This is a genomic window from Anaerococcus vaginalis ATCC 51170 (assembly GCF_000163295.1).
Taxonomy (GTDB): domain Bacteria; phylum Bacillota; class Clostridia; order Tissierellales; family Peptoniphilaceae; genus Anaerococcus; species Anaerococcus vaginalis.
In genome coordinates, this window is record NZ_GG700527.1 from 1458171 (window position 1) to 1641236 (window position 183066).

Annotated in this window: 154 protein-coding genes, 1 pseudogene, 2 riboswitches and 1 other annotated feature (1 of these 158 cut by a window edge); of the genes and pseudogenes, 38 read left to right on the forward strand and 117 right to left on the reverse strand. The window is 29.5% G+C overall.

Annotated elements, in window-relative coordinates; all coding sequences use genetic code 11:
* The 10 genes from cutC to HMPREF0078_RS06925 form a co-directional block, all read right to left on the reverse strand.
* Window positions 1–2057, reverse strand: the 5' portion of a protein-coding gene (gene cutC / locus HMPREF0078_RS06880; RefSeq protein ID WP_004839422.1) for a choline trimethylamine-lyase. 493 nt of this gene lie to the left of the window's left edge; the window shows 2057 of its 2550 coding nt (coding positions 1–2057); the start codon lies at window positions 2055–2057; its stop codon lies beyond the left edge, outside the window.
* An 8-nt stretch (window positions 2058–2065) separates the two neighbouring features.
* The gene (locus HMPREF0078_RS06885; protein WP_004839423.1) at window positions 2066–3499 is read right to left on the reverse strand and encodes an aldehyde dehydrogenase family protein; all 1434 of its coding nucleotides are present in this window, start codon (window positions 3497–3499) and stop codon (window positions 2066–2068) included.
* Window positions 3500–3509: 10 nt separating this feature from the next.
* Window positions 3510–3800, reverse strand: a complete 291-nt coding sequence (locus HMPREF0078_RS06890; protein WP_004839424.1) for a BMC domain-containing protein — start codon at window positions 3798–3800, stop codon at window positions 3510–3512.
* An 8-nt stretch (window positions 3801–3808) separates the two neighbouring features.
* Entirely contained in the window at window positions 3809–4102 is a 294-nt protein-coding gene (locus tag HMPREF0078_RS06895; protein WP_004839425.1) for a BMC domain-containing protein, read from the reverse strand.
* 8 nt (window positions 4103–4110) lie between these two features.
* Window positions 4111–4374 (reverse strand): hypothetical protein, encoded by a 264-nt coding sequence (locus HMPREF0078_RS06900; RefSeq protein ID WP_004839426.1) that lies wholly within the window; start codon window positions 4372–4374, stop codon window positions 4111–4113.
* Window positions 4374–5468: a DMT family transporter gene (locus HMPREF0078_RS06905; RefSeq protein WP_004839427.1), complete on the reverse strand. Its 1095-nt coding sequence runs from the start codon at window positions 5466–5468 to the stop codon at window positions 4374–4376. The genes HMPREF0078_RS06900 and HMPREF0078_RS06905 overlap by 1 nt, the downstream gene beginning before the upstream one ends.
* Before the next feature lie 355 nt (window positions 5469–5823).
* The gene (locus HMPREF0078_RS06910) at window positions 5824–6282 is read right to left on the reverse strand and encodes an NUDIX domain-containing protein (RefSeq protein WP_004839428.1); all 459 of its coding nucleotides are present in this window, start codon (window positions 6280–6282) and stop codon (window positions 5824–5826) included.
* Window positions 6283–6335: 53 nt separating this feature from the next.
* Window positions 6336–9446, reverse strand: coding sequence for an isoleucine--tRNA ligase (gene ileS, locus HMPREF0078_RS06915; RefSeq protein WP_039920596.1), 3111 nt, complete (start codon window positions 9444–9446; stop codon window positions 6336–6338).
* A gap of 291 nt (window positions 9447–9737) precedes the next feature.
* Window positions 9738–10151, reverse strand: coding sequence for an EamA family transporter (locus tag HMPREF0078_RS06920; protein WP_004839430.1), 414 nt, complete (start codon window positions 10149–10151; stop codon window positions 9738–9740).
* A gap of 10 nt (window positions 10152–10161) precedes the next feature.
* Complete coding sequence (locus HMPREF0078_RS06925; protein WP_004839431.1) at window positions 10162–10653, reverse strand: AMMECR1 domain-containing protein; 492 nt, start codon at window positions 10651–10653, stop codon at window positions 10162–10164.
* A gap of 149 nt (window positions 10654–10802) precedes the next feature.
* Here HMPREF0078_RS06925 and HMPREF0078_RS06930 point away from each other — a divergent pair, with 149 nt between their 5' ends.
* The gene (locus tag HMPREF0078_RS06930) at window positions 10803–11984 is read left to right on the forward strand and encodes an NAD(P)/FAD-dependent oxidoreductase (RefSeq protein WP_004839432.1); all 1182 of its coding nucleotides are present in this window, start codon (window positions 10803–10805) and stop codon (window positions 11982–11984) included.
* A gap of 32 nt (window positions 11985–12016) precedes the next feature.
* Here HMPREF0078_RS06930 and HMPREF0078_RS06935 read toward each other — a convergent pair whose 3' ends face one another.
* From HMPREF0078_RS06935 to ilvA, 11 genes are all read right to left on the reverse strand, one after another.
* Complete coding sequence (locus HMPREF0078_RS06935; protein WP_004839433.1) at window positions 12017–13237, reverse strand: erythromycin esterase family protein; 1221 nt, start codon at window positions 13235–13237, stop codon at window positions 12017–12019.
* Window positions 13238–13239: 2 nt separating this feature from the next.
* Window positions 13240–15231: an ABC transporter permease gene (locus HMPREF0078_RS06940; protein ID WP_039920598.1), complete on the reverse strand. Its 1992-nt coding sequence runs from the start codon at window positions 15229–15231 to the stop codon at window positions 13240–13242.
* Window positions 15218–15991, reverse strand: coding sequence for an ABC transporter ATP-binding protein (locus tag HMPREF0078_RS06945; protein WP_004839435.1), 774 nt, complete (start codon window positions 15989–15991; stop codon window positions 15218–15220). The genes HMPREF0078_RS06940 and HMPREF0078_RS06945 overlap by 14 nt, the downstream gene beginning before the upstream one ends.
* A gap of 115 nt (window positions 15992–16106) precedes the next feature.
* Window positions 16107–16808: a sensor histidine kinase gene (locus tag HMPREF0078_RS06950; protein WP_232618472.1), complete on the reverse strand. Its 702-nt coding sequence runs from the start codon at window positions 16806–16808 to the stop codon at window positions 16107–16109.
* Window positions 16809–17047: 239 nt separating this feature from the next.
* Entirely contained in the window at window positions 17048–17716 is a 669-nt protein-coding gene (locus HMPREF0078_RS06955; protein WP_004839437.1) for a response regulator transcription factor, read from the reverse strand.
* A 75-nt stretch (window positions 17717–17791) separates the two neighbouring features.
* Window positions 17792–18679 carry a GTP-binding protein gene (locus HMPREF0078_RS06960; protein WP_004839438.1) on the reverse strand — a complete coding sequence of 296 codons (888 nt, stop codon included), beginning with the start codon at window positions 18677–18679 and terminating at the stop codon, window positions 17792–17794.
* Window positions 18680–19756, reverse strand: a complete 1077-nt coding sequence (locus HMPREF0078_RS06965) for an NAD(P)-dependent alcohol dehydrogenase (protein ID WP_039920600.1) — start codon at window positions 19754–19756, stop codon at window positions 18680–18682.
* 275 nt (window positions 19757–20031) lie between these two features.
* Complete coding sequence (locus tag HMPREF0078_RS06970; RefSeq protein ID WP_004839440.1) at window positions 20032–21324, reverse strand: NAD(P)H-dependent oxidoreductase; 1293 nt, start codon at window positions 21322–21324, stop codon at window positions 20032–20034.
* Window positions 21317–22519, reverse strand: coding sequence for an aminoacetone oxidase family FAD-binding enzyme (locus HMPREF0078_RS06975; RefSeq protein ID WP_004839441.1), 1203 nt, complete (start codon window positions 22517–22519; stop codon window positions 21317–21319). The genes HMPREF0078_RS06970 and HMPREF0078_RS06975 overlap by 8 nt, the downstream gene beginning before the upstream one ends.
* On the reverse strand, window positions 22516–23946 hold the full coding sequence (locus HMPREF0078_RS06980) for a UDP-N-acetylmuramoyl-L-alanyl-D-glutamate--2,6-diaminopimelate ligase (RefSeq protein WP_004839442.1): 1431 nt from the start codon (window positions 23944–23946) through the stop codon (window positions 22516–22518). Before HMPREF0078_RS06980 ends, HMPREF0078_RS06975 begins: the two co-directional genes overlap by 4 nt.
* Window positions 23947–25131 carry a threonine ammonia-lyase gene (gene ilvA / locus HMPREF0078_RS06985; RefSeq protein ID WP_004839443.1) on the reverse strand — a complete coding sequence of 395 codons (1185 nt, stop codon included), beginning with the start codon at window positions 25129–25131 and terminating at the stop codon, window positions 23947–23949.
* 353 nt (window positions 25132–25484) lie between these two features.
* Here ilvA and HMPREF0078_RS06990 point away from each other — a divergent pair, with 353 nt between their 5' ends.
* Window positions 25485–26990 (forward strand): PTS transporter subunit EIIC, encoded by a 1506-nt coding sequence (locus HMPREF0078_RS06990; protein WP_004839444.1) that lies wholly within the window; start codon window positions 25485–25487, stop codon window positions 26988–26990.
* A 24-nt stretch (window positions 26991–27014) separates the two neighbouring features.
* Window positions 27015–27833 carry a MurR/RpiR family transcriptional regulator gene (locus HMPREF0078_RS06995; protein ID WP_004839445.1) on the forward strand — a complete coding sequence of 273 codons (819 nt, stop codon included), beginning with the start codon at window positions 27015–27017 and terminating at the stop codon, window positions 27831–27833.
* A 200-nt stretch (window positions 27834–28033) separates the two neighbouring features.
* Here HMPREF0078_RS06995 and HMPREF0078_RS07000 read toward each other — a convergent pair whose 3' ends face one another.
* The 24 genes from HMPREF0078_RS07000 to HMPREF0078_RS07115 all read right to left on the reverse strand — a co-directional run bounded on the left by HMPREF0078_RS07000 (window position 28034) and on the right by HMPREF0078_RS07115 (window position 50237).
* Window positions 28034–28264 carry a glutaredoxin family protein gene (locus tag HMPREF0078_RS07000; protein WP_004839446.1) on the reverse strand — a complete coding sequence of 77 codons (231 nt, stop codon included), beginning with the start codon at window positions 28262–28264 and terminating at the stop codon, window positions 28034–28036.
* A 74-nt stretch (window positions 28265–28338) separates the two neighbouring features.
* Window positions 28339–29187, reverse strand: coding sequence for a 16S rRNA (adenine(1518)-N(6)/adenine(1519)-N(6))-dimethyltransferase RsmA (gene rsmA / locus HMPREF0078_RS07005; protein ID WP_004839447.1), 849 nt, complete (start codon window positions 29185–29187; stop codon window positions 28339–28341).
* Window positions 29184–29714: a ribonuclease M5 gene (gene rnmV, locus HMPREF0078_RS07010; RefSeq protein ID WP_004839448.1), complete on the reverse strand. Its 531-nt coding sequence runs from the start codon at window positions 29712–29714 to the stop codon at window positions 29184–29186. The genes rsmA and rnmV overlap by 4 nt, the downstream gene beginning before the upstream one ends.
* A gap of 5 nt (window positions 29715–29719) precedes the next feature.
* A complete protein-coding gene (locus tag HMPREF0078_RS07015) occupies window positions 29720–30484 on the reverse strand; it encodes a TatD family hydrolase (protein WP_004839449.1) in 765 nt (254 codons plus the stop codon).
* A complete protein-coding gene (gene metG, locus HMPREF0078_RS07020) occupies window positions 30484–32424 on the reverse strand; it encodes a methionine--tRNA ligase (RefSeq protein WP_004839450.1) in 1941 nt (646 codons plus the stop codon). Before metG ends, HMPREF0078_RS07015 begins: the two co-directional genes overlap by 1 nt.
* 319 nt (window positions 32425–32743) lie before the next feature.
* Window positions 32744–32953, reverse strand: a complete 210-nt coding sequence (locus HMPREF0078_RS07025) for a TOBE domain-containing protein (RefSeq protein ID WP_004839451.1) — start codon at window positions 32951–32953, stop codon at window positions 32744–32746.
* A gap of 86 nt (window positions 32954–33039) precedes the next feature.
* A complete protein-coding gene (gene tyrS, locus HMPREF0078_RS07030; RefSeq protein ID WP_039920603.1) occupies window positions 33040–34305 on the reverse strand; it encodes a tyrosine--tRNA ligase in 1266 nt (421 codons plus the stop codon).
* 233 nt (window positions 34306–34538) lie between these two features.
* Window positions 34539–34955, reverse strand: a complete 417-nt coding sequence (locus tag HMPREF0078_RS07035) for a hypothetical protein (protein WP_004839453.1) — start codon at window positions 34953–34955, stop codon at window positions 34539–34541.
* Between the two features lie 9 nt (window positions 34956–34964).
* Window positions 34965–35168 (reverse strand): helix-turn-helix transcriptional regulator, encoded by a 204-nt coding sequence (locus HMPREF0078_RS07040; RefSeq protein ID WP_019118710.1) that lies wholly within the window; start codon window positions 35166–35168, stop codon window positions 34965–34967.
* Between the two features lie 337 nt (window positions 35169–35505).
* Window positions 35506–36660, reverse strand: a complete 1155-nt coding sequence (locus tag HMPREF0078_RS07045) for an iron-containing alcohol dehydrogenase (protein ID WP_004839455.1) — start codon at window positions 36658–36660, stop codon at window positions 35506–35508.
* A gap of 500 nt (window positions 36661–37160) precedes the next feature.
* Window positions 37161–37445 (reverse strand): ferredoxin family protein, encoded by a 285-nt coding sequence (locus tag HMPREF0078_RS07050; protein ID WP_004839456.1) that lies wholly within the window; start codon window positions 37443–37445, stop codon window positions 37161–37163.
* Window positions 37446–38738, reverse strand: coding sequence for an FAD-dependent oxidoreductase (locus tag HMPREF0078_RS07055; protein WP_004839457.1), 1293 nt, complete (start codon window positions 38736–38738; stop codon window positions 37446–37448).
* Between the two features lie 20 nt (window positions 38739–38758).
* Window positions 38759–39442, reverse strand: coding sequence for a ubiquinone/menaquinone biosynthesis methyltransferase (locus tag HMPREF0078_RS07060; RefSeq protein ID WP_004839458.1), 684 nt, complete (start codon window positions 39440–39442; stop codon window positions 38759–38761).
* Window position 39443: 1 nt separating this feature from the next.
* The gene (locus tag HMPREF0078_RS07065) at window positions 39444–40364 is read right to left on the reverse strand and encodes a prenyltransferase (RefSeq protein ID WP_004839459.1); all 921 of its coding nucleotides are present in this window, start codon (window positions 40362–40364) and stop codon (window positions 39444–39446) included.
* Window positions 40364–41365, reverse strand: coding sequence for a polyprenyl synthetase family protein (locus tag HMPREF0078_RS07070; RefSeq protein ID WP_004839460.1), 1002 nt, complete (start codon window positions 41363–41365; stop codon window positions 40364–40366). Before HMPREF0078_RS07070 ends, HMPREF0078_RS07065 begins: the two co-directional genes overlap by 1 nt.
* 2 nt (window positions 41366–41367) lie before the next feature.
* On the reverse strand, window positions 41368–43527 hold the full coding sequence (gene ldhH / locus HMPREF0078_RS07075) for an L-lactate dehydrogenase (quinone) large subunit LdhH (protein WP_004839461.1): 2160 nt from the start codon (window positions 43525–43527) through the stop codon (window positions 41368–41370).
* 26 nt (window positions 43528–43553) lie between these two features.
* Window positions 43554–44105, reverse strand: a complete 552-nt coding sequence (locus tag HMPREF0078_RS07080) for a LutC/YkgG family protein (RefSeq protein WP_004839462.1) — start codon at window positions 44103–44105, stop codon at window positions 43554–43556.
* Between the two features lie 32 nt (window positions 44106–44137).
* Window positions 44138–45301 (reverse strand): ArsA family ATPase, encoded by a 1164-nt coding sequence (locus HMPREF0078_RS07085; RefSeq protein ID WP_004839463.1) that lies wholly within the window; start codon window positions 45299–45301, stop codon window positions 44138–44140.
* Window positions 45298–46473, reverse strand: coding sequence for an ArsA family ATPase (locus HMPREF0078_RS07090; protein WP_004839464.1), 1176 nt, complete (start codon window positions 46471–46473; stop codon window positions 45298–45300). Before HMPREF0078_RS07090 ends, HMPREF0078_RS07085 begins: the two co-directional genes overlap by 4 nt.
* A gap of 23 nt (window positions 46474–46496) precedes the next feature.
* Window positions 46497–47240 (reverse strand): LrgB family protein, encoded by a 744-nt coding sequence (locus HMPREF0078_RS07095; RefSeq protein ID WP_004839465.1) that lies wholly within the window; start codon window positions 47238–47240, stop codon window positions 46497–46499.
* Between the two features lies 1 nt (window position 47241).
* Window positions 47242–47589: a CidA/LrgA family protein gene (locus tag HMPREF0078_RS07100; RefSeq protein ID WP_004839466.1), complete on the reverse strand. Its 348-nt coding sequence runs from the start codon at window positions 47587–47589 to the stop codon at window positions 47242–47244.
* Window positions 47590–48436: 847 nt separating this feature from the next.
* Window positions 48437–48889 (reverse strand): hypothetical protein, encoded by a 453-nt coding sequence (locus HMPREF0078_RS07105; RefSeq protein ID WP_004839467.1) that lies wholly within the window; start codon window positions 48887–48889, stop codon window positions 48437–48439.
* Between the two features lie 45 nt (window positions 48890–48934).
* Window positions 48935–49597, reverse strand: a complete 663-nt coding sequence (locus HMPREF0078_RS07110; protein WP_004839468.1) for a CpsD/CapB family tyrosine-protein kinase — start codon at window positions 49595–49597, stop codon at window positions 48935–48937.
* Between the two features lies 1 nt (window position 49598).
* Window positions 49599–50237: a YveK family protein gene (locus tag HMPREF0078_RS07115; protein WP_004839469.1), complete on the reverse strand. Its 639-nt coding sequence runs from the start codon at window positions 50235–50237 to the stop codon at window positions 49599–49601.
* A gap of 278 nt (window positions 50238–50515) precedes the next feature.
* On the opposite strand from HMPREF0078_RS07115, the gene HMPREF0078_RS07120 reads away from it, so the two are divergent.
* Together HMPREF0078_RS07120 and HMPREF0078_RS07125 are read left to right on the forward strand one after the other, a co-directional pair.
* Window positions 50516–51988, forward strand: a complete 1473-nt coding sequence (locus HMPREF0078_RS07120) for a nucleotide sugar dehydrogenase (protein ID WP_004839470.1) — start codon at window positions 50516–50518, stop codon at window positions 51986–51988.
* A 9-nt stretch (window positions 51989–51997) separates the two neighbouring features.
* Complete coding sequence (locus HMPREF0078_RS07125; RefSeq protein WP_004839471.1) at window positions 51998–53083, forward strand: GDP-mannose 4,6-dehydratase; 1086 nt, start codon at window positions 51998–52000, stop codon at window positions 53081–53083.
* A 72-nt stretch (window positions 53084–53155) separates the two neighbouring features.
* Here HMPREF0078_RS07125 and HMPREF0078_RS07130 read toward each other — a convergent pair whose 3' ends face one another.
* From HMPREF0078_RS07130 to HMPREF0078_RS07190, 13 genes are all read right to left on the reverse strand, one after another.
* Window positions 53156–53695 carry a serine acetyltransferase gene (locus HMPREF0078_RS07130; RefSeq protein ID WP_004839472.1) on the reverse strand — a complete coding sequence of 180 codons (540 nt, stop codon included), beginning with the start codon at window positions 53693–53695 and terminating at the stop codon, window positions 53156–53158.
* A 14-nt stretch (window positions 53696–53709) separates the two neighbouring features.
* On the reverse strand, window positions 53710–55203 hold the full coding sequence (locus HMPREF0078_RS07135; protein ID WP_039920607.1) for a lipopolysaccharide biosynthesis protein: 1494 nt from the start codon (window positions 55201–55203) through the stop codon (window positions 53710–53712).
* Window positions 55204–55205: 2 nt separating this feature from the next.
* Window positions 55206–56144: an ATP-grasp fold amidoligase family protein gene (locus HMPREF0078_RS07140; protein WP_004839474.1), complete on the reverse strand. Its 939-nt coding sequence runs from the start codon at window positions 56142–56144 to the stop codon at window positions 55206–55208.
* Window positions 56145–56178: 34 nt separating this feature from the next.
* On the reverse strand, window positions 56179–57258 hold the full coding sequence (locus HMPREF0078_RS07145; RefSeq protein ID WP_004839475.1) for a glycosyltransferase family 4 protein: 1080 nt from the start codon (window positions 57256–57258) through the stop codon (window positions 56179–56181).
* A 23-nt stretch (window positions 57259–57281) separates the two neighbouring features.
* The gene (locus HMPREF0078_RS07150) at window positions 57282–58340 is read right to left on the reverse strand and encodes an EpsG family protein (protein ID WP_039920608.1); all 1059 of its coding nucleotides are present in this window, start codon (window positions 58338–58340) and stop codon (window positions 57282–57284) included.
* Between the two features lie 95 nt (window positions 58341–58435).
* A complete protein-coding gene (locus tag HMPREF0078_RS07155; protein WP_004839477.1) occupies window positions 58436–59536 on the reverse strand; it encodes a glycosyltransferase family 1 protein in 1101 nt (366 codons plus the stop codon).
* A 13-nt stretch (window positions 59537–59549) separates the two neighbouring features.
* Window positions 59550–60659 carry a glycosyltransferase family 4 protein gene (locus HMPREF0078_RS07160; protein ID WP_004839478.1) on the reverse strand — a complete coding sequence of 370 codons (1110 nt, stop codon included), beginning with the start codon at window positions 60657–60659 and terminating at the stop codon, window positions 59550–59552.
* 37 nt (window positions 60660–60696) lie between these two features.
* Complete coding sequence (locus HMPREF0078_RS07165; protein WP_004839479.1) at window positions 60697–61896, reverse strand: ATP-grasp domain-containing protein; 1200 nt, start codon at window positions 61894–61896, stop codon at window positions 60697–60699.
* Between the two features lie 29 nt (window positions 61897–61925).
* Complete coding sequence (locus HMPREF0078_RS07170; protein WP_004839480.1) at window positions 61926–62570, reverse strand: sugar transferase; 645 nt, start codon at window positions 62568–62570, stop codon at window positions 61926–61928.
* Window positions 62560–63570 carry an NAD-dependent epimerase/dehydratase family protein gene (locus HMPREF0078_RS07175; RefSeq protein ID WP_004839481.1) on the reverse strand — a complete coding sequence of 337 codons (1011 nt, stop codon included), beginning with the start codon at window positions 63568–63570 and terminating at the stop codon, window positions 62560–62562. Before HMPREF0078_RS07175 ends, HMPREF0078_RS07170 begins: the two co-directional genes overlap by 11 nt.
* A 31-nt stretch (window positions 63571–63601) precedes the next feature.
* Window positions 63602–64807, reverse strand: a complete 1206-nt coding sequence (locus tag HMPREF0078_RS07180; RefSeq protein WP_039920751.1) for a DegT/DnrJ/EryC1/StrS family aminotransferase — start codon at window positions 64805–64807, stop codon at window positions 63602–63604.
* A gap of 11 nt (window positions 64808–64818) precedes the next feature.
* Complete coding sequence (locus HMPREF0078_RS07185; RefSeq protein ID WP_039920753.1) at window positions 64819–66780, reverse strand: polysaccharide biosynthesis protein; 1962 nt, start codon at window positions 66778–66780, stop codon at window positions 64819–64821.
* Between the two features lie 147 nt (window positions 66781–66927).
* Window positions 66928–68367: an LCP family protein gene (locus tag HMPREF0078_RS07190; RefSeq protein ID WP_039920609.1), complete on the reverse strand. Its 1440-nt coding sequence runs from the start codon at window positions 68365–68367 to the stop codon at window positions 66928–66930.
* A 258-nt stretch (window positions 68368–68625) separates the two neighbouring features.
* Between HMPREF0078_RS07190 and HMPREF0078_RS07195 the strand changes: the two genes are divergently transcribed.
* A complete protein-coding gene (locus tag HMPREF0078_RS07195; protein ID WP_004839485.1) occupies window positions 68626–69945 on the forward strand; it encodes a C1 family peptidase in 1320 nt (439 codons plus the stop codon).
* Between the two features lie 349 nt (window positions 69946–70294).
* Here HMPREF0078_RS07195 and HMPREF0078_RS07200 read toward each other — a convergent pair whose 3' ends face one another.
* From HMPREF0078_RS07200 to HMPREF0078_RS07235, 8 genes are all read right to left on the reverse strand, one after another.
* Window positions 70295–71689 (reverse strand): S41 family peptidase, encoded by a 1395-nt coding sequence (locus HMPREF0078_RS07200; protein WP_004839486.1) that lies wholly within the window; start codon window positions 71687–71689, stop codon window positions 70295–70297.
* Window positions 71673–72020 (reverse strand): hypothetical protein, encoded by a 348-nt coding sequence (locus tag HMPREF0078_RS07205; protein ID WP_004839487.1) that lies wholly within the window; start codon window positions 72018–72020, stop codon window positions 71673–71675. Before HMPREF0078_RS07205 ends, HMPREF0078_RS07200 begins: the two co-directional genes overlap by 17 nt.
* Window positions 72021–72037: 17 nt before the next feature.
* On the reverse strand, window positions 72038–73048 hold the full coding sequence (gene tsaD / locus HMPREF0078_RS07210) for a tRNA (adenosine(37)-N6)-threonylcarbamoyltransferase complex transferase subunit TsaD (RefSeq protein WP_004839488.1): 1011 nt from the start codon (window positions 73046–73048) through the stop codon (window positions 72038–72040).
* Window positions 73049–73486: a ribosomal protein S18-alanine N-acetyltransferase gene (rimI, locus tag HMPREF0078_RS09300; protein ID WP_004839489.1), complete on the reverse strand. Its 438-nt coding sequence runs from the start codon at window positions 73484–73486 to the stop codon at window positions 73049–73051.
* The gene (gene tsaB / locus HMPREF0078_RS07220; protein ID WP_004839490.1) at window positions 73479–74147 is read right to left on the reverse strand and encodes a tRNA (adenosine(37)-N6)-threonylcarbamoyltransferase complex dimerization subunit type 1 TsaB; all 669 of its coding nucleotides are present in this window, start codon (window positions 74145–74147) and stop codon (window positions 73479–73481) included. Before tsaB ends, rimI begins: the two co-directional genes overlap by 8 nt.
* Window positions 74148–74155: 8 nt before the next feature.
* Entirely contained in the window at window positions 74156–74581 is a 426-nt protein-coding gene (gene tsaE / locus HMPREF0078_RS07225; RefSeq protein ID WP_004839491.1) for a tRNA (adenosine(37)-N6)-threonylcarbamoyltransferase complex ATPase subunit type 1 TsaE, read from the reverse strand.
* 234 nt (window positions 74582–74815) lie between these two features.
* The gene (locus HMPREF0078_RS07230) at window positions 74816–75412 is read right to left on the reverse strand and encodes an ECF transporter S component (protein WP_004839492.1); all 597 of its coding nucleotides are present in this window, start codon (window positions 75410–75412) and stop codon (window positions 74816–74818) included.
* A 277-nt stretch (window positions 75413–75689) separates the two neighbouring features.
* Window positions 75690–75804, reverse strand: a riboswitch (FMN riboswitch).
* 233 nt (window positions 75805–76037) lie between these two features.
* Window positions 76038–76703, reverse strand: coding sequence for a winged helix-turn-helix domain-containing protein (locus HMPREF0078_RS07235; protein ID WP_004839493.1), 666 nt, complete (start codon window positions 76701–76703; stop codon window positions 76038–76040).
* A gap of 392 nt (window positions 76704–77095) precedes the next feature.
* Here HMPREF0078_RS07235 and HMPREF0078_RS07240 point away from each other — a divergent pair, with 392 nt between their 5' ends.
* Window positions 77096–78076: a hypothetical protein gene (locus HMPREF0078_RS07240; protein ID WP_050756656.1), complete on the forward strand. Its 981-nt coding sequence runs from the start codon at window positions 77096–77098 to the stop codon at window positions 78074–78076.
* Between the two features lie 82 nt (window positions 78077–78158).
* Here the strand turns inward: HMPREF0078_RS07240 and HMPREF0078_RS07245 are convergent, their stop codons facing one another.
* From HMPREF0078_RS07245 to pepF, 3 genes are all read right to left on the reverse strand, one after another.
* A complete protein-coding gene (locus HMPREF0078_RS07245) occupies window positions 78159–78836 on the reverse strand; it encodes a CPBP family intramembrane glutamic endopeptidase (protein WP_004839494.1) in 678 nt (225 codons plus the stop codon).
* Window positions 78837–79223: 387 nt separating this feature from the next.
* Entirely contained in the window at window positions 79224–80396 is a 1173-nt protein-coding gene (locus tag HMPREF0078_RS07250) for a hypothetical protein (RefSeq protein ID WP_004839495.1), read from the reverse strand.
* Between the two features lie 102 nt (window positions 80397–80498).
* Entirely contained in the window at window positions 80499–82298 is a 1800-nt protein-coding gene (gene pepF, locus HMPREF0078_RS07255; protein WP_039920610.1) for an oligoendopeptidase F, read from the reverse strand.
* 68 nt (window positions 82299–82366) lie between these two features.
* Between pepF and HMPREF0078_RS07260 the strand changes: the two genes are divergently transcribed.
* The 4 genes from HMPREF0078_RS07260 (at window position 82367) to HMPREF0078_RS07280 (ending at window position 88818) form a co-directional block, all read left to right on the forward strand.
* Complete coding sequence (locus tag HMPREF0078_RS07260; protein ID WP_039920611.1) at window positions 82367–83605, forward strand: aminopeptidase; 1239 nt, start codon at window positions 82367–82369, stop codon at window positions 83603–83605.
* 1058 nt (window positions 83606–84663) lie between these two features.
* Window positions 84664–85323 carry a YitT family protein gene (locus HMPREF0078_RS07270; RefSeq protein WP_004839499.1) on the forward strand — a complete coding sequence of 220 codons (660 nt, stop codon included), beginning with the start codon at window positions 84664–84666 and terminating at the stop codon, window positions 85321–85323.
* Between the two features lie 389 nt (window positions 85324–85712).
* Window positions 85713–87674, forward strand: a complete 1962-nt coding sequence (locus HMPREF0078_RS07275) for a sodium-translocating pyrophosphatase (protein WP_004839500.1) — start codon at window positions 85713–85715, stop codon at window positions 87672–87674.
* A gap of 427 nt (window positions 87675–88101) precedes the next feature.
* Window positions 88102–88818, forward strand: a complete 717-nt coding sequence (locus HMPREF0078_RS07280; RefSeq protein WP_004839501.1) for a TraX family protein — start codon at window positions 88102–88104, stop codon at window positions 88816–88818.
* A 512-nt stretch (window positions 88819–89330) separates the two neighbouring features.
* Here HMPREF0078_RS07280 and HMPREF0078_RS07285 read toward each other — a convergent pair.
* From HMPREF0078_RS07285 to HMPREF0078_RS07320, 8 genes are all read right to left on the reverse strand, one after another.
* Complete coding sequence (locus HMPREF0078_RS07285) at window positions 89331–90851, reverse strand: RNA-binding domain-containing protein (protein WP_004839502.1); 1521 nt, start codon at window positions 90849–90851, stop codon at window positions 89331–89333.
* Between the two features lie 196 nt (window positions 90852–91047).
* Window positions 91048–91989: a hypothetical protein gene (locus HMPREF0078_RS07290; protein ID WP_004839503.1), complete on the reverse strand. Its 942-nt coding sequence runs from the start codon at window positions 91987–91989 to the stop codon at window positions 91048–91050.
* Window positions 91990–92135: 146 nt separating this feature from the next.
* Window positions 92136–93377 (reverse strand): MSCRAMM family protein, encoded by a 1242-nt coding sequence (locus HMPREF0078_RS07295; RefSeq protein WP_004839504.1) that lies wholly within the window; start codon window positions 93375–93377, stop codon window positions 92136–92138.
* 24 nt (window positions 93378–93401) lie between these two features.
* A complete protein-coding gene (locus HMPREF0078_RS07300) occupies window positions 93402–95507 on the reverse strand; it encodes a pilin N-terminal domain-containing protein (RefSeq protein ID WP_004839505.1) in 2106 nt (701 codons plus the stop codon).
* A gap of 193 nt (window positions 95508–95700) precedes the next feature.
* Window positions 95701–109947: a SpaA isopeptide-forming pilin-related protein gene (locus HMPREF0078_RS07305; RefSeq protein ID WP_004839506.1), complete on the reverse strand. Its 14247-nt coding sequence runs from the start codon at window positions 109945–109947 to the stop codon at window positions 95701–95703.
* A 646-nt stretch (window positions 109948–110593) separates the two neighbouring features.
* Window positions 110594–111433: a class C sortase gene (locus tag HMPREF0078_RS07310; RefSeq protein WP_004839507.1), complete on the reverse strand. Its 840-nt coding sequence runs from the start codon at window positions 111431–111433 to the stop codon at window positions 110594–110596.
* Complete coding sequence (locus tag HMPREF0078_RS07315) at window positions 111402–112283, reverse strand: class C sortase (RefSeq protein ID WP_004839508.1); 882 nt, start codon at window positions 112281–112283, stop codon at window positions 111402–111404. Before HMPREF0078_RS07315 ends, HMPREF0078_RS07310 begins: the two co-directional genes overlap by 32 nt.
* Complete coding sequence (locus HMPREF0078_RS07320; RefSeq protein WP_004839509.1) at window positions 112267–113175, reverse strand: class C sortase; 909 nt, start codon at window positions 113173–113175, stop codon at window positions 112267–112269. Before HMPREF0078_RS07320 ends, HMPREF0078_RS07315 begins: the two co-directional genes overlap by 17 nt.
* A gap of 159 nt (window positions 113176–113334) precedes the next feature.
* On the opposite strand from HMPREF0078_RS07320, the gene HMPREF0078_RS07325 reads away from it, so the two are divergent.
* The 4 genes from HMPREF0078_RS07325 to HMPREF0078_RS07340 all read left to right on the forward strand — a co-directional run bounded on the left by HMPREF0078_RS07325 (window position 113335) and on the right by HMPREF0078_RS07340 (window position 115047).
* Window positions 113335–113517, forward strand: a complete 183-nt coding sequence (locus HMPREF0078_RS07325; RefSeq protein ID WP_004839510.1) for a DUF1659 domain-containing protein — start codon at window positions 113335–113337, stop codon at window positions 113515–113517.
* 19 nt (window positions 113518–113536) lie between these two features.
* Window positions 113537–113758, forward strand: a complete 222-nt coding sequence (locus HMPREF0078_RS07330) for a DUF2922 domain-containing protein (protein WP_004839511.1) — start codon at window positions 113537–113539, stop codon at window positions 113756–113758.
* A 211-nt stretch (window positions 113759–113969) separates the two neighbouring features.
* Complete coding sequence (locus tag HMPREF0078_RS07335; protein ID WP_004839512.1) at window positions 113970–114491, forward strand: sigma-70 family RNA polymerase sigma factor; 522 nt, start codon at window positions 113970–113972, stop codon at window positions 114489–114491.
* Between the two features lie 79 nt (window positions 114492–114570).
* Window positions 114571–115047: a hypothetical protein gene (locus HMPREF0078_RS07340; protein ID WP_004839513.1), complete on the forward strand. Its 477-nt coding sequence runs from the start codon at window positions 114571–114573 to the stop codon at window positions 115045–115047.
* A 187-nt stretch (window positions 115048–115234) separates the two neighbouring features.
* Here HMPREF0078_RS07340 and nagB read toward each other — a convergent pair whose 3' ends face one another.
* The 4 genes from nagB to rbr all read right to left on the reverse strand — a co-directional run bounded on the left by nagB (window position 115235) and on the right by rbr (window position 118575).
* On the reverse strand, window positions 115235–115957 hold the full coding sequence (nagB, locus tag HMPREF0078_RS07345; protein WP_004839514.1) for a glucosamine-6-phosphate deaminase: 723 nt from the start codon (window positions 115955–115957) through the stop codon (window positions 115235–115237).
* Window positions 115958–116081: 124 nt separating this feature from the next.
* Complete coding sequence (locus HMPREF0078_RS07350) at window positions 116082–117437, reverse strand: PFL family protein (RefSeq protein WP_004839515.1); 1356 nt, start codon at window positions 117435–117437, stop codon at window positions 116082–116084.
* Between the two features lies 1 nt (window position 117438).
* The gene (locus HMPREF0078_RS07355) at window positions 117439–117708 is read right to left on the reverse strand and encodes an ACT domain-containing protein (protein WP_004839516.1); all 270 of its coding nucleotides are present in this window, start codon (window positions 117706–117708) and stop codon (window positions 117439–117441) included.
* A gap of 273 nt (window positions 117709–117981) precedes the next feature.
* Window positions 117982–118575, reverse strand: coding sequence for a rubrerythrin (rbr, locus tag HMPREF0078_RS07360; RefSeq protein WP_004839517.1), 594 nt, complete (start codon window positions 118573–118575; stop codon window positions 117982–117984).
* Between the two features lie 394 nt (window positions 118576–118969).
* On the opposite strand from rbr, the gene HMPREF0078_RS07365 reads away from it, so the two are divergent.
* Window positions 118970–120244 carry a glucose-6-phosphate isomerase gene (locus tag HMPREF0078_RS07365; protein WP_004839518.1) on the forward strand — a complete coding sequence of 425 codons (1275 nt, stop codon included), beginning with the start codon at window positions 118970–118972 and terminating at the stop codon, window positions 120242–120244.
* 283 nt (window positions 120245–120527) lie between these two features.
* Here HMPREF0078_RS07365 and HMPREF0078_RS07370 read toward each other — a convergent pair whose 3' ends face one another.
* Window positions 120528–121178: a hypothetical protein gene (locus HMPREF0078_RS07370; RefSeq protein WP_004839519.1), complete on the reverse strand. Its 651-nt coding sequence runs from the start codon at window positions 121176–121178 to the stop codon at window positions 120528–120530.
* Window positions 121179–121239: 61 nt separating this feature from the next.
* Between HMPREF0078_RS07370 and HMPREF0078_RS07375 the strand changes: the two genes are divergently transcribed.
* Window positions 121240–122091 (forward strand): hypothetical protein, encoded by an 852-nt coding sequence (locus HMPREF0078_RS07375; protein WP_004839520.1) that lies wholly within the window; start codon window positions 121240–121242, stop codon window positions 122089–122091.
* 24 nt (window positions 122092–122115) lie between these two features.
* On the opposite strand, the gene HMPREF0078_RS07380 is transcribed toward HMPREF0078_RS07375, so the two are convergent.
* The 4 genes from HMPREF0078_RS07380 to thrS form a co-directional block, all read right to left on the reverse strand.
* On the reverse strand, window positions 122116–127563 hold the full coding sequence (locus tag HMPREF0078_RS07380; RefSeq protein WP_004839521.1) for an endo-alpha-N-acetylgalactosaminidase family protein: 5448 nt from the start codon (window positions 127561–127563) through the stop codon (window positions 122116–122118).
* Between the two features lie 184 nt (window positions 127564–127747).
* Window positions 127748–129103 carry an MATE family efflux transporter gene (locus HMPREF0078_RS07385; RefSeq protein WP_004839522.1) on the reverse strand — a complete coding sequence of 452 codons (1356 nt, stop codon included), beginning with the start codon at window positions 129101–129103 and terminating at the stop codon, window positions 127748–127750.
* A 56-nt stretch (window positions 129104–129159) separates the two neighbouring features.
* A complete protein-coding gene (locus HMPREF0078_RS07390) occupies window positions 129160–130338 on the reverse strand; it encodes a carboxylate--amine ligase (protein WP_004839523.1) in 1179 nt (392 codons plus the stop codon).
* Between the two features lie 134 nt (window positions 130339–130472).
* Complete coding sequence (gene thrS / locus HMPREF0078_RS07395) at window positions 130473–132398, reverse strand: threonine--tRNA ligase (RefSeq protein WP_004839524.1); 1926 nt, start codon at window positions 132396–132398, stop codon at window positions 130473–130475.
* 142 nt (window positions 132399–132540) lie between these two features.
* Window positions 132541–132727 (reverse strand) — a binding site (T-box leader).
* A 218-nt stretch (window positions 132728–132945) separates the two neighbouring features.
* Here thrS and HMPREF0078_RS07400 point away from each other — a divergent pair.
* From HMPREF0078_RS07400 to HMPREF0078_RS07420, 5 genes are all read left to right on the forward strand, one after another.
* Complete coding sequence (locus HMPREF0078_RS07400) at window positions 132946–133632, forward strand: GntR family transcriptional regulator (RefSeq protein ID WP_004839525.1); 687 nt, start codon at window positions 132946–132948, stop codon at window positions 133630–133632.
* 153 nt (window positions 133633–133785) lie between these two features.
* A complete protein-coding gene (locus HMPREF0078_RS07405; RefSeq protein ID WP_004839526.1) occupies window positions 133786–134046 on the forward strand; it encodes a prevent-host-death protein in 261 nt (86 codons plus the stop codon).
* A 64-nt stretch (window positions 134047–134110) separates the two neighbouring features.
* On the forward strand, window positions 134111–135052 hold the full coding sequence (locus HMPREF0078_RS07410) for a 2-keto-3-deoxygluconate permease (RefSeq protein ID WP_039920616.1): 942 nt from the start codon (window positions 134111–134113) through the stop codon (window positions 135050–135052).
* Between the two features lie 54 nt (window positions 135053–135106).
* A riboswitch (THF riboswitch) is annotated at window positions 135107–135187 on the forward strand.
* Between the two features lie 40 nt (window positions 135188–135227).
* A complete protein-coding gene (locus HMPREF0078_RS07415) occupies window positions 135228–135776 on the forward strand; it encodes a folate family ECF transporter S component (RefSeq protein WP_039920617.1) in 549 nt (182 codons plus the stop codon).
* A 9-nt stretch (window positions 135777–135785) separates the two neighbouring features.
* Window positions 135786–136001, forward strand: coding sequence for a hypothetical protein (locus tag HMPREF0078_RS07420; RefSeq protein ID WP_004839529.1), 216 nt, complete (start codon window positions 135786–135788; stop codon window positions 135999–136001).
* Window positions 136002–136688: 687 nt separating this feature from the next.
* Here the strand turns inward: HMPREF0078_RS07420 and HMPREF0078_RS07425 are convergent.
* From HMPREF0078_RS07425 to HMPREF0078_RS07450, 6 genes are all read right to left on the reverse strand, one after another.
* Entirely contained in the window at window positions 136689–137306 is a 618-nt protein-coding gene (locus HMPREF0078_RS07425) for a PepSY domain-containing protein (protein WP_039920618.1), read from the reverse strand.
* 148 nt (window positions 137307–137454) lie between these two features.
* Window positions 137455–138168, reverse strand: a complete 714-nt coding sequence (locus tag HMPREF0078_RS07430; protein ID WP_004839531.1) for a GntR family transcriptional regulator — start codon at window positions 138166–138168, stop codon at window positions 137455–137457.
* Between the two features lie 15 nt (window positions 138169–138183).
* Window positions 138184–139317 (reverse strand): SIS domain-containing protein, encoded by a 1134-nt coding sequence (locus tag HMPREF0078_RS07435; protein ID WP_039920619.1) that lies wholly within the window; start codon window positions 139315–139317, stop codon window positions 138184–138186.
* A gap of 100 nt (window positions 139318–139417) precedes the next feature.
* Window positions 139418–140398: a tagatose 1,6-diphosphate aldolase gene (locus HMPREF0078_RS07440; RefSeq protein ID WP_004839533.1), complete on the reverse strand. Its 981-nt coding sequence runs from the start codon at window positions 140396–140398 to the stop codon at window positions 139418–139420.
* A complete protein-coding gene (locus tag HMPREF0078_RS07445; protein ID WP_004839534.1) occupies window positions 140395–141330 on the reverse strand; it encodes a hexose kinase in 936 nt (311 codons plus the stop codon). Before HMPREF0078_RS07445 ends, HMPREF0078_RS07440 begins: the two co-directional genes overlap by 4 nt.
* Window positions 141327–142244: an N-acetylglucosamine kinase gene (locus HMPREF0078_RS07450; protein ID WP_004839535.1), complete on the reverse strand. Its 918-nt coding sequence runs from the start codon at window positions 142242–142244 to the stop codon at window positions 141327–141329. The genes HMPREF0078_RS07445 and HMPREF0078_RS07450 overlap by 4 nt, the downstream gene beginning before the upstream one ends.
* A gap of 571 nt (window positions 142245–142815) precedes the next feature.
* Between HMPREF0078_RS07450 and yajC the strand changes: the two genes are divergently transcribed.
* Genes yajC through HMPREF0078_RS07475 form a run of 5 tightly spaced genes read left to right on the forward strand, consistent with a single transcriptional unit; the run spans window position 142816 to window position 145822 of the window.
* Window positions 142816–143091 (forward strand): preprotein translocase subunit YajC, encoded by a 276-nt coding sequence (gene yajC, locus HMPREF0078_RS07455; protein ID WP_004839537.1) that lies wholly within the window; start codon window positions 142816–142818, stop codon window positions 143089–143091.
* 19 nt (window positions 143092–143110) lie between these two features.
* The gene (gene agaV, locus HMPREF0078_RS07460; protein WP_004839538.1) at window positions 143111–143587 is read left to right on the forward strand and encodes a PTS N-acetylgalactosamine transporter subunit IIB; all 477 of its coding nucleotides are present in this window, start codon (window positions 143111–143113) and stop codon (window positions 143585–143587) included.
* Window positions 143588–143605: 18 nt separating this feature from the next.
* Window positions 143606–144412, forward strand: a complete 807-nt coding sequence (locus tag HMPREF0078_RS07465; RefSeq protein ID WP_004839539.1) for a PTS mannose/fructose/sorbose/N-acetylgalactosamine transporter subunit IIC — start codon at window positions 143606–143608, stop codon at window positions 144410–144412.
* Window positions 144402–145397, forward strand: coding sequence for a PTS system mannose/fructose/sorbose family transporter subunit IID (locus HMPREF0078_RS07470; RefSeq protein ID WP_004839540.1), 996 nt, complete (start codon window positions 144402–144404; stop codon window positions 145395–145397). The genes HMPREF0078_RS07465 and HMPREF0078_RS07470 overlap by 11 nt, the downstream gene beginning before the upstream one ends.
* Window positions 145397–145822 (forward strand): PTS sugar transporter subunit IIA, encoded by a 426-nt coding sequence (locus HMPREF0078_RS07475; protein WP_004839541.1) that lies wholly within the window; start codon window positions 145397–145399, stop codon window positions 145820–145822. Before HMPREF0078_RS07470 ends, HMPREF0078_RS07475 begins: the two co-directional genes overlap by 1 nt.
* 141 nt (window positions 145823–145963) lie before the next feature.
* On the opposite strand, the gene nagA is transcribed toward HMPREF0078_RS07475, so the two are convergent.
* Window positions 145964–147091: an N-acetylglucosamine-6-phosphate deacetylase gene (gene nagA / locus HMPREF0078_RS07480; RefSeq protein ID WP_004839542.1), complete on the reverse strand. Its 1128-nt coding sequence runs from the start codon at window positions 147089–147091 to the stop codon at window positions 145964–145966.
* A 225-nt stretch (window positions 147092–147316) separates the two neighbouring features.
* Here nagA and HMPREF0078_RS07485 point away from each other — a divergent pair, with 225 nt between their 5' ends.
* From HMPREF0078_RS07485 to HMPREF0078_RS07500, 4 genes are read left to right on the forward strand one after another with little or no spacing between them, the layout of a single operon-like run.
* A complete protein-coding gene (locus HMPREF0078_RS07485; protein WP_039920627.1) occupies window positions 147317–148249 on the forward strand; it encodes a metal ABC transporter solute-binding protein, Zn/Mn family in 933 nt (310 codons plus the stop codon).
* Window positions 148242–148925 (forward strand): metal ABC transporter ATP-binding protein, encoded by a 684-nt coding sequence (locus tag HMPREF0078_RS07490; RefSeq protein WP_004839544.1) that lies wholly within the window; start codon window positions 148242–148244, stop codon window positions 148923–148925. Before HMPREF0078_RS07485 ends, HMPREF0078_RS07490 begins: the two co-directional genes overlap by 8 nt.
* Window positions 148918–149709, forward strand: a complete 792-nt coding sequence (locus tag HMPREF0078_RS07495) for a metal ABC transporter permease (RefSeq protein ID WP_004839545.1) — start codon at window positions 148918–148920, stop codon at window positions 149707–149709. The genes HMPREF0078_RS07490 and HMPREF0078_RS07495 overlap by 8 nt, the downstream gene beginning before the upstream one ends.
* 8 nt (window positions 149710–149717) lie before the next feature.
* The gene (locus HMPREF0078_RS07500) at window positions 149718–151700 is read left to right on the forward strand and encodes a hypothetical protein (RefSeq protein WP_004839546.1); all 1983 of its coding nucleotides are present in this window, start codon (window positions 149718–149720) and stop codon (window positions 151698–151700) included.
* Window positions 151701–151912: 212 nt separating this feature from the next.
* On the opposite strand, the gene HMPREF0078_RS07505 is transcribed toward HMPREF0078_RS07500, so the two are convergent.
* The 7 genes from HMPREF0078_RS07505 to HMPREF0078_RS07535 all read right to left on the reverse strand — a co-directional run bounded on the left by HMPREF0078_RS07505 (window position 151913) and on the right by HMPREF0078_RS07535 (window position 159617).
* Complete coding sequence (locus HMPREF0078_RS07505; RefSeq protein WP_004839547.1) at window positions 151913–152635, reverse strand: putative ABC transporter permease; 723 nt, start codon at window positions 152633–152635, stop codon at window positions 151913–151915.
* A 208-nt stretch (window positions 152636–152843) separates the two neighbouring features.
* Window positions 152844–154022: an iron-containing alcohol dehydrogenase gene (locus HMPREF0078_RS07510; RefSeq protein ID WP_004839548.1), complete on the reverse strand. Its 1179-nt coding sequence runs from the start codon at window positions 154020–154022 to the stop codon at window positions 152844–152846.
* A gap of 5 nt (window positions 154023–154027) precedes the next feature.
* Window positions 154028–154684, reverse strand: coding sequence for an L-fuculose-phosphate aldolase (locus HMPREF0078_RS07515; RefSeq protein WP_004839549.1), 657 nt, complete (start codon window positions 154682–154684; stop codon window positions 154028–154030).
* On the reverse strand, window positions 154684–156123 hold the full coding sequence (locus tag HMPREF0078_RS07520) for an FGGY-family carbohydrate kinase (protein ID WP_004839550.1): 1440 nt from the start codon (window positions 156121–156123) through the stop codon (window positions 154684–154686). Before HMPREF0078_RS07520 ends, HMPREF0078_RS07515 begins: the two co-directional genes overlap by 1 nt.
* Window positions 156124–157101, reverse strand: a complete 978-nt coding sequence (locus HMPREF0078_RS07525; protein ID WP_004839551.1) for a 2-hydroxyacid dehydrogenase — start codon at window positions 157099–157101, stop codon at window positions 156124–156126.
* 15 nt (window positions 157102–157116) lie between these two features.
* Window positions 157117–158295, reverse strand: coding sequence for an S-methyl-5-thioribose kinase (gene mtnK / locus HMPREF0078_RS07530; protein WP_004839552.1), 1179 nt, complete (start codon window positions 158293–158295; stop codon window positions 157117–157119).
* Between the two features lie 2 nt (window positions 158296–158297).
* Window positions 158298–159617, reverse strand: a complete 1320-nt coding sequence (locus HMPREF0078_RS07535) for a Na+/H+ antiporter NhaC family protein (RefSeq protein WP_081445748.1) — start codon at window positions 159615–159617, stop codon at window positions 158298–158300.
* A 194-nt stretch (window positions 159618–159811) separates the two neighbouring features.
* Between HMPREF0078_RS07535 and HMPREF0078_RS07540 the strand changes: the two genes are divergently transcribed.
* A complete protein-coding gene (locus HMPREF0078_RS07540) occupies window positions 159812–160579 on the forward strand; it encodes a DeoR/GlpR family DNA-binding transcription regulator (RefSeq protein ID WP_004839554.1) in 768 nt (255 codons plus the stop codon).
* 90 nt (window positions 160580–160669) lie between these two features.
* Here the strand turns inward: HMPREF0078_RS07540 and HMPREF0078_RS07545 are convergent, their stop codons facing one another.
* The 15 genes from HMPREF0078_RS07545 to glpX form a co-directional block, all read right to left on the reverse strand.
* Window positions 160670–161725 carry a s-methyl-5-thioribose-1-phosphate isomerase gene (locus tag HMPREF0078_RS07545; RefSeq protein WP_039920628.1) on the reverse strand — a complete coding sequence of 352 codons (1056 nt, stop codon included), beginning with the start codon at window positions 161723–161725 and terminating at the stop codon, window positions 160670–160672.
* Window positions 161726–161821: 96 nt separating this feature from the next.
* Complete coding sequence (locus HMPREF0078_RS07550) at window positions 161822–162478, reverse strand: MgtC/SapB family protein (protein ID WP_004839556.1); 657 nt, start codon at window positions 162476–162478, stop codon at window positions 161822–161824.
* Between the two features lie 10 nt (window positions 162479–162488).
* Window positions 162489–163835: an alanine/glycine:cation symporter family protein gene (locus tag HMPREF0078_RS07555; protein ID WP_004839557.1), complete on the reverse strand. Its 1347-nt coding sequence runs from the start codon at window positions 163833–163835 to the stop codon at window positions 162489–162491.
* 16 nt (window positions 163836–163851) lie between these two features.
* Window positions 163852–164565: a glycerophosphodiester phosphodiesterase gene (locus HMPREF0078_RS07560; RefSeq protein WP_004839558.1), complete on the reverse strand. Its 714-nt coding sequence runs from the start codon at window positions 164563–164565 to the stop codon at window positions 163852–163854.
* A gap of 208 nt (window positions 164566–164773) precedes the next feature.
* Window positions 164774–166108, reverse strand: a complete 1335-nt coding sequence (locus tag HMPREF0078_RS07565) for a hemolysin family protein (protein ID WP_004839559.1) — start codon at window positions 166106–166108, stop codon at window positions 164774–164776.
* 93 nt (window positions 166109–166201) lie between these two features.
* Window positions 166202–166843 carry a V-type ATP synthase subunit D gene (locus tag HMPREF0078_RS07570; protein WP_004839560.1) on the reverse strand — a complete coding sequence of 214 codons (642 nt, stop codon included), beginning with the start codon at window positions 166841–166843 and terminating at the stop codon, window positions 166202–166204.
* Between the two features lie 3 nt (window positions 166844–166846).
* Entirely contained in the window at window positions 166847–168238 is a 1392-nt protein-coding gene (locus HMPREF0078_RS07575; protein WP_004839561.1) for a V-type ATP synthase subunit B, read from the reverse strand.
* Complete coding sequence (locus HMPREF0078_RS07580; protein WP_004839562.1) at window positions 168238–170004, reverse strand: V-type ATP synthase subunit A; 1767 nt, start codon at window positions 170002–170004, stop codon at window positions 168238–168240. Before HMPREF0078_RS07580 ends, HMPREF0078_RS07575 begins: the two co-directional genes overlap by 1 nt.
* Before the next feature lie 13 nt (window positions 170005–170017).
* The gene (locus tag HMPREF0078_RS07585) at window positions 170018–170329 is read right to left on the reverse strand and encodes a V-type ATP synthase subunit F (RefSeq protein ID WP_004839563.1); all 312 of its coding nucleotides are present in this window, start codon (window positions 170327–170329) and stop codon (window positions 170018–170020) included.
* Entirely contained in the window at window positions 170322–171317 is a 996-nt protein-coding gene (locus HMPREF0078_RS07590; protein WP_004839564.1) for a V-type ATP synthase subunit C, read from the reverse strand. Before HMPREF0078_RS07590 ends, HMPREF0078_RS07585 begins: the two co-directional genes overlap by 8 nt.
* Window positions 171318–171327: 10 nt before the next feature.
* Window positions 171328–171879 carry a V-type ATP synthase subunit E gene (locus HMPREF0078_RS07595; protein WP_004839565.1) on the reverse strand — a complete coding sequence of 184 codons (552 nt, stop codon included), beginning with the start codon at window positions 171877–171879 and terminating at the stop codon, window positions 171328–171330.
* Between the two features lie 9 nt (window positions 171880–171888).
* The gene (locus HMPREF0078_RS07600) at window positions 171889–172356 is read right to left on the reverse strand and encodes a V-type ATP synthase subunit K (RefSeq protein WP_004839566.1); all 468 of its coding nucleotides are present in this window, start codon (window positions 172354–172356) and stop codon (window positions 171889–171891) included.
* Window positions 172349–174289, reverse strand: a complete 1941-nt coding sequence (locus tag HMPREF0078_RS07605; protein ID WP_004839567.1) for a V-type ATP synthase subunit I — start codon at window positions 174287–174289, stop codon at window positions 172349–172351. The genes HMPREF0078_RS07600 and HMPREF0078_RS07605 overlap by 8 nt, the downstream gene beginning before the upstream one ends.
* Entirely contained in the window at window positions 174276–174599 is a 324-nt protein-coding gene (locus HMPREF0078_RS07610) for a V-type ATP synthase subunit H (protein WP_004839568.1), read from the reverse strand. The genes HMPREF0078_RS07605 and HMPREF0078_RS07610 overlap by 14 nt, the downstream gene beginning before the upstream one ends.
* Window positions 174600–175160: 561 nt before the next feature.
* Window positions 175161–176123 (reverse strand): class II fructose-bisphosphatase, encoded by a 963-nt coding sequence (glpX, locus tag HMPREF0078_RS07620; RefSeq protein ID WP_004839570.1) that lies wholly within the window; start codon window positions 176121–176123, stop codon window positions 175161–175163.
* Window positions 176124–176315: 192 nt separating this feature from the next.
* Here glpX and HMPREF0078_RS07625 point away from each other — a divergent pair, with 192 nt between their 5' ends.
* The 6 genes from HMPREF0078_RS07625 (at window position 176316) to HMPREF0078_RS07650 (ending at window position 181799) form a co-directional block, all read left to right on the forward strand.
* On the forward strand, window positions 176316–177545 hold the full coding sequence (locus HMPREF0078_RS07625; RefSeq protein WP_004839571.1) for a hypothetical protein: 1230 nt from the start codon (window positions 176316–176318) through the stop codon (window positions 177543–177545).
* Window positions 177546–177749: 204 nt separating this feature from the next.
* Window positions 177750–178526 (forward strand): ABC transporter permease, encoded by a 777-nt coding sequence (locus HMPREF0078_RS07630; RefSeq protein WP_004839572.1) that lies wholly within the window; start codon window positions 177750–177752, stop codon window positions 178524–178526.
* Window positions 178504–179190: an ABC transporter ATP-binding protein gene (locus tag HMPREF0078_RS07635; RefSeq protein WP_004839573.1), complete on the forward strand. Its 687-nt coding sequence runs from the start codon at window positions 178504–178506 to the stop codon at window positions 179188–179190. The genes HMPREF0078_RS07630 and HMPREF0078_RS07635 overlap by 23 nt, the downstream gene beginning before the upstream one ends.
* The gene (locus HMPREF0078_RS07640) at window positions 179180–180178 is read left to right on the forward strand and encodes an ABC transporter substrate-binding protein (RefSeq protein ID WP_004839574.1); all 999 of its coding nucleotides are present in this window, start codon (window positions 179180–179182) and stop codon (window positions 180176–180178) included. The genes HMPREF0078_RS07635 and HMPREF0078_RS07640 overlap by 11 nt, the downstream gene beginning before the upstream one ends.
* A gap of 128 nt (window positions 180179–180306) precedes the next feature.
* Entirely contained in the window at window positions 180307–180813 is a 507-nt protein-coding gene (locus HMPREF0078_RS07645; RefSeq protein ID WP_004839575.1) for a sigma-70 family RNA polymerase sigma factor, read from the forward strand.
* Complete coding sequence (locus tag HMPREF0078_RS07650; RefSeq protein ID WP_004839576.1) at window positions 180810–181799, forward strand: hypothetical protein; 990 nt, start codon at window positions 180810–180812, stop codon at window positions 181797–181799. Before HMPREF0078_RS07645 ends, HMPREF0078_RS07650 begins: the two co-directional genes overlap by 4 nt.
* A 54-nt stretch (window positions 181800–181853) precedes the next feature.
* Here the strand turns inward: HMPREF0078_RS07650 and HMPREF0078_RS07655 are convergent, their stop codons facing one another.
* Together HMPREF0078_RS07655 and HMPREF0078_RS07660 are read right to left on the reverse strand one after the other, a co-directional pair.
* Window positions 181854–182540 (reverse strand): ferric reductase-like transmembrane domain-containing protein, encoded by a 687-nt coding sequence (locus HMPREF0078_RS07655; protein ID WP_004839577.1) that lies wholly within the window; start codon window positions 182538–182540, stop codon window positions 181854–181856.
* Between the two features lie 27 nt (window positions 182541–182567).
* Window positions 182568–183066, reverse strand: a pseudogene (locus HMPREF0078_RS07660) (FMN-binding protein); the annotation flags it as partial.

Below are 183066 nucleotides of genomic sequence, written 5' to 3' on the forward strand. Positions count from 1 at the left end.
TGTTCTCTTTCTGTAAAGTTTATAATATCGTTACAAATCTTATCTGCATAGTCATCATCGTTACCATATTTTGGAGCGTCTAAGCAGTCTCTTTTGATTTGTTCATAGCCTTTAAATTCTGCTTTTAATGCTTCATTTAATTGTTCTAGGCTATATTTTTTATCGTCATAAACTAATTTTTTGATTGCTGCCATACTATCTGCATAAGTTGCAAGTCCTGACCATACAACTCCTGGACCAAAATTATACATTGCTCCACCTGCTGAAACATCTTTTCCATGTTCCATACAGCCTTCATACATTATTGACATTAAAGGCTTTGGTGCCATATCTCTGTGAACTATTTGAGATATTGTTGTTGCTGCTGCTGTTAATTTTGTTATATATGAAATTTGTTCTTTTACAGCTTTTTCAAATTTTTCCCAAGTATCAAAGTTTGAAAGACTTCCTAAATCAGGTGTAACTTGCTTTCCATACCAAAGTGGAACACCGTGGTTTAATGTTAATTCTATTGCTATTGGCCATTGTGTGTATGAAGTTGATGTCCATTGATATAATCTTCCAGATTTTTGTGGTTCAACGCATCCCATCATACAATAATCTCTAGCATCTTCTACGCTTACTCCTTTTGCAAGCATCATTTTTATGTGAGTATCATCAAAGTGGCAAGCCGGGAAGCCCATTCCAGCTCTTACTACATCTACAATTTTTCTTAAATATTTTTCTGGAGATTTTGTGTGGATTCTTGTCGCAAGTGATGGTTGGTATATTTTCACATGTCTTACCGCATCCATCAAAAGATATGTTAAATCATTTGTTGCATCGACACCTTCTCTTGTGATTCCACCGATTGTCATATTAACGAATGGTTGATATCCTGCAAAGAATTTAGATGAACCTTCACTTGTTAGCCACATCATCTCGCTCATTTTTATTAGCATACATCCTGCAAGTTCAAAAGCTTGGTAATCATTCATTCTTCCACTTTCAATATCTTTTTTGTAGAATGGATACATATATTGGTCAACTCTTCCTATTGACATTCCTGTTTGGTTTTCTTCAACTACAAGCAAGGATTCTATTGTCCAAACTGCTTGTATCGCTTCCCAAAATGTTCTAGGTTTATTTGCTGGAACGTGAGCATTTACTTCTGCTATTTTTTCCAATTCAATTTTTCTTTTCGGATTTGTTTCTTTTTGAGCTAATTGTTTTGCATATTCACTTAATCTTTTAGCATATATCATTACTCCTTCAGTTGTTTCTATTACTGATTTGTAGAAGTAAATTTTATCTATATCTTCTGGATTTGAATAATCAAGTTTTTCTAAGTGTTCTTTTGCTTCTTGTTGGATATCTTTCATTCCTTTTTTCATTAGGATTACATCATATCCTGGATTTGAATCTCCTCCTCCATTTACTTGATGGTAAGAACAATCTGATACGAAAGATTCTCCTGATAATTCCCATACTCCAGCATCTCTGTATTGGTCTTCACATACTTCATCAAGACTTCTTCCTTCCCAGAATGGGAACAATACGTCTTTACAATATTGTTTGTCTTCTTCTGAAATGTGGAATGGATCTTGTGGTCTGTTTTCAATTGTATCTAATTCATCTCTTAACCATCTCCAAGAAATATCTGGAGAAAATGCTCCGCTTCTTGGTGCCCCACAAGGTGAACCTACTATTAATTCATTATCTTGAATTACAAGTGGTGCTGTTTCACAATTTTTTCTAAAAGCTTTTGCTCTTAGAACATTCTTTGGCATTCCTGGATTTTCTTTTGTTAGTTCTGTTACTATTTTTGCCCTATGCAAGGTTATAGTTGGAACTTGTTTTAAAAAGTTTGCCTTTAAATCAATAAGTCTTTGAGTAGGTCCATTAGGAATTTGTGTTCCTTCACTTTGTATTCCCACACTTAAATCACAATTTTTATTATCCTCTTTGTTTAATTGATCTTGCACTTTTTCAAATAATTTGCGTACACTTTCTTTTTCTGAATCTGACATATGCTCTGTTGCCATTGCCAATTTCTTAGAAAATTCTCTTAAGTCCATTTCTCCTCCTAATAATCTTTTTCTAATGAATTTAATATTTTATCAAATAAATCTTTATCTTTTTTGACAGTTTTTTCGCTTAGAAAGGAGCTTATATCTTTTTTATCACATATACCTATTTCTCTAAATTTCATAAAATGGTTTGGTGTTAGTGATGTTTGATTGCATCCTTCTATTTTTTTTGTTGATAGGCTAAAACTTATGGGAAGGTTTGTTCCTATTCCTACTGAACCTAAACCAGTTGGTGAGTTCACCAAAACTCTTGCTACAGGTTTTTTTTCTATGAATTGTTCTATTACATATGCATCGTTGGAATATATTGAAAGGCTTTGACCTTTTTTGTCGTTTAAAATTAATTCAACGCATTTTTCACAAGCATTCAACCAATCATTTTCTATATATAAAGAAACTATAGGATTATATTTTTCTTTTGAATAAGGACTTTTTTCTGATACATATGGTTTTGTAACCACTAGAATTTTTGTATCTGAATTAACTTTTATTCCTGCAATTTCGGCGATTTGCCTTGCACTTCTTCCTATAAGTTCCTTTCTGCAATTATGGTCTTGATCATATAATATTTTTTCAAGTTTTATATGTTCGTCTTTGCTTAGAAAAAATGCTCCATATTCTTTAAATTTTTCTACAACCTTTTCATAAGCATTTTCTTCTACTACTATTGATTGCTCTACTCCTGGCAAAAGTCCGTTATTAAATGTTTTTGAATTTATAACTTCACAACTTGCCTTATCTATATCACAATCTTTGTCGATAAATACTATGTTATTTCCTATTTCCGCTTTAAAAATTTGAGCCTTATCGTTTTGGATTTTTCTTTTGTTTTCGCTTAGAAGATTTTCCAATATGAATGAAACTTTTTCACTTTCATATAAGGTTTTTTCTCCTAAGTCAGAGTTATAGGTTAAAATATCTAAAAAACCTCTTGGATAAAAATTTTCTTTTAGGATTTTTTTAATATCTTCAACCATTTTTGTTACAGTCTTTTCACATCGTAAATCACTTACTACTATAAGAGGATTTAAAGCTCTTATTGCAAAATATATGGCTTGAAAACTAGTAAGTGTTGATAGGTATGGGGCTATAAATACAAGACTAACACCTTTTGAAAGAGCTACTTGTCTTGAGTTTTGATTTTTTACTATATCATATATTTGAGGATATGCTTTCAATTCATTTTCCAAATTATCTAAATAATAATTTCCAAGTTTTATCTCATCCTCATATTTTCCATATGATGTTTCTTCAAAAGACATTTTTGCAAGTTGGTCTATGTTAGTTTTGTAATATTGTTTTATTTTTTTTAATAGTTCATTTCTTGTTTCTTTGTCAATGTCAAGAAGAATTCCCCTAGAATTTTCTGCCTGTTCTAATAAAATTCTTGCTTGTTGAATCGAAAGAAGATCTGTATCTATTACTTTCATAGTCCACCCCTTAAATCAAATTATCTAAATTATAAATTTCGGTTACTTTTTCTAAATCTGGATGTGGGCTTGGTATTACTAATGATGAGTAAACTTCTGCTCCCATAGCTTCTACTGCCTTAACTCCTGCTTGTACTGCTGATTCAACTGCTGACACATCTCCTTTTACAAGTATTGAAATATATCCACTGGCTACGTTTTCGTAACCAATAATTTCTACACTACCTGCTTTTTCCATTGCATCTGCGGCTTCTAGCACATATACTAAACCGAAAGTTTCTATGCCTCCTAATGCTTGCATCTTAACTCCTAATCTTCTACTTTATGAACTGAAATTACTTTACTTACATTTGTTACTGGTCGTTTCATAACATTATGAGCTGTTATTTTTCCAATTTTTTCGCCTTCAGCTACTCCGGCTTTTACTGCACTCATACATGATGAAACATCTCCTCTTACTATTACAGTAACTAGAGTTGATCCTACGTTTTCATAGGATACAAATTTTACATCTGCTGCTTTTAGCATAGCATCTAATGCCTTTATAGCTGGCAACATACCCAAAGTTTCTATAAGACCTATTGCTTGTGATTCGTATTGCATATTTTCACCTACTTAATATAAGAATTTATAGTATTTTTTTGTTCTTCACTTGCTTTATAATAAACAACTAATTCATCATCTATTAGCATATATGAATCCTCATCTATTAATCCATTTTCTTTCGCCGTCATAAGACTTTCTATTATATTTTCCATTGTAAAAGCCTTGTGATTTTTGAATTCATCTTTTAACGCTTGATAAACATCTTTTGCAGACGCCTTATCCTCATTAGTAAAATATTTTAATATTTCATAGTTTAATGGTCTTCTCATTATTTGTTACCTCTTTTAAAATAATCAAGTGGATTTACACTCATTATAAATATTCCTAATGCCATAAGAAGTGATCCTAACCATGCTATTGGCGCTATTTCATAACCTGGATTTTTCAAAATTATTCCAAGTATAATCCAACAGAAAAATGGACCCCAGAAAGTATATGTTCCATTGCATGCCATACCTAAAGCTGCTCCGCACATTGAATTTCCTTTATACCAAAAGGCAAATGATATAAATGTAAAAAATCCACTAGCAAATAAAATTAAAATTGTTGGATCAGTAATAGCATTTATGAAAAGACCAGAAATAAGATGTATTCCGCTCCCTTCAATTATTCCAAAAACTGGTAAAACTATTAATAGATTTGCTAATGATGATGTGGTTTGCCTAATAGCTATTCCTATTTCCGAATCAATCATTGAAGTTCCAAATCCAGCTATAACTCCTTCAAGTCCCCATCCAAATGCTGCCACGATTGCAAGGATTATTCCTAAAACCATTCCATCTTTAACCTCTCCAGTAAGACTTGTCGCGCCTATTAAAAGAGACGAAGCTAAGCAAATAACAATTCCTAAAATTGTTCTTGCTGATAATTCTTGCTTTAAAATTATTCTTCCAAGAATTGCTCCAATAGCTACATTAAGACCCGCTATAGGTATAACAACTGGTCCTCCCATTTGAACAGCAAGAATATATGTAACTCCTGCTATCGGCCCTCCGACTATAGCTGCAAATACCATTATCATTCCTGGCTTTGTTTTTAAAGTCTTTATAAAATCTCCAAATTTTCCCTTGATAATTGAATTTGCTAAAGCCCAGATTGCTGATGTTAAATCGTTTATTCCTGTTGCAAGTGTTCCAAGAATAAAAGCCAATGTAATATCTGAAAGTCCAGCTTCACCTGAATACCAAAACTTCCATATTCCATACACTGTGGCTGTAGTTACTAATGCTGTGTAAAGTCCATAATATATACCAGATTGAATACCAATATTTAAACCCTTGCTAAAATACTTTTTATCAAGTTTTTTCTTAGTGGATTCAGCTTTACTAACAGCATCTGAATAATTTTTTGTTTTTTCCACCACTCTATCTCCTTCTTCATTAATTTAAAACATATAAATGTTTTCCTTGTTTAGATATTAACAATATACCTAACGTAAAAGTCAACTTTTTTTATAAAAACAACGTTTCCAATTGAAATTCTAGCTTTCTTTTGTCACATTTTTATATTTTTCTTTTCTTACATTATCTTTAATCTTAACCTTAGCGTAAAACTTTTTGATTTTTTTTCTATATTTTTTATATATTTTAAATACTTATATATTTATAAATTGATTTTTTAATGTTTTTTGTGAAATCAATTAGATAAATAACTAAAAAATAGCAGAACATACCTATTCTGCTACCATTAGTATTTATATTTTTTAAGTTTTAAATTTATTAATAATAATCCTTTCTATCCTTATCCACATCCCAATAAATTTCTCTGTATTTTCCATCATAAATTTTTAAAATTTCTGGCATTGATTCGCTCATCTTATCCATTTTTTTAAATTCGTCGTAATCTTTCCAAAATAATTTTCCTTCCCTGTTATTTTCAATTAATTTTCCAGAAAATTCCTTTGTTTGGTATAAAAGTCCCACATCTTTTTGAAATTCGCCTTCATCGTTTGTAAAAGCCCAAGTGATTATTCCAAGAAGTTCAGGATTTTTTATATCTAAGTTTGTTTCTTCTTTTGCCTCTCTTATTACAGAATTTTCAAAAGATTCGTTTTTTTCAACTTTTCCACCAGGAAAGGTAAGACCCTCCCAGCCGTATTTTTTCTTTTTATCTAAAACTAGAACCTTATTATTTTTTTCATCATAAATTTTTACCATATTCATAAGTACAATTTTCATATATACTCCAATCCACAAAAAAAGGAAGCAAGTTTCCCCACTTCCTCTTATATTTATTTTCTTTCTAGTTCAATTTTTACACTTTTATCATTTAATTCGAATTCTTCTATATCAAGGTCTTTAACTTTCATTGTATCTGCTAAAGTTTCTTTTTTGATTTCTTCTTCAAATTCTTTTAAAGCATTTTTCAATTCATCATCTGCATTAAAGAAGATGTCAATCCTATCTGTAACTTCGTATCCATTTTCTTTTCTAAGATTTTGGATTTTTGATACAAATTCTCTTGCGTATCCTTCTTTTTTAAGATCTTCTGTGATTTCTGTATCCAAAACTACAAAGACATTTCCATCCATCTCAACATCAAATCCTTCTTTTGCTTGGATTCTTACGTCAAGATAATCTTTTTCGACAGTGTATTTTTCTCCATTTATTTCGATTTCTTGTGGAGAATTTTCAACTTTTTCTACAAATTCTTTTGCATCAACGCTAGCCAAGAATTTTCCAAAGGCTCCCACGTTTTTAGCAAAAATTTGTCCAACTTTTCTGAAGTTTGGTTTTAAATAATAATCCATAAAGTCTGAAAGGTCATCTGCAAATTCAACTTCTTTAATATTTAATTCTTCTTTGATTAAACCTGTCAAATCACCGATTGTTTCTTTAAATGATCCATCTACAATTATTTTTTCTAGAGGTTGACGAACCTTGATTGATTCTTTTTCCCTTGATGCACGACCAAGAGTAACCATTTTTCTTACAAGGTCCATTTTATCTTCTAATTTTTCATCAATCAAATCTTCATTTACTTCATCAAGTTTTTCAACGTGAACTGAAAGTCCATCTGTTAAATTTCTGTAGATTTCTTCTGAAATAAATGGAGCTATTGGAGCTGTCATTTTTGAAAGACTTAGCAAAACATCAAAGCATGTTTTGTAAACTGCTTTTTTGGATTCTGTTAAATCTTCTCTCCAAAATCTCTTTCTATTTCTTCTTATATACCAATTTGATAAGTCTTCTACAACAAAATCATTTACCAAATGAACAACCTTGTTGTAGTCAAAAGATTCCATTTGTTCGTAATAAGCTTTTAATAGTGAATTTAATCTTGAATATAACCACTTGTCGATTTCTTCAAGCTCTACATTTTCAAAATTTTTGATCTCATCAAGTCCAATATTATCTGTATTTGCATAAAGAACAAAGAAATTATAAACATTTTCTATTGTCCTAAAGAAATTATTTTTAACTTCGATTAGTCCTTTTTCGTCAAATTTTGTTGGAACCCAACAAGGAGATACATATAAAGAATAAAATCTTACAGCATCTGCCCCATATTTATCAAATAATTCAAATGGATTTAGGGTATTTCCTTTTGATTTTGACATTTTTTGTCCATTTTTATCAACAACCAAGTCATTTACTAATACATTTTTGTATGGTGCTTTTCCTGTAATAATTGTTGAAATAGCCATGAGTGAATAGAACCATCCTCTTGTTTGGTCGATTCCTTCACAAATGAAATCTGCTGGGAAATAATTTTCAAAATCTTCTCCCTTTGCAAATGGATAATGTACTTGTGAAAATGGCATTGCTCCTGAGTCAAACCAAACGTCAATTACATCTGGAACCCTGTGCATTACTTTTCCACATTCTGGACAAGTTAAAGTTACATCATCAACATAAGGTCTGTGAAGTTCTATATCTTCTGATATATCTTCTCTTGCTTTCTCAGCTAATTCTTTTCTTGAACCGATTGATTCAACATGACCACAATCGTCACATCTCCAAAGATTTAGTGGAGTTCCCCAATATCTTGATCTTGAAATTGCCCAATCTTTTACATTTTCAAGCCAATTTCCAAATCTTTTATCCCCGATTGTTTGTGGATACCAATTAACTCCATTATTATTTTCAACCATTTTTTCGGAAAGTTTGCTCATTTCTATATACCAAGATGGTTTTGCGTAATAAACAAGTGGAGTTTTACATCTCCAACAGTGAGGATAATTGTGTTCGATTGTTTGTTTTTTATAAACTTTTCCCTCATCTCTTAGATGAATGAAAATTTCTTCGTTTGTATCAAAAATAAATTTCCCCTTCCAAGGAGTTTCTGTAAAACATCCTTCAAGGTCAACTGGTTGAACGAATGGCAAATTATATTTTCTTCCAAGTTGGTAGTCATCTTCTCCAAAAGCTGGAGCTGTGTGAACAATTCCTGTTCCATCTTCTGCTGAAACATAATCAGCACAAGTTAAGAAAAATGCCTTGCCATCTGGCTTTACATAAGGAAGTAGTTGTTCATATTCAACATACTCAAGATCTTTTCCCTTCATCTCTTCAACAACTTCGTATTCGTGATCTGCCATAACTTTTTCAAGCAAAGATTTTGCCAAATAATAATAGCAGCCATCAGTTTTATCATTTACCTTTACATAGTCAAGTTCTGGATGAACAGTTAAAGCAACGTTTGATGGAAGAGTCCATGGAGTTGTTGTCCAAGCTAGGAAATATTCATTGTCAGCTTCTTTTTTCTTAAATTTACAAATTAAAGTTATGGCCTTATCCATTTGATAGCCTTGAGCAACTTCGTGACTTGCAAGACCTGTACCACATCTTGGACAATATGGCATAACTTTTGCGCCTTCATAAATTAATCCTTTTTTGAAAGCCTCATTTAATAGCCACCATTCAGTTTCTATATAATCATTGTCCAAAGTTATGTAAGGATTATCCATATCATAAAGAAAAGCCATTCTGTCTGACATATCTCTCCACATGTCTGAATATTTAAAAACTGAATCCTTACATTTTTGATTGAATTTTTCAACGCCGTATTTTTCTATTTGATCTTTTTCTGTAAAGCCTAATTCTTTTTCAACTTCAATTTCTACAGGAAGTCCGTGTGTATCCCATCCAGCTTTTTTCAAAACCTTAAAGCCCATCATATTTTTATATCTTGAAGTCATATCCTTCAAGGTTCTTGCTATAACGTGATGGATTCCTGGTTTTCCATTTGCTGTTGGAGGACCATCATAGATTATATATTCTTCAGCATCTTCTCTTGTTGTAAAAGTCTTATCCAACAGGTCTATATCAGCCCAGTATTTGGAAAGATCAAGTTCTCTTTGTTTAGTATTTTTTGTATCTAGTGATTTAAAACTTGCCATAATTCCCTTTCTTTCTAATTTCTTAAAATAAATTATAATAAAAAAACGCCCCCAGAAGGGACGGTCCACCCAAAAATTGAGTATGAAGTTAACGCCTATCTTACGTAATAAACTAATTTTTTCATTTATTAAGCTAAAAGATGATCTTCATAATAAAAAATTCATAGCCACTTTCACCTAAAGGCCTCTCTGTAAATTATTTTTTAAAACTACTCTTCTTTTAATTGCCTATATCTACTGACTAATTTACTATTTTTAAAGAAAAAAGTCAAATTGCTTTTTATTTAATATTTATAAAACCATAAAAAGAGTTCCTGCTGTAATTAAAATACATCCAATAATAGATTTTGTAGAAAATTCTTCGCCCAAAAATAAAAATGCAAGAATCAAAGTTAAAACTACACTCATTTTATCAATTGGAACAACCTTTGAGGCGTTTCCATATTTTAAGGCTCCATAATAGCAAAGCCAACTAAGTCCAGTCGCAAGACCTGATAAAATTAAAAAAATCCAGGATTTTTTGCTAATATTATAAATTCCAGAAAATGAAGAAGTAATAAAAACCATGCCCCAACTCATTACTAAAACTACAAAAGTCCTAATCGCAGTTGCAAGATTTGAATTTACTCCTTCAATTCCAACTTTTGCCAAAATTGAAGTAAGGGCAGCAAAAATTGATGAAAAAATCGCAAGTAAAAGCCACATAAAATCTCCTTTATTTATGAATTTTTAATCTAAATTTATCAATAGAAAAATTATCCCAGCTGTCAACATTTGAAATTTCTAGGGCTTTTTCTAGCATTTCTATATCAGAATTAAAGTCTTTTCTGTAAAAATAATAATTTTCTTCCATAAAAGAGAGCATTATCCCATCATAATCATTAAAATCTTCAATAAATCTAAGTTTTTCTACATCAAAATATTCAAAAACTTTTATCTCTAAGTCTTTTAAATTTTCTTTTGTAATTGGATTAAATTTTAAATCAAAAAATCCTGCGTTTACTGCCTCATAAACTATATCAAGTCCTAAATTTTTTCTAGTTGGATAAATTGAACCAGAAATTCCTTTTAGCCTTCCATTAATTTTTACTTCAATCCTAATTCCATTTGAATTTTTCTTAAATTTTTCGTCAAAATCTCTTAAATAAGTTTTGTTTTCTAAATAATATTCAATTGCATCATAAGCAAGTTTTACATAATCATCCATTTTAAAATTCTTTCTTTGTTTTAATTTTCAATTTTTATTTCCTTTTGCATTATTAATTTACCCAATTTATAGATAAATTAATTGAAAATGGGTAAATTAATAGGAAGAGAAAAAATTTTAGTTAATAAATAAACAAAAGGAGAAAATAAATGTACGATTATTTAATTGTTGGAAATGGAATAGCAGGTCAAAAGGCCGCTGAAACTATTAGAAAAAAAGAAGAAAATTCTTCTATTATTATAATTTCAAAATCAGCAAAACACACTTATTGGAGAACAAAGTTATCTGAGCTTATCGCAAAAGATTTTACAGATGATGAAATTTTGGTAAAAAAACCTGAATGGTACGAAAAAAATAATATAGAAGAAAAACTTGAATGTGAAGTAGAAAAACTTGACCTTGAAAATAAAAAGGCAATTTTAAAAAATGGAGAAGAGATTGAATATAAAAAAGCCCTTATAGCAACAGGATCTCATCCATTTGTGCCACCAATAAAAAATATTGACGCTGATGGAGTTTTTGCAATTAGAACAGTAGATGACTTAAATTCTTTCAAAAACCACATCAAGGAAAACAAGAAAGTTGTAGTAATTGGCGGAGGACTTTTGGGACTTGAAGCTGCTTTTTCTATAAAAAATACAGGTTATGAGGTCCTTGTTATAGAAACTTTTGACTATATTTTGGGAAAACAACTTGATAATGAGCTTTCCAAAAAGTTAGAAAAAGAATTAAATGATGCAGGAATTAAAACTTCTACAGGAAAAAATACTGCAGAAATTTTAGAAAAAGATGGCAAAGTTTGTGGAATAAAACTTGAAGATGGAGAAGAAATCGAAGCAAATACAATTTTGGTTCAAACAGGTGTAAGAAATAATTTAGATATTGCAGAAAAATCTGGACTTGAATTTGATCGTGGAATCCTTGTAGATGAAAACCTAAAAACAAGTGATGATAATGTCTATGCAGCAGGAGATTGTATGCAATTAGGAAAAGCTACAATCGGTCTTTGGACAGCCTCAATGGAAATGGGAGAAATTGCAGGAAGCAATATGACAGGAGATAATAAAACCTACCAAACACCAAAACCATTTTCTTCCCTTCTTCTTGGAGATATAAAACTATTTTCAGCAGGCTTTAATTCAGGAGAGGAAATAGAAGAAATCAAAAAAGAAGACGGAGAAAAAGTCTACAAATTATTCAAAAAAGGCGAAGATTTTGTAGGAGGCATCCTCTACAAAGACATAAAATTCCAAAATGACGTTAAAAAAATAGTATTTGAAAAAGAAGATCCAAAAAATACAAAACTTGGAAAAGAAATTTTTGGGATGTAAGAAATAAGCTCTTGGCTAAACCAAGAGCTTTTTTAATCTTCAATAATTTCAATCGGACTTGCTTCATATACAAAAATCATTGAATCAAAAATTTCTTTTGGAGAATTTTCTATTCTATATGAGTATGGGATAAATTTAATTATCGGAGTGTAGCCTTCGCCTAATGAACCCATTTTTATTTTTGAATCCAAGAGATTTTTACAATCTCCATCTTTTACTTTTGAAAAATCTAAATAATAAGAATTTTTATAATTTTTTGCATGATAGGCAAAAGGATCTGCTGATATAAATTTTTGTATTGTTCTTTGATTTTTTTGCATAGTTTTTATGTTTACATTTGTTTTATAAAAATCTGTTCCTATTGTAAAATATGATTTTTTATATTTTTCCAATAAATTTTCTCCCATGTTTTTATACATCGGATCTTTTTTTCCAATATGGCCATTGTGTCCTGCTATCATTGTTCTTGAATTTTTTTCATAATCTTTTATCCAAGAAATATTTTCTGCCATTTTTTTATCTCTGTATTCACTTGATTTTACATAATCATCAACCATTTTATAATATGGAAAACTTGATATAATATTTTCTATAAGTCTTTTTTCTTTGGTATTTTTTTCAAGTTTTTCATTTAATTTTTTCAGATTTTCTTCCAATATTTTCATTTTTGGATCTTTTATTGAAATTTTGTCTTCTTCTAAAATTTCCAGACTTTTTATATCAAAATCAATATTTTCTTTTTTTACAAAATCTTTTAAAAGTTTTACGGAATTTTCTGGATTTTGCATATCAAAACCGTAAAAGGAAATTTTTTGGTCGTGATTTTGGTTGTATTTTTTTATCCAATTTATTAGATCATTCATCTCATTTGTATGATAGATTGTAAAGGAGAAAATTTTTGATGGATTTTTTTGAAATTTTCCTGATTTTACATAAGAATCTATTTCCATTCCTTCTGAAAAATCACATTCCAAGGCAAAAGCCCTAACATTTGCATCTTTTACTAATTTTTTTAATAAGTCTAATTTTAATTCTTGAAATTCTTTGTTTCCATGTGTAGCCTCGCCAAGACCAATGATTTCTACTTGGTCATCAATCTTTATATCTTCTATTTTTTGAGCATATTTGCTCAAATCTGAAATTTCTTTTTTGGCTTTAAATTCCGGAATTTTTGTCCACAAAAATATAAACAAAAATCCTAATACTGAAATTGAAATTATTATATATAGAAGAATTTTAAATATTTTTTTCATTTTTACTCCTTATTTAATTTTCCCATTTCAAAATATATTGGTAGGGTTATTCTAAATATCATTATATAAATTAATGAGAAAATTATTATACAAATCGCCTCTATTTCTATAAATCTTCTAAGCTCAAGCATGGCAAATAATTGTAGCATGCCAAAGGCAAGTTTTGATGCGATTAAAATATGGATTATTGAAATTATTAGGGGTGCAAAAAATGTGAAATAGTTTTGTTTTTTGACTGATTTTTTTATTTCTTTTTTGCTCATTCCTACTTTTTGTAGAATCTTTATATTTCTTCCATCTTCAAGGCCTTCAGCGGCTTGTTTGTAATAAATTACAATTATGGTTGAGATTAAAAATACTAGGGCTAAAATAAGAACAACAATGTAGGCTCCCGTGTGAATTTTATCAAATTCCATCCTATTTTCTATGGAATTTTTAACTAAAATTTTATCTGTATCAGATATATTTTTATTTAATGTATTTGCCATCTCATCAATATTTTTTTGATTTTTTTCTTTTAGGTCAAAATACGTTCCTGATACACTAGGGAAAGTCTTAATATTTTTGCCATCAGATATTTTTTTTGAAAATTCATCCATGTCATCTACTACAACTAGGATATTGTGAAAAAGACTTGTTGTAGGATCCATTAAGACATAGGAAATATTTTTTGCATTTTCTTTTACTTTCAAATTTTGATTTTCTATAGAAATTTTTCCGTATTTTTTCGCTTTTGAATCAAAAACTATAGCCTCATCTTTTTTAAGAGAAATATTTGTCTTATTTGCTTTATTAAATGATTTTATATCTGTTATGGAAATAATTTTAGTTTTTTCATCCATTATTGTTTTTCTTAAATCATCATCTTCTAGTATAGAAAATTTTCCAGGTGATTGTTCACTAACTACAAGACCTTTTCTTCTAAATTCTCCAAGATTTTTTATTTTTTCTTTGTCTATATTTTTTTCAAGTAAATTTTTTGTATATTTTCCACTTTCCTTATCATCTTCTTGGTATTGGATTAAAAAATCACTTGGAGCAATCCTATCTAATAAATCATTTTTCCCAACAAACATGGCACTTATTACCACAAAACTCAAAAGAAAAAGTGAAGAGATAATGGTAATTGATGAAAGAGCCATGGCAGATTCCTTGCTTCTTTTGATAAGTTCTCCGATAAAGGTCATATTTGTGCCCTTATAATAAATTTTTTTATTTTTTCTAAAAAGTTTTAAAATCCAAATCACAAGAGACCTAAAGAAAAAATATGTTCCAATTATTACTGCTATACTTGCTGGTAAAAATTTTGGAAGAGCTTGAAATATTCCCCCATCAATTGAAAGGGCTGTATAATAACCATAGCCAATTAAAATTATGGCTAAAATCATAGAAATTACATTCGCTTTTGGCTCTTTTTCGCCTTTTTGGGAAAGTTTTGAAAGCTCAATCGGATTTGTTTTTCTAATTGAATTTAAGCTTATCAAAGTTATTAAAACAAAAATTATAGCAAAAATCATAAGTCCCAAAGCTAACTTGGAAAAATTTATAGAAAGTTTTATCTCCGTTTGAATTTTTAAAATTCTTGCCACTAAATTTATAAAAAGAGGTCCCAAAAGAATTGTAAAAAATGTTCCAATTATTAAAGTTAAAATTCCAAGAATTAAATTTTCTATAATCAAAATTTTTCTCAAAGATTTTTTGTCCATTCCAAGTCCATACAAAAGTCCCAATTCCTTGTAGCGATTTTTGACAATGGTTTTTGCCATATAGACAAGAAAAATCAAAGAAAAAATCGCCACAATCCATGAACCCATTTCCAAAAGAGTTTTTATGATTTCGCTTCCTCTAGTTTCTAAGATAAATTTTTCACTTTTTAAATCTATTAAAAGATTAAAAATGAAAAGCATAAAACTTGATGCCAAAATGTATGGAAAATACAAAAATTTATTATTTTTTATTCCCCTTGTAGCCATTTTAAAATTAAGCTTGTTCAAATCCCTCACCTCCAGATAAAATCATCATTTGAGATTTGACCAATTTTTCATACATTTGGTCATTGGTCCTATCTCCCTTATAAAGGTCATAGAAAATTTTCCCATCTTTTATAAATAAAACCCTAGAGGCCCTTGCAGCAGCCATAGTTGAATGAGTTACCATAAGAATTGTTTGGCCTTTTTTGTTTATTTTTTCAAAAATATTTAAAAGCTCCATTGATGAATTTGAATCCAAAGCTCCTGTTGGCTCATCTGCCAGCAATATTTTTGGATTTGTAATAAGAGATCTTGCAACTGCAACTCTTTGTTTTTGTCCTCCGGAAATTTGATAGGGAAATTTGTCCAAAAGATTAGAAATTTTCAATGCCTTTGCAATAGGAGCTAATTTTTCTTCCATAATTTTGTATTTTTCATTTGCTAAAACCAAAGGCAAAAATATATTGTCCCTGTTGTTTAAAGATGATAAAAGCGAAAAATCTTGGTAGACAAAGCCTAATTTTTCCCTCCTAAATTTCGCCCTTTCCTTGTCACTTTTATTTTTTGTATTTTCATTAGATAAAATCACATCTCCAGAAGTTTGTTTATCCAAAGTTGCAATCAAATTTAAAAGAGTAGACTTCCCAGACCCACTCTCGACCATTATAGCAACAAATTCTCCTTCTTCAACCTCAAAATTTATATCTTTTAAGGCAACAACCTCTGTATTTTTATCTTCACTATTATAAACTTTTCTTAAATTTTTAACTTCTAATATATTCATATAATCCTCCTAAGTCTATATTACAAAAAATAAATGAAAAAATCCCTAATCTAAACTTACAATTTTTCTCCTAAACTTACATTTTGTAAGATTAAAAAAAATCGGCAAATGCCGATTAATTTTCTATAATATCAGATTTTTTAAGATTAATTGAAAATATAGTTCCATTTTTTTCTTTAGATTCGATTTTATAAGCATATCCAAGTTTTTTTAATATATCATTTACCAAAAAAAGTCCTATACCAGTTGAATTTGCATTTCTTTTATCACTATCTCCACTAAAACCAAATTTATTAATATTTTTCAAGTCACTAGCTTTTATACCAATTCCAGAATCTTCTATTTTTAAAATAAAATTGTGGTAGGAAATTTTAATAAAACCCCTATCTGTATATTTTATAGAATTAAACAAAACCTGTTCAATCACAAAACCAAGCCATTTTGGATCTGAAATTGCATTTTCATCTTCTATATCAAGAATTAATTTTAAATTTTTATGGATGAAAAAACTCCTATATCTTTTTACAATATCTTTAACAAGCCTTTCTATAGAAAAAGATTTGAAAGAATAATCAAGACTGTCTTGACCCAATTTTATAAAAGATAAAATCGATGCAATATAATCATCAATCCTTATTAGCTCTCTTTTTATATCATAATTTTCTTCCCTTTCACTAATCAAAGAAATACTTGAAAGAGGCGTTTTTATTTGATGGGTCCAAATTGTCAAAAGACTTTCCAAATCATTTTGCCTTAGTTTGCTAGAAATTCTAAGATCTTCTATCTCTTTATCCTTTCTTTCAAAAATTTCTTTCAAATGCCTTTCATAAAGATTTTTCTCAAAAAAAGAAAAAGAATTTTTCTCTAAACACTTTTTCGCCTTAAAAAATCTAAAAATTCCTATAAATAAAAATATAAAAAATAAAATTATAAGACAATAGGAAAAAATCTTAAAATCTATAGGAAAGGCAAAAGAAAATATTAAAGATGAGATAAGAAAAATAAAAAAGGAGAAAATATAAGCCCTATTAATGCTAAAAAATAATTTTAAATTTTTCATTTTATAAAATATCCCACTCCCTTTTTTGTTTGAATAAAATCATCTAAGCCCAGATTTTTTAATTTTTTCCTAAGTCTGTTGATGTTTACAGTCAAAGTATTATCATCAATAAAAGAATCAGTCGCCCAAAGCTTGTCCATAATAAGCTCTCTTGAAACAATTTTTTGTGAATTTTCCATAAGAATTTCCAAAATCAAAAATTCATTTTTAGAAAGATTTATTTCTTTATCATTAATTTTTAAAATCATCTTATCCTTAATCAAAGAAATATTTTTATAAGAAAGGTCTAAATTTTTCCCAGAAAAATCATAAGTTCTTCTAAGAAGGGCCTTGATTTTCATATTTAAAACCTGCATAGAAAAAGGTTTAGAAATAAAATCATCCGCCCCATAATTTATGGCATTAATTAAATTTATATCATCAGCCGCACTTGTTAGAAAAATTATAGGAAGATTTGAAATTTCTCTAATTTTCTCACACCAATAAAATCCATTTTCAAAAGGAAGTTTCAAATCCATCAAAACAAGCTTATAATCTCTTTTTTGAAATTCATCCAAAATATTAGAAAAATCATTTGGAACAAAACACTTATATCCCAAAAGCTCAAGCTGAAAAGAAAGCTCTTCACAAATTTTTTTATCATCCTCAACAATAAATATATCCATAATAACTCCTTAAAATTATTATAATAGATTTTTTAGTTTTTGAAAATTTTCACAAAAAAAGAAGCCTTTCGGCTTCTAATTTTTCTTTTTAAAAAGTATATCAAAGGATTTTTCTTCTAGATTTTCTCCAATAAATATCAAAGAATTTGTAAAAGATTCTCCTTGGTATTTTTCTACTGAAAATTTATTATCGACAACATCTACCTTTACCTTTTTATCTTCTACATTTACAAGACCCTTTGCCCTAATTAGTTTTCCAAACCTATTTTGACAAACTGCATTAAAATTTGTCCCAAGTTCATTGAAATCTTTGAAAACTACATTTTCATATGCCAAATTGTCAAGGTGCAAATGTTTATAGTCCCCTCTTATTAGAGATTCTTTGTCATATTCCCCGATAAGAGAGTCCCATTCTTTTTTATCAAAATCATTATAGTGGGTGGTAAAAACTTTTGCTTTTGTTAAGTCTTCAAGTTTTTTTGCTTCTTTTTCGATTTTTTCTGTACTTATATTTTCAGTTTTTGATAATAGTATATAGGATGAATTTTGGATTTGATCTAGGAAAAGTTCTTTATATTCTCCCATAATCTTATCTATACTGTAATAGTCAACTATGGCTATTGGTTTTAAAATTTTAATTTTTTCATATTCAATTGGACTAATATTTTCAATTATTTTAGAAAGATAGCCCAAACCTGTTGGCTCTATTATCAAATATTCTGGATTTATTGTATTTTCTATGCTCATAACTGTCGTTGCAAAATCTTTTTGTTTTGAACAACAAATGCAGCCTTCTTCCAAGGATAAAATTTCTTTACCTGTATTTTTTAATAAGTCTTTATCTACATTTGCCTTGGCATAATCATTTTCTAAAATTACTACATCATCCAATTTTTTTGACAATTTTTCTATAAAGGTTGTTTTTCCACTTCCCAAAAATCCTGATACTATTATTATTTTCATCTAATCTTCCATTAAATCTTCTGCTACAATTACAACTGGTTTAATTAAATCTTTTGGTTTATCTTTCATTAAGTATAATGCTTTTTCAACATTTTCAAATCCATTGAATTTATGAGTAACAAGTTTTGAAAGATCTAATTTTCCACAAGAAACAAGTTTAGCAAGTTTTTCCATTCTGAGTCTTCCACCTGGTGTTAGACCTCCATTAATTGCCTTGTGGCCCATTCCAACTCCCCATTCAACTCTAGGAATTTTGATATATTCTCCACCATCTAGGTAGTTTACGTTACCAATTTTTGCACCTGGTTTCATAGCTTTGATTGCTTCTTCAAAAGTATCAACTGTTCCACCAGCAATTATAACTCTATCAACTCCCTTACCATTTGTAAGTTCTAGAACTTGTTCAGAAATTGATCCGTCTTTGTAAGAAATTATATCTGTTGCTCCATAGAATTTAGCAGCTTCAACGCAATTTGGACGAGTTCCTACTGCATAAATTCTACTTGCTCCTCTTAGGTTAGCTCCTGCAACTGACATTAATCCAACTGGTCCAATTCCTACTACCAAAACTTCATCTCCAAATTGAACATCAGCTTGTTCAACTCCGTGGAATCCTGTTGTAACCATGTCTGATAACATTGGAGCTAAAACTGGATCTACTCCTTCAGGAATCAAAGCAAGGTTAGCATCAGCATCATTTACATGGAAAATTTCTCCAAATACACCGTCTTTAAAATTTGAGAATTTCCATCCAGCAAGCATTCCACCTGAATGCATTGGAAATCCTGCTTGACTTTCAAGAGATGACCAATCTGGAGTAATAGCTGGAACTAAAACCCTATCTCCTGGTTTAAAATCTTTAACTAATTCTCCAACTTTTACAATTTCTCCTGCAGCCTCATGGCCCAAAATCATATCGTGTCTATCTCCGATAGCTCCTTCCCAAACTGTGTGAATATCTGAGCTACATGGAGCCAAAGCTATTGGTTTAACAAGCGCATCTAATGGTCCCATTTCTGGTTCCGGTTTTTCAATCCAACCTGTCTTACCAATTCCTAACATTGCAAACCCTTTCATAGAGTCCTCCTTATTTTTTATTTTATGTTTTTTTTTACAATTTAATTTTAATTTATCTTTCAATACTTGTCAATCATTTATCATTTTATTTTTCTATTTTAAATTTTGATGAAAACCATAACTTTAAACTAATGTAGAATGCTATCATAATAAAATTAAATTTTCACAAATCAAATTTTTATTTTTAACTTTCAAATTATTTAAAAATTTTTCCTAGAAAAAAATTGCGGATTAAAAAAAGCAAAAAAATAAGACTGCGTTTGCAGTCTTATTTTCTACAATTTCATTGAATTTTGTCTTCTTCTTAATTTTGTTATTGTTGCTTCTTCGTCAAGTTCTATCATTGATAAATCTATTACTGTATCTTTTGGAATGTCTACTATGGCTTTTGTTTTTTCTGTGATTAGGGCGATTGGAAGTAGATCTTCTTTTATTGATCTTGTGTGGTCGGTTAATTTTCCAAATACCTTATCTGATCCTATTCCCTCTAAATATTCTCCCTTTTTTATATCTCTTTTTGCAACTGAAACTGTATCAGCAACTTGTCCATGAAGTGGAGCTATTGTTGGCTCATTTTCTAAAACTGCATTGTAGATTGTAATTGGCGTTTCAAGACTTGTTAAGTGATATGGTCTAAATAATAAATAATTTGGACCATCGCCAAAGCCTAAAAATTTCATCAAATCTCTTACTTCTTTTTTGTCGCTTGTTACAATTAGAAATACTCCTGGTGCCATGCCTGGAGAAAATTCTACCGTTTTGTAAGATGATAAAACTCCACCGTCTTCTTTTAATTTAAAATCTTCTACGGCTGTTTCTGGGCTTGTAGCAATTCCATGACAGCCAAATGTATCTGGCAAAAATCCAAGGCAGTTGCAAACTGAATTTAATTCTATCATTGTGTTTGTTCCATCGACAAAACTTGTAAGCATTCTTGGAGAAAGTCCTTTTTTTTCTGCTTGGTCTTTTAAAATTTCTGCATTTGCATAGTTATCTAATGGATTATTTTTTCCTTTTGCCGCAACCAAAATTTCTAGTCCTATTCCATAAGCAAAATCGCAAAGATCTATTATTGATCCTGGCTCATCTCCTGCAATTCCTGTATAAACAACTCCAGCTTTTTTTGCCATATCGTAAAGAATTGGTCCAACAACTGCATCACATTCTACATTGAGTGTAATAAAATGCTTATGATATTGAATTGATTTTGCTGCAAGTTCCGCTCCAAATGGCGGATTTCCTGTTGCATCTATTACGGCTGTAATTTGTAAAAGTTTGTAAGCAAGTCTATAATTTGAACTTACTACAACAAAACCCTTGTTCAAAGCCTCATAGGCTTCGTCATAAGAATCTGTATTTATAATTTTATCTTCAGAAATTCCTGAATCAATTAGGGCAATTTTTGCTTTTTGTGGTGTGTGTTCTATTACAAGAGAAACTTCTATTGCATCAATATCTCCCAATTGATTAATTAAGCTTGCTCCCATTTTTCCACAACCAATTATCGCCAAAGAAATTCTTTCTCCATTGTGTTTTAATTCTTTTAGCTTTCTATTTATCTTAAACATTTAATCTCCTTATATCCTCTGAGGCAGTTTTTGCTGATGAGAAGGCCCATTGAATATTATATCCACCGCAATCTCCAGCAACATCCATAACCTCTCCTATAAAATAACAATCCTTAATTTTTAAAGATTTCATGGTTTTTTTGTCGATTTCCTTACAAGATACTCCTCCCAAAGTCACTTGGGCGTTGTTCTTGTCATTTATATCCATAATATCAAAAGAAAGATTTTTCAAAATATTTACAAGTTTTTCCAAATCCTTTCTTGAAATATTTTTTTTACCAGGATTTATTTTAATCCTTTTAAGTATATCAATTATGAGTTTTTTATCTAAATTCCCAATTAATAATTCTTCAATACTTCTTTGAGGAAATCTCTTTGACTTTTCTTCTAATTTCTTTAAAAGTCCATCTTTTTTATACTCTGGATAAAAGTCAATGTCAAGACTAACTTTTTTACCATCTTTTAAGAAAAGAGAAATTAAATTTGAAAGATCCAAAATCGCAGTTCCTGTAAGGCCATAGTTTTGAAAAATCACATCATCAGTTGATGATTTTATAAATTTTCCATCTACTTTCAGGCTTGCTTTTGCATTTACCTTAACACCCTTAGCTTTTTTGGACAAGGGATTTTTCGCCTTAAAATTTGTTATTCCAAAAGTCATCTCTTCTACTTTTGTATGTTTTTCTAAAATTTTAAAGATAGATCCGTCTGAGCCAGAATTTTTTAAAGTCTTTCCACCAGATGCAATCACAAGAATGTCGTACTTGTATTTATTTTTTTCTGTTATGATTAATTTCTTGTCAAAATCAATGTCCAAAACTTTTTGGTCAAAAATAAATTTTGCGTTTTCTTTTGCCTTCATCATAAGAGCATCTTTTACACTTTGTGAGCTCATTGTTTTTGGATAGCATCTTCCTGATGGCAAATTTGTCCATTCTATGCCCAAATATTCAAAATATTCTAATAAGTCTTTGTTGGAAAAATTATCCAAGGAATAATTTACAAAATCTTTTTCTTGTGAATAAAAATTTTCATAGGAAAGCTTTAAATTTGTAAAATTACACCTGCCGTTTCCTGTTGCAAGGAGTTTTCTTCCACTGTCTTTATTTGAATCTAAAACTGTTATATTTTTATTATCTAAAAAAGAGCAGAAGGCAAGCGAACTTACCCCTGCTCCTATTACAAAAATTCTCATAATTCTTCTAGAACTTCCCTTATGGTTTCTTTTTCGTTGTAGTAGGTTTTAATATTTGCTTTTAATTTTAAGAAATCTTCTTCGCCTTTGCCAAGCATAAAAACAAAATCTCCTTTTTTTGCATGACTTATAGCATACTTTATAGCTTCTTTTCGATTTCTTATAATAATGCACTCCCCATTATTTTCTTCGACTCCTTCTTTAATTTGATTTGAAATATTTTCAAAGGTATCAAATTTTGGATCATCGGTTGTTATTACAGAAAATATATCATATTTTGCAGATATTCTACCAAGACCTCTTCTAATATCAGGAGTCCTATCTCCACTTATTCCATACACTGCAAATTTTTTTCTATCTTTTGGCAAATCTTTATAAAGACTTTCAAAAGATGTTGTTGTGTGGGCAAAATCTACTACTATATTTATTCCAAGGTCATTTTCTATAAATTCAAATCTTGATTTTACACCTTTAAATCCTTCCAAGGCTTTGGAAATTTCTTCCAATTTAAAACCAAGGTCATTTGCAATTGCTATAGCACAAAGAGAGTTGTAAATGTCATACATTCCAAATCTTTTTAGGTGAAATTTAACACCATTTACAAAAAATTCAAGTCCCATATCTACTCTTTTTATATTCTCAGCTTTGTAATTTGAATCTTCATTTATAGAAATTGTAAGGGCATCTTTGAAAATTTCTTTAGCTTTTTTCCCATAATCGTCATCTAAATTTACGACTTGTTTTTTGGAATGATTTAATAAAATCATTTTTGCCTTGAAATAGTTATCCATAGTTTTATGGTAGTCCATATGTTCTGGAGATAAATTTGTGAAAACTCCATACTCATAAGCTATTCCATAATTTCTTTTTAGGCACAAACCATGAGATGATGTTTCCATAACTACATTTTTAATTCCATCTTTTTTGGCTTCATTTAAAATATAGTTTATATCTGTAATTTCTGGTGTCGTATGCTCAGTTGGTAAAGTTTTGCCGTTAAAAAAAGCTCCATCTGTACCAATATTTGCACAAGTCTCTCCCAGTTTGTTCAAAAGAAATGAAACAATATTTGCAGTTGTAGTTTTTCCATTTGTTCCTGTAACTCCAATCATTCTTAATGATTTTGATGGAAAATCTGATAAGAAATTTGAAATTTTTGCAAGAGCTAATCTTGCATCTTCAACTTTTATATAATTTATTTCATTTTTAAATTCTACGTCATCATTTGTATAGACTATAGTTGATGCTCCATTTTCTAGGGCATTTTCTATATAACTATGTCCATCGAATTCAAATCCTCTTATCGCTACAAATATAAAATCTTTTTTTATTTCTTTTGAATTTGAAGAAACTCCTACAATTTCTTTATCATTTTGAATATTTTTGGAAATATAGGAAATTTCTTTTAGTATCTTTTCTATTTTCATTTAATGAATATTGTATCCTTTCTCAGTAAGTAATTCTTTAATCTTCCTGATGTGGTCTTTTCCATTTGTTTCAAGGGTTATTTCAACTTGGATATTTTTATATCTGCTAGTTGCTGCAAGGCTATCGTGAAGTACCTCAACAATATTTGCTTTTGTGTAAGCTATAACATCAAGAAGATCTCTAAGCTTTCCAGGTGCATTTTGAAGTTCAACAGTAAATCTTGCGATTCTTCCGTCTTCATAAAGTCCCTTGTGAATTAGTTGAGAAATAAATGACATATCAATATTTCCACCACTGATTACGCAAACAACATTTTTATTTTTGCAACCAAGTTTTTTACTTGCAGCAAGACTTAATGCTCCTGAAGGCTCTGCTACTAGTTTATGTTTTTCCATCAAAGTAGTCAAGGCTACCATGATTTCTTCTTCTGTTACAGAAATATATTCATCAACATTTTCTTTGCAAATTTCGTAAGTAATATCTCCAACTCTTGCAACAGCAGTTCCATCTGCGATTGTATCAGCAGAATCTAATGTAATTGGTCCACCTTTTTCCATAGCAGCTTGCATTGATGCAGCATTTGCTGGTTCTACACCAACTATTTTAATTTCTGGTTTCATTTCTTTTGCACATTTTGCAATACCAGAAACAAGTCCACCGCCACCGATTGGTACTAATATGTAGTCAGCTTCTTGTAAACTTTCTAAAATTTCAAGAGCGATTGTTCCTTGTCCTTCAATTACATCTTCATCATCGTATGGAGGAATAAAAGTATAGCCTTTTTCTTTTGCAAGCTCTTGAGCGTATTTATTTGTTTCATCAAAAGTTTGTCCGTGAAGATCAACTTCAGCTCCATATTTTAAAGTTCCATCAACTTTAATCATCGGAGTTGTTTCTGGCATACAAACAATTGCCTTTATGCCTTGATGATTTGCAGAAAATGCTACACCTTGGGCGTGGTTTCCAGCTGATGCGGTTACGATTCCAACGGATTTTGATTCTTCATCCATTTTTGAAATCTTGTTATAAGCTCCCCTCAATTTAAAAGAACCAGTTTTTTGTAAATTTTCTGGTTTAATGTACACATTGTTTTTTGATAAATCTGAAAAAATTTCAGAATAAAACATGTGGGTTGGGTTAATAGCTTCGTCTACTCTTTTTTTTGCACTTTTAAAATCAAACATAAAATGCCTCCTTTTGCTTAAATTATATCACAAGCAAAATAAAATAAGAATGTTTTTCTATAAAATAAATCGAAAATTTTGACAAATAAAATCAATATTGAATTTTCAAGCTTAGTCTTACTTATTTTTTATTTATTTCTAATCTTTTTATAGAAAAAATATTAAAAAACGTTTTTATTTATTTTCAAAAAATTTATTTTCTAATATTTTGAAAATAATTTTTTTTGAAAGTACTTTCATCGTTTTATGAATTTTATCAATTTTTTTTGAAACAAAGTTCATTTTTTTGCTTATATTGAAAACATTTTTTTCTTCTTATATAATTGAATAAAGTAATTAGTTAAGGAGGACTTATGTTTAAGTATTTACAAAAAGTCGGCAAGGCTTTTATGCTACCGATAGCGTTGTTGCCTGCCGCAGGTTTACTTTTAGGAATTGGTGGTGCTTTTTCATCACAAGCTACAATTGATGCCTATCCTTTTTTAGCAAATAGTGTTTTACAAACTATTTTTAAGGTTATGGCTGGTGCTGGAAATATAATTTTTGCAAATCTTGCCATGCTTTTGTGTATTGGTATTATGGTTGGTCTTGCAAACAGGGAAAAAGGAGTTGCAGCTCTTGCTGGTGCCGTTGGATTTTTGGTAATGAATGCAACTATATCAACCCTTCTTTCAATTTTTAATCCTGACGGAGATCCAATTGATACTGGTGTTGTTGGTGCTTTGGTTATTGGTCTTATCGCTGTTTATCTTCACAATAATTATTACAATATTCAATTGCCACAAGTTCTAGGATTTTTTGGTGGTTCAAGATTTGTTCCTATAGTTACATCTTTTGTTGCAATTATTGTCGGAGTATTTTTCTTTATAGTTTGGCCACCTTTCCAACACTTATTAATTTCTGCTGGAAAATCAATTGCAAAACTTGGCGTTTTTGGAACATTTTTATACGGAATGCTAATGAGATTATCTGGAGCTGTTGGTCTTCATCACATGATTTATCCAATGTTTTGGTATACAGAACTTGGTGGTGTTGAAATGGTTGCTGGAGAGCAAATTGTTGGTGCTCAAAAAATATTTTTTGCTCAATTAGCTGATCCAAATCACGTTGGATTATTTACTGAAGGTACAAGATTTTTTGCAGGAAGATTTTCAACAATGATGTTTGGTTTGCCTGCAGCTGCTCTTGCTATGTATAAGAACGCAAAAGAAGAAAACAAGAAAAAATTAAAGGGATTATTTTTGGGAGTTGCTTTAACTTCATTTATTACAGGAATTACGGAGCCTCTTGAATATATGTTCCTTTTCGTTCAACCACTTTTATATGTTTTCCATTCATTCTTGGATGGTTTATCATTCTTGATTGCTGATTTATTAAATATAAATATTGGAAATACATTTTCTGGTGGAGTAATTGACTTTATTTTATTTGGTGTACTTCAAGGAAATGAAAAGACTCACTGGTTATTAGAAATTCCATTTGGATTAATCTGGGCAGCTCTTTACTATTTCTCATTCTCTTTCTTAATAAAGAAATTTAATATAATGACACCAGGAAGAGGCAATGATGAAATAGCTGATGAAAAAGAAGTTAAAAAAGATTCTAATTCAAATCTTCACGAAGAAGCTCTTGTTATTTTGGATGCACTTGGTGGAAGTGAAAATATAATTGATGTTGACGCTTGTATTACAAGATTAAGAGTAAATTTAAAAGATCCAAAAATTGTTGATAAAAATATTTTAAAACAAACAGGGGCAACAGGAGTTCTTGACGTGCCAGGAGGAGTTCAAGTAATCTATGGAGCAAAGGCAGTCTTATACAAAAATGAAATTAATGATATACTTGGAGTAGTAGATTAGAAGATTTCAATAAAAGAGGTAGCCATGATAAAAAATTCCGCCATTGTTGCTATAGTTGATAGTTATGATAAATTTACAGAAGTTGAAAAACTAATTGCCGATTATTTTATAAAAAATAAACACAAAGAAGATTTTTCAATAAAAAATATCAAAAACAAACTCCACGTTTCCGAATCATCCATAACAAGATTTTCACAAAAATGTGGTTTCAAGGGATATAGAGAATTTATTTACAGGTATGAAGAAGGATTTTTAAAAGGAATTTCCAAATCTTCATTTAATGTAGAAGAAGTTTTAAACACTTACGGAAGAATTTTAAATATGTTTCCATCCCTTATCGACAACGAACAAATTGATAGAATAGCAGATTTGATTATAAAATCAAAATCAGTATTGTTTGTGGGAATAGGAAGTTCGGGACTTGTAGCAAGAGAAATGCAATCAAGACTTACAAGGCTTGGAATTTTAGTAATGGCAATAGATTATCAAGATGAAATGAGAATGAGGGCAGTTTTTCAAAAAGAAAATTCTCTGCTTATTGGCATAAGCCTTTCAGCCAACAAAGAATCCGTTCTTTTCGCCCTAAAACAAGCCAAAGAAAATGGTGCAAAAACAATTCTTGTTACATCAAATTCAAAAGATAAATTTTCATTTGTGGACGAAAAAGTAATTATCCCAACAATAGAAGATTTGAGAGGTGGAAATATAATCTCCCCGCAATTTCCAGTTCTAGTCTTTATGGATTTTTGCTACAATAAAATCATAAAAAATAATCTAGAAGATGATTACAGAAAACTTCTCCACAAAAAAACAATAGATGCCTTAGAAGAAGACAAAAAGTGAGCTATAAGCTCACTTTTTTTGTGGAATAAATTGCTGATAGTATTTAGATAAAGCTATTAATATTGGTAAATCAAGTAAGCTAATACTATAATTTAATTGTCTAGCCTTACTTACTTAAATCCATCTAATAATTATCTCAAACAAAATAAAACCCATCCGACCAAAGAGAAATCTCAAAAGGTCAAAGATGGGTTTTTGTTTTATAATCCTAATTTTTCATCTACTACTTCTTTATTAAAGCCTACAATATCTTCTCCGTCAATATTTATAACTGGAACTCCTCTGTGGCCATTTTCTACTAGATAGTCGATTGCGCTTCTATCTTCGTCTACGTTTTTTTCTTCAAAATCTATATTATTTTCTTTTAAATAATTTTTTGCTGCCTTGCAATGTGGGCAAGTGTTTGATGTGTAAATTGTTACTTTTTTCATATTTTCTCCAATCTTTTTTTATAAATCTTTTTTTCTAATACGATTATTATACTCAAATGATAATCTCTTTCAATCTACCCTTTTATTTTTTCAAATTCATTGGCTATTTTTATAAAATCGTCAAGAGAAAGATTTTCTGCTCTGAGATTTTCTTTTAGAGATAAATTTTCTAAAATTTCTTTTAAATTTTCTTTTTCTATCACACTTGATAGGGAATTTAATATGGTTTTTCTTCTTTTATTAAATCCTGCTCTTACTACATTAAATAGGGTATTTGTATTAACATTTTCGTCATACAATCTCAAATTTAATTTTAAAACTTGGGAATCTATTTTTGGTTGGGGCATAAAAACTGATTTTGGAACTTTAAATTGCCCAATAATCTCAGCATAATATTTTATAAAAACTGAAAGTGATGAATAATCCTTGCTTTTTTCATCCGCCTTCATCCTATCTGCCACTTCTTTTTGAACCATAATTGTCATGTCCTTGCAGGAAAGGTCTTCTTCAAATAATTTTTCTATTATTGGGGTTGTTATATAGTATGGCAAATTTGAAACGACTTTGAAATCTTCGCCATCAAATTTTTCTTTGGCAATTTTTTTAAGGTCAGTTTTTAAAATATCTGCATTTATTATTTCTACATTTGAAAATTCGCCAAGATTGTCATTTAAAATTGGAATAAGAGTCTTATCTATTTCTATTACAACAAGTTTTTTGCAAGTTTTTGCCATCTCTTGGCTGATTGTTCCAATTCCCGGCCCAATTTCTAGGATATTTTCGCCTTTAACTTCTGATAAATCTATAATTTTATCTACAAAGTTTTTATCTACCAAAAAATTTTGTCCCAAAGATTTGCTAAATTTAAAACCGTAAAGGTCTTGAATTGTTTTTATTGTTTTTGGTGAATATAATTTTTTCATAATTTTTCAACCGCACTTTCAAATTCTTCTCGACTTATGCCAAAGGAATTTAGTTTTGATAAAAGTTGCTTGGAATTAAAATATCCTATGGATAGAATATCGCCAAGTTTTTCCCTTCTGTTTCTGCTGTCGTTTGTAAGGGTTAGATTATTGTCCAAAAGGTCTTTCATGGTAAATTCTTCTCTTTTTTGACAAGTTGAGGCATGGGCGTTTTTGAGTGCCTCAATTATATCTTCTTTTGAGGCGTTTTCTACTCCCAAATCTCCCTTTTTGATTGCTTTTTTCCTGTCAAGATAAGCGTGCTTAGCGTTTGGAATTTCTTTGGAAATTTTTGCCCTGATTTTTTTTCCTGCAAAATCTGGATCAGTAAAAATTATTATCCCACATCTTTTGTCAATTTCTTTTAATTTTTCAATCAAATCTTTGCCAAAAGCAAGGCCATTTGTTGCTATAAGCTCGCAATCGACTGCTGATTTTATATTACTTATATCATCTTTTCCTTCAACTACTATTGTTTCTTTTATCATATTACCTACTTTATATTAAAAAATTCCATGGCATTTTTGCTTGTTCTTTTTGCAAGTTTTGATAATTTCATCCCACGAAGATTTGCAATTTCTCTTGCAACTTCCACGATTTTTCTTGGATCATTTCTCATCCCCCTGTAAGGTTCTGGAGAAAGATATGGACAGTCTGTTTCAAGCATGAGCTTATCCAAATCTACATTTATGGCTGCATTTTTTTCATTGTCAGCGTTTTTGTAAGTTACAACTCCCCCGATTGAAATATAATATCCCCTTTTCATACATTCCATAAGATGGATATATGAATAAGAAAAACAGTGAATTTGAACTTTTAAATCTGAATAATCTTTTAAAATTTCCAAACAATCATCAATTGAATCTCTGGAATGAATTACGACTGGAAGCTTTAATTTTTTTGCAAGGTCTAATTGTTTGATAAAAATTTCTTTTTGCTCATCCTTATTGTCATCTTGCCAATAATAATCAAGTCCAATTTCTCCAATTGCTACAACTTTTGGATTTTTTGCTAAATCTTCTAATTTTTCTATAGAAGAATCATCAAATGATTCTATATTTTCTGGATGAAATCCAACTTGGGCATACAAATTATCGTATTTTTCTGCAAGTTTTACAGTTTCATAAGAATTTTCTAAGTCGCAAGCTGGCATTATGACAGAATTTACAGCAAAATTAGACAGATCCTTTATAAGAAAAGATCTGTCCTCATTAAAATCATCACTCGTTAAATGGGCGTGTGAATCTATTAATTTCATTAAGAAATCACCGTACCTGGTTTGCAGTCTTTGATTGTTGTAAGTAAAACTGCATCATCTCCTGCAGCAAGAAGCATTCCTTCTGATAAAATCCCTCTCATTTTTACAGGTTTTAGGTTTTTGATTACAGCAATATTTTTGCCAAGTAATTCTTCTTTTTTGTAGAATTCTTTTATACTTGAAACAATTGTTCTTGTTTCGCTTCCAATATCAACTTTAAAAACAAGAAGTCTATCGGCATCTGGATGGTCGTTTACTTCCAAAATTTTTCCAACAACAAGGTCAAGTTTGTCAAAATCATCAATTTTAATTTGTGGTTTTGATTGGATTTCCTCTTCTTTTTCTTCTTCCTTTTTAACTCCAAGTCTTTTCTCAACAAGTTCATTATTTAAAGCATGAAGTTTTTCAAGTTCTTTTTCTGTATCAAGTCTGTTAAATAAATTTTCGCCTTTACTAACTTTAGTTCCTTCTTTAATCAAACCAAATTTATGAGCAGATTCAAAACCTTGATTTTCTACTCCCAATTGTCTTAAAATTTCTTCTGTTGTATTTCTCATAACAGGCCCAAGCATTTGGGCAATAATTCTTAAAGATTCAGCAAGATTGTATAAAACTGTATTTAATCTGTCATAATTTTCTTCACGTCCCAAAATCCATGGCTCAGTTTGGTCAACATACTTATTTGATCTTCTTACAAGATTCCACAAACATTCCAAAGCCTCATTAAACTTAAATTCATCCATTAATTTTGTAAAATCTTCATAAGTTTTTTCAGCCAAGGCAATCAATTCGCCATCAATTTCATCTTCTTCCAAGCCTTTTTTAATAATTCCATCATTGTATTTTGAAATCATTGAAACAGTTCTTGAAAGTAAATTTCCCAAATCATTTACAAGGTCAGAATTGTACCTATCCATAAATTTCTTTGAAAGGAAGTTTCCATCAGCTCCAAAATTAAATTCACGAAGTAGGAAATATTTCAAAGAATCTGTTCCATACAACTCTACAAGTGGCTCTGGATACATAATATTTCCCTTAGATTTACTCATCTTGTCATTGTCAAACAAAATCCAACCATGAGCAAAAACTTTTTTTGGAAGTGGAATATCTAAAGCCATCAAAAGTGCTGGCCAAATTATTGTATGAAATCTTACAATATCTTTTCCAATTAAATGAACACCAGCCGGCCAATATTTATTGAATTTTTCCATATCATAACCATAGCCAATAGCTGTTAAATAACAAGATAAGGCGTCAATCCAAACATAAACAACGTGTTCATTGTCAAAAGGAACATCAACACCCCAATCAAAAGTATTTCTAGATACAGAAAGATCTTCAAGACCTTTGTCAATAAAATTATTTAACATTTCATTTTGCCTAAATTTTGGCTCAAGAAATTCTGGATGGTCTTTGAAAAGTTCCTTTAATTTATCAGTATAATTTGAAAGTCTAAAAAAATATGATTCTTCTTTACGATGATTAACTCCTCTGCCACAATCAGGACAATTTCCATCATCAAGTTGGCTTTCAGTAAAATAAGATTCACAAGATTCGCAATAATATCCGTCATAATGACCCTTGTAAATATCTCCCTTATCATACAAATATTGGAAAATATTTTTTACATTTTCTTCATGTTTTGGATCGGTTGACCTAATAAATGAATCATAATCAATATCAAGTTTTTTAAGCAAAACTTTTGTTTCTCCTGCAATTCTATCAACAAATTCTTGAGGCTTAGATCCATGAGAAAGAGCTGCATTCATTATTTTTTGACCGTGTTCGTCAGTTCCAGTTGTAAGATAAGCATCAAATCCCCTGAGTGCCTTATATCTTTTCAAAACATCAGCAATAACTGAAGTATAAACATTACCAATATGAAGGTTGCTATTTGGATAATATATTGGCGTTGTTATATAATAAGCATTTTTATCCATAAATTCTCCTTTTTAAAATTAATAAAACTAAATTTCTTTTTATATATACCTATATTATAGCGTTTTTGTCCATTTTTTCCAATTTAAAATATATAAGAAAAAATCGGAAAAATATAAAACAGAATTTAAAATTAAAATTGTAAAAAATATTTATAAGAAAAAATAAACTTTAAAAATTAGAAAAAAATTTATTGGATTCAATAAAAAATTATGAAATAAAAAAACAGCACAAAAAAACAGAGTAAGCTTTAATGCCTACTCTGGTTTTAGATCAAACTTGGTTTTTTTGCGAACCAAATTTGTCCTTATTTATTATTTATTAGTCAACAGCTACCATAACGTTGCTTGCTTTAATTACTGCATAAGCTTCTTTGCCTTCTTCAAGACCAAGTTCTTTGATAGCGTTGTTTGTAATAGATGATGTGATTATAGTTCCGTTTCCTATATCGATTTTAACAATTCCATTAACTGCACCTTCAACAACTTCTACTACTTTTCCTTTGATTGTATTTCTAGCTGAAATTTTCATAATTTACTCCTTAAATTTTTATTTTCCTAATTATTATACCCCAAATTTTCTGATACAAATTTTTTTAATAGTACCTTGCTTGATTTTTATTTTATTGTAACTTTGTGGAAGGTTTTTTTGCCTTTTTTTACAATTATTTTCCCATCTTCAAACAAGTCTTCGTTTATTTCAAATCTTGGGTCAGTTATTTTTTCATCATTTATGCTTACTCCACCACCCTTTACTGAATCTCTTGCTTGAGAATTTGATTTAGTTAAACCTAACTTTGTAAGTAGGGTTAATATTCCCATTGGTAATTCTTCTTTTTCAATTTCAGTTGTTGGCATTGCTGATTCGTCTCCAGCACCTGAAAATAATGCTTTTGAAGCTTCTAGGGCTTCTTTTGCTTTTTCTTCGCCGTGAATTAATTTTGTAATTTCATAAGCCAAAACTTCTTTTGCATGATTAATTTCTTTTGCATCTTTGCCCTTTCCTAATTTTCTACATTCAGCAGTTGGAAGGAAAGTTAGCATTAAAAGGAATTTCTCTACGTCTCTGTCGTCAACATTTCTCATGTATTGGAAAAGCTCATAAGCTGAAGTTTTTTCTTCATCAAGCCAAACAGCTCCCTTTTGACTTTTGCCCATTTTTACGCCATCAGCAGTTGTAAGTAATTTGAAAGTCATTCCATAAACTTTTGCATCTTCCTTTTTCCTAATCAAGTCATAACCACCGATTATATTTGACCATTGGTCTGAGCCACCAATTTCCAAAGTACAATTGTGTCTTCTATATAGTTCTAGAAAATCGTAAGATTGCAAAAGCATATATGAAAATTCAAAAAATGTAAGCCCCTTGTCCATCCTATTTTTGTAGGCGTCTTTTTTTAGCATTTCATTTACAAGGAAATTTGATCCAACATCTCTTAGAAAATCTATAAAAGGAAGATTTAAAAGCCAATTTGCATTATTTTCAATTATAGCCTTGTCCCCAGAATCTTCTCCCTCATTTTCAAATTCCAAAAATCTTTGAAATTGTTTATAAAAACAATTAGCATTATGATTGATTTTTTCCTTTGTCATAACCATTCTCATATCACTTCTTCCAGAAGGATCCCCAATCATTGTAGTTCCTCCACCAAGAAGAGCGATTGGTCTGTGGCCATAATTTTGCATTCTCATCATAACCATAATTTGGATAAGATGACCTACTGTCAAAGAATCAGCAGTTGCATCAAAGCCACAATAAAAGGTCAATTTTTCATTTTTTAATTTTTCAGCCAACTCTTCTTCATCAGTTGCAGCCTCAAAATATCCACGATCTTTTAATTCATCAAATACATTATCGTATTCTTTTTCGTATTGAAATTTCATTTTTTTCTCCTTTATTTTTAAGTACAAAAAAAGAGTATAAGAAGGCATCTTGATGCGGTACCACTTCTTTTTATACTCCACGCTTCCACTAAGTAGAAAGCCAACTTTGGACAAAGAATTTTGTAATTTCAAAAAAATTATCCCAAATTTTTCCTACTGTAAATCCTATAAGTCCTATTTACTTAAAATTAATTATACAATATTGCTTGATTTTTTCAAATTTTTCAAAAAAATTATAATCTATGCCAAGATTTTTCCTTTAAATTCTCAAAATTTTTCCTATTATCAACATCCATTTTCCCATCAAAATCAATCTCATAAGAAATATTTTTGCCCAAATGAGGAAATTTTATAAAAGCTTTTCTAGAGTCTTCAACGATTTCAAAAACTTCAATTTCATCCCAAGGCATAAGAATAAAATCGCCCTTAGCAGAATTTGAAACTTCCTTTTCATAAATCCCCTTTTCATTAAAATACAAAAGAAAAGTCCTTGAAGAATCTACTGTGCTATACATATTACTAAAAAGTAATTTCAAAAATCCCTTGCCAGTTGAATTATGTTTAGTAGCAAATAAATACGAATCAGTATTTTTGAATTTTTCATTTATTTTTTCCCTAAATTCATTCACATCATTAAATAAAAATCCCATTTTCTCTCCTTATTTAAAAATAAAAACCTCTTTGATGTCCTTATCCAAAACCTTGCAAATTTTGTAGGCAGTTTCAAGACTTGGACTTATAGTATTATTTTCATAAGCCATAATCGACCTTCTTTTAAGCCCAACAAGTTTTGCCAATTTATGCTGAGAAAGATTTTTCTCTTTCCTAAATTCCCTAATCCTATTTTCAATCTCAACTTCCATATCAAAATCCTTGGTTACATTTATAGTACATTTTTTGTTACATTTATAGTACCATAATAATGAATTTTTGTAAAATTTAAAAAAATATAATTTTAATAGGTAAAAAACTTTTAATTCATTGATAAAGTAAAATAAAAATCCAAAAAAACAAAAGAGATCTCTCCACGCACTCCACTTCGTTTCGTTTGGTTGAGAGATCTCTTTTATTAATTTTATCCTACTATTTACCAAAATCTTTAGAAAAAAATTCCCAGCTCAAAACTAAAAAAAATAAAAACAGGAACTTTCGCTCCTGTTTTTGCTAATCGATTTATATTTTTTTGTAATTATTTTTAACTTAAAAATCTATTTTTTTGCCGTAATATGCAGCTTCGTAGATTTTCTTAATATCTTCTGGAGAAGTTTCTCTTGGGTTTGTAAGTGTACATGCGTCTTTGAATGCATTTTCACTCATTTTATCCAAAACTTCTAAGAATTTATCTTCTTCTATTACAGTATTTTTACCGTCTTTAATGTTTGCAGTAAGTCCTACTGATTCATTTAATTTTCTAATTTCTTCTGCAATATCATCAATTCCTAGAATTTTTTCTAGCTCATCATATCTATCTGTTGATTTTCTATTGTAATCAATGATGTATGGAAGCATAATTGCATTTGCTTCTCCGTGTGTTAAGTGGAAAATTCCTCCGATTTTGTGAGCCATTGAGTGAACTATTCCAAGTGAAGCATTTGAAAATGCCATTCCTGCAAGTGTTGATGCATCGTGCATTTTTTCTCTTGCATCTATATCTTCGCCATTGTCATAAGCTTTTTTAAGATTTCCAAAAACAAGCTCGATTGCTCTAATTGCAAGTGGAGATGTGTAATCATCTGCTGCTGTTGAAACGAAAGCCTCAACTGCGTGAGTCATAACATCCATACCTGTTTGAGCTGTAATTAATGGTGGCATTTTGCTTGCAATAACTGGATCACAAATTGCTACATCTGGAACGAAATCTGGATGTACCAATGGATATTTAATTTCTTTTTCTGTATCAGTAATTACAGAAAATGCTGTTATTTCTGAAGCAGTTCCTGATGTTGATGGAATACAAGCCATTTTTGCCTTTGTTCTAAGTGGTGGATTGTCAAAAGCTGCCAATTTTTCAAAACTATAACCAGGATGTTCATAGAAAATCCACATAGCCTTTGCAGCATCCATTGCAGAACCTCCACCAATTGGAATTATCCAATCAGGACCAAATTCTTCCATTTTCTTGCCACCTTCAAGACAAGTTTTTACAGAAGGATCAGGTTCAACACCATCAAGAATCATAACTTCCATACCAGCTTCTTCCAAATATTTTTTAGCTTGATCCAAAAAGCCAAATTTTTTCATAGAATGTCCACCAGTAACAAGAACAGCTTTCTTGCCCTCTAAATTTTTTAAATATTCAAGACTGTCCACACCGTGAACAATAGTTCTAGGAACTTGAAATGTTGTAATAGCCATAATTTTCTCCTTATAAATTTTCTTTGTTAATCTTTTATCACTACCATTATATGAGATTGTCCACCAATGTCAACATTATTTTTATCTAACAGATAATTTTTGTTATATGAATAACATTATTAAAATTTATCATAATTTATTATTTAATGTAATTAAATTTTTCGAATTATTATCTACTAATTAATACAATTTGGTTTAATTAAATTAATTTTTATTTGAAAAACTATTTACTTTTTATTTTGCAAAATATTTTTTCTAGCCTAAGCAATTTTTCGTCAAAATAAATTTTTAATTACCTTCTCTAGCATCTTTTATATTTGGGGATTTTTCTTTTTTATGTCTTCTTTTATAAATTTTAAAAAAAATACCCTCCTTACTGGTTTGTCCAGTAAAGAGGGTACATATCAGATTTTTTACAATGCTGTTTTTTATTTCTAGTCTTATATCGAATTTTATGATTAGTGGATTAATTATTCTAATTTTTTCTTATTTTCTTATGTTTAGCCTTGTCTAAAAGTTACTCCTACTTCTCCTTGTGGATGTTTCCAATCTTTTACAATTTTTCCATGTGATAGGATTCTACATGTTCCACATTCTAAGCATCCAAGGTGACTGAAACCAAAAACTCCATCTACATAGGTGTAGCAACCTGCTGGACATGCCATTAAAAGTTTATTTATTTCTTCTTCATCTTTGTAGTCTGTATCTACATCGATGTGTGAATTATGCTCATCTGTATGGTATATATCAAGACCTAATTTATCTTCTATGCTCATTCTTTTCATTTATAGTGCCTCCATTACTGCGGAAATAAAGTTTGATAATTGTGTTGCGCTCATTCTACTTGCAAGGTCGTTTACTGTTCCCATTATAAATCCTTTGGAATCTTCGCCATTTACTTTGAAAGCTCTTTCTGCTACATCGTTAATAATTTCTGGGAAGTCTTTAAAAATTTCTCTTCTGCTTAATATTGTTGGGAATGCCTTGAAAGTATTTAAATCTTTCATTATGAAGCTGTCTTCTAAAAGTTTTTTATAAATTGATAAGCTTTCTTTACTGTAATCTTCTTTTTCTTTGCTAGCTATTATTGATAGTGCTGCAAGTCTACCACTTTCAATTGCAAAATCCATTCCTCTTACTGTATAACCTAGGTTTACGCAAAAACCTGCTGCATCTCCTACTACAAGGAAACCATCTCCATATAATTCTGGAATCATATGAATGCCTTCTTCTGGAACAAGGTGTGCTGAATATTCTATTGTTTTTCCACCTTTTATAAATGGTGCTACATTATCGTGTTCTTTGAATCTTTCTAACAAATCGTTTATTTTTGTATTTGCATAACCTATATCTGATAATGTTGCAACTACTCCGATAGATATGGAATCTTTATTTGTATAAATAAAGCCTCCTCCAAATCCTCCTATGGTTGGATCGCCACATGAAAGCCAGCTCATACCTTCATCGCTTTCTAGATTAAATCTTTCATTGATTATTTCTTCTGATAATTCAATAACTTCTTTAGCTCCAACTGCTACTTGATGAGGTTCTAGTTCTTTTTTTATTCCTAATTGTTGAGAAAGTAATGAGTTTACTCCATCAGCTATTATTACTACATCAGCAAATACTTCTTCTCCTGTAGCATCAATACCTACTACTTTTCCATCTTCTACAAGTAATTTTTCTACTAAAACTCCACTTATTATTGAAACTCCTGCTTCTTCTGCTTTATCTGCTAGGTATTGGTCAAACTTACTATGTAATACTACATAGGATGAATCTTTATCTTTGCCAAGAGCTTTTGATGAAAATCCTATATCAAAAGATGATTTTTCACTCATCATTGATATTTTTTCTTTTACTACTTTTCTTTCTATCGGAGCTTCTTCGGCAAAATTTGGTATTATTTTTTCTAAACTATGACCATATAACCTGCCTCCTGTCACATTTTTTGCTCCACAATAGTCTCCTCTTTCAACCAACATAACTTCTAAATCATTTTCTGCTAAAACTATAGCTGCAGATAATCCTGCAACACCGCCTCCTACAATTATAACATCAAATTTATCTTCACTCATTGTTTCCCCCGTGTGTTGAATTATAATTTTTGCCCTTTGATCATTACGCAAGCTCCAAAGAGCATTTTTTTTACTTCAATATTCTCAACTCCAAATCTTTCACAGATTTTTATTATTTCATTTGGACTGATAAAATTCTTCGTTGATTCATATAGCCACATATAATCTTTATATCTTTTAATACCTCCACCAAGGACTGGCATTAGATATTTAAAAAATAATTTATAAAATGGTTTTATAATTTTATTTTCTACTGGAAAGGAATCTAATATATATATTCCTTTCTTTCCTACTCTAACCATTTCGTTTATTACTTTTTCATAATCATCTGTATTTCTTAAACCAAAAGATATCGTTACATAATCAAATGTTGAATTTTCGTATGGAATATTTTTTGCATCTGCCTTTAATAAAGTTATGTTATTTATTTTTTTTGATTTTTCTTTTGATATCCTAAGCATATTTTCTGAAAAATCTACACCAACAACTTTTGCATCACTTTTTTCAGCTATTTCTATTGCTATATCTCCTGTTCCACAGCAAACATCCAATACTTTTTCATCATTTTTGATATTTTTTAAAATATCCTTTACTAATGTTTCTTTCCAACTTTTTTGTAATCCTAGGCTTATCCTATCATTAGCCTTGTCATAATATGGCGAAATTTTTTGAAATATTTCATAAACTTTTTTGCTTTTCTCCATATTATTCTCCTATTAAACTTATGGCTATTATTACTAAATAACTGAAATTTAATAAAATATTTGTAAGCCCTATATCCATCATTTGCCTAACTCTATCTTGAGGAAGTAGGCTTGCTGTAAAAATTCTAAATATAAATTTTCTTTTTAAAAAGAATATGATTAAATCTATGATTAAAGCTTTATACCCTCCAAAATAAAGGACTAGATAGGATTGTGATATAAACCACACTATAATTAATATTTTATATAAAATTCTAATATTTTTCCTACCCATAACAACAGCAAGTGTATTTCTATTTGCTTTTTTATCTTTCTCTATATCACTTGAATTGTTGCTCATCATAATTAATGAAATCCCTATTATAAAAGGCATTGCATATCCCATAATTGTAAAATCAATTTTTTCTGAAATCACGCTAAATACACCGATAGGTATTAATCCTCCCATTACTATTCCACTAAATACTTCTCCTACTGGAAGATATGAAATAGGGAAAGGTCCCATTGAATAATTTAAAACCGTTATTACTCCGATTATCCCTATGATGATACTTTTATAATTTATACTTTCTAAAGTTAAAAGTCCAAACACAATTCCAATCGTTAGAAAAAATAGCCCTAAATTTCTAACGTTTTCTGGTCTAATACAATTATAGAACATAATATTATCAGATTCTTTTAAGTTATCTTCCTTACTATCTACTCCATTTATGAAATCACTATAATCGTTTATAGTATTTACGGATGATTGTAGGAAAACACACGATAAAACCAAACCCAAAGACCTTAATAAACTTATGGAATATCCTGATTTTATCAGCATCAAAATCCCAAAAATCGAAGGAATAATAGATGCTACAAATGATTTTGGATTTGCAAAATTAATTATGTTTTTTAATGTCATCTTTTGATAAGTTTTCATTAGTTCTTCTCTATCTTATCTAAAATCTTATATAAGTAATCAGATTCTCTAATTGGAAGACTTGCTAGTATCAACCTATTTTTATCGGCAAACTCCTTGATTTTTTTTGAACTTAAAATACAAGCTTTTGATTCTATGAGTAATTGCCTTAATGTAAGTAATTCGTCATAATTAAGACTTACTTCTTTGTTTTTATTGAGCAGCTTATATATTTCATCTCCATACTTGTCATCATTCATGCTGGATAATAAAGGATATGTGTATACTCCTTCTTTTACATCAACAAACTCTCCTTTTCCTGTTTCATCTTTACTTGAGAATAAATCTAAAATGTCATCTTTCAATTGAAACATCAAGCCTAAGTTTTTTCCAAATTCAACCATTTTATTAATATCAATTTGATTGAATCCAGCATTTTTCGCTCCAAAATAACAAACTGTTTTAAAAAATGAAGCAGTTTTTCCGCAAATATTTTCAAAATATTCTTTTTCACTAATATCTAGTCTGTATTTTATTAGATTTTGACCAACTTCACCATTGCACATATCTCTAATAGTGTCAGATATTATAGAAATTTCTTCGACAAGTCCTTTTTTTGCCAAGTAACTAAATACTTTAGATATCATATAGTCGCCTGCAAATACGGCTACATCTTTGCCATATTTTGATTGGATTGACCTATGTGATCTTCTAATTAGCGAATCGTCTATTATATCATCATGAATAAGTGATGCAAGATGAGTTATTTCTACTGCAGCGCATTGACTAATTATTTTATCTGAAATTTGGTTTTCTCCCATCAGGCTTATATAAATCAAAAGCTTTGTTCTAATCATCTTTCCGCTAGAAATCAAAGTATTCTCAATAATATTATAGAGCTTTTGGCTTTGCTTGTAATCTCCTAAGATTTCTCTCATTTCTACAAGTGTTTTATCAATTAAATAATCTATAATAGTTTGCTTTGATTCTTTTGCTAAACATTCACTTATTGCAAAATTCATTTTTAGATTAATCCTCTCTTTTCAGATATTATTTCTGAAGTGTGTTTTACCTTAATATCAAGACCTTCTGCTTCAAGTCCTCCTCTAATTTGCATCATACAACCTGGACAATCCACAGCAACCACATCTGCTCCAGAATTTTTGATATTTTCTATTTTGTTTTTTAATATTTTTGATGAAATATCTGGATATAAAACATTATAAGATCCTGCAAATCCACAGCAGTTATCGCTATCTTCCATCTCAACAAATTCTACGCCTTCTGTATTTTTAAGTAAATCTCTAGGTTCTTCATAAACTCCCAAAGTTCTCTTTAAATGGCATGAATCATGGTAAGTAACTTTTACTTCTTTTCCATCTACTGCATTTACTTTGTCATCTTTTTCATGGAATAATTTACAAAAATCTACGCATTTTTCTCCCAAAACTTTTGCTCTTTCATACATTTCACTTCCTTGTTCAAAGAAATCTTTGTAAGATTGAAGTTGATGAGTACATGATGGGCAAGCAAGAAGAATATAATCGTATTTCTCTGCATCCATGGCTTTTATATTTATTTCCGCTTCTTTTCTAGCATTTTCAACATCACCCATATTGCTTGCAGGACAACCACAACAAGCTTGACCTAGAGGAAACTCTACTTTGTATCCTATTGAGTTCATATTTTTAATCAAAGATTTAGCTGTATCAACATATACAAAATCAAGTAAACAACCAGCAAATAAAGCCACTGTTCCTTTTTGATTTTCTACATTTTGTTCAATTTCATCAAAAATATCTCTAAGTGGAACTTTTGCTATTGATGGTAGAACTTTTCCTCCAGTCATTCCTGATACGAAATCTGGAAGATGTCTAATCATTGTGTCGCCCTTAGTAAATGGCTCTTGAGCAATAGATGCAATTCTTAATAATGAATGGAAAAGTTTCCTATCTGTTACTGCATCTAATGCAAATTTCTTTATTGGATCTGGATTTTCCTTAACGTGTTCTTCTCTAACTTTCATTATCATTTCAGCTATCGGAAGTCCACCACCACAAACTTCATTACATCTACCACATTGTAGACATACACTTTCTATTTCATTTGCTCTATCTTTATCAATTAAGAAGTGAGTTAAAAGTGTTCCTATTCCTCCAGTATAAACATTGGAACCATATACGTGTCCTCCTACTAAAGCAAAGGCTGGACATACATCAAGACAAGCTCCGCATCTAATACAGTTAAATATTTCTCTATAACCCTCTTGAGCCAATATTTCTCTTCTGCCTGGATCATCTATAATCAAACAATAGAATCCTTTTTCTTCTTTTGTATCACTTTCTTTGTCAGTAGTTACTTCACAAGCACCTGTATACAATGATAAGTAAGCTGTAATTCTTTGTGCAGTACCATTACGAGGGAGAGCTTTAAAAATCCATCTAGCATCAGAAATTGAATTTACAAATTTTTCTATTCCAAATATATACAAATGATTTTTTGGAAGGGTTCCTACCATTCTACCATTACCTTCATTTGTCATTGTAAATACTGTTCCAGTTTCAGCAACTGCAACATTTGCTCCTGAAACTCCTAAATCTGCATTTTTAAACTTATCTCTCATAACTCTTCTTGAAGTTTTTACTTCTTCAGATATTATAGGTTCGTGTTTAGTTTTAGTGTATTCTGAAAAATAGTCTGCAACTTGTTCCTTATTTAAATGCAAGGCTGGCATAACCATATGTACTGGGCTATTTCCTTCAAGTGAAATAATAAATTCTCCCAAATCAGTTTCTTGGCAATCTACACCATTATCTTTTAGTATCTTATTAAAATGAATTTCTTCAGAACACATTGATTTAGATTTTACGGCTGTTTTTATGTCTTTTTCTTTTAAAAAGTTTTCAACCCATTTTGCAGCTTCTTCTTTGTTTTTTACTACAACAACGTGTCCGCCTCTTGCCTCGCAATTCTTTTTGAATTCACTTATCATTTCATCAACGTGCTCAGCAGCAAATGTTTTTACTCTTTTTATAGCTTGTTGAGTTTCTTTAAAATCAATTCCTTGATAAGAATTTAGTCTTCTTTTTGGATAAGTCTTACAAAAATTTCCGAGGGTTCTACCTAAAGTTGCATTGTCTAACGCATCTTTTATCTCTTCTTTTAAACTAATATTATCAACCATATTAATCTCCTCTTATAATCTTAAACCTATAGATCTGTAACTATCACTATACTCATTTGCAAAGGACCATGAACACCAACCGTACTTACGCACTCTATATCTGCTGTCCTTGAAGGGCCTGTTATAAAACCTACATATTTTGGGAAAGGTTTTAATTCGGATAGTTTGTCAAACATATCATCATAACTTTCCACAATTGTTGAGCCTTTAACTATTCCTATATAATAATCTGGCATAATAGCCATAAGCCTAGCATCTACTTCATCACTTGCTTGTACAACAGAACCAAGCTCAGCCACTCCATAAGCAACTTCTGTTATTCCGCCTTTAGCTGTTTCGCTGTTTAGTCTAATATGATCAGTATAAACTGTAATATCATTTTTTCTAAAAGCTTCAACTACTCCTGCTTCTTTTGCAAGCTCTGTTTCCAACATACAAGTTGATTCTATTCCATTGTCTTTATAAATATTTACAAGTGTCTCTGCTAAATCATTCTTACTTGTTTTATAACAAGTACCATTAACACTTTCTAAATTTTTTGCAAAAGTGTCAAATAATTCTATTTTATTTTCTATCATTTACGACCTCTCATTTTTTATTTTTACATATTCTAGTCATAATCCATTACAACTCTAAGCTTGGTATCTTGCAAAGAAAATGAGCTTATTTTCCTTGAAGATATATTATCTGCCAACTTAAATCTTCTTTTATAATTTAAGTAAGAAACTTCTAAATCATTTCCTATTTTTCTAACTTCTACCTCCTCTTCTTTAGCATATTTCAAATCTATTACAATAATCTTACTAGCTTTTTCTTCTATGATATAAAACGCTTTATCATTAACGAAAATATCTTCTAGTTTAAGATTTTTAAATATCTTATCATGCAACTTGTTTAAGGCTTTTAACCCGATAACTTCATAATCTTGTAAGTGAATCTTAAAAACTTTTTTTTCTTTAAAAAATTCTTCTATTTTTATAATATTTGTTTTATCTTCATCTAATAGATTTCCATAAGAAGATTGTTGAATTTCTTCTGGATATATCATATTAATAAACACGCAATCCGATAAAAATCCATACATATTTATAAGGCTATAAGATCTAAAAGTTTCATTTGCTATAACTTTATTTGCCTTGCTTATAAATCTGATTGTTGTTATATTTGGATTTTGTAATATACGTTCAAGTTCGTATAATTTTTTTGATAAACTTATAAACTCATCAAATACAATATCTTTTGGTTTTTTAACGTCTGTTCTTTTTTCAATAAAGCTTCCAAAAATACTATTAAACTTCTTAACTAATGGTACTAATGAATCCGACAAATTATTAAACTTTTCTCCAGTCGATAGCAGGGATATTGTTTCACCACTAGGCCCACAATCAACAATTAAAACATCAAACTTTCCTTCTTTATAAATTTCTAAAATTTTAAGTAGAGAAAATACATCATCAAATCCAGGAAGAAGTGACAACTCATCTAGCTGTATTTCTGTTGTTACACTTTCTTTTACAAGCTCTCTCATATAAGAGCTTATATTTCCCCACGCTTTTTTACTTTCTTTGATGGGATTAATCTCAAGTCCGTAAAGATTATTTGCTATCTGCTTGGGACTATCATTTAATTTTTCTTCAAACAAATCACTTAAACTATGAGCAAGATCACTACTTATAACTAAAGTTTTATATCTTTTGGAAATATTTATAGCTGTTAGCGCTGAAATTGTAGTTTTTCCAACTCCACCCTTGCCAGTATTTATAATAATTCTCATATCTTATCCTGTTTTACTTTTAAATATATATAAAGCTCATCGTTATTGCGGACACATTTGTGAATATAAGAATCAAACAAAATATTGGGCAAGCTAATAATTCTTTTCATATCATCCACTCTAATATTTATATCTGTCCCTTTTTTATAGACATCATAATCATGAATTTTTGAAATATTTATCCTCAATATATATCCATCATTGATTTTTTCATAACTATAATTTTCACAAATAGGTTTTATATCTAAAATTGAACCTTTAAAAGATAATTCCTCTGCAAATTTTTCTATATCCTCTAGGTTTATTAAATCTTTTTTCATCAATTTTATTTTATATACTGGCATATTATAAAAACAATCTTCAATCTCTTTTAAGTGCTTTGACTGTATTTCTATTCTCTTTCTTACAAAATCACTCTTATCGTCATCAAAAAGTCTATTAACAAAAAATCCATCTACATTATAATCAAAAAGATTTAGGTAAGATAAATCTCTTTTACTTTCTTCTAAAACCATCTTCTCAGCCAATCCAACCAATCTAACCGTTGAAATCCTACTATCTTTTAAAATTTCCTCTAATTTTATAAGCCTTTTATAAATAATTTCAATTTCATCCAAAGATTGATTATCTGGCAAGTTGATTTTATATTTGTATTTAGATACAGGCCTTAAAGTTCTAATTATTCCCTTACCTATTCCAAAAAATTTCTCCAAATACCACGAAAGCATTTCTGGTATTTTTAGATAAGCAAATGTAGATGCTGATGCTGGACAGTCCACTATTATATTTTCAAAATCAAACTGTTCGTATATATCCAATATTTTAAGCAATGACAATATATTAGCAATAAATGGCATATCAACACTTGAATTATAAGATACTTTTGAAAAATCTATTTTTCTAAACCTATCTGCAAGACCAGCCTTTATATCAGGAAATCTTTCCTCTAAAATTTTTGAGCTATCAATTTCAACAACAGACAAATTCTCACAGACTTTAGTAATCTCTCTGCCTATTTTTATTCCAAAAACATCTGATAAACTATGAGCTTGGTCTATACTGATTAAAATTGTATTTATATTTTTTTTTGCAGAAATAATAGCAGTAGCGCTTGATATAGTAGACTTGCCAACACCGCCTTTTCCTGTGTACATAAAAATTTTTTTATTCATTTAATTTCAAAATTCAAAAAAATCTAACTTATAAAAAGCATTACAAAAAGTGGCATCAAAATAACTGTACAAATACCAGCTATAGCAATAGATAATCCACTCATAGCTCCTTCAACTTCTCCCATTTCTATAGCTTTTGATGTTCCCATTGCGTGGCTTGCCGTACCGATACCAATACCAATAGCTACAGAATCTTTTACTCTCATGATTTTCATAACTGTAGGTGCAAATATAGCTCCAACAGTTCCTCTAAGTATAACTGTTATTGCAGTAATTGCTGCATAAGTCTTAATGGTCACTTCATCCGCCCCAAATTTACCGATATATTCCTCAGTCAACGATTTTGCAATAGGAGTAGTTACTGATTGAGGCATCATTGACAAAGTCAAATTCTTATCAAATTTAAAAATATTTGATAGGAAATAAGCAGACAAAATAGCAACAATAGACCCTACTATTACCCCTATTAAAATAGGAACAAGATTTGCCTTTAATCTATCTATATTTCTATACAAACTTACAACTAAAGCGACAGTAATTGGTGCTATCATAAATGATATGTACTTTCCACCCTTATTAAAATTATCATAACTAATACCAGTAATTTTCAAAAAAGCTATACAAAATATTATAGCAAGCAATAACGGATTAAAAAACGCTATTTTAGTTTTTTTACTAACCATCATTCCTATTCTAAACATAACTATGCTCAAAACAATTCCAAAAAAATCATTATCAGCTATATAAGTATTCAAAAATTCGCTCATATTACTTCCTCACTTTTTGTACTATTTCTACAATTTTAGCAGTTATTGCCATAGTTATTAAGCAAGATATAGTCATAACCACAAGTATTTGTATTGCATTATCTTTAATTACATCAAATTGCACCATAAGACCAACACCAAGAGGAGTAAAAGTAAAAGCTAGAATAGAAGTTAGAAAATCTGATGTTTCTCCAACATCCTCAACCTTTACAATCTTAAATAGCAAAGCAACAAACAAAAAAATCATACCAAAAACTGGTTCAGGTATTGGTAGCCCAGTTAATTTCTTAGCTACAAAGCCTAGTAGCAAGAAAAAAATCAAATAACAAAATTCTTTAACATATTTCATAAAATCTCCTAAAAATACATTTTTCTTTTAAAAGCCCTATAAACTCTAAGCACAAATATATAAACTAAATATATATTTTTTTACTACCAAATATCTTTTTAAACTCCCACTTCCTTCCATAAACAACAGCTAAAACTATTGTTTAATATAAAAAAATAGCTTATGTGTAATTTGTCGCAAAAATATTAAAATTATAGGATCCATATAATTTCACCGCAACAAAAATAAAATTAAAAAAATCCAAACTCTTGATGTCGATTTCTTAGGTATTTAACCAATATTAAACTGTTTGGGTTTATAATAAATAATAATATAAATTAAGGACAAGAAAAATAATCAAATAAAAATATACTTATCAAAATTAACAAACAAAACGTGTAAATGCTAACATTAATCAATAAAAAATTTAATATGTAATAGTAATGCTAAAATTATATTCAATTATTTTCTATCCAGAAATATGTTTTTTTAAAGTATATCATAATTTTCTAAAAAAGAAAATGTTTTTTTAGCTTCAATACAGATTTGTTTTTTAAAATAATTATAAAAAAATATAACAAGTAATTACAATATTTCTTATCAATAAAACAAGAAAATTATTAGCCAAATACAAACGCCAATTTGTTTCATTTAACATTGCATAAACACTTTTGATATATTATTTCACAATTTAAAAATATTCCATTAATCATTTTAAATTTTTAATACAAAATATTGAGCATTAAAATTTAAAATTATATCATAAATTCAAAACACTTTAAAAATTAATAAATTAATCAAAAAAATACCCCCTTTGCAGATTTAATCTACAAAGAGAGTATTTATAAATCTTAATTTAAAACACTATTTACTTCTCATTTTTCAAAGCATTTCTTCTAACATAACCAATATTTCCATTAAAAGAAATTTTAGACCATTTTTGTCCATCAACTTTTACGTTTTTGATTAAATTTACCTTTGAATTCTTTGGGATTTTTTCTATAATATTATCTTCATCTTCAAAAGGTTCTTTTCTAAAATCAGTTTTTGATGATATTACAAATTCTTTTCCTATTCCTAAATTGCTATCTTCTTTTTCTTTTATATCTTCAGTACTTGATAGCTCATTTGCACTTTTTTTAATCAATTTTGTTAATTTTTCAAGTTCTTCATCTTCATCATCTGAATAATCATAAGAAAAATCACTATCAAAAATTGTATCTACATCTACATTTTTACTTTGATAATTTTCTTTTTCTTCTTTACATGAACTCAAACTAATTAGAAGAACAAGAAGACATATAATTTTTTTGATTTTCATCTTTTCCTCCAAAGTTTCTAATAGCTATTTTTCTATAAATAAAAACTATTTATTAAGATAGCTCTTATATAGATTTTTATCTACCTGCGCATGGGTCATCAATAAACCTATTATATTTGCATCAACTTCTTGTAAATTTTTAATTGCCTTGTCAAGGTCTTCTTTTTTTGTATCATTGTATTTTACTGCCACAATAATACCATCACAATAAGTTGAAATTATTGAGCCATCTGCCAATAAATCAACTGGAGGTACATTTATAAATATATAATCAAATTCTTTTGATAAATTTTCTATCAATACTTTTATTTTTTTTGAATCTAGTATTTGAGTTGGATTTGTTGGTCTTTGACCTGCCAATAAAATAAATAAATTTTCTTCTGTTTTATCTTTTAACAATAATTTTTCAACATCAATTTCATCATTAAAATAATCTGTTAGCCCAAAATTTTTATCAGCTTTTATAATATTTCCTAATTTTGGCATTCTCAAATCAAAATCTAAAATAGCAACTTTTAGACAATCTTTGGCAAAAGTTTTAGCAAGATCATATAAAATTTCAATATTTTCCTCATTTGGATTTGAAGACGTCATGCCAATAACCTTACATTTGCTATAATTCTTGTTATATTTTATAGCAGTTTTTATAGAATATATAGACTCATCATATAAAGATGAATTATTTAAATATCCATTATTTTCTATCATATTATTCTCCTTTTGCCTTATCTGGAATTATTCCTATCAAAGGAATATCATAATATTCTTTAATTTCATCAGCACTTTTGATTCTTGTATTAGTTAGTTCTTTTACTAATAATATTAAAGTTCCTATTAGAAATCCTAACACAAATCCTATTGCACCATTTTTCTTTGAATTTTGATTTATATTCTTTTTAGGCAGTCTAGCTTTATCTACGATTATAACTCTGTTTTTATTAAGTTTTCCTATCGCACTTTTTAGTTCTATAGCTGTTTGGTTTGCAATATCCGTAGCTCTTTTTGGTATAGTATCTTTAACCACTATGTTAATCATTCTAGTGTTAGATATCGGCTCAACTGTAACTTTATTAGTAAATTCCTCGTAAGACATCTCTAACCCTAATTTATTTTTTACTTTTGATACCAATAAATTAGATTTTGAAAGATTTGCATAAGTAGCATTAATACTATCATTCGATGATTTTTCTGTCATTATAATCGTTGATGTTTCATAAGTAGGAACTGCTGAAACTTTACTTATTGTGAAAAATCCTGCTCCTAACACTATGGCTACAGATAAAATTATATGTATATTACATATAAAAGTTTTCAAAACTCTTATTATGTCTAACTCATTATCATTCATCCAATTTCTCCTTTTAATCTAAAATATAATAATTTCAAGAATTTTAAATTCTAGCTATCTTATAGTTTATAATAATTTTAACTTAATATCAATACTTCCAGATTATTATATACTTAAATATAGAAACCAAATAAATTAACCCATAAATATTTGTTATTTAAAATTGCTTATAATCTTGTTTTCTATAAATTTATTTTATGATTGTTATTTATAATTGACTTATTCCCACGCTTTTGTTATTATTAATTAAAAGTTATAATAATGATTTGGAGAAAAAAATGAAAAAACTATCAATAGAGAAATTGTCAAAAACCGTTTCTGATAAAAGAAAAGAAAAAAATTTAACACAAAAAAAATTAGAAGAAATAACTGGTATAAACAGGACTATGATTAGCAAATTAGAATCTCAAAACTATATTCCATCAATAGAACAGCTTGAGTCTTTATCAGATACTTTAGAATTTGAAATTACAGATTTATTTCAAGATGATAAAAACAAAGTAAACAAAAAAATTTCTAATAAAAAATACAATATAGCTGTTGCCGGCACGGGATATGTTGGTCTTTCTATTGCAACTTTGTTGTCTCAACACAACCATGTTACTGCTGTTGATATTATTAAAGAGAAAGTTGATTTAATTAATGAGAGGAAATCTCCTATCCAAGATGAATATATTGAAAAATATCTTGAGGAAAAAGACCTTGATTTGACTGCTACTCTTGATGGTGAGGCTGCTTATAGGAATGCTGATTTTGTTGTTATTGCTGCTCCTACTAATTATGATTCTAAGAAGAACTTTTTTGATTGTTCTGCTGTTGAATCTGTTATCGAATTGGTTTTGAAGGTTAATCCTTCAGCTACTATGATTATAAAATCAACTATTCCTGTAGGATACACTAAATCTGTTAGGGAAAAATATAATACTAAAAATATAATTTTTAGTCCGGAATTTTTAAGAGAATCCAAAGCCTTATATGATAATCTTTATCCTTCAAGGATCATAGTTTCTTGTGATGATGAAAGTCGTGAAAAGGCTGAAATTTTTGCTCATCTTTTACAAGAGGGTGCAATTAAGGAAGATATTGATACTTTGTTTATGGGCTTTACTGAGGCTGAGGCTGTAAAACTTTTCGCTAATACTTATCTTGCTCTTAGGGTTTCTTATTTTAATGAGCTTGATACTTATGCTGAAAGCAAAGATTTAAATACCGAAGAAATTATTAATGGTGTTTGTCTTGATCCAAGAATTGGTTCTCATTACAACAACCCTTCTTTTGGTTATGGTGGCTACTGTCTTCCAAAAGATACCAAACAATTATTAGCAAATTTTGATAAGGTTCCTCAAAATATGATTTCTGCTATTGTTGATTCTAATAGGACTAGAAAAGATTTTATTGCTGATCAAGTTTTGGGAAAAGCTGGTGCCTATGTTTCAAATAGCAAATGGGATCCAGAAAAAGAAAGTGAAAAAGTTATTGGTGTATATAGACTTACTATGAAATCAAATTCTGATAATTTCCGCCAATCATCGATCCAAGGTGTTATGAAAAGAATTAAGGCAAAGGGAGCAAAGGTAGTTATATATGAACCAACTCTTAAAAACGGAGAAACTTTTTACGGTTCAGAAGTAGTAAATAACTTAAAGAAATTTAAAAAAATGAGTCAAGCAATTATTGCAAACAGATATGATTCTTGTCTTGATGATGTAATTGATAAAGTTTATACTAGAGATATTTTTAAAAGAGATTAAGGTAAAAAAATGAATAATATAGATTTAAAAAATAAAACAGTTTTTGTTACAGGTTCTGCAGGTTTTATCGGATCAAACCTTGTACTTGAATTATTAAAAACTCAATCACCAATAAATATTATTGGGATTGATAATATGAATGATTATTATGATGTGAATATTAAAAAATGGAGACTTGAAGAAATTGAAAAATGTCTAAAAGAAAATCCAAATTCTTCTTACAAATTTTATCAAGAAGATATTTCAAATAAAGAGATTATTGATAAAATATTTGAAGAGCACAAACCAGATGTAGTTGTAAATTTGGGTGCTCAAGCTGGAGTAAGATATTCAATTTCAAATCCAGATGCTTACATTTCTTCAAATATGATTGGATTTTATAATATTTTGGAAGCTTGTCGTCATTCTTATGACAATGGTTCAAAAGGAGTTGAACATCTTGTCTATGCTTCTTCATCATCAGTTTATGGTTCAAACAAAAAAGTTCCATATAGCACTGATGATAAGGTAGACAATCCTGTATCCTTATATGCTGCAACAAAAAAATCTAATGAACTTATGGCTCATGCCTATAGTAAACTATATAATATCCCATCAACTGGCTTAAGATTTTTTACAGTTTATGGACCAGCAGGAAGACCTGATATGGCATATTTTGGTTTTACAAACAAACTTTTAAATGACCAAACAATAGAAATATTTAATTACGGAAATTGTAAAAGAGACTTTACCTATATTGATGACATTGTTGAAGGTGTAAAAAGAGTAATACAAAAAGCACCAGAAAGAAAAAACGGGGAAGATGGACTGCCAATTCCACCATACAAAGTTTACAATATTGGAAACAACAACCCAGAAAATTTATTAGATTTTGTAACAATACTCCAAGAAGAATTAATAAGGGCAAAAGTATTACCAGAAGATTACGATTTCGAATCCCATAAAAAATTAGTCCCAATGCAAGCAGGAGATGTCCCAATAACCTACGCCGACACCAAACCATTAGAAAAAGATTTTGGCTTCAAACCAGACACTAGCCTAAGAGATGGTATCAGAAAATTTGCTGAATGGTATAAAGAATTTTATAAGATATAAATTTCTTTGAAAAAAAGCTAATTATATAGTAATTTAAATTATTATATAATTAGCTTTTTTATTTTTTGAAATTTATTTACAAGTATCATTATATTTATTATTAATATAATCTTTAGTTGCATTTTCTTTTGGGATAATTTTCCCAGGATTTCCTATTACTATAGAGTGGTCTGGTACGTCAAAATTTACAAATGAGTTTGCAGAAATTAATACATCATTACCTATACGAACATTCCCAACTATTGTCGAATTTATTCCAATCCATACTTCATTACCTATTGAAGGAGTTCCTTTTTTCTTTCCTCTATTTTCTTGTCCTATTGTAACTCCTTTATGTATATTACAATTTTCACCAATAATAGATTCAGGATTTATTGTAATCGCAAAAGGATGTCCTATATATAAACCCTTACCAATCTTAGAATTAACAGACAATTCTACAAAATTTTTCTTTCTATTTAAAACAAATAAAACTTTATAGAAAATTTTTAATAGATGATTATTTGAATCTTGATATTTTCTAAACCATTTTTGAAATTTAGGAATTTTTTTATAATCTCCACCATATCTACATAAATCTGCCTTTAATTTACTTTTACAATTTTCACGCATTATTATTCCCTTAACTAATATCTTTTTAATTTTTTTAATATAACAGTAATATATTTCTTATAAAATATTGCATTAATTATTCCCATAAACACTAGAGAAATAATACTAACTTTTATTGAATATAAAATCCAAGAAATCCATGTAATCTCATTTATAGTGGAAAATTTAGCAATAATAACAAAAAATAAAACAGTAATTCCATCAACCAATAATTGTTTTATGAAATATTTTATAGGCCAACGTATTAAATTTTTAGAATCATATATTGCCATCCATATTGTTTGATAAAACATAGCCAATAGCGTTCCTATCGCAACACCAGCTAAGCCTAAAATATTTACAAATAAAATTGATATTACAATATTTATTATAGCTGCAATTATATAATTATTTTGCGTTTGTTTGTAGTGACCGCCAGCTAAAATCAATATATTATATGGTAGACGTAAACAGTGACCTGCATTTGCTGCTACTATTAAAACTGCAAATAATGGTTGAATATAATTTGCATCATGTATTCCTGATGTATAAACTTCTACAAATGGAATTATTAAAATAGCTGTAACTCCAAAAATAAAAGTTGTTCCAGTATGAATACTCCATTCAACCCAACCAAAAAATTTTCTTAATCTATCAATTTCTTCTCTAGCTAAAAGCTCACCCATCAATGATTGAATTCCATTTGTCATTGACATAAGAAGTTTTTTTACTCCCATAACAACCATATTATATACAGAATAAACCGAAACAATTTCAAGTCCCATAAATACTGTAAGTACAATATTATCAGTACCATCTAATACAACCGCTGAAATGTGTTGAGCTATTCCATTCCATTTTTGTTTTATTGGTTCCTCATCGTATTTTATATTCCAATTTATTTTATAATTTTTCTTTACATAAAGCGAAAGAATTAGTGGTCTGGCTAAATATATTAATGATGTAGTTAGTTTTACTATGTGAATTGATGCTCCTAATTTTATTAGAATAAAGCAAGCTATAGTATTTAATATTAATGTTATTGTTTGAATATTGTAAGAAAAATATCCCCTTTGGTTTGCTGTTATAAGTAAACTATTGACAATTCCAAAATAGTATTGAGCAAAAGAGCTTATACTTATGACTAGAATCATTATAGCAGTATACAAAAATCCAAAATTTGTTTTTGCTATTAACGGATAAATCCCCATCAAAATCACAACGTAAACCAAAAGTATTGTAGCAAGTCTTGAGAAAAACTTCTGACCAGAAACCATAACTCTGCTTATTTGATTATAATCATTTTCCGCTAAAGGCTTATATAATGATGATTGAATTACAGCTCCAACTCCAAGTTCCAAGAATGATATAATCGCTAAAAATTGCATTATTGAATTTATTAAACCGTTGACTTCAGAACCGTATGATTTTAATATAAGTCTAGGAACAATAAAGCCACATACAATTGTAGTTAACTGAAATATTAGCGATGAACTTGTGTTAAGAGCTAATAGCTTTTTTCTATTCATTATTAGTCTCCGTTGCTTAGCATTTTTTTCGGTAATTTTATCCAACTACCTAATTTATAATCCCATTCAAGAGGCTCAATTTTATCAAAACCTCCACCATCAAAAAATGTCAACTCCCCAAAATAAATTTTATTATTGCTTATATATAAATCTACTCTTACCTCTGGCATTCCTTCAGATAAAATCTCCGCAATTTTAATCATTTCTTGAAATTTTTGTGGCTTTTGAGGTTTATTTAAAGCATTAGGCATTCCAAATCTTAAGTCTACCCATTCAAAATTCATATCAAAAAAATCTCCAGTTGTTTCTTTATCAGAATTTCTATCTTGATAAATTCCAACAATCTTAGGCTTTCCATCAAAGCAATAAAATTTATAATCTCTTAAATTTTTTCCCGTTTCATCTGTCATATATTTTTCGCAAATTATTTTTCTTGAAACATTTTTGTAAGGCCATTCTCTCCCATTAAGATAATAATTCTGAGCTAACCCACTTTTTAATTCATTTTTTACTTTTTTTATGTCAATTTTACTTTTATCTGTACATATACACATTCCTAGACCAGAGTTGTGATTACACTTTAGAACAAATTTATTTGGCAAAGAATCAAAATCAATTTCTTCTGGATCATCCCATACTCCTAATAAAGGAATTAAATAGTCCTCTCCGATTTTTTCAGATATATATTCTCTAACTTTATATTTATCTACTAATTTTGTATATAATGGATTCCTATCATATAGTTTTAACCATTGTAATTTTTCGTTAAAAGATTTTGGATTTTCTAAATTTAAAGGATAATCCATAGTAGCTTTAAACATTTTTTCTATAAACTTTTTATCGTCCATATTATTATACAAGCCAAGTTTTGAATTTACTCTCAATCTATATTCTTGATTTGATATATATTTATTAGCCTTTTTAATAATATTATTTACCATTTTATCATAATTGTATTTTTGTACAATTTCCTTTCTAATTATTTATCACTTGTTCAAAATACTCTTGCCATTGTTTAAATATATTATTTGGCTTAAATATTTCAGATTTTTCTTTTGCATTTTTCCTTATTTCATTCGAAAATTCATTATCTTCTAATAATAAAAGAATATTTTTTGCTAACTCTTTTTCATTATTTACAGGAACCAAAATTCCATCTACTCCATGATTTATAATAGCCTTAGGACCACCACACGGACAATCCGTAGATATGCATGGAACACCAGCTGCCATAGCTTCTAGAAGAGTATTAGGCATCCCCTCATAATCTGAAGATAAGATAAACATCTTTGCTTTTGATAAAACCTTTGGAATATTATCCGTTAAACCCATAAGTAATATTCTATCTTCAAGTCCTTTTTTATTTATCTCATTTTTTAATTTTTCTTTCAGTTCTCCATCTCCATAGATCAATAATTTCTCATCTGGATATTTTTCATTTACTTTTGCAAATGCATTAATTAACATCATTTGATTTTTTTGATGACTTAGTCTTCCTATTGAAACTATATATTTGGGATCATATATATTTACATCAAAAAATTTCTCATCAACTTGATTGAATATTATTTTAGATTTACCCTGTAATTTGATCGGGAAATATTTTTTAGCATCTTCAGTTTGGAAAACACATCCATCAGCTTTAGGAAGTATATATTTTGATATTAATTTCCCCGTAATTCCTGGATACTCTTTGCTTGGATCATTTCTAATAGAGATTATATTTTTAACATCTAATTTTCTAGAAGCAAGCAAAGCCCTTACAACTGGCTCTCTCATAAATGAAACAACTAAGTCAGGTTTCTTCATGCAAATTATCTTTTTTAATTGTCTAATAATATTTATATTTTTAAAAATCTTATTTTTTGAAGATTTTTTATAGTCTTCTAAGCAAATTCTTTTTACATTTGAATTTGTCTTATATTCTTTTTCAACTTTATAAGAAGTTACTAAAATAATTGTATTATTTTCATCTGCAAATTGATTTGCTAAATTTGTTACAACTCTCTCAGCTCCACCTTTTCCTAATGTATTTATATAAAATAAAATTTTCATTAATATCTCCTATTAAAATATAATTAAGTTAGAAATGATTCAAAAGGTACTATTTGACAACCATCAGTTACTAATCCATATATATATAATGCTGAAAATATTAATGCAAAAATAAATATATAAAATTTCCTATACTTAGATTCATAAGTAATATTAGGTATTGAAAGAGTATATATTAGTTCAAAATATCTTGTAACTCTCGCAAATAACGAAAAACTTATTGCACCAATTTGAAGATATATCGCTCCAAATGATCCTTCATAATCTTTAACTTCGTTATTTAATTTTTTACGATTCATTATTATTCTTAAAATAAAAGATATTATAATATAAAAAAATAGTAATTTATATCCCTGACCAGAAACCGATGTATTAGAGTAATCATTCGAATAGAATTTATACAGATGCGGGATTATATACATAGCACCTAAAATAGATAACATTAGAAACAAATTTTTTTTAATCAATAACACTCTGCTATCATTCCCCTTAATAATTAGATAAGATAATAAGAAAAATATAGCCGTTTTATGAAACGTAACAGCAAGTAATATTAATAAAAGACTAACTAATTTTTTGTTTTTCTTAATAAAATCAAAACTTAAAAAGCAAATAGAGCACGCTATAGCTTGCCTTAAAATGCATAAATTAGTTCCTAAAAATCCAAGACCTAAATATACTAAAAAACTAAGTGAAAAGCATTTGGATCTTTTATATATAATGTAAGAAAAAATTCCATAACTAATTATAAATACAATATTTTCAAATATTCTAAAATTACTTGTAAATAATCTAATAAATTTATTTAAAAGAACGTAGCCAATATCATATTTAAAATTAAATATAAAAAAACTAATGCTTTTACTTGGATAAAACTTCAAAAAATAATATCTATAGTTATCTACATCAACGCCTAAATGTTGATTTCTCATAAGCCCAATCATAAGTATAGATATAAAACATAAGAAAAAACTAATTTTTCCCGTATTCAATTTGTATTTTGAAATTTTTAAAGACGAAAATGATGCCTCTAAAAACACATTTAGTAGTATAAAAGCTAATAAAAATATATAAATTGTCAAAAAATTCCCTTTCTTAAACTAATTCGTTATCAAAACCTATATAGATGATTGACTCGCTTAAAACAAAATTTAAAGCAGCACATCTATTAATTTAACTAAGAAGCTAAATTCTTGTAAAATTCTAATAACCATCTAGTTGTATCTCTTATATCAAAACCTTTTGATCTAACAATTTCCGACGCTTCTTTTAGTCTATTTTTTTTCATATTTAATATATAATTTACCCATACACCTTCTCCTTGATTTATAGGCAAATATTTAAGATTTGGTAATAATTTTACTTCCTCTGTTACAGATTCTGATAAAATACATGGTAAACCTGAAGCCTCAGCTTCCACAACAGCAACTGGTAATCCTTCCCAAAATGACGGGAAGAGAAAGACATCTACCGCTTGTAGAATGTTATCAACATCTTCTCTTGAACCCATCATATATACTTTCCCTTTCAAGTTCAAATCTTTAATTTTTGTATTTATTTCTTCTTTCAACTCTCCATCTCCAATAATTAATAAAATAGATTTTGAGTTTTTTTCCAAAATTCCTTTAAAAACTTTTAATAAAAAAATATGATTTTTAGGACTAGATAACCTCCCAACATGAGCAAATACCAAATTATTTTCAATATTTAAAGCATTTCTATATTTAGTTCTTATTTTTTCATTATATTTATATTTATTAACGTCAATAGAATTTTTTACTAAAAAATAATTATCTTCTTTTATTTTTTCCGTTCCATATAACCATTTTCCTGAAGATTCAGAACATGCAAACAAATAATCAGCCTGTTTCACTAAAGGTTTTTGTAGTATATTTTTAATAATAGCCTTAAATCCTTTTCCATTTGAAGTACTATGGCTATGTATAATTGTTTTTAAATGATATTTTTTAGCTATAGGAAAAAACACACTTGCATAACTCCTAATGTGGGAATGAATAATTCTATATTCTGGATGAGCGTCAAAAAAACTTTTCCAAGTATTTCTATAACTTAAAATATTATATACTTTAAACTTAGGGAACACGTATATTTTCCCACCCATACTCTCTATTTCTTCTCTATAATCATTTTGCGAATCACTATGAATAATAAAATCAAATTGAACTTCACTTTTGTCTATATATCTATAAAAATTCATTACCATAGTTTCAGCTCCGCCTCTGTTTAATCCACCTAATACATGTAATACTCTTATCATTGTTCTCCTTAAGTTATTTAAGTCTATTTATTATATTCTCATTAATTTTAAAAACATCAAAATTATCTTCAGCAAACTTTCTAGACTCTTGTGCCATATTTTCTGTTTCTTTAGGATGTTCAATCATCCAAATCATTTTTTCTGCTAAAGCTTTAATGTCTTTCTTCTCAACAACAAAACCATTTACACCATTTTTTACGGTTTCTTTGCATCCTGGTGTATTAAACGTTATAACAGGTCTGCCACTTGCTAAAGCCTGTAACACTGATCTTGGAACACCTTCTGGATAATATGAAGGATATATAAAAAATCTAGATTTTGCCATCCATTTTGACACATCTCTTGTTTCTCCATGATAAATTACAGTATTTTCATCTTCAGCTTTTTTTAAAATGTCATTTAAACTTGATTTTTCCACTGCATTATCTAATGGTCCAACAACATCAAAAACAGCTGTCGGATATTTTTTTTTCACGATTTTTGCAGCATAAATATATTCCTTAAGCCCCTTAGATTCTGTTATTCTTGATAAAAATAAGAATGAATTTTCATTTACAAGATCTAATTTTTTAAATTTTTCTAGATTAACACCAGAGCCACCCGTCAAAAAAACCTTAGATGTATTTTTAACTAAACCTTTATCTATAAATTCTTTTCTATCATCATTATTCTGAAAGCATATAAAATCCGCTAATCTATATGATAATTTAAGCATAGGAAGTGATATTGCTCTGACTAAATCCCATTTTAGACCTTTTAATATAAAAAGATTACCTCTTCCATTGACAACACACATTATTTTTTTTACTCCGGCTATTTTGGCTCCTAGAATCATTGATATGTGGTTTTTTATACCGTATATAATAACGTAATCTATATTCTCTTTTTTCAATTTATTTTTTATATTCAATAATGATTTTAATTCTATAAAAGGATTTGTATTATTTCTATTAGCATCTATAAATATTAATTTAGCATTGAGTTCGTTATAACATTTGTTAATTATTCCATCATTAATTAGCCCTAGATATACGTCATAACCTTTTTTATTTAAATTATCTACTAATTCTTCCCTATCAAATCCTTTAGAGCTAAATCCATTACACATTATTGCAACTTTCATTATTAAAACTCCATTTAAATATTATAAACTTTAAATCCTAATAAAGATCTATTTTTATAAGACTTAAAGCCTTAATAACAGTTGAAATAGCTCCTTTACAATCATCTGCCTGTCCAATGACAAATCCTACTCTATCTGAACTACTTTTAATACCATTAATAATATGATCTTTACCGTGAATTATTGATATTTGAATTATTCCAGGCAATTTACTTGCTTCTTCCACCCCTCTTATAGACTTAATTCTCCCATGACTTTGATCGAAATATCTTATTGCTGATGCTTTATCGTATTTTATTCTTATATCTGGTTTTTCTCCCAAAGCAATTTTTATGCAACTTTCAACCATATCAACCCCTGTAGACAAAGGAGTTAAATGTGTTGTTATGTTATCTCCCCCAAGCCTTGCTCCAATTTCTACAATTTTTGGACCATTTTGAGTGATTTTGATTTCTGTATGTGAAGGACCACTTATTATACCTATAGCTTTGTTTGCAGCAATTGTTATTTCTTTTATTTTATCTTTTATACTATCTGGTAGCTGGCTAGGTTGAGAGTGTCCCATTTCTACAAAATATGGAGCACCCGTTGTTATTTTGTCAGTAATTTGAATTATATTACATTTCCCATCTACACTGATTGTCTCTACACTTACTTCTGGTCCTTCCATAAATTCTTCAACCATTACAATCTTATTTCTAGAATTATTTTTACTATAATTATAAGCTATATTTATAGTTTTCTCGTTAAAATCAGGTAGTAATACAATACCTCGACTCCCAGAATTATCAGCTGGTTTTAAAATACATTTGTAACCTTTATCCTTAATTTTATTAACCGCTTTTATACATTTATCTAGACTATCAACTTTATAAAATAAAGGCACGGGCACGCCAAAGCTTTTTAAAGATTCACGCATTTTTGATTTGTTTGTTGCTTTTATAGCCGTATCTAAATCAACACCAACTAACCCTAATTTCTTTGAAACTTTTGCAACAGTCATTATTGGCATATCACTAGCAAGAGTCATTATCGCATCTATATTATGTTTTTTTGCAGCACTCATTACAGATTCAATATCTATAGTACTAATAATTTCTTTTTTTACATCTGGTATTTTAAATCCAAGTGCATTTGAATCTATATCAACCGCAATGACTTCAAGCCCCATATCTATAGCTTTTTCTATAGCAGGAACTTGTAAAATACTTGCGCCTAATATCATTATTTTTTTCATTTATATATGTACTCCAATAATTTATTATTTTAAACAAAAGTATCTTTGCTTTCCTCATAATTTCTATTTATATTCTTACGCATAATTATTGTATTTATTGTCATAAATATTATCTTCAAGTCAAAAAAAAGTGATAAGTGTTTCACGTAATAAACATCATTTTCCAATTTTTCTTTTGTTAAAACAGAATTTCTGTTAATAGCCTGATTATAACCAGTTATACCTGGGCGCACCGTAAGAATAATTTTCTCTTCGTCCGTATATTTATCTAAGTACATTGGTGTATCAGGTCTTGGACCAATAAAACTCATATCTCCTTTTAAAACATTTATGATTTGTGGAAGTTCATCAATACTTGTTTTTCTTGCAAATTTACCAAATTTTGTCACTCTAGGATCATCATCTCCATTAAATGTCGAACCATCTTCTAACCTTATATCTGGAGCATTTTCTTTCATAGAACGCAACTTATACATCTTAAATGGGATTCCAAAAAGTCCAGTTCTCTCCGCTTTATAAAATAAGGGTCCACCATCTTCAATTTTTATAAATATATATGAAATTATAACAATTAAGATAACTGGTATCATCAATATTAAAGATAGCAAAATATCAAAGGTTCTTTTTGTAACCCTAAAAACTAAGCTCCCTGATAATTTAGTTTTACTTGACATATTTAAAAAGCTCCTGATATTTATTATTGTCTAAATCCTTCTTATAATCTTGCATCATCAATTTAAAATCAGAATATTTAGGAACATATCCAAAATCATTCTTAGCCTTTTCCATTGAAAACATATAAGATTTAGTATTATTATTTATTTCTGGTTTATAAGTTATTTTAGATTTTCTTTCTGGACTTGGAGCCCAGATTTCTGCTATTATTTCTGCTTGTTCTTGTAGAGTAACCCCACGACCTGATGTCATATTATAAAGTCCTCTAGTTTTATCACTTTTTACAGCAAGATAAAATGCATGTGCAACATCTTTTACATAAGCTATATCTCTACTTAAATTTTTGTCTCCAAAAATACAAATATCTTTTCCTTTTTTTGCGTTATCAATAAAAATTTTAAGTCCAGATTTTTTTAATTTCCCATTTATATAAAGAGAATCATGAGGTCCAACACCATACACTGGCGGAAATCTAAACCAGGCATTTTTCATTCCATGTTGTTCATTATAGTATTTCATTGTATCATTTGCTGCATTCTTAGAAAAAATATATACTGCATGATCTCCTTCATATATGAAATCACGTGGTTCTTCTTCTGTTATTGCTTTTTTTCCCCAAGCACCCCTTACATCAGCGTAAGAACAAGTTGATATAACTCTATTTATATTATTTTTTCTACAATATTCAAGAACGTTTATAGTTCCTATAGTATTTACTTCAAAATAATCTGCTGCATTTTCTTCATTCTCTAAATCTACATTAGAGTTTGCTGGCAACAATCCACTTAGAAGAATCACTCCATCAACATTTTCTTTAGGAAGTAAATCAAAATCTTTTTTATTTACCAAATCTAGGTTTATATAATCTACACCTAGTTTATCATAATGCTCTTTAAATTTATTATTTCTTCCTGTTACAATTATTTCACAACCTTGTTTTAAAAATTCTTCGACTGTATAAACACCTATAAAACTTGATGCTCCTATTATAATATACATTATTAAACCTCTCTTTTAAATCATTTATAATTTATAAACTACTATTTTCAATAACATATCTATAATTTTCAATTATATAATCAACTTCCTCATCAGTAAGTTTTGTGTGAAGAGGTAGTGTTATTTCATTTTTGTAATGATTGTAGGCGTTTGGATAATCTTTTATATCAAATCCTAAATTTTTGTATGCTGTTAATAGTGGAAGTGGCTTGTAGTGAACATTGCACGCTATTCCTTTTTCTGCCATTTCTTCTATTATTTTATTTCTTTGTTCTGTATCTATTCCTGGAACTTGTGTTATATAAAGATGTCCTGATGATTTGTGATTTTGGTCAAAGTGGTTTAGGCTTTTTATTCCTAACGGTCTAAAGGCTTTGTCGTATTTTTCTATTATTTCTTTTCTTCTTTTTAAAAGTAATGGATATCTTTTTACTTGGGCAAGTCCTATTCCTGCTAATACGTCTGTCATATTGCATTTGTACCAAGGTCCTACTATATCATATTCCCATGATCCAAGCTTTGTTTTGCTTAGGGCATCTTTTGATTGACCATGAAGGGATAATAATTGATATTTTTTGTAGAGTTTTTCGTTGTCTATTCCTTCTTTGTCTTTCCATGTTGCATATCCACCTTCTGCTGTTGTGAAATTTTTTACTGCATGGAAGGAAAAATTTGAAAAATCTGCTACTGATCCTACTTTTTTTTCTTTATACTCTGCTCCCAAAGCATGAGCTGCATCTGACATTACTATTATTCTGTTGTAGGCTTTTTGAATTTCGTTGTTTGCCTTAAATAAATTTTTCTTTTCTTCTACAATTTCAAATATTTTATCGTAATCGCAAGGCACGCCTGCCAAATCTATAGGAATTATTACTTTTGTTTTTTCGTTTATGGCATCTTTTAATTTTTCGTAGTCCATTTCTAAATTTTCTTTTTGGGTATCTACTAAAACTAATTTTGCTCCAACGTGGTCTACTACTGAGGCTGTTGCTGTATATGTGTAGGCGCTTGTTATCACTTCATCGCCTTCTCCTACTCCCAAAGCTCTAAGAGTCATTTCTGCCGCTGCTGTTTGAGAATTTAAACAAACTCCTATATTTGTTCCTGTAAATTCTAGCAAATCTTTTTCTAATTTTTTTGTTTTTGGTCCTGTTGTTATCCAACCAGATTTTAAAGCATCTATTACTTCATTAATTTCTTCTTCGCTAATGTCTGGTGGTGAGAATGGTATGTTCATTTTTTTTGTCATTATTTATTACCCTTTCCTATAAACGTACTTATTAAAGTATTTATCGTAACAACTATGTCTAATTCGTCTATGTTTTCTTGGTTTATTACTTTGTCTAGTTTTTGGAAAAATTCTTCTCTTGAAAATTCTAATGGTCTCCCTACGGATATTCCTTCTACTTTTGTATCTGATAGGAGCTCTTCGTCCATTAGTCTTTCTTCGTATAGTTTTTCTCCTGGTCTTAGTCCTGTGTATACTATTGGCATATCTATGTCTGGCTTGTAGCCTGATAGTTTTATTAATTGTCTTGCCAAGTAATCTATTTTTACTGGCTCTCCCATATCTAGTACAAATATTTCTCCGCCTTGTGCCATTGAGCCTGCTTGTAATACTAATTTTACTGCTTCTTTTATGGTCATAAAGTAACGGATTATTTCTGGGTGGGTTACTGTTACTGGTCCACCTGATGCTATTTGTTCTTTGAAAAGTGGAATTACTGATCCATTTGAGCCTAGTACGTTTCCAAATCTTACTGCTACGAATTCGGTTTTTGGATTTTTTTCTTGTAAGTAATCTTTTGGATTTATTGTTATTATCCTATCTCCATCGTTGATTGTTACTTTTGCTAGTTTTTCGTATTCTTTGTTTTGTCTTATATCATTTATTCCTTGGATTATTTTCTCGCATACTCTTTTTGTTGCTCCCATTACTGATGTTGGGTTTACTGCTTTGTCGGTTGATATTAGTACAAATCTTTTTGCATCGTAGATTAATGAAAGTAGGGCTACTATGTAGGTTCCTCTTACGTTATTTTTTATTGCTTCTACTGGACTTGTTTCCATTAATGGAACATGTTTGTGAGCTGCTGCGTGAAAAATTATTTCTGGTTTGTAGGTTTCGAATACTTTTTTTACTCTTGCATAGTCTCTTACTGAACCAATTAAGGTGATGAATTTTAAATCTTTATTATTTCTTTTTAGCTCTTGTTCAATTTCGTAGGCATTGTTTTCATAAATATCAAATATTATCAAAAATTTTGGTCCGTATTGAGCGATTTGTCTACAAAGCTCTGATCCAATTGAACCTCCACCGCCTGTTACCAAGACTACTTTGTCGTTTAGGTAATCAAAAGTTTCGTTTGAAAATATTTTTACTGGATCTCTTCCTAATAAATCTTCTATTTGGACATCTTTCATTCCAGACATGGAAATACTTCCTGAAACTAATTGGTAAATTCCTGGTAGGACTTTCACCTCACAATTTGTTTCATTGCATATTTGTAGGATTTCTCTTTTTTGATTTTCTTGGGCTGATGGTAGGGCTACTAGTATTAGATCTATATCTTCTTTGTTTACAAGCTCTTTTATTGAATCTCTACCACCATAAATTATTGTTCCGTCTATATATTGACCTTTTTTTTCTGGATTATCGTCAATAAAAGCAACTACTTTTATGCTTGTATTCTCTTGTCTGTTTGATTTGTTTATATCTTCTTTTATTGTCTGCCCAGCTGATCCTGCTCCAATTATTATTGCTTTTTTGAATTCTGGATTTTTGTCTAATAGATTATATTTTCCTTGTATAAACATTTTGTTGGCAAATCTTATTCCTACTGTAAAAGTATATTGAATCAAAAATCCATATACGAAATATGACAATGGCATCCTTTGAAACAGAATTGAAATACCAAAAATATGAACTAATAATGATAAAGCTACTGCTTGAGTTATTTTTATTAATTCAGTATATGATGCATATTCCAAAATTATTCTATATAGCTTGAAAGCTGAATATATAGCAATTGTTATAACTGTATTTATAAGAGCATAGTTTTCAAAAGCTTTTAAATATATCCTTGGTATTTGAATTAAACTTCCATCAAACCTTAAAAATAAAGCTAAAAAATATGCTAAGTTAATGATTATAATATCAAAAACTAAGAGTATATATGTTTTTTTATTTATTATTTTTTTAGTATCCATTTTCATTCCTTTTATAGCTCTTCTTTTTTTACTTTTTAAATTTTCTTTATTTATATAAATACTCATAGGGTAAGACATCTCCGCTTACAATTTTTACTAAGAAAAAGATCTCAAGCACTGTATACCTTACCCTTTTAATTAAAATATTTATTTATCTGTTTTATTATTTTTCAAAATCCCATCATGAACTTGGTCAATAGATTCTTCATCCGCTCTCATCATGTATAAATTACTTCCTGGCATTAGGTATGATGGTAGACCTGGTTCGCTTGTTCCTGTTACTGCTTGACTTTTTATTTTCCAGTCCTTTGCGTCATCTATTTGACCATTTACTAATTCTATCATTTTATCATAAGGCATATTTGTATTTACTGAATCAAGTGCAACTTCTGCTATCGAATTGAAATTCAAAAGTGTTTCAGTTGATAATAATTTTTTTATTATACCTGTCATTACTCTCACTTGATTTTTTCCTCTATCAAAATCGCCTTCTGCAAGGTGGTATCTTTCTCTTGAATATGCCAAAGCCATATCTCCATCCATGTGAATTGTACCTTGTGGGAAATATTTGCCACCATTGGTTTCAAAAGCAACAGGATTTTCGACATCTACTCCACCCAATAAATCTATAAGTTGTATAAGAGTTGTGAAATTTACTTTTGCATAATAGTCTATATTTATATCAAGGAAATTTTCCAAAGTTTTTATAGATGTGTCTACTCCAAATAAGCCTGCGTGAGTTAATTTGTCATTTGCATAATCTCCCATTCCAGCTATATTTACATAAGTATCTCTTGGAATTGTTGTTATTAAAATTTTTCCTTTTTTAGGATTTACACTTACTATCAAATTCACGTCAGATCTTGATACAGTTGCAAGATCTCCATAAGTGTCTATTCCTGAAATATATACATTAAAACTTTGATCTTTTTCAACTTCATTGTTTTGATTTAGCTTTTGATCTCCCTTAACAGAATAAGATTTTAAAACTCTAGTTTTTTGGCTAAATCCTTCAATATTATCATCTAACATTTCTCTAAAGCCTTCATTTAATAAAACAGCTTGAACATTTCCATTAATTAAGCTGTTACCTAAAGTTAAATAATCTCCCAAATCCTCAACATTTAAATCATCGCCATTTTCTTTTTTGAATTTTTTTAAAGCTTGTTTAACATTTTCTTTGTCCACTTGCTTAGCTATGGCAACCTGATTTTCATTCAAATCATCCAATGTTTCAATTGGAGATTCTTTCAAAACAACAAAAGACATTTTTGTTTTGATTACTTCTTTTTTGTCATTTATTTTTTGAACAGTTTGTATCGAAGTACTTGCGTAAGAAATAAATAAGCCTTCCACTGCACTTACAAACAAAAGTACAATTATAAAAAAGGCTTTAATCGGCTTGCCAGCCTTTTTTCTTTTGAAAATCAATAAAGAAAATCCAAAAATAAGTAAAAATATAAGTCCCAAAACTATAAACCTATATTTCACTGGCAAAATGCTATATTTATTTAAAAAATAAAAAAATATTATGTACACAATAGTTGATAAAAAAATCGAAATTTTAGATATTAAATTTTTCATCATATCTTCGGAAAATTCTCCTTCATTTAAAATTTGTAATTATTCTCAAACAATGATATAACAACTTGTAGTATTTGTCAATAATAAAGCAGCTCAAACATTTAAATTTTGCGATTTTCATAACTTTTAAAAATCAATTTTAAAAGTTCTTTTATAATTTTTCAAATTAACAAATAAAACTTCTTACTATAATATAAAAACAAGTTATTATCGTTTTTTGCCTTGTTGAAAGTATAATATTTCCAAAGAAAGAGGTGACCTATGATATTAGATGAAAAAATATTTAAAGAATTAGAAAAAAATTATGAAAAAGATCCTAAAAATAAAGTTATTGAAAATGCCATTTCAAATATGGGGATAATGGAGGCTTCTTTAAATAAAAATATTATCAACAAACACGATTTTATTTTTTCTAACGAAGTTGAAACTAAAGAAGTTACTAATCAAAGAAAAACTGGTAGATGTTGGATGTTTGCTGGTCTTAATATGATTAGGATGCATATTGCCAAAAAACTTAATATGGAAAAATTTGAGCTTTCTGAGTCTTTTCTTTATTTTTATGACAATATGGAAAAGGCAAATTTGTTTTTGCAAAGAGTAATTGATACAAAAAATTTGGATATTAAAGATAGAAAAGTTGAAGATGTTTTCTATTCAACTCCAGAAGATGGCGGATATTTTGAATTTTTCTATTATTTGATAAAAAAATATGGAATTGTTCCAAAGACAAATATGGGCGAACTTTTCCATACAGAGGAATCTTCTTTTATGTTTTATACTTTGGAAAATGCCCTCAAAAAAATCGCTATGGATATTAGAGCGACGGATGACGAAAAAGAAATTGAAATTTTAAGAAAAAAAGGTCTATCCTATGCCTACAATATTTTTGTAAAATCCATTGGAAAACCTGTTGAAAATTTTGATTTTAAATACTATGACAAGGACAACAATTACAAAATTGAAAAAGATATGACGCCAAAGAAATTTTTTGACAATTACGTTGGGGATTTTTTTGATGGAAAAATAAAATTATTAAATGACCCGAGACATCCTTACAATAGGATTTTGGTTGATAAAAACGCAAAAAATGCAGTAGATTTGCCAGATCTTGTTGGAATTAATGTTGACATGGATACAATGAGTAAATCCGCTCAAAAATCTATAAAAAACAACGAAACAATGTGGTTTGCTTGCGATGTTGACATAGATAAAGACAGAGAAAGCGGAGTTATGGATGAAAATTTATTTAATTTCGACCAAACTTTTACCAATTTTGACAAAATGACAAAAGCTCAAAGAATTGATTCAAGATATTCTACAGCCTGCCACGCCATGAATCTTACTGGCTTTGACAAAAAAGATAAAGACGTAAAATTTTGGAAAATTGAAAATTCATGGGGAGAAGATAACGGACACGACGGATATTTTTCTATGACTGACAAATGGTTTAGGGAAAATACTTTTGAATTAATTGTTGATAAGAAGTTTTTGACAAAAAAAGTGATGGAGGCTTTTGATAAGGAAAAAATTTATTATGATGAGTTTGACCCGATGTATAAAATGCTAAAAAATATAAAATAAAATCTTTGAAAAATAAATTTACAAAGCTGGGCTTAATACAAATAAAAAACCCAGCCTAAGCTGGGAAAATAAAGAAGAACGTTATACGGTATAAAATAAATAAGTCCGGGATTAAACAAAGTTCAACTTTATAAAATTTACAAAAGTAGTATTACTTCTTGTAAAAAATTATACCTCAGCAAATCGAAAAAGCAAGCGGAAACGATTTTTTGATAAATTAAAATTATCTTTTGATTATGTTCAAATTTTTTAAATTTAATTTATTTTGAGAAATTTTAGTTTTTAATTAAATAAAAAGTGGCTTTTGCAAAACTATGATTATAAATAATTTTGCATCAGCCACTTTTATTTATTCCTCAATTTTTTCCAATTTTTTTATTGTATCTATTGATTCGTTTAGGCTTTCTGTGTTTATGTCTGGGTTTGTTTTTTCTTCTTCGTTTATTTTTCCATCTGGTGCGTAGCCTAGGGTGTTTGTGTAGGTGAAAACTAAGCCGGAATTTGGGCATACGTCATTTATTAAGCCAAGTGTTACTCCATCGCCCCCGGTTTTTTTGCCTACTAATTTTGCAATTTTTGCGTTTTTGCAAAAATTTGCCATTCCTTCGGCTGCTGAATATACTCCTTCGTCAACTAATAAATACAAATCTCCTTTAAATTTATTTTTTTTCATTGGAGTGATTTCTATTTTGTCTTTGCTATAATATGAAAAATCTTTTAAATCTTCTTTGTGTTCAAGCTCCATTTTTTCTATATTTACATTTGAAATATCTTCAAATCCAAGCTCTTCGCTTTCTAATAATAGTTTTGTTCTCATTCCATCTTTAAAAAACATGTGATTGTTTACGGAAATTTTTTTGTCTATGAGTCTTGGTAAAAGATATTCTTGCCAATATTCTATATTTCCACCGGAATTTTCTCTGATGTCTATTATTATTGTTTTTAAATCTTGATTTTCTTCTAAAAATTTGTCTAATTTTTTCATATCTTCTGAAAGCTCATATTCTGCTAGCATTTCTTTTATTTTTATTAGTCCCAAACTTGGTGCTAGCATTTTTACTTCCATATTTTCGCCGGAATTTTCTGTGTATTGGGTTCTTCTCCTGATTTTTTTCCTATCAGCTTTATTTGATTGGACTCCATCAACTCCGTATCTATCTCTTACGCTTTCTTTGTTCAGCGTTAAAAATTCATAATACATTGACGGATCTGTCCAAAAATGTGAATAGTATTCTAAGGTTTCTTCTACGTAATCTTTTTGTGCAATTGTTGCGTGGTCATTGTGCAAATCTTCCATTATTTTTCCCATAGTGTTTGTAAATTCTTGGTCGTTTTTGCAAAATTTTATTTCGCTTAAATATTTTGAATAATTTGCCAAAAAGTCAACTCCGTATTGCCTTTTCAAAACTCCAAAAAATGGATAATTATCTCTAATTTCATTGAAAAGATAATTGAAATCTTCTACCATTTCTTCTTGGCTTAATTCTTTTTTTTCTACCTTATTTTCAAAAACTAATTTGCATGGCCCATCTAATTTTTTATACCATGCCATATAGGCTTCTATTGATTTAAATTCATCAATTTTATCTGGGTTTATTTTTATTATTTTCTTCTCTTTTGGCTTTTTTTCTGAAATCAAACTATCTTTTCTTTTTTCTAGATAGTCTAATCTCCTTTGAGCGCATGATGAAAATAAAATAATAATCGCCAAAAATAAAATGCTTATTTTACTTTTTTTCTTCATCAAGTCCTCCATTTATAACCCAATCTCTTTTTTTTATCTCATATAAAAAGGGAAGAATGCCTATTGGATTTATTAATGAAAAAGCCATTATCATCAAAAGTTTAAAGTAAAGTCCTTTTTTTTCATTTCTCAAAATAGAAGCTGTGCTTTTGTTGTTGGTTTTTATTAAATATATTCCTCTTAAAAGCAAAAATATTCCACCAGCTATTTCAAAACCTTCTTTATAATATATGCCAAAAGCGAAAACGCAAATTGCAGACAAAAAGTAAAGAAAGTATGCTATTTTATTTTTTGTATTGTATGTTTTTAATTTTGTAATTTCTCTACTCATAAGTCTATTATATCAAATTAAAGTCCTAAATTTGGATACACTTTCAAATAATTATCAGACCTTGCTCCGGCTTTGTAATTTAAATATCCTGCCATAGCAATCATGGCCGCATTATCTGTGCACAAAATTATATCTGGATAATAAAATTTGACTCCCCTTTTTTCACATTCTTCTTTTAATCTTTCTTTTAATCTAGAATTTGCAGCAACTCCTCCTGATACTGCAAATGTATTTAATCCTGTTTCATCTATCAATCGCATAGATTTTTCTACCAAAACATCTACAACGGCTTCTTGAAAACTTGCTGCCAAATCTGCCTTGTTTATTTCTAAATTTTTTTGGTTTTGGTGGTTCATATAATTTAAAACTGAAGTTTTAAGTCCTGAAAATGAAAAATCGTAAGAATCTTTTTCAAGCATAATTCTTGGAAAATCTATGGCATCCTTTCTTCCTTTTTTTGAAAGTTTATCAATTTTTGGTCCGCCTGGATAGCCAAGTCCGATTGACCTTGCAATTTTATCGTAAGATTCTCCAGCAGCATCATCTCTTGTCGTTCCAATTATTTCATAATCTGTATAGCCATTTACTTTTACAAGATAAGTATGACCTCCACTTACAACCAAAGAAATAAACGGTGGTTCTAGGTCTTTATTTGACAAATAATTTGCGCAAATATGGCCTTGCATATGATTTGTTCCAATCATTGGAATATTTGCTGACAAAGAAAGAGCCTTTGCCGCAGAAATTCCTACCAAAAGTGAACCAATAAGTCCAGGACCTTTGGTAACAGAAATTAAATCAATATCGCTATAAGATAAATTTGTATCTAAAAGCGCCTTTTCAATCAAAGGATTGATTGCCTCAAGATGTTTTCTTGATGCGATTTCTGGCACAACTCCTCCAAATATTTTATGTATATCAATTTGTGATGATATTAAATTAATCAAAACTTCCCTGTCGTTTTTCAAAATAGCAACTGAAGAATCGTCACAAGAAGTTTCAATTCCCATTGTATAAAAATCTTTCATCTAATCCAATTCCTTTAACATTATATAAGCATCTTCGTGAACTCTGGCATAATAATTTTCCCTAAGTCTAATTTTTTCAAAACCAAATTTTTGATAAAGATTTATAGCTGGAAAATTTTTTGTAGAAACTTCTAGCCAAATTTTTGAAACTTTTAAACTCTTTGCAAAATTTATCATGTGCTCAAGCATAAATGAACCAATATTTTGCCCACGATAAAGTTCATCAACTGCAATAGTATAAATTTCTATCTCATCCAAAATTTTTGAAATTATATAAAAGCCTAGAGTTTCTCCATTTTTTTCATATACAAAACACTCTTTGTGCTTATTTTTTTCAATATCATTTATAAGATCCTTTTTAGGCATAGGCTTATAAAAAGCACTAGATTCGATTTTATAAACCTTATCCGTATCTCCTACAGTCATTGTCCTAATCATTTTTCTTTTCTCTATCCCTTTCCGCTTGTGATTTTCTCAAATAATTTGGCACAAGCTTATAAAGATCATAGTCCTCATCTTTTTTCAAAAGAGCAAGCTTACACAAATTTTTTCCAATACAAGAATTATAAGAAAAATCCAAAATTCTTGCCCTATCAAATTTGTCCCTATATTTTTCACCAACTTCCGAAACCAAATCAAAATCTACATTTTTTTCATTACAAAGTTTCGAAAAATCATCAATATTATATAAATCTTCCTTAACAATTTCATTCATATTTTCATCATACATTGCCCCATAAATTCTTTTTCCCCTTGCATCAAGCATAGAAGCCTTAAAAGAATTCGAAGAAGAATTTAGGGCAAGAGCCTTCAAAGTTGAAACTGGAATTAATTTTTTATTTCCAACTTGGGCAAAAGTCTTTGCAATTGTCATTCCAATTCTTAAACCCGTAAAAGATCCCGGCCCTTGGCTAATGGCAAAAATATCAATATCAGAAAGCTTTAGTCCCAAAAGATTTAATAAAGTTTCAATCATTGGCACAAGCGATTCCGAATGAGTTTTTTCTTGATTTACATTAAAATCCCCAATGACTTTTTCATCCTCAACAACAGTTACAGTAGAAATCATTGTGGAAGTATCAATTCCTAAAACCCTCATAAAATCTCCTAATCTAAAAATTTCACGCTAATTTCCCTAGCGTTTTCATCAATTTTTTCTATATTAACTTCAATCATATCATCTGGAAGATAATCCTCTGCCTTATCTGCCCATTCCAAAAATGTTACAGCATCCTCTGGGTAAAAATAATTTTCAAAATCTATATCTAAAATTTCATCAGGATCTTCAAACCTATAAAGGTCTAGATGATAAATTGGAAAATCTTCCCCTTGCTTTTCTCCATTATAAATATTTACGATAGCAAAAGTTGGAGATGAAGTATTAGAAATTCCAAAATATTTGCAAACAAAAGAAACAAAAGTAGTTTTGCCACTACCCATTTCTCCAATTAAATTTACAACTTGGCCCTTTTTCAATTTTTTAGAAAAATCAAAAGCAAAATCTTCCATTTCCTTTAAAGAATTAATTCTCATAAAAACTCCTTCTAATCTATTATACTACAAAAGTTTAATTTGAAGCTTTTTGTAAGATATATTATAGTCTAAAATAAAAAAAATCCAATGATTTTTAAGGTAAAAATAAAATTCTATCTATCTCCAAAAATAATAATAGAGATCTCTTTTATTAAATTTATAAAATAATAAATTTCAGCTTTCAAAAAAATCAAAAAAACAGACCACAAAGTCTGTTTTTAAAATTTAAAATAATTATTTTCTATCGTGCAAAATTCCTGAAACGTGTTTGTATAATAATTTTGTTACCAAAATTTCTATTGAACCTTTTATCAAATTAAATGGAACAATCGCGAAAAGCATCATAGTAAAATAAGAATTTACTAAAGTATTTGTTTTGTGTGCCATAGCTACAAAGGCGCTCATTTCTACTCCCATTGCTTTTCCATAAAGTGGAAAAATTACAAAGGCATTTGATAAGGTTGCTGCAAGTGTCATAATTAACATTCCGCAAATCATAGCTATAGTTGCATTTTTTTTGGTTTTTTTCCTTTTATATATACTTGCTGATACAAATACAAAAAGTCCTCCAACTATAAAATTGGAAATTTCTCCAACTCCACCTGTGCTTGTCTTGCTCAAATTCAAAATATTTTTGATAAGTTGAATTAAGACTCCATACAAAGGCCCCATCGAAAATCCACCAATAAGAGCTGGCACATCTGCAAGGTCAACTTTCATAAAAGGTGGTGCAACTGGAATTGGAAATTGAATAAACATAAGTATAAAACTCATGGCTGAAAGTATTCCAACTTTAACTAAGTTTCTTAATTTTTTTTGATCATGACTCATAAAATCCTCCTAAAATTTGGCATAAAAAAATGCCCTTTCAGGGCTCAGACTGTTGACAAAGTTTACAAATCCTCATGCTAAGAATATCATACGGAAAAAATTGATTTGATTTCAAATTTTAAAATTCGTTAAAAATCGCACTGTTTGAGCGTTAGCGAGTTTGCGATTTTAGAATTTTGAAATTTAGAAATCAACAATTTTTGAAGTCAGATATTCGTGCTTGAGGGTTTGTATACGATCCGTGCCCTTTCAGGGCTAAATAATTTCTCATAAAAAAGAATATCTTCTCTCATCCAGACTATAACTGTCGGTATGGGAATTTCACCCATTCAGTAAAAAACTCGCAGACTTTAACTGCCGGTTAGGAATCAAACCTCACCCTGAAGATATTTATATAATATCACAAAATAATTTGTGGCACAAGATAATCAATATCAATTTTATTTTTTTATTTGCATTTGAAAATCTCTAAATTTTTTCAAAAAAATAACCCATCTAACAAAGTATAAAAATTTCAAAATTTAAATTTTCCAATTTTAAAATTTTTATACCTCTCCCGCTAGTTAGATTTGGGCTATTTAAATTATTCATATTCTATATTATAAAAATCATTGTATAAATGGGGCTAATTTCCTATTTCACAAGATTCTAAAATCCATTCGTATCCTTGTCCTCTTACTGTTTTAATTGGTTCAAGTTTTGCTTTTTTAAATTCTTTTCTGATTTTTCTAACATGCTCTCTAACTGATCTGTCTGTTGTTTCAATTCCCATTTTTGACATTTCTTTTACAATAATTTCTTTTGAAACTGGTCTGTTCATATTTTTTATTAGAATTGTACAAAGACTAATTTCGGATTTTGTAAGATCTAAAATTTCATTTCCTATCCTAAAAATCCCATTGTCCACTTCAATTGAACAAAAACCAAAAGAAATAATTTTGGAATTGTTAATTTCTTCGACCTTTTTCAAAGTATATTTTATAAATTCATCTCTTGAATAAGAATGAATTACAAAATCCTTGTCGTCAATTTTTGCCTCATAGGGACTTTTTTTGTACCTATCTGTAAGATAAATTACCGGAATATTTGTTGTTTGTTTTATGTACTGGATAAGCTCAATACACCTAGTATGAGTCATATCCACTAAAATTAAATCAAATTCCGACAAATCATCTTCAAGAATAATGTCTTCAAAATTCTCATATTTTTTTACAACAACTTCATTCTCATCAAATTTAGAGTTGAGCAAGTTAGAAATCCCATTTTTGTATTCCATCGATGCAATTTTCATAAGGTCTCCTAACTTTTAAATATTATCACGTTAATTTGTAATAATTTCACTCATTACTATTATATTATATAGAAAATTCTTGCAAATATCAATATAAATATTCACAATTATTATAGAATTATTTAAGCTTTGAAAATTATTTTAAAATCGCTCATTTCAAACAATTTAAAATTTTTCAAAATCCTTTTAAATTTTCCGAAGTTTATTTTACCTCATTTTTCTTTTAAATTCCAATATTTATTTTATATGATTATTTGATTGTTTTATGCAAGATTTTCTTTCAATAAATTATAAGATAAAAAATCCAGAAAATTTTATTGAAATATGATATAATATTTTGTATAAATTATGTGGATATTTTCCCGTTATATTTTATTATTAAGGAGGAAGTTATGACAAAAAAACAGGGAAAACTTGCTGTCTATATTGGACAAATTATTACTAATTCATTATTGGTACTTTATTTGGGAATGATTTTGGCGAAGATGAAATCATTTTCAAATATTTACGAATCCATTGAAAACGGCGCAGGTAATATTGAAGATTTTTTAAGCCAAATGGAATTTGCTATTTTTGAATATCTTGGAAAATTCAAAAATATAATTCAATACATAGGATTTATCAAATTTTTATTTTTTGTAAATCTAGTTTTGTTAATTGCTGGAATTTTTATTTTTAAAGAACAAATTAAAAAATATATTTTCTCAGCTGCTGGAACATTGGTTTTATTAATATCTTTTATTACAATTTCTCCATTGATGGAATTTGTTAAAGTAGTTAAAGCAAATATTATGGCAATTAATTTTTCAAATCCAGACTTGGGAGCAATCGAAGGAAGTTTTGCAAACATTAGTCAAGCTTTACAAAATTTAGCCAATGATTTTGACCCACAAAAAGCAAAATTTGCTAAATTTTTGGTAATTTTGGCAATAATTTTATTTGTTGTTTCAATAGTATTTTTTGCCCTAGCAATTAAAAATAAAGAATATGATAATCTTTCAGATTTAAATACAGACGCAAAAAATGCACCTGAAAATTCTTTAGAAAATGACAAACAAAACCAAACAAAACCAAGCGAAGAATTAAAGGAAGAAGTTAAATGTGAAAAAACAAATGAAAATATAAAAGAAGAAGAAAACAAGAGTAAAAAAGAAAAAATTTCTGAAAAATCTGATTTAGCCAAAGATACAAAAGAAAAAGAAAATAAAAATAAATCCACAAAAGATAAGAAAAATCAAGAAAAAGACAAAAATACAAAATCAAAAAATGATGACATAATAATCAAACGTGGCGCTTACGACTTTTCTTCTGGTTTCAAAAAAAATAATATCGAAGAAAAAAAACAAGAAAATCCACAAGAAAATAATAAATAAAAATTTACGAAAAAAAGGACTGTTGCACAATGAAAAAACATTTAATCTTGCAACAGTCCATTTTTATTTAATATTTTAAAAATTAAATAGCATAATATAAAATCACACTTGACAATAAATTCCAACAAATATGCACAAAAGCTGATAATTTTAAATTATTTGTCAAAAATATTACCATAACAAGGACAAAACCAATTGAAAAATATACCAAAAAACTATAAATATCAGTTGGAAGATGGGCAAGAGAAAAACAAACATTCGCCAAAATAAGGGCGAAAAAATCCTTAAAATCCTGATCACGTCTTTTGAAAATATTTCTAAAAACACCAGGAAGATATTCCCTAAAAGTATATTCTTCAACAAGAGGTCCCAAAAAAACTATATGAGCAAGAAGAGCCGGAGAAAAATTTCTCCTAAGCATAGACTCAATCGCCTCTTGATTTTGAGGATTTGAAATATTATCCCCAAAAGCTAATTCAATCAAAAAAGACAAAGCATAAATTGCCACAAGAGAAATCAAAATCACTTTTAAATTTGCAAAAAATCCCCCAGACAATTCAAATTTCCTATAAAAAATAAGAAAAAATAAAATAGCCGCAAGAAGATAAGCCCCAGTAATAATATAAAGCAAAGACTTGTCCACGCCCCTAATCAAAATACTATAACTTGCAGGCAAAGCTCCAAACAAAGTTAATAATAACAAAAAAACAAATTTAATTATCCCATAATTTCCGGTAAATCTTTTAGATAAATATTTCATAAAATTCCTTTCTACATATATGTATTTATATACTTACCCAAAAATAAAAGAAATTTAAAATTTACAATAAGGAAGAAATAAAAACTCATCAAGTGAGAAATATTTCTCTAATCGTACCAATCCAAAGAGATCCCTCCACTTAGGTCGGGATGGGTGATGGCATCTTTATTTTAATTGCTAAAGTTTTATTTTTTGATTTTTCTTAATATAGGTCTAGTTTTATTTTATTATTATTTTTACTTAATTACATCAATATCAATAATAACTCTAGACAAAGTAAAACCCATCTCGATCTTGTCGAGAGATCTCTTATTTATTTTTTGATTATAAATTTCTATTTCCTTAAAGATTTTCTAAGAATTTAAATTAAGATAGATTAGTTACTTATTATTGTTTTACCAATTCTCTTAATTCATCAAATTGTTTACTGCTTATTTTTTTCTTTTCATTATTTTTATCAAAATAAGATAAATTACCCTTACTTATCATTCCATTTTGAGAGTTGAAAATATAAAAATATTCTCTTTCAAATACTTTGATATATTCTTTTATAATTTCACTATCTATTTCTTCTTTGTTTATTTCATACAATGTATCCACTAATATATCTTTCCAATCAGGACTTGTTTTATTGCAATAAGATCTAAAAATAAATATTGGTTTTTCTGTATTATTATCTTTTTCTAAATCATTTAAATATTGTCCAATTCTATACCAAATTATATAAGCGGAAAATTTTCCATAGTCAGTTCTACTTAATTTCTTAACTGCATTTGCATTTTTTGATCTAAAAGGACATAATTCAATATTTACAACTTTATTTGTGGTAACTCCTCTAGCTTTATCTTTACTTTCCCCATACAATTTATAATCATCTGGCAAATTATTATAATTCAAATAGGTAGATTCTTTTAATAATTTTTTAAAATAATGCCATATATAGTAAATATTTCTAGTTAAATCATCTTTTTTCTTTAGCTTTTTCCATGTTTTATCAAATTCATTTTCTTGGAGATAATATTTTATTTTCAATAATTCCTTGGTTAGTATAGAAGTTTTTTCATCGTATATGTATTCTTTAACCATTTCTTTATCTAAATTTCTATAATTATCTTTTATTTCTAAATCCATTTGTTCATAAAAATAATAATCTGATTCTCCATATTCCTTTGTCAATCCTTTTTCTACCTTTTTAGATAAAGCTTCATAATAAGACTTAATATTATCAAATTTTTCTTTATCATTTATTTGCATACCTGGATTTAGTAAACAAAGATATATTAAACCATTTTTATAATCTCCATGCACATGTGTTGGCATACCATAATTTACATTAGGCTTGTACTTTTCTCCTTCTGAAATAACACCAAATTTTTCTAACCAATAGAAACCCTCGTTTGAATTTTTAGAATTTAAAGACTCACAAAATTCCCCAACTATCTTATCAAAAATTTTACCGTCCTCTTTTAAATAAGGATTTTTTGCATCTAAATCTTCATTTTCTGCAAATTTTTTTAAAGCTTTATTTACATCGTCAATTGTAAGTTCTTTTTTTGTCATAGCTCCTCCTGATAATAAATATTTCTTACTCTATTTCTACCCAAAAAAATAAAAAAAGGAAGAATCATCTCCTTCCTTTAGTTTTTTTTATTCTTAATTATTTTATTCATACAACCCAAGCTTCTCACAAAGCTCATCTATTTGGTCAATTATTTCTCCTATAAATTCAATGGTTTCTTCTAAGGCTTTTGTATTTGTCATATCTACTCCAGCTTTTTTTGCAAGATCCATTGGGCTTAGGGTTGAGCCTAAGTTTAAAACTTCTCTCCAATTTTTTATGTCTTTATCGTTTCCATTTATTATTTTGTCGGAAACTTTTGTTCCTATTGTAAGTCCTGCTGAATAGGTGTATGGATAAAGTCCCATGTAATAATGTGGTTGACGCATCCATGTTAGGTCAGCTCCTTCTACAAGTTTTACATCTTCTCCCCAAAATTCTTTTAATTTTTCACCAAAAATTTCTTTGAAATCTCCTGCTGTAAGGCTTTCTCCCTTGTCAATTCTTTCATAAACTTCTCTTTGGAAAGCTGCCTCTAGAAAATGGGTTACGAAATTATGGTAGTAGGTTTTTGAAATCATTGTATCCAAAACCCACAATTTTTCCCTATCGTCTTTGGCGTTTTTTAGTAAATATCTTTCCATGGTGATTTCATTTGCTGTTGATGGACTTTCTACAAAATACATTGAAACATCTGTGTTTATTGCATCTTGGTTTTTATTTGTATTTTCAAAATGTCCAGCGTGTCCCAATTCGTGAGCAAGAGTCATAACTTGGCTCATGTCCTTGTTGTAGGTTGTCATTATATATGAATGAGATCCATAAGGTGTATCGCAAAATGCTCCAGTTCTTTTTCCTTCGTTTTGTGCATAGTCAATCCACCTATCACTAAAGGCTTTTTTGAGCATTTCTACATAATCCTCTCCCAAAACTTTAAGCCCATCGATTATATAATCTCTTGCCTCTTCGATTTCAATTTCTTTTGAAAAACCAGAATCAATTGAAAGTTTCAAATCCGCATAAGTCATCTCGTCAAGTTTGTAAACTTTTTTCAAAATATTTGCATATTTTCTCATGTGCTTTGGAAGTTTTTCCATAATTGTATCAATGTGATTGTCATAAATTTCTCTTGGAATATCTTGATAATCCAAAAGCATATCGATTACTGAATCAAATCCCCTTAAATTTGCAAGGATTTTTTCATTATTTATGTGGGTATTATAAATTGCTCCGTTTCCTGATTCGTAGCGAGAAAGTGCCTTATGATAATTTTTGAAAGCAGCCCTTCTAATTTCTGCATTTTTATCAGTTTCATAATATTCTTCAAAAGTATTGTGATTTAATGGAATATTTTTTCCGTCAATTTTTATATCATCAACTTTTATATCCCCATAACGCAAAGACGCATATTCTCCGTAAGGAGCGTCAAAAGTCGGAGACAATTTTGAAATAACTTCTTCAGCTGCATCATCCAAAATATGGTATTTTTTGTCCAAGGCTCTTTTTAGAAAATAATCATAATCTTTGTGATTTTCTCTCACTTCATTTACAATTTTTTCATCAATTTTTGTCAAAAGCCCATCAAAAAAAGCTAAATTTGCATTGATTTCACTTGCCTTTGCTCCAAAATTTGCATATCTTTTTTGTGGATGTGGGTCATTGGCGTCAACTTCTGTAGAAATTCCTGCAAAAGATCCCAACCTGTGCATGGCCCCATAAATTTCGGACAAATCTTTTAATCCCTTGTATAATTTATCGGAAGAATCTATTTCATTGTAAGTTTTTTTGAAATTTTCACTTTTTTTGATTGTTTTATCAAGTTCTTCATAAAATTTCTCATCATTTTCAAATAAATCTTCCAATTTCCATGTTTCTTTTATATCAACTTCATTTCTTTTTACCATAATATCCTCCATTTCTAAATTTTATTATACCATCACAATATAGTATAATGAAAAAAACGGAGGAAAATATGACAGTAAACAAAAATAAATTAGAAAATTATGCCAAACTTGCAGTTGAATTTGGTGTAAATGTACAAAAAAATGAAGACGTTTTGATAAATTCTTCCTTGGAAGATCCTACTCTTGCAAGACTTATTGCAAAATATGCCTACGAGAAAGGTTCAAGACTTGTAAGCATTAATTGGAAGGATGAAGAGCTTACAAAATTAAAATATACCTACGAAGACCAAGAAACATTGAATGAAGTTCCTGATTATATTATAGAAAAAAATATTTACCAACTTGAAAAACATAGGTCAAATAGGATTTCTATAATTGGCGATGACCCAGATTTGTTAAAAGATTTGGACCAAAAAAAGATAGCCGAAGCGGTCAGAGAAAATTCTTTAAAATTAAAAGATTTTGTAAAATATACAATGAACGATATGGTTTCATGGCTTGTAATTGCATATCCAACCAAAAAATGGGCAAAGAAAATTTTCCCAGACCTTGATGAAGAAAAGGCAGTAGACAAATTATGGGAAGTAATTTTTGACGTAAGTCGTGTTGATGAAGATTGGGGAAAAACCAAGAAAAATTGGAACGACCATGTTTCTTTATTGAATGAAAAAGCAGAATTTTTAAATTCTCACCAATTTGATGAAGTTCATTACTCATCAAAAAACGGAACCGATTTGAGAGTAAAATTGCCAAAAAATCACATTTGGATGTCAGCTTCATCAAAAAATGAAAAAGGCGATTTATTTTTGCCAAATATTCCAACAGAAGAAGTTTTCACTTCCCCTCAATTTGACGGAGTTGATGGAAGACTCGTTGCTGTAAAACCACTCGTTTATAATGGGGTTATAATAAATAATTTTGAATTTACATTTGAAAATGGAAAAGTTGTAGATTTTAAAGCGGAAGAAGGCTACGATACATTAAAAGAAATGTTAGAATCAGACGAAAATGCAAAATATTTAGGAGAAATTGCCCTAGTTCCATACGAATCACCAATTTCAAAATCAAATATTTTATTTTTTAACACCCTTTTTGACGAAAACGCATCCTGCCACTTCGCCCTTGGAAAAGCCTACCCAACAACAGTAAAAGGTGGAACAGAAGTTGATGATAAAGATCTTCACAAAATAGGCTTAAATGATTCTCTAATCCATGAAGATTTTATGGTAGGAGCAAAGGATTTAAATATAAAAGCCTACAAAGACGGGGAAGAATTTGACGTATTTGTTGATGGAAATTGGGCGTAAAATATTTTATTTTAAAAATGATTAAATATAGAATAATAGATTAGTATGTAAGTAGCTTAATTTTTGAGTATTAGGCAAAGTAAAAGTAAATTATATTCTAAAATTAATCCAGAGATCTCATTTTTAATGTAAGCATAAAATTATATAACGTAGATTTTTAAATATATATAATGAAAACATATTGAAAATAAAATAAAAAGATGTAAAATAATATTAAACATGGAGTCGAATATACCATGACCAATTAAAAAGACAGGAGTGACGGCTCCTGTCTTTTTATGTGCTAATTATCGTCTTTTAATATACCTATCTAGCCGCTTGCTGATATAATTTGCTATTATACCAGCTACGATAGATATAATCATAGAGTCGAATTTTTCCATAACCTCACCTCCCAACTGTTACCAGTTTGGGTACGATAACATTTTTATTATATCATTTTAAAAAATCTTAAACTATTAAATTGAAAATATTATAAAAACTTATATAATAATATTGAGCATGGTACCGAGTTATATCCATGACCAAACAAAAAGACAGGAGTGGCTGCTCCTGTCTTTTTTGTGCTAATTATCGTTTTTTATATAGCTGTCTAGCCACTTGATAATATAATGAGCTATTACATTACCTGCGACAGATATTAAAATGGTACCGAATTTTTCCATAACCTCACCTCCCAACTGTTACCAGTTTGGGTACGATAACATCTTTATTATATCATTTTGTTTATTATTTTATTTTAAATTCTAAGCAAAAACCCTAAAACTTTACAAATTACAAAAACAAGGTATTATAATATACGAAGAACTGTTGTAAAACGGTGGTTGCCGGTTTTTTATCGGTAGTTTTTATCTGATTCGTGGGAGTTGAACCTTGCCAAATAAGTGCCTGATGTGGGATTTATTTGACCTTAAATTCTTCTATAAGCTCAGAGTTTTTACAAGAAAAAATAATCTAAACAAAAAAGCATCAACACCAGCCGAAGATTGCGCGATTAGTTATTACTAAGACAGCAGTCTTTTTTGTTTTGCTAATCGCCAGATTAGGAGTGAAAATTTATGCTCAGAAAATTTCTGAGAAGTTTAGAAGTTACAAAAAAAGAATTTTTGATTATTTCCCTTGGTTGTGCAATTATGTCCTTTGGAGTAATAAATATCCACGAACAAGCACAAATAACTGAAGGTGGAGTTTTGGGACTTGGCTTATTTTTAAAAAAAGCCTTTAATATGAATCTTGCCTACACCACACCTATTTTGGATGCCTTATGTTATGCCCTTGGCTTTTCAATGCTTGGAAGAATATTTTTAAAAAAATCAATTGTAGCAACAATAATGTTTGCAGTTTTTTATTGGATTTTTGATTTTATTGGACCAGTGATTCCAAGTCTTTACGATATGCCCTTAATGGCAGCAATATTTGGTGGAATATTTATAGGATGTGGCTGTGGAATAGCAGTTACAGCCGGAGGATGTGCAGGAGGCGATGACGCCTTGGCAATGACAATTTCCAAAAAAACAAAATGGCCAATATCAAGAGCCTACTTGTTTACAGATTACGTAGTTCTTGCCCTTTCTTTAATATACATCCCAATGAACCACCTAATATATTCATTTTTAACAACAATTATCTCATCATTTTTGATAGGACAATTCGAATTAAAAATGGAAATACCAGCCTGGCAAGTATGCCAAGGAAATTTAAATCATGCAAAAGGTTAATTTAAAAAGGATATTTCAAAGTATCAAGTATTTTGAAATATCCTTTTTTATATATAATTTTATCTTTCGCAAGGACTTTTCTTATTTTTTTCTTTAATATACGCACTTTTATCCTAGATTTTTTTAATTAATTAGATCTCTCCGCTTCCTCTGCACGATAAATAAAGATAAACAACCGAAGCAGACGAATGTTTATCTGGTCGATAGATCTCTGGATTATTTTTATATAATACTTTACATTTTCCTTGAATTTTTTTGATTTTTAAAATTTTTACAAAATTCTTAGACAATTTTTCTTCTTTTTTTCCAAGTTTCTTTCAAAAATGATTGTTTATATCAATATTATGTTATATAATAATAAGAGTAAAATTTAATAATAGGAGGAATTTATGTTATCTGATTTACTACCTGTTATAGTGGCAGTTATCGCTATTTGTTTTATGGGACTTCAAATTAAAACAAATATACTTCCAGTTAGCGAAGGAAATGATAGAATGAGAACTATATCAGGAAATATTAAAGAAGGAGCTATGGCATTTATATCTCGTGAGTATAAATACGTTGTTATCTTTGTAATTATTGTTTCAATTCTTATAGCAATTTTTATTAACATTAATACCATGATTTGTTATATCCTTGGCTCTTTATTATCAATGGCAGCAGGTTATGTAGGTATGAGAATTTCTACAGCCTCAAATGCTAGATGTACAAACGAAGCTATGGAAAGTGGACTTCCATCTGCCCTTAAAGTTGCCTTTGCTGGTGGATCTGTTATGGGATTTGCAGTAACAGGATTTGGACTTTTGGGAGTTGGAATTGTTTATTTGATCTTTAGAGACCCAACAATCCTTATGGGATATTCTTTTGGAGCAAGTTCAGTAGCACTTTTTGCAAGAGTTGGTGGAGGAATCTACACAAAAGCTGCAGACGTTGGAGCTGACCTTGTAGGAAAAGTTGAAAAAGGAATTCCAGAAGACGATCCAAGAAACCCAGCAGTTATTGCCGATAACGTAGGAGATAATGTAGGAGACGTTGCAGGAATGGGAGCTGACCTTTTCGAATCTTATGCAGGAGCAATCCTTTCATCAATGGTTCTAGGTTTTTCAATCTTTGGAGATGCTGGAATTAGATTTCCACTTGTACTTTCATCAATAGGAATACTTGCATCAGTTCTTGCAGCATTCTTATTCCTAAGAAAGAAACAAAAATCCCCACAATCTGCATTAATGATGACAATTTATCTATCAGGAGCAATTGTTCTTGTAGCATCATTTATCCTTTCACCAATATTTTTTGGAAATATGAAAGCAGCAATTTGTATAATTGTGGGAATACTTGTAGGAATTGCAATAGGATTTTTATCAGAAGTATTTACATCTGAAAAATATAGCCAAGTAAAAAGAATAGCAGAAGAAAGTCAAACAGGAGCAGCTACAAATATAATCGCAGGATTATCAAGTGGTATGCTTTCAACAGTAGGACCAATTGTTCTTATAGCAATAGGAATTTTAGTTTCATTCCACACAATGCAAATGTACGGAATTGCCCTTGCAGCAGTAGGAATGTTATCAATCACAGCAACAACAGTAACAGTTGACGCTTACGGCCCAATTTCAGACAATGCCGGTGGAATCGCAGAAATGAGTGGACTAGACGAATCAGTTCGTGAAATCACAGACAGCCTTGATTCAGTAGGAAACACAACAGCAGCAATCGGTAAAGGATTTGCAATTGGATCTGCAGCTTTAACAGCACTTTCATTATTCGTAACCTACACCGACACACTAAACCTTGACAACCTATCACTACTAGATTCAAAAGTAGTCGCAGGAATGTTTGTAGGAGGAATGTTACCATTTTTATTCTCAGCTTTGACAATGAATTCAGTAGGAAAAGCTGCAACAGAAATGATTAACGAAGTAAGAAAACAATTTAGAGAAAAACCAGGCATCCTAGAAGGAACAGAAAATCCAGATTACGCATCATGCGTAGACATCTCAACAAGAGCATCCCTAAAAGAAATGGTAATACCAGGAGCATTAGCAATCGTAGTACCATTATTTATAGGAAAAGCATTTGGACCAGAAACCCTAGGAGGACTATTAGCAGGAGCCCTAGTAACAGGCGTATTAATGGCAATCTTTATGTCAAACGCAGGTGGAGCTTGGGATAATGCAAAGAAATTTATAGAAACTGGAGCAGAAGGCGGCAAAAACTCACCAGCCCACCACGCTGCAGTAGTAGGTGATACAGTAGGAGATCCATTCAAAGATACATCCGGCCCATCACTTAATATCCTAGTAAAACTTATTACAGTAGTATCTGTAGTATGCGCAGGATTATTTATCTAATATAAAAATAAAAGCTGTTACAAAATGTAAGTATTTTGTAACAGCTTATTTTTTTCCATTTTTTTATTAAATCTAATGGGGATTTTATAATTACTTAATATTCTAAAAAACAAAACTAACTATTACCCATCTCAATCGAATATAATGAATAGAGATAGCTCTTGAATTAAATTTATATTACAATTTATTCTTTCTTTTAAAATCTTTTTTATTAGCTTTAAGTGCAAATTAATCCCTTTTTTGAAATTTTAATTTAAGACTTTGATAATTAATATTTATATTTTCCATTACAAATCACAAGTTTATATATTTGAATCTTCAACATAAGCAATAAAAAATACTATATTTATTTACAAGAAAAAATATAGTATAATATAAAAAACTTAATTACTAAAATATACAATTAAAAAATAGAAAGGAATAGAAAATGAAAAAATTTAAACAAATACAGAAAAAATTCCAATTAAATGGTGCCCAGATGAAATATATTGCTTTTATTTCAATGTTTATCGACCATTTTAACAAGGCAATCATTACACCAAAACTAAATTACCAACAACCCCTAGTTACAATATCAATGATTTTTGATATACTAGGCAGGATTGCCTTTCCGATTTTTGCCTTTATGATTGTAGAAGGCTTTTACAAAACAAAATCAAGATTCAAATATCTAAGAAATCTTTTAATTTTTGCCGTAATTTCAGAAATCCCCTACGATATGTTTCAATCAAAAGTTTTTATAAACAACAGATCACAAAACATAATGTGGGCCCTTGCCCTTGGACTTTTGACCTTGATGGTTGTTGATAAATTAAAAGAAAAAATCAAAAACAAATACCTTTGGCTTTTTCTTTCAATACTAATCGTTGCAATAAGCGCAATATCAGCAACTCTCCTATCATTTGACTACGATTATTATTCCATAATAATAATTTTTATCCTCTACCTTTTCTACGACAAAAGATTAGTTGGAAGCCTGTTGGCATACCTTGTAATAATAAAAGAAGTTTATGCAATTTTGGGCTTTGCAACCATTAATTTTTACAATGGAGAAAAAGGAAAGCAAAATAAATGGTTCAATTATTTGTTCTATCCAGTACATTTGCTTATACTTGGGATTTGTAGGTTTTTGTTTGGGTTGTAGATATTTTATAAATATAAATTTATCCCTAATAAATCTAGGGTAAATTTATATTTAAATATCTTATTTTCGCTAAAAAAATAAAATAACAATTATTTTCTCTAATTATTTATCTTAGTTCATAAATAAATACATAGTTTTTTCTAACTTGACTTATAAATACCATCACACCTATCTTCACAATAATCTTCTTTTAAAATAATTAGAATCAGATACAATTTATGATATTGTTGAATTTAACAGATTTATTGGCACTTTTGAGTAAATATATATTCCATTATTGCTTCACATCTATCTTCACACAGATTTCATTTTAATTCACATCTTGATACAGTTATTTTTGATAAAACATTGAAATATTAATGTTCTATTAATTTATTTAGCAAACAATCATAATTATATGTCTTCACATCTGTCTTCACATTTGTATTAACATTAATCATTTTTAAAAATATAAAGCTAATTTAATTATATAATTTTACTATAAATTTATTAATCCAATAAAAGTTATATAATTACATATGATTTTTCAATACATCAATCATAGAATACATGACATCAATAACACTATATTTAGCAAAATCCTTATTAATATTTATCATGTACACATATTTATTTCCTATTTTGGATTGATATAATATCCCCTTATCTTTGAGTCCATTCAAATATTTATAAGATGTATTTCTATGAATATTTAAATTATTTACAATTTCATTAACTGTAGCTGTTTTGTGTGCTAAAATGAATTCAAGTATATTCCTTTCTATTTCATTTTTTATATCAAAGCTATCAATAATGGAAGTATCCCAAAGAGTAAATTCAAACTTATCAATTTCAGTAATTAAAGATGGATATCTATATTTATTATATTCTACAGCTTCCATTATTTTAGGCACCCCAGATCCAGCCTTTTCACATAAATTTACCAATCTAAATATTTCCTGTATATAATAATTTCTAGGTTTAGAATGCTCCCCTTTGAAAAAATCAAGTTTACTTATTCTAAGAGAGCCACCATTCTTAAATGTTATATTATCTGAATATCTAGTTATAACTATCCCTAAATCAACTTGATAATCACAATGTATTATAGAGTTTACTAAAGCCTCTCTAATTGCAATTTTAAATTTAGAAGATGATTTTCTAGTTATAGAATCAGACAATATCTCTGAAGATTCGTTTACAGTAAGATACAATTTGTCTGCCGTTTTATTAAAAAAATTATATAAATTATCCTCTCCCCATGTTCCATCATATATCAATCTGTCAATAAAACCGTAATTCTTTTTATTACCTTTTTTACTAATATATTCAACATTATAGTGAGGTAAATATTCTTTAATAGATGTATGCTTTCCAAAAACTAATAGACCTGCTACTGTAGGTTCAATATCACTATTATGTCTTGATTGTCTTAAAGCATTAATTTTAATGAGAAAGTCGATATTACTTAGTTTATTAAAAGGATGTTCAGGTTTTCCTTTCTCAAACTTATACCTATATTCATTTATAGTATCAATATCAAAATCATTTATAGAATAGCCTTTTATAATTTTGCTATCAAAAGATATTTCGAGAGAGTCCCTTATCATCATCTCTATAGTCTTTCTATCACATAAATAATCATCTCTTCCAATTCTTCTATAAGTATATCTATCATTATCTTTTAAAAATATTGGCATTTCAGAATAACTCATCTTAGGTATAGGAACTATCAATAAATCTATATCTTTATTTTTATATTTTATTTCTTTTACATCATTAAAATCAATGGGATTATAATTTATAGCTTTTGGTTGCAATAATAAATCATACATTCTACTTTTTACTTTATCTATATTTTTAACACCAACTGCTTCGAATTTGCCGTCTGCAATTTCTTTAACGCCTAAAATTAAATATCCACCATCGGTATTAGCAAAAGCACTTATAGTTTCCAATGCATCTTTAGGAAAATCATTTTTTGCTTCTTTAAATTCTATATGTTCATCTTCACCATTTTTAATTGCCTTATCTAAAAATTTATCAAAATTCATTATTAAATTCTCCTGACTCAAAAACTATGTTTTACTAAATAAAAGACCTAATTAAATTAATTTCAAATAAAATCCAATACTGGTTTTAGATATGATATTATAACGTATCGAATTAATTATTATATTAATTTTTTATTTATCTTTGACCATTACCAGCTTATATTAAATATACTATAGATTAAAATTTTATTCTATATTAATTAAGAAACAGTAACTTAAAAGGAAAATCTAAAAAACTATCAGAATTCATTAGTTTTTTTAATATATTTTTAAATTTATCTTTATAACGGAATACAAAAAGACAATAAATAATTAAGATTATAAAAATTCTATCAACACCGAGGAAAAATATTTTTACAAAATTTGGAAACTTATTTATATCATCTATAGCTAAAAACCTATATAAATCAAGAGTAATTTTAGAGTTTTGTGTTAGTATGATTAATATATAAATAAATAAATTAAGAAAAGCTAGTATTATTCTCATAAATGCAAATTTATCCTTTAGTTCTTGCTTTCTTATTGAATTTATAATTAATGTTTCTTTAAATATGTATTTATAAATTGAACTATAGTTATCATAATTAATACATAAAGAAATAAAGGCGAATAACAAGGATATTATTTGCCAACTATTAATACTTATTATTCCAGCTAAAAAAATCCAAGAACCGAATATTAATAATTTTTTGTAAGATATACATAAAATATATTTTCTAATAAGATCAAATGACTTAAAGAAAAATAATATTATAATCATGAAATTAATGTATGGTAAAATTACACAAATCTTATATATAAGCCCATAACTTTCATCTATATAAATTATATTGTTCAAACTTTTTATATATAAAAATATAAATAATAAAAGAACAATATTAGAATAATCCATCATTTCTTCATAAATTAATTTACTTTTCTTAAAAATTTTAGAACTTTTTAATTTTTTATCCATATATTTTTTAAAAGCTAATACAATTATTAATATAATAATTAATAACATAGCATATATCTTGTCAGTATTTTGTAAATTTTTAAACAATATATACAAAATGAAGTTAATAAACAACAAGAAAATCCATAAAAACGTATTAGCTATAATATAATTTTTACAGTAATTTTTTTTATTTGAATTCATGATATCCTCCTTTGTCTCATTTCATATATAATAAATACAAATTATTAATAAAATATGTAGAAGAAAAATAATTTATAATATTATATTAAATTCCACAAAAAAACTACCCTGCCAAGCAAGGTAGTTTATTTTTTTCTTATTATATTTTATTCTTTAGCCCTTACAAATTTTACTCCAACTCCTATCATTAGTAGGCCTAGTAGTAGGATTAGGTAGATTGTTGCGTCGCCGGTTTTTGCCATGGCGTCTACTCTTTTGCTTAATCTGTTGTTTCCTCCTTTTGGGCCTGGGGTTGTTGGTTTGTAGTTTTTAACTTTTATTGTTTTGTTTGATGAAGTTTCTCCAATTGTAAAATCTACTGCGTCTAATTCTGGAATGTAGCCTTGTGGGGCTTTTGTTTCAATTAGTCTGTAGTCGCCGTAAGGGAGATTTTTTGTTTTAAATTCTCCGTTTTCGCCACTTGTTAGGGTGTAGACTTTTCCGTTTTCTTCCAAGTCTTTGTAGCCATCTTTGGTTTTTTCTTGAACCTTAAAGATAGCACCTTTAAGTGGATCGTTGTTAGTTCCGTCGATTTTTTGGAATGAGAAATAATTTTCTGGTTTGTCTTTTTCGTTTAAAAGCTCAATACTTCCTGATCTTTTAAATTCACTTTCTACAACATCTTTCTTATAACCTTCCAAAGGTTTGGTTTCTTTAAACTTTACCTCTTCTTCTAAGCCAAATAATTTAATTTGACCTTTTTGGTCTGTAAAAATTTCTGTTATCTTCCCATTTGGGGAGTAGGTCAATTGTTCATTGCCATTTTCATCTTTAATTTTGTTAAATTTAAGAATCTCGCCCTTTTTATTTATCACATTAAAACCAACTCCAGAAAGGACTTTTGTTGTATCATCCTTGTCCCTTTTTGTAAGAGTTAGGGTATCAGGAGCTTTTTTTGGATAAATTGTGAGAGTATTTTCAGTGTTTTCGTCAATGATTGCTAGGAAAGGAATGTATGGTCTTGATGGATCATTTGATCTATATCTTAAAAGATATACTCCCTTTTCCAAGCCTTCAATTAAAGCAAAAGCCATCCCATTTTTTTCTTCTGATTTGATAGAAGTTTTCATCTCTCCCAAATCTTTTGAAATTTCCTCATCATACTTGTCCTTATAAGAATTAATAAGATCAAGTTGTTTTTCTGGTTTTTCGATATTTTCGATTTTTTCATCAGGAACTTTCCAATAATCAACATAATCAACTACGATTTGTTTGGAATTTTCATCAGTATAATTTGTATTAATTCTTAGGCTATTTCCGCTTTCAGCATAAGCCAAAAGAGGAGCAACTAGCTGTAATATTACCATAAGAAATATGGAAGATATTAAATTTTTATTGAACTTTTTCATAGTAACTCCTCTATTTAGTTAATATTATGCTTGTTCTTTGTTAGCTTTCATTTTGTAAGCAGCAAGTCCCATAATCATTAGACCAGCAACTACAAAGATGATTGAACCAATTCCACCTGTTTGTGGGATTGATACTAATTTATTTTTGATTTGTTTACCAAATACTTGAGTACCTTCTTGTTTGTAGTCTAGTTCTCCTTTTGCTTGTTTGCTATCGTATGAACCTTTTTCTACTTTAAAGTCAACTGTTCCGTTAAGTTTAGCGAATCCTTTTGGAGCTTGTTTTTCTTCAAGTTTATAATCGCCATATTCAAGACCAGTAATTTCTAGTCTACCTTCAGAATCAGATACTAATACAACTGCATCAGTTGGAGCTGTAGTAGCTTCTTTCCATTCATAAGCTTGTGCTGCTTTTACAAATGCTTCATTGTATTCTTTTTGAGCTTTATCTATAGCTGCTTTTTTCTCTTTTCCAGCTTCGCCTTTTTGTTGTTCAGCTGAAAGCTCATTATAAGCTTTTACCGCATTATCTAGTGCTGTTTTCTTTTCAGATACATCAATAGATTCAGCATCAGCTTTTGTTGATGATTTAGCTACTAGATATTTTTTACCAGTAGAATCTTTAACGTAGAATTCAGCACCTGCAAGTCTGTTTGGTGTGTCTTCGCTATCAGTTTTTACAAATCTTCTACCACCATTAACAACCTTTGGAGTAGTTGGTTTTAATGTTTTTGGATTATCGTTGTCAATTTTATCTACTATTACAACTTTGCCATCTTCAGTAGTTTTTTGATATTGTGGTTCATAACCTGACACAGATTCTACTACTCTATATGTTTTAGCATTATCTAGACCAGTAAATTCATGTTCAAAGTTTTCTTTATAATTTGATTCGTATTCTGCTACGTCTTTCCAGCTTCCGTCATTTTGTTTTTCTTGAAGTGTAAATACTGCTTTAACGTGTCTATCAGCTTCTGTTATTTCCGGACCATCTGCTGCCCATGTTTTAGAAACTTTTATTTTTTGATCAGCAGGTTTTGTTTCTGGTGGTTCATTTTCATCACCTGGTTTGTTGCTGTAATCAAATGTTACATTGTTTTCTTTTACTTGATCTGGTTTAACTGTTCCATCAAGATGTGCAGAATATGTTAATGTTAATTCAACTTCACCTTTTTCTGCAGCTTCTTCAACTTTTTTAAGACCTGAATCTTGCATTACAAGTCTAAATCCTCTGTTTGTTTCGTATACTTTATAATCTGTTCCTTTTTCTAAATTAAGACCAGAAATTGTTAAGTCTTTATTATAAACAAGACCTTTTTCCATTTGGTCATCCCAAACTAATTTTTTATATTTAGCTTTTGCTGGGATTTTTGTTTTAACTTCGAATGGAATCTTCTTTCCAAGTTCTGAAGTTACTGTAGCTTTAGTTTTATCAGAGTTTTCATATTTTGCTCCAACTTCTGCACCTGCACCTTCATCTGCAGCTTTATATCCTTCTGCTACTTTTGATTTTCCTTGTTCATATTTGAAGTTCTTGTCAATTAATGGTTTATCTTCAGTATTCTTTGGATAAACGTGAGCATTTTTTACAACTCCATTATCATTAACTAATGGAAGTGCAATTTCTATAGGAACTGCTTTAGCATCTGCTAAAATTGATTGCCCATCAGCATTCTTATAAGAAGATTTAGATTGATCTTCATAAATTTTATAAGTTCCTTTTTTTAGATTTGATGTATTTAATACTAAACCATCTTTTGTTGTTTTACCTTTTAGAGCTTCTTCTTCTTTGTCAGTTTCTGTACCGTCTTCTTTGATGAATTTAGTACCATCTGCATTTTTAACTACGAAATATGCTCCTTCTATTTCAGTAGCTGTACCTTTTGTATTTTCTTTGGCAACAAAGAAATCTTTTACATTTGCTATTTTGTTACCATCATATTTGGTACCATCTTTACCTGTTGTTCCTACATCAAATGCGTTAAATGATGTTTTGTCCATTAAGATTTTATGAACTGTTACGGTTTCTGTTTTTTCATCATCAGCCGCACTAGCATTTACAAAAGGTGCTGCAACTATTCCGAACACCATTGCGAATGCTGTTAAAAATGACAAAATTTTGTGTTTCATAATTTTCTCCTTTTTATTTTTTTGTCAATTTGCCTTGATATGTTTTGGCTTTTGCCTTATCAATTATGTATAATCTGTATTTCAAGATTTATACTAGAAACATTCCTACATTTATAATAACCCAAGCTTGCAAGAAAATTTTATTTTTCTTGCAAGTTATTATTAGGTTTATTACCGAAAATTTTTAGATATCTTATACTATAAGTTTATCTTTTCTTTTTGAATAGGTCAATACTGCGACAAACATTATTATTAGTCCTAGGATTGTGTATCCTATCCAAACTCCAGGGCCTCCTGTGTGAGGATATTCTGCCTTTTTGTTTGTGACTAAAATTCTATTTGTATCTGAATTTTCTTTATTTTTATCTTGAATATTCAAATCAATTTTAGAAATCTTATTATCTTTCTTATCCTTATATATTATTTTACCATTTTCTACATCAAATTTGAAGATTATTTTTTCAACAAGTGCGTAACCTTCTGGCGCTTTGGTTTCGACAATTTGGTATTCGCCATTTGGAATTTCTTTAAATTCAAATTGACCTTGGGCATTGGATGTAACTTTCCATTTTTCTTTTTCATCGTCGTTTGGTAAAAATTCTTTTCCGTCTTTTCTTAGTGCAACGAAAATGCCCTTATCATTTTTTCTATGAATTTCAAATTCCGCTCCAGCAAGTGCCTTGTCAGGTTTATCTGCGTCTACTTTTTTGAAGTAGATGTCTGGGTTTTTGATATTGGCGATGTCTAATGTGATTAGATTGACGTCACGGTCTAGATATTTACCTTCGTACTGTGTCATATCGACTTTGTCATTGCCCGCTGTTATTTGCGATGCTTTTTCTAGATATTTATCTAGGGTTAATTTTGTATCATTTTCGCCAAATTCTACTTTGCCACTTGTTTTATTGATTGTGCCGATTTGATAGGTTGCTTTTGCTCCTATTCTTCCTTCATCTTTGTATGGCATATCCACAATAAATTGATAGTATTTTTCTTTTTCTTCTTCTTGTGGTGTTTGTCCTTGTTCTGATCCTACTGGTTTATTTTTATCTTCTTCCTTGTATGGAGGTGTGATTGTTAGGGTCAAGTTTGGACTATTTCCATCGTTGATTTTAACTTTATAAGAAGTGTTGTCTTTCTTTCCTATCTGATTTGCTTCATCGCCTGCTACTAATCTTACTTTTGTATTTGCTTGACTTAGTTTTAGTGATGGGTCTGTGGATTCTAGGATTAGTTTTGTTTTCTTTATGTCGCTTGGTTTTGCTTTGATGGTTATTTTTTGTCTAAATGTTTTGTTTTCTTTGTCTATTCCGATGATTTCTGTGTCAAGATTTTCTGGCTTTTCGCCATTTTGTTTGTAGTTTAAATTTTCTACAGTTTTCATCTTGTCATTTGTATCATCGAATGAGTTTAGCCATTTGACTTTACCATCTCTTGTTACTTCAAGTTTCCAAACTGCGTCAGATTTGGTGTAGCCTTTTGGAGCTTTTCTCTCTGTTAGAGTATATTTTCCTGCTGGAAGATTATTAAATAAGATTGTTCCATCTTTTTCTAATGTTCCTATATTAGGTGTGTATTTATCATCATTATCTTTTTCTAGTAGGAATTCTGCTCCTGTGATACTTTGTCCATTTTCGTCAGTTTTTCTTACTCTTATTTCTGCTTTCTTGTAGTTTTCTATGATTTGTTTATTGTTTTTTATTTCTACAATATTTCCTTTTTCATCTACTTCGAAAGTAGAAACTTCTTTTGCTGGCAAGTCGTAATGTTCATTATCAGGTGTGACGGTTTCTATTACTCTGTACGTACCTTCGGATAATCCTTCCCAAGAAAATACTCCGTTATCGTCTGATATTCTTGTTGAATTATTTACTTCGTCCCATGATAAGCCATTTTGTTTTTGGAGTTTGAATGTTGCTCCTCCTAAAACTCTTCCTATGCCTAAATCTTTGAGAGATTCTGGATTTTCGCTTGATTGGTCTACTACATTTGATAAAACTCCACCGTCAATTTTTACAAATTCTATTTTGTTTTTGAAGTTTAGAAGTTTTAATTCTTTGTTAGCATCTCCAATTGCTCCAGGATTAAAGAATTCTGAGAAGGTTTTGAAATAATCTGTGTGTGTTCGTGTGTAACCATAATAGTCTTTCTTATTATATACCGCCTCTGATGTTGTCTTTAGTGATTGAGCTTTTCCTTCCAATTCTCCTTTGATTTCTATAACGTAGGTTGCATCGTTTGGATATCCATTTTTATTAATTACACTATTAAATTCAATTCTATCGGTTAATGTATTGTCTTTTGTAATTTGATAATATCTCCATCTTCTAGCAGAATAATCATATTTTCTATAGTCATAACCGTCATAGTAATTAACTTCAGTGTGAACTCTCCTAGCGTATACATCATAGTCATATTTCGAATCGCTTACTAATTCTAAGTCATCTTCGTTTATATCGTAAGAATCTGGCAAGTCTCCATTTTGCCATCCCTGTGTAGCATTATTCACAGTTTTGTGGCTTCCTGAACCAGTTTTAACATAGGTTTTTACTGATAGGTTCTCATTTATCTTGATATATTTATCTGTTGTAAATGATAGACTCTTATTCCAAATATTACTGTTCCAAGGATTTAGATAAAGAATTGCTGTAAAGGTCTTTTGATCTGGATCAAGTCTTAGCATATATGATGATATAGCTGTATCTGGATTTTGGTATCCGTCGTATTCCTCTTCAGCATTGTATCCTCTATAGTTTATATTTATAGAATCTGAATAATGATAATTTGTATTTGTTTTATCGGTGTTATTTCCTATGTTTACATCGACTGTTATGTCTTGTGTATGGTCTACCACTCTTCTGTTTGGGAAGATTTGCATAAACATTGACATAAAGTCTGGTCTGTAGTCGCCTACGTATTTTGTAAAGGTATAGGTGATTGATTTTCTGTCAGAATTTATTTTTGCCTCAGCAAGTTTTCCAGCAGGTCCGATTATATCAAATTGTGAATCTGGATTTTTTCCTTTGTTATCATTATCTTTAAATATTCCATCTAAATCTACATTTTCTGAGAAATGGATTGTGAAGTAATCTCCAGGTTTAATTTCTTTGTTAGGATCGATTTTAAATTTGAAATTTGCAATCATTCCTTCAGCCTTGTTTGGATATACAGTTGTCTTACTTGGTATATCAGCTGTAGAAATTAATTCTTTTTGATCTCCATCAAATGTTATATATTTTGAAACATCGCTTTGTCTATCTGGAGTTTTGCCCCAATCTCCTCCTCCAAGAGTGATTAATTTTTTCTTGGTATCTAGGATGTAGCCGTTTATTGTTTTTCTTTCTTTTAACCAATAGTAGCCATAAGGCAAGTCTTTGAAAGAAATTTCTCCATTTTCATCTGTTATTCTTTCTTCTCCAACTTGTGTTTCATTTTCGTCGGTTTTGTGAAGGGTGTATTTTACATTTGCAAGTGGCCTGTTATTTTCGTCAACTTTTTTGATTTTAAATTCGCCCTTGCCTGGTTTTTCGTTGATGATTTTACCAAGTGTTCCAATGTTATCATCGGTAACTTCTTTTTCAATGAAATCATCGCCGACTTTGTCGTAGATATAGATTTTACCTTCTAGAACTCTGAATTTCTTGACTGGACCATTTACTTGCATGAAGCCTTCTGGTGCATTTGGTTCCATAATTTGATAGAAACCATCTGTTAGACCTTCGAAGGTGAATTTACCTTTTGCATCAGATTTTCCTTTGTAAGCGCTGTTGTCAATTGTTACATTGCTTACGCCAGATTTACGTTGTTTTGTTCCATCGGATTTTTCGATGTAGAGGCCTTCTTTATCTTCTTTGATAAATTCTATATCTTTTGTTACTGGATAGTAGCCGTTGTTTTCTTTGTAGTAATCTTTTGGATCTTGTTTTTCTAGGATAAATTCTACATTTTGTAGAGGATCTTCCTTGGTTATAAGTTTGCCACCTTCTCCTTTTTCTTCGTCTTTACCAACTTTTGTAAATTCAACTTTATTTTTTTCGTTGATGACTTTGAGTATAGAATTTGGATCGGCAATATTGATTGTTATTCCATCTCCGATTACTTTTCCATATTCTGTAACAAGTTGTCCTCTTGCATTTTTGAGTTCTTTGTTATTTTTATCTAGTACAGCTTTTAATATAGCTATAACTTTTCCAGGATTTTGTGTATCATTTACAAATAAAAGTTTGTATTTGTTTGTAGATAACTTGTAACCGTTTGGTGCTTTTTCTTCTTCTAGAAGATAGGTCTTACCATTTTTGATTCCGTTTACATCAAACTTATAGATTCCAGCATTTGAACCTTTTGCAAGGTCGATAGTTGTTCTAAATACATCCTTATCGTCTTCTGTGTTGGTTAGTTTTAAGTGTAACTCGCCTTTTGTGATGTTATTGAATACTTTTCTACCATTTGAATCTGTTAGGAATCCTTTGGTTAAGTAGAAGTATTGTTGTTTTTCATCGTTTTTAATGTAGAAATAGCCAAATCCATCTGTATCTACTTCTGTATTATTTTTTCTAGTAAAGATGTATGAGAACTCTTGGGTTTTATCTACCAATACATTATCGCCATTGCCATCCTTTTTCATTTCATAGAATTTCTTCTTTAGCTTGTAGTTATCATTTGCGTCTTCGTAGATTTGGATAACTATTTGCTTATCCATTTCTTTGAAGCCATCTGGCGCTTTGGTTTCTATTAATGTATAGATACCTTTGGATAAGTTTTTAACTTCAAATGTACCATCAGTTTCTATAAGTTCGTAAGGCGGTGCTGATGAATTTCCATCTTTCGCTGCATCTAATTTTGTTGGATCATCAGAGTTTTTGAGCATAACGAATTTGGTTTGTTTATCTTTGATTATATCTTTATTTACAGTTACCTTCTTCCACTTCAAATCTACAGTGGTTTTGGTGTTTGTTAAGATGTAATTAAATTCGCCAACTTGTTTTTGTTCCAAATTGCTCTTTTTATCAAATCCATTTTTGATATAGGTTGTGTAATAATTATCTTCTTCTTTATTTGGATTTGTATCATGATTTGAATATTTTTCGTAATACTTTTTCTCAAAAGCTTTATCGTATTTTGCTTGTAGACCATTTTCAGTTTTTTCAACTGTTATTATCCACCTATCTTGAACAGCCTTGCTGTCGTAGCCTTCTGGCTTGTCGGTCTCTCTTAGTTCGTAGATACCTTCGCCAAGTGTGTCGAATGTGACTGAACCAGATTTTTGAGAACGTGCACTTTTGTTGTACATGTAGGTTGCACCTGAGACAGCATCATAGTCATAAGCTTCACTATCAAATGTTTGTCTCAACTTTTTGAGATTGAAGTATACATCTGGAAGTATATTTCCATCTTGGTCTTGTTTTTTAAATACAAATTTAGTTTTTTTGTAGTTTGCAACCTTGATGTCTTTTGGATTGCCTTTATCGTCAAGTTGTGGAGTATTTTTGCCATCTGTTTCATTTTCTGGCGTAAATCTAATTGACGCATCGTGGTCTTCAAAGACTATTTTTAGTTTGTAGGTTTTTGGATCTTGAACTACTCTGAAATACCATGGATCAGGTTTTATAAATTTCTCCAAAGCTCTTGTTTCTTGTAGTTTGTACCTACCAACGCCAAGATTTTTGAAAGTGAATTTTGAACTTACGTAAGAATATAGAGGTTGATCATATCCACCAGGGATTGGCTTTCCATCTTCATCAACTTGGGTTACCCTAAAGTCTGATGACTCTACTAGAATATCATTTCCCTTTTCATCTTTTACGCCTTCGATTTTTTGGAATTTGAAGTCAATGTAGTCTTTGTTGTTAAATACAATATCCAAATCTCCCTCTTGATCTTTTTGGAAATGTAATCCAGGCTTTTCTACTTCTACATATTTTCCATTTTGTTTTTCATAAGCCTTGATAACTTGCTTCCAATAACCTTTTTCATCGGCTTTGAAAGTGATAGCTAGGAATTTATCTTCTAGCTTATAACCAGCTGATGGCTTTGTTTCTTTGAGGATATAAGTACCTTGTTCTAGATTAGAGAAAAGAACTTGTGTATCCCTCTTTGACGTCTTTTTGACACCGTTGATAGTTTCATCATAGCCTTCTGGTTTGATAAACTTATCATATTCTTTGCCATCATCAGCCTTTTCTTTTTCGTTAAGATTTTCGTATTTTGGATTTCCTTCATTATCAAATGTTAGATTGCCATCTCCATCGAGTTTTGCTCTTCTTAAAATAAAATCTGCTCCATCTATATTTTGATAGGTCGCAAGGTCTTTTTTGTAGAAGCCTAGCTCTGTTGTTTTGAGGAAGTTTGTAACTCTAACATCGTCGATACCCTTGTATGGAGCATCTGGTCTTGCTGGGTCTGACCTGTGGTCGTCCTTGATGATTTGAGTGAATTTATCATACTCATTATCGCCAAGCTTAATACCTTTGATTGGTTTACCTAGAAGCTCTTTTCTATCTTTTTTTGGTATTGCCCATCTTGCATCTTCTACATTTTCTGGCAAGGTTTCAGTAAATTGGAATTCTATTTTCATGTAGTCATCGTCAGATGGTTTTTTGTAGTTTCCATTAGCATCTTTTGCGACTTCTACCTTGAAATACCATTTCTTGTCATTGCCATTTTCATCTTTAGGAAGTCTATAAGCTCCACTTGGTGCTTTGATTTCTGTTAGCTCATAGAGACCTGGCGACAATTCTCTGAAGTAGTTATCTCCTGGAAGACCAGTTGCTTCTGATACACCATCAAATTCCTCATTACCATATACAGGAGGTTTTTCATCAATAATTTGATCACTCTTTAGAAGCTTTCTAGCTCTAAATTGAGCACCTGTTAGGACACCATTGTTTTCATTGACCTTGGTAATTCTTAGAGGAATCCTAAATCCAGTTTCGTCTTTATTGAAGATGTCCATGGTGTTACCATTGGCTATTGTTAAGCTCACGGTATCTTTAGCTTTTGTTATTGATTCACTATCTATTGTGTAATTAGATACATTTGGTAGTGCCCAATCTTTAGCAAGGCTAGGTTTTATAGTATAGACAAGTCTATAGTTCTTATTAGAGTCAAGCTTGGTCTTAAATTGTACCTTACCTGAGTTTACAGCATCTATAGTCTCTATTGCTTCTAGTTTACCTTCTTCGAAGAGTTTTAGTCTACCTGGAGAATCAGTAGTACCTGGACCTGCTGCATTACCATTTACTGATCCAGAGTAAGTGAAGTTGACCTCTAGATTTTTGTCACCTTGAGGTGTTGTAGAATCTTCTACGAAGATCGCAGTTACTGTTACGTCTGATGCTGGCATTGTGAATTGATTTCCGTTAACAGTTACAGGTTGACCGTTTGCTGTTACGATATATTTAACAAATTTATAACCTTGGGCAGGCGTTGCTGATAATGTGATAGTTTCTCCTGCCTTTTCAGATGTTGGATTTGCACTAACTGTACCACCTGTTTGTGGCTGTTTTAGGTTTACTTTATAAGTGTTTGGTAATGGTGGTGTATCTTCCTTGTCTCTATAGGTCACAAGCTTTGAATCTGGGTCTAAATCCATTTGATTTGCACCAGAATTTGCCTTAAAGTTTATCAAATTATGGATATTTACAATCTTATTGAGATTGTCAGTAGAATTTTCATCCACATATATCTTGTAAGATAATTTGTATTCAGAATCCGCCTTATCTAAAGAGAATTTCTTAGAATAAGGTCCATTTTCTAGGTTAGGATTTGTGCTATTGCCATCTATGGTCTCTGTGACTTTTCCATCTGTTTTGATATAATCAGCTAGGTTTACATTTATAACCGCATCTTTCACAGGAGATTTATAATCTGATAAAGGCTGGAATATTCCTCTTCCAAGAATACTGTTTCCAGCACCGTCTATTATTTTTCCACCTAGATAGTATTCAAACTTAACTCCTTCAGTTTCTTGCATTGATTCAACATATTTTTTTGTATTACCTACCAAAGCACTAGCTCCTACAATATGGGTAAAGTTTATTTCAAATCCATTATTAGTGAAATTAGATAATACATCCTTGTAATTATTAGCAGACCCAGCATCTGGTAATCTGTGAGTATTGATTACAAATAGGTATTTGTTATCATAAGTTCCATTTTTTAGGAAGGACTTGTCAAAGGTTCTATTATTGAATTTGTTTTTCAATGTCGCACTTGGATCAGTCCTATTGTCAACTTTTCTTTCACTCACTCCGCCAGCTGCTAAGTAGTCTCTATAGCTTACTTCTGTTCCTTGACTACCATCTATATTATATGGAGTAAATCTTTTTTCTTCTGCATTTATGGTATCAGAGTTTTGATTTACTATGCTTAATAATTTAGTATTGTTAGAATTATTATCAAACTGCATTATGGTTAAGTCAATCTGTTGTGATCCATTAGCTTTTGCCATATCGACAAGTTGTGTGATGTAGTAGTTGATATTCATATCTAAGTAACCTAAACTTTGATCTTTTAGCCTGTCAACTAAAAATACAGCGTGGATTTTATCACCTTTTAGCGTTGAAATTGATCCAGTTGGCTTGATTGATATGTTAATATCTCTAGCACCTGTACTTGTGTCAACTTTTCCAGCCTCTACCTTTACTCTTACATCATCATTAGATAGATCATAACTTAATTGATCTAGATTTGGGTTGCTTGGAGCTTGCATCAAATTATTAAATTGTATTGGTTCTGATACATCAAGTCCTGCCATTTGTAGTCTTGGGCTCATTGATGGGTTTGTGATGGAGCTTATTGACTGGATTCCTTGAGCTAAGGTTTTTGGGTCGAATTTTTTATCTGACCTGTAAGTTCTTCCAGCCTCATCTACATATACATACCACTCATCGGTTGTTTTTTCGTAACCTGCTGGTCCTCTAAATTCTTGTAGAACGTAGTAGCCAGGTTTTAAGTTATCGAAAGTCACAATACCTTGATTTGCTGGTAGAGTTGATGGGTCTTCACCAATTCTAAATCTCTTACCATCTTTATCTACTGCATAACTAACTTCTTTTCCATCTTTGCTTTTGAAATTTTTGTAACCAACTACCCCTAATTTATTTAGGTCTTCTCGGCTCATTGTTTTAGCTTTTTCTTCAGTTAGGTATAAGATTATCGGATTACCTGGAGTTACTTTTTGGATATATTCTTTTGCGTAACCGCCTGGGTTCATCTCGATATTGAATTTGTTATCTGCAGTATAGAGTCTGAAGTAAGCACGTCTTAGACCAACAATCTTAGGATTGTCTTTGCCTATTGTTACAAGTTTTCCATTTTTATCAACATAGGAAATTGCATTACCAGTTTTTCTGATTGAGAATTTACCTAGTTGCTCGCCTTCTCTAAAGTCGATTACACCTTTGAAGATAGAATGGGCACCTGTATCTGCGTTGGTGTTAGGGTCTCTTACTATTACCTTCATCTCACCAACGTTGGTTATGGCTTCTGCCTCTACCTTAAGTAGAATGTCGTTTGCAACATTGTATCCTTCTGGTGGATTTGTTTCTCTTAGGACATAATACTTACCAAATTCTAATCCCTTTAGGTGGAAGAATCCATCTTCAGCTTGGGTTATACCAGTTTGTATTGGTTGTATTTTACCATCTACTTTTTTACCAATTATTGCTCCGTAGTAGTCTGAGCTATAAAGGTCGAAGCTTACTGGCTTATTATCTTTGCCTGGAATTTGCTTTTTGTATTCTTCTTTGTGGACAATAGGTTTGCCATCTTTATCTAGTTTGATTTTTCCATCTTCATCTTTTTCTAGTTCGCCTAGGTATTTTGTAAACTGAATGTCAATTTTTCTAGGCTTGTTTGTTAGTTCGTAGACTGACTCATCATTTAGATTTATCTTCTTTTCTCCACTGCCGTCCTTTTTGACTTCATAGACTGTTTTTACAAGCTCGCCATTTACTTCGCGAACTTCTATTCTCCAATATGAATCTAGTACTTGGTAACCATAAGGAGCTTGGATTTCTGTTAGCTTGTAGTTACCTTCGACTAATTTATCAAAACGGAAGTAGCCTTTTTCGTTTTCTTTGCCGCCGTCTTTTTTGATAGAATCTGATGTCAAATCTTTTAGGTAGGTTGATCCATCTTTGGTCCAGAGTGATTCTAATCTAAATCTAGCATCTGTAAGACCTTGCTTTTCTTCGCCATTTTGTATTTCTCTAATTTTCCTAAATTCTATCTCAGTTTCTTTTGGATAGTTTCTTACAATTGTTAAGTCACCATCTTTTTCCTTAGGAGCATTCTCTCCTACAAAATGTAAAACTACTTTATTTTTTCCAGCAACTGTTTCTTCTTTTGCTTCAAGAATATAAAGTGGGGCTTTTTGGTAGCCTGCTGGTACTTTTGTTTCTTCCAGGATATAGTAGCCTTTTGGAATTTGTTCAAATTTGAATTCTCCATAATATCCTTTTGATGTTTGCTTGTAAGCATCATCGTATTTAATTGTAGCTGGATCTTTTATTTGAGTTTTTACATCATCAAGGGAGTTTGCTGTTACTTTTCTTAGTGTAAATTCTGCTCCGTTTAGTTTTGCAAATTCATTTTTCTTTACAAATTCTAAATCGCCTAGGTTATCTTGGATATTTGTTAATTTAACTTTGACTTTGTTGTCTTTGTCAACTTCTACCAAGTTTGTGCCTTCAGCAGATTTTGGAATATCTTTGTCTTTTATTATTACTTCTGTTTTGTAGCCGTCGTTTACATGAATTTCTGGTAAATTTTTAAATTTGTATGGCCCTTTATCTTCATTGACTAGGCTTCTTTTTACTTGAATTTCGAATTCTTTGATTGGCTCATATCCTGATGGAGCTTCTTCTTGAACTATATAATAACCTGGTTTTAAATATAATTTTTCGTTATTATCTTTTTGGGAAGTCCATTCTACTTTTTCATTTGTATATTTGTTGATAAAAGTAAATTTTGCTCCTTCAAGTTTTGTCTTGCCATCATTTGTATATTTGTCAATTTCAAGTGGTTCTGTAATACGACCTGTGATTAGCTCTTGGTATTGTCCTTCTTTGGTGTGGCTGTAGAAAACTAATTGAACTGTGTTTGCTTTATCTTTGTTCCAATCAGAACCTTTTTTATAAGATGCAATAACTTTCTTTAATAGTTCATTAGCCATCTCATATTGAGTGTTTTTTACGATTGGGTAGTTTTTGATAGTTGTTTCATTATCTTTTAATTTTCTAAGACCTTCGTAAGTATTATGATTTTTCTTCTCTCCATCGAAATAATCACCTTTCCAACTACCGTCAGCATTTCTATCTCCTGTTAGGGTGTAGTTTACTTTCCATGAATCTTCGTTATAATTTGATGAAGTTTCGAAAAAGTCCTCACTTATGTTTAAACCATCTGTGAAGTGATGGAGTACTCTTTGGTACATGGAGTTTTCGATGAGCCTGTGCATTATTTCGCCATTAGTTTCGCTTCCAAGTAAGTCGTTGAATTTACCTTGAGTGTATTCTTTTTTAACTTGTTCACCATAGAAGTAGATTCTTTTCATCAAATCTTCCATGGCTTGACCTTGATCCATTCCGTTTGGATTCAAATATATTCCATCGCTAGTTACTTGTCCATTTAAGTGATCAACAAGTCTATAGTTTCCTTTAGGATTTCCTACTCTTTCGTTAAGTCTTGATATTAAATAATAACCTGATGGATCTTCGTGAATATCTAGGAATATTCCATCACTACCCTTAAATGCTGGGTCTGGAGTTCCATTGTTGAAACATTGTACCATATCAAAGTTTTTGTTGATACGCATTATTGGATATGGATTTTCTAGGTAGGCTAAGTATTTATCTGTTAGGTCTTTGTTGGAAACTTTTTTTGTAAATAAGTTTATAGGTCCACCAGTAGTTGTTTCTCCTACTAGATTGTTTACTTTTTTCTCTTTGATATTTGCTTCGAAACGATAAGTATCATCTCTTGTACCTATTTGGTTGTCATATTCATAAGAGATTAAAGTTCCTGGGAAAAAATCTCCATATTCTGTTACAACTTCACCTATATTAGGAGTTCTTTTATAAAGTCCATTTTCTAGTGGAACATAGTAGAATACTTTTGGATTAATTGGTTTGCTTGGTGTATTATTTATTAAAAAATCAGGATAGTTAAAGGCTTGGTCTGGTTTTTCGCCAAGTCTTAATAAGTCTAGTGCGTACCAGTCGACATTTTTATCAGAATCTCTTTTTGCATAGATTGTTCTTGATGAATCGTAGTAGAAGTTCTCGCTTGTAAAGTTATCTCTTCCGGTACTTTTGGCAGGAATCATTGTTTCTACTAAGTTAAATGGAAGTTTTGCAAATTCTTTTGCTTGTTCAGCTCCCTTCATCCATTTGATGATTGCTGGAAGCTTGTTATATTCTTCTATAAATTCGTCAAGCATTTTTTTGATGTAATTGCCATCTGGATTTATTCTTAGACCTATAGAATAATAATCGTGTAGACGATTTTTGTTTACTTCAGCTTTTACTCTAATAAATAATTTTTCTCCAAGAGCATTTTTAGCTATTGAAGTGTTTTTTTGTAGAATTTCTCCCAATCTTGATGATGAAATATAATTACGTGTATCGTCAAGATCAAACTTATTTGTTGATGCCTTAAACTTGAAATTATTTAAACCTTGTTCTGCTCCTGCAAATATAGAAACATTTAGATTATTAAAGTCAAGATTCTTATCTTTTAGGGAAGCTGTGTCCACTTCTATGTTCCATTCCACAGTTGGATTTGTACCACCATAATATTGTTGTTCGGATGTCCAATTTAGTTGGAATGGATAATGTTTTGCTTCACTTTGTCCTTGGCTTACAACATTGTAAGAACTTTCTACAGGATTGTCGTCATTTATATTTACATGTTTAGTTGTCATTGACTGGATTGGGTTGTTTTTTGGTGCAACCTTGATGTCAATGTCAATTTCTGTTTGTCTTCCAATATTATCTAAATCAAAACCCAAATATTGGTTTACTGTTAATTTAGTATCTTTTGTAACACTTGTTTGGAAAACATACCTTATTACGTGTTTTGCTTTATCATATACTGGGCTTGCTATTAGTCTGTTGCCATCATACAAATCATTCCAAGCTTGACCGATGTCTTCTTTTAGATATGGTCCAAGTTGAACATCAAAATACCAACCTTGAGGTATAGGATTTGCTGGAGATGCTTTGACATTCATTTCAAGATTTAGGTGGAAAAGTTTACCATCCCATGAATTTGATGGGACTCTTCTTGGCAACTGTCTAAGCATATTTGCCCTAAAATTTTCGTTCCTATCTTTTTCCACAAGAGCTTTTATTGCAGAATCATTTTCTGCCATTAATTTTTCTTGATTAGCTAATGACAAATTATATTTTTCGCCAAGTTCTGTAAGAAGTTTTTGTATATCTTCGATTGAATTATTTTCATCTTCCAAAGCCTCTTTTAATTCTTTGTTGGCTTTTTCAAAATTTGCATTTTCTTCTTTTTGTTTTTCTTCTTGGGCTTTCTTTTCTTCTTCTGCCTTTTTTTCTTCCTTAGCTTTTTCTTCAGCTGCCTTTTTTTCTTCTTCGGCTTTTCTTTCTTCTTCAGCTTTTTTTTCAGCCTCTTTTTGTGCCTTTTCTTCTTCAGCTTGTTTTCTTTCTTCTTTATAAGCATTCAAGCTATTTAAATCATTTTTCAAAGAATTGGTGTCATAAAGATTTTTCTTATCTTCATTAATAAGGGCAAATATATCTCCCTCATTTTTTATATTCCAATTTCCTTGTTCATCTTGTTCAAACAAATTGTAATTAGGGTCAGGGGATATATTTTTAATAAATTCTAAATTGAATACTAATTTATCTTGGTTAAGTAATTTTTGATTTCCTTTTTCATCAAAATCGAAATCGTCTAATATTTTAAAGTCTATGTATGAATAATTTTCTCCATAAAAATTATCTTTTTTGCCTTGTTCAAGATTTTCCATCTCATTTTTTGTAAGGATTTTATATCCTTGGTCTTCTTTGATGATTTCAAGATCAAGATCAAGACCTTGCAAGTTTAGCATATCTTTTATACGCCAATATTCCTTACTTGCATCTTCATTTGTTTGGAAAATTTTATCCTCATAAAGCTTGAGGTCATTTCTTTTTACAAGTCTAAAACTTGAACTTGTAGAAGGAAGACCTACTGCAATAGAAAATTTGCTTTCATCCTTATCTACCTTTTTCTTATCATAAATTTTTTGGGAATTTGTGATAGATAAGTAAGCATCTTCGTTCGTTTCAAGATTTTCAATGTTTTTTATAGTATTTGGTTCAAGCTCTTCAGCCTTCGACCTCGTAGCAAAAGCTGGTAGCATAACTTGCAATACCATAAAAAGTGCGATTGCAAATGATGTCAATTTTCTTAATAACCTTTTCATAAGAACTCCTCAAGGGCAATTTTATGTTTTTTTTTTTTTGAAAATTACCTAAATAATTATGACTTGTTATCCACAAGTCTAGTTTTTTAGCCATAAATAGCACATGATTTTTAAGCAGTAAAATTATTGCCACATTTTTTTCCTGTGCATTGCTAAAGTATCAACCTACATTTTTTCTTAAATAAATTAGTATGTCTTTAGGATTTTGATTTAAGCATGGAAAAATTTCTTTGAAATCATCTTATTTCAAAAAATTAATTTAAATTTTAAATCGTCCTAAAATATTTATTTAGAATTTAGACAATTCTAAGTTTTCTTAATTATATCTAAAAAAAAATTTTTAGTCAACACATTTTTTACATATTTTTAAAAACTTAATATATATTTAAAAATATTTGAAAGCTCAATTTTCTACAAATAATTTTAAATTTTTTTGTTTATTTATTCTTATAAAATTATTAGCTTATCGTTGAAAATTTCTAATTTTTTATAAGTAGTGTAAAAATATTTCTTAAATATTTTTTCAACAGAAAATGAATGATAGTGAATTTATTTACGGAAAAAAATTTTCCAAATATAAAAAATTAATTTTAGGCACAAAAAAAACTTGGAAATTTCTTCCAAGTTTTTTGATTTTTCTTTATTTTTATTTCCTTATTGTTTTTATTATTTTTGATATTACGAATAAAATCAAAAGGAAATCTATTATCAAAAATCCAACGTACAAATAATTTGTGATTTTTACATTTTTGCTTATTGTGGTAGTTTGGATTTCATCTTGTGCTAGTTCTTCTTTTTCTTCTAGTCTTTTTGCGTTTACTAGAAGTCTTTTTGGCCTTGGCCATCTAAATGGGTGGCAAGTTAGAAGGGTAATAATGTCTTCTCCTTCTACAACTTTTAATTTTTCCCAATCATAAGGTCCTATTACTTCTTTTGATGAAACTTCGTATGTTAGGGTTTTTTCTGCTCTTTTTATATAAATTTTATCGCCTTGTACTAAGTCATCTGCGTACAAAAGCATGGTATCTCCCCACCAGCCTCTGTGACCTGCAAGGACACTTCTTGTTGATTTGCCTCCGATTGGAATTGATGTTCCTGAAACTTGTCCAAGTCCCCAAGCTATATGCTCATAGCTTGCATCAAGATAGATTGGGATTTTTTTGTTTAATTTTGGTATTTCGATATAGGCAAATATATCATCTTGATTATTTAAAATATTTACTGAGCCAAGATTTTTGCTTGTAAATGGATCAACCATAGATATATCGGATTTTTTTACTATTTCGTTATATTCTTTGGCTTTTTCTTCTATTTGGTCAAATTTTTCGTCTTCTTTTTGGGCTTTTATTATTTTTTCTATTTTATATTTGTTTTCTATGTTTGAATAGATTCTTTTTGAAAATGGAAAGGCAAGTGTTATCAGTCCAAAAAGTATTAATATATAGCCAAAGATTTTAATTTTCTTTTTCGCTGAGTTTTCTTTCAATGTCTATTACCTCCATTTTGATTTTCTTTGAATATCTTTTTTCTCTTAGATATACCATTATTGTAAATAATAATATTGGCAAGAGTACTAAGAATAATTGGAAGAAATTTGGTTTTAGTCTTGGTGTGTTTGCTTTTCCGTCGTCTATGGCTTGGGTATATGGAATCCTATATCCTCTTACCAAAAGCCTATGGGAATTTATCATATAAGGTGTACAGGTCAAAAGGGTCGCATAATCTTTTTTTTCTGAAACTAAAATCGGTTCGAAGTTGCTTGGTTCTACAACTTGGATTTTGTCGACTTTGTATGCCAAGGTTTCTTTTATATTATGGATATAAAATATATCGCCTTCTGTCATTTGATTTAAATTTCTAAATAAAAGTGCGTTTGGTAGTCCTCTGTGGGCTGTTATAACTGTGTGGGTTGATTCGCCACCGATTGGAAGGGATGTTCCTTCCAAATGGCCTGCTCCTTTTTCCAAAACGTCATCGCTTGTTCCTGCATAAATTGGAAGATCGACTGCGATTTTTGGGATTTCTATATGTCCCAACATTTCGTGAACTTCTAGCATTTTTGCGTATTCTGCTTTGGCATCTTTTACTTTTTCATCGTAGGGGTCTACAAGTTTTGATGGATCAAGAGTTTGGTTATAAATTCTTGCAAGCTCCATCCTTCTTTCTAATTCTTTTTTGTCGATTTGTTCTTTTTCTTTATTAAATATAACAATCTCATCATTGGCTTTTATTTCATAAAATTTTTGGCTTATAAAAGGATAGGAAAAAATCAAAAATCCTACTAGAAATATTAGTAAAAAGGGAAGATTTTTCTTTATATTAATCTTTCTTTTCATTATCTTCACCTATCTTGTCTAATTTTTCTTTGATTTGGTCAATTTTACTTGATGTTTTTTTGTTTTCTTTCCTTAGTTTTCTAATTCTCCATAAAAGTATAATTATTATAATTAGGGCTATGAAGAATAAAATTCTAAATATCCAATTTGTTTTATTTTCTTTTATCAATTCTTCATCTACACTTTCTACGTATTCTACTCTGTGTCCTCTTACTAAAAGTCTGTGGGAATTTATCATAAAAGGTGTGCAGGTCAAAAGGGTTGCATAATCGTGGCCTGGTGCTATCATTAAATCTTCAAAATTGCTTGGCTCTATGACTTTGATTTGGTCAACTTGGTAGGCTATAGTTTTTTCTATATTATGAATATAAAATTTATCTCCTACTTCAAGCTCGTTTAAATTTGTAAACAAAGTTTTTTCTGGAAGACCTCTGTGAGCTGTTAGGACTGTGTGGGTATTATTTCCTCCAATTGGAAGGGATGTTCCTTCCAAATGGCCAACTCCTTTTTGCAAAACATCTTCACTTGTTCCTGCATAGATTGGCAAGTCTTGGTTTATTTTTGGAATTTCAATATGACCGATCATCTCCTCAACTTCAAGCATCCTAGCATATTCTTTCCTACCTTCTTTATATCTTTTTTCGGTAAAAGGATCAGTTGTAGGTCCTCCTGACAAGGAATCATTGTAGGCTTTGGCAAGTCCCATTCTTCTTTGGATTTCTTCTTTATCAAGTTTTGATTTTCCTTGATTAAAAACTTCAACTTGATTGTTCGATTCAATCCTATAATAAAATCTGGATATAATAGGATACAACAAAATTAATATTCCTATCAAAAATATTAATTTCCACACTATATTCGTTTTTTTTGATTTTTTCTTTTTATTTTCCATTTTATCACCATAAATTTTTTATAAATCTTTCTTACTAGATTTAATCTTACACCAAAAATACTTATTAATAAAGGCTTTTTTCTAGAAATTTGAAAATCTATAAAATTTTTATGGACATTTTCTCAATTTTGATTATCTATATATGAAAGGAGCGATAATATGAAGCTAAGAATTAAATTCGATGTAAACGAAGGACAAGAAGTAAAGAAAGTTTCTAGAACATTTTCAAATCTAGATGATGCTCTAACTAATGACGAGCTTAAAAATTTTGCCAATGCTTATATAAAGCTAAGCGAAACAGATTCATATAGTTTTGAAAAAATCACTGAAGAAGTTATTTAATTAAAAGAAAGGAGATAATATGCAAACAAAAAAACTAAAACTATCTTTCAAAGATGCCTTGGGCAAAACAAAAATGGTAAGTATAGACCATCCAAAAGCAAATTTGAATGACGAAATCGTAAAAGCACAAATGGGAGAGATGATAAATTCAAAAGTTCTCCAAACAAAAGAAGGTAAAATCACAACTATGAACAAAGCCTATATGGAAAATATTTCAAGAGATGATTTTACACTAGCATAAGATAAAAGACGGGTTTTCCCGTCTTTTATTTTGCTCTTTTTTTATAATAATTTTTATATTAAATTCCTTTTACTTTAATTTTTCTATCGCCAAATCTCTTTTAGGCGAATTTTTTTTATTTTTTTGTATTTTATCTGATTAAACTTTTTCCAAAATTTTTACTAGAATTATGGTGTCGACAAATACAAGCGATCGCAGTTAGGAAAATTTAATGAAAATATGTATAGAAAATTTGGATGCGATTATTGAAAAATACCAACCTCTTTTGCTTTCTATGGCAAATAGATTTGATATTTTTGACAAAAATGAGGCTTATATTATGGCAAGGGATATGGTATTTGAAATTGTAGAAGATTTTGATGCTAAGAGGGGGTCTTTTGGTGGATATTTGAAATATAGGCTGTATTTTTATTTTTTGAATGAGTGTAAGAGGGAAAAAATTTATTCTTTAAATTCTAAGGATATGCAAGGTGTGGAAATTATAGAAAAAATAGATGATGATATTTCGATTGAGGATGATTTTGTAAGAAAAATCGAAATAAATGAATTGGAAAATGCTATTAAATCTTTAAAAAAACAAGAAAGGGAAATTTTGTATTTAAAATATGATAAGAATTTTTCTCACAAGGAAATTGCAAGGCTTTTGAATCTTTCTCCTAAATCTATTACTAATTATCACTACCTTATTATTAAAAAGCTTAGGAAATATTTTGAGAAAGAGGATTTGGTTTAGTCTATTATTGACTAAAATATTAATTTATTGTACACTTAATGTCTAGAGAAGTCTTTCTTCTTTAAAGAAAGGAGGATTTATGGACAAGGTTGTTGCAATTCTTCCAACTATAATCAAGGGAGTTGGGATTGGATGTGAAGTTTATACCAACAAAAAAGTTTTTGTTGATAGGAGATCTTGCGAAGTTTTTTTAAAACACATGGCTTGTGAGAGGTCTATTTCTGTTAAACTTATGCACAAAAATATCAGGGAAATTTTAAAGGTTTCTAGGAATTTGCCTTATTGCATCGATGCTTTTAATGTGTTTTTTCCTTTTAAGATTAACCAAACCGAAAATGACGATTTTAGGCGTGGTTTTGTGAATTGTTATTATGTAAGGGATATTAAAAACTCAACTATAATCCTTAAAAATGGAATGACTCTTTCAAGCCTAAATAGGGACAGAGCACTTAAAAATAATTTCAACAACGCAAGTAAAATTATGTATATGAAATTTGCAAGAGATATGGCAAAGATGAGAAGATCTATGGATTTCATTGATGAAATTGCTTTGTGATTTTCTTATTATGGAATGTAAAAATTCGCATTTAAAAAAGGGCTGTTGCAAAATTATGAATAATCATTATATGGCTAGGAATTCTTTCGAAGATTTTTAGACTTGGGTCTAATTGGAAAAATCTTTGTAGATATTTTTCTAGCAATTTGAAATGACTTATTCATTTTTGCAACAGCCTCTTATTTTTTTATTCTCCCATTGCTTCTTTGTCTACAAATAGGTAGCAGTTTGGATGAAGTGATAGGAAGGATGCTGGGAAAGATGGGGAGATTTCTTTACCTTCTATTAATTTTTTAACTACATCTTTTTTATTTTTTCCGCTTGCTACAACTATTAGGGTTTTGGCATTAAAGGCATCTGCCATTCCCATTGATATGGCGTATTTTGGAACATCATCTTTTGATTCGAAAAATCTTGAGTTTGCTTCGATGGTTGCGTCTGCTAATTTTACTATTGATGTTCTTTTATTTAAAAATTCTCCTGGTTCGTTGAAAGCTAGGTGACCATTTGGTCCAAGGCCTAGAACTTGCAAATCTCTTGTTCCAAAATCGTCTAATAATTTATTGTATTCTTCTGCGTATTTTTCATCGTTTGTGTCTGCTTTTGGTAGGTGGGTATTTTCTTTTTTGATATTTACGTGGTTAAATAAATTTTCATTCATAAAATATTGGTAGGATTGTTCATTTTGTGGACTGATTCCTACGTATTCGTCTAAATTTATTGTTTTTGCCCAATGAAAAGAAATTTCTCCTTCCTTTTGAGCTTTTATTAGGTTTTTATATAATCCGATTGGGGATGAGCCTGTTGCAAGCCCTAATTTTGATTGAGGTTTTTCTTGCAAAATGCTTATAAAAAGATCGGCTGCTTTTTGTGATAATTCTTCGTATGATTCTGAAACTATTACTTTCATTTTTTCTCCTTTTTATTTTTTATGCTATTTTTTGCTCTTAGGCTTTGGGTAAAATTTATTTTGCCTAAGTTTTGATATTAGTATTTTACTGGACTTTTAGATTTTTAAAAGATTTTTCCTTGTTCTAATTTTTAAATGAATGGACTGGAGCTGGGATTCTTCCTCCCCTATTTACAAATTTTTCTGCACTTGAATTATTCACTTCCATAATTGGAGCATAACCCAAAAGTCCTCCAAATTCTGCAAATTCTCCTTTTTTCTTGCCATAAACCGGAATAACTCTTACGGCTGTTGTTTTTTGATTTATAACTCCTATAGATGCCTCATCCAAAATCATAGCAGAAATTGTTGATGCTGGTGTATCACCGGCAATTGCAATCATATCAAGACCAACAGAACAAACTGAAGTCATGGCTTCAAGTTTATCGAAAGTCAAATGTCCAGCTTGGGCAGCTTTTATCATTCCCTCATCTTCGCTTACTGGAATAAATGCTCCAGAAAGTCCTCCGACTGATGATGAAGCCATAAGGCCTCCCTTTTTGACTGCATCATTTAGCATGGCAAGGGCAGCAGTTGTCCCGTGTCCTCCAACATTTTCAATTCCAATTTCTTCTAAAATTCTTCCAACGCTATCTCCAATTGCAGGTGTTGGAGCAAGTGATAAATCCAAAATTCCAAATTCTTTGCCAAGTCTTTTTGCAACATCACGACCTATCAAATCTCCCATTCTTGTGATTTTGAAAGCAGTTTTCTTGATTGTTTCATAAACTTCGTTGATTGGTTTTCCCCTATCTTTTTCAAGGGCAGATTTTACAACGCCAGGACCTGAAACTCCTACGTTTATGACTGTATCGCCTTCACCTACTCCAAGAAAAGAGCCTGCCATAAATGGATTGTCTTCAACAGCATTTGCAAAGGCAACAAATTTTGCACATCCAAGTGAATCTTGGTCCTTGGTTAATTTTGCCAATTCTTTTATTTTTTCGCCCAAAAGTTTTACAGCATCAAGATTAATCCCAGATCTTGTTGAACCAACATTTACAGATGAACAAACATAATCAGTTGTAGATAAGGCATGAGGAATGGAATTTATCAAAATTTCGTCAGATTTTGTCATGGATTTGTGAACAAGGGCAGAAAATCCCCCAATAAAATCAACGCCAACTTCCTTAGCAACCTTGTCCAAAACTTCTGCATAAGGCGTATAATCATCAATTTTTGAGCTTGCTGCAACAAGAGAAATTGGAGTTACAGAAATCCTATTATTAATTATAGGAACTCCATAAATTTCTTGGGCAAGTTTTGTGGTTTTGATGAAATTTTCAGTTTCTTTCATCATCTTGTCATAAATTTTTTGGCATGATTTTTTATAATCACTATCTGCACAATCAAGAAGAGAAATTCCCATAGTTATGGTTCTAATATCAAGGTGTTCTTGGTCGAGCATTTTTATAGTTTCAATAATTTGCTTTGTATCCATATTAAATCCTTGCCATCTTATCAAAAAGATCTTCGTTTTGAAGTCTTAGTTCAAGACCAATTTCTTCGCCCAATTTTGTCAAATCATCCTTTATTTTTTCAAAAGATTCGTTTGCATTAGTCAAATCAACGTTAATGATTCCCACAAAATTTTTCTCCATTATAGTTTGGTTAAAGTCTAAAATATTCATATTATATTTATAAAGTAACTCACTTACCCTATACACTATCCCAGGTTTGTCGTTTCCAATTATGGTTAAAATTGCTTTCATAAAAATCTCCTTTTATTTTCTTACAAATATTTTAGCACATTAGCGAAAATATTGAAATTTATTTATAATTTTTGAAAATAATTTCAAAAAAATAAGGACTAAAAATAAAGTCTAAGAAATTTTAATTTGCATTTTTAAAGTTTTAAAAATTTATCGAAAGCAAATTTAAGATAAGATAATTTTGGACAAAAAAAATCCTGCTTTATGCAGGACTTTTTTTGAAAGATTCTAATTTTTGTTTTTTTTTATATTTTCGTGTTAATTTTTTACTTATTAATAGTTAAAGTTTGCAACTTCAAAGTATTCTTGTGGATGTTTACAAGCTGGACAAAGTTTTGGAGCTTTTTTGCCTTCGTAGATATATCCACAGTTTAAACATTTCCATTTAACTGTTTCTTCTTTTTCAAATACTTTTCCATTTTCGATATTATCATGTAATTTTTGGTATCTATCTCTGTGAGCTGCTTCAACTTTTGCGATTTGTTCCCAGCTTCTTGCGATTTCTTCAAATCCTTCTTCTCTTGCAACTTCTGCAAATTTTGGATACATATCTTCAGCTTCTTCGTTTTCTCCGCCGATTGCACCTTCAAGATTTGTTAATGTATCATGATATACAACTGGGAATGCTGTATATTCTGGATTTAATTCGATTGCATCTAATTTAAATTCTTCTTTTAAATATTTATAGAATACTTTAGCGTGTTCTTGTTCGTTTCTTGCTGTTTCTTCAAAAATTTCTTTGATTTGAACATATCCTTCTTTTTTAGCAATTTTAGCTGCTATTGTGTATCTCATTGTTGCTTGAGATTCACCTGCAAATGATGTAATTAAATTGCTAGCTGTTTTTGTTCCTTTTAATTCTGGCATATATGTACTTCCTTTCTACGTATTTTTTTACCGTTTCGTCTTTACACTTTATAGTATATCTTTTTATTTTAATTTGTCAAGAATGATTCTAAAGTTTTAATCATTCTAAATAGTGATTTTTATTATCATTATCAATTTAGAAATGTTTTCTATTATTGAGACTTTCTATTTTATTACTTTTAAAGTTTCGACTTATTTAGATTTCAAAATATTTTTGTAAGCAAACTATAAAATTATATTGCGCTATTTAAGGATTAAAGGTAAGCTTTTAGTTTTATAATTTTTTGCTTTTTAATTTTATTTAATTAATTACTTTATTTATTAACTATATTAGCAAAATAAATTTCCCTTATTATTCCTTTTTGGGTATAATTTATCCAAAGGAGGATTTGTAATGAAAATTGATTTTAATAATGTCGACTTATCAAATCTCAATTCTTATAAGGAAAAAAGTCTTGATGCTTTTTCTTCTTTAATTAACAAAGACGGAGAAGGCAATGACTTTTTGGGTTGGATTGATAGGCCAAATAACCTAGATATGGAAGAATATGAAAGAATTAAAAAAGCTAGCAAAAAAATCCAAAACAATTCTGATTGTTTGGTAACTATTGGTATAGGTGGATCTTACCTTGGTACTAAGGCTGTTGACTATGCTATGAAAGGATATTTCCCTAAAAATGATAAGACTGAATTAATTTATGCAGGTCATCAAATTTCTGGGGAATATTTGCATGAACTTCTTGATTATTTAAAGGAAAAAGAATTTTCTATTAATGTAATTTCAAAATCAGGTACTACTACTGAACCTGCTATTGCCTTTAGATTTGTTAAGGAGCTTTTGGAAGAAAAATATGGAAAAGAAGAGGCTAAAGAAAGGATATTTGTTACAACTGATAGGCAAAAGGGAGCTTTAAAAGATTTGGCTAATAAGGAAGGCTATGAAACTTTTGTAGTTCCTGATGATATTGGGGGAAGATTTTCTGTAATTTCTGCGGTTGGTCTTTTGCCTTTGTGTGTTGCCGGAATTGACATTGATAAATTTGTCGCTGGATTTAAAAAAGGAATTGAAAATTATACTGTAGATTCTTTTGAAGAAAATAAGGCTATTCAATATGCGGCTATTAGAAATATGTTAAATGAAGATGGCAAAGACCTTGAAGTTTTGGTAAATTATGAGCCAAAATTAAAATATGTTTCTGAATGGTGGAAGCAATTATTTGCTGAAAGTGAAGGAAAAGATGGAAAGGGAATTTTCCCTATTTCTGTAAATAATACAACCGACCTTCACTCTGTTGGTCAAATGATTCAAGAAGGCAAGAGAAATTTATTTGAAACTGTTTTGAAAGTTGAAAGTGCCAATAAGGACCTTACTATTATGGAAGATGAAGAAAATCTTGATGGTCTAAATTATCTTGCTGGCAAAAAAATGTCTTTTGTAAATGAAAAAGCAATGGAAGGGACAATAATTGCCCATGTTAAGGGAAATGTTCCAAATATTTTATTGACAATTGATGATGTTTCAGCTGAAAGTTTGGGAGAATTATTCTATTTCTTTGAAATAGTTGTTGGAGTAAGTGGATATATGCTAGGAGTAAATCCATTTAATCAACCAGGAGTTGAAGAATATAAATCTCAAATGTTCAAATTATTAGGAAAACCAGGATATTAAAAAAATTTAAAAATTTTATAATGTGTTTTACAAAAAAGCTGTAGATTACTACAGTTCAGAGCGTAAACAAACCCTCAAGCACGAATATCGGACTTCAAAAATTGTTGATTTCTAAATTCCAAAATTCTAAAAACGCAAACTCGCTAACGCTCAAACAGTGCGTTTTTTGACGAATTTTAAAATTTGAAATCAAATCAATTTTTTTCGTATGATATTCTTAGCATGAGGATTTGTATACTTTACCAACAGTCTGAACTGTAGTAATCTACAGCTTTTTATATTATTATTTATCAGAATATTTCAATGCCCCACCCAAAATTCCATTTACAAAATCTCTTGATTCGTATATTTTGTAGTAGGTAAATTTTTTTTCTAGAAGGAGTTTTGCCCTTATCGTTAATTTATCTTGATTGTCATTGGACAATTTTTTTATATATGTTGCATGAACATTTGTGTCTTTGTTTTTTAAATTATCATATACATCGACATAGGAAATATTTGTTACATCAACCTCAACTTCCAATCCATCTTTTGTCCTTTTTTTGCCCTTTACATCGACTTTTAAATTGGCAAAGTTTGCCTTCAAAAATTCTTCCTGTTCTTTCTTATCAGATGAATAAGATTTTTTCAAAATGTCCTCTACATTGGTAATCTTATCAAAATATTTTTCTTGTTTTTCATAATCCAAATTCTTGATTGAGGCAACAGCTTTATTTATAGTCCTTTGAGGAGTGTTGATAAATTTTTGGTATAAAAACAATGGTATCATTAAAATTATAAAAACAAGTAAGAGCTTGATTAAGCTATCCCTTTGTTTTCTTTTTCTTCTATTTCGCCTCTTATCTTGGATTTTTTTATTATTGTATTTATTTGTGTTTTGTCTGTTTGGATGGCTTTTTTCCAAAAAAGCCTCGCTTCTTTTTTTCCTTGTCATAATTTCCCCTAAATAATTTTCTTTTAAGCTGATATTATTATATAATCATAGTGGTGATACTATGAAAAAACAAAAAATAATAATAGCAGATCTTATAGCAATTATTTTTACCTTAATTACAATATACTTACCCTTATTTACAAATAAAATAACCTTTACACAAATATATTTTTTGTATATTTGCGCATATTTTTCAGTAATCTTTTCAAATCAAAAGGATAAAAAAGTTTTTTATTTTTTTATTCCCCTTTTGACACTAAGCCTTATACTTATTTTATTAGATAAAGTAGATATTTACAACATAAATGTAGTAAGAAAAAATTTTTTGACTATAATTAATAAAAATTACAAAATTTTACTAGGAATTTTTCTCTTATATATTATAGAAAGATGCTCAACTAAAATATTTGGCTCTTATTTTTCCATGGCAGTTGGAATAATAAGTCTAATTTTATTTTTACTTGCCTATAACACAAAATATCTAGAAGCTATCGAAAAATATCAAAAATACTTATTTTATATTTTTATTTATTTCTCCTTTGCAAGAATTCTTCCAGCAAAAGAAGTAAATAAGTACCTTTATATAATAACCCTATTGATATTTTTTATAGAAATCCTTGCCATAGACAAATATAAAATTTTTATAGGATTTCACATTTCAGTAGTTTTGATAATTTATTTAATACTAAAAACAAATATTTACGAAGTGAATTTTGAAAAATATTTTTTGAGCGGACTACTCTACCTATTCCCCTTTACAAAAATAATCTTAAATTCCTTTCTAAACCTTACAAGCCCACTGCTACAAATAGCAACAGGCCTTGTGGTATTTTTCCTATCTCTTATTTTTTATCAAATAAGATTAGGCTTTTTAGATTATATATTTTTGGGAATCCATAAAATCAAAAAATAAGGGCATTCGCCCTTATTTTTTTAATTATTTTCTTTTTTTACTTTTAAATAGACCAACAACTGAGCCCAATAGTGCTAGTATTGCTCCTGTAGAGCTTGCTACTCCTGTTTTTACATTATTTGATTGTTTGCTGTATTCGTTTTTAATAGTTTTTTTAGATTTTCTTTGAGCTTTATTGTCATCATCCTTATTAGAATTATTTTTTTCTTTAGGATTTTTTGATGAATCTTTTGGATTTGATGAATCATCTGGATTTTGTGGATTTGATGGATTTTGAGGAGTTTGTTCGTCTGGTTTTTGTTCGTTTAATTTTAGTAATTCTTCTTTTATTTTTTCTACTTCCTCTATTGTTTTTGCCTTTCTTATTTTTTCCAAATACAAATCTTCTTTTATTCCTGCATCATTTAGCTCCTTTATTGCATCTTCTTGTGCTTTTTTTAGTTTTTCGTATTTTTCTACAGATTCCAAGATTTTTTCGTATGAATCTTTGCTTATCAAATCATTTTCTCTTATATATTCAAAATTTTCTTTTAATGAATCTAAATTTTCATCATCTACTGAATCTATAATCTCTTTTAATTTATCATAGTCAATTTTTTCGTGTCCTTGTCCTATATCTTGAAGTGAGAAAATAAATTCTGCTGCTGATAAAAATACGTTATTATTATCTCCACAAGTTTCGGTTGGTGTGATTATGATTTTTTTGGCATTTATTGGTTTTTCAAATTCTACTTTTTTTGCTTTTGCATCTTTTGCAAAATTTTTAAATTCTATAATTGTAGAGTTTCCCTTATCGTCAATTATTTCAAGTTTTCCTGATTTTATTATTCCATTATGTCCACTTTGTCTTGGAATGTATATAAAATCTTTTATCAAGGTTGCTTGTTTTAATTCTACTGTTGCACTTTTTCCAATCGAATTATCATACCAAGGAGAATGCCATGTGGTAGATGTGTTTTTATCAAAGGCTTTTTCCAATTCTTCGCCAGCTTGTGCAACCGCATCAAGACTTTCTATATCTTCAAGACCTATTGAATCTTTTACAGCCTCTAATTCAGATTGTTTTTGATATACATCATCTATCAATTTTTGCATATCTTCTGGTTTCATATTTTCATCTGCCAATATTACCTTTGCAAGAGCATCTTGGTAATCTTTAACTGATTCTTCCTTATATTTTGATAAATCTTTTTGTGGGGTAAAACTTTCCAAGAAATTTTCTTTTAATATTTTTGATGTAACTTCTACTTGTTTTATCAAAAGATTATCTAAAACAAAATCCTTATAAGACCTAAAATCTGATACTGAGCCTGAAGTTTTTTGAAGATCAGCTGCTTTTGTTGTTGACAAAATTCCAATCCATCTTCCTTTTGCTCCTTCTACCAAAAATTTAACTCTCTTTGTACTTTTATCATTTCCATCTTCCCAAGTTTTTGGCAAATGATATACTTTTAAATTTGATGGATTTGTATATTCTCCTTCTCCTATTACAAATGCGTAAGTTCCATCGCTACCTGCTTCGTAATCAAATACAACTTGGTAAGTTTTTCCTTCTTCAAACCTATAATTTTGTGGAATTGTTTGATAAACTAGGGCATTTCTTCCTGTAAGTCCATTTGTTTTTAAGGACCAGTTTCCTTCAATTACATCATTAATAACTTTTCCATTCCATCCTTTTTGTGTATATGGATCGTGTTTTTCAGAAAGATGAGTTCTATTATCTTCTACTCCTTCAACATTTCCTATTACAAATGGGAAAATACCTTGTCCAACTTGCTCAAAGTTTTGGAAAAATTCTCCATCGCCAATATCGTGGCTATTTTCATACATTTGTGATTTATTTTCAAAAACTCTCAAGTCATCAAAATAAGTTGCTCCTTCGCCTTTTTCTCTTTTTAATGTTATTGTTACATCTTCTGGATTATCTCCAGTTGTAAAATAAACATACATATTTTGGAAATAAGATGTGTTATCAACAGTTGCAGATTTTTGCCATGTATTGTGGGCGTTAGCTTTTACATAATTTTTTGCTATTGATTTTTCTGTATAGTTAGAATAAGTTTTTCCATTAGATTTTATTTCCAAATAAGCCTTAGCATCTGATCTGTTATCTACTCCTACATATATTGCGTATTTAGTATTTTTCTTTAGTCCAGTAATTTTTTGTGTAAGGCTTACTTCTTCTTTATTATCATTTATTCTAAGCATTGGATTTGCACCTTGTGATAAGAATACATCAGCGGATTTTTTATCCCCTTTTATATCCCAATGTTCAAGTGATTTTGAATTAAATCCTACATCTTCAATTCCCATGCCTTCAGAAAATTTCACATTTTCTTTTTCTTGTTTTTCTTTGTAGATTACATAAGCTGTATTTGCTTTTGCATCAAGTTCTAATTTTCCATCTACAATTTCTACTATTTTTTCGTTAGTTTTTCCTAAATCTGTAAGTTCATATACATAAACTTTTCCGCTCCAACCATCTAAAACTTCCCATGTAGATTTTCCAGCTTTTGGATTAAAATGGTAGAGTTTTTCAACGCCATTTTGAGTCCATGGAATCAAATATTTTCCTTCATCAAACACAACTTTTCCATTTAAAGTCATTTTTCTTTGTTTGTACAAAGGATTATTTACATCATTTGATTTTCTAGTTATTATAAGCTCATCATATTTGCCATTTTCTTTTTCATTTCTTAATTTAATTTCCATTTCTGGAGTCCACTTATAGCTTTGTCCATTGTCAGACATATTTACTGGATTTCCATTTTTCCATTCATATACCTTGTAATGTTGGATAAATTTGGTTGGAAGATTTGTTTTGAAAATATTTTTAATAAATCCATCCCAATCATTTCTTCCTTGCCAACCTTCAAAATCAATCATATCATAGCCACCAAGCAATGGATTAACTGCTGCTCCACCATATTTAGGATAATTTCCTACCCATGAATCTTTTTGATGATTTCTAATAAATCTAACTATATCAGAATTTATTCCTTTTAATGAATAACCACCGTATGTTAAATCTGCTGCCCAATGTTGGAATGTAGAATCATATTCTCCAGCAAATCCCCACTCAAAAGCTGCTCTCCAGCCAAGATCATTTAATTCTTTTGCAAGTTGATGAGTTTGCCAAGCATTGTTATCTCCTGATTGACCATTGCCCCAAACGTCTACATAAACAAAATCTAATTTATCTCCAACTATATCATATAAGTCTTTGAATCTATTATATCTACCATTTGCCAAATCGTATGACGCATCTATATTTATTCCTTGGTCTAGCCAATTCCATCCATATTTAAAATTGCCATTTTCATCTTTTCTTAGTCTATCTGGTGTAAAATATTTACTTTCAGGATAAGTTTCTGATGCATTTACATGGATTCCTATTCTTGCTCCATATTTTTTTGCTAATTCTAATAATTTTACAAAGTCTTCTGCTCCACCAATTCTTTTTCCTATATCTGCATAATTTAAGTGACCAGAATCATGTCCTTCTGAGCCATATCCTTTTAATAAAACCATTTGTCCAAGTCCATCTGTGTTTAGATAAACTTTTTTAATTCCATCAAGGGTTGCCAAAAATGGATTTTGAGCTTGGGAACCAAAATTCATTGCTATTCTTTGTCCAATCAAATCTTTTACATATTCAGATCCTTTTGGATTGTTCATTATATTTCTATATGCAATAGCTCCATCTTGCCAATTAACTTTACCATCATTATTTAAATCATCTGCTAATATAACTTTAGCTTCAGGTTTTATCCAAGTTCTCTCATCATAAACTTTATAAGTTCCATCTTCATTTTTGTGAGCCAATTGATAAAGAAAAGCTGATGAGCCAATTCCTACAAAATTTTCTTTTCCATAAGTTTTTTTGTTTACAGTAAGTCTAGTGTAATCATTTGCTCCACCGCCATAATTAAATTGTGAATTTGACCAAACTCCTGCTGAAATATTTTTATTAGAAACAAAGCCATACATATAACCCTTGTTTTCTATTTTTCCCATAGGATTTGTAACATCAATGTGGTCATCGCCTTTTTGATGAGTATTTACACTCATTCTTGCCCCATCAAATTTTGCATTTTCTTCACTGCTTGAAACAGATGCTAAAAAATTATCTTTAAAATCAATCGTAGTTATCAGTTTTTTTGGATTATCAATTATTGAACCGCCTTTAATATTGTTATTATTTACTATATTTACAATATTAAAATGTAATTGATTATCTAGAATTTTCATTCTAACATCAAGAATTGCATTTATATAATTTGCATCATCTTTTATTGTTAGAGTATATTTGGCTTCATTTGCTGAAATTTTTTCATATTTTACATCTGGTTTTACTTTTATTCCATTTATATTTAGAGTATCAGTGAAATTTACATTTGCCTTAAATGTTTTTCCCTTATATGAATATTCTTTTACTCTTGGAAATAAGGTATCAATTGTGGCTTTCATCTCTTTTGATTCTATGGTGTCATAAACAGCCTTAGAATCATCAGCCTCATCTGCCTTTTCGATTGGTTTTTCTTGAGCTTTAATATTTTCTTGATTGTCAGTTTTTACTAAAATATTTGTTGTTTCATTTCCATAAGAACCCAATTTTAATAATACTGACCTATTATTAATTAAAGCATCAAATATTTCTTTTGGAATAACTTTTGTATCAAAAACAGCATTTCCATTATTAGTTGCATTTAATTGACCATCACTTTTGATAGAAATTGAAAGAGAATTTTTCTCTCCTTTTTTAGGAGCTTCTACTCTTTTTCCGCCATAATAATCGCCTTTTCCATTTAATTTATATTCCCAAAACCAGCCTGCTCTATCATAGCCTACGAAAATATTATTTGAATTATCTTTGTGATATAAAAACACTCCAAATCTAGATTGGTTTTCATTAGAATTATCTATAAAATCAACATTTACATTTGTATTACCAGAAGGATTTGATTCAACGCCTTCTTTTTTAAAATTTGCAGTATTTTGACCATTATCATTTTTTTGAGTTGATTTTAAATTATTATAGCGAGTATTATCTACTATAGTTTCTTCAACCTCTCCTTCTTTTGAAGCCTTATTCCATTCTATAACTTCCTTTTGTTCATTCTCTTTTGCTGGAGATTTTTTAGGCAAATCATTTTTGTTTTCTTCTAATTTAGGCTTTTCATTATTTTCAAAAGAATTTGTTTTTTCTTTTTCAACTTCTTTATTATTTTCATTTTCTAAAGCTTTTTTGTTTTCATCTTCTTTAGAAACATCATTATTTATTTGGTCATTTTTTAATTCAGTTTCATTTTTATCATTTTTTTCAAAATTTTCTTTTTCAACAAGTTCATTTGTAGGTTTTTCTTCAGATGCAAAAGCCTCATTTGACGCAATAGTAAGCACAGATAAACTTATCGCGCAAGCTAGTATTTTTTTAGGCAATTTATTTTTTGCATGGTTTTTTGACTTCATAAATCTTCTCCCTTTTATAAATCGTTTTCAATATACATTTTGGTAATTACCACTTCAAATTTATAATACACTATTTGCTCAAAGCTGTCAAAACATTTTCCCAGATGTAAATATTCTTAATATTAAAAATTTTTAAATTAAAAAAACCAGACCTGAGTAAATAAGTCTGGTAAAAATTAATTTATTATAAAATTTCTATTTTTTCTTTGTAATCGCGTCTTAAAAAATATGCGCAATAAAGTCCTGCCAAAAATTCTGCTATTATAAATGAATACCAGATTTTATTAATATCTCCAGTTTTTTCTCCAATAAGATACATCAATGGCAATAAAATTATAAATTGTCTCAAAAATGGTTCAAAAAGTGCTATGCCTGCACTTGATAGGGATTGGAAAATTGATGCGCATACTATGGAAAAACCTACTGGCAAATATGAAATCGCAACAATTCTAATCATTGGTATTCCTATTTCTTTCATTCTATCTGTGGCTGAAAATAAATTTAAAATTGTCTCTGGAAATACCATAAATATTATCATACCAAAAATTATCATAAGGGTTGCCCACGTGATCGATAATTCTATTGATTTTTTTATTCTCTCTTTGTTTCCCGCCCCAAAATTATAAGAAATTATTGGAACTATAGCGTTTGATATGCCCAAAACTGGCATAAATTCAAAACTTTGTAGTTTAAACAGTACCCCATAAACTGCTATGGCTGATTGGCCAAAGCCTGCAAGGATTGTATTTATAAAAAATGTTGCAAAGGATGTGATTGCATTCATAAGAGCAGCCGGAAGTCCTATTGAAAAAATTTCTTTAAAAATCAAATGGGACATTGAAAAGCCTTTGAAAGTTAATTTTACTTCCTTATTTTTTACTAAATTTAAAAAAAGTCCTATCAAAGCTCCCAAAATTTGTCCAGTAACTGTTGCAATGGCAGCACCTTTTACTTCAAGTCTTGGAAATCCAAAAAGTCCAAAGATAAAAATGGGATCCAAAATTAAATTTATAACCGCCCCAATAACTTGAGTTAGCATAGTATAAACTGTAAGTCCAGTTGATTGAAGAAGTTTTTCAAAAAATATTTGGAAAAATACCCCCAAAGAAAATAGGCAAACTATGTGAAGATAATCTATACCATAAGAAATAATTTTAGGATCATTTGTTTGCATTTTTATAAAAGGTTCAACAAAAAATATTGCAATAAAAACAAAAATCAAAGACATAAGTGCTGATAAAATTATTCCGTGAACCGCAACGCTACTTGCCTTTTTTTCATTTTTCATTCCCAAATACCTAGACAAAAGTGCCGAAACACCAATGGATAAGCCAACACTAAAGGCTATAATTATATTTTGAATTGGAAAAGAAATTGTTACAGCCGTAAGAGCTTTTTCTGATAATCTAGCTACAAAAATTGAATCGACAATATTATAAATCGCTTGAACAAGCATGGAAATTATAATTGGAAGACTCATTTCAAACAACAATTTTCCCTCAGGCATTTTCCCAAGTTTTTCTGATTTTACTTCTGCCATCAAAACTCCTTTCTTTAAATAAAAAATACAGAAAAAATAACGGCAAAAGCCGCTATTTATTCTTCATTTTCAATTTGCTTTTCTCTTCTTATTATACTTTTTTCTACTGTTTTTCTTCTTTTTCTCGAATCATCTTGATCATTTATTAATGGATTTTGAGAAAAACTTAATCTTTCGTTAAAATCGTCAAGCAAGTCTTTATTAATATTTTCTCTTATAAAGCTATCTGACAATGCTTTTAGCATAAATTTTTTGTCTGGTCTTTTTTCATAGGATTCGCCAAACACCTTATCTTTTATAGCAAGCTCTATTAAATTTACACCTGAAAGGTTTGTGTAATAGAAAGTTCTACCTTGTCTGACATTCATTTCCAAACAATAAATTTTTCCTGTCTTAGAATCTTTTTTGAAGTCAAAGTTAAATAAACCATAATAATCTATTTTTTCAACTATTTTTTTTGCAATTTCATAAAATTCTTCATCATCATAATCAATTTGAACAAGATGATTGCCAACCCACATATCTCTATGATCTGATAATAAATTTCTAGCCAAGGTCATTGAAACTTTTCCATCATTAGCTCTATATCCATTGAGGGAATATTCGCTTCCATCTACTCCATTTATATATTCTTGGACTATCATATTATGATCGTAGCCTTTTTCAAATATTTCCTTTAAAATATCTATTGCCTCTTGTTTTGATTCTATTTTATAACCCTTTTTCTTATTTTTAAGGTCTAAATCCAAAAATTGTGAATAATCATCGGCTTTTACAAAAAGATCGCCATCAAGATCCAACTGATCCAAATTATCCTTATTTATTAGTTGAGTTTTTGGATAAATTATATTGTTTTTATCTAATAACTTATAAAAATTTGATTTTTCTATAAGTTTTTCTCCCATTTCTTTGTTAGGGTATGGAATTTCAAAATCAAATTCTAATCTGTCTATGTTTTTTAAAAGCATTGACATATATTCTTCAGTTGGTACAAAAAAAACTAATTTTTCATCCTTGTGTTTCTTACCTATCTTATTTAAAAGTTTTACAAAAACATCATCATCTGTTGAAAAATTCTTTTTTGTATTAATATCAGCAATCTTTGAATCGACAAAAGGTACTAATACTGCACTACCAGCTACAATAGCTTTTTTTGAAAAAGCCTCATAGAAACTTCTTGCTACGGAGTAAGAATTGGAATCTGTTCCCAAGATTAAAGCATTAAATTTTTCCATTATTAATAAAAAACCTCCTAAATCATAAAGTTTTAAAATATTTTATTCAATATAAAAAGAAAATAAGGGAAATAATCATCATTAGACTTAAATCCAATGATTAAATTATAACCCTAATCTTCTAAAATATCTATTTAAAATATTGACTCTAAAGATTTATTATCTCTTTCTTCATCTAATTTTTCAATAAATTCTTCGAAAGATACGTCTTTTGTTTCTTCTCCGTCTCTATTTCTTACTGTTAATTTTCCAGATTTTTCTTCATTTTCGCCTACTACTAGCATGTAGTTTGTTCTCATAAGTTGAGCTTGTCTGATTTTATATCCTACTCCCTCACTTCTGTGGTCAACTTCTACTCTGTAGCCTGCTTTTTTGATTTTTTTAGCCAAATCATCTGCGAAATCTGCAAACTTATCTGATACTGGAATTATTTCAACTTGTTTTGGATTAATCCAAAGTGGGAATCTTCCTGCAAATTGTTCTGTAACTGAACCAATAAATCTTTCGATTGATCCAAGAAGGGCTCTGTGAAGCATTACTGGTCTTTTCTTTTCACCGTTTTCGTCTATATATGTTAGGTCAAAGTTTTGTGGTAATTGGAAATCTAGTTGGATTGTTCCACATTGCCATGTTCTTTTTGCTGCATCTTCTAAGTGGAAGTCGATTTTTGGTCCGTAGAATGCTCCGTCTTTTGGATTTATTGTATATTCAATTCCTCTTTCAATCAAAGCATCTTCTAGAGCTTTTTCTGCAAAATCCCATTCTTCAATTTTTCCCATGAAATCATCTGGTCTTGTTGATAATTCTATTTTATATTTAAAACCAAATGTTGAATATAGAAGATCTGCAAGGTCTATCATTTTAAATACTTCATCTTTTACTTGACTTGGCAAACAATAAACGTGGGCATCATCTTGAGTAAATGTTCTTACTCTGAAAAGTCCATGCAAAGCTCCTGATAATTCGTGTCTATGAACTTGGCCGTATTCTGCAAGTCTAATTGGAAGATCTCTGTATGAATGTGGTTCTTCTCCATAAACTAAAACTGATCCAGGGCAGTTCATCGGTTTAACTGCATAATTTTCCCCGTCAATTTTTGTAAAATACATATTTTCCTTGTAATGATCCCAGTGACCTGATCTGTGCCACAATTCTTCATTCATTATAAGTGGAGTTTGAATTTCGCCGTAACCATTTTCAGCTAAAACATCTGTCCACCAATTTAAAAGCTCATGTCTTAAAATCATTCCGTTTTCTTTAAAAAATGGGAATCCTGGAGCTTCATCGTGGAAAGAGAATAGATTCATTTCTTTACCAATTTTTCTGTGGTCACGTCTTTTAGCTTCTTCTTGAAGTTCAATGTATTCATCTAATTGTTTTTTCTTTTCAAAGCTTATACCGTAAATTCTTTGAAGCATTTTTCTATCAGAATCGCCTCTCCAATAAGCACCAGCTATAGAATTTAATTTGATTGCCTTGATTGATTTTGTTGAAAGAAGATGAGCTCCCTTGCAAAGATCAACAAATACATTATCTCCCATTTCATAAAGAGTAATAATTTCATCTTCTGGAAGATCTTCAATTAATTCAACCTTGTATTCTTGATTTTCTTTTTTGAAATATTCCAAAGCCTCATTTCTTGAAATTTCTTTTCTTACCATTTTCAAATCTTTTTTGGCAATTTCTTTCATTTTTTCTTCAATTTTTGGAAGATCTTCTGGAACAAATCTGTGTTCAAGATCTATATCATAATAAAATCCACTTTCAATTGCAGGTCCAATTGCAAATTTTGCATCAGGCCAAATCTCTTTAATAGCAGCAGCCATCAAATGACTTGTTGTATGCCAAAAAATTTCTTTTCCTTCTTTGTCTTCAAATTTTATAACCTTAAAATCTGAGTCTTCGTTTATAGGTTCAGCATAGCCCATAACTTTTCCATTAACAACAGCTCCAAGAGCTGATCTGAATAAGCCTTCAGAAATATCTTTTGTAACATCTTCAACACTTACGCCATTTTCATATTCTTTTACACTTTCATCAGGTAATTTAATTTTTATCATTTTCTCACTCCTTAAAAATTTTTATCCACACTTTCTTAAATTTCAGAAAGATTTAGTAACAAATTTCAAATAAAGCACAACCATTAAATAAATTTATTAAGATAGAATTTAAAAATTTTAAAATAAAAAAAGACACACCATCCCAAAGGACGATGTGTCGTGGTTCCACCTTAATTTATACTCATTAATGTTTTAAGGCAGGTCATGCCTTTCGTATTAGCGAAAATATCAGGGGTGGTCTTGGGGATAATCTTAATCAAAAGCTCTCAGCAAACACTTTTTCTCTGTAAAAAAAGTAAAATCCTTACTCTTCCCGTCATCTATCTATTTTTTCTTATAAATCTATGTTACTAGCAAAATATTTTTTTGCAAATTTATTTTTAAAAAATTTTATTTTTAAATTCTTTTAAAAATTTTTTCAGATTTTTTCAATAAAAGCAAAATGATTTTTACTTGCCTATGAATTTTTATTTAAAAATCTAGAGAAAATTGTTAAAATTTTCTAATATGTGATATAATACTTATAAGAAATAAGAAAGGAATTATTATGGATTTTACACCTTCTCCAATTAAAAGAAAATTTATAAAAGATGAAGCCTATGACCTTATTTCAAAAAAAATCATTTCTGGCGAATTAAAACCTAAATCAAAAATTCGTATAAATGAATTGTCTGAGGCCCTGGGGATTTCTAGAACTCCTGTTAGAGAGGCTATTTTAAGACTTGAAGATGAAGGGCTTATTTTGTCAAAGGCAAACAGATGGACAATGGTTGCTCCTATTGATGTTGATGAAACTTTAAATATTTATCCTATAATTTCTAGTTTGGAAAAACTTGCTTTGGAGCTTGGATTTGAAAATATTAATGATGAAATTATAGAAAATCTTGAATATATTAATGAAAATATTAAAAAAGTTCAAGACAAAAAAAATCATATAAAAATTTTAGAATTAGACCAAGCTTTTCACAAGGAAATTATCGATCTTGCACAAAACAAAGAAATTGAATCTTTACTTGATGGTTTAAAAAGAAAAGTTTCTAGGGTGGATATTTATTTTTTTGAGGATGATAGCCACAAGATGTCAAGTTTTGATGAGCACGCAGAAATTATCAAATTTTTGAAAAAAAGAGATTTGGATAAGGCCTTAAAGGCTGTTGAAAAAAACTGGGCAACTACTATGTCAAGTCTTGAAGATATTGATTTTTCAAACGATGAAGATGAGGAGCTGTTCTAAATTATTTGTTTCATTTTAATTAATTGATATGATTTAATTTTTATTGAATTTATGTTTTAAAAATATTATAGAATGTTTAATTTTACATATTGCTTTTTCTTATTTTTGTTTTAAATTTTTGTAAAATGGCTATAAATAGGATAGGAGGCTTGTATGAAAATTAATGGCGACAATTTAGTTTCTATATCCACTGCTAACAAAAATTTTTCAAAAATTGCAAGGCTTGCTGACAAAAAAGGTTCTGCTGTAATTTTGAAAAATAACAAGATTAAATATATTGTCCTTCCTTACAAGGAAGTTAAAAAAGAGGAAATTTTTCCTGATGAAAATATTGAGGATCTTGCTCAAAGACTAATTGAAAAAATCAAGGACGAATACAATATTCAATTAAAACTTGATATTGAAAATAATTAAAAAAATTAGAATTTTCTTAAATTTTTAGGAAAATTCTTTTTTTATAATGATAAAAGGAGTTTTTATGTTAAAATTTATGAAAAAAATCCCAGGAGGGCTTTTGCTTATTCCTATGTTGATTTCTGCAATTTTTTATACTTTTTTCCCAAATTTTTTTAATGTTGGTACAGTTTCTGGGACTTTTTTTACAAAAAAGGGGATAAATTATATTCTCGGTTTGATTTGTTTTTTGTCGGCAACTTCTCTTGATTTGAAAAATTTGAAAAATATCATCAGAAAACAAGGCTCTATCCTTTTATTAAAATTCATTATTTCTCTTATTTTTGGAATTTTATTTGTTAAATTTTTTGGACTTGATGGAATTTTTGGAATTTCTGCTCTTGCTTTTATCACTTGTATTTGTTCTTTAAATCCTGCTTTGTATCTTGCTCTTTCTTATGATTATGGGGACAAGGATGATATTGCAGCTTTTTCTCTTGCAGAAATTTTGTGTATGCCTGCTTTTCCTATTTTAATTTTTTCAATTTCAAAAAGTTCTGTAATTGATTGGACTCCTCTTATTTCGATTTTAATTCCTTTGATTTTTGGTATAATTATTGGAAATTTTGACAGAGAAATGGCTGAATTTTTTTATCCTGCTATTAATATTTTGACTCCTTTTATGGGCTGGTCTTTTGGTTCTGGTATAAATTTAATTAGCGCTTTCAAGGCTAGTTTTCAACGGATTTTTATAAGTATTTTATTTTACATTTTAACTTTGCCTATATTATTTTTCTATGAAAGAAAAATTTTAAAGGAGAATGGTATAACAAGTATAGGAATTTCATCTATTGCTGGTCTTTCAACTTCTGTTCCAGAAATTTTGGCTAATAGCGACCAAACTCTTGCAGCTATTTCTCAAACTGCAACAGCTCAAATCGCTCTTGGTGTTTTACTTACAAGTTTTTTTACTCCTTTTATTATGGGAAAATTTGCAAATAAACTTATGTGTGATAATGAAAATTAAAGATAATTTCTATTTAAATTTTTAAGTGATATAATTATATAGAAAAATAAAATAGGTAGAGTAGGGTTAAGGCGTTAAGTGCTAGAAAATGGGATGTTGTTTCTAGACGAAAGATTTTAACCTGCATCCGCTACATCATTTCCTATGATGGCAGACTACCAAATAGGAGGAAAAAATGAAAAATTTAAAGAACATCAGAACTTTGATTTTGCTATCATTTTTTATGGCATTATCCATTGTAGTTTCAAGATTTTTTTCTATAACTACAGTAAGTCAAAAAGTTGGACTAGGTTTTATTGTAACGTCAGCTATGTGCTCGATTTTTAATCCATCACTTGCTGTTTTTGCATCAATAATTATTGATGTAATTTCGAATTTAATTTTCCCAACGGCTGGAGGATTTTATTTACCCTTTGTTACAACAAAAATTGCCACAGCCCTAATCTATACTTTCTTTTTTTATAGAAAAGAAATCACAAGAAAAAATATCGTATTTGCTACGATTTTAAACTCTCTTATAACCAGTTTATTTTTAAATACCCTTTGGACTAGCCAACTTACTGGCAATCCATTTATGGCACAATTTGCAATGAGAGTTCCGACGATGGCAATAAATTTCGTATTTCACACCATAGTTTTGTTAATAATTTTGCCAAAACTTGCAAAAATTTTACGAATAGAGATAAAAAAATTGGGAGCACAACCAGAAAATGCTCCTTACTAGGAGAAATTTATGAAATTATTTAAAATAATAAGTTTGATATTGGCAATTGCCTTTGTATTTTTTGGATTCAATATTTATTTTAAGAAAAAATATAATTTGATAAATAACTTTGAAAAAGATTATAAAAACGGATTAAAAGATGAAAATCATGCAAAAAATGTAGGATTAATTGAATTAATAATAGGAATTTTATTTTTTATAATTTTTTTAAAAATTTCTTTATGATAAAATATACTTGATGTTTTGCAAACATCTCTATACTTTTTGTAGGGAGGTGGTAAAAATGCATCTTAGAGATATATTAGTTTCTATTATTCTTAGCTTAATAGCAAATTTTATCTATGATATTATTTGCAAAAATGATGGGAATAATGCAAAACATTAAGAAAAAAAGACAGGAGTTGCAGCTCCTGTCTTTTTTAATGCATCTTATACATTAGTTTCTTTACACTTTCATTATACAAGTTAAAAATTTAAAATCAATATACTTAAAAAATAAATAAAAATCAGGAACAAATCCTGCCCAGAGCGTAGACAAAGTCAGTTTAATAATTCATTAACAATTCAAAAATAAAATTAAAAAATCCATTTTAAAATTTCTTATTTTTTTAATAATTCTTGTGATAAAATATAAATGATGTTTTGCTAACATCTCCATAATTTAAAAAGGAGGTGAGTAAAATGCATATAGAAGACTTGTTAACAACTATTATTCTTAATTTATTTGCAAATGTAATTTACGATTGCATTAAAATGTGGTTTGAATTTAAGAATAAAGCAAAACATTAAACCACAAAAAAAGACAGGAAGCGCAATTCCTGTCTTTTTAAATGCATATAACTTGTTAACTTCTATACACTTTCATTATACAAGCTAAGAATTTAAAATCAATTATTTTTTTTAAATTTCCTATTATTTTTGAATTATATCCAAAGTTTCAGCGTCAAGTTCTACATCGTCTCCGCCAACAACGTCGATTTCGTAAATAGTTTTTCCTTGATCATTTACATCTAATTCATAAGATTTTACAAATCCCTTGTTGTTTTCAAGTGCTTTTTTAATAGCTTCTTTTGCATCTTTTATTTTTGTAAGATCGATAGCTTTTTTATCATCAGCATCATTTTCTTTGTCTTGTTCTTTTGACAAAATTTCTCCGCTATCAGCATCTATTTTTGCTTCATATTCATCATTTCCACTAAATCCTTTGATGTCATAAGCATATTTTCCGTTATCTTCATCAAATTCAAGAGATGAAACTTCTATTTCTTCTGCCTTAAATTCTTCTTTAAATTTTTTAACAGCATCATCAAGTGAGATTTTAAATTCTTTATCTTCAATTCCTGTTGTCATCTCATCTTTTTTGTCTTCAGCCTTGTCTTTAACTGAATTTACTTCTTCTGAAACTGCTGCTTTTGTATTGCTTACGGCATCTTTTGCATCTTCCTTTGCATTTTCTCCAGAACAAGCTGAAAGTAGAAGAGCAAGGGCAAGAGCAGATGCTCCATATTTTAAATTTTTATTAAATTTCATTTTTTCCTCCATATTTTAAAATTTATACAGTCTTAATATACTGCTTTTAAAAAATTAAACAAGTTTTGATATTTTTTTAATAATATTTATATGCTTTTCTATTTTATTAATTTTTATTTTGCAAAATAAAAAAGCAGGTCATTTTGACCTACTTAATTAATGATTGGGGATTATAAGATGTTTCATAATAGAATTTATCTGCTCTCGCATAAGAAATTGTATATTCTATCATTATATTTTCTATATCGAAACTTTCTCTTTGAATTTTTAAACAAGGACTCTGGCTTTTCATATTTAAAGCTTTTGCCTTTTCATTTTCTACGCTTGATACTGAAAAACTTTCCTTAACTTGGTAGATTTTTGTATTAAATAATTCATCAAATATATCATAAAGGGCTTTTTTTGATAATAATTGTTTATTTATTTTTGAAAATCTATTATAAGGAATAATTGTTGTTTCATACATCATTGCTATGTCATCAGCAAGCCTAAGCCTATCAAATTGAATTATCTTGTCATCTTTTTCCAATTTTAACAATTTTTTTAGCTCGCTATTTGCTTCTTTTATTTCAAAATTTATAACGATTGATTTTGGCTTTTTGCCATTTCTTTTTGTTTGTTCAGTAAAAGAATAATAATTTGAAAGATTTTGCCTATTTTGTTCTCTAACAAAAGTCCCCTTGCCTTGAATTTGATAAAGCATGCCAGAATTTACCAAAGAGCCAACTGCATTTCTTACAGTTGTTCTTGATACATTGTAGTCTTTACAAAGTTGCCTTTCTGATGGGAGTTTGTCTCCTTTTTCCATAAAGGAAATTTTTGTGATCAACTCATCTATGAGTTTTGAGTAAAGAGCTGACATAATTTTTTATTCTCCTTAATTTTTATAATCGTGGATTGTAACGCCCTTTACAACCCTGTTTACTGTGTGTGTTCTTGATGGATTGTCTGGAGTATTTCCTACTCTAAGGCTAGTTACTAAGGCAATTATTTGTCCAATAATTATATAGGCAGGGCAAAGATATACATCATCTAATCCATCTTCTTCAAATATCAATTCATAATCCCTATCAAGTTTTGAATTTGAAATTCCTATTATTTTTTTTGCTATTTTATCATTTGCTATTTCATCTAAAATATCTAAATCATATAATCTTGTGTAAGGATTTGATGAAACAAAAGAAATTACAAGAGTATTTTCATCAACAAATGATTTTGGACCGTGTCTAAATCCCATTGATGATTCCCAAATTGTTGCAACTTCTCCAGCTGTTAATTCTAGAATTTTTAATCTTGCTTCTTTTGTTAATTTTCCCAAAGGACCTGATCCAAGATATACAACCCTATTAAAATCAAAATTTACTAAATTTTCAATTTCTTCCAAGTTATTATAAATTTCTTTTCCAAGTTTTGAAATTTTATCTACGATTTCTTTTTTATTTTTTGTTTTCGTATCAAAAATCAATAAAGTCGCAAGCAACATTGATGAAAATGAATTTGTCATAGCAAATCCTTTATCATTTGTTATTTCTGGTTCCAAAAATACATAAGAATTTTCATCATCTTTCAAAGCTTGAGCAAGTTTTCCTTCTTTTGCACATGTTATAGGCAAATTATAAAAATCATCCACAATTTGCTTGCCAAGTTTTACAGCTGCAAGAGATTCTGGGGAATTTCCACTTCTTGCAAAAGAAACCAAAAGTGTTTTTTGGTCTTTTTCAAAATGTAGGTAAGGAGCTGAAACCAAATCTGTTGTTGCAACTGATTCGAATTCAAATTCTCCATGAGTTTTCAAATAATCAAGGGCAATGTTTCCAACGTATTCACTTGTTCCTGCCCCTGTAAAAATAACCTTACAATCTTTGCCAACTTTTTTTAAAAAATTTTCTATATCATTTTTTCTTTTTTCGTATAAATTATAAACTTCAAGCCATGTATCTGCTTGATTTAAAATTTCTGTGTAAGTGTATTTAAAATCTTTTTCTTCCAACTTACTTTCATCTAAAAGCATTACGCCCTCCTTCATTGGTAGTAACCATCATATAAATAATATTATATCTTCTTTGGTACTTTATTCAAGACCAATTTAATTGATTTATTTTTTAAATTTTTTATTTTTCAATTTTTTCAAATATTGAAACAGCTGTTTCTTTTAAAACTTCATTTAAGCTTTGAATATTTTCTTTTCCTTGTTCTTTAAGCCATTGTTTTGATTTTTCTGTATCTTTTGCATATATATCAACGCAATCTTTCCATGTAGCCCTACCGCACAAAACTCCATTGAAATTTGAGCCTGCTTCTTTTGCAAAAACCAAAGTTTCTTTGAAAAGTTCTGCACTTACACCACCTGATAAGAATATAAATGGAATACTTGTCGCATCAGCTTGGTCTTTGAAAAATTTCTTAGCTTGGTCTTTGCTATAAACAAAATTTTCCCCATAGCTTTCTACAAAATTCATATTAACTGGTGTTTCTACTTTCAAAACATCAACCTTATACTTAGGATTATCAAATTCTTTCATAGCTTCAATTACTTTTTTTGGTCTAACTTTTGCATATTTTTCATCTTTTTCATTATCAAGTGTATAATCATAAGTTACAATTTCCAAAAAATATGGAAGTCCTAAACCTTCTGCTTCATAGCCAACTCTTTCAACCCAAGCTTTTTTTACATCATTTATTTTCTCATCTTCATCAACATCATAATACAAAAGAACTTTTAATGCGTTTGCTCCCATTTCTTTTGCCCTAAGTCCTGACATAAAATCAATTAATTTAGGGAGTCTGCCTACTTCATATTCATCATATCCAGTTTGCTCGTAGCTTATAATTAATCCCACATTTTCATCTTTTGCATCAATAGCAGTTTTTCCATAAATTGGATCTAACAAAATTGATGATGAAAAAGGTGTAAGCTCTTTTGAAACTTGTCTTTTAAATTCAGAAATTCCTTCAACATTATTCAATGATTCATTTGCTTTATTCATCATTTTTTCCATAGAACCTCTTTGGTCTATGGCAAGAGCTGCTATTACTCCATCTTCATTTGCTAATTTTTTTAGATTTTCTAATTTTTCTTTTGAAATTTTCATATTAACTCCTTTATTTCTATTTTTTCTTTGTATTTATCAAAATCATTTATATTTATGTGGGCAATTTCCTCATTAAGAACATTCAAAAGTCCACAAGTCATTGATTTTTTTATAAAATCTTCATCATCTTCCTTGTTATAAATTGCAGATAAGGCTCCAGCCAAAGTCGAATCACCACTTCCAACAGGATTTATAGCTTTAACCTTTGGAACATTTGCCTTGTAAATTTTATTTTTTATTTTAAATATAGCTCCATCTTTTCCTTGAGAAATAATTACATAAGGAATATCTTTGAGAGGAGATTTTTCAAATATTTTTCTTATTTCCTCTTCATTTTCTGGAAATTCTTTTTCAATAATATCTTTTATTTCTGTTTCATTCGGCTTTATCAAATCAGGTTTGATTTCCCCTTTAACAATTTCTTTCAAAGTATTTCCAGATGTATCAAGAGATACAAATATTTTATTTTCTTTTGCAAATTTTATAATTTTTTGATAAAAACTTGCATCAAGACCTTTTGGCAAAGAACCAGATATATTTATTATTTCAATATTTTTTGATAATTTTTCCAGATGATCCAAAAATTCTTTTTCCTTTTCAAAGCCAATCTTTGGACCTTTTTCTAGAATTTCTGTTTGCTTATTATCATGAATTATTGCAATACAATTTCTAGTTTCATCATCAAGCTTAATAAAATCATGGGATATTTTTCTTTCATCAAGCCTTTTTTCAATAAATTCCCCAAGTTTTCCGCCAACAAAACCAGAATTTATTACCTTTTCTCCCAATTCATTCAAAACATAAGAAACATGAATGCCCTTGCCACCTGCATCTTTATTTACAAGTTCTACCCTATTAACATCATCAATTTTGAGATTTTCAATATTATATGAAATATCAACAGAAGGATTTGCCGTTATACTTAAAATCAAATCATCTCTCCTTTTTCATAAAATTTTTTTGCCAAAATCAAAGAACCAATAGAAGGATTTGCAAAAGGCTCTACAATCTCCACCCTATCATCAGCATATTGTTCAATCTTATCAAGCAATCTTTGACCCAAATTAAAAACGCCACCAGAATATGAAACCTTAACAGCACCTTTAAAATCCAGTTTTTTGATAAGAGTATTTATAACAAGGCTAGCCTCTTTTGCAACATCATCCAAAAGATTTAAGGCATGAGGATCATTTTCATCAATTGCCTTAGAGAAAATTTTTGAAAGACTTGCAAGCTCATCTCTTTGCATATTATTTGCCAAAGTAATTATTTCAAAATCATCAGAGATTTCCAATTCATTTTTCAATAGATCATAAATAGGACTTTTTTCATATCTGCCATCAGAAATTTTTGTAAAAATATTTAAAATTTTAAGGCCAATATAATATCCACTAGCCTCATCTCCAAGCAAAGGTCCCCAGCCACCACACATCATACTATTTCCATTATTATCAACACCAAAACCAATTGAGCCAGTTCCAAGAACCAAATTAATACCAGCATTCGCATTCAAAGAGCCTGCCCAACCATTTAAACAATCATTTCCAACTTTGAAATTTTTTGATCCCAAAATTTTTTCAAGACTTTCAAGAATAAAAGATTCGTCTTCCTTAAATTGACCAAAGCCCGGCATAGCCAAAAAAGTAAAATCAATATCAGAAATTTCTATTCCAGCCTTTTTGACTAAAATTTCAATTCCATTTTTTAATCTTTTAAAAAATTCATCTCTAGAAATTTGCTTTAAGTGAATAGTTTTTTCCTTGTGCTCATATAATTTTTTATTAACTTCAAGAACAAAAGCCGTCTTTGTTCCTCCGCCATCAATTCCCAAAAAAACTTCTCTCATATGATACCATCCTTTTTAAAAGTTTTTCATTGGTAACTACCATTGCTAATATTAGTATATATAAAATAAAGACCAAGGTCAAGGAAATAAATTTAAATTCAAGATTTAAAAATAATTTTTAGTTTTAAAAATCTCAAATTAAAATTTTCTAACCATTAAAAATTTTTATAATTTCTTTTTTTCAATTTATCGTTTTCTTTAATTTGCAAAATTTATTTTTCTTACAAGAATAATTTTTGATTTGATTTTTATTTTGTAAATTTTTATTATTGTAATTTGTTTTTTTATTAGTTTGCTTTGACTTTTTTATGCTTAAATTAGCTTTTAAAATTATTTTTTTAATTAATCCTTGACATAGCAATTAATTTTATATAAAATAATGGTAATTACCAGATAAATATTTTAATTTTATTTTTCTGGTTTTCTAGAAAATATCCTATTTTTATAAAATTTTTCTAACTTTAAAATTTTAGCAATTATATTTAAATTTTAGAGAATAATTTTTTTAAAATTTGGGAAAATGTTTCTAAAAATTTGTAAAATTATTTCGATAATTTAAGAAAGGAGGATTATGTTAGGTGAAATAGCAAGGACATCCTTGGTTTTATTGATTTTTATAGCTATTTTTGTACTAATCAGTCAAATATTAAGCCACAGAAATCTAAAAAAGAAAAAGAAATATTTTGAAAGCTTACACAAAAATCTTAAACCTGGCAAGGAAGTTATGTTGACTGATGGTATTTATGGAAAAATTGTTTCTTTGAAAGAAGATTATGCTATCATCAAAATTGCCAAGGATGTTGAAATTAAAGTTAGCCGTTACTCTATTAGTGAAATACTAAATTAATTTGAAAGGAAGTTTTATTATGCCTAATATTGTTCTAACTAGAATAGACAATAGACTATTACACGGACAAGTTGCTACTCAATGGACAAAGGTTATTGGCGCAAATCTTATTCTTGTTGCAAATGATGATGTAGCAAATAATAAAATGAGACAAAATCTTATGACTATGGCTGCTCCTAATGGTGTTGCTACTAGGTTTTGGACTCTTCAAAAGACAATTGATACTATACACAAGGCTGCTGATAGGCAAAAAATTTTCATTATATGTGAAAGCCCAAAAGACGTTCTAACACTTGTCGAAGGTGGTGTTCCTATTAAAGATCTTAATATAGGAAATATGCACATGGCTGAAGGCAAAAGACAAGTTGCAGGAGTTGTTGCTGTTGACGACAACGACGTTGAGGCTTTTAAAAAGCTTAAAGAAAAAGGTGTCAATCTAGAAATTAGAAAGGTACCTACTGAATCAGCAGAAGACATTAATAAATTATTTTCATAAAATATCTAGGAGGATTGTATGAACTTTAATATATTACAAATAATTTTAATTTTTCTAGTTACTTTTGTAGTAGCTATTGACCAATTCTCTTTCCTAGAATCATTATATCAACCTATAATTACAGGTCCTGTTATAGGAGCTATCTTGGGAGATATGCACACAGGACTTATAGTTGGGGCAACTTATCAATTAATGACAATAGGAAATATGCCTGTAGGTGGAGCTCAACCTCCAAATGCAGTTATAGGCGGAATAGTTTCTGTTATTTTTGCCGTAACATCAGGTCTTGAACCTAATGCAGCAGTAGCTGCAGCAATTCCTTTTGCACTTTTAGGTCAATATGGCGTTACAATTATATTCACTTTGATGAGTCCAGTTATGGCAAAAGCTGATCAATATGCAAAAGATGCAGACCCTAAAGGAATCGAAAAAATCAATTATTTCGCAATGATTCTTTTGGGAAGCATTTTTGGTATTATAGTAGTTTTATTCTTTATAGCAGGATCTTCATTCGGTGCTAAACTTGCAGCTATGATTCCAGAAACTCTAATGCACGGTCTTGGAGTTGCTGGTGGTATGATGAAATTTGTAGGTTTTGCAGTTTTATTAAGACTTATGGTTTCAAGAGATCTTTGGGGATTTTTCTTTATCGGATTTGCCCTTGCAGTTATTGTAATGGCTAACGAATCCCTATCTGGTTCAGCTCTATTAATAATTTCATTAATAGGATTTGCACTTGCTTTCTGGGATTACCAAGTCCATGTAGGATTAAAAAATGTAAGTGCAGCTGCAAATTTTGAAGGAGGAGAAGAAGATGGAATATAATGATATGAATTCTTATAATGATACCAATCCTAGTCAAAAGCTAGATCAAAAAACATTAAATAAGATGGTATGGAGATCTTTATTTCTCCAAGCATCATTTAACTACGAAAGAATGCAAGCTGGTGGATGGTTATATTCAATCTTGCCAGGTCTTGAAAAAATTCACACAAATAAGGATGACCTTTCTAAATCAATGGCTCACAACCTAGAATTTTTTAATACCCATCCTTTCCTTATAACATTTGTTATGGGAATTATCCTTTCACTAGAAGAAAATAAAGTAGAAATTCCTACAATAAGAGCCGTAAGAGTTGCAGCCATGGGACCTTTGGGAGGAATAGGAGATGCCTTATTCTGGTTTACCCTTGTACCAATAGTTGCAGGTATTTCTTCAAACATGGCCTTGCAGGGCTCAATTGCAGGTCCTATACTTTTCTTTGTAGTATTTAATATATGCCAATTTGCTATAAGATTTTGGTTGATGAATTGGTCATATAGGATGGGCGAATCTGCCATTGATGTTTTGACGCAAAACGCCAAAGAATTTACTAGAGCAGCATCAATTCTTGGAGTATTGGTTGTAGGAGCTTTAGTAAGCGTATATGGCGATACTTCAATAGCACTTGAAGTAGATAACGGTACAACAAATGCACCTGTTCTAGTAGATACAGTTGTTAATAACGATGAGTTATCAGAATATGACGAATTATTATATAAAGACAAAGATAAAAAAGAATTAAACGATGGAGCAGTTATAAGAGATTTAGGAAATGGAAAATCCGAAATCGAATTTAACACTTACGAAGAACAACCTGTTAAAGTTAAAATTCAAGAAGTTTTAGATGGAATAATTCCAGATCTTGTACCCCTAGCTATAACTTTGTTGCTATTTTTCTTATTGACAAAGAAAAAATGGACTCCAATTAAATGTATTGCCTTCTTATTAATCCTCGGTGTAGCTGGTGCCTATATTGGAGTATTTTAATGGCTAATGCAGTTATAGCAACAAGTCATGCATCTCTTGCCAGCGGAGTTTATTCCGCTGTTAAGATGATTGCAGGAGAATTTGAAAATTTAAGAATACAAGAATTTAAAGAAAATGATAATCTTGATGAATTTGATAAAAAATTAAAAGAAAATTACAAATCATTAAAAGATTATGAGAATGTTATAGTTCTTGCCGATCTTGCAGGAGGAACTCCATTTAATAGAGCCGTAATGACTTTGGGAGATCTTCCTAACGTAAGAGTTATAGCTGGTTTAAATTTTGCAAGTCTTTATCAAGCTTTGAATTCTTGTGGAAATCTTGATGATAGCGTTGAAGAAATAATTAATATTGGAAAAGAATCAGTAATACAATACAAAAACGAAAAGGAAATTGAAGACGATAATTTTGAAGATGGAATATAAAAATTACATCAACTTTAATTAATATTTTAAAACCTAGTTATAATATTGTCTTAAAATTTTAATAAGCTCGTAAATTTATTAAAATATTTTCAAAAAACAGGTGTTAGCATTTTATTTTGCTAACACCTATTTTTTGATAATTTATTTTTGGTATTTCTTCTCCCCATTTAGATAGGTTGCTTTTAAATTTAAATCGTAATCTAATAATATAAAATCTGCATCGTAGCCTAGTTTTATTTTTCCACATACATTATCTATTCCTACGGATTTTGCTGGGACTAATGATGCCATTTGGACTGCTTCAAACACATCTACTATATCCCAATTTACTACATTTTGAACTGCTTCTTTTAATTTTAAAATTGAGCCTGCTAATGATCCTGATTCTAATCTTGCTGTTCCATTTTCTACTTTTACTGGAAATTCTCCCAATTTATATGATCCTTCTGGCATTCCTCCTGCCATCATACAATCTGTTATTAGGGCAATTTTGTCATAGCCTTTTTTATTTATCAAAATTTCTGCTGCTGCTGGATTTACGTGATGACCATCACAAATTAATTCTGAGATTGCATCTGAATTCATAGCTGCTCCTACCATACCAGGATTTCTGTGGTGAAGTCCGCTCATTCCGTTAAAAGTGTGAACAAAAATATTTGCTCCATCTTCTACAGCTTTTATTGCCTCATCATAAGATGCATCGGAATGTCCTAGGGCAACATAAACTCCCATGGCATTTGCTTTTTTTATAAATTCTTGTGAGCCGGCTCTTTCTGGTGCAATGGCAATTTTATTTACAAGGCCATCTGATAATTCTTTCCATTTTTTCAATTTTTCTATATCAGGATCGGACATATATTTTTCATTTTGAGCTCCCTTATATTTTTCTGTAAAAAATGGGCCTTCCAAAAATATTCCCCTAACTTTTGCCCCCTTTACATCTTTATATTCTTCTCCCACAACTTTTACAGCTTCATTTAATCTTTCAGTTGAATCTGTAAGAGTTGTTGGCAAAAATGACGTAACACCTGTTTCAAGCAAGCCTTGAGAAATTATATCCAAAGCTCCTTTTTTGGCATTCATTATATCCTCATTTTTGTAGCCGTGAATGTGGGTATCAACAAGTCCTGGAGCTAAAATCCCTTCCAAATAAGTGAAATTTTCTGGCTCATTTTTGGAAAGTGATTTTACCTTTCCATCTTCCACTTCTACAAATAAATCTTTTTCAATTTTGTCTTCTAATATCACATAATCTGCTTTGTAAATCATAAATTCTCCTTTTCTTTTCTACTTTTACAATACCGAAATGAATAATTTTTTCAATTTATATTTTTGATAAATTTTATAATAATCTCTACAAATCTTAAAAAAATCTTTGGATAGAATAATTTATAAAATCTTTAATTTTATCTTGCAAATCATTTGCATTTATTTTTTTTCTGTAGTAGAATTAAAAATATTATAATGCGAATCATTTGCAATAAAGGAGATTATATGAAACACAAAAAAACAAATTTATTAGCGGTTTTTTTAATTTTTGGGTTTATTTTTTTATTTGGAGGATGTCAAAAAGAAAATATTTCAAAAAAAGAAGATTCTTCTAATAAGAAATTAATTTATACAAGCTTTTTTCCTGTGGAGGAGCTTACAAAAAGAATTGTTGGCGATAAATTTATTGTCAAATCTATTATTGATAAAAGCCAAGAGCCTCATTCTTTTGAGCTAAAAACTGACGATATTAAAAATATTATCAAGGCTGATTTGGTAATTTATAACGGAGCTTCTATGGAAACTTTCATTGATGATTTAAAAAATTCTTCTGATAATAAGGAAAAATTTGTAGATCTTTCTAAAAATTTAACTTTACTTTCTTCAGCAAAGGATGGAAAAGTTTCAAAGGATAAGGTAAATCCTCACACTTGGCTTTCTATAAAAAATGCCATAGCTGAGCTTGAGGATATTTATGAAAAAGTTGTTGAGATTGATCCTAAAAATAAAGATTATTACAAGAAAAATCTTGATGAAAATGTCGCAAAATTCAAGCAATTAGACAAAAAATTTGCTGATGAGCTTAAAAATGTTGATGAAAATAAAAGATATTTTGTTGTTTCTCATGCCGCTTTTAATTATTTGGCTGATGATTATAATTTAAAACAAGTCGCTGTTACAGGAATATCTCCTGAGGATGAGCCTTCTGCTAAACAACTTAAAACTATAGCTGATTTTGTGAAAAAACATGATATTTCTACAATATTTTTTGAAGGTAAGGCTACCCCAAAAGTTGCTGAAACTTTGGCAAAATCTACGAATACAAAAACGTCGACTTTATATACTATGGAAAATTTGACTAAAGAGGAAGCTGATATGGGATATTTAAAATTGATGGAAAAAAATTTGGAAGCCTTGAAAGAGTCTTTTTATGAGTAAGTTTGCAATAGAGATTAATAATTTAAGTTTTTCTTATGAACAGGAAAATATTTTGGAAAATTTATCTATGCAGGTTGAAAAAGGAAAATTCGCCTTGATAATTGGTGAAAATGGTGCTGGAAAAACAACTCTTATTCGTTTAATTTTAAATCAATTAAAGGATTATAGGGGAGAGATTAAAATTCTTTCTGATTCGATAGAAAAGTCTAATCATTACAAAGATTTAGCTTACATTTCTCAAACTTCTGTTCAATCTTATAAACTTTTTCCAACGAATGTTAAGGAAGTTATTCAAAACCACATAAAATTTTTGAATAAATCTTACGATATTGATAAGCTCTTGAAAGATTTTGATTTGCTTGATGTAAAAAATCATGCTCTTTGTGATTTATCTGGTGGGCAAATCCAAAGACTTGCTTTGATTTTAGCTTTTATAAAAGATGCAAAGCTACTTATTTTGGATGAGCCTACAGCTGCTATAGATATGAAATTTTCTAGGGATTTTTATGAGCGTTTGAAAAATTTAACAAACAATGGAAAAACTATTTTGATGATTAGCCACGATTATAAACTTGCGTCTATTTTTTCTGATGAAGTTTTTCATTTGTCTGATAAGAAAATTAGGAAAATCGATAAAAATAAATTAAAGGAAAGTTTGGGAGATTTTTATGTTTAATATTTTTGAATATGATTTTATGCAAAAGGCCTTTGTGGCTGGAGCTTTAATTGCAATTATTCTTCCTTGTATTGGTCAATTAGTTCTGATAAAAAGACTTTCGATGATTGGGGATACTCTATCCCATTCATCTTTGGCAGGTCTTAGCATAGGTCTTGCATTTGGCATAAGCCCAATTCTTTCGGCTATGATTTTTTGTATATTTGCTGCTTTTTCTATTGAAATTATTAGAAATAAATTGAAAAATTACCAAGAAGTTTCAACGGTAATTATTCTTGCAGCATCAATTGGTATTGCTGGAATTATGGCTGATTTATCTGCAAGTGCAAATGCTATTTGTTCATATCTTTTTGGCTCAATTGTTACAATTTCTCAAGAAGAATTTTATTTGTTAATTGGTTTAAGTCTTTGCTTTTTAATAATTTATTTTCATTTTTACAATGATTTTTACCTTTTGCTTTTTGATCCAAATTCTTCTCAAATTTTAGGCCTTAGAGTTAAGCTATTGAATTTTACAATAAGTTTTTTGACAGCGATAGCTGTAGCAATTTCTGCAAAAACAATTGGCTCTTTGATAGTTTCCTCACTTTTGGTTATTCCATCAATTATGGCAATACAAATTTGCAAATCTTACAAAAATAGCTTAATCCTTTCCATAATTTTTTCTTTGGTTTTTGTATTTGCAGGACTTATGCTTTCTTATATTTTTAACCTAAGACCTGGTTCAGTTGTAGTTTTAATAGCGGTATTTAGTTTGATTTTAGTACTTTTAATAAAAAAATAGGAGATTATATGAAAAATAAAAAAATAATTGCCCTTGCTTTGGCAACATCTTTTGTTTTGACTTCATGTTTTAATAAAAATAATGAAATAATCCAAGACAAAAAAGAAAAAAAAGCAAGCGTAAAAACAGAGCAAAAAATAAAAGAAGATAATACTACAGAAGTTTTAGTCGATTCAGAAATCAAAAAAGATGACATAGTCAAAGTTGTAAAGCATGGCGACCATTGGCATATTTTTACAAAAGATGGCAAAGAACACATCTCTTACAAAGATCCAAAAGATTTTGGAAAAGATGGAGGAGTTGATCTTGTAGATGTAGTCGATACAAACAAATTAAAAAACAAAAATGTTATTGCAATAAAAAAACATGGCGATCACTGGCACGTTTATACAAAAGATGGTGGCGAATATTTAACATACGAAAATCCATCAGGGCTTTTCCCAAATATAAAAATTGGAACATACACAGGAAACCATAACACAAATCCTACAAGTCAAGCAAAAAACAAAACAAACAATTCGCAAAAACTATCAGGAGATAAGGTTGTAAAAATATTACAACACGGCGACCATTGGCATATCTATACAGCAAATGGAAATGAATATATTTCATATTCAAATCCAAGCACTTCATATCCACATATAAAAATTGGAATATATACTGGAAATCATTCAAATCAAAATACCAAAACAAATAAAAAACTTGCAAACTCAAACAATAATGTAAAAAATAATAGAAAAAGCAAAGAAAATAATAAAGTTAATAATTCATCAAATAAAGAAAAACAAAGATTAGAAAAGATAAAAAATTTAAAATTAATTCCAATCTTAGGAAAAGGAACTATAAATAGGTATGACATAGTAAAAATTCTTGTTCACAATGACCACTACCACGTTTATGATTCGAAAAATAGAGAGGCAATAACCTACACAAATCCAAAAGATTTATTCCCTAAGGCATACTTTGGCGAATATGGAAATAAAAATCATTCAGAAAACAAAAAACCAGAAAAAAATAATCCCGAAGTTAAGCCACCAAAAGATAAAAAAGATGAAAATAAAGATGAAAAATGGCCAAAAGGAATTACCAAAATAATCGACCACAAAGATCACTGGCATTTGTACAGAGGCGATGAAGAAGTTGGGGTAGTAAAAGAAAATCCAAGACATATTTATCCAGACGCAGAATATATAGTAGAAAAAAACGAAAGCGATGATATTGCCGTATCAGACGATGAAATTTTCGAATATAAAGATATAAGAGCCGAATTAATAGAAGGAGTAATTCCATACCTTGAAGGCGACCTATCAAAATTTACACATTTTGGAAATCTTCCAGAAAATGAAGCAGTATATGGGTCAAACGGAGTAAGAGAAAATATATTTTATTGGCATCATCAAAACCATTATCATGCAAAAACAATAAAACAAATCATCCAAATGCAAAAAGATAAAAAATTTGGTCCATACACAGCCAAAGACGTTGTAAAAACAATAAAATACAAAATAGAAAATCCACAAACAAACCTAGAATACAAATCAAAAATAAAAATCGAAGATATAAAAGAATTCTTGAAAAACCACTATAAAGTAGACTCATCAGATATTTTAAATATAGGAGATTCAATGGTTCAAGTATTCATACAAGATCAAACCCTAAACTTCTATACAAGAGATTTTGAAATGAAAAATGGAAAAATTACCTACAAAAAAGATTTACCAAAAGTTTCAATCAAAAAAGAAACAATAAAAGAAGAAAATAAAGAAGAAAATAAAGAAGAAATTGAAACAAAAGAAATTACCGAAAATAAAAAAATAGAAAATATTGAAAAAAACGAAAATAGCAAAAAAGAAAAAAATAACAAGGATAAGTCAAATACCCCAGAAAACAAAAAGGAAAAAGATCAAATAAATACAAATCAATCAAAAGAGATAAATCCAACAGAAGAAATAAAAAAAGAAAATCCAACCAGTAGCGAAAATAATCATTAAAATTCATAGCTATGACACATAAAATGCCCTCTTTCTGGTAAATCCATCAAAGAGGGCAAACATATATGATAGCTAGTTTTTCTTAACTATAAAAAAATATATAAACTTAATTTTTGCTAATAAACATTGACAAAACTAAAAAAACAGGCTGATTTTAGCTTACTCCAAATTAAATGAGATAAGTCAAATCCACCTGTTTTTTCATTTATTTTTTAATTTTTTTCTATCCTTTCGATTTTTTCGATTTCTTCAATTATCTTACTTGCTATCTTATTTCTTCTTTCACTCATCCTAAACGAAACGACCCTTCTAAGAGCTTTTGGGCTATACATTTTTTTCTTTCTGTAGAAGTTATCCACTCTTTGAGTCATTTTTTCTTGGAATTCTTCCTCAATTTCATCAAGTTGTTTTTGGAAGTTCGTCAAGTTTACAACAGTAAGAGTTAAATCTGATGAATGTATTCCAATCAAAATAAAAGGCAAAATTATTACAAGAATATCTGGCAAAAGCAAATACAAATTCTCTGCCATAGGAATCAAATAATTCATAACCAAAATTCCAGCAAGACCAAAACCAACAGAAGTTGGCACAGAAGTTCTTCCATTTAAATTCAAAGGCACATCCGTATAATCCCACCATCTTGCATGAAATAATTTCTCAAGAATATAGGAAGTAGGATATTCCAAAATCATGGAAACAATAAATCCCACAATAAAAATTTGAATAGAAGAAAGTCTTTCCAAGACTCCACCATTTACCAAATCATAAGCAAAAAGAGCAAAAATTGAACCAAAACCATAAATCGGACAAAGAGGTCCATACAAAAACCCCCTATTTTGCCATTTTTGATTTTGAGCTGTGCAATAAATACTTTCCCAAACCCAACCCAAAAGGGCAAAGAAAAAATAAAAAACTATATACCTATTAATTACCATAAACCACCTATCCCTAATTTCTAAATCTTTTACTAATATTATAAGCGATTTAACAAAAAATAAAACGAAAGAAATTGTTTGAAATATAGTTTATAGTTTAGCCTATTGATTACATATAGTTTAATTTGATTTTTTTAATATTTTTCCTAACAAAAATTGCCAGCTCTTTTGTCGATTAATAATACCAAAAGAGCTGGCAATTCATTCTTTATAACCTATTTTTGCTTGCAATTTTATAAATTTCTCTTATATCGTCTTCATTTAAAGCATAGAAGCCGCTTGTTTTTCCCCCATTTAAATTATTCAACTTTACTAGTTCATCTATGTCATAATCACTGATTCCTAGCTTGACAAAATTTAATGGCATTTTGATTTCTTCTAAAAAGTCTTCAAATTTTTCAATTCCCATCATAGCTGTTTCGATAGGATTATCAGTATTTATTTCTATATCAAAAACTCTATTTGCAAATTGAGCAAATCTTTCAACTTTATGTTTTTTCGCAACATATCTCATCCATGCTGGAAATATAACAGCCATTCCTGCACCGTGATTGCAATTATATTTTGCTGATAAAACATGTTCTAAATGATGTGAATTCCAATCTTGTTCTCTATCACAACCTATTATATTATTATGGGCTAAACTTCCTGCCCACATAATATTTTTTCTAGATTCTACATCATCCTTACAAAAAACTGCTTTCTTGCCTTCTTTTATTACTGATTTAATTATAGATTCAAGTAGCCTATCTGTTAAGTCTACATTTTCTGTGTTTGTAAAATATCTTTCTAGGCAATGTGCTATTATATCAGTAATTCCACAAGCTGTTTGATAACTTGTCAAAGTCATAGTTAATTCTGGATTCATTATAGCAAAAACTGGTCTTATTAGATCACTTTCTATTGCCATTTTCTCTAAAGTGTCATTATTTGTAAGTATTGCATTTGGTGAACTCTCACTTCCTGATGATGCTATAGTAAGAATAACACCAATTTCAACAGCTTTCTCTATTTCTTTACCTAAATAGAAATCCCAAACATCGCTATTACAACATAAGCCTACAGCCACAGATTTTGCAAGATCAATCGCACTTCCTCCTCCAACAGCTAATATAAAATCTACGTCATTCTTTCTTGCAAGATCTATACATTCATAAGCCATATCAGTAGTAGGATTTGTTTTTACTCCACTATATTCTACAACCGAAATCATATTTTCTTCTAAAATTTTCTCAACCCTATCTATTAATCCATTTTTCTTAGAAGATGAGCTATAAACCATTAATATTTTTTTCTTTTTTAAATTTTTAAGCTCTTCGCCTAATTTATTATGTGAATCTAAACCAAAAATATATTTTGTAGGGCTATAATACGTAAATGAATTCATTCTTATTAATCCTTCTTTTGTGCTTGACCGTAACTTTTAAATCCCTCAGCTACTTCTTCCATTTCTTCATCTGTTAATAGAACAGGTTTTCCAACACTCATTGCTCTATATTGGATTTCTGCAATATATTCCATTTCTTTGGCAAGTCCATAAGCTGATTTTAAGTTTTTACCGCAAACAACTAAGCCATGATTTGCAAGTAAAACAGCATTTGAATCTCCCGAAGCCTCAACTGCTGCTTTAGCTAATTTTTCTGTTCCATATCTTTCATACCTAGCACATGGTACTTCAAAAGCATTAGCATCTGCTATAACGTAATGAACTGGATATATAGGCATTCTTAAAGATGAAAAAGTTGTACAATAAACAGAATGAGTGTGTACAACAGCTCTTGCTTCAGGTTTATTTTTGTAAAATAGTGTGTGTAAATGCCATTCACTTGATGGCTTTTTGTCACCTTCTATAATTTCACCTTCTAAATTCATAACAACTATATCCTCAGGTTTTGTCTTTAAATAATCAACACCTGAAGGTGTTATAAAAACTAATCCTTTTTCAGCATCATATATACTAAGATTGCCACTCGTTCCAGAACTAAGACCTTCTTTACTCATTATTTTCCCATATTCAACCAGTTCTTCTCTTTCTTTAATATAATTCATTATTTAACTCCTTTTATTTCATAAATATTGTTAGATTTCCATTTATTATAGTAGTCTATTATCAAACCATTTTCAACGGGTTTGTAATTTGTTTTTTGTTCATTTATTATATAAGATTTATCATCTTCAAAGTATCTATTACATATTCTAAGTAAACCAAATAATGTAGAATTATTATAATTTTTAGTTAATATCAACTCTTTATTACTAAGTGAAGCTACCATCTTGCACAAAGTATTTGATTTAAATCCATTGCCCATTCCTATAATGTTACAATATGATTTATTTTTCAACTTCTCTAGTTTTCTTATTTTTATATATATAGAACAAGCAATATCCGCTAAAATCGACCATGCATAATCAAAACTATCAGCTGATGAATCTACAGGTGTTTTTATTATAAATGTTCCTGACTTTTTTGGAAGATATTTTGGTTTTGAACAAGAAGTCAATAACGAGATAACTTTTACTTCGTCAATTTTAGAATAATCTTCCTCCATTTGTTCATACGATATATCTTTCATAAAAGCATCTTTAAAATTTTGATAATTTAAGCCTGTTATGCCAGGATTCATTTCTAATATATATCCATCTCCTCTTAAATATGAATTTATCCACAATTCATCATCAACAATATTATCTATCTTTTTTTCATATGCAATTACTGGACTTGTTGTTCCTGATACAATTAATAAAGAATCTATATAATTGTTGTAATTTTCCATAGCAACCTGTGTATCAGCTCCACCTACTATAAATACCGAAGATTCTAATTGTTTATACTTTTTAACCCAGTTATTTGAAATTTTACCTAGCTTTTCGCCAGATTTCACAATCTTAGGAAATGTTAAGGACTCAATCCCTAATTTTTGTGCTAATTTTTTAGAATATTTTAAATCATTTATATCGTACAATTGAGTATCTGTTGCTTGACTTGGCTCAATTGATAAAACTCCAGTAAATTCGTAACCAATCCATTCACTAACGCTTGTAAAGCTAAATACTTTTTGAAATTCTTTTTTATAAATTTCTTTATATGCCATTATTTTAGCTGCTGGAAAATCTTCAGTAAAATATTTGCCTGTTTTTTTATAAATATTATCCATTTCAAAGTTATTTATATATTTTTTAGCTCTATTATCGATATTTGGAAGTCCTATTATTGCTTTATCTTTGCCAAGTAAAATTATTGATTGCCTTGTGCTAGCTGATGACACTGCACTTATTTTTTCATCAAAATCAAATAATAAATTTTTCAATTTAGAATCTAAAATTTTCATATATTCATTAGGACAAAAATAAACAGAATCATCATAGTTTTCATCTATCTTGTATTCATTTTTAAACGATATATCCTTAACTATTTTCCCAAAATTATCTATAATTGATAATTTACTATTACCAGTTCCTATATCTATTAGTAAATAATATCTTTTCAATTATAGTATCTCCTTATTGTACACAATTTTTTCCAAATTTTCGTTTTTATAATATTTTTTTATACTCTCATTTAAAATTTCAGCTTGATGATTAGTAACTTGATAAGTTGCTCCTGCTATATGTGGTGTGAGAGTTACATTTTTATTTTTCAAAAATTCTATATCGCTTCTTTTTGGAGGTTCTTCTGGAAGTACATCTAATATAACTTCTACATCCTTATCCTCTATTAATTTCATTAGATCATCATTATTTACTACTTTAGATCTTGCACTATTTATTAATACAGATTTTGGCTTTATGAGATCTAATAAATCTTTATCTATCATATTTGTCGTTTCGCTATTTACTGGCAAATGCAAGCTAATTATATCTGAATCCTTGAATATATGTGTTAAATCTTTTTTTATATATTTCCCACATTTTTCAACATATGGATCATAAAAAGAAACTTCAGCTCCAAATACATCTAGCCTTTTTGCAATTTCTCTTCCTACTGCACCAAAGCCTACAAGTCCTACTTTCTTATTTGAAATCTCATCGCCCATCCAGGTATAATAAGGCGTTGTTCCTTCCTTCCATTCACCATCTTTAACCCAATCTATCGATTTATCTAAATGCCTGTACTTCATTAATAATATTCCGACTACATACTCTGCAACAGCTGTTGAATTTCTTCCTGGAGTACATAATATAGGTATGTTATGCTTGCTACAAGCTGATACATCTATATTAGCTGGATTTGATCTACAATCTCCAATTATTTTTAAACCATTATAGCCTGTCAAAACTTTTTCAGTAATTCTATCAAGTTCTGTAATTAATACATCTGGTTTTTCTGACAAAAGTTTTTCCAACATCTCATCCTCATAAAATCTCTCTCCGGTTTTTGTCCAAGGATCGTAAAAAAGATCATCAAACATTTCTTCTAATTCTTTTAATCTATTTTCAGGATATGGTGCTCTGACATAAACTTTCACAGTTACCTCCTAAATTTAATTTAATTTTTTTATATAATCAATTAAATCTTTTGCGCTTCCTATACTATCTCTATTTTTTATCAAGTATTTACCTATAAGGATAAGTTTTTTATCAATTGCTATTCTTAAATCATTATCTTTTATAGATGTTATTTCTTTAACCTTAGAATCCCCCACATCTCTTCTAATTATTTCAGTTGCAGCATATCCAAAAGAATCTGAAATTATTTCTTTTAAATAGTATTTCTTAAAATACATATTTCTAAAATAATCACTGGTAATATATTTGTCATAGGCTCTGTCAAGTTTATCTATCGTTTTATCTATAGTATCTTCTAACAACTGATATAGACTATCTTTTCTATTGTCATTCATTACAAGGCTATTTGCTAAAGCAAATATTATATTACCCCAGACATTTCCTATGTCATATCCTATAGGTCCATAAAAAGCAAATTCAGGATCTATGACTTTAATACCTTTGTCATTTACAAAAATACTTCCTGTATGAAGATCGCCATGGATAAGAGCTTGTGAGTTTGTTTGAAATTTATCTTTTAGTTTTAAAACTTCTCCTATCAGTTCTTCATCCTTATAAAGTTCTTTTTCTACAAAACTTTCTAAACCATCGGTTATTATATTCCTATCCTTATAATTATAATAAGGTTCTGTAAAAACTAAATCTTCAGATATGTCACATAAATCTGGATTAGTATATTTTTTTACATTTTCTTTCTTTTCTTTTCTAGAAATAACAAGGTCTGTAGTTGGTAATAAAGTTTTAGCCAAAAACTCTGATAAGCTATCACTTAAATGCCTATAAATATTTCCTTTGGATAATTCTTCTCTCAAATTTTTATAAGATGATATATCTTCCATTATTATCATAGATTTTTCTTCATCATAATAATAAACTTCTGGTACTGAGCCGGGATAAATCTCATATTGTGTCTTTAAGATATTGTATTCTATTTTGCTCCTATTTATATCTAAAGGACGTCCAGATGATCTTAATAAGGTGTCAGATTGTTTTATAACTAATGATTTATTAGTTTTTTTATCAAAAACCTTAAATACATAATTAATATTTCCATCGCCTATTTCTACACATTCCAGAGTGGATTTATCTTTAAAAAATCCTTTTTCTACAACATAATCTATTATTTCTAAATTATTTAGCAGTTTTGACTCCATAATTATTCACCTTTTTTTACTACATTTTTAGGGAATCCTATTATAATAAATATTATGCCAAATATTGCTAATAAGAAACTATACCAAGAATATGGTACTATTGACAAGGTTGATATTTTAGCTATTCCTGCTGCCAAAAGTATTTGTCCAGCCCATGGTGTAATACCATTTCCTATACTTGCAAATAGATCCAAAATACTAGCTGTCCTTGCTGACTCAACTCCAAATTCCTCAGATATATCTTTAGCTATTGGTCCAACAGTTATTATTGCTATAGTATTATTTGTTGTTGCAACATCTACCAAAAATACTAAAAATGCAATTGCAAGTTCTGCTCCACTTCTTCCCTTAACATTTCTAGTTAACCTATGTAATAACCAGTCTATTCCACCTAAATATTCCATTAAAGCAACAAGACCACCTACCATTACAGCAATTACTGCCATATCTTCCATAGCCATGATTCCTTCGCCCAAAACAGAAAAAGATTCAACTATAGTGAATGATCCTTGAGCAACTCCTATAACAAGTCCTGATAAAATAGCAGCACCCATAGCAAGCATAACATGAACACCAACAAGAGATAAACCAATAACTATTACGTATGGTAATAGTCTAATCAAATCCCAATCCAAATTTTCTGTAGGAATATTCGCAGAACTTGATTTAAAAGTTAAAAGTATTAAAGTTACAACTATTGCTGGTAATACCATTAAAAAGTTAGCTTTGAACTTATCTTTCATTTGAACTCCTTGTGTTCTAGTTGCCGCTATAGTTGTATCTGAAATAAATGATAAATTATCTCCAAACATAGCTGAACCAACAACTGTTCCACACATTAAAGGTAATTCTATTCCTGTAGATTTTGCAAGAGCAACACCTATAGGCATCAAAGCTGTGACAGTTCCCATTGAAGTTCCCATTGAAAAACTTAAAACACATCCTATGATAAATACGCCTGGTAATATCATACTTTGAGGTAACATACTTAATCCTAAATTTGTAACAGATTTTACTGCTCCCATCTTATCGGCAACTAAATAAAACATTCCTGCCTCTAAAAATATAACAAACATTAAAATTAATGTGTCATCGCCTCCGCCTTTACAAAACATAGTCACTAAGTCGTCAAAACTCAATTCTTTTTTTGATTTTTGCAAAGCAAAAATAAAAGCAAAGATGCAAGCAATCAAAATCCCAACATTTAATGGTAGTGAACTAGCGCTACCGGTTACAATTGTTATCATTACATACAGGGCTATGAATATCAACAACGGTATTAGCCCTAAGAAACTACCTTTTTTCTCAACATCTCTCTTCATAATAACCTCCTCTTTCAAAACGTTTTCTTTGATCGGTTTTATAATATCACATTTTTTGACCGATGTAAACACTATCCCACAATATTTTTGTGTTTTTGTTGATTTTATATTCTTCTTTTTTTATGTTACAATGATATTAATATTATTTAGTAACAATTTTTATTGTTTTACAACTTAAAGAGAATGGACATAATATGTTGAAATTTGAAAGACAAAATAAAATTTTAGAACTATTAAACGAGAACGATAGCCTGCTTGTAACAGAGATGAGTAAAATTTTCAAATGCTCTGATGAAACAATTAGAAGAGATTTAAAAGAACTTGATAAGGCAAAATTATTGACTAGAACTCATGGTGGTGCTTTTATGGCTAGAAAAAATGATAAGACTTATCCTACCAAGATAAGAAATATCTTATTATTAAACGAAAAAACCAGACTATCAGAAAAAGTCGTTGATTTTATCAACGAAAATGATTTAATTTTTTTGGATTCTAGCACAACTTGCTATCAATTAGCAAAACATATTATTTCTATCAAAATGAATGTTACAATAGCTACAAATTCAATACTAATAGCTAATCTTTGTACTGAAACAAAAAATAATATTGAATTAATAATGCTAGGTGGTCATTTAAGAAATAATAATATGTCAACTATTGGAATGGAAGGTCTTGAACAAATCAAAAATTATTATGCTGACAAATGTATTATTTCCCCTCCAAAATTAAATATTGAGCTAGGAATTTTTGATAATAATAATTATGAAGCTAGCATCAGAAAGGCTATGATAGATAATTCTTCTTATAAAATCTTAATGGTAGACCATACAAAATTATCTGATTTTACAAATTATAAAATTTGTGATACTGATTTTGTTGATTTATTAATAACTAATAAAAGCCTTGATGAAAAAAACAAAATTATTCTTGATAAAAAAAATATAGAATATGTTAAGGCTTAGTTCTTTTTTAAAAAATAAATTTGACTACAAAAAAATCGTGTCTGTAAAATTAATTTTACAAACACGATTTTTGATTTTTTATATATTAACTTAATAAAAATTTATTTCACCTTTATTTTCAAAATATTTACATAAATCTTTAGGATTATATGCACCTACATCGGTTACTATTTTATCCACTAGACTTGATGGCGTTTTGTCAAAAGATGGATATATCGCCTTGACTTTATTTCCTGCATGTTTTATTCCATTGCAAATCAATACCTCTTCTGGATCTTTCATCTCAATTTTTACGTCATCTAATTTTTTCATTCCTTTGTCAGGTATTCCTGTCACAAAATATTTAACGTCATATAATTTGGCTAACTGTGCAATTTGTAATGTTCCTATTTTATTTACAACTCCTCCATCTTCTGTTATACAATCAGCAGCTGATGTAAATATATCTATTAATTTATTTTCCATAGCATAAGCTATCATATTATCTGTGAGAATTGTTGTATCAAATCCTTCTTCTGAGAAACAAGATGCTGTTAAGCGAGCTCCCTGTAAAAATGGTCTTGTTTCTGCACAATAAATTTTTATTTTCTTATTAGATTTTTTTAATAATGATATTAAAGCCCCTATTATTGTTTCTCCATAACATTGCGTTAATATACTTGAATTTTCTGGAATTAAATCTATAAGATTTTTCCCAACTTCTATCATTGTTTTATAACGTCTATTTATAGATTTTATATTATCTTCCATTATCAATTTTACTGGATCTTTATCATTATCAATTGCATCAACAGCTATTTTATAACATCTAGTAGTTATTTTGCTATATCTTTCTTTAGTTGTGATCCTTGCATTTCCAAGCTCTATTGATGCCTTTTCAATAAAATTTTTACGTTCTTTTTTATCTAAACTTCTTGATTCATAACAAGCAAGAGCCATTCCCATACCTAAAGCTGTATATGGTCCAGCACTTTGGGTAACCATATCTTGAATAGCTTTTACTACATCCTTATATGATTTACATTCAACAAAAATAACCTCTCTTGGATAAACTCTTCTATCTAAAATCCTTACAGTACCATCTTGATACCATGCAACATTTTCATATTTTAGCAAAAAAGGCATACCTTCATCATATCTTTCCATAATTATCTCCATTATCAATTATTAATCAAGAAAACGTTTAAAATATATTAACACAAATAATTATATTTTTCAAACTTTTGAGATTATCTTTGCTTTTTAATCCAAACTAAACTTAAAAACCCTTCTGTTTTCTCTCAAAAAATTTATAATTCCTATTAGTTCATTTTCGTTTTTATTGTGATATTGTACTTCTAATATCAGCTTATCATCTCTATAATTTATGGATTTTTCGCTGAATTTTATATTTTCTTTTTTGAAGTACTTATATATTTTTTCTATGCTCATAGGATTATCTAAAACTATATCTATGGTATAGGGCCTTTTTATAAAACTAAAAATCCCAAATTCTTCTTTTAAAAACAATTGTAAAATTAATATTAATATGCTTGAGCATATTCCTATTATATACATTCCAGCGCCGATGCTCATGGCTATTATTGCTGTAGTCCATATTCCTGCTGCCGTGGTAAGTCCTGATATATAATCTTTTTTTATAAATATAAGACCTCCCCCAAGAAATCCTATACCTGATACTATTTGTGCTGCAATTCTTTCTGCATCGTAATGGCTTGAATCTGAAAAGCCATATTTTGAAACTATCATTGCAAGGGCTGCTCCCAAAGCTACTATTGTATGTGTTCTTATTCCTGCAAATTTTCCTTTAAATTCTCTCTCAAGACCTATTATTACACCAACTAAACAAGCTAAAAATAATCTTAATATTAGTATTTTTATAAATTCTAAGTCTTCCATTTAGCTTTTCCTACTTGTTTTCGAAAAAATCTTTTGTTTGTTTTCTTACTTCTTTTACTAAAACTAATAGGGCAAGGATATTTGGAATTATTACAAGTCCCATGGCTATATCTTGAATTGTCCAAACCATTGTTATTTTTCCTAAACAACCTACTATGCAAAGAAATGGATAAATAAATTTAACTTTGCTTGTAAATTTTTCTCCGTAGGCATAGGTAAATGATTTTGCTGCATTAAACCATTGTCCCATAAGGGTTGTAAAACAAAATATCAATAGTGCAAATATTGCTACATAAGATAGGGGTTTAAATACTGTTCCTATTGCACTAATTGCCATGTTTGATGCTTGTATTGTTTCTCCGTCTATTGGTATTTGTGATACTCCTATTGTTATTGCTGTAAGTGAGCAAATAATTATTGTATCTAAAAATACTTCTGTAACTCCAGTAATTCCTTCTTCTACTGGATGATCTACAATAGCTGTACCGTGAGCAAATGGTGCTGTTCCTTCTCCTGCTTCATTTGAATACATTCCTCTTGCTATACCGTATTGCATAGCTCTTGCTATAACAAGTCCGCCTACACCACCTGCGGCTGCTTTGAAAGAAAATGCTCCATCAAAAATCGCCTTAAAAACTAAAGGAACGTTTTTAATATTTACAATTATAACTAATAAACATAATACAACATAAAGAATAGACATAATAGGTACAAGGCTTGTTGCAACTTTTGCTAATCTTTTAAGTCCCCCAATTGCTATCATAAATAATAAAATTGTCAAAATAATTCCTGTCAATAGATTATTGACTTTAAAATTATCTGCAAGGATTGTAGCAATTGTATTTGATTGAACAAGATTTGCTCCCATCATTTTTATAGTCATCAAAACTGCTATTACAATTCCTAAAGCTGGAGCCTTTAATCCATCTCTTATGTAATACATTGGACCTGATAAGATATTTCCGTCTTCGTCTTCTCCTCTATAAATTTGTGAAAGAACGATTTCTCCGTATTTTAGTGCCATTCCAAAAAATGCAGCAAGCCACATCCAAAATATAGCACCATATCCACCAGCAACAATTGCTGTCGCTACACCAACTACATTTCCCCCACCAATATTTCCAGCTAAAGTTACCATCATAGCTTGAAATGTAGACAAAGAACCTTCTCTTTTTTCAATATTTCTTTCCTTAAAACTTTTTACCAAAGTATTATGAATAATAAATTTAAAATGTCTAACTTGTACAAATCCTGTTGCTATTGAATAAAGTATACCAAGGCCTAACAATACAAATACAAGCCAATTTCCCCACAATATCTTATTAAATTTTTCTAAAAATAGTTCTAAATTCTGCATAAAATCTCCTTATTTATTATTTTAATAATTCATCAACCCTATCAGGGAAGTCAGTAATAAGACCATCAAAACCCATTTCAACAAAATCTTCCAAATTATAAGAAAGTTTTGAAGAAAGCCACGCATTTACAAAAATTCCTTCATCATGAAGCTTTAAGACAATATCTTTGTCAACAGTATTTACCAAAGGGTGGAAATAAAAAATTCCATTATCTTTTAAATATTTCACAGGATTAGCTAAAACAGATTCTTCCAAAAATCCCAATTTTAAAGTGCTATCGATTTCCTTCATCCTAAGAACAGATTCATGATTAAAAGATGAAATAATTATCCTATCACAAATTTCATATTCTTTCATAAGCTCATATAATTTTTCTTCAATTCCATCATAAGCTATCAAGCCATTTTTAATTTCAATATTTGTAATAAGATTAGTATCCTTTACAAAATCAAAATATTCTCGAAGAGTAGGAATTTTCTCATCAATTCCGTCATATCCATAGGCTGCATTAAGTTTTTTTAATTCTTCTAAATTTAAATCCTTAACAAAAACGTCACAGCCACAAGTTCTCAGCAGATTTTCATCGTGTATTATAACCAAATGTCCATCTTTTGATAAATGAACATCAAGTTCAATGCCATCTGCTCCCGCATCTAGAGCTTTTCTAAAAGCAAGCATAGTATTTTCTGGATACTTTGCCTTAAAGCCCCTGTGTGCATAATTTAACATAAAACCTCCTTATAGACGCAAAAAGCCCAGAAACAAATCTGAGCTTTTCTCCATCATATAAAATTACTTTTGTATTATAGCATATTAGTTTTTCTTTGACAATACTTTGTTATCAAAAATATAATAACATTATTCAAACACAAAAAATAAATGAACCTATACAAAAGACTTCTTAGCCTTGTACAGGTTCATTTTTTTAATTTTTATTTTAATCCGAAATTTTTTCAGGATTTTTCATTTTTTTAATTCTTACAATTTTAATTCTAGTTTCTTCAATATATAAAATTTTAAATTCGTAATCTTTGTAGACTACTGCTTTTTCACAGCCTTCATCTGGAATAAAGCCAAGTTTATCGATTATAAAACCACCTACCGTATCGTATTGGTCGTTTTCTTCATCTATATCTAGTCCCAAAAATTCATTTAAATCTTTTATTGATGTCGAACCTTTTACTATATAGGAACCCTTGGTTGAGCTTCTAATATCTGGCAAGTCCTTGTCAAATGTATCGTCCATATCTCCAACAATTTCTTCAACCAAATCTTCCATAGTAACAAGTCCCGAAAATCCACCATATTCATCTATCAAAATCGCCATGTGAGTGTGGTCTTTTTGCATTTGAGAAAATAATTTATCAATTTCAATTTTTTCTGGCACAAAAAAGGCTGGTTTTATTAATTTTCTAATATCAACACTTGCAATTCCCACATCAAGTGCCTCTAAGAGATAATCTTTGGTATAAATTATTCCCAAAATATTATCGACTTCTTCATCGTAGACTGGAATTCTTGAATGTTTTAATTTGATAAATTCATCCAAGTATTTTCTTTCCCTATCTTTTATATCGATCATAAATACTTCAGGCCTTGCAGTCATTATCTCCTCTGCCCACACGTCGTCAAATTCCATAATTGAATGAATCATTTTTGATTCTAATGGTCTTAAAACTCCTTGGTCTTCTCCAACTTGGACAATGGATTTAATTTGTTCTGCCGTAACTTCTTTTTCAATAGCCTTAGACTCAATTCCAAAAATATTCATAATGATATTTGTAATTTTATTTATAAAACTTACAAAGGGCCTTGTCAAAAACAAAATCAATTTTGCAAATCCTCTTGTCTTTTTGGAAATAGTATATGGATTTCTAATTCCAATTCTTTGAGGAATCATATTGGCAAAAATTCTTTTTACAACTACAAAAACAATTACCATAAGAATCATTATAAGCATTTGCATAAAATCTGATTCTCTATTTAAAAAATTTTTCAAAGAATCTTTTATATTTAATAAAAGAAAAGCAATTGTAATAATTGACAAAACTCCATCTTGAAAATTTTGACTTTGCATAAGTCTTTGTTGGTCTTGAGATAAAATCAAAACATCTTTAGCTTTACTATCTCCATTTTCTACCATCTCTCTTAATTTTTGATGATTTAGGGAAGTTAAAGATGAAAAAATCATATTAACCAAGGCATTTAATAAAATAAGTGCCAAAACTATTAAAAAAATTATTAAATTCGCGTAGGGTCCTTCCGTATCCATTTGTTTCTCCTTCAAAATTTATTTATTAAAAGGACGCTTAACACGTCCCTTTTATCTTTATTACTAAACTATGAAATTTTCTATTTTCAAGACTTAGGCTTCGGATATAATATCTTTAACTTTCATAAGTCTTGAGATAGTTGCTCTTTCATTTTCTTCTAGCTTAGCTCTAATATATTTAATTGTTTCTTCCAAGTCTGGAATTGTCCTATATTCTAGGGCGTTTACCCTTCTTCTTGTTCCTTCGATTTCATCTGCCATAAGTTGAGTTGATTTTTCAAGTTCTGCCAAGGTTAAAAGTTTATCCATAACCTTATTTAATCCTTTTATGGCAAGGTCCAAATCAGCTGATGTTTGGGCAAGACCATAAGGATACATGGAGGCATTTTCGTTTCCTCCCTTATCAATTTTAAATTCCATTTGAGGAATTCTTACACTCATGACATTTTTTACTTTTATATCTACCCCAATTTTTTGTGTTGGAAAACTTACTGCTTCTTCCAAAAATTCTGGGCTCATAAAAGATGATGCCATCAAAAATCCCTTTGATGATTCTTTCAAATCAGCTTCAACTTCTTCACGAAGTCTTTTATTTTCTCTGATTTTTTCAAGAAATTGTCTCATTAGCTCATCTTGTTTGTCTTTTAAAAGCTTATAGCCTCTTTTGGATGTGGCAAGTCTTTTCTTTAGGGTATTTAAATTCATCCTGGTTGGAGTTACATTAAGCCTTGTCATAGCCTAAGACTCCTTTTTGTTTTCGTCTTTATCCAAATATTTATCGATTAATTCGTCATCGATTCTCTTTAGTTCAGATTTTGGTATTATTTTTAATAATTCCCAACCAAGATTTAGGGTATCTTCTATGGATCTATTTGTGTAGAATCCTTGATTTATATATTTTTCTTCAAATTGTTTTGCAAATTCTGCAAAGGCAAGGTCAGCTTTTGAAAGGGCAGAATCTCCAAGGATTTTTTGAAGCTCTCTTGCGTCAACTCCGGATGCATAAGCTGCATAAATTTGGTTCATGGTATCCGCATGGTCTTCTCTTGTTTTTCCTTCACCAATTCCCTTATCCTTAAGCCTTGATAGGGATGGAAGAATTGAAACTGGTGGGTTTACTCCTTGGTTATACAATTCGTTTGATAAAATAATTTGTCCTTCTGTGATATAGCCTGTCAAATCTGGGATTGGGTGGGTTATATCATTTTCTGGCATGGTTAAAATTGGAATTTGGGTAATTGTACCTGGTTTTCCTTTTAATTTTCCAGCTCTTTCATAAAGGGTTGCAAGGTCTGTATAAAGATATCCTGGGTAACCACGACGGCCCGGTACTTCTTTTCTTGCTGCTGAAACCTCACGAAGGGCTTCTGCATAGTTTGTCATATCTGTCATGATAACCAAAACTTGCATGCCTTTTTCAAAAGCCAAATATTCTGCTGCTGTAAGGGCCATTTTTGGTGTTGATAAACGCTCAATTGCAGGGTCATCTGCAAGGTTTATAAACATTACTGACCTATCCAAAGCTCCTGTTTTTTCAAAATCTTGTCTAAAAAATTGAGCTTCTTCAAATGTAATTCCTATAGCTGCAAAAACAACGGCAAAGTCTTCGCTGTCATTTAAAACTTTTGCTTGTCTTGCGATTTGGGCTGCAAATTTATTGTGTGGAAGTCCTGAGCCTGAAAATATTGGAAGTTTTTGTCCACGAACAAGGGTATTTAATCCGTCGATTGTTGATACCCCTGTTTGGATAAATTCTGATGGATAATCACGGCTTACAGGATTTATTGCAACTCCGTTTACATCTCTTTTTTCTTCAGGAATAATTGATGGACCATCATCGATTGGTCTTCCTAGTCCATCAAAAGTTCTTCCAATCATATCTTCGCTTACGCCAAGTTCTAGTGGTCTACCTAAAAATCTTACTGATGTTGATTTTAAGTTAATTCCAGAAGATCCTTCAAAAAGTTGAACAACAGCATTGTTTTCGTCAATTTCTATTACTCTTCCTCTTCTTCTTTCTCCTGTTTGAAGTTCTATATCAACTAGCTCTTCATAATCAACTCCACTAACATCTTCGACAAGCATTAGGGGTCCAACTACTTCTGATACGCTTTTATATTCTTTTAGCATTATTCATCCTCCCCCTTTGCTACAGCTTCTTTGCATTCTTTGTCTATTTGTTCTTTAACTTGGTCAAATTCTTCCAAGTTTTCATCTTTTATCAATTTTAATCTTGTGATTTTTTCTTTTACTTCAAGCTCTTCAAGTCTATCAAGATTTGCCCCATCAGATAAAGCTTCTAAACTTTTGTCATAGAAATAAAGAATTGTATCAAGCATTAAGTCTTGTTTTTCCATTGGACAGAAAGCATCTGTTTCGTGGAAGGCATTTTGTTGCAAGAAATCTTCTCTTAGTGATTTTGTTACATCAAGTTTTAATTTATCGTCATCACTTAGTCCATCACGACCGATTAATCTTACAATTTCTTGTAGGGATGATTCTTGTTGAAGAAGACTCATTGCTCTCATCCTGTTTTTTGAGAATTTTTCATCAACAGTCTTGTCTATATATGAATCCATCTTGTCTTGGTAGAGTGAGTAAGAATTTAGCCAGTTTATAGCTGGGAAGTGTCTTTGGTAAGACAAATCATAATCAAGTCCCCAGAATACTTTTACTATACGAAGTGTTGCTTGGGTTACAGGTTCAGATAAGTCTCCACCTGGAGGAGAAACTGCTCCTATTACTGAAAGTGATCCTTCTTTTTCTACTTGTCCATTTACTATAACTTTTCCACTTCTTTCGTAGAAATCTGCTATACGGCTTGCAAGATAAGCTGGGAATCCTTCGTCTCCTGGCATCTCTTCTAAACGTCCACTCATCTCACGAAGGGCCTCTGCCCATCTTGATGTAGAATCTGCCATTAGGGCAACTGAATATCCCATATCTCTGTAATATTCTGCCATGGTAATTCCTGTATAAACGCTAGCTTCTCTGGCTGCAACTGGCATATTTGATGTGTTTGCTATAAGTACAGTTCTTTTCATAATTGATTCGCCAGTTTTTGGATCGATTAGTTCTGGAAATTCGTCAAGTACGTCAGTCATCTCGTTTCCACGCTCTCCACAACCTACATAAATTACAACGTCAGCATCAGCGTATTTTGCAATTTGGTGTTGGATAACTGTTTTTCCTGATCCAAATGGGCCTGGGATTGATGCAGCTCCACCTTTTGCAACTGGGAAAAATGTATCAATAACTCTTTGTCCTGTTATAAGTGGTGTGTCTGGATCAAGTTTTCTATTAAATGGTCTTGGAGATCTTACTGGCCATTTTTGAATCATATTTAATTCTTTATCGCCATTTTCTGTTTCAATTACAGCAACTGTTTGATCAACTGTAAATTCTCCATCCTTTATTTCTTTAACTTTTCCTTTAACTCCATTTGGCACCATAATTTTATGGTTAATTACTGAAGTTTCATCAACACTTCCTAGAATATCTCCAGGGATTACTTCATCGCCAACTTCTTTTTCCGCTTTAAATTCCCATAATTTTTCTCTATTTAGTGGTGGGGCTGTAACTCCTCTTTTTAGGAATTCTCCTGCCAATAATTCAAGTTTTTCAAGTGGTCTTTGGATTCCGTCATACATTCTTTCAAGTAGTCCCGGTCCAAGTTCAACTGATAATGGAGCTCCTGTTGAGACTACTTCATCTCCAGGTCCAATTCCAGTTGTTTCTTCGTAAACTTGAATATTTGCAACATCCCCTCTCATCTCTATAATTTCTCCGATGAGCTTATCTTTTGAAACTTCGACCACATCATAGATATTAGCATCAGATAATCCCTTTGCTTCTACAAGTGGACCTGATACTCTTGTGATTTTACCTTTATTCAAATTTGGTCTCCTTTTAGTTCAAAATGTTAGCTCCAACAGCTTTTTCTACACTCTTATTTATATCTGCCATTCCAAGTCCAAGATCTTCTTTGTTGGATGGTATAAGTATAATTGCTGGAGTCATTTTTTCTCTGTATTTGTCTATAGTATCTTGGATTTTTGCTGCAAAATCTTCTGTAATAAATATTATTCCCACATCTTCTTGGGCAAGTTTATTTACAAGTTTTTTTGCATCTTCTCCATCTACTGCTGTATATACGTCAACTCCCAATGCCTTAAACATTAGGACAGAATCTTTATCTCCTATTACGGCTACCCTATACATACAAATCACGCAACCTTTCTTCCATAAATTCACGAGAAAGTGAATTTAATTTGGCTGTTAGGATAATTCTCAAGTTTTTAATTTCCATTTCACGACTTATAAGATATCCCATAATAACCTCAGGACCATAGCTTACTTTTTTGCTTTCTTTTGCAAAATCCATCAAGTGATTATCGATTATTTTTTCTATTTTTTGCATAGCCCTATATAAATCATCATCTTCCAAAGCATTTTTTACTTGTGGGTAAATTTTTTCTTTGAAAAATAGATTTGAATATGAAGTTTTTTCTGCATTTAGTGAATCTCTAAAGAGATTTTTTTCAATGTTTCCTCCATCTATTAGGGCTTTTTCTAATAAGTCTACACTTTGGTCTTGACCTTTAATTCTTAAAAGTGTTTTTAAATTTGTAAGGTCAATTCTTTCTTTGGTAAATTTTATTAAACTTTCGTATTCTAGATTTTCGCTATCTTCTAAAAGTTTTTCATAAAAATCTTTATCCAAAGATAAGTCTATATCTTGAGGATCCTTGTTTTCTTTATAAAGGTCTAGGGCTTTTTTTGCATAAGAAAAATACTTGTCATTTTGATTTATGTCTTCTTTGAGATTTCTCTTTATTTTTACAAGGTCAATTTTTCCTATATCAATGTAGATAGACTTATAGTCCTCATCTTGGATAAGCTCTTTTAATAAAACTTTCAAATTATGGAAATTATATTTTTCTTCCAAATATTTTACCAAGTTTTCGTCAGGGCTTATTTTTATCATATCTTTATATGAATTTATAAGCATTTGAGATAGGACTTTTTCATAATCCTCAGCTCTATCTAATTTTTGTAAAAGCTCGCCATATTTTGTATCGTTTAAGGATGATATAGCCTCATTTAGGTTATCTGTATCTATTAGCCTTTTTAAATTTTCTGAAGTAAGGAGATTTTTTTCGTATACTCTTGTAGTAATGGATGGGCGGATAAATTTTTCTCTATCCATCTAAATCACCTCACTTAAATATTTCATCAACTATAATTTTTTCTAAAGAATCTTTTTCAAAGTTTACCAAAGACTTGTAGGTATTGTCGTAGGAAATTTTTCCGTTTTTTACAACAAATCCACCTTCTACGCTTTCATTTGATACTTTAAGCCCATTAAAATCTTCTTCTTTGAAATGAAATTTCATATCTTTTTGTAAAAGAATTTCGCCTTTTTCGATTTTTGAATCTTTGAGTCTATTTAGGACAAAATCTTTGTAAGAATTTGGTCCAAGTTTTTCTAATTTTTCAATTAATTTTTCTAAAACTTCTTCTACAACTTGATTTTTTGCTTCAATTTTTATATCTCTTGCCTGTCTATTTGCAGTTACTTTTGAATTTTCTTTTATTCTTTTTGCTTCTTTTTTGGCATTTTCTATAATTTTTGAAACTTCTTTTTGGGCTTTTTCTTCTGATTCTTTTATTATTTCTTCTTTTCTTTTTTGACCATTAGATAGGATATGATCGGCTTCTTTTTTGCCGTCTTCTTTTATTCTATCTAATAATAAATCAAGATTGTTCATAATAAAGCCTTATATATTGTTTACTAGAAGTAGGGAAATTACAAATCCTAAGATTGCATATAACTCAACCATTACTGCATAAACTATTCCTTGTACGAAATTATCTTCGTTTTTTGCAAGTATATTCATACCTGATACTGCTACTTTTGCTTGAGCTATTGCTGAGAAATATCCTACTACTCCAATTGGAAGAGCTGCGAAGATATAATAAAGTCCTTGTTGGAAATTAAGATCTCCACCTAATTTTCCTAAAATCATAAATCCTATTACAAAGCCGTAAAGTCCTTGTGTACCTGGTAAAAGTTGTAGTACAAGTGCCTTACCAAATTTTTGTGGTTCTTCTACAGTTAAGCCCGCAGCTGCTTCTCCTGTCATTCCTGTTCCTTTGGCAGATCCCATTCCTGATAAGAATACTGCTATAGCAACAGCAACTGCTCCCATTATCTTTCCACCGTTTTCAACTAAAAAATCAACCATTGTATCCTCCTGTGATTATATTTATAAATTTACTATTTTCTATCATTTGTCTAAATTTCTTGCCGCCACCTTCATAGAACTTGTTAAACATTTCTACATAAACAAGTCTTAGGGAGTGAACGTATGCTGATAGGGTTGATAGGAATAAGTTAAATAATTGGAAAATTACAAAAACTATAATAGCTCCTATCTTTCCTAAAATTCCCGCTGGCCACAACATTCCTACAATCAAGTTTACTGAATAAGCTACAAATCCTCCTGAAAGAACAAGCGCCATAAGTCTTAAAAATGATACAAAATCTCCAATCCAAGAACTCATACCATATAAAGAATATAAACCTCCTGCAACTTTTCCTCCAACAGATTTATTTTCACGTCCTCCTGTAAGAACTATGCCTATCATACCTATAATCATTATTATTTTTGCAACATTTTTTCCTGATCCATCAAGTAAATATAAGGCTATAGCTCCACCTACTGCCATATACCACAATAATACATCAAATATTGCACCTAGTGGATCGCCATCACGAATTAGCATATAGGCTTTTACGCCCAAAGCTGTAAATAATGATATGCCACCGATTATAAGTGAAATAACCATTAGGGTGTTGAAATCTTTTTGTGTATCAATTAGACCTGGTAGTGGAATAATTCCTCCAAAAAATGAACCGAATATTAGTCCAAATACACATCCTGAAAGACCAACTCTTGTAAAAAGTCTTGCCATTTTGTCAGTTGACTCTGGCAAATCTTTGTATTTTCTAAGTAAAATTGTTCCAATAAAAAGTATTAATCCATATCCCAAATCTCCAAGCATAAAACCTGTAAATATTGTATAGAAAATTGAAACCAAAAGCGTTGGATCAACTTCGTTATATTTTGGTAGTGAGTAGGTTTCTACTACTGATTCGTAAGGTTTGATAAGCTTGTTGTTATCAAGAATTACAGGAACATCTGGATCATCTTTGTCTGCTTCTTTTATATCAAGTACAAAATCTTCTCCCAAAACTTCCTTCAAATCTTTTTTGAACTTGTCGTTTAGATTGTGAGGAATATAGCCTTCAACGAAGTCTATTCTTTTTGTTTTGATGAAAAATTCGCTACTTGCTTCTTTTTTTCTTAAATTTTCTAGATAAGTTTGGTAAAGGTAAAAATCTGGCAAAAATATTTTCATTTGCTTAATTTTTTCTTCACTATCTTTAAGCTTTTTGTCTAAATTTTCAATTTCTTCTAGATTTAAAGCTATTTTTTCACTAACTTTCTTTTTGGTCTTAATATTTGCTTTTGAAAAACCATGATCTCTTAGAAATTCTCTAAAATCTTTTGCTTCTTCAAGACTTGATATGGCTATTAGATAATTTAGGCTATTTTTTTTGGAAAGATCTACAACTAGGGCAGTTTTGAAATCTTTTTTGACTAAATCTTGGTCAAAATCTTTATAAAACTGATCTGCAATTGAGCCAATTTCTACGAAAAATCTGTGTGAGTTTTCAATAGAATTTATATCCAAATCCAAAGCCTTAAAGCTTTCTAGTTCTTCATTTGCTGCTTTTAAATTTTTAATCTTATCTTGACTTTTATCCCTTATATCAATGTATTCTTTTAGTTGAGGATATATTTCATCAAATCTAAAATTTTCGCCTTCTTTGTAGAGATTATCAAGACTCATGTCTTTTTTTGTTAGGGAAGATTTTTCTTCCTTATCCAAAGATTTCTCTATAGAATTTATTGCATATTCTAGCTTTGATCTTTTTTCATCAATTCTTGTAAGATTATCTTGGTTAGATACCTTTTTGAGGTAGTCTTCCTTATCGTCGACCACAAGATCGTTAAAATGAACATAGTTAAACTTTTGTAAAATATCTAGAAGGCTTTTTCTATTATTTTCAAAAGAGAAAAGATTAAACTTATCCATTTTAACTATTGCCATTATTTACAATCCTTTCTGTTAAAAGATTTAAAAGCCCCTCAATTTTTCCCTCATCTTGGTCTAAAATATCTTTGCTTTCATCTTTTGCCTTGTCAATAAGTGGAATCTTTTCTTCGCTTGCTTCTTTCTTTGCTTTTTCGATTAAATCACTGGCATCTTTTTTTGCCTTTTCGATTTTTTCTTTGTAAGAATTACTAGCCTCGATTTTTGATGATTCAATTATTTCCTTGGCTTTTATTTTGGCATCGTCTACAAGTTTGTCAGCTGCAATTTCTGCATCTTTAACTTGGTTTATTACATCGCTTGCCATCCTTCACCTCCTACTATATATAGTTTAATTATAGCATATTGACCATATAGATGTATATTACCCATTTTAATCAATTTTTATAGAAAAATTCGAAAAGATTAAATAATTATTTTCAAATAATTTTTTAAATACATTCTTTTGAATTTAAAATTTTCTATAAAATTTTGCTTTGTTTTTTATTCTATTTTAAAAATTTATTTTTTTTATGTACTTTGTTGACAAAAATTTCTGATTTTATATAATAAAATTGATAACAGTTATCAATAACTTTGAGGAGTTTTTATGAAATCTTTTAATAAATCAAAAATTTTTAATAAAAAAATTTTCAATATAATAAAAAATAATAGAAAAGCTCTATACTTTTCTTTGTTTGTTTTTACATATTTTTCTATGGCTTTTAATTATTTAATAATTAAGGATTTTGTTTTATCCAAAATTTTGTGCATTTTTTTGGGGATTATGAGTCTATTTTTTTTAAATAAAACTTACATAATCCCCAAGAAATCTCAATTTATTTTAAAATCTATCCTTCTTATTTTTATAAGCTTGTCGTTTTTGTCTTTATTTTTGATCTAGTTTTTGATTTAGTTTGTGGACAGAGTCGATGTATCTAATTGTTCCTGATGGAAGTCTTAGAAGTAGTGATTGGGTTTTTGCCATATTATTTTTTGTGTAAGAAACGCCTTTTAGGAAAGTTCCATCTGTTATTCCTGTTGCTGCAAATAATACGTCATCGCCTTTTACCAAATCGTCTATTGTGTAAACTTTGTCGAAATCTACTCCCATTTTTAGGCATCTTTTTACTTGTTTTGAATCTGATGGGGCAAATACTCCTTGGAAATCTCCTCCCAAACATTTTAGGGCTGCGGCTGCTATAACTCCTTCTGGTGCTCCGCCTATTCCCATTATCAAATCAATTTTTCCATCTGATAATTCTGTGGCTATGGCTGTTAATACATCGCCGTCTTCTACCATAGAAATTCTAGCTCCTGCTTCTCTTATTTCTTCAACTAATTTTTCGTGTCTTGGTCTGTGCAAAACTGAAACTGTAATATCTGAAACTTTTTTGTTTAAAGCTTTTGCTACATTTTCTATATTTTCTTTTGTTGATTTTTTTATATCTATTACGCCTTTTGCCTTGCTTCCTGTGGCAATTTTATTCATATAAACATCTGGAGCATTTAGTAAGCAACCTTGTGGTGCAACTGCAATTACTGATATTGAATTGCTAGTTCCATTTGCAAGAGATGCTGTTCCATCTATCGGGTCTACAGCTATATCTACAACATCATCTTGGCTCATATCGCCAATTTCTTCACCTATATATAACATAGGAGCTTCGTCGATTTCTCCTTCTCCGATTACAACCCTGCCATTTATTCCCAAATAATTAAACATTGCTCTCATTTGGTCTACTGCAATATTGTCAGAATCGTTTTTCTTGCCCTTACCTAAATATTTTGCACTGGCAAGAGCTGCTGCCTCTGTCACTCTACATAAGTTGATACCTAAATCTCTATTCATTTTTTCTCCTTTAAATCCTCTTGTTAAAGTTAATAGGAAATAAACAATTTCCTACATTTTTATCATACCAAGAAGTGGAACTTTTTTAAAGACCTTTTTAAAATTTTTAATTTTTCGTAAAAATCTTTTTATTTGTTTAATTTTTAAGGATTTATGATATAATCAATAGGTAAAATAAAATTTGGAGATCGTATGAAAAAAATTTTGATTGTTTTATTTATATTACTTTTTTCATCTTGCATAAATTTCGATGAAGATATAAATAAATCTAATGACAGCACAATAAAAGAAAAAATATCAGCAAATAGTATTTCAAGCGAAAAAGAAAAGAATAAAAGATTAGAATATAAGCACGAAAATATTGAAGGATTTCAAAGAGATAATTCCTTATACGTTGAAAGAATGATGGGAGATTATCCAAATGATATTTCCACTTCTTCCAATGAGCCTTATACAAAAGATGAGCTTAAAAATCTTGATTACGACAAAAATATTTTCTTGGAAGCTTTTAATATAAGAATACCAAACAGGTGTAAAGTTTATTCTAATACTTCTAATAAAAATACTTATGTGATTGATTTTCCAAAATCTGATGATTATGACCTTTCAATTAATATAAAAAAATTATTAGAAGAAGGAAAAAAATCAGAAGACGAAATAAAAAATGAGCTTTATAAAATTTCTGACAAAGAAACATATAATTCGGAAATTGAAAATGCAAATGTAGTTCAAAAACCTGTTGGACTTGAAAGCGATTATAAGAAAACTTATTATTCAATTGTTGAAGATAATAAATTTTCTTACACAAATATATTTATGGCAACGCCTACAAATCTTCTTCAATTTCAAATTGTAGAAGATAAGGAAAAATCTCAAGCCTCTCCTTATATAATGGCAGATTTATTATCGACAACCTATCCCGAAAGTGAAGATTTTAATATGGTTGCCAAATCATTCAAATCTTTTGACAAATATATAAATCTTTACGCAACAGAAAAAATTGATATGGGAGATTTTTCTTTTAATATTCCTCAAGATATGAAAAATATCCAAGAAAGCGACGCTTTGACCGTTTATGAAAATCAAGTTTCAGGAAAAACAATAAATCAAATTATAATTTCAAAAATAAAAAAAGATAAGGCAATTGATTTGAAAAATTCTTTTGCCCAAAGTCAAGGCAGTCAAATTCCACCAGCTTTTATAAGCCCGATGGGAGAAGTAAAAGAAGAAATGGTAAAAGAAAAATTGTTTTTAAAATCAAAAGTAAGAATTTATACCGAGCAATTTTCACTAGAAGGAGAAAAAATAGCCTTTGAAACCAAAGATTATTTTGTAAATATTATCCTTGCAGGTCCATTGAAAAATACAAATAAAACCCAACTTTTAAATGAAAATATTATAAATTCTTTGAAATTTGAATAAGAAATTTTTATGATAATTTTTCATAGAAAAAGCAAATGAAACTTGGCCCATATCGATTATTAGTCTGTATGGGTTTTTCTTTGCTTTATTTTTTTTGGTAATTCATGATATTAATTTTAAAAAATATCAATACTCTTACAAAATTTTTCCTTATAATTATTGATAAACTTTATCATTTTCTGGTAAAATATTAGGGGAGTTTTTATGAAAAAATTTAACTTTAATTTTAAAAATCTTTCAATACTTATACTTATTTTGATTTTTTGGCAATTTATTTATAAAATCGGATTTTTTTCGCCAATTTATTTGCCTGGGCCTTTTAAAGTTTTTGAAACTTTTTGTGCTATGCTTGTTGATGGTTCAATTTTTGCTAATCTTTTTGCAAGCCTTTTTAGAGTATTTGTTGGATATTTTTTGGCTTTTCTTGTAAGCTTTTTTTTGGCTTTGATTTTTTATTTAAAACCTAAAATTTACCCATATTTTTCAAATATTTTGAATTTTTTTAAAAGTATTCCGCCTCTTGGTCTTGTTCCCCTCTTGATTTTATGGCTTGGAATTGGAGAAATCAGCAAAATCGCCATAGTTTTTTTGGCGTCATTTTTCCCTATTTTTTTAAATATTCAAAAGGGTTTTATGGTAGCAGAGCCTGATTTAATTGAAATGGCCCGTGCTTTTTCTTATAACAATAAGGAAATTTTTAAAAAAATTATCCTGCCATCAAGTTTGAAAGATATTTTTGTTGGCGCAAGAATTGGTCTTGGCTATGCTTATAGGTCAATTATTGCAGCGGAAATGATAGCCGCATCAAAAGGCCTTGGTTATCTTATAAATTTTTCAAGGCTTATGTCTAGGACTGATAAAGTTCTTGTGGGGATTTTTCTAATAGGCTTTGTTGGAATGATTTCTGACAAAATTTTTGTTAAATTTGCAAGCTTTTTTTTGAAGGGAGATCTTAAAAATGAATGGTATAAGTCTAATTGACCTTTGTAAAACTTATAATATCGACGATAAAAATATAAAGGCTTTGGATAAAATAAATTTAACTTTAGATCCTCAAAAAAGAAATATCCTAATCGGCCCTTCTGGTTGTGGAAAATCAACTTTAATCAAGGCTATTGGAGGACTTTTGGAAGTTGACTTTGGAAAAATCATTAAAAATGATATAAAAACTTCCATAGTTTTTCAAAATCCAAGACTTTTGCCATGGCTAAATGTCAAAGAAAATATTCTATTTTCAAATCAAAACGAAAATCTTTGCAAAAAGTGGATTAAAATAATCGGCCTTGAGGGCTTTGAAAACGCCTACCCTTCTCAGCTTTCTGGCGGTATGAAAGCAAGAGTTTCCCTTGCTCGTGGAATAATTTTTCCAAATAATTTTATGCTTTTGGATGAGCCTTTTGCATCTGTTGATGAGATTAGCAAAGAAAATCTTGAAAAAGAATTAATTTCTTATATGAAAATCAAAGATTCTGGATTTTTATTTGTAAGCCACGATCTTGAAGAAGCTCTCAATTTAGGTCAAAGAATTATAGTAATGAAAAAGGGGAAAATAGTTTCTGATTTTAATCTTGAAGATAAAAAAATCTCCAAGGAAATTTTGAGAGAAAATTTTAAAAAAATAATAGGAGAAGAAAATGAAAAATAAATTTTTAAAAATTTTATCAATTTTTGCCTTAGTTTTTGCGATTACATCATGCTCAAACAAAGACAATACATCAAACGAAAACATCTCAAATGCTAATATGTCAAATCCTTCATCAAATACAAAGGAAAAATTATCAATCGACGAATTAAATGTGACTTATGTAACTTCACCTTTGAATGTTCCATCAATTATCGAAAAAAATAAGGAAATTTTTGCAAAACATCTTCCAAATGTAAAAATTAATTACAAGGAAATCACAAGTGGTGCAGACCAAACAGCTGCTCTTGCAAGCGGAGATGTTGATTTGCTTTATGGGCTTGGTGGTTCTTCTGCAATTCTTGCAAAGGCAAACGGTCAAGATTTGAAAGTTTTAAATATGTATTCAAAAGCACCAAAGGCATTTTCACTTTTTGCCAAAGATGATTCAATAAAAAATCCATCAGATTTAAAGGGCAAAAAAATCGGAGGCCCTGTAGGAACAAACTTACACCAAGAACTTTTAGCATATTTAGAAAAAGAAAATTTGAATGAAAAAGACGTAGAATTTTCAAATATGTCAATTCCAGATGCAGCCGCTGCTCTTGATTCAGGAAATTTAGACGTAGCACTTTTGGGAGGACCTGCAGCTTATAAGGCAAAGGAAGCAGGACTTTATGAAATTACAAACGGAGAAGATTTAATAGATGCTATGATTTGTGTGGCAAGCTCAGAAAAATTTGCCAAAGATCATCCAGATGTAATAAAAGCAATAAATGATGCCCAAAAAGAAATAGCAGAATTTATGGAAAAAAATAAAGACCAAACAAAAGAAATTGTAAAAAAAGAATTAGACCTTGATGATAAAGCCTACGAATATATGTATCCAATGTACGATTTTTCAACAAAAATTACAGAAGATGATAAAAAAGGCTTTGAAAGAACCAAAAAATTCATGCTAGATAATAAAATGATAGAAAAAGATTTTGATATTAATCTTTTGTTTAAATAAAATTTTAAGACCTATAAACCATCTCGAAAAAATCGGGATGGTTTTTTTATAAAAAAATTAAAGATATAATTTAAAGTAAGGATAGATTTGCTCAACTTTACACGAATATATAGGCAAAGGAGGAAATAATGGATGATAAAAATTTAATAAAAGGAATTAAAAACAAAGATGAAAAATATTTGATTGAATTCATTAACCTTTATGGACCTATATTAAAAGGAGTTATTGTAAAAACTATAGGAAATAGGAGAAATATTTTAGACGAAATTTTAAATGATGCTCTCCTTGGAATTTGGGATAATATAAATTCTTATGATCCTACTAGGTCATCTTTTAAAAATTGGTGTGCAGGAGTTGCCAAATACAAGGCAATTGACGCCATTAGAAAAGAAGCAAAACACGACTGCCTTGATCTTGATGATGTATCTGGTTTTATTTATGATAAAAATCTAGAAAATTATGATGAAAGCGAAAAAATTCTTGAAATATTGTCAAAAAAAGATAGGGAGATTTTTAAAAAATTATTTATAGAAGGATATTCATACGATGATTTAGAAAAAATCACAAAAATTCCGAAAGACAGACTCTACAACAAAGTAAGCCGTGCCAAAAAAACTTTAAGGAGCAAATTATGAAAAATATCTATGACAAAATAAATGATATGGATTTTGAAATTGAAAAAATCGAATTAAACGACTTTGAAAAAGAAAAATTAATAAAAACTGCAAAATCCTACAAAAAAAATAAAAAATCAAAAAAATTTTTGCCAATAGCAGCTGCATTAATCCTAGTAGCTGGACTTAATATTCCAATTGTAAAAGCAGAAGTTTCAAAATTTACAACAGACATAAAAGTAACTATGATGGAAGCCTTTGGCGCAAGTCCTGATTCCTACAAATATATGGCAGAAATTAATAAACCAGTAACAGTTGGAGAAGATTCATTTGTGATAGGAAATATAGCCTTTGAAGATAATAAAATATTTATAAATACCCTTAGAAATGGAAAAAATTTAGAGGAAAATACAAAAAACAATTCATATTTGTATAAGGTGGTAGTTGATGGAAAAACTTATAAAGCTATGAGCTCATCAGGAGGAGAAGGCCTATTAGAAGATAAAAAAACATCATCAGAAAATCTTATGATAAGTTTTGATAAATCTTTTCCAAAAAAAGATAAGGCAAGCGTAGATTTATATTTTGCAGATGCAAATAAAATCCAAATAATTTCAATAGAATCCCCAATGAATACAATAAACGAAGAGAACAAAATTTTCGCTGAAAATTTAAAAATAAAAGGAACAAACGCCACAATTTCATTAATGAAAATAAATCCAATGACCCTTACAGCAACAATAAAAAATCTAGATCAAGCCTATGTTTATGAACTAAAAGGAGTTGACGAAAAAGGAAATAAAATTTCTCTAGATGAAAGAATAGGAGATGAAAACTCAACAACCTTTATTTTCAACAATTATTTCTCAGACCTAAGCCTAGATGAAATAAAAGACGGAAGAATTTTTAATTTCACCCTAAGTCGTTCAAAAATTAATGAAAATTCTGGAAAAGAAAGTGATGGCAACTTTGAAAAAATTGCAGAATTTTCATTAAGTGCCAAATAAAATAAGGACAAGAAAATCCTCAAATGAATTAAATTCATTTGAGGATTTTTAACTTTATTTTGCCAATGATTTTTGCATTTTTATATTTCTTTTTCTTAATCTTAGGATTATATAAGCCAAATATATAAGCGTATATATAACCACTCCTACCATATTTTCTTTCCAATTCGAAGAATATAACACCATAACGTGGATATATATTCCTATGAAAAATGGATATGCCATTTTTTGCAAATTTTTCCAACTTTTAGCTTTCATTTTGCGACGTATTGTCTTAAAAGAAGTTACAAAAAGAGGAATCAGCATCAACAATAAAAATATTGTTATTATTGATGCTATTAATTGTCTTTGAGGCATAGAGCTAGGATTTGTAAAAAGAATTGGGAAATAACGCAAACCAAATATTATATTGTGGCTAAAAACTAATAAGCTTGCCATTATAGACATTTCTCCACGAATTGCCATCAATTTTTTTGAAAAATCATTATGTTTTGTGATAGTTCCTAAAAACATTACTATCATAAATGAAGCTGTAGCAAATATCCCCCTTGAAAATATCTTCATAAAATATTCATTAAACCAAGTAGGGAAATTTCTATCAAAGCCCATATTATAATAATAAACTACAAATCCTGTCCAAGCATATATTCCTAGATAAAATATGACAGGATATTTTTTAATCAAATCCTTAGTTAAACTATAAAAAATTATAGTAAACAAAATTCCAGTAATTAAAGTCATCTTATTCTCCTTTCTATTTTCATAAGCTTATTGTTCCTTTTGTATAGGATTTTTACTTTCATCAATGATAATTTCCTCTTTATTTTTTTCTAAAGGGGGCAATTGAGAGTTTTTTGTGCTTTGAATTTTGAGAGAATCTTTTTCATTTTCACTATTTTCTTTTTCAGTTTTTTCTAACTCTTTATTACCAGAATCTTTATTCGATTCATTTTTATCAAGATATTTTTTCTCATTTACAGAAGGTTTTAAAGAAGGTTTTTCCTCTATTTTATTTTTAGAATTTTCCTTTTTCTTTATAGCCTTTTTGCTAGAAGATTTATCTTGACTATTTTCTTTTTTAACAGCTTTTTTCACTATTACCATCACGTAAGCTTCGCCTACTTCTTTTGTTCCTTTGCTTTTGAATTGTAGGTACACTCTTTGTGGGGCTTCGCTTACTTTGCTATAGTCTGGTTCGTTTTTAAAGCTTACTTCTACTGAACCGTCTTTTGGTATGTTTGAAAATCTTTCTTTGTAGTCTTCTAGC

Coding starts and splice junctions, on each gene's coding strand:
- HMPREF0078_RS07305 (WP_004839506.1), bottom strand. CDS start 109,947: ATGAAAAGGTTATTAAGAAAATTGACATCATTTGCAATCGCACTTTTT.
- HMPREF0078_RS07300 (WP_004839505.1), bottom strand. CDS start 95,507: ATGAAACACAAAATTTTGTCATTTTTAACAGCATTCGCAATGGTGTTC.
- HMPREF0078_RS07060 (WP_004839458.1), bottom strand. CDS start 39,442: ATGGAGAAAAGCAAAAAAGTTTATGAAATATTTCAAAAAATTTCGCCA.
- HMPREF0078_RS07335 (WP_004839512.1), top strand. CDS start 113,970: ATGAAAATATGTATAGAAAATTTGGATGCGATTATTGAAAAATACCAA.
- ilvA (WP_004839443.1), bottom strand. CDS start 25,131: ATGTTTGATTTTAAAAGTGCAAAAAAAAGAGTAGACGAAGCTATTAAC.
- HMPREF0078_RS07135 (WP_039920607.1), bottom strand. CDS start 55,203: ATGAATAGAAAAAAGCTATTAGCTCTTAACACAAGTTCATCGCTAATA.
- HMPREF0078_RS07315 (WP_004839508.1), bottom strand. CDS start 112,283: ATGAAAAGAAAGATTAATATAAAGAAAAATCTTCCCTTTTTACTAATA.
- rsmA (WP_004839447.1), bottom strand. CDS start 29,187: ATGAAAAAATTATATTCACCAAAAACAATAAAAACAATTCAAGACCTT.
- HMPREF0078_RS07655 (WP_004839577.1), bottom strand. CDS start 182,540: ATGACTTTAATTACTGGAATTTTGTTTACTATAATTTTTTATAGTTTA.
- HMPREF0078_RS07205 (WP_004839487.1), bottom strand. CDS start 72,020: ATGAGTAGAGAAATTACAAAATTAAAAACATACAATACAAAAAATAAA.
- HMPREF0078_RS07355 (WP_004839516.1), bottom strand. CDS start 117,708: ATGAAAGCAATTTTAACCATAATTGGAAACGACAAACCTGGGATAGTG.
- HMPREF0078_RS07450 (WP_004839535.1), bottom strand. CDS start 142,244: ATGAGAGAAGTTTTTTTGGGAATTGATGGCGGAGGAACAAAGACGGCT.
- HMPREF0078_RS06890 (WP_004839424.1), bottom strand. CDS start 3,800: ATGCAAGCATTAGGAGGCATAGAAACTTTCGGTTTAGTATATGTGCTA.
- HMPREF0078_RS07465 (WP_004839539.1), top strand. CDS start 143,606: ATGAACTTTAATATATTACAAATAATTTTAATTTTTCTAGTTACTTTT.
- HMPREF0078_RS07545 (WP_039920628.1), bottom strand. CDS start 161,725: ATGGAAAGATATGATGAAGGTATGCCTTTTTTGCTAAAATATGAAAAT.
- HMPREF0078_RS07555 (WP_004839557.1), bottom strand. CDS start 163,835: ATGCAGAATTTAGAACTATTTTTAGAAAAATTTAATAAGATATTGTGG.
- HMPREF0078_RS06930 (WP_004839432.1), top strand. CDS start 10,803: ATGTACGATTATTTAATTGTTGGAAATGGAATAGCAGGTCAAAAGGCC.
- HMPREF0078_RS07485 (WP_039920627.1), top strand. CDS start 147,317: ATGAAACACAAAAAAACAAATTTATTAGCGGTTTTTTTAATTTTTGGG.
- HMPREF0078_RS07435 (WP_039920619.1), bottom strand. CDS start 139,317: ATGCTTTTAGATGAAAGTAAGTTGGAAGAAAAAGATTTTAAATACACT.
- HMPREF0078_RS07200 (WP_004839486.1), bottom strand. CDS start 71,689: ATGAAGAAAAAAAGTAAAATAAGCATTTTATTTTTGGCGATTATTATT.
- tyrS (WP_039920603.1), bottom strand. CDS start 34,305: ATGAAATTTCAATACGAAAAAGAATACGATAATGTATTTGATGAATTA.
- HMPREF0078_RS07375 (WP_004839520.1), top strand. CDS start 121,240: ATGAAAAAACAAAAAATAATAATAGCAGATCTTATAGCAATTATTTTT.
- HMPREF0078_RS06935 (WP_004839433.1), bottom strand. CDS start 13,237: ATGAAAAAAATATTTAAAATTCTTCTATATATAATAATTTCAATTTCA.
- HMPREF0078_RS06955 (WP_004839437.1), bottom strand. CDS start 17,716: ATGGATATATTTATTGTTGAGGATGATAAAAAAATTTGTGAAGAGCTT.
- HMPREF0078_RS07415 (WP_039920617.1), top strand. CDS start 135,228: ATGAAAAATTTAAAGAACATCAGAACTTTGATTTTGCTATCATTTTTT.
- thrS (WP_004839524.1), bottom strand. CDS start 132,398: ATGATAAAAATTAAATTACCTGATGAAAGTGTAAAAGAATATGAAAAT.
- HMPREF0078_RS07235 (WP_004839493.1), bottom strand. CDS start 76,703: ATGAAAATTGCATCGATGGAATACAAAAATGGGATTTCTAACTTGCTC.
- HMPREF0078_RS07600 (WP_004839566.1), bottom strand. CDS start 172,356: ATGGTTGATTTTTTAGTTGAAAACGGTGGAAAGATAATGGGAGCAGTT.
- HMPREF0078_RS07610 (WP_004839568.1), bottom strand. CDS start 174,599: ATGGCAAGCGATGTAATAAACCAAGTTAAAGATGCAGAAATTGCAGCT.
- HMPREF0078_RS07065 (WP_004839459.1), bottom strand. CDS start 40,364: ATGAAAACTTATCAAAAGATGACATTAAAAAACATAATTAATTTTGCA.
- HMPREF0078_RS06925 (WP_004839431.1), bottom strand. CDS start 10,653: ATGGATGATTATGTAAAACTTGCTTATGATGCAATTGAATATTATTTA.
- HMPREF0078_RS07025 (WP_004839451.1), bottom strand. CDS start 32,953: ATGAAAATTTCAGCTAGAAATACAATCAAAGGAAAAGTAGTAGAAGTT.
- HMPREF0078_RS07000 (WP_004839446.1), bottom strand. CDS start 28,264: ATGAAAAAAGTAACAATTTACACATCAAACACTTGCCCACATTGCAAG.
- HMPREF0078_RS07195 (WP_004839485.1), top strand. CDS start 68,626: ATGATATTAGATGAAAAAATATTTAAAGAATTAGAAAAAAATTATGAA.
- HMPREF0078_RS07165 (WP_004839479.1), bottom strand. CDS start 61,896: ATGAAAAAAATAATGATATTAGGCGCAAGTATTTTACAAGTTCCTGCT.
- HMPREF0078_RS07425 (WP_039920618.1), bottom strand. CDS start 137,306: ATGAAATTTAATAAAAATTTAAAATATGGAGCATCTGCTCTTGCCCTT.
- HMPREF0078_RS07605 (WP_004839567.1), bottom strand. CDS start 174,289: ATGGCAATAGTTAAAATGGATAAGTTTAATCTTTTCTCTTTTGAAAAT.
- HMPREF0078_RS07390 (WP_004839523.1), bottom strand. CDS start 130,338: ATGGAAAAATTTAATGCTTTAATCTTGGGAACAGATTCCAATTCTTAC.
- HMPREF0078_RS07565 (WP_004839559.1), bottom strand. CDS start 166,108: ATGGATACGGAAGGACCCTACGCGAATTTAATAATTTTTTTAATAGTT.
- HMPREF0078_RS07110 (WP_004839468.1), bottom strand. CDS start 49,597: ATGATAGAAAATAATGGATATTTAAATAATTCATCTTTATATGATGAG.
- HMPREF0078_RS07385 (WP_004839522.1), bottom strand. CDS start 129,103: ATGGCAGAAGTAAAATCAGAAAAACTTGGGAAAATGCCTGAGGGAAAA.
- HMPREF0078_RS07115 (WP_004839469.1), bottom strand. CDS start 50,237: ATGAATGATAATGAGTTAGACATAATAAGAGTTTTGAAAACTTTTATA.
- HMPREF0078_RS07275 (WP_004839500.1), top strand. CDS start 85,713: ATGTTATCTGATTTACTACCTGTTATAGTGGCAGTTATCGCTATTTGT.
- HMPREF0078_RS07155 (WP_004839477.1), bottom strand. CDS start 59,536: ATGATAAGAGTATTACATGTATTAGGTGGATTAAACAGAGGCGGAGCT.
- HMPREF0078_RS07440 (WP_004839533.1), bottom strand. CDS start 140,398: ATGAAAATTTCAAAAGAAAAATTAGAAAATCTAAAAAAATTAGCAAAT.
- HMPREF0078_RS07535 (WP_081445748.1), bottom strand. CDS start 159,617: ATGAAGAGAGATGTTGAGAAAAAAGGTAGTTTCTTAGGGCTAATACCG.
- HMPREF0078_RS06960 (WP_004839438.1), bottom strand. CDS start 18,679: ATGAAAATAATAATAGTATCAGGATTTTTGGGAAGTGGAAAAACAACC.
- HMPREF0078_RS06900 (WP_004839426.1), bottom strand. CDS start 4,374: ATGAGAAGACCATTAAACTATGAAATATTAAAATATTTTACTAATGAG.
- HMPREF0078_RS07500 (WP_004839546.1), top strand. CDS start 149,718: ATGAAAAATAAAAAAATAATTGCCCTTGCTTTGGCAACATCTTTTGTT.
- HMPREF0078_RS07145 (WP_004839475.1), bottom strand. CDS start 57,258: ATGAAAATTTTATTTTATATAAATACATTAGGAAAAGGTGGAGCTGAG.
- HMPREF0078_RS07420 (WP_004839529.1), top strand. CDS start 135,786: ATGAAATTATTTAAAATAATAAGTTTGATATTGGCAATTGCCTTTGTA.
- tsaD (WP_004839488.1), bottom strand. CDS start 73,048: ATGAAAGATTTTTATACAATGGGAATTGAAACTTCTTGTGACGATTCT.
- rimI (WP_004839489.1), bottom strand. CDS start 73,486: ATGATTAGGACAATGACTGTAGGAGATACGGATAAGGTTTATAAAATC.
- HMPREF0078_RS07120 (WP_004839470.1), top strand. CDS start 50,516: ATGAAAAAACTATCAATAGAGAAATTGTCAAAAACCGTTTCTGATAAA.
- HMPREF0078_RS07630 (WP_004839572.1), top strand. CDS start 177,750: ATGAAAAAATTTAACTTTAATTTTAAAAATCTTTCAATACTTATACTT.
- HMPREF0078_RS07290 (WP_004839503.1), bottom strand. CDS start 91,989: ATGAATTCAAATAAAAAAAATTACTGTAAAAATTATATTATAGCTAAT.
- glpX (WP_004839570.1), bottom strand. CDS start 176,123: ATGAATAGAGATTTAGGTATCAACTTATGTAGAGTGACAGAGGCAGCA.
- pepF (WP_039920610.1), bottom strand. CDS start 82,298: ATGGTAAAAAGAAATGAAGTTGATATAAAAGAAACATGGAAATTGGAA.
- HMPREF0078_RS07365 (WP_004839518.1), top strand. CDS start 118,970: ATGAAAATTGATTTTAATAATGTCGACTTATCAAATCTCAATTCTTAT.
- HMPREF0078_RS07575 (WP_004839561.1), bottom strand. CDS start 168,238: ATGCTAAAAGAATATAAAAGCGTATCAGAAGTAGTTGGACCCCTAATG.
- HMPREF0078_RS06895 (WP_004839425.1), bottom strand. CDS start 4,102: ATGCAATACGAATCACAAGCAATAGGTCTTATAGAAACTTTGGGTATG.
- HMPREF0078_RS07100 (WP_004839466.1), bottom strand. CDS start 47,589: ATGAAATATGTTAAAGAATTTTGTTATTTGATTTTTTTCTTGCTACTA.
- HMPREF0078_RS07515 (WP_004839549.1), bottom strand. CDS start 154,684: ATGAATTATATTAAAGAAAGAGAAGAACTGGTTGAATATGGGAAAATA.
- HMPREF0078_RS07130 (WP_004839472.1), bottom strand. CDS start 53,695: ATGCGTGAAAATTGTAAAAGTAAATTAAAGGCAGATTTATGTAGATAT.
- HMPREF0078_RS07640 (WP_004839574.1), top strand. CDS start 179,180: ATGAAAAATAAATTTTTAAAAATTTTATCAATTTTTGCCTTAGTTTTT.
- HMPREF0078_RS07405 (WP_004839526.1), top strand. CDS start 133,786: ATGAAAATTAATGGCGACAATTTAGTTTCTATATCCACTGCTAACAAA.
- HMPREF0078_RS07015 (WP_004839449.1), bottom strand. CDS start 30,484: ATGAAATTAATAGATTCACACGCCCATTTAACGAGTGATGATTTTAAT.
- agaV (WP_004839538.1), top strand. CDS start 143,111: ATGCCTAATATTGTTCTAACTAGAATAGACAATAGACTATTACACGGA.
- HMPREF0078_RS07400 (WP_004839525.1), top strand. CDS start 132,946: ATGGATTTTACACCTTCTCCAATTAAAAGAAAATTTATAAAAGATGAA.
- HMPREF0078_RS07140 (WP_004839474.1), bottom strand. CDS start 56,144: ATGGTAAATAATATTATTAAAAAGGCTAATAAATATATATCAAATCAA.
- HMPREF0078_RS06920 (WP_004839430.1), bottom strand. CDS start 10,151: ATGTGGCTTTTACTTGCGATTTTTTCATCAATTTTTGCTGCCCTTACT.
- HMPREF0078_RS07070 (WP_004839460.1), bottom strand. CDS start 41,365: ATGAATTTTGCAATAAGTGAATGTTTAGCAAAAGAATCAAAGCAAACT.
- HMPREF0078_RS07540 (WP_004839554.1), top strand. CDS start 159,812: ATGTTGAAATTTGAAAGACAAAATAAAATTTTAGAACTATTAAACGAG.
- HMPREF0078_RS07055 (WP_004839457.1), bottom strand. CDS start 38,738: ATGAGTGAAGATAAATTTGATGTTATAATTGTAGGAGGCGGTGTTGCA.
- tsaB (WP_004839490.1), bottom strand. CDS start 74,147: ATGAGGGTTTTAGGAATTGATACTTCCACAATGATTTCTACTGTAACT.
- HMPREF0078_RS07190 (WP_039920609.1), bottom strand. CDS start 68,367: ATGATGAAAAATTTAATATCTAAAATTTCGATTTTTTTATCAACTATT.
- HMPREF0078_RS07180 (WP_039920751.1), bottom strand. CDS start 64,807: ATGAACATACCATTCTCACCACCAGACATTAGCGAAGAAGAAATTAAT.
- HMPREF0078_RS07160 (WP_004839478.1), bottom strand. CDS start 60,659: ATGAAAGTTGCAATAATGTGTAATGGATTTAGCTCTAAAGGATTTGAT.
- HMPREF0078_RS06975 (WP_004839441.1), bottom strand. CDS start 22,519: ATGAGAATTTTTGTAATAGGAGCAGGGGTAAGTTCGCTTGCCTTCTGC.
- HMPREF0078_RS07595 (WP_004839565.1), bottom strand. CDS start 171,879: ATGAACAATCTTGATTTATTATTAGATAGAATAAAAGAAGACGGCAAA.
- HMPREF0078_RS07475 (WP_004839541.1), top strand. CDS start 145,397: ATGGCTAATGCAGTTATAGCAACAAGTCATGCATCTCTTGCCAGCGGA.
- tsaE (WP_004839491.1), bottom strand. CDS start 74,581: ATGAGAATTAATTCTTTAAAGGAAATGGAAGATTTTGCTTTTGATTTT.
- HMPREF0078_RS07170 (WP_004839480.1), bottom strand. CDS start 62,570: ATGTCAAGTAAAACTAAATTATCAGGGAGCTTAGTTTTTAGGGTTACA.
- HMPREF0078_RS07430 (WP_004839531.1), bottom strand. CDS start 138,168: ATGTCAGCTCTTTACTCAAAACTCATAGATGAGTTGATCACAAAAATT.
- HMPREF0078_RS07370 (WP_004839519.1), bottom strand. CDS start 121,178: ATGACAAGGAAAAAAAGAAGCGAGGCTTTTTTGGAAAAAAGCCATCCA.
- HMPREF0078_RS07260 (WP_039920611.1), top strand. CDS start 82,367: ATGACAGTAAACAAAAATAAATTAGAAAATTATGCCAAACTTGCAGTT.
- HMPREF0078_RS07045 (WP_004839455.1), bottom strand. CDS start 36,660: ATGGCTATTACAACATTTCAAGTTCCTAGAACTATTGTTCACGGTGTG.
- HMPREF0078_RS07105 (WP_004839467.1), bottom strand. CDS start 48,889: ATGAAAATCAAAAAAATTATATGTCTTCTTGTTCTTCTAATTAGTTTG.
- HMPREF0078_RS07175 (WP_004839481.1), bottom strand. CDS start 63,570: ATGTATATTATAATAGGAGCATCAAGTTTTATAGGTGTTTATACAGTC.
- HMPREF0078_RS07240 (WP_050756656.1), top strand. CDS start 77,096: ATGACAAAAAAACAGGGAAAACTTGCTGTCTATATTGGACAAATTATT.
- HMPREF0078_RS07495 (WP_004839545.1), top strand. CDS start 148,918: ATGTTTAATATTTTTGAATATGATTTTATGCAAAAGGCCTTTGTGGCT.
- HMPREF0078_RS06990 (WP_004839444.1), top strand. CDS start 25,485: ATGTTTAAGTATTTACAAAAAGTCGGCAAGGCTTTTATGCTACCGATA.
- HMPREF0078_RS06995 (WP_004839445.1), top strand. CDS start 27,015: ATGATAAAAAATTCCGCCATTGTTGCTATAGTTGATAGTTATGATAAA.
- HMPREF0078_RS07550 (WP_004839556.1), bottom strand. CDS start 162,478: ATGGAAGACTTAGAATTTATAAAAATACTAATATTAAGATTATTTTTA.
- HMPREF0078_RS07095 (WP_004839465.1), bottom strand. CDS start 47,240: ATGAGCGAATTTTTGAATACTTATATAGCTGATAATGATTTTTTTGGA.
- ldhH (WP_004839461.1), bottom strand. CDS start 43,527: ATGGTTGATAATATTAGTTTAAAAGAAGAGATAAAAGATGCGTTAGAC.
- mtnK (WP_004839552.1), bottom strand. CDS start 158,295: ATGGAGTCAAAACTGCTAAATAATTTAGAAATAATAGATTATGTTGTA.
- HMPREF0078_RS07410 (WP_039920616.1), top strand. CDS start 134,111: ATGTTAAAATTTATGAAAAAAATCCCAGGAGGGCTTTTGCTTATTCCT.
- rnmV (WP_004839448.1), bottom strand. CDS start 29,714: ATGATAAAAGAAACAATAGTAGTTGAAGGAAAAGATGATATAAGTAAT.
- HMPREF0078_RS07380 (WP_004839521.1), bottom strand. CDS start 127,563: ATGAAGTCAAAAAACCATGCAAAAAATAAATTGCCTAAAAAAATACTA.
- HMPREF0078_RS07340 (WP_004839513.1), top strand. CDS start 114,571: ATGGACAAGGTTGTTGCAATTCTTCCAACTATAATCAAGGGAGTTGGG.
- ileS (WP_039920596.1), bottom strand. CDS start 9,446: ATGGCAAGTTTTAAATCACTAGATACAAAAAATACTAAACAAAGAGAA.
- nagA (WP_004839542.1), bottom strand. CDS start 147,091: ATGATTTACAAAGCAGATTATGTGATATTAGAAGACAAAATTGAAAAA.
- rbr (WP_004839517.1), bottom strand. CDS start 118,575: ATGCCAGAATTAAAAGGAACAAAAACAGCTAGCAATTTAATTACATCA.
- HMPREF0078_RS07325 (WP_004839510.1), top strand. CDS start 113,335: ATGAAGCTAAGAATTAAATTCGATGTAAACGAAGGACAAGAAGTAAAG.
- HMPREF0078_RS07635 (WP_004839573.1), top strand. CDS start 178,504: ATGAATGGTATAAGTCTAATTGACCTTTGTAAAACTTATAATATCGAC.
- HMPREF0078_RS06965 (WP_039920600.1), bottom strand. CDS start 19,756: ATGAAAGGGTTTGCAATGTTAGGAATTGGTAAGACAGGTTGGATTGAA.
- HMPREF0078_RS07510 (WP_004839548.1), bottom strand. CDS start 154,022: ATGAATTCATTTACGTATTATAGCCCTACAAAATATATTTTTGGTTTA.
- HMPREF0078_RS07570 (WP_004839560.1), bottom strand. CDS start 166,843: ATGACAAGGCTTAATGTAACTCCAACCAGGATGAATTTAAATACCCTA.
- nagB (WP_004839514.1), bottom strand. CDS start 115,957: ATGAAAGTAATAGTTTCAGAATCATACGAAGAATTATCACAAAAAGCA.
- HMPREF0078_RS07040 (WP_019118710.1), bottom strand. CDS start 35,168: ATGGAAGTTGAGATTGAAAATAGGATTAGGGAATTTAGGAAAGAGAAA.
- HMPREF0078_RS07330 (WP_004839511.1), top strand. CDS start 113,537: ATGCAAACAAAAAAACTAAAACTATCTTTCAAAGATGCCTTGGGCAAA.
- HMPREF0078_RS07035 (WP_004839453.1), bottom strand. CDS start 34,955: ATGGGATTTTTATTTAATGATGTGAATGAATTTAGGGAAAAAATAAAT.
- HMPREF0078_RS07185 (WP_039920753.1), bottom strand. CDS start 66,780: ATGGATACTAAAAAAATAATAAATAAAAAAACATATATACTCTTAGTT.
- HMPREF0078_RS07585 (WP_004839563.1), bottom strand. CDS start 170,329: ATGTATAGGGTAGCCGTAATAGGAGATAAAGATTCTGTCCTAATGTTT.
- HMPREF0078_RS07125 (WP_004839471.1), top strand. CDS start 51,998: ATGAATAATATAGATTTAAAAAATAAAACAGTTTTTGTTACAGGTTCT.
- HMPREF0078_RS06980 (WP_004839442.1), bottom strand. CDS start 23,946: ATGAAAATAGAAAAGATACTAAAAGAAATTTCCTATATTTCCAAAAAT.
- HMPREF0078_RS07560 (WP_004839558.1), bottom strand. CDS start 164,565: ATGTTAAATTATGCACACAGGGGCTTTAAGGCAAAGTATCCAGAAAAT.
- HMPREF0078_RS07295 (WP_004839504.1), bottom strand. CDS start 93,377: ATGAAAAAGTTCAATAAAAATTTAATATCTTCCATATTTCTTATGGTA.
- HMPREF0078_RS07650 (WP_004839576.1), top strand. CDS start 180,810: ATGAAAAATATCTATGACAAAATAAATGATATGGATTTTGAAATTGAA.
- HMPREF0078_RS07280 (WP_004839501.1), top strand. CDS start 88,102: ATGAAAAAATTTAAACAAATACAGAAAAAATTCCAATTAAATGGTGCC.
- HMPREF0078_RS07245 (WP_004839494.1), bottom strand. CDS start 78,836: ATGAAATATTTATCTAAAAGATTTACCGGAAATTATGGGATAATTAAA.
- HMPREF0078_RS07230 (WP_004839492.1), bottom strand. CDS start 75,412: ATGAGTCATGATCAAAAAAAATTAAGAAACTTAGTTAAAGTTGGAATA.
- HMPREF0078_RS07490 (WP_004839544.1), top strand. CDS start 148,242: ATGAGTAAGTTTGCAATAGAGATTAATAATTTAAGTTTTTCTTATGAA.
- HMPREF0078_RS07505 (WP_004839547.1), bottom strand. CDS start 152,635: ATGGTAATTAATAGGTATATAGTTTTTTATTTTTTCTTTGCCCTTTTG.
- HMPREF0078_RS07645 (WP_004839575.1), top strand. CDS start 180,307: ATGGATGATAAAAATTTAATAAAAGGAATTAAAAACAAAGATGAAAAA.
- HMPREF0078_RS07050 (WP_004839456.1), bottom strand. CDS start 37,445: ATGAAAAGAATGAGCATAGAAGATAAATTAGGTCTTGATATATACCAT.
- HMPREF0078_RS06910 (WP_004839428.1), bottom strand. CDS start 6,282: ATGAAAATTGTACTTATGAATATGGTAAAAATTTATGATGAAAAAAAT.
- HMPREF0078_RS07085 (WP_004839463.1), bottom strand. CDS start 45,301: ATGAGAATTATTATAAATACTGGCAAGGGTGGAGTTGGAAAAACTACA.
- HMPREF0078_RS07250 (WP_004839495.1), bottom strand. CDS start 80,396: ATGACAAAAAAAGAACTTACAATTGACGATGTAAATAAAGCTTTAAAA.
- HMPREF0078_RS06970 (WP_004839440.1), bottom strand. CDS start 21,324: ATGTTTAAGATAAATAGAAAGCTAAAAGAATTAAAACACAATGGAGAA.
- HMPREF0078_RS07285 (WP_004839502.1), bottom strand. CDS start 90,851: ATGAATTTTGATAAATTTTTAGATAAGGCAATTAAAAATGGTGAAGAT.
- HMPREF0078_RS07080 (WP_004839462.1), bottom strand. CDS start 44,105: ATGATAGAAAATAAAATAGAATTATTTGACACTTTTGCAAAAAATTTA.
- HMPREF0078_RS07590 (WP_004839564.1), bottom strand. CDS start 171,317: ATGGATAGAGAAAAATTTATCCGCCCATCCATTACTACAAGAGTATAC.
- HMPREF0078_RS07320 (WP_004839509.1), bottom strand. CDS start 113,175: ATGGAAAATAAAAAGAAAAAATCAAAAAAAACGAATATAGTGTGGAAA.
- HMPREF0078_RS07090 (WP_004839464.1), bottom strand. CDS start 46,473: ATGAATAAAAAAATTTTTATGTACACAGGAAAAGGCGGTGTTGGCAAG.
- yajC (WP_004839537.1), top strand. CDS start 142,816: ATGTTAGGTGAAATAGCAAGGACATCCTTGGTTTTATTGATTTTTATA.
- HMPREF0078_RS06945 (WP_004839435.1), bottom strand. CDS start 15,991: ATGAATATATTAGAAGTTAAAAATTTAAGAAAAGTTTATAATAGTGAA.
- HMPREF0078_RS07270 (WP_004839499.1), top strand. CDS start 84,664: ATGCTCAGAAAATTTCTGAGAAGTTTAGAAGTTACAAAAAAAGAATTT.
- HMPREF0078_RS06885 (WP_004839423.1), bottom strand. CDS start 3,499: ATGAAAGTAATAGATACAGATCTTCTTTCGATTCAACAAGCAAGAATT.
- HMPREF0078_RS07350 (WP_004839515.1), bottom strand. CDS start 117,437: ATGGATACAAAGCAAATTATTGAAACTATAAAAATGCTCGACCAAGAA.
- HMPREF0078_RS07470 (WP_004839540.1), top strand. CDS start 144,402: ATGGAATATAATGATATGAATTCTTATAATGATACCAATCCTAGTCAA.
- HMPREF0078_RS07625 (WP_004839571.1), top strand. CDS start 176,316: ATGAAAAAAATTTTGATTGTTTTATTTATATTACTTTTTTCATCTTGC.
- metG (WP_004839450.1), bottom strand. CDS start 32,424: ATGGATAAAAATGCTTATTATATAACAACGCCAATATATTATCCAAAT.